The organism is Pseudomonas sp. TWR1-1-4 (assembly GCF_049897165.1).
GTDB classification, from domain to species: domain Bacteria; phylum Pseudomonadota; class Gammaproteobacteria; order Pseudomonadales; family Pseudomonadaceae; genus Aquipseudomonas; species Aquipseudomonas canadensis.
Window position 1 is genome coordinate 342,567 of the sequence record NZ_JAFCVS010000004.1, and the last position, 222,222, is coordinate 564,788.

Here is a 222,222-nt window from a genome sequence, read left to right on the forward strand (position 1 = left end):
TAGTCTCGGTCCACCATGAGCAAGGGGCAGCGTTTGCTGCATCCGCGGTTTCTCGCGCGACACACCATGAGGTACTTGGTGTCGCCTTGGGCACAAGCGGCCCTGGCGCAACCAACCTGATTACCGGTATTGCTGACTGCTGGCTTGATAGCCATCCCTGCCTTTTCCTGACGGGCCAGGTGAATACCTACGAACTCAAGGGCGACAGGAATATCCGCCAACAGGGTTTCCAAGAGCTTGATAGCGTGGCGCTGGTCAGCAGTATTACCAAATATGCCTACCAGATCAGGCACGTGGACGAGTTGCTCCCGTGCCTGCAAAAGGCGATCGACACTGCCAGAGAGGGACGCCCAGGCCCGGTTCTGCTGGACATCCCTATGGATATCCAGCGAAGCGACATTGATGACGCCGTCGTACACGCGCTTTTGGTACCACAGCCGGAGCGGGTCGAGGCTTCCTTACAGGAGTCCGACCTGGAAGCGATCAAAAACGCGCTGGCATCTGCCCAAAATCCTTTGATTCTGTTGGGTGGAGGGGCTGTCAACGCACGTAACTTCACACCGTGGCTCGATCAACTGGAAGCGTCGGGCATACCTTACGTCGCCAGTCTGAAGGGAGCAGAAAAGGTCCCGGCGAGCGCGAACTACCTGGGCATGCTCGGCGCCTACGGAACGCGTACCGCCAACTATGCCGTGCAGAATTGCGATTTCCTGCTGGTGCTGGGTAGCCGCCTGGATGTTCGACAAACCGGTGCCAAACCCGAAGATTTTGCCCGCAAAGCCCAGGTTTTCCAGATCGACCTGATGGAGGGGCAACTGAACAACCGCGTTAAGGCGCATTCTTCCTACGTGATGGAACTGAACACGTTTTTCGCACGGTTCCCTCTTTCCAAAGTGCAAGAAAATACGGCATGGGCTACCTGGGCTGCTGATTTACGAGCTGATTTCGATCAGAGCTTCGTCGATGAGTACACTGATTGGTCGGTGAGCCCTTTCGTCATCTGCTCAACCCTGAGTGCTTTGACCAGAGGGCGTGCTGTCGATTTTGTTGCCGACGTCGGCAACAATCAGATGTGGGCGGCGCATACGTTGCGATTGAGCCAGGGTCAATCCATGCACCATTCCGGCGGTCTCGGCACCATGGGGTTCGCGATCCCGGCGGCCATTGGCGCCTGCAACGCGGGCAACAAGCCTGTCATTGTCATTACAGGTGACGGCGGGGCTCAGCTCAATATCCAGGAACTGGATATCATCGCCCGCGACCAACTGCCCGTCTTGATCATTGTGCTTAACAACCACTCCCTGGGAATGGTCCGCGGGTTCCAGGAAATGTACTTCGAGGGACGCAACTCTTCGACCTACTGGAATGGCTACACCTCACAGTTCAAAGCCATTGGTGAGGCCTACGGCATCAACTCCGCGGTCGTGAGCACCCATGATGAATTTGCGACGCAGGTCAGAATGTTCATTGAATCACCCCGTCCCGCGCTGATCGAACTGATGATGCCTGACGCCCGAGAATGCCGTCCACGGCTAGAATTTGGTCGCTCGATTGATCAGCAGTTGCCTGAAAAAACGCGGACATCACGCTGATGCACATCGCAATATTCGGCGCGAACAGCCAAATTGCCCAAGACCTGACACGTTCACTCGCCGCAGCTCGAACATTCGAGTTGAGCCTGTTTGTGCGGGACAAAAACAAACTCGACATATCGGCATTGATATCCGCAGAACAGCGAAGTATCAAAATCTTTGAGTACGCCGAGTTCGATCAAAACACTCCGTTCGATGCAATCATCAACTTTGTAGGGGTCGGCGACCCCGCAATGGCATCGAGAATGGGATCTGCCATTTTCGACATCACCTATGAGTATGACAAGCTCGCACTCGAATACCTTAAAGCCAACACCGAGTGCCGCTATATATTCCTGAGCAGTGGTGCTGCCTATGGCGGTGATTTCGCAACCCCCGCACAGGCTCAGACCCTCGCCACGTTTGACATAAACAACTTGAAATCAACGGATTGGTACGCTGCCGCAAAGTTTTACGCAGAGGCGAGGCACCGAGCGCATCAGGGCCTTAGCATCGTGGATATCCGGGTATTCAACTACTTCAGTCACACACAAGATTTGAGCGCACGTTATTTTATAACCGACGCTGTACGCGCCATCAAGGACAACACCGTACTGACGACGTCTCCCGCGAACATGTTTCGTGACTACATAACGCCCCTGGACTTTTACACGCTTATATCAAAAGCATTGACATTCAACGGAGACCTCAACGTAGCTGTCGATTGCTATACCAATGCCCCAACCGACAAGTTTTCAATACTCGATCATCTTCGGAACAATTTCGGCCTACAATTCACCGTTGAAAAAACCACTCAACACATCAATGCAACCGGTGCTAAACAGCACTATTATTCCGAAAACAGAATGGCATCGACATTGGGCTACGCACCACACTTCAACTCCATTGAAGGATTGACTCATGAAATCGAAAGATGTCAATTCATTAAATGAATTATAGAAAAATATTCAATCACGACTTTCGCAACACTGCAATAAATCAGTTATGGCGATTACTCTCGGGACCTGCCCTGCTCATCCTGGTCCCCCTTTACCTGTCATCCGAAGCCCAAGGATACTGGTACACCTTCATCAGCATGGCCGCACTCGCGGTGTTCGCAGACATGGGGTTTTCTGCCGTGCTGCTATTGTTCGCCTCGCATGAATTTGCACACCTCAAGTTCAATAATCAGAAAGAACTTTGCGGCGCACCTGAGCACATCAGTCGACTGGCGACGTTATTATCTTTCGCCATGCGCTGGGCCAGCGGCATGGCGCTCGTTGTTTTCCCGGCCGTGCTCTTGATCGGGTATTTCATACTGAATGGCAAGACGTCCCAGATAAACTGGCAACTTCCGTGGCTGGTATACGGTGTGGCATCCGTCATTGTATTCATCAATAGCATTGCACTCTCCTTCATAGAAGGATGCGACAGCGTGGGTGACATTCAGAAAATTCGTTTCCATGTCAGCGTGATCAGTGTATGCGTGACCGTTATCCTGCTGATCAGCGGCGCAGATCTGTATGCTCTGGCCTTTTCATTATTAGCCGGCGCACTGGCAGGCACCTCAATAATCCTTCATCGCTACAAAGCCATGCTGGGACAGCTTTATAAACTGACAAAACTCAACAGCCACCCTTGGTTCAAGGAAATAATGCCGCTCCTTTGGCGTTTCGCATTGAGTTGGGTCAGCGGCTATTTTGTACTGTCTATATTCACCCCTCTCTCTTTCAGCTATCACGGGGCCGTACAAGCAGGCCAAGTTGGTTTCTCAATGGCCATTTGCATGGCAATGTTTAGTATCGCCAACATTTGGATAACCATTATCACCCCAAAAATAAATATGTATGCGGCCCATCGTAATACCACTGCGCTCGATCAAGCCTTCAGAAAAGGCGTAGCGCTGGCAATAGCCACTTATGCCGCGGGCATGGTAACGCTCTTCACCGGCCTCTGGCTGATGGAGGGCCACCCCTTGATAGAGAACCGCCTGCTGCCGACCCTCCCTCTGTTGATGGTCAGCATAGGATGGCTGATGCAGCTGATCATCAATGCAATGGCGATCTACATGAGGGCTTATAAAAAAGAGCCACTGGTCGTGGTATCGCTCCTCAATGGGCTGTATGTTGCGATCACAACTTTGCTGGCCGCGAAGTACCTTCCGTTCGAATACCTTTTTTCTGGTTTTACAAGTGCGTACGTCTTGGTCTTACCATGGGTTTATTGGATTTTTAGATCTTTCAAAAGGCGTTCATCATGAGTTTTCAGCCTAATCCTGTATTGTCCATTGCACTGCCTACCTACAATCGAGCGGACTTCCTTGACAGCTCGCTGGCGACGCACCTGCCGATACTAAGGCGCCATAACATTCAAATTTTCATTTCCGACAATGCCTCGACAGATGAAACCTTCAAGATTGTCGAAAAATGGAAAGCGGAATACCCGCTGCTGCACTACTCGCGCAACCACGAAAATCTGGGCGCGGATTTAAACTTTGAAAAAGCGCTGTCTTTATCGGACACCGCATACACATGGCTACTGGGCGACACTTCACAATTCTGTGCCGACGATCTCGACAAGGTATTGAATCTTTTAAAAACAAACATCCCTTATGACGCCGTATTGGTAAACCTCGTAAACAAGATTGAAACGCCGGAAGCCACCTATCAAGACGCCAATGCATTACTGGAAGATCTCGCAGGGCTCATGAGCTGCATGAGCTGCTTGATCTATAGCAAAGCGCTGATAAATGATGCAGACTTTTCCCGCTATCACAATTCTAACTTCATACAAACAGGCATCCTCTTCGAGTCTATTGCGAACCGCCCCTTTCAAATTCATTGGCTACCCCAGGCATCCGTCACATCCCTTGAAAGCCCACATCTCACGAAAACCAGTTGGGCCCACACAGACAAAATATTCAAGATCGGCCTGACCTGCTGGGTTAACTTTATATTTTCGTTACCCGTCAGCTATTCGCTGAAAGGAAAACTTAAAGCCTGCACCCGTTTTGGCGAAGTATCCGGCGCGTTCACGATCAAAGGCATGCTGTCTCTGAGGGCCAGAGGGTTGTTAAACTACGGCGTCTATAAAGCGTACCGAACGGATCTCAGGCTGTCCGTGGGCTACCCTAGTTGGATCGTCATGGTGATATCAGTCATTCCAAGATCGATGCTCAGTAAGGCAGTCAACCTGTACCTCAAACGCGCACGCACTCTACCGGTGGCAGACCACTAGTTTGCTTCCACCTGTTTACACACGCCAACACGAGTAGACCGCGGTGTCCTATTTTTTTAAAAAACTTAAGCAACATCACGTCTTCATCGTCCCCATGGTGATCGGGCAATTTCTGTTTGTATGGCGAGCCTTTATTCACCTCAGAGCGCTCCCTGCCCCCGGGAAACGTGCCTATCTTGGTCGTGCGCCCAAGGTCTTTGGCCTGGAACACATCACGCTGGGTAATAATTTCAGAGTAGGTGAAGGGCTCTGGCTGCACGCGGTCTCTCAATACCTCAAGTTCATGTATCAGCCGCAGGTCGACATTGGTGAGAACTTTTCCGCCAGCGACCATTTGCATATAGCGTGCTGCAACAGAATAACGATTGGCCGCAATGTCTTGATGGGCAGCAAGATTCACATCACCGACCACTCCCACGGCGACTACTCGGGGGAAAACCAATCCAGCCCCTACGAAACACCTTTTGAACGAAAACTGGCCAGCAGCGGCCCCGTGACCATTGGCGATAATGTATGGATCGGGGACAATGTCGTCGTACTGCCGAACACCTCTATCGGCGATGGGGCGATCATCGGCGCCAACAGCGTTGTCGCCAAAGATATCCCCAGTAACGTCATTGCCGTGGGCTGCCCTGCCAGGGTAGTGAAAGTCTGGAGCGATAAAGAGAGCAAATGGTTAAATGTTTAAACGTGACTCAGCATGGGCGGCTCCACACATCAAAGGCATGGCATGACGCGTAAGATTGCAGTAGGTATTGTTGTCTATCACGCAGGTGCTGAGTTATTGCGTAGGCTCGAATTAACGTCGTCGGATGGATTTGAAGTCTACGTATTCGACAACTCACCTGACGTTACCAACGTGCGAGAACTCGCGGAGCTTGACCCGCGTATCCACTATTTTACCTGTGGCAAAAATCTGGGATTGGGCATCGGCATTTCAACAGTGTGTGCCAATGCCTATCAACAGGGCCACTCAGCACTTCTGTTTTTTGATCAGGACACCGGATTCAGCAGCGAAACACTGTCTTACATAGAGAATAACTATGCCGACAACAGCGACGCATACAGCGAGTTCAGCGCAATCGCCTTCAAAGCCGGCGGAAATGCTCAGGTACAGGATGTGCCTTTACTGATTAACAGTGGCAGCCTTTATTTCCTGGACAAACTCAAAGCCCTTGACTGGATGGACTGCAGCTATTTCGTTGACAGTGTGGATTATAAGCTGTGTTTGGACTCGTTAAATAAGGGCTATCGCATTGGCGCCTGTGGTGCCACACCGGGGTTCGATCATGTCACGGAGCAGGCTGATAGTCGCTATCGCATCGCGGGTCGTACGTATTCAATGCGGGCGTATTCAGGTTCCAGAATAAAAGACACTGTTTCGTCGAATCTCAAACTTATTTTTTCTGCGCTCAAGAGCCGCCAGGTTGGCTTCGCGCTCAGAATAACAAGATTACTGACGCTCTATTGCGCCTCTCAGATCCTCGTCAGGGTAATCAATACATTAGGAATTTTTAAACGTGACTGATGAAAAAGGCATGACCGGCGAGCGCTCAGCCATTTTTACCGTGTGCAACCTGGCTTACTTATCAAAGGCGCTGGTGCTGGCCGAGTCATTGGTAAAATTCGACCAGCCGAAACTGAAGATCTATATTTTTGATCGTAAGGTCGAAATGGACCTCCCGACCGACCTGGCAGAGTTCTATTGGGTTGAAGAGATCGGATTGGCTGACGTCCGGCACTACGCCTTCAAATACGACATCGTCGAGTTCAGTACCAGCCTCAAGCCCTGGATCACCTTAAAGCTCCTTGAGCAGCACGATAAGGTGGTGTTCCTGGACCCGGATACCTGCGTGTTCAGCCGCCTCGATGGTTTATGGGGCGAGCTCGACACGCGCGACATCATTCTAACGCCCCACTACGTCACGCCTCATGTTGAAGGTGATATCGGGATGCTGCGCTTCGGCTCCTTCAACCTGGGCTTCTACGCAGTTTCCAATACCTCAGAAGGCATACGGTTTCTTCAGTGGTGGAATGAGCGCTGCCTGGAGCACTGCTATTTCGAAACGCAATTCGGACTTTCGACTGATCAGAAATGGGTCAGTATTGCTCCCTGCTTCTTCCCGACCCTGCACGTATCGTTCAATCTCGGCTACAACGTAGCTTTTTGGAATAGCCATGAGCGAACCCTCTCGCCTGACGGCCAGGGTGGCTATACGGTAAACGGGGAGTGCCCATTGGTTTTCTTCCACTTCAGTTCGTTTGATGAGAAGAACCCGGCACTGTTGAGCAAGCGTGCATTTGCGGGAAGAGAGAAACAACGTGAGGACCTTCAGGAAGTCAGTTTCTATTACAAGGAACGACTCTCCAACTTCTCATCCTTCCCTTCCAGCGCCGCCTATGCATTTGATTACATGAGCGATGGAAAATACATATCGCCTACGCTGAGAAGGGCCTACGCCAGCGTGCTGGATGAGTTACCTGCCGGCCATGACCCTTTTGATGCCAGCGGCCCCGTTTATACTTTTGCCAGGAAGAACTTCTTGTTCGAGGCGGGCGGACAATACAAACCGGCCGGGTTTGGTGATGCGCAAACTCACTCTGGAAAGCTCCAGATCATTAACTCAGTGCTAAAGGGGATTCTTTACGTTGTAGGCCCCAACCGGTTCATGAACATATCGAGACTGTTTGTCTACCTCTCGAGCTTCAGGCTGAACAAGAAGCTCTGGAAGCTCTAATACAAGACCCTATTGCGAGCTCTGATGAACCGGCAAACAGGTCCATCAGAGCGGCAATGCGCTGATCAGACTTCGCGGTGTCGCTGAATGTGCACCCAGTCAACGATCTCACCCTCTGGGGCGTAGCCGCTGACGGTGTCTTTCAACAGCTGCCTGACGAGCGAAAAATCCCCCTCCTCAACAGCCGCCAACAAGCCTTGCAACCGGCCCTTGAGCACTTCCCAGTCCAAGAGTTCCTCATTGGCTCGCATGATCATCGGATGACTCGTGGCAGCGACGTTGTCGCCAATCAACAACTCTTCATAGAGCTTTTCACCCGGACGCAGCCCACTGAAATTGATCAGGATATCTCCGTGCGGGTTTTTCTCGGAGCGGATACTCAGGCCTGATAAGTGAATCATCTTTTCGGCAAGCTCCACAATTTTCACAGGCTCGCCCATATCGAGCACGAAGACATCTCCCCCCTGCCCCATCGAACCCGCCTGGATAACCAACTGCGCCGCTTCAGGTATCGTCATGAAATAGCGGGTTATTTTCGGATGGGTCACCGTCAGCGGCCCACCCGCCTGGATCTGCTTATGGAACAACGGGATAACCGAACCTGACGAGCCCAGCACGTTACCAAATCGAACCATGGTGAAACGGGTTTTATTGACCCGCGAGATATTTGACGCATCACCAAACAATCTCGGCGCCAACTCCTTGCTCAAAGCTTGTAATACAAGCTCCGCCAGCCGCTTGGTGCTGCCCATCACGTTGGTTGGCCGCACAGCCTTGTCGGTCGAAATGAGCACGAAGTTCTCGACACCTGCCTGCAGTGCAGCCTGCGCGGTATTGAGGGTGCCGATCACATTATTAAGAATACCCTCGGCAATATTGTGCTCCACCATGGGTACGTGCTTGTAGGCTGCTGCATGGTAAACCGTATCGACTGACCAGGTATTCATAACCTCCAACAGCTTGCCGGGATGTCGCACCGAACCAAGGATCGGCAGCAGCGTTACATTCAACGACTCTGATTCAACACGCTGTTCAAGTTCGGACAGGATGCAATAAAGGTTGTACTCACTATGATCGAACAACAATAGGCTGGTGGGTTCCAGCGTGAGGATCTGACGACAAAGTTCCGATCCAATCGAACCGCCCGCACCGGAAACCAGCACTACACGGTGCTTGATGCATCGCTCCAGCAACTCAGGCTGCGCAGGTACGGGATCTCTACCGAGCAGGTCGGCGATGTCCACTTCCTGGATATCATCGACTTTGACTCGACCACTGGCCAGGTCCATGAATCCGGGAACACTGCGCACATGCAACGGGTATCCTTCCAGATAACCCAGTATTTCTCTACGGCGAGATCGTGTGGATGACGGTATTGCCAGCAGCAGCTCTTCAGCACCGGTCTCATCGATCATCTGCTGGATGCGCTTAGGCTTGTAGACCTTCAGCCCTGAGATGATGCGATCCGAGATGCCGCTGTCGTCATCGATAAAAGCCACCGGACGCATCACACGGCCCATGCGCAAGGCCGCTACCAATTGATTGCCCGCCGCCCCGGCCCCGTAGATAGCCACTTTGATAAGGCCATCATCACGACTGGTGAAAGGCACATGCTGCGCGGCGGTAAACCAGTCCCCCTGAAAGTATTGACGCATCGCCAAGCGCAAGCCGCCAATGATGACCATGCTCAGCCACCAATAGTTGAATACGATTGAACGGGGCACCACCGTCTGATGATTGCTGTACAAATACACCACCAGAGCCAGCAACAATGCGGAGAGGCTGACGGCCTTGATGATTGCAATCAGCGCATCATTGCCGAAATAACGCATCACTGCCCGGTACATGCCAAAGTGGATAAAAAGCGGGATGGCAATCACCGGCGCACTGAGAAACAGCCACAAATGGACTACAAAGGGGTTGTTGAGGTCATCAAACCCCAGGCGCACAACAAATGCCAACCACAACGCCGTCCATACCAGAACGATGTCGGTCGCCACTTGCAAGAAACGTTTATGCCTGCGCGGCAAGCCCACCAACCGGGTACGTAAACTATCCATAAACCCTTTTATACCTCAGTCCCTAGCACTGCCAGCAAAAAAATGACAGTCATGTGAGTGTGCAACAAACCCTTGAATCTCCATTGCCCATCAATTATCACGCTTTTTCAAGCTCACCCGCATGAAACTTAATCGCGAGCAACACCAATGGAATATAGGCCACCATCAAGCCCAGAACGCCGTCAAACCCTAGGCCGACAAAGAGCGCGATGGGCAACAACCACAACAGATTGATAGCCATCACCGTCAGCGTAACCGGCAAATGACGCCCCGCCAGGCGTGATGCATATTGATAGGCATGACTTCGATGCGCTTCATACACCTTGTCTCCGCGCAACAGGCGTCGCCCCAGGGTGAAGGTCGCATCAACGATGAATACACCCAGCAAAATCAACCAGACCCAAAGCATCTCAGGTGCCGCCCACGCAGCCTGAAGCGACAGGATGCCAATCACTACCCCCAGGAAGCCACTCCCAGCATCGCCCATGAAAATGCGGGCAGGAGGGAAGTTCCAGTATAAAAACCCAAGCACCGCGACCGCTAACAGCATCGGTGCAATCATGAGGTTTTCATGACCCGTCAGCCAGTACACCAGGCATGCGCCAGCACAAGCGCACACGGCCTCAATGCTAGCAATGCCGTCAATACCGTCCATGAAGTTGTACAAATTCAGCATCCAGACCAGATACAAGGCTGCCAGTACGTGACCCAACCAGCCAAGGTCCACCTCAACGCCGACGAGGCTGATCGTGGGAAGCCCTCCCATCCAGAGCAACGCCCAGAGGGCTGCGCCAAAGTGGGCCAATAGACGCCAGCGTGCTGCGATATGACCATGATCGTCGAGAAAACCAACGACCGCGATCAACGCCCCAGCCCCCAATAATGGCAATGCGGCACTCCAACTGACCCAACCAGCAAACGCCACCAGCACCAACGTCACCAGGTACGTCAGTACGATTGCGACACCACCCCCTCGTGGCGTCGGTACAGAGTGCGAACTGCGGCCATTGGGAATGTCCATCAAACTACGCGACAAGGCATAACGGCGTAGGACCCAAGTCAATAGAAGCGATGCTGAAAGCACCGCGGAAAACACCAACCAAATGGTCATGTAGGAAACAGTTCCTGAAACAGATGCGGGCAAAAGGGTTCAGCGTTCATCACCGGTCGGCACTGCCTGGTACTCGACATCGTTCAGGCAGCACAGCCAGGAACGGCATCGATGAATGAAGGCTTGCGGTCATTTTTCGTTGCGCCTCAGGGTAGCCTTCCGGAAAAGCGCCTCAAGACGGTCGAACAAGGTCTCCTTGGAAAAATGCTCAAGATAGTAACGTCTGCCCAACAAGCCCATACTCTCGAGCTCGGGCTTGGGCAACGCCCCCATGGTGCGCACAATATTCGCGAGTCCCAGGGCATCGCCAGAACCACACACCATGCCAGCTCCCGACCCGGCAACAACGTTGGCCGCCTCGCCGTCAATCATGGCAATCACGGGTTTTCCCGATGCCAGATAAGCCTGGACCTTACCCGGGATGGTTTTCTCGAAAACGTCATTAGTCCTCAACGACACCAACAAAGCGTCCGCAGCGGCGAACAGTGCCGGCATTTTTTCCAGCGGATGCCTTCCGAGCAGCAGGACGTTATCCATTCGGTTCTCCGCCACATGCTTGGTCAGCCATTGACTGGCCCGGCCATCCCCCACAATCACCCAGCGCACAGGCAGGTCCGCCTTGACCGCCTTGACTGCCGCCATGATCGCTGGAAAATCCTGCGCGTCACCAATGTTGCCGGCAAAGAGGATCGTAAACACCGTATCGTCGCGCTGCAGCAGCTCAGAAGGCGCTTGCACCTCCCCCGAAAAATCATCCTCGGCCCAGCTGGGGAAATACACCAACCGATCTGTGCCCATCGCACGCGTGCAGTATTGCTTGACGTTCTCGTCGAACGAACGTGACTGCAACAGCAAGTAATCGGTGCGGTTGTAAATCCAGGAGACCACCTTGCCAACCAGTCTAAGCAGCCGAGGGCTTTCGATAACCCCCACCGCCCTGAGACTTTCCGGCCACAGGTCCAGTACCCAGATGAACACCGGGGCCTTTTTCAAGCGACCCAGCACCAGGGCTGGGATTGCCCCCATGATTGGCGACACACCATATACAAAGATCGAATCGAACGACTGGCCGCGCAGTTTGTAACTGCCAACGATAGAGGCACTGCTGAAAAACGAGAGGTAATTCATGGCCAGCGTGAAGTTGCCCTTGCCTCGCGCCAGCATCGGCACTCGGATAACACGAGCCCCCCGATAACTGGAGAACTGCGTGGGATCACGCCGAAAATCAGCAAAGACCTGCCCTTCCGGATAATTAGGCAAGCCGGTGAGCACCGTCACCTCATGGCCTTTGGCGACAAAGCCTTCGACCATGTTGTTGATGCGCATGTTTTCGGGCCAAAAGTATTGGGTCACCACCAATATCTTGAGTGGCTTTTCCTGGGAGAGCCTGTCCAATCAATATTGCTTCCATACGGTGCGCATGACGTAGTCACGGTAGCTATGGATAATCCGCACGACCTTTTCAGCGACATTGGGCATGCTGTAATCGGCGACAAGCCGTAGCGTCCGCTCTTGCCCCGATGCCTGGCTTTCCAGAAGCTGCAAGCCTTGCATGGCACGCTTGACCTCCAGGCCGACCATCATGACAGCCGCCTCTTCCATCCCTTCCGGCCGCTCATGGGCTTCTCGCAGATTAAGCGCGGGGAAATTGAGAATCGATGACTCTTCGTTGATGGTGCCGCTGTCCGACAGCACCGCTTTGGCTGTCAGTTGCAACTTATTGTAATCCTTGAACCCCAACGGCTTGAGCAATTGCACATTCTTGTGGAACTTCACACCCATGGCATCGACGCGCTTTTGCGTACGAGGGTGAGTGGTTACGATCACCGGCAAGTCGTAATGGGCAGCGACGGTGTTCAACACTTCGACCAACTTGAGGAAGTTCTTGTCGGAATCGATATTCTCTTCGCGATGCGCACTCACGACGAAAAACTTGCCGGCCTCCAGGCCAAGCCGCTCCAGTACATCCGAGGCCTCAATGCCATCGCGGTAGTAATTGAGCACTTCAAACATAGGACTGCCCGTCTTGATCACCCTGTCCGGCGGCAGCCCTTCGCTCAACAGATAATCACGCGCAATGCTGCTGTAGGTCAGGTTGATGTCAGCGGTGTGATCAACGATGCGGCGATTGATTTCTTCAGGCACGCGCATGTCAAAACAGCGATTGCCGGCTTCCATGTGAAATGTCGGGATCTTGCGGCGCTTGGCCGGAATCACAGCCATGCAGCTGTTGGTGTCACCGAGGATCAGGAGGGCTTCGGGCTTCACGTCCTCCAGCACCTGATCCACCGCAATGATCACGTTGCCGATCGTTTGCGCACCACTTGCGCCGGCAGCGTTGAGAAAATGGTCAGGCTTGCGAATGCCAAGATCCTGGAAAAAAATCTCGTTCAATTCGTAATCGTAGTTCTGCCCGGTATGCACCAGGATGTGTTCACAGTGCTCGTCAAGCTTGGCCATCACCCGCGACAGGCGAATGATTTCAGGGCGCGTCCCCACAACCGTGACAACTTTCATTTTTTTCATTTCAACACTCTTCCAGAATCATTGGCATCGGAGCCGTCCGCCCAATGCATTGCCTGACGCGCCCATGCTCAGGCTTGAGTACCCACCGGCATTGCAAAGGTGTCCGGGCGCTCACGATCAAAGATCTCATTGGCCCAGAGCATGACGATCATCTCTTCCTCCCCGACATTGGTAATGTCGTGAGTCCAGCCAGGCACCGTTTCCACTATCCGCGGTTGCTCACCCTCAGTAAGCAGCTCATAAAACTCCCCAGATACTATATGGCGAAAGCGAAAGCAGGCCTTGCCTTTGATTACCAGGAATTTCTCGGTCTTGGAGTGGTGATAATGACCGCCCCGTGTCACGCCAGGGTGGGCGGTGAAATAGGAAAACTGCCCACTGTCCCGGGTCTTCAGCATTTCAACAAAAACGCCGCGTGGATCACCGTACTTCGGAACATCGTAGGTAAATTGCTCGACCGGCAGGTAACTGACGTAGGTGGAATAAAGTGCTCGCACCAGGCCTGTGCCAACGGCCTCGCTGATCAGCGTGTCGCGACTGTCGCGAAACGCATGCAGCTGATCCGCTAACTCCCCCACAGAAATGCTATACACCGGGGCCACCTGATCAACTGAATCGTGAGGCGAGCCCGTGTCCATTAGCTGGGTGAAATAGTCGACCACATCGTCGATGTAAACCAGGCTGACCATCGCGTGTCGATCATTGACTTGGATCGGCAGGCCTCGGGTGATGTTATGGCAGAAAGTCGCCACGGCCGAGTTGTAATCAGGCCGCGCCCATTTTCCGAACACGTTGGGCAGGCGCAGAACATGAACCCTGGAACCGTGGCTCGCCTGTAGATCATGCAATGCATGTTCAGCAGCCAGTTTGCTGATGCCGTAGGGATTATCGCGATCAGCCTGGGTCGAGGAGGTATAAAGCACGGGAGTGGGCTTGCCACTCATCTTGATTGCGTCGCACAGAGCCAGGGTCAAATCAGCGTTGCCAACCTTGAACTCCTCGGACGATTGCGGACGATTAACCCCCGCAAGGTGGAAGACAAAATCAACTTCGGCAACCAGCGCGGGCAATTGAGCGATGTTGTTATCACGGGTAAAGGCAACCACGTCGATATCACTGCGCTCACTTAAATGCGCTATCAGGTTCTTACCGACAAACCCGTTGGCGCCGGTGATCAGTACCTTCATCACTCACTCCTCCGGCGTAGCGAGTTCGCCACGCTGGATTGCCTTCATGAACTCGAGTTTGAGCAGCAGCCGTTGCATGCCGGCCACATCCAACCGCTCAGTGTTATGAGAGTTGTAGTCTTCTGTGCGAGAGATTTTTTCTTCGCCCTGCTCTACAAATTTTGAGTAGTTCAAGTCACGCAGGTCGGGCGGAATGCGGTAGTAATCGCCCCTGTCTTCAGCGCAAGCCATTTCTTCACGGCTCAGCAGCGCTTCAAACAGCTTTTCGCCATGACGAGTACCGATGACCTGGATAGGATGCTTAGGCTTACCGACCATTGCGGTCAAAGCCTTGGCCAGGGTTTCAACTGTCGCCGCTGGTGCCTTCTGAACAAAAAGATCACCATTGCAGCCGTGCTCGAAAGCATACAACACCAAGTCCACGGCGTCCGACAGCGTCATCATGAAGCGCGTCATGCTCGGATCAGTCAACGTCAATGCCTGACCTGCACGAATCTGTTCGATGAACAGAGGAATCACAGAACCTCGTGAAGCCATGACGTTACCGTAGCGAGTACCGCAGATAACCGTCTTGGCATCATCCACGTTACGGGATTTGGCAACCATGACTTTTTCCATCATTGCCTTGGAGATACCCATGGCATTGATCGGGTAGACAGCCTTGTCGGTGCTCAGGCAAACCACTCGCTTGACCGAATTCTGGATAGCGGCTTCCAGGACATTCTCAGTGCCAATAACGTTGGTCTTGACCGCCTCCATGGGATGAAACTCGCAGGAAGGCACCTGTTTCAGAGCAGCAGCGTGAAAAATGTAATCCACGCCGCGCGTGGCATTGAGAACGCTCTGGTAGTCGCGCACATCACCTATGTAAAACTTCAGCTTGGTGTCGGCATAACGCTTACGCATGTCGTCCTGCTTCTTCTCGTCGCGACTGAAGATGCGGATTTCTGCGATACCACTGTCGAGGAAACGCTTGAGGACGGCGTTGCCGAATGAACCGGTGCCACCGGTGATTAGAAGCGTTTTTCCGCTGAACATAGTAAGTCCTAAAGCAACGCGCACATCACGACAAGCTTCTAGTCGGCCACTCACCTCAATGCCTGCAGACCAACAAAGCCAACCTGCCGCCCCGGAATGCTCAACGGTGAAGAGGTTCAAGGAAAACGTCGAAGCTCGTTAGCAAACAGCCCGAAAAATAAGCTTGGTGTGGTGCAGTTAAAGATGAAGGGCATGGAAATTGGTGGCTATTTTAAGGCCTGCATCCTTAAAGTCAAAAGCGAACACGGATGCGTGAGGGCATGCCCAAACGGCAATGAGAGGATGGGCACCAGACTCGACACCCTAGGGAGATTAACGCTGACTGGTTATTGAAGTGACATGACGGAAGATTTCATACAGATAAACGCTTAAAGACTTCGTCAGAGCAGTAAAAAGCCCCACCTTAAAATAGGAGGACTAGCTCGCCCTTATGTCAGGCTTCGCTTGCCGAGAGGATAAAATGCCGCATGGTTCAAGCATAAGACTACGGCAACCCTAAAGCACATATCGATCAGGCCTTCTGACGTATTCTCTTACGGCCAAGCACCACACCTAGCGCAGGCCCAACAATCATTCCCACGAGTAACGCCAGTAAGGTGAAAACTGAAACAGGTAGCTCAACCGTGGACCAGCCTAAAAACGACAGTGTCGCACCTTGCTGATTCTCGAGCACAAAAAAAACAACAACGAGCGCGAAGAACAAAACAGATACAATCGATGCAAAGCGCGCAAGTCTAGACATAACATTCTCCTGAAAGTCGATCAGACGCCTTCTTCCTCGTCTTCGTTCACACGATCACGCAATTCCTTACCCGGCTTGAAGTGAGGTACGAACTTGCCGTCAAGACTGACGGACTGGCCGGTTTTCGGGTTACGGCCCACACGCGGCGCGCGATAGTGAAGGGAAAAGCTCCCAAACCCACGGATCTCAATGCGATCCCCGGTCGCCAGGCATTGGGACATTTGCTCAAGCATGGTCTTGATAGCCAGCTCGACATCCTTGGATGAGAGCAGCCCTTGATGGGTGACAATTCGTTCGATCAACTCCGACTTCGTCATATTTTTCCCTTCTTTTTCAAGCAGCTAGGAAAAGCGCTCCGAAGGTTTTAGCATGACTTGATGAATTTGAACAGCCCATGCATAAACTTATCTGCCGGTTGAATAAACCCCCGCATTGAAGGTGCTATTCGTTCAATTGCAGATCACCAGCATCGTCCGCGTCACTGCGCCGGCGGGGTTCCAGCCAAAGAGAGAGTCACCCTCTTCATCCTGGGCATCACTGGACCTGGTGATGACCTTGTAGCCTTGCATCTTGCACTCTCGAGTGGCGCGCTTCTCGCACTTCTGCCAGTTGTTGCCAAGCCCTGAGCAATCGATCTCGATGCCACTGACGCCGCGCTTGGCATGGGTCTTGGCGCTGGTAGCGGAGCAGCCTGCGAGCATTACCACGGCGAGTACTACGATAAGCCTGTTCATTCAAATCCTTACTGAAGCTACAACACGGGAACCGCTTTTTTCTTAAGACTATAGCTAGTTCTGACACTGAGCTGAACGCCTTGGTTCTAGGTTGTTGATTCAACGAATTTCAAGCACAAAAAAGGGCGACCGAAGTCGCCCTTTTTCTACAGCTTTACAGAACTTAGTTCTGCTTAGCCATTGCTTCGCGCAGCAGGGAGGCCATGGTGGTCTCGCCTTGTGCAGCTTCCGGAGCAGATTTCAGGCTCTGAATAGCTTCTTTCTCTTCAACTTCGTCTTTCGACTTGATGGAGAGTTGGATTACGCGGCTCTTGCGATCAACGCTGATGATCTTGGCTTCTACTTCCTGGCCTTCTTTCAGAACGTTACGCGCATCTTCAACGCGGTCACGGCTGATTTCGGAGGCTTTCAGAGTCGCTTCGATATCGTCGGCCAGAACGATGATGGCGCCTTTGGCGTCAACTTCTTTCACAGTGCCTTTAACGATTGCGCCTTTGTCGTTCTCTTGAACGTACTCGGAGAACGGATCGCTTTCCAGTTGCTTGATACCCAGGGAGATACGCTCGCGCTCTGGGTCAACCGACAGGATAACGGTGTCCAGCTCGTCGCCCTTCTTGAAACGACGAACAGCTTCTTCGCCCACTTCGTTCCAGGAGATGTCGGACAGGTGAACCAGGCCGTCGATGCCGCCGTCCAGACCAATGAAGATACCGAAATCAGTGATCGACTTGATGGTGCCGGAGATTTTATCGCCCTTGTTGAACTGGCCAGAGAAATCTTCCCATGGGTTAGATTTGCACTGCTTGATGCCCAGGGAGATACGACGACGCTCTTCGTCGATGTCCAGAACCATAACTTCCACTTCGTCGCCGACTTGTACGACTTTCGAAGGGTGGATGTTTTTGTTGGTCCAGTCCATTTCGGAAACGTGTACCAGGCCTTCCACGCCTTCTTCCAGCTCAGCGAAGCAGCCGTAGTCGGTCAGGTTGGTAACACGCGCGGTAACGCGAGTGCTTTCTGGGTAACGGGCTTTGATAGCAACCCATGGATCTTCACCCAGTTGCTTCAGGCCCAGGGAAACACGGTTGCGCTCGCGATCGTATTTCAGAACCTTGACATCGATCTCGTCGCCAACGTTGACGATTTCGGAAGGATGCTTGATACGCTTCCAAGCCATGTCGGTAATGTGCAGCAGGCCATCCACGCCACCCAGGTCGACGAATGCGCCGTAGTCGGTGAGGTTTTTGACGATACCTTTGACTTGTTGGCCTTCCTGCAGGGATTCCAGCAGAGCTTCACGCTCGGCGGAGTTCTCTGCTTCCAGGACGCTGCGACGGGAAACGACAACGTTGTTGCGCTTCTGGTCGAGCTTGATGACCTTGAATTCGAGTTCTTTGCCTTCCAGGTGCGTGGTGTCGCGCACAGGACGAACGTCGACCAAAGAACCTGGCAGGAACGCACGGATGCCGTTAACGTCGACAGTGAAGCCGCCTTTAACCTTACCGTTGATAACGCCCTTGACCACTTCTTCAGCTGCGAAGGCTGCTTCGAGAACAATCCAGCATTCAGCGCGCTTGGCTTTTTCACGGGACAGCTTGGTTTCACCGAAACCGTCTTCAACCGAGTCCAGAGCAACGTGAACTTCGTCACCGACATTGATTGTCAGATCACCAGCATCGTTGTAGAACTGTTCCAGCGGGATCAGAGCTTCAGACTTCAGACCAGCGTGAACGGTTACCCAGCGAGCTTGGTAATCGATATCAACGATAACACCGGTGATGATGGAGCCTGCCTGAAGGTTCAGGGTTTTTAGGCTTTCTTCAAAGAGTTCCGCAAAGCTTTCGCTCATTTTAATTCCTGTTGATAAGGGCGAAGAATACGCCCATCTCCACACCCCAGACGGTGTGGGTCAGTTTCAGTTAAAAGAAGCCACCGCAGGACTATGACTGGTCCCCTGCGGCCTTCTTGATCACCCGGCGATATCGCGAATGGCGATTTCACTCAAGATGCGTTCCAGCACCTGCTCGATGGACAACTCCGTGGAATCCAGCTGTATGGCATCAGCCGCCGGTTTGAGCGGGGCTACTGCGCGCTGGGTATCACGCTCATCGCGTGCACGGATCTCATCTAGCAGACTCGACAGACTAACACCATCGACCTTGCCCTTCAACTGCAAGTACCGGCGGCGAGCCCGTTCCTCGGCGCTGGCGGTCAGGAAAATCTTCAATGGCGCCTCGGGAAACACCACGGTTCCCATATCACGGCCATCGGCCACCAGGCCCGGCGGCTCCTGGAAAGCCCGCTGGCGCTGCAGCAGCGCATCACGCACGGCCGGCAGCGCGGCAACCTGGGAAGCCCAGGAGCCGACTTGTTCGTTGCGCAGGTCGTCCGTCACATCGTCCCCTTCGAGGATGATGCGCTGGGGATGACCTTCCGTCGCGCCGACGAACTGCACATCAAGGTGCGCCGCCAGCAGCTTGAGGGATTCTTCGTTGGTCAGGTCGACGCCATGGTTGCGTGCGGCGAAAGCCAGCAGGCGGTACAGCGCGCCAGAATCCAGCAGGCACCAGCCCAGGCGCTTGGCCAGGATGCCGGCGATCGTGCCTTTGCCCGAGCCGCTTGGCCCGTCGATGGTAATCACCGGTGCTTTGATATTCACAATTGAGCCTCTTGGGCAACACGGATGCCGACGTGGGCACACAGTGTAAGAAAATTCGGAAAAGACGTAGCAACATTGGCGCAGTCACGGATACGAATCGGCGCCGCCGCCCGTAGGGAAGCCACGCTGAATGCCATGGCAATCCGGTGATCGCCATGGGCATGCACTTCACCACCGCCCATCAGGCCACCCTCAATGATAATCCCATCAGGGGTCGGTTCACACTTAACGCCCAGCGCCAACAGACCGTCGGCCATGACCTGGATACGGTCGGACTCCTTCACACGCAGCTCTGAAGCGCCACGCAACACCGTTCGTCCCTCGGCACAGGCCGCGGCGACGAACAACACTGGAAACTCATCGATCGCCAACGGCACCAACGCTTCAGGAATCTCGATTCCCTTCAATGCTGCCGCTCTTACGCGCAGATCCGCGACAGGCTCTCCACCCACCTCACGGCGGTTTTCCAAGGTGATATCCGCGCCCATCAGCCGCAGGATATCGATCACGCCGGTACGCGTCGGATTGACACCCACATGCTCCAGCAGCAACTCAGAACCCTCGGCAATCGAAGCTGCCACCAGAAAGAACGCCGAAGAAGAAATATCCCCCGGCACTTCTATATGGGCAGCCGTCAGCGCATGACCGGACTCCAGCGATGCCGTCGCGCCCTCCACCGCCACCGGATAGCCAAAGCCGCGCAACATGCGCTCGGTATGGTCGCGGGTCGGCGCAGGCTCGGTCACCGCGGTTTTGCCTTCAGCGTACAACCCGGCCAGCAACAGGCAGGATTTGACCTGGGCACTGGCCATCGGCATCGCGTAAGCCAGGCCTTTCAACGACTGGCCACCACGAATGGTCAGCGGCGGACGCCCTTCTGGCCCGGTCTCGATCACTGCACCCATTTCCCGTAGGGGCTTGGCTACGCGATTCATCGGGCGCTTGGACAGGGACGCATCGCCAGTCAGCACACTGTCGAAACTCTGCGCTGCCAGCAAACCCGACAGCAGCCGCATGGACGTGCCGGAGTTACCCAGGTAAATCGGCCCCGGCGCCGGTCTCAGGCCATGCAGCCCTACGCCATGAATGGTCACGCGCCCATGGTGCGGGCCCTCAATCACCACGCCCATGTCGCGAAATGCCTGCAAGGTCGCCAGGGCATCTTCACCTTCAAGGAAACCTTCGACCTCAGTCACACCCTCAGCCAACGAACCCAGCATGATCGAGCGATGGGAGATTGACTTGTCGCCCGGCACCCGAATACGCCCGCTCAAGCGGCCACCCGGTTCGGCGAGGAAGGTCAACTCATCAGCGTTCACTGCGGTTTCCATGTAGGCCCGGCGCGCCAGGATCTTGCTGAAATGCTCACGCGCCACCCGCGCACGGGTGAACACGCCCAATAATTGATGGCCATCTCCGGCATCCACCGCGTCGCGCAAAGCGTCGAGGTCGCTGCGGAAGGTGTCCAGGGTTCGCAACACCGCTTCGCGATTGGCGAGGAAGATGTCGTGCCACATCACCGGGTCGCTGCCGGCAATCCGCGTGAAATCACGGAAGCCACCGGCGGCGTATCGGAAAATCTCGAGGTTTTCGTTGCGTTTGGCCAAGGAGTCCACCAGGCCGAATGCGAGCAAATGCGGCAGATGACTGGTCGCGGCCAGCACTTCGTCATGACGCTCGACCTGCATATGCTCGACATCCGCGCCCAACTCACGCCACAAACGATCCACTACCGCCAGTGCAGCCGGATCGGTTTGCTCCAGCGGCGTCAGGATGACTTTATGGCGACGGAACAGCTGCGCATTGGACGCCTCCACGCCGCTCTGCTCGGAGCCGGCAATCGGATGCCCGGGCACAAAACGCGCCGGCATACCACCAAAGGCCCGTTGCGCCGCGCGCACCACATTGCCTTTGGCACTGCCGACGTCCGTCAGGATCGCCTGGCCCAGGTCCATGCCCGCCAGTACGGCGAGCAATTTCTCCATGGCCAGGATCGGCACGGCCAACTGAATCACGTCTGCGCCTTGGCACGCGAGCGCCAGGTCCGCCTCACAGCGATCCACCACGCCCAACTCAACCGCCAACTTGCGCGATTGTGGGTCCAGGTCCACACCGACCACTTCGCCACACAGCCCGCTTTCACGCAGGCCTTTGGCAAAGGAGCCGCCGATCAATCCCAGACCGACCACCACCAGGCGACCGATCATAGGCACAGCAGGTTGCAATGCAGTGACATCAACCACGGGCCAGAACCTTGGCCAGCGCCTCCAGGAAGCGGGCGTTTTCTGCCGGCAGGCCGATGGTGATGCGCAGGTGGTTCGGCATGCCGTAGTTGGCGGTCGGACGCACGATCACGCCTTCGCGCAACAGGCCCTGGAACACCGGCGCAGATACTTGGCCGAGGTCGACGCAAATGAAGTTGCCCTTGGACGGAATCCAACCCAGGCCCAACTCACGGAAGCCTTCCTGCAGTTGCAACATGCCGCTTTCGTTGATGCGACGACCTTCTTCCAGGTACTCGGCATCCTTCACCGCCGCACAGGCCGCCGCCAGGGCGAGGCTGTTGACGTTGAACGGCTGGCGCACACGGTTCAGCACATCGGCAACTACAGCGGTGGACAGGCCATAGCCGACCCGCAGCGACGCCAGGCCATACGCCTTGGAGAACGTACGCGAGACCAGCAGGTTCGGGTACGCCGCCAGGTAATCCAGGCCGTTCGGCAAATCACTGCCTTCGGCGTATTCGATGTAGGCCTCGTCCAGCACAACCAGCACGTGTTCCGGCACGTCTTGCAGGAAGTCATTCAGCGCTTGCGCGTCGAACCAGGTGCCGGTCGGGTTGTTCGGGTTGGCGATAAACACCACGCGGGTCTGGGCGTCGATCGCCGCCAGCATGGCTGGCAGGTCGTGCCCCCAATCCTTCGCAGGAACAACGCGCGCATCAGCACCGACCGCCTGGGTCACGATCGGATAGACCGCAAACGCGTGCTCGCTGAACACCGCATTCAAGCCTGGGGCCAGGTACGCACGACCCACCAGCTCAAGAATGTCGTTGGAGCCATTGCCCAGGGTGACCTGGTTCAACTCGACCCGGCACTTTTGCGCCAACAGCGACTTGAGGGCAAAACCGTTGCCATCGGGGTAGCGGGTCAGCTCAGCCAGCTCTTCACGAATCGCCGCCAACACTTTAGGGCTCGGACCCAGCGGGTTTTCGTTGCTGGCCAGCTTGACGATGTTAGCTGGATCCAGGTTCAACTCACGCGCCAACTCGTCCACAGGCTTGCCCGGAACGTAAGGCGACAGTTGTTGCACGCCCGGCTGAGCCAGGGCGAGGAAGTTGCCACTCATGTTAAAGCCTCACAAAACCGCTTTCGGGTAAGAGCCCAGCACTTTGAGTGCCACGGCTTCCTGACTGATTTTCTCCAGCACACCTTTGACCAGCGGGTCGCGGTGGTGGCCGATGAAGTCGATAAAGAACACGTAAGTCCATTTACCGCTGCGCGAAGGACGAGTCTCGATGCGCGTCAGGTCAATCCCGTTGTCGTGGAACGGCACCAGCAGCTCATGCAGCGCGCCGGGCTTGTTGCTCATGGAGACGATGATGGACGTCTTGTCGTCGCCCGTTGGCGGCACTTCCTGGCTGCCGATCATCAGGAAACGCGTGGAGTTGTCCGGGCGATCCTCGATTTTCTCGGCCAGGCGCGTCAGGCCATACAGGCCCGCTGCCATATCACCGGCGATGGCCGCCGAGTTCCACTCACCCTTGACCCGCTTGGCCGCCTCGGCATTGCTGGAGACCGCCACGCGCTCGACATTCGGGTAATGCGCGTCCAGCCACTTGCGGCACTGGGCCAGGGACTGGGCGTGGGAGTAGATACGGCTGATGCTGTCGGTCTTGGTGTTCTCGCCCACCAACAGGTGATGGTGGATACGCAGCTCGACTTCGCCGCAGATCACCATGTCATGTTCGAGGAAGCTGTCCAGCGTGTGGTTGACCGCGCCTTCGGTGGAGTTTTCCACCGGCACCACGCCAAAGTTCACCGCACCGGCCGCCACTTCACGGAACACTTCGTCGATCGCCGCCATTGGCTTGCTGATCACCGCGTGGCCGAAGTGCTTCATGGCCGCCGCTTGGGTAAAAGTACCCTCAGGACCCAGGTAAGCCACTTTCAGCGGCTGCTCCAGGGCCAGGCACGAAGACATGATTTCACGGAACAACCGCGCCATCTCTTCGTTGCCCAGCGGGCCTTTATTGCGCTCCATGACACGCTTGAGCACCTGGGCTTCACGCTCCGGACGGTAGAACACCGGCACTTCGCCTTCAGCCAGGGACGCCATCTTCACCCGTGCCACTTCCTGGGCACACCGCGCGCGCTCGCTGATCAGTTCCAGGACTTTCTCGTCCAGGCTGTCAATGCGTACGCGCAGCGCCTTGAGTTCTTGCTCAGACATTAGCCGTGTTCCTTTTCGAACTCCGCCATGTAGGCAACCAGCGCGTTGATCGCGTGGATGTCGACGGCGTTGTAAATGGACGCGCGCATGCCACCGACCGAACGGTGACCCTTGAGGTTCAGCAGGCCACGCTCGTCGGCACCGGCCAGGAATGGCTTGTCCAGACGGTCGTCAGCCAGGCGGAACGGCACGTTCATCCACGAGCGGTCCGTCAGGTTGATCGGGTTGCTGTACAGGCCGCTGGCGTCGATGAAGTCGTACAGGGTGCGCTTCTTCTCTTCGTTCAGCTTGCCCATGGCGGCGACGCCGCCCTGCTCCTTCAGCCACTCGAAGACCAGGCCGGACAGGTACCAGGCGAACGCCGGCGGGGTGTTGTACATCGAGCCGTTATCGGCCGCGACCTTGTAGTTGAGCATGGTCGGGCACAGCGAACGGGCGCGACCGAGCAGATCTTCACGGATGATGTTGACCAGGATGCCGCTCGGACCGATGTTCTTCTGCGCGCCGGCGTAGATCATGCCGTATTTGGACACATCGATAGGACGCGAGAGGATGTCCGAGGACATGTCGCACACCAGCGGCACGTCACCCACTTCCGGCACCCAATCGAACTCCAGGCCGCCAATGGTTTCGTTGGCCACGTAGTGCACGTAGGCAGCATCCTTCGACAACTTCCACTCGTTCTGACCCGGAATGGCGAAATAGTCGTAAGGCTTGGCGGTACCCGCGACGTTCACGTGACCGTAACGGGAAGCCTCTTCAATGGCCTTCTGGCCCCAGATGCCCGTGTCGATATAGTCAGCCGTGCCGTCTTCCGGCAGCAGGTTCAGCGGGATCTGGGCGAACTGCTGGCTGGCGCCGCCCTGCAGGAACAGCACTTTGTAGTTGGATGGGATGTCCAGCAAGTCGCGCAGATCCTGCTCGGCCTTGGTGGCGATGGACACGAACTCATCGCTGCGATGGCTCATTTCCATCACGGAGAGGCCTTTTCCATGCCAGTCGAGGAGTTCACCCTGCGCACGCTGCAGGACTGCTTCAGGAAGCGCCGCGGGACCGGCACAGAAGTTATAGGCTCTCTTGCTCACATCCAATCTCACTCTGATCTGGTGGGGCTGCAATCATGTTCGGTAACGCTCTGTTTCCGGAGCGGACCGTTGTGGGAGCTGGCTTGCCTGCGATACAGGCGCCTCGGTACGTCAGTGATACCGTGGTGATGCCATCGCAGGCAAGCCAGCTCCCACATGTTTCAAAGGGGACAAACAACAAGGGGGCGAATCTTCATCCGCCCCCTGTGTGTCCGCTTATTCCTGCGGTTCTTCTTCGTCTGCGGCAGCATCGAGGGTTGGCTCGTCGACGTTGTCATCGCCGGCTGCGATCACCTCGCCGTCAAACTCCTCGCCTTCGACTTCCGACGGCTCCTGGACACGCTCCAGGCCGACCAGTTTCTCGTCCTTGGCCAGCTTGATCAGGGTCACGCCCTGGGTGTTACGGCCCAGGCTCGACACTTCGGCCACACGGGTACGTACCAGGGTGCCCTGGTCGGAGATCAGCATGATTTCCTCGCCATCGAGCACCTGGACCGCGCCGACCAGACGGCCGTTGCGGTCGTTGCTGACCATGGCGATCACGCCCTGGCCGCCACGCTTGTACTCCGGGAACTCGCTGATGGCTGTACGCTTGCCATAACCACGCTCGGAAGCGGTGAGGATCTGGCTGCCTTCTTCCGGGATCAGCATCGAAATCAGCTTCTGCCCTTCCGGCAGGCGCATGCCGCGCACACCGCGAGCGGTACGGCCCATGGCGCGAACGTCGGATTCCTTGAAGCGCGTGACCTTGCCGCCGTCGGAGAACAGCATGACTTCACGCTCGCCATCGGTGATGGCAGCGGAGATCAGCACGTCACCCTCGTCCAGCTCCAGGGCGATCAGGCCCACACTGCGCTGACGGCTGAAGGATTCCAGCGGGGTCTTCTTCACGGTGCCTTTGGCGGTAGCCATGAAGATGAAGTGACCTTCGGTGTATTCCTCGACCGGCAGCATGGTGGTGATGTACTCATCACTGTCCAGCGGCAGCAGGTTGACCAGCGGACGACCACGGGCAGCGCGGGACGCTTCCGGGATCTCGTAGGTTTTCAGCCAGTACACCTTGCCCTTGCTGGAGAACAGCAGCAGCGTGGTGTGGCTGTTGGCGACCAGCAGGTGAGCGATGTAGTCCTCATCCTTCACGCCGGTAGCCGATTTACCTTTACCGCCACGGCGCTGGGCCTGGTACGCAGCCAATGGCTGGGTCTTGGCATAGCCGCCGTGGGAGATGGTCACCACGCGCTCTTCTTCCGGGATCATGTCACCCAAGGTCAGGTCGAGGCGGGCATCAAGGATCTCGGTGCGACGCACGTCGCCGTATTCGGCGCGGATCACTTCCAGTTCTTCGCGGATCACTTCCATCAGGCGCACGGCGCTGCTGAGGATGCGGATCAACTCGCCGATCTGGTTGAGAATCTCTTGGTACTCGGCCAGCAGCTTTTCGTGCTCCAGGCCGGTCAGGCGGTGCAGGCGCAGCTCCAGGATGGCCTGGGCTTGCTCTGGCGACAGGAAGTACTTGCCTTCGCGCAGACCGTATTGCGGGTCCAGGGTCTCTGGACGGCACGAATCGGCGCCGGCACGTTCAACCATGGCCACCACGGCGCTGGATTCCCAAGGCGTGCTGATCAGCGCTTCCTTGGCTTCCGACGGGGTTGGCGAAGCCTTGATCAAGGCGATGACCGGGTCGATATTCGACAACGCCACAGCCTGACCTTCCAGGATGTGCCCACGCTCGCGGGCCTTGCGCAGTTCGAACACGGTACGGCGGGTGACCACTTCGCGGCGGTGACGGACGAAGGCTTCCAGCAGATCCTTGAGGTTCAGGATGCGCGGGCGGCCGTCGATCAGCGCAACCACGTTGATACCAAACACGCTTTGCAACTGGGTCTGGGCGTAGAGGTTGTTGAGGATCACCTCAGGCACTTCGCCACGACGCAGCTCGATCACCACGCGCATACCGTCTTTGTCGGACTCGTCGCGCAGCTCGGTAATGCCTTCGAGCTTCTTCTCTTTAACCAGCTCGGCGATCTTTTCGATCAGACGCGCTTTGTTCAACTGGTACGGGAGTTCGGTGATGACGATCTGCTGACGGCCACCGACCTTGTCGATGTCTTCGATTATCGAGCGGGCGCGCATGTAAATGCGGCCACGACCGGTGCGGTAGGCTTCGATGATGCCGGCGCGACCGTTGATGATCGCCGCGGTCGGGAAGTCCGGGCCCGGGATGTATTGCATCAGCTCATCAACGGTCAGCTCAGGGTTGTCGATGAGGGCCAGGCAACCGTCGATGACTTCACCGAGGTTGTGCGGCGGGATATTGGTCGCCATGCCCACGGCGATACCGCTGGAACCGTTGACCAGCAGGTTGGGGATCTTGGTCGGCATGACCGCCGGGATCATTTCGGTGCCGTCGTAGTTCGGCACCCAGTCCACGGTTTCTTTATGCAGGTCGGCCAGCAGCTCGTGCGCCAGCTTGGTCATGCGCACTTCGGTGTATCGCATGGCCGCGGCGTTGTCGCCGTCGACCGAACCGAAGTTACCCTGGCCGTCTACCAGCAGGTAGCGCAGGGAAAACGGCTGGGCCATCCGAACGATGGTGTCGTACACCGCAGTGTCGCCGTGGGGGTGATACTTACCGATCACGTCACCGACAACACGGGCAGATTTCTTGTACGGCTTGTTCCAGTCGTTACCCAGCTCGCTCATCGCGAACAGCACACGCCGGTGCACGGGCTTCAAGCCATCGCGCGCATCAGGCAGTGCCCGACCGACAATTACGCTCATCGCGTAGTCGAGGTAGGACTGTTTCAGCTCGTCTTCGATATTGACCGGGAGGATTTCTTTGGCCAGTTCGCCCATGAGAAGCCTGATTCCTTTTTCGGGTGAAACCTCGTCACATCCATATGGGACGAACGAAGCTCGCCGCTGCCGGCAGAGTGCCTGACAACGACTTACGACAAATCAACGAGTTATGACACGGATCTGCACGTTATAGGCCACCCCTCGGGGCAACCCTGGAAACCGCCGGATGTTATCACAATCGCCGCCACGCACCTATCCCCCTGATGCGCATGGAGCATAGTAAGTTGACGGGTGACAGGCTTGAGGGCGACGAGAGGGGCTCAGAGCTGGATCCATGCCCGTTTTCAGGGGCAAATTGGCTTAATGCAGGCGCTTACGGCACATCAACTTGGCCAGCTTGGCGGTGTCCGGCCGCTCGACCACGCCTTTTTCGGTCACGATCACGTCGATCAGGTCGGCCGGAGTCACGTCAAACACCGGATTGTAGGCGCTCACATCGGCTGCGAAACGCTGGCCGGCGACTTCCAGCAACTCGCCGGTATCGCGCTCTTCCAGGGCGACATCATCGCCAGTGGCCATCATCAGGTCCAAGGTCGAACTCGGCGCCACCACCATGAAGCGCACGCCGTGGTGCATTGCACACACGGCCAACTGGTAAGTGCCGATCTTGCTGATCACATCGCCATTGGCGGCAATGCAATCGGCGCCGACGATCACCCAGGTCACGCCTTTGGTCTTGAGGATGTGCGCGCCGGCCGAGTCGGCATTCACCGTCACCGGGATGCCCTCGCCCGCCAGCTCCCAGGCGGTCAGCCGCGAACCTTGCAGCCAGGGCCGGGTTTCATTGGCGTAGACCTGCTCGACCATGCCTTCCAGATAGGCCGCACGAATCACCCCGAGCGCCGTACCGACACCGCCGGTCGCCAGGGCGCCTGCGTTGCCGTGAGTGAGGATGGCCTGGGCATTGCCCTGGTGCTTGCGGATCAGCTCGACACCCAACTGCGCCATGGTGAGGTTGGCTTCGCGATCACTTTCATGGATGGCAATCGCTTCCGCCTCCAGCACCGCCAGCGGATCGGCGTGTTTTTTGACGCGGTCCAGGCGGTCGCGCATGCGTTTCAACGCCCAGAACAGATTCGACGCGGTGGGTCGGGTATCGGCCAGCAGTGCATAGTCTTCTTCCCATGCGGCCTGCCAGTCACCACCCTCGGCGATGCGCTCACGGGCGGCCAGCACCAAGCCATAGGCGGCACTGATGCCAATGGCCGGCGCACCGCGCACCACCATCGAACGAATGGCGGCCGCCACTTCATCGACCGTCACGCAGGCCACCCAGCTTTCCCGGGACGGCAAGGCACGCTGATCGAGCAGGTACAGCGCGCCATCACGCCAATCGATGGCCTTCACTTTCTCCGCTGCCAACAGTCGATCGCGCATCCCTTACTCCGCACTCATAAACAAAGCCGCCGATTATAGCGATCCGCCAGCCAGGACGCTCGGGTATACTTCGCCCTTCTTTTATAGCTGCCTGGGAAGAAGCCTGCGATGACTGCCACTGCCGCCCCGCTCGACTTATTGTTGCTGCCAACCTGGCTGGTACCGGTCGAACCCGCTGGCGTGGTGCTCAAGGAGCACGGTCTGGGCATCCGCGACGGGCGCATTGCGTTTATCGGCCCACGGGCCGCAGCGCTGAAGCTTTCAGCCAACGAAGTGCGCGAACTGCCCGGCATGCTGCTCAGCCCCGGCCTGATCAACGCCCACGGGCACGCGGCAATGAGCCTGTTCCGGGGCCTGGCCGACGACCTGCCGCTGATGACCTGGCTGGAAAAACATATCTGGCCCGCCGAGGCCAAGTGGGTCGACGAAGCCTTCGTACGCGACGGCACCGACCTGGCCATCGCCGAACAGCTCAAGGGCGGCATCACCTGCTTCTCCGACATGTATTTCTACCCCAAGGTCGCCAGTGACTGCGTGCACAACAGTGGCATGCGCGCGCAGATTGCGATCCCGATCCTGGACTTTCCGATCCCCGGCGCCAGCACGCCCGACGAGGCGATTCGCCAGGGCGTCGAGCTATTCGGCGACCTTAAGCACCACCCGCGCATCAAGATTACCTTCGGCCCCCACGCGCCCTACACCGTGTGCGATGACAACCTGGAGAAAATCCGGGTGATCGCCGAAGAGCTGGACGCCGCGATCCACATGCATGTTCACGAAACCGCCTTTGAAGTACAGCAAGCGGTCGAGCAGACTGGCGAACGGCCATTAGCGCGCCTGGGTCGCCTCGGGCTCTTGGGCCCGCGCTTCCAGGCCGTTCATATGACCCAAATCAGCGAGGATGACCTGGCTTTGCTGGTAGAAAGCAACACCAGCATCATTCACTGCCCGGAATCCAACCTGAAACTGGCCAGCGGCTTTTGCCCGGTGGAGCGGCTGTGGCAGGCTGGCGTGAACGTGGCCATCGGCACCGATGGCGCCGCCAGCAACAATGACCTCGATCTGCTGGGCGAAACCCGCACCGCAGCGATGCTGGCCAAGGCTGTCGCCGGTTCGGCCACCGCGCTGGATGCCCATCGCGCCCTGCGCATGGCCACCCTCAACGGTGCACGGGCCATGGGCCTGGAAAGCGAGATCGGCTCGCTGGAGGTCGGCAAGGCGGCGGATATCGTCGCCTTCGATCTGTCGGGGCTGGCGCAACAACCGATCTACGATCCGGTCTCGCAGCTTATATATGCCACCGGACGCGATTGTGTGAAACACCTTTGGGTCGCCGGCAAGCAGTTGCTCGACGACCGGCAATTGACCCGCATGGATGAACAACAGTTGACCGCCACGGCCATCGCCTGGGGCCAACGCATCAGCGGGCACAACGAATAACGAAGGTTTTGAACCCCTGGGTTCAGGACTGACCAAACGATTTATCAGGTTTAGAGGATTCACCATGAGCAACGTCGACCACGCCGAAATCGCCAAGTTTGAAGCCCTGGCCCACCGCTGGTGGGACCGCGAGAGCGAATTCAAGCCGCTGCACGATATCAACCCGCTGCGGGTCAACTGGATTGACGAGCGCGTCAACCTGGCCGGCAAGAAGGTGTTGGACGTGGGTTGCGGCGGCGGCATCCTCAGCGAAGCCATGGCCCAGCGCGGCGCGACCGTGATGGGCATCGACATGGGCGAAGCGCCCTTGGCCGTGGCCCAACTGCATCAACTGGAATCCGGCGTGAGCGTGGAATACCGCCAGATCACCGCCGAAGCCCTGGCCGAAGAAATGCCCGAGCAGTTCGACGTGGTCACCTGCCTGGAAATGCTCGAACACGTACCGGACCCGTCCTCGGTGATCCGCGCGTGCTTCCGCATGGTCAAGCCCGGCGGCCAAGTGTTCTTCTCCACCATCAACCGCAACCCCAAGGCCTACCTGTTCGCGATCATCGGCGCCGAATACATCATGAAGCTGCTGCCGCGCGGCACCCATGACTTCAAGAAATTCATCCGCCCGTCCGAGTTGGGCGTCTGGAGCCGCCAGGCCGGGCTGACCGTCAAGGACATCATCGGCCTGACCTACAACCCGCTGACCAAGCACTACAAGCTGGCCAACGACGTTGACGTCAACTACATGATCCAAACCCTGCGCGAGGAGTGAGCCTGTGAAGTTGCGAGCGGTTCTCTTCGACATGGACGGTACCCTGCTGGATACCGCTCCAGACTTTATCGCCATCTGCCAGGCCATGCGCGCCGACCGCGGCCTGGGGCCGATCAACCCCCAGCACATCCGCGATGAAATTTCCGGCGGTGCGAAGGCGATGGTGGCCGTGACCTTTTCCATGGACCCGCAATCCCCAGGCTTCGAGGAGCTGCGCCAAGAGTTTCTCGAGCGCTACCTCAAAGGGTGCGCGGTCCACAGCAAACTGTTCGACGGCATGGCCGAGCTGCTGGAGGACATCGAGAAGTCCAAGCTGGTCTGGGGCGTGGTCACCAACAAGCCACTGCGCTTTGCCGAACCGATCATGCAGCAACTGGGCCTGGCCGAGCGCTCGGCGCTGCTGATCTGCCCCGATCATGTGAAGAACAGCAAGCCGGACCCGGAGCCGATGATCCTGGCGTGCAAGATGCTCGACCTGGACCCGGCCAGCGTGCTGTTCGTGGGCGACGACCTGCGCGATATCGAGTCCGGCCGCGACGCCGGCACGCGCACTGCAGCGGTCACCTACGGCTACATCCACCCGGACGACAACCCGCGCCACTGGGGCGCCGATGTGGTGGTGGATCACCCGCTGGAACTGCGCAAGGTGCTGGATAACGCACTGTGCAGTTGCTGATGGTTCGCTCCCCTCTGTAGGAGCGAGCTTGCTCGCGAAGAACCCGAGATCGCCGCGTTGATCCAGATACCCCGCGTTATCGTTGACGTTTTTCGCGAGCGAGCTCGCTCCTACAAGGGGTGCTTGGATTTTCTGTGAATTCTGTCGAGGTTGTTTATGTTTGATTACTCCGCACGTCCAGAACTGCTCAAAGGCCGGGTGATCCTGGTGACCGGTGCCGGTCGCGGGATTGGCGCGGCGGCGGCGAAAACCTACGCCGCCCATGGCGCCACCGTGCTGTTGCTGGGCAAGACCGAAGCCAACCTGGCCCAGGTGTATGACGAAATCGAAGCAGCCGGCCAGCCGCAACCGGTGGTGATTCCGTTCAACCTGGAGACCGCCCTGCCCCATCAATACGATGAGCTGGCCGCGATGATCGAAAAGGAATTCGGCCACCTCGACGGCCTGCTGCACAACGCCTCGATCATCGGCCCACGCACGCCGATCGAGCAGTTGTCCGGTGAGAATTTCATGCGGGTGATGCACGTGAACGTCAACGCGATGTTCATGTTGACCAGCACGCTGTTGCCGCTGCTCAAATTGTCCCAGGATGCGTCGGTGGTGTTCACCTCCAGCAGTGTCGGGCGCAAGGGTCGGGCTTACTGGGGCGCTTATGGCGTGTCGAAGTTTGCGACCGAAGGCTTGATGCAAACCTTGGCCGATGAGCTTGAGGATGTGGCAGCGGTTCGCTCCAACAGCATCAATCCAGGTGGCACGCGCACCAGCATGCGCGCCCAGGCGTATCCCGGGGAAAACCCGATGGAGCGGCCTGCTCCGGAAGAGATCATGCCGGTGTACCTGTACCTGATGGGGCCGGACAGTACGGGCATCAATGGCCAGGCGTTCGACGCGCAATAGGCCCTGAACACCGCGAAGCCACTGTGGAAGCGGGCTTTTGTGGTGAGCGGGCTTGCCCCGCGCTGGGCTGCGAAGCGGCCCTAAAATCTGACACCGCGGTCTTTCTGTTAGATCGCGGTGACTCTATGGGGCCGCTTCGCAGCCCAACGCGGGGCAAGCCCGCTCACCACAGGTCTCGTCCCACATCAGGTGCGCAGGGTTAGTTTTTCACCACTTCTTCGAGGGTGAAACGGCCCAGCGGGTTTTGCAGGAAGTTGCTCACGTTCTTGCGTGAGATGTTGATGTACGGGCTGTAGTACAAGTCGATCCAGTTTACGTCCTGTTTCGCCAGCTTCTGCAGTTCCACATACATCTGCTCACGCTTGACCGGGTCCGCCTCGATGCGCGCTTGCGCCACCAGTGCCTTGACCTTGTCGTTCTTGTAACGGGTCATGTAGTTCTGGTTGGTGTCATGGCCCAGCACGAAGGTGGTCTTCTGGTCCGGGTCGAGGATGTCGTTGGTCCAGTACATCACCGAAATATCGTACTCACCGTCCACCAGCATCTGCCAGCTCTGGGTCGGGTCGACCTTTTGCAGGTTGGCGGTCACGCCGACCTTGGCCAATTGGTCCTTGATGATCACCGCAATCTGCTCGTCGGCTTCGTTGCCGGCGTTGACCACGTAGTTGAGCTTCAAGTCCTTGGCACCGGCCTGTTCCAGCAGCTTCTTCGCAGCGGTCGGGTCATACGGACGTTGCAGGTTGTTGGCGTAGTGGTACAACGAGCCCTTTGGAATGTAGGAATAAGCCACGGTGCCTTGACCGTAAGTGGCGGTCTTCACCAGCGATTGTTTGTCGATGGCCATGTCCAGCGCCTGACGCACTTCCGGCTTGGCCAGCAGACCGTGATCGTGGTTGATCAGCAGGTGATCTTCACGGGTGGAGGGGTCGGCGTGGATCACCACGTTCTTGTCTTTCTTCAGCTCTTCAACCCGCGAGAAGGGTACGAAGATCGCCGTGTCCAGCTCATTGTTCTGCACCATGCGCATGCGCGTGTTGTCGTCGGTCACGGAGACCCACTCCACGCCATCCAGGCTCACGTTCTTGGCCTGCCAGAAGTTCGGGTTCTTCTTCAGAATCACCCGATCACCCTTGCGCCACTCGTCCACGGTAAACGCGCCGGAAGTCACCGGATTTTCCGAGTAGGCGTCTTCGCCCATTTTGGTCATGGCTTTTTCCGACAGGATCGACACCGTCGGCGACGCCAATTGCGAGAGGAAGGCTACCGCCGGGGTCTTCAGCGTGACCACCAGGGTTTTCGGGTCCGACGCCTTGGCCGTGTTGATCAGGTTGAACGGATCAGCCCACAGCGAAGCCTTGTTGTCGCGGATGCGCAACAGGCTGAACGCGGCATCGTCAGCGGTGATCGCCGAGCCATCAGAGAACTTCGCATCACGCAGTTTGAAGGTGTAGGTCAGGCCATCCTTGGAAATGTCCCAGCTTTCGGCCAGGCCCGGCTCCATCTTGGTGCCCAGGTTGTCGACACGTACCAGGGTGTCGTAGACGTTGGCGAATACCCAAGTGTCGCGGTTTTGCGCGCTTTTGATCGGGTCGAACGTGGTGCTGTCTTCACGGCAGCCGATGGTCAGGACGCCGGCGGCGTGTGCCAACCCGGCAGTGAGGGACCATGCGGTCAATGTGGCGGCGGCGAGCAACTTCAAGTGGCGCGATTGCATGTCATAACTCCTTGTTCATGAATGGCAGGGAAGGGTCAAAGCAAAGGTTCTTCAAGCACGCAACTGTACCGATGCTCGTGCAGGAAATGCGTCGGCGGCAACACCACGGAACACAAGGCTCGGGCATGCCGGCAACGCGGGTGAAAGGCACAGCCTGTAGGCAAATTCAGCGGGCTCGGTGGTTCACCCGGCAAGGGTTCGGTAGGCAATGGCCGATGGGGATCGATCTCGGGAATCGCCTGGATCAACGCCGCCGTGTACGGGTGACGTGGCGCCGTAAAGACCGCTTCTACCGGGCCTTCCTCGACGATCTTGCCCAGGTACATCACCGCCACACGGTCACACAGGCGGCGCACGATGGCCAGGTCATGGGCGATGAACAGGATCGCCAGGTTCATGCGCTGTTGCAGTTCCAGCAACAGGTTGATGATCTGGCCCTGGATCGACACGTCCAGCGCCGCCACACACTCATCGGCGATGATCAGCCGAGGCTCCACCGCCAGCGCTCGGGCGATGCCAACGCGCTGGCACTGGCCGCCGCTGAGGGAGCCGGGTTTGCGGCTGGCCAGTTCGGGGCGCAGGCCGACCAGGTCGAGCAGTTCATTCACCCGCGCGGGGATCTGCTCCGGCGTGACCTTGCGCTGCACCCGCAACACTTCGGCAATGGTTTCGCCGATAGTGTGGCGCGGGTTCAGCGCGGCATACGGGTCCTGGAAGATCATTGCGGTTTCATGGCGCAGGCGGGTGATGTCGATGGTGCTGCCATGGGCCATGTCGATGCCATCAAACAACACCTGCCCGGCGCTGATTGGGTTGAGGTGCAAAATGGCGCGGCCCAAGGTGCTTTTACCGCTGCCGGACTCGCCCACCAGCCCCAGGGTTTCACCCGCCGCCAGGTTCAGCGACACACCGTTCACCGCCCTGACCCACTGTTTGTTCAAGCCGAACAAACCCGTGCCGGACGCGGCAAACTTCACCTCAAGGTCCTTGATCTGCAACAGACTCATGGGTGCACTCCCAACGGGTAATGACAGGCGACTCGCGCGCCTTCCGGCAGCACCTCGGTGCACAAGGCGCCTACCTGCGGGCAACGCGGGTTGAACCGGCAACCGGCAGGCAATGCGTCCAGCAACGGCGGTTGTCCGGGAATCGTGCGCAGCAAGGCGTGGCCACTGCTGTGGGCGGGCTGGCAGTCGATCAGGCCAGCGGTGTAGGGATGTTGCGGGTGGGCTAGCAGCTCATATTTGCTGCCGTGCTCACACAGGCGCCCGGCGTACATCACGGCGATGGCGTCGCAGGTTTGCGCGACCACGCCGAGGTCGTGGGTAATCATGATGATCGACAGACCGCGCTGGTCGCGCAATTCCAGCAACAGCCGCAGGATCTGCGCCTGCACCGTCACATCCAGGGCGGTGGTGGGTTCGTCGGCGATCAGCACTTTCGGGTTGCAGCCCAGGGCGACGGCGATCATCGCGCGCTGGCGCATGCCGCCGGAAAACTCGTGAGGGTAATTGTCGACTCGGGCCTGGGGATCAGGGATGCCCACTTGGCGCAGCACGTCGATGGCTTGCAGCCGCGCGTCTTTTTTCGAGGCGCCTTGGTGCAGGCGAATACCCTCGGCAATCTGTTCACCGATGCGCATCAATGGGTCGAGGTGGCTGCTGGGGTTCTGGAAGATCATGCCTAACTGACCGCCGCGCACGGCACGCATACCGGCGTCATCCAGTGACAAAAGATCCTGGCCAGCCAGCCTTACGGCACCGCCGTGAACCCGCAAATTGGGGGAAGGCAATAAACGCATCAGGCCTCGACAGGCCATGCTCTTGCCCGAGCCGCTTTCCCCGACCAGGCCGAGGATTTCGCCTTCGGCCAAATCGAAGGACACGCGATCGACCAGGGTCACATCACGCCCGGTGTTGTTGGCGATCACACTGAGGTCGCGCACTTGCAACAGGCTCATGAGCGATCCCCCAACACTTGCGCCACGCCATCAGCGAGCAGACTGAAACCCATGGCCAAGGTCACGATGGCCAACCCCGGAAAGGTGCAGATCCACCAAGCGGTGGTAATGAAGGCCTGCCCTTCGGCCACCATCGTGCCCCACTCGGCGGTCGGCGGTTGCACGCCCAGGCCCAGGTAACTCACGGCGGCGCCATTGAGCAACACCAACACCGCATCCGACATGGAAAACACGATGGAGCCGAACATCGCATTGGGCAGCAGGTGCCGGAACAGAATCCGCCCATGGCCAAAGCCCAGGCTCTTGGCGGCCAGCGCAAAGTCGCTTTCCTTGAGGACCAGGATCTGCGAGCGGATCAGTCGCGCGTAGGACACCCATCCCACCAGCGCCATGGCGATGTAGAAACTCTTCAGGCCCGGACCGAGAATGGCCATGATAGCCAGCATCAACACCAGGAACGGGAATGCCAGGATCACATCGATCACGCGCATGCAGACACTGTCGAAACGACCGCCAATGTAGCCCGAGACGGCACCGATAAACGTGCCGATCATGAATGGGAAGATCACCCCGACGATGGCCAGTTGCAGGTCAATGCGCGCCCCCCAGATCACCCTCGAAAGGATGTCCCTTCCGTAGTTATCCGTACCAAATGGATGAGCCATGCTGGGGCCGAGCAAACTGAAATCCGTGTTCTGCGCAATCGGGTCATAAGGCGCGATCCACGGCGCAAACAGCGCAAGCACCAGCCACGCCAGCAGAATCAACAAGCCCCACGCAGCCGTCAGCCGGCCATTGCGAAAGCCGAAGCGCAGGCGCAAACGCCAAGGAGCAATCAACGGACGGCTGCTCATTGCATCTTCACCCGGGGGTCAAGGGCCACCGTCACGACGTCAGCGATGAAGTTGACGATCACCGTCGCGCAGGCCAGCACCATGGCCACGCCCTGCACCACCATGTAATCGCGGGTAAAGATCCCGCGCACCAGCAGTTGGCCGATGCCGGGGATGGCGAACAGGCTTTCGATCACCACCGTGCCGCTGATCAGCCAGCCGATGTTCACCGCCAGCAGGTTGACCGCCGGCACCAGGGAGTTGGGCAACACATGGCGACGAAACACCGCCGCTTCTGACAGCCCACGGGCGCGAGCGGCGGTGACATGGTCAGCCTGCAACTCCATCAACATGCTCGCCCGCAGGTTGCGCACCAGCACCGCCGACAACGCCAGGGCTATCGTCAGGCATGGCAGCACCATGTGATGCGCCTTGTCCAGCCAGCTGCGGCCGTAACCGGACACGGGAAACAAGCCCCACTGCACGCTCAGCAACAGGATCAGCATCAAGCCCAGCCAGAACGCCGGCATGCCCAGGCCAACCGTGGTAAACACGCGGATCAGGTTGTCCGCCCAGCCGCCCTTGTTGCGGGCGGCCAGCGTCGCCAGCGGCACCGCGATCAGCAGCGCCAGCACCACGCTGCCCAGCACCAAGACCAACGTGGGTTCAATGCGCGTGACGATCAGCTTGAGGGCGTCGACCTTGTACAGCAGCGATTGGCCGAGGTCGCCCTTGAGCAGGTTCTTCAGGAAGTAGAAATATTGCAGCCATAACGGCTGGTCGAGGCCGTACTGGGCGCGGATCTTCAGCAAGGCGTCGGGCGTGCTGCGCGAGCCCAGCAGCGCGCGCGCCGGGTCGCCGGGAATCGAGCGCACCAGCACAAAGGTGATCAGGCTGATGCCAAACAGCACCGGCAGCAATTGCAGCGGCCGGGACAGCACAAAACGGTAGCGCGCCAGGTTCATCCGTCAGCCTCGATGACGAGCGAGAAAGTCCAGCAGCACCGGGAAATATGCCTGGGGTTCTTCATAGAACGGCATATGGCTGCTGTTGGGGAAGACGTGCAGTTCGGCGTGCCGGGCCGCGAGTTTCATGCGCATGGCGCAGGCGGGGGTGAGTTCGTCGTGCTGGCCGGTGGTGATCAGGATCGGCATCTTGAACTCGGCCATCTCGGGGATGCGGTTCCAGTCCTTGAGGTTGCCGATGTAGAGGAATTCGTTGGGGCCCTGCATGGTTTCGTAGGGGCCCATGTTCCAGTCGCCCAGGGACCGCTTGACCGGCTCGGGCCATTCGTCGAGGCGGCACACGTGGCGGTAGTTGAGCAAGGTGATCGCGGCCTGGTATTGCGGGTGGTCGAGGGTGCCCATGGCCTCGTGGCGCTGCATCATGGCCACGGTTTCGCTGCCGAGGGCGCCACGCAGGCGCTCCAGCTCCTGGGACAGGTGCGGAATGTCGCCCACGGTGTTTTCGAGGATCAGGCTTTTCAGGGCGTCGGGGTAATGGATGGCGTATTCGATGCCGAGCCAGCCGCCCCAGGAATGCCCGAGCAAATGCACGCGGCCCAGGCCCAGGGTCTGGCGCACGGTTTCGACTTCTTCGACATAACGGCGGATTTCCCACAGGGAAATATCGGTGGGTCTGGCTGATGCGCCCGTGCCAAGCTGGTCGAATGCAACCACTCGCAGGTTATGGTCCTTGAGCCAGCCATGGGCGTCGCGCAAGTAGTCACACGGCAGGCCCGGCCCGCCGTTGAGGCACAGCAGCACCTCATCGCCTTCGCCGAAGCTGTAGACCACGAGGTTATGGCCGTCGACTTGCACGTTGTACTGCTGGTCGGGGGCAATTTCACGCCACATGCATACATTCCTTGTGTAGTGTCGGCCTGGCAGGTAGCGGGCCGCTGATCAGGCCAACACTACCGAGGATGCCGCGCGTCCATAACCTAGCATTTCTTATAGGTTTGGCCTGGCAGTCCTTCGCCGGGGCGTGGCATTCTACTTGCAGCAAGTCGAGATTCAAATGAATTCGGGAGCAGAACGGATGCTGGCCAAGCTGACTGCCTTAAATCACCGTCTGATGCCGGGCAGGAGCCTGGACGAGCAGATGGATAACACCTTTGTCCTCGCCCAACAGTTGGGCTTCGATGCACTGGTGTATGACTACACCCCGGTGCCGATCGACCAGGATGGTGCATTGATCACTCCTTCGGTGCTGGAACTGCGCAACACCCCGCCGGACTGGCACACCTTGTGGTGCAGCGAAGGGTTCTACCAGATCGATCCGGTGCAACACCTGGCCCTGAGTACGGTGTCACCGTTCGTATGGTCCTACGACGTCAAGGCCGATACTCCCCTGCAAAAGATCATCGATCCCTGCCATGCGCCGGTTTCGTCCTACCTGCACGACCAGCAATTGACCTGCGGCGTCAGCGTGCCGATCCACCTGCCCCGCGGTGGCTTCGCCTCGCTGACCGGCCTGCGTACCGGCAAGGCCCGCAGTGTGTTGCAGGATGCGCAGCAGACCTTGTCGGACTTCAGCCTGATTTCCCACGCCTTGCAGGAAGCGGCCTACCCGCTGTTCAGCAAAGAGCTACGCACTTACCCGCATATTCACCTGACCAAACGTGAACGCGAGTGCCTCAAATGGGCCGCCGACGGCCTGACCGCCGCCGAAATCGCCACGCAATTGAGCCGCTCACTGGCCGTGGTCACCCTGCACCTGGCCTCGGCGATGCACAAGCTGGGGGCCAAGAACCGCGTCCAGGCGGTGGTGCGCGCCACCCATTACCGCCTGCTCGAAGACTGACCGGCGGGAAAACCTAGCTGTTTTGCTAGTTACTTAAATTTCTGCCACGCATTATCGTGTCCCTGATCCTTTTTTCAGAGCAGGGTACGAAATGGAATTCATCGAAAAAATCCGCGAAGGGTATGCGGCGTTTGGCGCCTACCAAACCTGGTACCGCGTCACCGGTGACTTGTCGAGCGGTCGCACGCCCCTGGTGGTTATCCACGGCGGCCCCGGATGCACCCATGATTATGTTGATGCGTTCAAGGACGTCGCCGCCAGCGGTCACGCCGTGATCCACTACGACCAGTTGGGCAACGGCCGCTCCACCCATCTGCCCGACAAAGACCCGTCCTTCTGGACCGTGGGCCTGTTCCTCGAAGAACTCAACAACCTGCTGGACCATCTGGAGATCAGCGATAACTACGCGATCCTCGGCCAATCCTGGGGCGGCATGCTCGGCAGTGAACACGCGATCCTGCAACCCAAGGGCCTGCGTGCCTTTATCCCCGCCAACTCGCCGACGTGCATGCGCACCTGGGTCAGCGAAGCCAACCGCCTGCGCAAATTGTTGCCGGAAGGTGTGCATGAAACCCTGCTCAAGCACGAAGCCGTCGGCAACTATCAGGACCCGGAATACCTCGCAGCGTCGCGGGTGTTCTATGACCATCACGTGTGCCGGGTCATCCCGTGGCCGGAAGAAGTGGCGCGCACCTTCGCCCAGGTCGATTCAGACCCAACCGTGTACCACGCCATGAGCGGCCCGACTGAATTCCATGTGATTGGTAGCTTGAAGGACTGGAAATCCACCGGGCGCCTGTCGGCGATCAACGTGCCGACGTTAGTGATCTCCGGCCGGCACGACGAGGCGACACCGCTGGTGGTCAAGCCGTTCCTGGATGAAATCGCTGATGTGCGCTGGGCACTGTTTGAAGACTCCAGCCACATGCCCCATGTGGAAGAACGCCAGGCGTGCATGGGGACTGTGGTGAAGTTTTTGGATGAGGTGTGTTCCGTGCATTACAAGGAACGCAAGGCCAGCTGACCCCCAATGTAGGAGCCGGCTTGCCGGCTCCTACATTGGGTAGCGTTAGACTTCGGAGGTCTCAGGCTTGGTTGTTTTCCTCGGGACATCCGCCACCAGCGGGATCTCCCTCCCTTCGGCATCAAACAACTTGCCGCCCTTGAAGTAATCCCCATCACGCAGCTCCGACACATCACGGAAGCACAGGCTGCGCTCGGTCCCCGCTACAAACACCGATTGCTGGTCCGAATTGCCGGCGGTGAAATGGTTGAATGCCAGGTTCAGCAAAATCGCCATGATTGCCGATGAACTGATGCCTGAATGGAAAATGGTCGCGAACCAGGTCGGGAAGTGATCATAGAAGCTCGGTGCCGCAATCGGGATCATGCCAAAACCGATGGAAGTGGCCACGATGATCAGGTTCATGTTGTTGCGGTAATCCACCTTCGACAGTGTGCGAATGCCACTGGCCGCCACCGTACCAAACAGCACAATCCCGGCCCCGCCCAGTACGGAAGTCGGCACTGCCGCGATCACCCTGCCCATGAAAGGCAACAAGCCGAGAATCACTAGGAACAACCCACCGGTAGCCACCACGAAGCGGCTCTTTACTCCGGTAACCGCCACCAGGCCGACGTTTTGGGCAAAGGCGCTTTGGGTGAATGAACCGAAGATCGGCGCAAACATGCTCGACAGCATGTCGGCGCGCAGGCCGTTGCCCAGGCGTTTGGAGTCGACCTTGGTATCGATGATCTCGCCTACGGCCAGGATGTCCGCCGAGGTCTCGACCAGGGTCACCATCACCACGATGCACATGGAGATGATCGCGGCAACGTGGAAGGTTGGCATGCCGAAATGGAATGGCGTGGGGAAACCCAACATTGGCCCCTGGGTCACGCCGGAGAAGTCGGCCATGCCGAGGAACACCGCAATCACCGTGCCGATGACCATCGCCAGCAAAATCGACAGTCGCGAGATGGTTGCGCTGCCGATCTTGCTCAGCAGCAACACCAGCACCAGGGTCAGCGCAGCCAGGCCGATGTTGGACATGCTGCCGAAATCCGCCGCGCGACTGTTGCCACCCATGGCCCAGCGCGCCGCAACGGGCATCAGCGTCAGGCCGATGGTCGTGATCACAATGCCCGTCACCAGCGGCGGGAAAAACTTGGTGATCCGTGAAAACACCGGGGTTATCAGCAACCCGATAAACGACGCGGCCATCACCGCCCCGAGAATCGCCGGTACCCCGCCGGCGCCATCACTGCCGACAATCGCCACCATGGTTGCCACACCGGCAAACGACACGCCCTGCACCAGCGGCAACTGACAGCCAAAAAACGGTAGACCCAAGGTCTGCAACAGCGTGGCCAAGCCACCGGCAAACAGCGACGCAGCGATCAGCAGGCCGATATCCGCCGGGGACAACCCGGCCGCCTGGCCGACAATCAAGGGGACCGCAACAATGCCGCCATACATCGTGAGCACATGCTGCAGGCCGTAAGCCATGTTGGCGGCGACGCCGAGATTCTCATCTTCTGGCCGCTGCGGTGACGCCTTCGGGATAGTCATGGTGAGGGGTTCTCTGTTTTTGTTGTGCGGTCACTGTATGCAATGTTTGGACTGGATGTCCATAGAGTTGTATACAATCAATCGAACAAGTTACCCTCCATCGGCGTTACAAAAACAATCCGGCCGTGATGAGCCAGAACGCCAAAGGACCCAGAACAATGAAAAAGGCACTACAGGGCGCAACCGTCGCACTCACCCTGCTCGGCGGCGGGGAGGCCGTCGCGCTGGAATGGATGAATAACAGCGTAGGATTTCGCTACGGCCAGCAGTTCACCAATCCGAATAACCCCGACGAATTCAGCAAGCGCATCTACAGCTTCACCCACGCCAGCGGCTACCAGTACGGCAGCAATTTCCTCAACCTCGATGTGTTCCTGTCCGACAGCCGCGACCCACGCAAGGGCACCGATCATGGTGGGAGTGAGGTGTACGCGGTATATCGCCATCAGCTGTATGCATCGCGGGTATTCGATGTGCCGCTGGGCACCGGCTTGGTCAAGGATTACGCGCTGACCCTGGGGTTTGACGCCAACCGTAACAACAACTTCGCCTCAGCCAAGAAACGCGCACTGGTCATCGGCCCGACGTTGAAGTTCAACACCGTCGGCGTACTTGACCTGAGCCTGATGTACTACAAGGAAAGAAACCACACCGGCATCCCCGGCGCGAAGGAGTCGAACCACACGTTTGACGACACCTACATGCTCAACCTGACGTGGATGCGGCCCTTCGAAATCGCCAACCATGCGGCGAAATTCCAGGGTTTCATCAATTACGTCGGGGAAAAAGGCGAGGACTACCATGGCCGCGATACTGCGCCGGAAGCCCTGATGCGCACCGCGCTGATGGTGGCGGTGCGACCGGGCAAAAGCGTCAAACCAAACCTTTACCTTGGGGTGGGTTACGAGTATTGGCATAACAAGTTCGGCGTAGATGGCGGCCGGGGTAGCCGCACATCGACGCCGACGGTGAATATGGAAATCACCTTCTGACTGAAGAAACCCAGCTCCCACAGTTTTGACCGCGTTGTCACTTCAGATTCGAGCCAGTTCGGAGCGATCGGTTTTCGGCCTCGCCAGCCAGTAACCCAACACCGCCAGTGGCGCGGTCGCCAGCATCACGATTACGGTAATCAGCAGCGGTTGCTCGATCATCGACGACACCAGCAGGCTGCTGAGGAAACACAGACCCAGTTGCAGGGTGTTTTGCAATGCCGCCGCCTTGCCGGAATTTTCCGCAAACGGCATCAGCGCATTCGCCACGACGATGGGGTAACTGGCACCGTTGACCAGCGCCATCAGGCAGAACGGAATCAGCAAGGTGGTGAGGGTCGGCACCGTCAGCGTGGCAACCAGATACAACGCCACCATGCTGATGCAATACGCCAGCAGCAACCAGGGCAACAAGGTCTTGCCCTGGAAGTGCTGCAACGCGCTGCGGCAACTGTAGCCACCGACCAAAAACGCCAATGTCGGCAATAGGTAACTCAGGCCAATGTCATTTGGGCTGTAGCCCATGTCGCCCAGGACGAAAGGCGAAGCCGTCAGCCAGGCGAAGAAACTGGCCGAGCAAGCGGCGAAGATCATGACGTTGCCGGTAAACACGCGAGACGTCAGTAACTGCCCATAACCGAGGCGCGAACGCTCGCTCTTTTCTGACGGAGGTTTCGCCACCGTGCGCAAAAACAACGTCGGTAGCAGCAACAGCAATGAGACGCCCAGCAATACACCGAAGATCGCCTGCCAACCAAAGTGATTCAGCACCATCGCGCCCAACAGCGGCGCCAACGCAGGCGACAACGACATCAGCGGCATGATGCTGGCGAACACACGATGAGCCTTATCTGCCGGGTAGCGATCGATCACCAGCGCCTGCCAACTGACGGCGGCGGAACACACGCCGATCGCCTGGATGAAGCGCAGCGCCAGCAATTGCGGCGCGGTCTCGACCCAGAACATCCCCGCACAACCCAGTACAAACAGGCTCAGGCCGGCGAGCAGGACGGGCTTACGCCCCAGGCGGTCGGACAATGGCCCCCACAACAACTGCCCCACGGCAAATCCGGCGAGGAAAATACTCAAGCTGGCGCCTACCGCGCCTGCGCCAACCTGCAACTGCTCGCCCATAGCGCCGAACGCCGGCAGATACATGTCCATGGCGAGGTAACCGAGCATGCTCAGCCCCGCCAAATACCAAGTGAAACCAAAAGAATTTTTCATTTAAGCCTTGTTGATCTTGCCATCAAACTATTTGCTGACTGGCGCCCATTATGAGGCTGACAGTTTCTCTGTGAAGCGATAATAATTGGACACTCTTATCAATAAATTTGAAGGCAGCCGCCATGTGGTCTGAATATTCCCTGGATGTGGTCGATGCCGTGGCGCGCCATGGTAGCTTCAGCGCCGCCGCTCAGGAACTGCATCGCGTGCCGTCGGCCGTCAGTTATACCGTGCGCCAGCTGGAAGAATGGTTGGCGGTGCCATTGTTCGTGCGACGCCACCGGGATGTGGAGCTGACGCCCGCCGGCCGCCTGTTCATCGACGAAGCCCGTGGCGTGATGAAAAAAATGCTCGGCACCCGACGCCTGTGTCAGCAGGTCGCCAATGGCTGGAGCGGCCAGTTGAAAGTAGCCGTGGATTCCATCGTCAAACCCCAGCGCTGCCGGCAGTTGGTGCTGGATTTCTATCGACAGTTTCCCGAAGTCGAGCTGCTGCTGGAGTACGAGGTGTACAACGGCGTGTGGGATGCCCTGGCAGATGAACGTACCGACATTGTGATCGGCGCCACCAGCGCAGTACCAGTGGCCAGTCACTTCACCTTCCGCGATATGGGTTTGCTGAACTGGCTGTGCGTGGTCAGCGCGCGACACCCGCTAGCCAGTCTCGAAGGGTTGTTGAGCGACGATCAACTGCGCCCCTTTGCCTCGCTGTGCATGACCGACACCTCGCGCAACCTGCCCAAGCGCGACACTTGGACATTGGATAACCAGCGACGCCTGGTGGTCCCGAATTGGGCTTCTGCCCTCGACTGCCTGCGCGACGGTCTGTGCGTCGGCATGGCGCCAGCGCATCAGGTGTTGCCGTGGATCGAGCGCGGTGAGCTGGTGGCGTTGCGACTGAGCCGGCCGTTTCCGGCCAGTCCGTCGTGTGTGGCCTGGGCGCAGAGCAAGCTTTCACCGGCCATGGCGTGGTTGTTGGAGTATTTAGGGGATACCGAGACGATGAACCAGGAGTGGCTGAACGGCCCAGATCTGTGAAAATCACGTAGATCGAGTGTGGGAGCGGGCTTGCTCGCGAAGGCAGCGTGTCAGCCACTACATTTGTTACTGACCCACCCCATTCGCGAGCAAGCCCCTCCCACTGTTTGAGTGTATTTCAATCCAATAGACGGGTAATGGCTCGCACGATCATCTCGACCTCCTTGGTATCCAGGGTCAGCGGCGGCAGCAGGCGAATGATCTTGCCCCGCGTCACGTTGATCAACAGCCCGTGTTCCTGGGCGGCACGCTGCGCCAGGTCCCGATACGGATTGGCCAGCTCGATACCGATCATCAACCCCTGGCCACGAACCGCCAGGACCTGCGGATGCTCACTCAACTCCACGCGTAACCGCGCCAGCAAGCGCTCGCCCTGTTGCGCGGCGTTCTGCAGCAAACCTTGTTCTTCGATGATGTCCAGCACAGTGCACCCCACACGACACGCCAGCGGGTTGCCACCGAAGGTGCTGCCGTGACTGCCCGGCGTGAACAGTTGGGCTACGGCAGACCGTGCCACACAGGCGCCGATCGGCACGCCATTGCCCAGGCCTTTGGCCAGGGTCATCACGTCCGGGACGATGCCCTCATGCTGGAAGGCGAACCAGGTGCCGGTGCGGCCGATACCGGTCTGGATCTCGTCCAGCATCATCAGCCAGCCATGGCGTGTGCAGTGATCGCGCAAGGCTAACAGATAGCCCGGCGGCGCCAGCAATATGCCACTTTCTCCCTGGATGGGCTCCAGCAGCACTGCTGCGATACGCGGGCCAAATGCCTTGGTGATCGCTTCCAACGCCGCCAGATCACCAAAGCGCACCTTGAGAAAATCCCCCGGCAGCCGCTGGAAGCCCAAGCGCACCGAGGGCCCATCGCTCGCGGCCATGGTGCCGAGGGTACGGCCATGAAAGGCGTTCTCCATCACCACCACCAACGGCTCTTCGATGCCCTTCTTCCAGCCATGCAGGCGCGCCAGCTTGAGCGCCGTTTCGTTGGCTTCGGCGCCGGAATTGTTGAAGAAGGCGCGATCCAGGCCCGACAACTGAGTGAGGCGCTGGGCCAACCGCTGTTGCCAGTCGATGCTGTAGAGGTTGGAGGTGTGCAACAGCAAGCCCGCCTGTTCGCTGATCGCCGTCACCAGCCTGGGGTGCGAGTGTCCGACATTGGTTACCGCCACACCGGCGACCGCGTCCAGGTATTCACGCCCCTGTTGGTCCCACAAGCGCGTGCCCAGGCCGCGTATGAAGCTCAGGGCCATGGGTTGGTAAGTGGTCATCAGACAGGCGGCGGTCATGGTGCGGTCTCCAGTGCATCGTAGTGATGGCTGCAGTATCGTTAGCCACCTTAGCTGGATAAACTGCGCATTCCTGCAATGACTTTAAATCAAGGCTTGATAATGGATCTGTTCCAGGCAATGTCGGTGTACGTGAAGGTGGTCGAGACCGGCAGCATGACCGCCGCGGCTCATGCCTGCGGGATGTCCACCACCATGGTCGGCAATCACCTGCGTGCCTTGGAGCAGCGACTCGGCGTCAGCCTGCTCAAACGCACCACGCGCAAACAGAGCCTCACGGAGTTTGGCGGGCAGTATTACCAGCGTTGCCTGGAAGTGCTGGGGCTGGTGGCCGATTCAGAGCAACTCGCCGAGCAAGCTCACAGCGATGTGCCCAAAGGAAATCTGCGCATTACTGCGCCTCCCGTGTTCGGCACCGAACGCCTTACACCCGCTTTGAGTGAATTTTCCCGACGCTACCCGCTGATCAACCTGTACGTGGTACTGAGCAATGAGCGGATGGACCTGGTCGACAGTGGCTTTGATGTGGCGATCCGTCTCGGCGAGCTGGAAACCTCCAGTCTGATCGCGAGGCCAATGCAGGACTACACCCTCACCCTCTGCGCCTCACCTGAATACCTGGCGCGACGGGGCACGCCGCAAACGCCCGATGACCTGCAACAGCACGACTGCCTGGCGTTCGCCTACCCAGCGAGTGACAACTGGCGCGACGCCGACAAACTGTGGCGCATGACCGGTGAGGGCGGCGAGGTGGAGGTACCGGTCTCCGGCTCATTGACCATCAACAGCTCGCAAGGCTTGCGCCAGGCGGCCGTCAACGGCATGGGCATCATCATGCTGGCCGATGCCCTGGTACAACCGGATCTGGAGAGCGGCAAACTGGTGGCCTTGCTCACCACCTATCGACTGCCCAGCCGCCCCATGCACCTGCTCTACGGCCAAGACCGTTATCGGCTGCCCAAACTGCGCGCCTTCGTGGATTTCGCCATGGAGAAGTGGGCGCGCTAGAAGCCCACGCCCAACTCACGCAGGCGCGCAGCGGTGCGTTCGGCCGACACATGGTGAATCCCCTGCCAGCCAAGGGCGATGGCCGCTTCGATATTGCCGGCCACATCATCGATAAACACCACTTCCGTCGGCTGGATATCCGGCAGGTGCGCACGAACCTGGTTTAGGCTGGCGTTGTAGATCGCAGCGTCGGGCTTGATCAGTTTCAGCTCGCCGGACACCACAATGTCGCGAAAATATTGGAGGAAGGGGTAGTTGGCCCGCGCGTAGGGGAAGGTCTCAGCGGACCAGTTGGTGAGCCCGAACAGCGGCATATCGGCCTGGTGCAGTGCCTCGAGAATCGCCACGCCTTCCGGTAGCGAACCACGCAGCATTTCGTGCCAGCGGTCGTAATAGGCCTGGATCAAGTGTTCATGGTCTGGGTGCTGCTTGATAAGGCTGAGGGTGCCGTCGGCCAGGGAGCGACCGGCGTCTTGCTCGGTGTTCCAGGCCTGGGTACAGATGTTGTCGAGAAACCGTTGCCGTTCGTGATCGTCGACAATCAGCTTGCGGTACAGGTGCTGCGGGCTCCAATCGAACAGGACACCGCCGAAATCAAAAACCACTGCACGAATCGTCATTAGATCCTCCGTTAGTACGCGTTGATAGCGCACGGAGTCTGGCATATCGGAGGGATCAGGCGCTGATCAAAAATGTGTAGGAGGGTTATGAGATCAGCCTTTTTTGCAGGCCATAAAAAACGGCCCCGAAGGGCCGTTTTCTCAAACCGGATCGCTTAGGCCTGGATCAGGCCGTTGATCTTCACGGTCGGGTTCACGTCAGCGTCATAGTCCACGCCGTCGATTTCAAAACCGAACAAACGCAGGAACTCCGCCTTGTAGCCGGCAAAATCACTGATCTCGTTGACGTTGTCGTCGGTGACCTGGTTCCACAGAGCTGCCACGGCGTCCTGGACCTTCGGCTCCAGCTCGGCCAGGTCGGCACGCAGGCGGCCGTCGGCGTCGAGTTTCGGCTGGCTGCCGTACAGGCTGTCCTTGAACAGACCGTAGACCTGCTCGATGCAACCTTCGTGGGTGCCCTGTTCTTTCATCACTTTGAACAGCAGCGACAGGTACAGCGGCATGATCGGGATGGCCGAGCTGGCCTGGGTGACCACAGCCTTGAGCACCGACACACGGGCGTCGCCCTTGAGTGCCGCGAGGTTGTCGCGCAGGGTCAGGACTTTCTTGTCTAGGTCCTTCTTGGCTTCGCCGATGGAGCCGTTCCAGTAGATATCCTGGGTCAGCTTCTCGCCAAGGTAGGTGAACGCCGTGGTCTTGGCGCCTTCGGCCAGCACGTCGGCGTCACGCAGGGCGTCGATCCACAGCTGCCAGTCTTCGCCGCCCATCACTTTGACGGTGCCGTCGATTTCTTCCTGGGTCGCAGGCTCCAGCGTGGTGTCGACCACAACGCCCTTGTCGGTATTGATACCGCGCAGGGTCACGGCCTTGCCGATCGGCTTGAGGGTGGAGTTGTGCACCACGCCTTGTGGGTCGGTACGGCGTGGCGCGGCCAGGCTGTAGACGACCAGGTCGATCTTGCCCAGATCTTTCTTGATGGTTTCGATGGTCAGGCGCTTGATCTCGTCGGAGAACGCGTCGCCGTTGATGCTCTTGGCGTACAGGCCTTTCTCGACGGCAAACTTCTCGAACGCGGCGCTGTTGTACCAGCCGGCGGAGCTCAGCTTGCCTTCTTCGCCTTCTTTCTCAAAAAACACGCCCAGGGTGTCGGCGCCGCAGCCAAAGGCAGCACTGATGCGCGCGGCCAGGCCGTAGCCGGTGGAAGCGCCGAGGACCAGCACCTTTTTCGGGCCGCCTTCGATGACGCCGTGTTGAGTCACGTAGTCGATCTGCTCTTTGACGTTCGCTTCACAGCCAACAGGGTGAGCGGTCACACAGATGAAGCCACGAACCCGCGGTTTGATGATCATAAAATTTCTGCCTCTTCCAAGGTGCCGAAGGCCAATGGTGGCCATTCAACTTCAATCGTACCGGTCTATGACGTCCAAAAAACCGAAGCGTCACGATAGTCGCAAATCTTCTGTTTACAAAATCCAATCCACTCAGCGCTACAAGGGTTAAAAACTGTGTAAAGCCTTCACAATTTCGCAATATTTAAAACGCCTATACAGCGCCGAACGCCTTATCATGACGCAGTTGTTTCAATATGTTTCAAACCCCTACCACTCGCAGCCAGGGATCCGGACCTGTCGAATGGCGTCCTGCTGGAGCTGAGTTACATGAATAAGCCTGCTTTGCGTAAAAAAGCGGTATCGGTCGCCTGGGTATTCGGCGTGCTGCTGATTATGGATATCTTCCCCGAAACCACCTTGGTATTTCTTGGACTGGTCGTGATATGCGGCATTTACGACTTTCTGCGTAATGGTCTGTATGACGCGCCCACCGCCAAGAAGTACTTTATTGGCAGTGGCCGCAATACCTGGCTGCTGGCACCGTTCAACACCCTGTTCGACCTGTTGAGTTCGCGTAACCGACACGTTTACAGGATGAACGACCTGCCGCCTGCCTGGCGTGCAGACCTGCAACAGGTGCTCGATGACGCCATGGCCCACAAGGACGAAATCATCGGTTACCTGGACGCACGCATGGCCGAGAAGAAGCGCGGCATGCTGTTTTTCCAGTGGTATGGCCAACCCATCGAGACCACACTCGACATCCCGCAGCTGCGCAAAAAACTACCGTTCGTGAAGACCATCGGTGTGTCGGTATTCAATGAAAACCGCTCCACCTCCTTTCACTTCGGCCCCCTGCGCATGATGTTCCGCGTGCTCTACAACATGGCTCCGGCGCCCCATCATGAGGGCGTCTACATCCAAGTGGGCAAGCACAAGCATTACTGGCATGACGACCCGTTGTTTATTTTCGATGACACGCTGATGCACGCGTCTTTCAACAAAAATGATGCCAAGCGTTACTGCCTGTTTATCGATATCGTGCGGCCGACCCCGGTGCCCTTGGTTCTCAACGCCGTGATCACTGGGTTTGCCGGCATGGCCTTTACCCTGCGTCGGGTTTTCTACAAAAACTGGAAGCTGATTCAGTGAGTTCTGCGGCATGATGGTGCTGGACGGTGTTTGCGCTCGGCCCTGCGCCTGAGGTAAATATCCGTCTCGTGCGACCGAATTCGGCGCCCATCATTCTCAAGCCATCGCAGCCCCTCGCGGGTGCGGTGGCTGCGCTTTCAAGGAATCAGAATGCCCCAACGTCAAGTCATCAATGCCTCCGTCAGCCCCAAGGGCAGCCTCGAAACCCTGTCCCAGCGTGAAGTCCAGCAACTGAGCGAAGCCGGTACCGGCAGCATCTACACCCTGTTCCGCCAGTGCGCCCTGGCGATCCTCAACACCGGCGCGCACATCGACAACGCCAAGACCATCCTCGACGCCTACAAAGACTTTGAAGTGCGCATCCACCAGCAAGACCGTGGCGTACGCCTTGAACTGTTGAATGCCCCGGCCGACGCCTTCGTCGATGGCGAAATGATCGCCAGCACCCGTGAAATGCTGTTCAGCGCCCTGCGCGACATCGTTTATACCGAGAACGAACTGGACAGCCAGCGCATCGACCTGAGCAACTCCCAGGGCATCACCGACTACGTGTTCCACCTGCTGCGCAACGCCCGTACGCTGCGCCCGGGTGTCGAGCCGAAGATCGTGGTGTGTTGGGGCGGGCACTCGATCAATACCGAAGAATACAAATACACCAAGAAAGTCGGCCATGAACTGGGGCTGCGCAGCCTCGACGTGTGCACGGGCTGCGGCCCTGGCGTCATGAAAGGTCCTATGAAGGGCGCGACCATTTCCCACGCCAAGCAACGCATTACCGGCGGGCGCTACTTGGGCCTGACCGAACCGGGCATCATCGCTGCCGAAGCGCCGAACCCGATCGTCAATGAGCTGGTGATCCTGCCGGACATCGAAAAACGCCTGGAAGCCTTCGTGCGTGTAGGCCATGGCATCATCATCTTCCCAGGCGGCGCCGGCACGGCCGAAGAGTTCCTGTACCTGCTGGGCATCCTGATGCACCCGGACAACCGCGACCTGCCGTTCCCGGTCATCCTCACCGGGCCGAAACACGCAGCGCCGTACCTGCAGCAGTTGCACGCATTCGTCGGCGCCACCCTAGGCGAAGCGGCGCAGGCGCACTACCAGATCATCATCGACGACCCCGCCGAAGTGGCGCGCCAGATGACCGCCGGCCTCAAGGCGGTGAAGCAGTTCCGTCGCGAGCGCAACGACGCCTTCCACTTCAACTGGCTGCTGAAGATCGACGAAGGCTTCCAGCGCCCGTTCGATCCGACTCACGAGAACATGGCAAGCCTGCAACTGAGCCACGCACTGCCGCCCCACGAACTCGCCGCCAACTTGCGCCGAGCGTTCTCCGGGATCGTGGCGGGTAACGTGAAGGACAAAGGCATCCGCCTGATCGAGCAGAACGGCCCGTACGAAATCCACGGTGATCCGGCCATCATGAAGCCGCTGGACGAGCTGCTACAGGCGTTTGTCGCCCAGCACCGCATGAAGTTGCCGGGCGGCGCGGCGTATGTGCCGTGCTATCGCGTGGTGCAATAAGTCAGCGCTGCACCGCCACGCATTTGATTTCCACCAGCAGGCCGGGGTGTGCCAGTTCGGACACCCCAATGGTGGTCCAGGCGCAATGCCCGCGTGGGAACAAGCGGTTTTTCACGTCACGGAAAACCGCCATGTGTTGGCTCATGTTGACGTGGTAGGTGGTCATGTCCACCACGTCGTCGAAGGTGCAGCCACCCTCCTCCAGGACCTGCCTCAGGTTCTCCCAGGCCGCGATGAATTGCGCCTCGGGGTCCTCGATCACCGCCAATGCAGCCGTACGCCCGACCTGACCGGCGCAGTACAACGTCTTGCCCACCTTGACCGCGGGCACGTAGCCGGCGCGCTCGACGATTGAGTGCATGGCGCGAGGGATGATGAGTTGGCGGTCGGTCATGGCTTGTATCTCTTTAAGCCCGGCAGGCGGGCACAGTTGGGACTAGTGTTTTACCTGTTCCGACTAACCCACACCAGATGAGCACCCTATGGACCGACGGATATTGTCCTCTGTCATTCCTTACCCTAAAGTAAGGAATATCACGATGGAGATCTTCAACATGGCTATCGCTACACTCACCTCAAAAGGTCAAATCACCATTCCTGTCCAGGTCAGGACTGCCCTCGGCCTGGAAACAGGGGATCGGGTTGAATTCGTAGAAATGGAAGATGGGCAGTTTTCCATCATTGCCGCGAGCAAAACGGTGCATGACCTCAAAGGGTTGATCCGCACGCCCGCCAGGGCCGTCTCTATCGAAGAGATGAACCAAGCCATCGCAGCGCAGGGGGCAAAAGCCGGATGATCGGGCTGGATACCAATGTGCTGGTGCGCTACGTCACCCAGGATGATCCCGTTCAATCTGCCAAGGCGTCCGAACTGATCGAATCGCTGACCACTGCCTCGCCGGGCTTTGTCAGCCTGGTCTCCATCCTGGAATTGGTGTGGGTGCTGCAAAGCTGCTACCAGTCGGCCAAAAGTGATGTGGTGATGGTACTGGAGACCCTGCTGCGCACCCGCGAATTGACCGTAGAACATGCCGAGATCATCTGGCAGGCGCTGCGCAAGTTTGTGGCGAACAAGGCTGACTTTGCAGACTGCCTGATCGAGCGCTGCGCCCATGCCGCCGGTTGCGAGTACACGGCAACCTTCGACCTCAATGCGATCAAGACCACAGGCATGAAGCGACTGGTCTGAACCGCAGCATTGCGGCAGCGGGCGGGCTTTGATACAAACCGTTTTTTACCTTGATCGAGAGAAAGACCGACGTGCGCACGTTTCTACTCGCAGCCCTGGCTATGGCTCCCACTCTCGCCCTGGCCGATGCCATCACCTGGCCCGATCTGCCAAAAACCTGCTTCGTCAGCGGCCGCTCCGCCACCAGTGCGGATGTCGACAGCGGTTGCGCCGCCTTCCTGATCAATGTTAAAGGCCAGGCCGCGGGCACGCCGATCAAGCTGGATATTCCGCAATACGCGCTGCACATCGACGAAGCCACCGGCAAGGAAACCCCGGTTATCCTCATCCAGGCGGAGGAGAACGGCGAGGTCAAGGCCGTGGGCTACCGGGAACTGGGCACCGATCAACTCGGTGCCGCATTGTTGCGAGAGGTTCGGCTGCTGGGTACCCACAAGCCGATCTAACGCTACTTGCCAATGAAACCTGGGCTCAGCGAACCCAGCCACCACCCTGCCAGTGATACCCGTCATTACGCTGCACCCAATGCGGATGCACGTAGCGATAGCCTTCGCGTACCGGCTCCCAGTGACCATGTACAGCCACATATCGCCCGCCGTCCCAGCGCCAATAACCACGCGACCATATATAGCCGTAGCGTACGGGTGGCTCGACTTCGATCACTTGCACCGGCGGCGGTTGCGGCGCGATGACTTCCACATACTCATGTTGCACCGGCCTGCGCTCATGCACGATGCGCTCTTGAACACACCCGGATGCCGCGACGACCATGGCCGCCAATGCCCCATAACGTAGCCACATAGAAAAACCCTCGGACGCTGACGCCCAGTACCTGCACCGCTAGAAAATGCCCCCTTGTTGCAGCCTCGCTCCTGCTTGGCTCTGGAGTATTTTTAACAGGTGGCGTCTGTCAGGTTGCTGAACCTGAGGGCGTTGCGTTCATGAGGTAGACGAAAGGCTCGTCGGGTACTTGAATGCTCAAACCGGACCGAAACGCGCCAGCACTGCCTCGACAAATCGCCGCAACTTGGCGGTGCGCTGCCGATTTGCGGTGTAGACCAGATGCATTGGCCGGCTCGGTGCCTCAAAGTCCGGCAGCACCTGCACCAACTCACCGCGGGCCATTGCCGTACGCAAAAAATCCTGGGGGCCGAGAACCATGCCAAAACCGTCCAGCGCCGCCGACATCAATGCCCGGCTTTCGTTGATCTGCAGACGACTGGTCACCTGTACGCTATACAGCGTCGAGCCTTGATGAAACATCCACTCGCGGTCCGCCGGGCGTGACCAGAAGGCATAGCCCAGGCATTCGTGACGTTCCAGGTCTGCCGGCACCTGCGGCGTACCCCGCGCAGCCAGGTACGCAGGCGAAGCACAGACCACCAGGCGATAAGGCGCCAGTGGCCGGGCTGTCAGGCCGGTGGTCGCCAATGGACCGATCCGGAAGGCTGCTTCATAGCCCTCTTCCACCAGGTCGACGAAGCGATCCGTCAGGTGCAGGTCGATTTCCACGTCCGGGTTATCGCGCAGGAATGCAGTAATCAGTGGCATCAGGCTGTAGGAACCGAAGGTCACAGGCGCGGTGATCTTCAGCTTGCCACGCGGCGTGTCATTCATGATTTGCGCCAGCGAGTCCGCAGCTTCGGCCTCCGTAAGGATATGTTTGCAACGTTCGTAGTACGCGCTCCCCAACTCCGTGAGGCTCTGCCTGCGCGTGGTGCGATTGAGTAACCGCGCACCGAGGCGCTGCTCCAGCGCGGCAACGTGTTTGGCCACCATTTGCGCCGACATGTGCAAACGCTCGGCGGCGCGAGCGTAGGAGCCCAACTCGGCGGCGATCACAAAGGCATTCATGCTCGATAGACGGTCCATCATTCCCTACTCCCAGTAACAACACTCACGCCATAGTGCTTATTTATCGCCATTTGGTTGCCAATCATCATAGCGGCTTCCCCCTTTATCAGGAGCAAGACCATGAAGATTGGCGTGATTGGAGCCGGTTTTATCGGGCGCGCCGTGGCACAGCGGGCACTGGCGGCCGGGCATGAAGTGATGTTGAGCAACTCTCGCGGCCCGCAGACCATGAGCAGCGTGGTAAGTGGCATACGCGGCGTCAAAGTGGGCAGCGCAGAAGATGCCGCACAGTTTGGTGACGTGGTGCTGGTGGCGATTCCGTTTGAACACTACCGAAAAGTCCCGGCGCAGTGGCTGGCAGGCAAGACCTTGCTCGACGCCAACAACTACTACCCGGAGCGCGACGGTCATTTCCCCGCGCTGGATCGATTTGAAACCACCACCAGCCGACTGCTCGCCGAACACTTCACCCACTCAAAGGTGATCAAAGTGTTCAACGCGATTTTCGCCGCGGACATTACCGATCATGCTCGCCCCCACGGCGCACCTGACCGTCGCGCATTGCCGGTGGCCGGCGACGACGCTGTCGCCAAAGCGCAGGTGATCACCCTGCTCGACGAGCTGGGCTTTGACGCCGTCGATGCCGGCAGCCTGGATGAAAGCTGGCGGTTCGAGCGGGCCAAGCCCGCGTATTGCGTGCCGCTGGACCAGCCCGGGCTGAAGGCGGCCCTGGCCGCGGCCGAGCGTACGGTCGAACTGCCGCCGGTCGACCGCGAACACACCCGCGCTTAAACACCGCCCCACAAAAAAGCCCGCTGACCGTTACCGGTTCAGCGGGCTTTGTGCATCAGCCTGGCTTACAGCGCCAGATCAGACGCCGGCTTGCTCGGCTCAGCCGAGGGCTTGGCAGCCTCGGTGGCCTGGGGTGCAGCCATTTGCGGAATCACAGGCGGCGTAGGCAGTTGCAGGACTTCGGCGGTGTAGGCCCATTCCTTGGCAACCGCTTCCGGGCTGTCGTTCAGCTTGGTGCCGTAGCTCGGTACGATCTGGTGCAGCTTGGCCTGCCACTCAGGGGTCGCGACCTTGTCCTTGAACACTTTCTGCAGCACGGTCAGCATGATCGGGGCAGCGGTGGACGCGCCTGGCGATGCACCCAACAGGCCCGCGATGGTGTTGTCGGCGGAGCTTACCACTTCAGTGCCGAGTTTCAGGACACCGCCCTGCTCCTCGTCACGCTTGATGATCTGCACGCGCTGACCGGCTTGCCACAGGCGCCAGTCGGATTGCTTGGCGTTCGGGAAGTACTCTTGCAGCGCCTTGAAGCGGTCGTCGTCCGACAGCATCAGTTGGCCGGCAAGGTACTCGACCAGTGGGTATTCACGAATACCGACTTTGGTCATTGGCCAGATGTTGTGGGTGGTGGTGCTGGTCAGCAGGTCCAGGTACGAGCCTTCTTTCAGGAACTTGGTCGAGAAGGTCGCGAATGGGCCAAACAGGATCACGCGCTTACCATCCAGCACGCGGGTGTCCAGGTGCGGAACCGACATCGGTGGCGCGCCAACCGAAGCCTTGCCGTAGGCCTTGGCCAGGTGTTGCTCGGCAACGGTTGGGTTATCGGTCACCAGGAACGAACCACCTACCGGGAAGCCAGCGTATTCCTTGGCTTCAGGAATGCCCGACTTCTGCAGCAGGTGCAGTGCACCGCCGCCGGCGCCGATGAACACGAACTTGGCGTCGGTTTCGGTCTTGGTGCCGTCTTTCAGGTTTTTGTAGCTCACACGCCACGAACCGTCGGCGTTCTTGGTGATGTCCTGCACTTCGCTCGACAGTTTCAGGTCGAACTTAGGCGTGGTCTGCAGGTGAGCGACGAACTGGCGGGTGATCTCGCCGAAGTTCATGTCGGTCCCCAGCGGGCTCCAGGTGGCCGCGATTTTCTGGTTCGGGTCACGCCCTTCCATCATCAGCGGAACCCACTTGGCGATCTGCGCCGGGTCTTCGGAGTACTGCATGCCAGCGAACAGCGGGCTGGCCTTCAGGGCTTCGTAGCGTTTTTTCAGGAACTTGATGTTGTCATCGCCCCACACGAAGCTCATGTGCGGTGTGGTGTTGATGAACGAACGCGGGTCCTTCAGCACACCCTGGCGGACCTGCCAGGACCAGAATTGACGGGAAATCTGGAACGCTTCGTTGATCTCGACCGCTTTCGGGATCTCAACGTTGCCGTTCTTGTCTTCCGGGGTGTAGTTCAGCTCGGCCAGGGCCGAGTGACCAGTACCGGCGTTGTTCCAGCCGTTGGAGCTTTCTTCGGCCACGCCATCGAGGCGCTCGACCATCTCCATCGACCAGCCCGGCTCCAGCTCATTGAGCCAGACACCCAGGGTCGCACTCATGATGCCGCCGCCAATCAGCAGCACATCGACTTTCTTTGCCTCTTCCGCGTGAACGGAGCTGATCCCCAGCGACAAAGCCAGCCCCAGCAGGGCAGTGTTTACTTTTTTAAACATCAGTAGCACCTATGATAAAACGCCATCCGCCCTACCGTCCCTGATCATGGGCAACCCTCCATCACGCTGCGCCAGGCAACGCACCGCGGGGTTTGCACATTCACTCGGGGACCGCAGGGTGGGCACACAAGGCCGACGTATCGACCTCACTTTTATGTCCCTTCTGCGCTGACTTCTTATCATTATTGGCTTCAGCTACCTGGGCGACAGCCAATCGCTGGGACGTATACGGATGTACGCACCAGAGAGAGACTAGCCCAAGACGGCGCGCAGAATATCACGGCAAACAGCGTTTATGCGCCGTTTGGCCAATTGACAGCTCTAAATCGCGGCTTTTAACACGTCGATGTCAAGCCTGGCAGGCGCGACGTGGGGTCACAGGCCAGGAACTCTCACGCAAAAGGCTGTTCTAGACACCTTTGTCGCTGCTTGCGTAGCATCGGCGGCTCTCCTTCGTGCAATCCATCCCAATAGAGTTACCCATGACTATCCAGCAAACACCCGGGCACGTGCTGCCTGCGCGCAGCGCCGCCAAAATGGAAGCGGCCATGGCCGTGGGCGCCTTCGCAATCGGTACTGGCGAATTTGCCATCATGGGGCTGATGCCCGACATCGCGCAGAACCTGAACCTCAGTGAGCCTCAGGTCGGCCACGCCATCAGCGCCTACGCCCTGGGCGTGATGGTGGGCGCGCCACTGCTGGCCATTCTTGGCGCCAAGCTGCTACGCAAACACATGTTGTTGCTGCTGATGGGCCTGTACGCCTTGGGCAACCTGGCCACCGCCTTCACCCCGACCTTCGGCTCACTGGTGGCCTTCCGCTTCATCAGCGGCCTGCCCCACGGCGCCTACTTCGGCATCGCCGCCGTGGTCGCCTCCAGCATGGTGCCCAACGACAAACGCGCCGGCGCCGTAGCCCGCGTGATGATGGGCCTGACCCTGGCCATGCTGCTCGGCAACCCCATCGCCACCTTCCTCGGCCAACACTTGGGCTGGCGCTCGGCGTTTGCACTGGTCAGCGTGATTGCCCTGTGCACCATTGCCCTAGTCTGGCAGTTCGTGCCGGATCGCCGCGACGAACCGCGCAGCGACCCACGCAAGGAATTGCGTGCGTTCACCAAACCGCAGGTGTGGATGGCGCTGTCCATCGGCGCCATTGGCTTTGCCGGGATGTTCTGCGTGTTCAGCTATTTGGCGCCGACCATGCTGGAAGTGACCAAAGTGTCGCCGCAGTGGATTCCGTTTGGTCTGGCGGCGTTCGGTGTCGGCGGGATTATCGGCAACATTGCGGGCGGCAAGCTGTTTGACCGCCTGCAATTTCGGGCGGTTGGCTGGATTATGGTGTGGTCGATGGCCGTGCTGATCTTCTTCACCTTCGCTGCCAGCTCACTGTGGAGCGTGCTGCTGGGCATTGGCCTGGTCGGCACCATGATTGCCATGGCTGCGCCGCTGCAAATCCGCCTGATGGATATTGCCCATGAAGCGCCGAGTTTAGCGGCGGCTTCCAACCATGCGGCGTTTAACCTGGCAAATGCGCTGGGCCCGTGGTTGGGTGGGATGGCGATTACGGCGGGGTATGGGTGGACGAGCACCGGCTACATTGGCGCCGCTACCGCGTTGGTCGGCCTGGGCATCTACCTGATCGCCCGGCGCATGAAGGGCGGCCACTGACATTTCCCGCCCCAACCTCAGTTCCAATGTGGGAGGGGCTTGCCGCCGATAGCAATGGGTCAGTCACCACCCCAGTGACTGCCCCACCACCCCATCAATCATCATGCAACAGCCCTGACCCATACTCCCCATAACTACTTCCCAGCCCACTGCCGCCGAAATTCATCTTGGCGGCTTTGCTGGGGCTATGGTCCCCAAACGCCTGGCATCCGCCTGAAAAACAAGGGTCACTGCTCACGCCGGCCGACCCTGTCGAACACGCGCCCAACAGCAACGTACCAGCAACCATCACGACTTTAACGAGGTTCGAAATCATGGTTTCAGTTCCCTGTGGAATGGAGGCGCGGAGGTCCTCTCTTGAAGAGGATCGTAGACCTCAAAAGCGCCGGGAATGATGAAACTTTGCGGCGTGACAGGATGGGTTCAGGTTGCCCCTTGGGGTAAGACGGCGGGGTTGGGTGTCAGGCGGTGGCCTTGCAGGCGGCAGGTGCGACGTGTTCCTGGGCTCGGTCGATGAGTAGAGCACTTAGATCGATGAGTTGTTGGATGCCCAGGACAATGGCGCGGTGCGGGTCTTCGAGGTCGAAGGCCAGATTGGCGGCCATTTGGTTCGCGGATGCGAGGTTTTCGGCGGCGTTGGCCAGGAGGGTTTCGGTGTCGATGTTGGGGCTGACCAGGAACAAGTTGCCGGTTGGGTGTTCGGCGGGCGCACTGTTTTGATCGACATAAGGATTGTGTGATTTGTTAGGCATGGGCGAAGCTCCAAATATTTCTGGGAGTTAAAAACGCCTTAGCAATACGGACTTCCACCTCCGACCGCCGGGTTTACAGCGGCTTGCGGAGGTTAGCGATGGGTGGTCTGAGGGGCAAGCCGAAAGAAGAGTAGGAAGTTTTTCCCGAATGCCCTCAGACCAAATCGATAAACCACGATGCTCTGAATTGAGGTTAATAGCTCTGGATACAACTCGCGACGACCTGCTGATTCAAGCCAACGATCCACAGTGTAAGATGCCCACAACCATCCACCACCGAGATCGCCATGACTGGAATCTCCCTAAACCTGCCGGAAGACCTGCCCAACTCTCTTGCCGACTTGGCCAAAAGCAACGGCCAGACTGCGACCTACCTGGCGATGGACGTTCTTCGCGACTACATCGAGCATGAAAAAACCCTGACCGCTCAGATCGAGTTGGCAGTGAAAGAAGCCGACCAAGGCAAATTTGCCACCGACGACCAAGTGGCAGCCATGCGTGCTAGACGCTGGAGTCGGAATGCGGGTTGAGTGGCTTGAAAAAGCGCTCAAACATCTGGAAGACGAAGCGAACTATATCGCTCTCGAAAATCCAACGGCCGCTGACGACTTCTCCGATGCCATTTTCGCCAGCGTCGACAAACTGGCTCAATTTCTCTCTATGGGTCGTGAGGCCGGGTCAAAAACACCCAAGAATGGGCAGTACCCAATTGGTCATATCTGATTCCGTATCGGGTACGCGGTGATCGCCTGCAAATCCTCGGCGTATTCCATACACGGCAGCGTCCACGTTCAAAGTGGTGAATGCATGAAACAGAGCTCTCAGACAGCCAAGATGCTTCCCTGATAAACTGCGCCCCATTCGCCCCGCTGACTCAGATCCCCCAATGCCCCTACAAACCGCCCCACTCTCCCGCCGCTTCTCCGTCGCACCGATGATGGACTGGACCGACCGCCACTGCCGGTTCTTCCTGCGCCTGCTCTCCAAACACGCCCTGCTCTACACCGAGATGGTCACCACCGGCGCAATCCTGCACGGCGACCATGACCGTTTCCTGCGTCACAACGAAGCCGAGCACCCGCTGGCCCTTCAGTTAGGCGGTAGTGTTCCGGCTGATTTGGCGGCTTGCGCCCGCATGGCCGAAACCGCCGGTTACGACGAAGTAAACCTGAACGTCGGCTGCCCAAGCGACCGCGTACAAAACAACATGATCGGCGCAATCCTGATGGCGCACCCAGCCCTGGTTGCCGATTGTGTGAAGGCCATGCGTGACGCGGTATCGATTCCGGTAACGGTAAAGCACCGTATCGGCATCAATGGCCGGGACAGCTACGCCGAGTTGTGTGATTTCGTCGGGACGGTGAAGGACGCAGGCTGCACCAGTTTCACCGTGCACGCGCGGATTGCGATTCTGGAGGGGTTGTCGCCGAAGGAGAACCGCGACATTCCGCCGTTGCGTTACGACGTCGCGGCGCAGTTGAAGCGAGATTTCCCTGAGCTGGAGTTCATTCTCAACGGCGGGATCAAGACGCTGGAGCAGTGCCATGAGCATTTGCAGACGTTTGATGGGGTGATGTTGGGGCGGGAGGCTTATCACAATCCGTATTTGCTGGCGGAGGTGGATCAGCAGTTGTTTGGCAGTGAGGCGCCGGTGATCAGTCGGGCGGAGGCGTTGGTGCAGTTGCGGCCATATATTGCTGAGCATTTGGCGAGCGGTGGCTCAATGCACCATATCACTCGGCATATTCTTGGGCTGGGCACTGGTTTTCCAGGGGCGCGCAAGTTCCGGCAGTTGTTGTCGGTAGATATTCATAAAGCGAGTGATCCGCTGGCCTTACTGGATCAGGCGGGGGCTTTGCTGGACGGGCGGTGACGAAGTGGCTTGGGTTTCGCGAAACGCCCCCGACACCGGGCGCTACTGGAATTAGCCCCCGCTACCCTTACAACCCCAGTAGTCAGTGCACCAGTCCACGTACTTGCCAGCTACGCTTACATGCGTTGTAGAACATAACTGTTCTCAAAGCCATGAACGCTGCCCAATATATTGAAGCCCTGAAAGAAACCTGCGGCCCTGAGCAGGTCGACTGCAGGGCCCACTTCAGGCGAGTGCTTGAAGTCGCGGTAATCGTCCAACACGATGAAGCCGCCCGGCACCACGCTCGGCGAATACAGCAGGAAGTCCAGCAACACGTTGCGCGCGGCGTGGCCACCGTCGATATGCAACAGCGCAACCTTGGGCGAAAGGTTGTAGAAACGCTCGGCACTCAGCTCCGAAAAGCCGCGGATCACCTCTGCATTGGGCAGCATCAATTCCTTGTAGTGGCTGAACTCTTCGAATTGGTTGGGCAGCTCAAACGGGTCGATCCCGATAATACGACGCTCGCAGTTGCACACTTCGTTCATCAGCATCAACGACTTGCCCTTCCACACGCCAATTTCCACCACATCGCCTGGCAGCTCGGCAATCAGAAGAGACAGGTAGCCTAATAGGCGTACATGTTCATGGAACGACAACTCAGTACGCACCATTGCATGCTCAGGCGCCAAATTGGCCTGGGCCTGTTCAAAATGCTGGCCAATCAACTCCCAGACCTGCGCGATGCTGTTAGTCAATTCCGGGTTGCCGGTGAAGTCATTGAGCTCTTGGATAGTTAGCATGTTTTCCCTGATTACTGCGAGAGGCTAGGTGAGAGGCTGTATTGGAACATACCCTGGCGCCCGGCCCTGGACGGAGGATGCATCATCATGCAGACATGAGTATCAGGTCAGAATAGAGATGTCCTTGAATCGCGACAAGAAATGTCCAATCCCAGCAAGGATATTTTCAAATCCGCTCACAAGGGTGCCGCTATCGTCGCCGGGTGGGCGCAGGGCAATTGAGTTGAACCTGCCACCGATTTCGCCCTCCTATTTAATAGCAAGGCCCGCCATTCAAACGACTGTTTTCAGGTTGTTGCCCTCGCAAACGATCGAACGCATTTGCGCCCTTGAGCGCCTGCCAGCGCTCGGGTAATGTCATCAGACCCACAGGACAGAGCACGCCCATGACTTCCAAGCTGGAACAACTCAAGCAATTCACCACTGTCGTTGCCGATACCGGCGATTTTTCCACCCTCGCCAAGCTCAAGCCACAAGACGCCACCACCAACCCTTCCCTGCTGCTCAAGGCTGCGTCGATTCCGGGCTATGCCAAGCTGCTGGATGAGGCCGTGCAAGACTGCAACGGTGACGTGGGCCTGGCCAGCGACCGTTTTGCGGTGGCGGTGGGTCAAGAGATTCTCAAAGTGGTGCCAGGCCGTATCTCCACCGAGGTAGATGCCCGCCTTTCGTTCGACGAAGCCGCTATTCTCAAGCGCGCACACCGCCTGATCGAGCTGTACGACAAAGCCGGCGTTGGCCGTGATCGCGTGCTGATCAAGATCGCTTCCACCTGGGAAGGTATCCGCGCTGCCGAGAAGCTGGAAAAAGAAGGTATCCAGACCAACCTGACCTTGCTGTTCTCCTTCGCCCAGGCTGTGGCCTGTGCAGAAGCTGGCGTGTTCCTGATCTCGCCGTTCGTGGGCCGTATCTACGATTGGTACAAGAAGGCCAACGGCAACGACTACACCGGTGCTGAAGATCCGGGCGTGCAGTCGGTGACGCGCATCTACAACTACTACAAGGCCAATGGCTACAAGACCGTGGTGATGGGGGCGAGCTTCCGTAACCTGAGCCAGATCGAAGAGCTAGCGGGCTGTGATCGCCTGACCATCAGCCCGGACCTGCTGGAGAAGCTGGCAGCGGATGAAGGCAAGCTGGAGCGCAAGCTGTCGCCAGGCCATGCCGGTGAAGCCCGCGTGCACCTGACTGAAGCGCAGTTCCGCTGGGAGTCCAACGAGGACGCGATGGCGACTGAGAAGCTGGCGGAAGGGATTCGTCAGTTTGCTCGCGACCAAGAGAAGCTGGAGGCGTTGCTGACAGCCAAGCTGTAAAAGGCAGCGACTGCAAAAAGGGCGGAACCTGTGAGGGTTCCGCCCTTTTTTATGTTACCTGGACTGACGCCGTCGCTGGCAAGCCAGCTTCTACATAGGGGAGTGGTTCGTCAGTGGCGTTCGAGGGCGTTGACGAGGTCGTGGAAGGCTTCGCGGTTGGACTCGTTGAGGCCCATCAGGATCTTGTGCGCTTCCAGCACCTTGACCCGAACGACTTCTTCGGACTGGTCTTGCGAAGGCAGGTCGGTCAGGCATTCCGGGCACGGAATCGGGCGGTCAACGATGTTGAACACCTGGTCGAAGCCCATGGACTGCAACAGACGGGTGATGTCTTCGTGGGTGGTGACCACCGTCGGCAACAGGCCAACCTTCTGCCGAGACAGAATGGACAACTTGGCCAACAGGCCCAAGGTGGTGCTATCGATGCTGCGGGTTTCGGTCAGATCGATCACGATCGCCGAGAAGTTCAGCGCTGTGAAGATCCGCTCAATCGTCGCATCCAGCGCCGAACACAAGGTCAGGCGCACTTCACCGACAAATTTCAGGACGAAGGTCCCGTCTTGCTCGGCGAATTGGATTCTTCCGGTACTCATCAAAGATTCCTGCTCAACACCAATAGGGCGATATCATCCGGCATCTCCCCTAGCGTGGCCAATCCAAAAACCTGCCGCAGGCCATCCAGGCTGCCGCCCGCCGACTTGACCTTTTGGGGCAAGGCGGCTTCTTTTTCTTTGAGTGTAGGCTCTGGAAGCAGGTCCAGGATGCCGTCTGACATCAGCGTGAGGCTGAACGTCGGCGGCAGCTCCAGGATATGGTCTTCGTAGGTGGCTTCATTGAACAAGCCTACCGGCAGACCACGGCCTTCCAGGTAACGCACACTGTCTGGAGTGTATAAAACCGGCATCGGCAGGTGACCGCCGATGCTGTAGGTCAAAAGACCGGTTTCTTCATCAATCACGCCGCCGACCATCGTCACGTGCTTGCCCAGCTTGCAGCTGATCAGGCCCCGGTTGATGTGGCCCAACACCTCGGAGGGGGTAAACTCCGGCAAGGTGCCATTGCGCTTGGATTCGAACAGCAGCCGTGTAGTCATGAACTTCAACAACACGGTAACAAAAGCAGAGGAAGCACCGTGGCCGGAGACGTCGGCCAGGTAGAACGCCACACGTCGCTCATCCACGCGGAAATAGTCGACAAAATCACCCGACAAGTACAGCGACGGGATGATCTGGTGGGCAAACTGGAAGTCGTCGATGGTCCAGGGGCTGACCGGCAACATGTTCATCTGCACCTGGCGACCGGCGTTCTGGTCTTCCTGGAGCAGGTTAAGGCTGGCTTCGAGTTCGCGGTTGGCGGTTTCGAGCTTTTCACGGTAGCGCTGGTTTTCCACCAGCAGGCGTGCACGATCCAGGGCACGGCGCACCGAGTGCTCCAGCACCGCCAGGTCTTCCAGGGGTTTGATCAGATAGTCGGCGGCACCTAGGCGCAGCGCTTCGACGGCATCGTTCATCACCCCGGCGCCCGACACGACAATCACCGGCGTCTGCGGGGCGAGTTCAGTCACCTGGCGAATCAGCTCCAGGCCGCCCATCTGGGGCATGCGCAGGTCGCAGATCACAAGGTCGGGCTGGTCGCGCTCGAATACCTGGAGACCCTGTTGGCCATTGCTGGCCTGCAGGACGCTGAAGCCACTGTCTTCCAAATAGGCCGCGAGGCTCGCGCGCACTACTTCGTCGTCATCGATTATCAGCAGCGTGGCACTGGTTTTTTGCATGTGGGCAAACGGCGCCAGAATTAGGTTGGCGTAGGTGGCGCGACAATGGCCGGGCTCACTTACTGGATTCGCTTTCTAGCCTCTCTGTCCTACAAAGCATAGGGATTTTTCCCATGCACAACGGTAAAGCAGAGGTGCCCTTCTAAGGCGCAGACGGTACTCCCATCCGTCAGGGGTTTCAAGCTCATGCCGATGGTCGCCGGGCGTCTTTACACCGCAAATCACCGGGAGTTATAAGAACAGGCACGACCACAACACAAAGTAAGGATGGAGCCCATGAGCGAACACGAGCGCGACTACGCCGAAAAACGCGATTTCATCCGCATGCGTGTGGATGCCGATGTGTCGCTGATCCATGCAGGGCAAGAGATTGCCGGGGTTTGCGTGGACCTTTCCAGCTCCGGCATGCAAGTGCAGGCGCCGCGCCAGTTCAACGTTGGCGACCGGTTGACGGTGCGCATCGATTCGGAGCACGCGGCGCTCAAGGGTCTGGAGGCGGATACCGAGGTGGTATGGACCAAAACCAGCGGTGACGACCAGCACCTGGGCCTCAAGATCCTGAAAATGCGCTGAAAACCGCGCACAAAAAAGGCGACCGCAAGGGTCGCCTTTTTCATTTCAAAACGTCACAGCTTAAAAGTCGTCGACGACCTTGCCGTCCTTGACCTTGAACTCGCGGTTCTGCAGGTAAGCGTTACGAATGAAGGTGTACTTGTCACCGGTGATCAGCTTCTCGCTGTCGAGCAGGCTGGCACGGGTGTCAACGATATTCAGGCCGAAGGTGCTGTTGCGCCAGCCGATGTCGTTCATGTAGCGGTACGGTTGGGTGTAGCTGTCCACGTACTTGGACGGCGCATCACGCAAAGTGCTCGGGCCCAGCAAAGGCAGCATTACGTACGGACCGCTGCCTACGCCCCAGTAGCCGAGGGTCTGGCCGAAGTCTTCATCGCTGCGCTGCAGCCCCATTTTGGTGCCGACATCGATAAAGCCCAGCACGCCGAACGTGGTGTTGACCAGCAAACGGGCCGTGTCTACACCAGCCTTTTCGGGCTTGAGCTGCAGCACATTGTTGGCCAGGTTGCCCACATCACCGATGTTACGGAAGAAGTTGTGAACGCCATCCTGAACGAATTGCGGGGTCACGAACTGATAACCCTGGGCCAGTGGCTTGAGGGCATAGGTATCAACGGTGTCGTTGAAGGTGAAGATCGGGCGGTTGACGCTTTCCCATGGATCGTCTTCCGATGCAGCCTGTGCGACGAAAGGCGCCAGCAGGACAGTGGCACACACCGACAGCTGAGCGAAGTAGTGGCTCCAGCGCATAGCTTTTGCTCCTTGAATGGTCTGTCATGGGCGCTATGCCCTGAATAAGGCTGTCAGTATATGACGGAAGTCGCCAATTAGGCAGTAACTAGCAAACGTCCGACCAAAAATGGACAAAATTCCTACAACTAACAATCCTGTCATCGACTTGTCATCCTGACCCGATAGCGTTGGCGCTATTTCAGGGATGTCGACATGCCTCACGCCGAGATAGCCATCGCCAGCGCTCCTGCGTTGACTGCCGTTCTGTTTGGCCTGAGTGGTTGCCTGGTGGACTTCGGTTCCCGTGCCCGCACCGACTCACCCTCACCGGACTCCCAAGCCACACCGGGCGCGCTGAAAATCCTGCGCAGCCTCCAAGACCAAGGCGTCCCTTGCGCCTGGCTGGATGAACTCCCCCCCGCCGTCACCACCCCGCTGGCCGCCACCCTGCCTGCGTGGGTCAAGGCGACATCACCCTCCTCGATTCGCTGGCCCGCGCCCCACGCCTGCTGGCAAGCCTTGATGGAACTCAACATCGAACGCCTGGAAGGCTGCGTCTTGGTCAGTGGGGAACCGCGCCTGCTGCAATCCGGGCTCAATGCCGGTTTATGGACCATCGGGCTGGCCTCCTGCGGCTCGCTGTGCGGCATGGCGCCCGAACAATGGCAGGCACTGAGCGAACAGGAGCGCGAGCTCAAGCGCGGCAAGGCCACCCTCGCGCTGTACGGGCTGGGCGTGCACTCGGTGATCGATCACCTGGGCGAACTCGGCACCTGCCTGGCCGACATCAGCCTACGCCAGCTCAAAGGCGAGAAGCCCTGACACGGATCATGCACAGTCGACGCCAGTGGATTAATCTACAGGTCAGCCCGTAGACCTTTCTCGGCGTGCCGCGGTCTATGCCAGTGCCTATCGATAAAAGGAAACACGTCATGCCTGATCGCAAAAAACTGGAAGAACAGGTCGAAATCCTGCGCGGGCAGTTGGAACAGGAACCGCCGCTGTCGGAAGAAAAACGTGAAGCGTTGGAAGCCTTGATTGCCAAGTTTGAATTACAACTCGAACTTGAGCCGGCCACTCAAACACCCAGTATTTCCGACGATGTCAATCAAGCGGCCATCGAGTTCGATGCTGAGCACCCGGTTATTTCCGGGACATTGCGCAATATCATGAACACGCTGGGCAGCATGGGGATCTAATACAGCCCCCGCCCAGCACAGAAGCAAAATGTGGGAGCTGGCTTGCCTGCGATAGCGATCATTAAGTCATCCATCAGGTGACTGATACACCGCCATCGCAGGCAAGCCAGCTCCCACATTTGATTTGCGTGATAGCTACTGGCGAGCCAGTCGCACATTCTGGAACGCCACATCCTCAGTGCTGCGATACGGGTTGATATCCAACCCACCCCGCCGCACATACCGCGCATACACCGTCAACGTCTCCGGCTTCAGCAAGCGCTGCAAGTCCAGGAAGATGCGTTCCACGCACTGTTCATGGAAGTCCGAGTGCTGGCGAAAGCTCACGATGTACTCCAGCAGGCTGGCGTGGTCCAACGCGTGACCACGGTATTGCACCACCACACTGCCCCAGTCCGGCTGGCTGGTCACCGGGCAGTTGGATTTGAGCAGGTGGCTGTGCACGCTCTCCTCGACAACGCGCGAGTTATCGCAACGCAGCAGCTCCGGGCGCGGGTGCTCGTAGTTGCTGACACTGATATCCAGCTCATCGATGCACACACCGGGCAGCGCCATTACGCCTTCAGCTTCGATTTCAGCCAACGTGCGGATACGCACGCTCACAGGCGCACCGGCAGCGGCGCTGAGGTCGGTGCGCAAGGTCGCTTCCAGGCTTGCCGTATCGGCAAACGCGGTCTGGTTCAGCGAATTGAGGTACAGCTTGAACGACTTGGACTCGATGATGTTCGGCGAGTCAGCCGGGATGCTGAATTCGCCGATGGCCACCACCGGCTTGCCCGACGGCAGCAGCCAGGACAATTCGAAGCAGTTCCAGAAATCCACGCCCTTGTAAGGCAGGGTCTCGGCGCTCAGGCCCAGCTCGGCCCATTTAGCGGCACGTGGGATCGGGAACAGCAACGACGGTGTGTAGGTGGAGATGTATTCACTGGACTTGCCCAGCGGCGAATGTTCGGCTGCGGGATGCATGGCGGAAACCTGGCTAAATAAACCGCGCCAGTCTACCAGCCTTTGCCCCCGTGCCTAAACGCCAGCGGATCAATCGACGTTGAGCTTGCCGACCATGCCCGCCTGGTAATGCCCCGGAAGGTTGCAGGCAAACTCCAGGCCCGTGGCCTTAGTGAACGTCCAGGTCAGCTCGGCGGTTTTGCCCGGCTCAACCAATACGCTATTGGGATCATCGTGTTTCATCGCACCGTGGCCCATGGCAGCGTGGTCCATCTTGCCCATACCGGTGGCAGTGAGCATGCCGCTGGCCTGCATCTGCAGCATTTCCTTCTGGTGTTCGGCATGCATCGCCGCGTCGCCCAAGTTGAACTCATGGAGCAATTGGCCCTTGTTCACCAGCACAAAGCGCACCGTCTCACCGGCCTTAACGTCCAGGGACTTGGGCGAAAAGGAAATATCCTGCAACGTCACTTCCACGGTACGCGTGGCTTTGCTCGCCGGCGCCGCCTCGCCGAAGGCATAGGTGTGGGCAGCATCGGCCATCGCATCAAAACTCAACGCCAACAGGCAACCCGCCAACAACAGGGGTGTACGCAACGCCATCGGTCTTCTCCAGAAATATAGGAACAGCTTGGGCAGCACTCTAAGATTGCGCCGCTGCCAGCTAGCTGACTGCTAGATTACAACTTTGTCAGGTTGCTCCCCCGCCCTGGCACTCAAGGTATAAAGCCGTCGTCCACCGTTGCCAAGAGCCGCCCATGAAACTGCTGATCGTCGAAGACCAACCCAAAACCGGCCACTACCTGCGCCAGGGCCTGGCCGAGGCGGGCTTTACCACCGAACTGGTGGCCGACGGCACCAGCGGCCAGCACCTCGCTTTGACCGGCGACTACGACCTATTGATCCTCGACGTGATGCTGCCGGGCCGCGACGGTTGGCAGATCCTCCAGGCCGTGCGCAGTGCCGGCATGGACATTCCGGTGCTGTTCCTCACCGCCCGCGACGCCGTGGAAGACCGCGTGCATGGCCTGGAGCTGGGCGCCGACGATTATCTGGTCAAGCCCTTCGCGTTTTCCGAATTATTAGCCCGCGTGCGCACCCTACTGCGCCGTGGCAGCAGCACACCGCAGGAAACCGCGTTGCAACTGGCCGATCTGCGCCTAGACCTGATCCGTCGCCGTGTCGAGCGGGACGGCCAGCGCATCGACCTGACCGCCAAGGAGTTCTCCCTGCTGGAACTGCTGCTGCGCCGCCAAGGCGAAGTGCTGCCCAAATCGCTGATCGCCTCTCAGGTGTGGGACATGAACTTCGACAGCGACACCAACATCATCGAAGTGGCGATCCGCCGCCTGCGTCTGAAAGTCGACGACAACTTCCCCAACAAGCTGATCCACACCGTACGCGGCATGGGTTATGTGCTGGAGGAGCGCGTCAATTGATCAAACGCCTGTCCCTGGCCAGCCGCCTGGCGCTGCTGTTTGCCGCCTGCACCGCGGTGGTGTCGCTGATCGCCGGTGTGCTGTTCAATCGCGCGAGCGAGGCGCACTTCATTGAGCTGGACCAGCAACAACTCGACAGCAAGCTGGTGGCGCTGCGCAGCACCTTACAGGGCGTCGACTCGCCGGAGGCCTTCGCCCGGCGTGAAGCGCAATTGCGCACCGAACTCAGCCGCCAGCCCGACCTTACCCTGCGCATCACCGCCGCCGGCCAACGCTGGCTGGACGATGCGCCAAGCGTGACCTTGCCCGACGCGCCCGGCCTGCACAGCCTGCAAAACGCCGACACCGACTACCGGGTCTACAACGCGCCGTTGAGGGCAGGCCAACCCGACTCACCGCAACTGAGCTTGATGCTCGACATTACTCACCATCAGCACTTTTTGCAGCGCATGCAGCACCTGATCTGGCTCACCGTGGGCCTGTCAGCCCTGGCGACCGCCCTGCTCGGCGCCTGGGCCGCCCGCAGCGGGTTGCGGCCACTGCGGCGCATGGGCGAAGTGGCCGCGAGCGTGTCGGCCCACTCCTTGACCCAACGTTTGCCTCAACAGGAAATGCCCACGGAACTGGCCGACCTGGCCCAGGCCTTCAACGCCATGCTCGGACGACTGGACGACGCCTTCCAGCGCCTTTCGGCGTTTTCCGCCGACATCGCCCACGAACTACGCACGCCCCTGTCAAACCTGCTGACCCAGACCCAGGTCATCCTTACCCAGCCGCGGCCGTTGGAGGATTACCGCGAGGCATTGCACAGCAACCTGGAAGAGCTGCAATGGATGGCACAACTGGTCAATGACATGTTGTACCTGGCCAAGGCGGATCACGGCCTGCTGATGCCCAAGCGCGAAACCTTGGTGCTGGCGGATGAAGTGGACGCGCTACTGGAGTTTTTTGCACTGCTGGCGGAAGACGGGCAGGTCAGCCTGGTTCGCGAGGGCGCGGCCATTACGGTGGGTGATCGCGGGATGTTGCGCCGGGCCTTGTCAAACTTGCTGGATAACGCGTTGCGGTTTACTCCGCTGGGTGGCGAAGTGCGTGTGCGGATAGAGGATGGGGTGAGGCTTTCAGTGGAGAACACCGGCGATGGTATTGCAGCGGAGTTGCTGCCGAGGTTGTTCGACCGATTCTACCGGGCGGACCCGGCACGCCATGAAGGCAGCAGTGAGCATGCGGGATTGGGGCTGGCGATTACCCAGTCGATTGTGCGGGCGCATGGGGGGAGGATTTACGGTGAATCTGAGGCGGGGTGGACGAGATTTGTCATTGAGTTGCCTACCGGAGATTGATGCAAGCCGGGCCGGCCTCTTCGCGAGCAAGCCCGCTCCCACATTTTGATTTGTGAATACATTCAAATGTGGGAGCGGGCTTGCTCGCGAAAGCGGTGTTGAAGTTTACGAATATCTCAGGGCATGTGCCGGCTCAATCTTCGCCGCCCGATACGCCGGATACAGCGTCGCCAGAAAGCTCAACACAAACCCGGCCGTGCAGATCAGCAGCACATCCCCACCCTGCAGCTCCGAAGGCAGGTTGCTGACGAAGTACACGTCCGAACTGAAGATATGCTGCCCGGTGACCCGCTCGACCCAGCCCACCAGCTCACTCACGTTCAGCGCGGCAATCACGCCCAATACGCCGCCGATCAAGGTGCCGACGATACCGATCACCGTGCCCTGCACCATGAAGATCGCCATGATCTGCCGGGGCGTCGCGCCGATGGTGCGCAAAATAGCGATGTCCGCGCCCTTGTCGTTCACCACCATGATCAAGGTCGCGATGATGTTGAACGCGGCCACGGCGACGATCATCAGCAACAACAGGCCGATCATGGTCTTTTCCATCTTCATCGCGCTGAACAGGCTGCCCTGGGTGTGGGTCCAGTCGTCAGGCTTGTAGGCAGTGCCCAGGCTGGCGGCGATGTCCGACGAGACCTTGGGGGCCGCGTACAGGTCTTTCACCGCCAGGCGCACGCTTTGCACCTGGTTCGGCTGCCAATGCTGGATCTCTGCGGCGTCGGCCATGTGGATCATCGCCATGGAGCCATCCAGCTCGGCGCCGACCTTGAAGATGCCCACCACGTTCAAGCGTTGCATGCGCGGGGTGATACCGCCCGGTGCAGTGCTGATTTCCGGCACGATCAGGGTCACTTTATCGCCCACATTCAGACGAAAGCGGCGCGCGGTGATGTCGCCGATGACCACGCCAAACTCGCCAGGCTTCAAGTCTTCCAGACTGCCGCGCACGATGTGCTGGGCCACGATCGACACCTTGCCTTCCTGCGCCGGGTCGATGCCGCTGATCTCAATCGGCTGCATCGCGCCTTTGTAGGAGAACATGCCGTCCATCTGCGTGAAAGGTACGGCGGCAGTCACTTCCGGATTCTTCATCGCGGCAGCAGCCACCGGCTGCCAATCGTCAATCGGGTTCACGCCGACGATAGTGGCGTGAGGCACCATGCCAAGGATGCGTGAGCTCATTTCGCGCTGGAAGCCGTTCATCACCGACAACACCACGATCATCGCCAACACGCCCAAGGCGAGGCCGATCATCGAGGTCATCGAGATAAACGAGACAAAACGGTTGCGGCGCTTGGCGCGGGTATAGCGCGTGCCGATGAAAATCGATAACGGTCTGAACATTCGCGGGCACCGTTGAAAAAATGAAAAAGCCCAGCGCTTGAAACACCGGGCTTGAAACGGGTCAGATGGCGACCAGATGACCTTCCTGCAGGTGCAGCACACGGTCCATCTGGCGGGCCATGCTCATGTCATGGGTCACGACGAGGAACGCAGTGCGCATCTGGGTGCTCAGTTCCAGCATCAAGTCCTTGATGCCCTGGGCGGTGTGGGAGTCGAGGTTGCCGGTCGGCTCATCGAGCATCACCAGCCCTGGGTTGTTCACCAAAGCGCGGGCGATGGCCACACGCTGGCGCTCGCCGCCGGACAATTCAGCTGGTTTATGCTCCAGGCGATGGCCGAGGCCGACGCGCTCCAGCAGTGCTTTAGCGCGCTGGCGGGCTTCCGGGATCGCGGTCTTGCCGATCAGCAGCGGCATGCACACGTTTTCCAGGGCGGTGAACTCCGGCAACAGGTGGTGGAACTGGTACACAAAACCCAGCGAACGGTTACGCAGTTGACCGCGAGCCTTTTCACCGAGGGCCGACAGCTCTTCACCGGCCAGCCACACGCTGCCCTGGGACGGCGTATCAAGGCCGCCCAGCAGGTTCAGCAAGGTACTTTTGCCGGAACCGGAGCTGCCGACGATCGCCACGCGCTCGCCTGGGTGCAGCTCAAGTTGCAGGTTGGACAGCACCACCACCGACTCCGGGCCTTCCTCGTAGGATTTGCCCAGGTCGCGGCAGCTCAGGATTGCTTTTTCACTCATGCCCGATTCACTCATAACGTAAGGCCTGTGCTGGCTGGGTACGTGCCGCGCGCCAGGCTGGATACAGGGTGGCAAGGAAACTCAGGACCAACGCAGCGCCGCCTACCATCAACACGTCCTGGGCCTGAACCTGGGACGGCAAGTAGTCGATGAAGTAGACGTCAGCGTTGAGAAACTTGTGGCCGATCAGGGTTTCGAGGCCGGCGATGGCGGCACTGACGTTCAGCGCGGCAAGAATGCCCACCGCCGTACCGATCAAGGTGCCGAACACACCGATCACGGTGCCTTGCACCATGAAGATCGCCATGATCTGCCCCGGCGTGGCGCCGAGAGTGCGCAGGATGGCGATATCGCCCTTCTTGTCATTCACCACCATCACCAGCGTGGAGATGATGTTGAAGGCCGCCACAGCGACGATCAGCAGCAACAGCAGGCCGATCATGGCTTTTTCCATGCGGATGGCCTGGTACAGGTTGCCGTGGGTACGGGTCCAGTCGCGGGCATAGTACTGGCTTTCACCCAGGTGCTGGGCGATTTCCCAGGCGCCGCGCGGCGCATCGAACAGGTCGGCGAACTTGAGGCGCAGGCCCTGCACCTGGTCCGGCTGCCAGCGATGCAGGCGCGCCAGGTCGGTGAGGTTGGTCAGGCCGAGGTAGCCGTCGATTTCGCCGGCGCCGACGTGGAAGGTGCCGACCACGGTAAAGCGCTTCATGCGCGGGAACATGCCCGCCGGGGTCACGGTGACTTCCGGCGCGACGAAGGTCAGCTTGTCGCCGATGCCCACGCCGAGCTTGGCAGCGGCCTTGTCGCCGATGACGATGCCAAAGCTGCCGGGCGTCAGGTCGTCAAGTTTGCCCTGTAGCATGAACTTGTCGATGATCGAGACGTTACGTTCCTGGGCCGGGTCGATGGCATTGAGCAGGATCTTCTGCACCTTGCCGTCATTGGTCAGCAACCCCTGCATCTGAGTGAATGGCGCGACGGCCAGCACCTTGGGATTCTGCTTGACCTTGTCGGCCAGGCTTTGCCAGTCACTGATGGGCGCATCGCCCTCGATGGTCGCGTGGGGCACCATGCCCAGCACGCGGGTGCGCATCTCATGATCGAAGCCGTTCATCACCGACAACACCACGATCATCACGACCACGCCCAAGGCGAGCCCGATCATCGAGGTCAGGGAAATGAACGACACAAAATGATTGCGACGCTTTGCACGGGTATAACGCGTGCCAATAAATACGAAGAGAGGTCTGAACATGTCGGGGCTTGTTCGGAGGAAAAGAAGACGTCCCGGTGGCGGGGTCTGGTAAGCAGCTTTACACTCTGACCATTACCGCTAGCTGGGGTTCGCCATGTCGACATTAGATGAAGAAGAACGCCGCGAATACTACCGTATCGACGACATGATCGCACTTCAAATCAAAAGCCTGTCTGCCCCCGAGGCAGCGAGCAAGGAAGTGTTGCTGGATGATTCTCCGCTGTTCAATTTACTCAGTGAATTGCACCTGAGTGAATTCGAAGCCCAGCACCTGCTGCGCCAGCTCAGCGAGAAGGATCGCACCCTCGCCGCCTTCCTGCGCGTGCAGAACAAACGCCTGGACCTGCTCAGCCAGATCATGGCGCGCGGCCTTCTGGATGAGGTCGGCGCACCGCAACCGGTGATCATTTCCGAAGGTGGCATCGACTTCCAACACCCCACGCCCCTGCCGGCCGGCGCCCACCTGGCGGTCAAGCTGGTGCTGATGCCCCAGGCGCTCGGCCTGCTGCTGCGCGCGCGCGTCACCCATTGCGACCCCAAAGGCGCAGGCTTTGATGTCGGCACGGAATTCGAAGCCATGACCGACGCCCAACGCCAACTGCTGGCGCGCTACATCCTGCAGAAACAGGCCCAGGAACGGCGCCTGGCACGGGAACAAAACGACGACATCTGAATTCGTATTCACTACGCCAGCTATCCTGGCGCGAAGGAGCAACTGTGACCCTGATCTACGGCCACCGCGGTGCGAAAGGCGAAGCACCGGAAAACACCCTGACCAGCTTCCAGGAGTGCCTCAAGCACGGTGTACGCCGCTGCGAACTGGATTTGCACCTGTCCATGGACGGCGAGCTGATGGTCATCCACGACCCGACCCTCAAGCGCACCGCCGACCGGCGCGGCAAAGTCGTCGAGTATTCCGCGGCCGACCTGGTGAAGATGGACGCACGCAAAGGCGGTCCGGGCTGGGTCAAGCCGTGCCCGATTCCGCGTCTGGAAGAACTGTTCGAAAAGTGCGACTTCGATCACTGGCAACTGGAAGTCAAAAGCGCCTCGCGCACCCGCGCCGCCACCACCGTGCTGGCGATTCGTGAAATGGCCGTGCGTTTCGGGCTGATGGACAAGGTCACCGTGACCTCAAGTTCGCGGGAAGTACTGAAGGCCGCCGTTGAACTCACTCCCGACCTGTCACGCGGACTGGTGGCGGAATACGCCTGGCTCGATCCGCTGAAGGTCGCGCAAAACTACGGGTGTGAGATTCTGGCGTTGAACTGGACGCTGTGCACCCCTGAGCGACTGGAAAAAGCCCAGCGCCAGGGCTTGCACGTGTCCGTGTGGACCGTCAACGAACCTGCGCTGATGCGCAGGCTCGCCGACTTCGGCGTAGATAGCCTGATTACAGACTTTCCCGGTTTGGCCACTGCCACCCTCGGGAATTACTGAAATCGGTCTCCCCGGCCGGCTCAGGCCACCGGCCGGAGCCGCTCAAAAAAGCCGGTTGAGGCCGTCGTAGGCCGCTACCCGATAGGCTTCTGCCATGGTCGGGTAGTTGAACGTGGTGTTGACGAAATACTTCAGGGTATTGAGTTCACCCGGTTGGTTCATGATCGCCTGGCCGATGTGCACGATCTCCGAGGCCTGATAGCCGAAGCAATGCACGCCGAGGACTTCCAGGGTTTCACGGTGGAACAGGATCTTCAGCATGCCTTGCGGCTCACCGGCGATCTGCGCACGCGCCATGCTCTTGAAGAATGCCTTGCCCACTTCGTAAGGCACCTTGGCCTTGGTCAGTTCGTGTTCGTTCTTGCCGATCGAGCTGATCTCGGGAATCGTGTAGATCCCGGTCGGCACGTCGTTCACGTAGCGCCAGCTGCCATTGTCGACGATGCTGCCAGCGGCCGAACGGCCCTGGTCATGAGCCGCACTGGCCAGGCTCGGCCAGCCGATCACGTCACCGGCACCGTAGATGTTGGTCACGCAGGTGCGGTAGTTCTCGTCCACCTCGATCTGGCCACGGCTGTTGACCTTGACCCCGATGTTTTCCATGCCCAGCTTGTCGGTGTTGCCGGTACGGCCGTTGCACCACAGCAACGCATCGGCCTTGATCTTCTTGCCGGACTTGAGGTGCAGGATCACCCCATTGTCCAGGCCTTCGACGCGCTCGTACTCTTCGTTGTGGCGCACGGTGATGTTGTTGTTGCTGAAGTGGTAGCTCAACGCCTGGGAGATTTCCGAGTCGAGGAAGCTCAGCAACTGGTCGCGGTTGTCCACCAGTTCCACCAGTACACCCAGGCCACTGAAGATCGAGGCGTATTCACAGCCGATCACACCAGCGCCGTAGATGATCAGTTTGCGCGGGGTGTGGCCCAGGCTCAGGATGGTGTCGCTATCGTAGATACGCGGGTGGTGGAAATCGATATCCGCGGGGCGATACGGGCGTGAACCGGTAGCGATGATGATGTGCTTGGCCACCAGCTTCTCGACCACGCCATTGGGGCAGACCACTTCGATGGTTTGCTCGTCGGCGAAGCTGCCGGTGCCGAAGAACAGGTCGACGCGGTTACGGGCGTAGTAGCCGGTACGCGAGGCGACTTGCTTGGAGATGACTTTCTCGGCGCTCTTGAGCACGTCCGGGAACGAGAACCAGCGCGGCTCACCAATGGCCCGGAACATCGGGTTGGTGTTGAACTGCATGATCTGGCGCACCGAGTGACGCAAGGCCTTGGACGGGATGGTGCCCAGGTGGGTGCAGTTACCGCCGACCTGGCGACGGCTATCGACCATCGCCACCTTGCGCCCTGCTTTCGCGGCGTTCATCGCCGCACCTTCTCCAGCCGGGCCGGAACCCAGTACCACCACGTCGTAGTTGTAGACAGCCATGCGTACTCCTCAGAACAGGCCAGGCGTACGGTTGGACGCCGGGCTAAATCATGCCGCGGCCAGCGGTCATGAAGGACAATTCGGCTCAAGTGTGTGAACCGGGGCACAGTCTATATAAGGCTCAACGCCGCGAACATTAACCCTTGGTCGCGTCGTAGGCCAGTCTTGCCTTTACTACACCATCAGGAAATTGCAATTACACTGCCAGCAAGCCCCTTTGCAGGACTGGCCATTATGCGACATGTCGCTTTCTGTTTATTGCTGATGCTGTCGATCACGGTGCACGCCAATGAGGCGGATCGTCTGAAACAAGCCGATTTCCCGGCGCAGTCACAGCAACTGATCCTGAAAAACCAGGCGGTGCTCACCTACCTCTGGGCGGATGTCTACGCGGCTGCGCTGTATGCCCCGTCCGACCTGAGCGCCAAGCAGGCTTGGGCGCAACAAAAAGCGCTGCGCCTGACGCTGTACTACTTCCGTGACATCGACCGCAATGATGTGATCAAAGCCGCCACTGCCACGCTGCAGCGCCAGCAGGCCAGCGCCCGACTGAAGCCCGAGATAGACAAACTGCACGCCAGTTTTCGCGATATCCGCAGCGGCGATCGGTATGCCCTGGATTTTCATCCGGGACGTGGTTTGAATTTGGAGATCAACGGGCAGGTGGTGTTCAGCAGTCGCGACGATGAGCTTGCCAGGACCTATCTGAGCCTCTGGCTGGCGCCCAATGGGCTGTCCGAACGCTTGCGTACCCAGTTGCTCAATTGAAGATTTGCGCTGGCTGAACGACCGCCTTCGCGAGCAAGCCCTCACAACCATAAAAAAGCCCCGAACCAGTCGGGGCTTTTTCATTTACAGCTGATACTTAGCGCGGAAACGCAGGCGGGTTGACCCCGGCCATGTCTTCCATCACGCGAACCACCTGGCAGCTGTAGCCGAACTCGTTGTCGTACCAGACGTACAGGACAACGCGGTTGTCCTGGGTAATGGTCGCTTCGGCGTCCACCACACCAGCGTGGCGCGAGCCAACGAAGTCGGTGGAAACCACTTCCTGAGAATTGACGAAGTCGATTTGCTTGTGCAGATCGGAGTGCAGCGCCATGTAGCGCAGGTACTCGTTCATCTCTTCACGGGTGGCGGCTTTCTCAAGGTTCAGGTTGAGGATGGCCATCGACACGTTTGGCGTCGGAACACGGATCGCGTTACCGGTCAGCTTGCCGGCCAGCTCAGGCAGGGCCTTGGCAGCAGCGGTGGCAGCACCGGTCTCGGTGATCACCATGTTCAACGCAGCGCTACGGCCACGGCGATCGCCCTTGTGGAAGTTGTCGATCAGGTTCTGGTCGTTGGTGTACGAGTGAACGGTTTCGACGTGGCCGTTGACGATGCCGAACTTGTCGTTCACAGCCTTCAGCACCGGCACGATGGCGTTGGTGGTGCAGGAAGCGGCGGACACGATCTTGTCGTCAGCGGTGATTTCGCCGTGGTTGATGCCGTGAACGATGTTCTTCAACTTGCCTTTGCCAGGCGCGGTCAGGACAACGCGGTCAACACCCGGGCAGGCCAGGTGCTGGCCCAGGCCCTCGGCGTCACGCCATACGCCGGTATTGTCCACCAGCAGGGCGTCCTTGATGCCGTACTGGGTGTAATCCACCTCGGACGGGTTCTTCGCGTAGATTACCTGGATCAGGTTACCGTTGGCGGTGATGGTGTTGTTTTCTTCGTCGATGACGATGGTGCCGTTGAACGGACCGTGTACCGAATCGCGGCGCAGCAGGCTGGCGCGCTTGGTGAGGTCGTTCTCGGCGCCTTTGCGCACGACGATGGCACGCAGGCGCAGGCCGTCGCCGCCACCGGTTTTTTCGATCAGGATGCGTGCCAGCAGGCGGCCGATACGACCGAAGCCGTACAGCACCACGTCGGTGCCTTTGCGGGCAGCGGCGTTTTGCTGGCCAACCACATCGGCCATTTCTTCACGCACGAACTGCTCGGCGGTACGGCCGGCGCCTTCCTTGCGGAATTTGTAGGCCAGCTTGCCCAGGTCTACCGAAGCCGCGCCGAGCTTGAGCTCGCTCATGGCTTTAAGCAGTGGGAATGTTTCGTGGACGGAGAGTTCGCTGTCGTCGGCGGAACGGTGACGCGCAAAGCGGTGGGCTTTGAGAATCGCGATGACAGACTGGTTGATCAGGCTGCGGCCATAGATCGAGCTCACCACATTGTTATTGCGGTACAGCTGACCGATAAGCGGAATCATCGCTTCAGCGAGTGCTTCACGGTCGATCCATTCACCAAGACACTGGTCGGGCTTCTGAGTCACGGGAACCTTCCACATGTAGGGGCAGAAAAAAGGGGCTACATTATGCCGCCCGACCGTCCCCGGAGCAATGCGCCCCGGACAACAAAAACCACTTGCGGAAAATTGACACCCCGCTACAGCCCAGTAAATACGCGGGTTCCAGAAGGCCATCAATGACGCGCGCGGGACGACTTGTCCGTAACCCTCCGAAAAACGCGTACATTTTGGCACTACATAATGAGTCAAAACCCGCCATTGTTTGTCTTAGCCACTACATTTCCTACAAACCGTAATAGGCTCAGTCAGCAACTGACAGACGGCGCCCCGCACCGTTACAATTACCGACTTTGTCGCAACGCTTGGAGCTCAACCTTCCGTGCCCGTCCTGCGTCTACCGCTACTCCCTGCTGCGGCAGGCAAACAGCACTGGGGCAACCTGCCCGGTGCCGCCCTGAGCCTGGCCATCGCCGAGGCTGCCAGCGCAGCCAAGCGCTTTACCCTGCTGCTCACCGCCGACAGCCAAAGCGCCGAACGGTTGGAGCAGGAGCTGAGCTTCTTCGCCCCCGATTTGCCGGTGCTGCATTTCCCAGACTGGGAAACCCTGCCCTACGACCTGTTCTCGCCGCACCAGGACATCATCTCCCAGCGCATCGCCAGCCTGTACCGCTTGCCGGAACTGGCCCACGGCGTGCTGGTGGTGCCGATCACCACGGCCTTGCATCGCCTGGCGCCGACCAAGTTCCTGTTGGGCAGCAGCCTAGTGCTGGATATCGGCCAGAAGCTCGATGTGGAGCAGATGCGCACGCGTCTGGAAGCCAGTGGCTACCGCTGCGTCGACACGGTGTACGAACACGGTGAGTTCGCGGTGCGCGGTGCGCTGATCGACCTGTTCCCAATGGGCAGCAAATTGCCGTATCGCATCGACCTGTTCGATGACGAAATCGAGACCCTGCGTACCTTCGATCCGGAAAACCAACGCTCCATCGACAAAGTCGACTCGGTCAAGCTGCTGCCTGCGCGGGAATTCCCGCTGCAAAAAGACGCGGTGACCCGCTTCAAGGCGCGCTTCCGTGAACGCTTCGACGTGGACTTCCGCCGCTGCCCGATCTTTCAGGATCTGAGCAGCGGGATTACACCGGCCGGTATCGAGTACTACCTGCCGCTGTTCTTCGACGAAACCTCCACCCTCTTCGATTACCTGCCCCAGGACACCCAGGTGTTCTCACTGCCAGGCATCGAACAGGCGGCGGAAAATTTCTGGAACGACGTGCGCAACCGCTATGAAGAGCGTCGCGTCGACCCGTCCCGTCCTTTATTGCCGCCCGCCGAACTGTTCCTGCCGGTGGAAGACTGCTTTGCGCGCCTGAAAAGCTGGCCGCGCGTGGTCGCCAGCCAGCAGGATGTCGACACCGGTGTCGGCCGCGAACGCTTCCCGGCGGGGACGCTGCCAGACTTGGCAATCCAGGCCAAAGCCACTCAACCGCTGGAAGCGCTGTCCAACTTCCTCGGCGACTTTCCCGGCCGCGTGCTGTTTACCGCCGAATCCGCTGGCCGCCGCGAAGTACTGCTGGAACTGCTCGAACGCCTGAAACTGCGCCCGAAAACCGTCGACAGCTGGCCAGACTTTGTCAAAAGCAAAGAGCGCCTGGCGATCACCATCGCACCGCTCGACGAAGGCCTGTTGCTGGATGATCCGGCCCTGGCACTGATCGCCGAAAGCCCGTTGTTCGGTCAGCGCGTGATGCAGCGTCGTCGTCGCGAAAAACGCGCCGACGCCAACAACGATGCCGTGATCAAAAACCTCACCGAACTGCGTGAAGGCGCGCCGGTGGTGCACATCGACCACGGCGTCGGCCGCTACCTGGGCTTGCAGACCCTGGAGATCGACAACCAGGCCGCCGAATTCCTCACCATGGAATACGCCGAGGGCGCCAAGCTCTATGTGCCAGTGGCCAGCCTGCACCTGATCGCGCGCTACACCGGCAGCGACGACGCCCTGGCGCCGTTGCACCGCCTGGGTTCCGAGACCTGGCAGAAAGCCAAGCGCAAAGCCGCCGAGCAGGTGCGCGACGTCGCCGCCGAACTGCTCGACATCTATGCACGTCGCGCCGCACGCGAAGGCTACGCGTTCGCCGACCCGAAAGCCGACTACGCCACCTTCAGCGCCGGCTTCGCCTTCGAAGAAACCCCGGACCAGCAAACCACCATTGAAGCGGTGCGCGCCGACATGCTCGCGCCCAAGCCGATGGACCGCCTGGTCTGCGGCGATGTGGGCTTCGGCAAGACCGAAGTGGCCATGCGCGCCGCCTTTATTGCGGTGCACGGCGGCAAGCAAGTCGCGATCCTGGTGCCGACCACCCTGCTCGCCCAGCAGCACTACAACAGCTTCCGCGACCGCTTTGCCGATTGGCCGGTGACTGTAGAAGTGATGAGCCGCTTCAAGTCCGCCAAGGAAGTGAATGCCGCCATCGCCGATTTGGCCGAAGGCAAGATCGACATCGTTATCGGCACCCACAAGCTGCTGTCGGACGATGTGAAGATCAAGAACCTGGGCTTGGTGATCATCGACGAAGAACACCGCTTTGGTGTGCGTCAGAAGGAACAGCTCAAGGCCCTGCGCAGTGAAGTCGATATCCTCACCCTCACCGCCACACCGATTCCGCGCACGCTGAACATGGCGGTGTCGGGCATGCGTGACCTGTCGATCATCGCCACGCCGCCGGCACGTCGTTTGTCGGTGCGCACGTTTGTGATGGAGCAGAACAAAAGCACGGTCAAGGAAGCACTGCTGCGCGAATTGCTGCGCGGCGGGCAGGTGTACTACCTGCACAACGACGTGAAGACCATCGAGAAATGCGCCGCCGACCTCGCCGAGCTGGTGCCGGAGGCACGTATCGCCATCGGCCACGGGCAAATGCGCGAGCGCGAACTCGAACAGGTCATGAGCGACTTCTACCACAAGCGCTTCAACGTGCTGATCGCCTCGACCATCATCGAGACCGGTATCGACGTGCCGAGCGCCAACACCATCATCATCGAGCGCGCCGACAAGTTCGGCCTGGCTCAGTTGCACCAACTGCGCGGTCGCGTCGGGCGCAGTCACCACCAGGCGTACGCGTATCTGCTGACGCCGCCGCGCCAGCAGATCACCTCCGACGCAGAAAAGCGCCTGGAAGCCATCGCCAACACCCAGGACCTGGGCGCGGGCTTTGTGCTCGCCACCAATGACCTGGAAATCCGTGGTGCCGGCGAGCTGCTGGGCGACGGCCAGAGCGGGCAGATCCAGGCGGTCGGGTTCACGCTGTATATGGAGATGCTTGAGCGCGCGGTGAAAGCCATCCGCAAAGGCGAGCAGCCGAATCTGGATCAACCGTTGGGCGGCGGGCCGGAAATCAACCTGCGCTTGCCCGCGTTGATTCCTGAAGACTACCTGCCGGATGTGCATGCGCGGCTGATCCTGTACAAGCGCATCGCCTCAGCTACCGACGAAGAAGGCCTCAAGGACCTGCAGGTGGAGATGATCGACCGCTTCGGCCTGTTGCCGGAACCCACCAAGAACCTGGTGCGCCTGACCCTGCTGAAATTGCAGGCCGAGCAGCTCGGCATCAAGAAGGTCGACGCCGGGCCGCAAGGCGGGCGCATCGAATTCGAAGCGCAAACGCCGGTGGACCCGCTGGTATTGATCAAGCTGATCCAGGGCCAGCCCAACCGCTACAAGTTCGAAGGGGCTACGCTGTTCAAGTTCATGGTGCCGATGGAAGGTGCCGAAGAACGCTTTAATACCTTGGAGGCGTTGTTCGAGCGCCTCATCCCGAAATCTGCTTGAAGGACGCCCCAATGCGCCTGTTCCGCATGTTGAGCCTGTTCTTGGTGGTCGTGGCACCTGCGGCGTTCGCCGACAGCCCGTACCAGGTGGAAATGATCCTGGTGCGCCAGAACGCCGAACCGGTGATCAACAGCCGCGCCGCCCCGGAAAACTGGGATTTCGGGGCAGTGCGCCTGGGCGACAGACTGAGCCCGCCGCGCCTGTCCAACATTGTCGACAAGCTGCGTGCCGACTCCACCTACACGGTGCTGCTGCATAAGGCGTGGGAACAGAACCTGGGCGAGCAGCCGGTCAAGGTCGCGATCACCGACGGCCAGGAACAATTCGGCCAGTTTCCGATCGAGGGCGTGTTGAGCCTGCAACTGGGCCGTTTTACCGACATTGATGCGAACTTCTGGATCAACCAGTTCGACGCCAACGGCAGCGTGATCGCCAGCGAGCAACTGAGCCAGACCGACGTGCGCACCAAGAACAACCAGCTCAACTACCTGGACGGTGGCCACCTCGCGCTGCTGATCAAAATCACATCGCTGACCGCCAAGCCACCCAGCACGCCACCGCCCGACATTCAGGACTGATCCAGCGCCATGTCCCTCACGTCGTCGCTGACCAAACCCCTGGCCCCTTCCTGGGCCAATCGCTTTAAAGAGCAGAGCCTTGAGCGCGGGCGACGTTATGCGCTGGAAAACCGGGTGCGCATCGTCGAATGCGGCGACAGCACTATCGTCGCCAGTTGCGAAGGCTCCGGCGGCAACGTGTATCGGCAGACCATCTCGTTGCGTGAATCGGCCAAGGGCACCTTGATCCTGGTGGACAGCCGCTGTACCTGCCCGGTGCACACCAACTGCAAACACATCGCCGCGGTATTGCTCAAGGTCCAGGAAACCCTGGCCTACCCCGCCGCCGCACAGGATGCCGAGCTGCTGGAAAAACTCCAGGCCGTGCTGGAAAACCGGGCGGTGCTGCCGCAAGTGGTGATGGAAGACGTGATGCCGGTGCCGCGCCTGTGGATGGCCAGTGTCGAATTCAGCGCCTTTGAACCGCGCAACGGCAAGATGCAGCGCTACATCCAGCACCGCGCGGCGCTGTCGTTCAACTACTTGGGCAACTACGTCAGCGGGCAGAAAAACGCCGATATCATTGTGCGCCAGGACACCCAAAGCCTACGCATCAAGCGCCATCCGGAGCTTGAGCAGCCGTACCGAGAACAACTACGCCTGCTGGGCTTCAAGATCGCCACGCGCCAGAGCAAGGCACTGCCGGAAAGCGCCGGCGAGCTGTTTGAGATGGTCAATGACAGTGCCTGGCTGACCTTCACCCTCAATGCCACGCCAACACTGCGAGCCGAGGGTTGGGAGCTGCTGATCGATGATGATTTCGGCTTCGACCTCAGCGCCGTCGATGACTGGTACGCCACGGTTGACGAAGGTCCGGAGCGTGATTGGTTCGATCTGGAGTTGGGGATCATCGTCAACGGCGAGCGACTGAGCCTGTTGCCGATCCTACTGAACCTGATGCGTTCCCACACCGAGATCCTCAACCCGGAGAAGCTGGCGCGGCGCCGTGATGATGAGCTGATTCTGGTGAACATCCCAGGCCTGCCAAATGGTCACGGCCCGATACAAGTGGCGCTGCCCTACGGCCGATTGAAACCGGTGCTGGCGACCCTCGGTGAGTTTTACCTACAGGAAGCCGGCACCACCACGTTACGCTTGGCCAAGGCCGATGCAATCCGGCTTAACCCGCTGGAAGACCTGCCGCTGCAGTGGGAAGGTGGCGAGAAGATCCGCAACTTTGCCCAGCGCCTGCGGGATATCAAGGACTTCACTTGTGTAGCGCCTGAAGGGCTGAACGCGACCTTGCGCCCTTACCAGTTGGAAGGCTTGAGCTGGATGCAGTCGCTGCGTCAGCTGGATGTCGGCGGCATACTTGCAGATGATATGGGCCTAGGCAAAACCCTACAGACCCTGGCGCATATTCTGACTGAGAAAATCGCCGGTCGCCTGGATCGGCCGTGCATGGTGGTGATGCCCACCAGCCTGATTCCCAACTGGCTGGATGAGGCGGCGCATTTCACACCGCAACTCAAGGTGCTGGCGCTGTATGGCGCAGGGCGTAAGAAACATTTCGCCAACCTGCCGGACTATGACCTGCTGCTGACCACCTATGCGCTGCTGCCCAAGGACATCGAACAACTCGCCGCCCTGCCCTTGCATGTACTGATCCTCGACGAAGCCCAATACATCAAGAACCCGTCCAGCAAGGCGGCCCAGGCGGCACGCGAGCTGAACGCACGCCAACGCCTGTGCCTGAGTGGCACGCCGCTGGAAAACCACCTGGGCGAGTTGTGGTCGTTGTTTCACTTCCTGCTGCCTGGCTGGCTCGGTGATGTAAAAAGCTTCAACCGCGATTACCGCGTGCCCATCGAAAAGCGTGCCAGTGATGTGCGGTTGCAACACCTCAACGGTCGGATAAAACCTTTCCTGCTGCGCCGCACCAAGGAACAGGTGGCGACGGAGTTGCCACCCAAGACCGAGATTATCCACTGGGTCGACCTCAATGAAGCCCAGCGCGACGTGTACGAAACCATGCGCCTGGCCATGGACAAGAAAGTCCGCGACGAGATCACCCGCAAAGGCGTAGCGCGCAGCCAGATCATCATCCTTGAGGCGCTGCTGAAGTTACGCCAAGTGTGTTGCGATTTGCGGCTGGTCAACGACGCGACCCTGCCCGCCCGTGGCAGCAGCTCAGGCAAACTCGATAGCTTGATGGAAATGCTTGAGGAGCTGTTTGAGGAGGGTCGGCGGATCCTGCTGTTTTCCCAGTTCACCTCGATGTTGAGCCTGATCGAAATCGAGCTGAAAAAACGCGGCGTGGCCTACGCACTGCTCACCGGCCAGACCCGGGATCGGCGCACGCCGGTGAAGGACTTCCAGAGCGGCAAGCTGCAGATTTTTCTGATCAGCTTGAAGGCCGGCGGTGTTGGCCTGAACCTGACCGAGGCCGATACGGTGATCCACTATGATCCTTGGTGGAACCCGGCCACGGAGAACCAGGCCACCGACCGCGCCTATCGCATTGGCCAGGAGAAGCCGGTGTTCGTCTACAAGATGATCGCCCGGGGCACGGTGGAAGAGAAAATCCAGCACCTGCAGAAGGAAAAATCCGACTTGGCAGCGGGCGTGCTGGATGGGCGTACCACCGGAGACTGGCAGTTGGGCAATGAGGATATTGAGGCGTTGTTTGCGCCGTTGCCGAATAAGCAAGAAAAGCGCTGACTTCCAGACCGCTATCGCGAGCAAGCCCGCTCCCACATTTGACTGCATTCCAAAGCTGGAACTCGGTCGAATGTGGGAGCGGGCTAGCTCGCGAAGGCCGCGCCGCGGTGTTCAGCCAATCAGTTGAGCATCCCGCAACGCCGTCAGCGCCGCCAGCCAACGCGGATCCTGCTTGTATTCCGTCGAAGCAATTGCCTGCCCACACATCCGCGCAATGCGTGGCGATGGCGTGACCTTCATCCGCTGAGCGGCAGTCAACGCCAACTCAGCCGCCGCACGATCGTTGCACACCAGCCCCATGTCGCAACCCGCCGTCAGCGCCGCTTCAATCCGGCTGGCCGCATCACCGACCACATGGGCACCCGCCATCGACAGATCATCGCTGAAAATCACCCCATCGAACTGCAACTCACCGCGCAGGATGTCCTGCAGCCAGCGGCGCGAGAACCCAGCTGGCTGGGCGTCGACTTGCGGGTAGATCACGTGCGCGGGCATCACGGCCGCGAGTTGCTTGCTCAGGCGTGCGAAAGGCACCAGGTCATTGGCGCGAATCTGTTCCAGGCTGCGTTCATCATTGGGAATGGCGACGTGGGAATCGGCCTCAGCCCAACCGTGACCGGGAAAGTGCTTGCCGGTGGCGGCCATGCCGGCGCTGTTCATGCCGCGGATGAATGCACCAGCCAGCACGGCGGCGCGCTCGGGGTCGCCTTCGAAGGATCGGGTGCCGACCACCGCGCTGCGCTGGTAGTCCAGGTCCAGCACCGGGGCGAAGCTCAGGTCCAGGCCAACGGCCAACACTTCAGTCGCCATGATCCAGCCACACTGCTCGGCCAGGTATTCGGCGTTGGGGTTATCCGCCAAGGCACGCATGGCCGGCAAGCGCACGAAACCCTGGCGCAGGCGCTGTACGCGGCCGCCCTCCTGGTCGACGGCCAGCAGCAGGTCCGGGCGCACAGCGCGAATCGCTGCACTCAATTCCCGCACTTGGCGCGGATGCTCAATGTTGCGCGCGAAAATGATCAGGCCGCCCACTTCAGGCTGGCGCAGCAGATGGCGGTCCTCGGCCGTCAGCCAGGTGCCGGCCACGTCGACCATCAAAGAACCTTGCAGGGCAGCAGTCATAAACCTTCCTTAAATAACGCACACAACCCGTTGCCCTCACCAGGCACAGTGAGCACAACGGGTTGCGAGTAAATAGCTGAATTCGGCATGGGCCGCTAGCTTAGCGGATGCAAGCGGTCGCGCCCACCCGGTGCGGTCAAACCTTGGCGGGTATTGGCGCGGACTTGCTGCGTGGGCGCAATTGAGCAGCGGCCATGGCGGCGTCGGTCACACCGGTTTCGGCACGCATGCCGGCAGCCAGGAACGGCACCATCAGGCGCATGACCTGTTCGATTGAGGTATTCACACCGAAATCGGTCTCGGCGATGGCCCGCAACGCCTTGATCCCGGACATGCTGAACGCGGCAGCACCGAGCATGAAGTGCACGCGCCAGAACAGCTCGATCGGCGGAATACGCGGGGCAGCCTCGTTAACCAGCAACATATAGCGACGAAAAACCTTGCCGTACATGTCTTCCAGGTAACGGCGCAGGTGACCCTGGCTCTGGCTGAACGCCAAGCCTAACAAGCGCATGAATATCGACAAATCGTTGCCGCTGCGGGGCTGAACGACCAGGGCCTGCTCGACGAGGATTTCCAACAACTCTTCCAGGGTGGGCTTATGGTCAGCCTTGGCTTGGCGACGCTCCAGCTCACGGTCAAGACTGGCGCAGAACGGCCCCAGGAAGCGCGAGAACACGGCTTGGATCAGGGCCTTTTTCGAGCCGAAATGGTAGTTCACAGCAGCGAGGTTGACGCCAGCCTTGCTGGTGATCAGCCGCAATGAGGTTTCAGCAAATCCTTTTTCCGCGAACAATTGCTCGGCAGCATCGAGAATGCGTTCAACGGTTTCCGACTGGGCCATGGCTACTCCGCCTGACAAACACTTGTTTGAAACATACGTTTCAGGGTGTGTCTTGTCAAGCCTGCGGGTTCGCTTTCCGGCCGGGCAGTCATACATTTCATCGCTATTTAATCACATCCATACCGGTCTGTAGGCAGCGCTATCTCTGGCTTGTGGGAAGCCTGCCCGATGACCGTCCAGCGGAGGGGCAGAAAAGGATGATTGCCAAGCGCAGTTCACTGTATATAATCCCAGTCACTGTATAAAAAGACAGAGCGATCAACATGCTAAAACTGACGCCACGCCAAGCTGAGATTCTGGCTTTTATCAAGCGCTGCCTCGATGACAACGGCTACCCGCCGACACGAGCGGAAATTGCGCTGGAACTGGGGTTCAAGTCCCCCAACGCCGCTGAAGAACACCTCAAGGCCCTCGCTCGCAAAGGCGCGATCGAGATGACCCCAGGTGCCTCGCGCGGTATTCGCATCCCTGGCTTCGAAGCCAAGGTCGACGAATCGACCTTGCCGATCATCGGCCGCGTCGCCGCCGGTGCGCCGATCCTGGCGCAGCAGCACGTCGAGGAATCCTGCAACATCAACCCGACCTTCTTCCATCCTCGCGCCGACTACCTGTTGCGCGTCCATGGCATGAGCATGAAGGACGTGGGCATCTTCGATGGCGACCTGCTGGCCGTCCACACCACCCGCGAAGCCCGTAATGGCCAAATCGTCGTCGCCCGTATCGGCGATGAAGTCACCGTCAAACGCTTCAAGCGCGAAGGCAGCAAGGTCTGGCTCCTGGCCGAGAACCCTGAGTTCGCCCCGATTGAAGTGAACCTGAAAGATCAGGACCTGGTGATCGAAGGCTTGAGCGTCGGCGTCATTCGCCGCTAGAGGAGGCATCATGCAACTCGTCCACACCCCACAACACACTCAACTGTCGCTGTTCGAGGCCTTCATGGCCCAACCCCTTGCGCCTATCCTCAAGGAAACGGTCGAGGCGCCCTGGGGCGCCGAACCTGAGGCGTTCAGTGAATTGTCGTTGCGCGGTGCAGCGGGGAGTTGCCTGAGCCTTCTGGCGCCGATCCTGCGTGATCTGAGCGAGGAACAGGATGCCCGCTGGCTGACGCTGATCGCCCCACCCGCCAGCCTGACCCAGGCCTGGCTGCGGGATGCCGGCCTCAACCGCGAGCGCATTCTGCTGCTGCAGCCACGCGGCGCGCAAAGTGCCCAACAGTTGACCTGCGAAGCACTTCGCCTGGGCCGCAGCCATACCGTGGTGAGCTGGTTGAATCCACTGAGTGTCAGCGCCAAGCAGCAGCTGATCAGCGCCGCTCGTACGGGTGATGCGCAGAGTTTGAATATTCGATTGGGCTGAGTGCCTGATCGGCCGAAGTCCTGTGACATACGGGCTTCTGTGACATGCGGGCTTCTGTGGTCGGGCTTCTGTGGTGAGCGGGCTTGCCCCGCGCTGGGCTGCGAAGCGGCCCCAAAACCAAGCACCGTGGAATACCTGATGTACTGCGTCAATCTATTTAGGGCTGCTGCGCAGCCCAGCGCGGGGCAAGCCCGCTCACCACAGCAAGCCCACTCACCACAATAATCTCACTGACCACAATAAGCCCACTCGCCACAAGCAAGCTAGCTCACTCCAGAAGCCTGCCTAACACCACAGAACCCCTAACCACAGGGCTCAGTGAAGAACCCGCGGCCCTTCGTCTTTCTCCGGCTCGCCTTCAGCCAGGCGACCGGCCATCTGCACGCCCACGCTCAACATGGCTTTAGCCACTTCCACGTGTTGGCCTTGCAGGAACTGCTTGGCGTCTTCGGAAAAATCCAAGATAACCAGAGAACCCTCGTCCTCAGCCCGGCGCAGCTCGATTCGGCCGTCAGGCAACTCAACAATTTCCAGAAAGGACGTTGGCATAAAAGTCTGTTCTCCACGAAAGGCCGGGATTATATCAGTCATCCACCCAGCCCCGCAGAGGATCTGAACAGGTTTGTTGACAGCTTGATGAATGGTCGCCGGCTTAGATGGCTACAACGCGTTGCGCCTCACACTCCGAGATACCTGCATCGCCGGCAAGCCGACTCCTACGAGGGGATCAGCATTCGTTCAGGCCTTCGCGAAAGCGCAGCGCCATCTTTTTCAGTTCCTGACGCCAGCCCTCCAGCTCTTCACGGCTCAACGGCTTGGGTTCTTCCTCTTCCACCGCAACCGCCACGATCAGCGGCTGCGTCACATCACCCTTGGGCACATGCGGAATACGCGGTGGCTGGAACATATCCGCATGCGCTTTGAGCAAACGCGCCACCCAACTGTCCGGGCTTTGAGCCATTTCAACCAGTTCTGCCAGCTCAGGAATGGCCATCGCATCCAGCACTTCACGATTCATGATCATTTCTGCACGGGGTGAACCCGCTTGGGGCAGGCGGTAAAACCCAGCGATTTCATGACACAAACCCAGCAAGGCGCCGTACAGGTGAAACAACGCAGCTTCACGCCCCGCCTGGACCAGCGCGATGGCATTCATCTCTTTCCCTTCCTCGGCGCGGCCAAGGGCTTCCAGGGATAGACCCGCGAAGTAAATTTTCTGATTGGTACGGGTATAGAGTTCGTTGGCCATGACGGCAATCTCCACAACGAAAGAGGCGCAATGCTGGCTGTGTAGGAGCGAGCTTGCTCGCGAAAAACCTAAGGACGCCATTATGTACCTGGCTTCCCGCGTTATCGTTAACGATTTTCGCGAGCAAGGGCTAGGCGCCCCCCTCGCTTCTACAGCAACAAAAGGCCGCCTGTGAAGGCGGCCTTTGTCATTGGCAGATTAGCCGATCAAGCGCCCTGGCGCTTATCCTCGACCTTCCACTTGCCGCCGTCGTAGAACGCTTTCCAGCCGGTAGGCTTGCCGTCCACTTCGGTCTGCACGTACTGCTCCTTGGTCTTGCGGCTGTAGCGGATCACGGCCGGACGACCATCCGGGTCCTTCTTCGGCGCTTCACACAAGAAGTGGTACTTAGGATCGATCTCATCCTTGTGCGGCACGATCTCCAGCACCAACGGCGCGCGGGTCTCGCGGTTCTTCGGGAACTGGCTGGCCGCCAGGAACAACCCCGAAGCGCCGTCACGCAGGATGTAGGTGTCGTTGACTTTCTCGCACTTGAGCTCCGGCATCTTCACCGGGTCCATCTTCGGCGGCGCCGCGTCACCGCTTTTCAGCAGTTTGCGGGTGTTCTTGCAGGTCGGGTTGGTGCAACCGAAGAACTTGCCGAAGCGGCCGGTCTTGAGCTGCATCTCGCTGCCGCACTTGTCGCATTCCAGGCTCGGACCTTCGTAGCCCTTGATGCGATAGGTACCTTCTTCAATCTCGTAGCCGTTGCAATCCGGGTTGTTACCGCAAATGTGCAGCTTGTGTTTCTCGTCCAGCAGGTAGGCGTCCATCGCCGTGCTGCAGATCGGGCAACGGTGCTTGCCACGCAGTACCAGCGACTCGGACTCACCCTCGTCGTCGGCGGCGATTTCATCACCCGGCACCAGGTTGACAGTGGCCTTGCAGCGCTCTTTCGGCGGCAGGCTGTAGCCCGAGCAACCGAGGAACACGCCAGTGGACGCCGTACGAATCTGCATCGGCCGACCGCAGGTCTGGCACGGAATGTCGGTCATCACCGGCTGGTTGGCGCGCATGCCATTTTCAGGGCTTTCGGCTACTTCGAGTTTTTTCTTGAAGTCGCCGTAGAACTCGTCCAACACGTTTTTCCAGTCGCGTTCGCCCTGGGCCACGTCATCGAGATTCTCTTCCATGCCGGCAGTGAAGCCGTAGTCCATCAGGTTGGAGAAGCTCTCGGACAGGCGCTCGGTCACGATGTCGCCCATCTTTTCCGAGTAGAAACGACGGTTGTGCAGCGCAACGTAGCCACGGTCTTGAATGGTGGAGATGATCGCTGCATAGGTCGACGGACGACCGATACCGCGTTTTTCCATCTCTTTTACCAGGCTGGCTTCCGAATAACGCGCCGGCGGCTTGGTGAAGTGCTGGGACGGGTCGAGCTGGATCAGCTTGAGGGTGTCGCCCTGGGCCATGTCCGGCAGCACGTCGTCATCGCCAGGCTTGGCGATTTGCGGCATCACACGGGTGTAACCGTCGAACTTGAGGATACGGCCCTTGGCACGCAGCTCAAAATCGGAGGCCGCCACGGTGACAGTGGTGGACAGGTATTGCGCTGGCAGCATCTGGCAAGCCAGGAACTGGCGCCAGATCAGCTCGTAAAGGCGCTCAGCGTCGCGCTCCATGCCGCTCAGCTTGGCAGGCGTGGTGTTGGCGTCGGAAGGACGGATCGCTTCGTGAGCCTCTTGTGCGCCTTCCTTGCTGCTGTAGACGTTCGGCTTCTCCGGCAGGTACTTCTTGCCGAACTCTTCTTCAATATAGGTACGCGCCATCGCGACCGCGTCTACCGACAGGTTGGTGGAGTCGGTACGCATGTAAGTGATGTAGCCGGCTTCGTACAAGCGCTGGGCCATCATCATGGTTTTCTTCACACCGAAGCCCAGGCGGTTACTCGCGGCCTGTTGCAGGGTGGATGTGATGAACGGTGCCGATGGCTTGCTGCTGGTCGGTTTGTCTTCACGCTTGACGATGCTGTAGCTGGAAGACTTGAGCTTTTCCAGCGCGGCCATGGCCTGGGCTTCGTTCAGCGGCTTGAAGGCCTCGCCGTTCTCGCGGGCCACTTCAAAGCGCACGTTGGCGCCCTTGGCAGTGCCGAGGTCGGCGTGGACTTCCCAGTACTCTTCGGGGATGAACGCACGAATCTCGCGCTCACGCTCCACCACCAGCTTCACCGCAACCGATTGCACACGACCGGCCGACAGACCACGGGCGATCTTGGCCCACAGCAGCGGCGAAACCATATAACCCACGACGCGGTCGAGGAAGCGACGGGCCTGCTGGGCGTTGACGCGGTCGATGTCCAGTTCGCCCGGCTTGGAGAAGGCTTCCTGGATGGCTTTCTTGGTGATTTCGTTGAACACCACACGCTTGTAGCGGCTGTCATCACCGCCGATGGCTTCCCGCAGGTGCCAGGCAATGGCTTCCCCTTCGCGGTCCAAGTCCGTCGCGAGATAGATGGTGTCAGCATCCTTGGCGAGCCGGCGCAGCTCTTCGATGACCTTTTCCTTGCCTGGAAGGATTTCGTACTTGGCCTTCCAGCCATGATCCGGGTCCACACCCATGCGCGAGACCAGCTGCTTGCGCGCTTTCTCTTTAGGGGTGAGCACCGGACCTTCGCCCGCAGCCGCCTTGCCGCGCTTGGCGGCAGGCTCCTTGCTGGCGCTAGCCGAACCGCTGGTGGGCAGGTCTCGGATATGGCCGATACTCGACTTCACCACGTACTCGTTGCCCAAGTACTTGTTGATGGTCTTGGCCTTAGCCGGGGATTCCACAATGACCAGCGATTTGCCCATGGATCGGAAAATTCCTGAATTCGAGAAGTGAAAGGCAGTTGGCGCCTGTCGCGGCAACGCTATATATAGTGGCAACAAGGTGAGGTCAAGCGCAGCATTCTGCGCGACCTGCCGTTATTGCCCTGAAAAAAGACTGGGTTCGGCCTGGACCAAAGCAAAGCGCGGGACCTGCTCGCCGTCAACCTCGACGGTCTCCACAAACATGCTCAAGGGGCGTACCCAAAAGCCGTAATCGCCATACAGTGCTTGGTAGAACACTACTTCTTCTTCGGTCTCGGAGTGGCGTGCCACACTGAAAACACGGTACTGCGGACCTTTATAATGCTGGTAGAGCCCTGGTTCGACTTTCATGCTCTGGCACTCTTACAAAATTTGTTAAAAAAAAAATACAAAACCACCCAAAAACAAAAACCGGGGCACTGGGCCCCGGCTTCCGTCAACCCAACGCTTAGACGCGTTCGAAGACGGTGGAAATGCCTTGGCCGAGACCAATGCACATGGTTGCAACCCCTAGGTTGCCGCCATTTTGCTTCATCACGTTAAGCAAAGTGCCGGAGATACGCGCACCGGAGCAACCGAATGGGTGGCCCAGGGCAATCGCGCCGCCGTGCAGGTTAACCTTCTCATTCATCTTGTCGAGTACTTTCAAATCTTTCAACACGGGCAGGGCCTGTGCGGCGAAAGCTTCGTTGAGCTCGAAGAAGTCGATGTCGTTGATGGTCAGGCCTGCGCGCTTCAAGGCTTTTTGTGTGGCCGGTACAGGACCATAGCCCATGATTGCCGGGTCCACACCTGCCACAGCCATCGAACGGATCACGGCCAGCGGTTGGATGCCCAGGTCCTGGGCACGTTGCGCCGACATCACGATCATGCACGAAGCACCGTCGGTGATTTGCGACGAAGTACCGGCTGTCACGGTGCCGCCCTTTGGATTGAACGCTGGCTTCAGCGCGGCCAGGCTTTCCAGGGTGGTATCCGGACGAATGGTTTCGTCGTAGTCGAACAGTTTCAGGAAACCGTTCTCGTCATAACCGTTCATCGGGATGATTTCATCCTTGAACTTGCCTTCCACAGTCGCCTTGTGGGCGAGTTGGTGGGAACGCAGGCCGAACGCGTCCTGGGCTTCGCGGGTAATGCCGTGCATTTTGCCGAGCATTTCCGCAGTCAGGCCCATCATGCCCGAGGCTTTTGCCGCGTACAGCGACATGTGCGGGTTAGGATCAACGCCGTGCATCATGCTGACGTGGCCCATGTGCTCCACGCCACCGACCACAAACACATCACCGTTGCCGGTCATGATGGCCTGGGCGGCGGTGTGCAGCGCGCTCATCGACGAACCGCACAGGCGGCTGACGGTCTGGCCGGCCGCGGTGTGCGGGATCTGGGTCATCAGCGACGCCATGCGCGCGATGTTCCAGCCCTGCTCCAGGGTCTGGTTGACGCAGCCCCAGATCACGTCCTCGACTTCGTTTGGGTCGACCTTGACGTTGCGTTCCAGCAGTTTGCTGATCAGGTGTGCCGACATGTCTTCGGCACGGGTGTTGCGGTGCATGCCGCCCTTGGAGCGGCCCATCGGCGTACGACCGAAGTCGACGATCACGACGTCTCTTGGATTCAAGCTCATAAATATTCTCGCTCTAGTCGTCTGGGCACTTAACCGAAGAAGCGCTGGCCGTTCTTGGCCATTTCACGCAGCTTCGCGGTCGGGTGGTACAGCGGGCCCAAATCAGCGTATTGATCAGCCAGGGCAACGAACTCGGCCACACCGATCGAATCGATGTAACGCAGCGCACCACCACGGAATGGAGGGAAACCAATACCGTACACCAGGCCCATATCGGCTTCGGCGGCGGTTTCGACGATGCCGTCTTCCAGGCAACGTACGGTTTCCAGGCACAGGGCGATCATCATCCAGTTGATGATGTCTTCGTCGGACACCTCACGCTGTTCGTAGATGACCGGAGCCAGCACTTCGTGCACCGACGGGTCGGCCACTTTCTTCTGCTTGCCCTTCTTGTCCGCCTCGTAGGCGTAGAAGCCCTTGCCGTTCTTCTGGCCCAGGCGCTTGGCCTCGTACAGCGCGTCGATCGCCGAACGGCGGTCGTCTTTCATGCGGTCCGGGAAGCCTTCAGCCATCACATCGCGACCGTGGTGGCCGGTGTCGATGCCGACCACGTCCATCAGGTACGCGGGGCCCATTGGCCAGCCGAATTTCTCCATGACTTTGTCGATGCGCACGAAGTCCACGCCGGCGCTGACCAACTTGGCGAAACCGCCGAAGTACGGGAACAGCACGCGGTTGACCAGGAAGCCCGGGCAGTCGTTGACCACGATCGGGTTCTTGCCCATTTTCTTGGCGTAGGCAACGGTGGTGGCAACGGCCAGCTCGCTGGACTTCTCGCCACGGATGACTTCCACCAGCGGCATCATGTGCACCGGGTTGAAGAAGTGCATGCCGACGAAGTTCTCCGGACGCTTCAAGGCCTTGGCCAGCAGCGAGATGGAAATGGTCGAGGTGTTGGACGCCAGGATGGTGTCGTCTTTAACCTGTGCTTCCACTTCGGCCAGCACGGCTTGCTTGACCTTCGGGTTCTCGACAACGGCTTCGACCACCAGGTCGACATGGCCGAAATCGCCGTAGGACAGCGTAGGACGAATGCCGTTAAGCACTTCAGCCATTTTCGCAGCGGTCATGCGACCTTTGTCCACACGACCGACCAGCAGCTTGGCGGCTTCTGCCAGGCCTTGCTCGATACCGTGCTCGTTGATGTCTTTCATCAGGATCGGCGTGCCTTTGGACGCCGACTGATAGGCGATACCGCCGCCCATGATACCGGCGCCGAGTACGGCAGCCTGTTTCACGTCCTTGGCGATTTCGTCGTAGGCCTTGGCCTTTTTCTTCAGTTCCTGATCGTTCAGGAACAGGCCGATCAGGCTCTGGGCTGCGGAGGTTTTCGCCAGTTTGACGAAGCCAGCCGCTTCCACTTCCAGAGCTTTGTCGCGACCGAAGTTCGCGGCTTTCTGGATGGTCTTGATCGCTTCAACCGGTGCCGGGTAGTTCGGGCCGGCCTGGCCAGCCACGAAACCTTTGGCGGTTTCGAACGACATCATTTGTTCGATGGCGTTGAGCTTGAGTTTTTCCAGCTTCGGCTGACGCTTGGCCTTGTAGTCAAATTCGCCGCTGATGGCGCCCTTGATCAGGTTCAATGCGGCTTCGGCCAGTTTTTCCGGGGCAACCACAGCGTCGACAGCACCGACTTTCAGCGCGTCTTCAGCACGGTTTTCCTTACCGGCGGCAATCCACTCGATGGCGTTGTCGGCACCGATCAGGCGCGGCAGGCGCACGGTGCCGCCAAAACCTGGGTAGATGCCCAGTTTGACTTCAGGCAGGCCGATCTTGGCCGTGGCCGACATGACGCGGAAGTCTGCCGCCAGGCACATTTCCAGGCCACCGCCCAACGCGATGCCGTTAATCGCGGCGACGGTCGGTACGTTGAGGTCTTCAAAATCGCTGAAAATCTTGTTGGCTTCGAGGTTGCCAGCCACCAGCTCGGCATCGGGCAGCTTGAAGTTGTCGATGAATTCGGTGATGTCAGCGCCGACGATGAACACGTCCTTGCCGCTGGAAACGATCACGCCCTTGACCGAAGCATCTGCTTTGATGGTGTCTACGGCCTGACGCAATTCATTCAGGGTTAGACGGTTGAACTTGTTGACGGACTCACCCTTGAGGTCGAATTTCAGTTCGACGATGCCACTTTCAAGAGCCTTAACCGTGATGGCTTTACCTTCGTAAATCATCAACTGATCTCCACGATATGGAAGCTGAACAGTACACATTGGACGCTGGCCTCTGGCTGGACACTGACAGTTGCGTCAATGCTCATGCCAATCCGCCAGGCACACCCGCCAATGCGATAGTCGGGATTCTGTATGAGCGGTCTGACAGACAAACGCTCAATTCATACGCCCGTTTGATTTGGGTACGCCACCTTCATCCAATTCCGGGCAATTGTCAATCGCTCGAAAGGCTAGGAAAAACGCGACTTTCCAGTCATTTCAGAACCCCGACCATAAGCCCGCGACTCGTCAATATTCAAATATTCACGAAATCAATAATGGAAAAAATGAGGGAAAAGGCTGTACAGAACGGGATATGCCGCTAGGCTAGCGACAACCTTACCGCGCCTGGATGAACTTCCGACGCAGGGAACACAGAATTACCGGCCTGCCTGGCCAACTCCAGCCCGATGATGATGTCGGGCTTTTTATTGCCTGCCGTTTTCCATGATTTGCACGCCCTTTGTAGGAGCCGGGCTTCCTACAGGGGGTTGTCGCAGGCCGCCAGGGTCGGTGTCAGGCCAAGGCCTTGAGCAGCGTATCGATAGCCTTCAACACGCTCGCCTCGCCCTTCTCGCCCCAATACAGGGCGATCATCTGCTTGTCGGCTTCGACCTTGTAGACGTTGTCCGGCAAGGTCGCAAAATGCGGCAACAACTTTTCATCGACACACACTTCACGCCACTGATTCACCCAGACTCCGGGCTCCAGCTGCCAGTAACTCCAAATGGCCGGTGTGCTGCCACGCCGTGGCCGGCAGTATTGCGCGCACGGGCTCGGTGGCTCCTGCTTGAGCCAATGCGGCCATTCCTGGGGGGACAACTGCATGGCCAGGCCGATGCGGCGCGCCTCCATGCGCAGGGCCATGCGCCCGCTCTGATGGCGCGACGGGCGCAACCATGCCAGGGGGCTCAGAACCACCACAAGGATTGACACCACTATCCAGACCGTCATATGTGTACTCCCGAATTTCTAGATGAGCGGATTTGACCTGACGCAACCCCATCCGCTTGAAAGCAGCCATACTGAACATATTGCAGTCCCTTGGAGGAACGCCTCATGCCCTACCAACATATTCTGGTCGCTGTCGATCTGACCGAAGAGTGCGATCCGGTGATCAAGCGCGCGCAGGAATCTGCATTGGCCAATGGCGCCAGACTGTCGCTGGTGCATATCGTCGAGCCAATGGCCATGGCCTTTGGTGGCGACGTGCCCATGGACCTTTCCCAGTTGCAGCAACAACAATTTGACCAGGCCAAGGAGCGTCTGGACCGTTTGATTCTCAAATACCCGCACCTGAAAAAGGAAGACTGCCACCTGACGTACGGCCAACCTCGCCAGGAAATCCACCACCTGGCCAAGGAAAAGGCTTGCGACTTGATCGTGGTGGGTAGCCATGGTCGTCACGGCTTGGCGTTGTTGCTGGGTTCTACAGCCAATGATGTGCTGCACGGTGCGCCGTGCGATGTGCTGGCCGTGAAGCTGGTCAAAAACGCATAACCCCTTGTAGGAGCTGGCTTGCCAGCGATAGCGGACTGTCAGCCGCCAGATGTATGGCCTGACAGAATGCAATCGCCGGCAAGCCGGCTCCTACAGGTTCCTATAAAAAACCCGGTGTTCATCAGATGAACACCGGGTTTTTTAATGCACTGGAATCACTCAGGCATCCAGCTCAGCCCAACGCTCAACCAGCACTTCCAGCTCCTGGTTCAGTTTCTCCAGGGAGGCAATCACCTTGGCGGTTTCCGCCGCCGGACGCAGGTAGAAACCCGCGTCAGCCATGTCCGCTTCTACCGTCTTAATCTGCTGTTCCTTGGCCTCGATATCACCCGGCAAGGCTTCCAGTTCACGCTGCAGCTTATAGCTGAGCTTCTTCTTGCCCACTGGCGCCGCCTCTGCAACCGGCGCAGCAGCCGCCACCGGAGCCACCACGGCCGAGTTCAAGTCGGCCTTGCCGGATTTGCTCTCGGTCACGCCCAGCAGGCGCGGCGAGCCGCCCTGGCGCAGCCAGTCCTGATAACCACCGACGTATTCACGCACCTTGCCTTCACCTTCGAAGACCAGGGTGCTGGTGACTACGTTGTCGAGGAATGCCCGGTCGTGACTCACCATCAGCACGGTACCGTTGAAGGTCAGCAGCACTTCTTCCAGCAGTTCGAGCGTTTCTACGTCGAGGTCGTTGGTCGGTTCATCGAGCACCAGCAGGTTGGCCGGCTTGCTGAACAGCTTGGCCAGCAGCAGGCGCGCACGCTCGCCACCGGACAAGGCTTTCACCGGCGTACGTGCACGCTGCGGGCTGAACAGGAAATCGCCCAGGTAGCTGAGCACGTGGCGGCTCTGGCCATCGATGTCGATAAAGTCGCGGCCTTCGGCGACGTTGTCGATCACGGTCTTTTCCAGGTCCAACTGGTGGCGCAGCTGGTCGAAGTAAGCCACGTCGATGCGCGTGCCCTCTTCCACGGTGCCGCTGGTCGGCTGCAGGCCGCTGAGCATCAGCTTGAGCAAGGTGGTCTTGCCGGTGCCGTTGGCGCCCAGCAGGCCGATACGGTCGCCGCGCTGCAGGACCATGGAGAAGTCCTTGATCAGGAACGGGCCGTCCGGGTGATGGAAGCTGACGTTCTCCAGCACCATTACTTGCTTGCCCGACTTGTCGGCGGTGTCCAGCTGGATATTCGCCTTGCCGGTGCGCTCGCGGCGTTCGCTGCGCTCGACACGCAGGGCTTTCAGTGCGCGTACGCGGCCTTCGTTACGGGTGCGGCGGGCCTTGATGCCCTGGCGGATCCAGACTTCTTCCTGGGCCAGCTTCTTGTCGAACAGCGCGTTGGCGGTTTCTTCGGCGGCCAGCGCAGCTTCCTTGTGCACCAGGAAGCTGGCGTAGTCGCCGTTCCAGTCGATCAAGCCGCCACGATCCAGTTCAAGGATGCGGGTCGCCAGGTTTTGCAGGAAGGAACGGTCGTGCGTGATGAACAGCACGGCGCCCTGGAATTCCTTGAGGGCCTCTTCCAGCCAGGCAATCGCGCCGATGTCCAAGTGGTTGGTGGGTTCGTCGAGCAGTAGCAGATCCGGCTCGGACACCAGGGCCTGGGCCAGCAGCACGCGACGACGCCAGCCACCGGACAACTCGGCGAGGGTCTTGTCGGCCGGCAGTTGCAGGCGGCTCAAGGTGCTGTCGACCAGTTGCTGCAAGCGCCAGCCATCGCGGGCTTCGAGGTCTTGCTGAACGTGCATCAGTTTGTTCAGGTCGTCTTCGGTGACGCAGTTCTGCGCCAGGTGATGATATTCGGCGAGCAGTGCGCCGACGCCGTCGAGGCCTTCGGCAACCACGTCGAACACAGTCCGTCCGTCGGCCACGGGCAATTCTTGCGGCAATTCGCCGATCTTGAGGCCCGGCGCGCGCCATACAGAGCCGTCATCAGGCTTCTGATCGCCTTTGACCAGCTTCATCATGCTGGATTTGCCGGTGCCGTTGCGGCCGATGATGCACACCCGCTCACCACGGGCGATCTGCCAGGACACCTTGTCCAACAACGGCATAGCGCCGAAAGCAAGGGACACATCGCTGAATTTGAGCAGGGTCATACGCTTCTCCAAAAACTGGGCGCGCATTCTACCTGAGTTAGGGGTGGGATGCGGCTGGCATTTTCGCTGCCGACACGTTCTGTAGGACATTTGCTACGAACTTGAACGAACCGCCCGGCAAAGCTTTCGTCTGCGTCGGGCAAAAGGCTAAGCTAGGGGCAATCAGTGTCGGCGGTGCCGATGCTAGTCGTGATTTCTCTGCACGGACGTCTCATGCGCAGTCGCCTTTTCAACTTTTTATCCTGTCTGCTTCTTTCCGCCACCGCCGTTCAATCCGCCCAGGCCGTGGACCTCACCACCCAACGTCAATATTACGATGAAGCCAAACGCGCCCTGGCCAAAGGCGACACCGGCCCGTACATGCAATACAGCCAAGCCCTGGCCGATTACCCGCTGACACCGTACCTGGCCTATGACGAACTGACGGCACGCCTGAAAACCGCGAGCAACCAGGAAATCGAGCAGTTCCTCGCCAAAAACGGCGACCTGCCTCAGGCCAACTGGATGAAACTGCGCTGGTTGCGCTGGCTGGCCGAGCGTGGTGACTGGCAGACCTTTGAAAAGTACTACGACGCCAAGCTTAATTTCGTTGAGCTGGACTGCCTGCATGGCCAGTACCAGCTCACCCACAACTTGAAGGCGGAAGGCTATAAGACCGCCGAAAAACTCTGGATGACTGGCAAGTCCCAACCGGCGGCCTGCGATGTCACCTTCGGCCAGTGGGCGGCAGACGGCCAACTCACCGAACAGAAGATCTGGGACCGCGCCAAGCTCGCCGCCGAAGCGCGCAACTACGCCCTGGCCAACAGCCTGGTGAAAACCCTGCCCACCCTCGGCGCCCAAGGTCGCTTGATGGTGGACGTGGCGCAGAAGCCCGACATGCTCAGCGACCCGTCACGCTTCCTGCCGGCCACTGAGGCCATGTCTGACGCCGTGGGCCTCGGCTTGCGTCGCCTGGCACGCCAGGATCCGGACAAGGCCATGGCCCTGCTCGACGGCTACGCCAGCAGCATGCACTTCTCGCGTGACGAAAAAGTGTCGATCGCCCGCGAAATCGGCCTCACCCTGGCCAAGCGCTATGACCCGCGCGCCCTAGAGGTGATGACCAAGTACGACCCTGAACTGCGTGACAACACCGTCTCCGAATGGCGCCTGCGCTTGCTGCTGCGCCTGGCGCGCTGGGAAGATGCGTACCAGTTGACCCGCAAACTCCCACAGGACTTGGCGACCACCAACCGCTGGCGCTACTGGCAGGCCCGCAGCTTGGAACTGGCAGAACCTAAGAACCCGCAAGCGCTGGTCCTGTACAAAAACCTGGCGCAAGAGCGTGACTTCTACGGTTTCCTTGCGGCAGATCGTTCCAAAGCCCCGTACCAGCTGAAGAACAAGCCGCTGCTGATGAGCCAGGCACTGGTCAACAAGGTGCGCAACACCCCTGGCGTGCGCCGTGCGCTGGAATTCTATGCCCGTGGCCAGGTAGTGGATGGCCGTCGCGAGTGGTACCACGTCAGCCGTCACTTCAACCGTGACGAGATGGTCGCCCAGGCCCGATTGGCCTACGACATGAAGTGGTACTTCCCGGCGATCCGCACCATCAGCCAGGCGCAATACTGGGACGACCTGGACATCCGCTTCCCAATGGCGCACCGCGACACCTTGGTGCGTGAAGCCAAGGTGCGCGGCCTGCATTCCAGCTGGGTGTTCGCCATCACTCGCCAGGAAAGCGCCTTCATGGACGACGCCCGCTCCGGCGTCGGTGCCAGCGGCCTGATGCAACTGATGCCCGGCACCGCCAAGGAAACCGCGCGCAAGTTCAGCATCCCCCTGGCCTCCCCGGCCCAGGTGCTGGACCCGGACAAGAACATCCAGCTCGGCGCCGCCTACCTGAGCCAGGTGCACAGCCAGTTCAACGGCAACCGCGTACTCGCCTCCGCCGCCTACAACGCCGGCCCCGGCCGTGTACGCCAGTGGCTGCGCGGCGCAGACCACCTGAGTTTCGATGTGTGGGTTGAAAGCATCCCGTTCGACGAAACCCGCCAGTATGTGCAGAACGTGCTGTCTTATTCGGTGATCTACGGGCAGAAACTCAATTCACCCCAGCCGCTGGTGGATTGGCATGAGCGGTATTTTGATGATCAGTAAGGCCTAGCCCGAAGGTCCCCCTGCTCCAGGGGATTGAAAACCCTATAGCAAGCGGGCCTGCGGTGGTCAGCTAGCTTTCTGTGGTGAGCGGGCTTGTCCCGCGCTGGGCTGCGTAGCAGCCCCAAAACCGGATATCACAATTTTTCGGCTACACCTACACCGTGACGACTGAATTGGGAGTGCTTCGCACTCCAGCGCGGGGCAAGCCCGCTCACCACAGAAGCCCCCTCAGCAACCCTCAACAATGCTTGGTAACTTGCCTAGACCTCGCTGTTCGCGACCTCCACCCCATCACTGAACTGCAACGCCGCCAATCGCGCATACAACGCATTGCTCGCAATCAACTGTTGATGCGTCCCGATCGCCACCAACTTACCCTGGTCCATCACCGCAATGCGATCAGCGTTCTTCACTGTGGCCAGCCGATGGGCGATCACCAGGGTGGTGCGCCCTTGCATCAACTGCGGCAGCGCTTGCTGGATCAGGTGTTCACTCTGGGCATCGAGGGCGCTGGTAGCTTCGTCGAGCAGCAGGATCGGCGCGTCCACCAGCAGCGCGCGGGCGATGGCCAGGCGTTGGCGTTGGCCGCCGGAGAGGCCCATGCCGCCGTCGCCCAAGTGAGTCTGGTAGCCGTCGGGCATTTGCAGGATGAAGTCATGGGCGTGGGCAATGCGGGCGGCGGCTTCGACCTGTTCCCGAGTGGCGGTCGGGTTGCCGTAGCGGATGTTGTCTTCGACGCTGCCGAAGAACAGCGCCGGACTCTGGGACACTAGTGCGAAGTGGCGGCGCAGGTCCATAGGGTCGAGTTCGGTCAGCGGATGGCCTTCGAGCAGGATGCAGCCTTGCTGGGGATCGTAGAAGCGCAGCAACAGGTCGAAAATCGTCGATTTGCCCGCGCCGGATGGGCCCACCAACGCCAGGGTTTCACCGGGATTGATGGTCAGGTTCAGGCCGTCGACAGCATAGCTATCGGGCCGTGAAGGGTAGGAAAACCGCAGGTTTTGCAGTTCCATGCGGCCGCTGACCCGCTCAGGCAGTTGCACGGTCCCGGCGGCGGGCGCCTGGATTTCGTTGCTCGACTGCAACAACTCGCCGATCCGCTCGGCGGCCCCGGCGGCGCGTTGCAACTCACCGAGCACTTCGCTCAGGGTGCCGACCGCACTGCCGACAATCAGGCTGTAGAACACGAACGCCGCCAGCTCGCCGCCGGATATGCGCCCGCTGATCACATCCATGCCGCCCACCCACAGCATCACACCCACGGCGCCGAGCACCAGCATGATCACCAGGGTAATCAACCAGGCGCGCTGGGTGATGCGTTTGCGCGCGGTGGTGAAGGCGTCTTCCACGGTCACGGCGAAACGCTGCTCGTCCTGCACCTGATGGTTGTAGGCCTGCACGGTCTTGATCTGGCCGAGGGTCTCGGACACATAGCTGCCCACATCGGCGATACGGTCCTGGCTTTGCCGCGACAAGCTGCGCACCCGACGGCCGAAGATGAGGATCGGCGCCAACACCAGCGGCAATGCCACCACCACGATGCTGGTGAGCTTGGGGTTGGTCACAAACAGCAACACGATGCCCCCGATGACCATCAGCGCGTTGCGCAGGAACAGCGACAACGACGAGCCGATCACCGATTGCAGCAAGGTGGTATCAGTGGTCAAACGTGACTGGATTTCCGAGCTGCGATTATTTTCATAGAAGCCCGGATGCAGGTAGATCAGATGGTTGAACACTTGCCGACGGATGTCCGCCACCACCCGCTCGCCGATCCACGACACCAGGTAGAACCGTGCAAACGTGCCCACTGCCAGGCCCAATACGAGGATCATGAACAGGCCGATGGACTGGTTGAGCAAGTGTGGGGATTGAGTCATGAACCCCTGGTCCACCAGCAGGCGAATGCCCTGCCCCATGGACAAGGTGATACCGGCCGTGACGATCAGCGCCAACAGGGCGCCGAGCGCGTGCCAGCGGTAGGGCGCGATGAAACGGCTGGCCAGGCGGATCGCGCGGCGTTGACGGACTGAGAACATGGAGGGCATCACCAGTGAGGAACCTGTCCTCAACATTGGGGGAACTTGGGCAAATAACAATGAGTCAGGTTAATTATGCCCGCCGATACCTATCCCTAGAGGCTATCGGTCTAACCCCTGGCTGGAAATCCGAGGCGGTTTCTGGTGGACTGGGTATTCGAACCGGTGATCTTGCAGGGAGTTGTAACAGCGTGGTCACTCGGGCGGCTTAGAGTCAAGAAGCAAACTAGGTAAACAACCTGATGAGGAGACAGGCCATGACCTTGCAGAACAGCAGCGATGCCAAGATTGAAGTGATCCGCCAACCGCAGCAGTTGCCTTGCTCGTACATCGACGCCAAAGGCCGCGAAGTGCAGATTACCGAAGAGATGATCCAGCAAGCCTGCCGCGAACTGGACGAAAAACTGGTCAAGCCTGCCCAGCAAGGCTGAAGCGCCGACGCTCTTGCAAACCCGGCCCAGGTGGCCGGGTTTTTTACTGCGGTCTAAACGCTCACAGCGCCCAATGCGCCGACGATGTTCGATAGCACCGCCGATTCACCGTTGATGCGCACCTTCAAGCCATCAATCTCACGGCGCTCCGGGTAGTTCTTGCGCAGCAGGTCAAACGCCCTGCGCTGTTCTTCCACCGTTCCTACCAGGCTCCGCCGGAAGTCCGCATCATCCCGGCGCGGGTCGTACACGCTGCGGCACAGGGTCGCCAGCGCCCAGGCCGGGTCGGTGGACGCGTTCAACTGCACCTCGGCCAACCACGGCGGCGGCAGCAAATCACTCAACTGAATACTCGGTTCCTGCCCCAGGTGCACGCAGAACGCCTGATAGATCTGCGCCGTGCCGCGCTGTTTGCCATCCAGGCTGTAACCAGCGATATGCGGCGTGGCCAGCACGCACAGGTCGGCAAGGTCCACGTCCACTTCAGGTTCGCCCTCCCACACATCCAGCACCGCTTGCAGGTCTTCGCGCGCCAGCAACACCTCGCGCAGGGCGGCGTTGTCCACCACCGGGCCACGGCTGGCGTTGATCAGCCAAGTGCCGGGCTTGAGCTGGTTGAGCCGCTCGCGGTCGAACAGGTGCCAGGTGGAGCCATTGCCGGACTTGGTCAACGGCGTGTGCAGGCTGATCACATCGCATTGCTCGATGATCTGCTCCAGGCTGACGTAATCGCCGTCTTCGGCAATCTGCCGTGGCGGGTCACACACCAGCACGTTCCAGCCCAGGCCCTTGAGTACCTTGACCAGCCGCCCGCCCACTTCGCCGGCTCCAACCACGCCATAGGTGCGCTGAGTGAGGTCGGCACCTTCGATTTCAGCCAGGGTCATCAGGCTGCCCAGCACATAATCCACCACGCCACGGGCATTGCAGCCGGGGGCGCTGGACCACTGGACGCCGGCCTGCTTGAAGTAGTCGAGGTCCAGGTGATCGGTGCCGATGGTGCAAGTGCCGACGAAACGTACGTTCGTCCCCTCCAGCAGCGCACGGTTAACGTTGGTCACCGAGCGCACCAGCAACACGTCAGCCTGCTCGACTGTGGCGCGGTCGATGGAACGGCCGGGCACCCGGCGGATCTCGCCAAATCCCTGGAAGAATGCATCGAGCAGCGGAATATTTTCGTCGGCAACAATCAACATGGCAGGCTCCTTTCGCGGACCCGCAGTGTACAGGGATCACGACCCGCGCTTACAAATCCCTAACACAGGATTTTTCCTGACCAGTGCGTCAAAGCGTAGAATCCGCGGTCCTTGCGCATCCCTTGATTGGACACCTGTACGTGAACACTGCCTCTGCCACCCTCAGCCGCCCCGCCCGCATCAGCCGGGAAGTCGGCGGCCTGCTGACGCTCGCCCTGCCGATCATGGTCGGCCAACTGGCCACTACTGCGATGAGTTTTGTCGATGCGGTGATGGCTGGCCGCGTCAGTCCCCAAGACTTGGCGGCGGTGGGCCTGGGCAACTCGATCTGGATTCCGGTCTACCTGCTGATGAGCGGTACGCTGCTGGCCACCACGCCGAAAGTTGCCCAACGCTTCGGTGCGGGCCAGTACAGCGAGATCGGACCACTGGTGCGTCAGTCACTGTGGCTGGCCTTGGTGGTCGGCATCATCGGCTCACTGCTACTGCTCTGCGCCGAGCCGATCCTGCATGCAATGAAGGTTGAGCCGGACCTGATCGCGCCCACCATGGGTTACTTGCATGGCATCGCCGCCGGTATGCCGGCCATTGCGTTCTATTACGTGCTGCGCTGCTTCAGTGACGGCCTGGGCCGTACGCTGCCAAGCATGGTCATGGGCCTGTGCGGCCTGGCGCTGAATATCCCGCTGAACTACATCTTCATCTACGGTCACCTCGGCCTGCCGGCCATGGGCGGCGTAGGTTGCGGTTGGGCCACGGCCATTTCGATGTGGGTGATGATGCTTGGCCTGGCCGGCTGGACCCGCTGGGGGCCGGCCTACCAGAGCAGCGAACTGTTCAAGCGTTTCGACTGGCCACAATGGGCGGTGATCAAGCGCGTGCTGGGCATTGGCCTGCCGATTGGCGTGGCGATCTTTGCCGAGTCGAGCATTTTTGCGGTGATTGCCCTACTGCTGGGCAGCTTGGGAGCCACGGTGGTGTCCGGTCATCAGATCGCGCTGAACGTCAGCTCCCTGGTGTTCATGATCCCCTACTCCCTGAGCATGGCCGTAACGGTACGCGTGGGCCAGGCGCTGGGACGTGGGGAACCGCGTGAAGCACGCTTCGCCGCAGGGGTGGGCATGGGCACGGCGCTGGCCTACGCCTGCCTGTCCTGCAGCCTGATGCTGCTGTTTCGCGAGCAGATTGCGGCGATCTATACGCCGGACCCGGTGGTCATTCACTTGGCTTCGACGCTGATCGTGTTCTCGGCACTGTTCCAGTTTTCCGACTCGATCCAGGTCACGGCGGCTGGCGCACTGCGTGGTTACCAGGACACCCGAGTGACGATGGTACTGACCTTGTTCGCCTATTGGGGCGTTGGCCTGCCGGTGGGTTACGCCCTGGGGCTGACGAATTGGCTCGGCGAGCCGAGCGGCCCAAGCGGCTTGTGGCAAGGGCTGATCGTGGGACTGAGCTGTGCGGCGGGGATGTTGCTGGTACGCCTGGCGCGCAGTGCACGCCGGCGCATTCGCGCCGACAAGGCACACCTGTAGGAGCGAGCTTGCTCGCGAAAAACCCGAGAGCGCCGCGTTAACCCAGGTGCGCTGCATTATCCTTGAGGATTTTCGCGAGCAAGCTCGCTCCTACAGTACATCGAGTGATCAGTCGGCTTTTTTGCGGATCCAGTACAGGTACGTGCCGGCCTGCTCCTGCTGACCCACCAGTTCGTGGTCAAGGAACACGCAGAACTTGGGAATATCGCGGCGCGTGGACGGGTCGGTCGCGATCACCTTGAGCAAGCCGCCTGGCGGCAGGTCACGGATGTGCTGGTGCAGCATCATCACGGGCTCTGGGCAATTCAGGCCTGTTGCATCTAGGGTGCCGTCGACGGCGGTGTCGAAAATATCACTCATGATCTACTCCTGGAACTGGCCGCCAGTCTACCGGGCCTTGGTTTTCTTCACATCCACCAACCGACGCAGGTGGCAGGTCACTTCCTCTCGGTCGTGGTACAGCTGCTTGCAGCCGATCTCCACGCGGATGCCGCGCGCTTTGAAACCGTCCTCGATGCGTTCCAGCAGGCGCTTCACTTCGGCGTAGCGCTGTTTCATCGGCAGCTTCAGGTTCACCACCGCCTCGCGGCAATGCCCCTCGCCGATCCAGGTTTCCAGCAGCGCGGCGTTACGCGCCGGTTTTTCGACGATGTCGCAGACCATCCAGTCCACCGGCTGCTTGGGCACGAAGGTGAAACCGTCGGCCATCAAGTGCTGCACCAAGCCAGTATCCATCAGGCTTTCGGCCATCGGGCCGTTATCGATGGCGGTCACCAGCATGCCACGGTTGACCAGTTGCCAGGTCCAGCCGCCGGGCGCTGCGCCAAGGTCGACGCCCGTCATGTCGCCGTGCAGGCGCTCGTCCCACTGGTCGCGGGGGATGAAGTGGTGCCAGGCCTCTTCCAGCTTGAGGGTCGAACGGCTGGGCGCTTCGCGGGGAAATTTCAAACGCGGAATACCCATCGGCCACATTGCCGAGTTGTTCGACTCGGCCAGGCCCATGAACACTTCGCGGCCACTCTTGAAGGTCAGCAGCAGGCGCGGCTTGCTCGGGTCGTCCACCAGTTTGCCGGCGTTCAGCAGGGCTTTGCGCAGGTGCACTTCGAATTTCTTGCAGAAGTTGGACAGTTCCTTGCCGTCGTTGGTGTCGACCATCTCCAGCCACAGGCTGCCGCACACCGGGAATTCGCGCAGGTGGGCGAGGATCACGCTGATGCGGTCCGTTTCCGGCAAGTCGATGAACACCCCGCGCGCCCACTGCCGAGGAAAGATCAGCTCGGCAAAGCGCTGGCCGTGCATCAGGCGCTGGGCGCCGTCTTCTTCGGTGCAGACAAATTCGGCGCAGGCGCTGCCGGTCTTGGCCTTGGCGTAGCCGGAAACGTTCAGGCGCGCGGCGAGGTCCGCGATCTCGGAACAGACTTCGCCTTCAAAACCCGGGCGGCAGTGCATAAAAAGGGTGTTCATCAACTCTCCAAGTGAATCAACTGACGTTGCGCTGTCGCAATGCCTGTCATGAAAACCCGCGCATGATAACGGAGTTCGGAACCTTGGACTTAACGATAGAGTCCAGTTATTAGCCTGCTAATGAAAACAGGGCTAAGTTGATAGCTCTGTTCGTCCCGTCAGGTCCGTAGCCGTGCGGACCATAAGGAGTCGTGTCATGTCATCGCTTGATAGCCTGAGAACCCTTAAGACCCTTGAAATAGACAGTAAAACCTACCACTACTTCAGCCTGCCCGAAGCCGCCAAGAGCCTGGGTGACCTGGACAAGCTACCGATGTCACTGAAGGTGCTGCTGGAAAACCTGCTGCGCTGGGAAGACAACAAGACCGTCACCGGCGCCGACCTCAAGGCCATTGCCGCCTGGCTCAAGGAACGCCAGTCCGACCGTGAGATCCAGTACCGCCCCGCCCGCGTGTTGATGCAAGACTTTACCGGCGTCCCCGCCGTGGTCGACCTGGCCGCCATGCGCGCCGCCGTGGCCAAGGCCGGGGGCGATCCGCAGCGCATCAACCCGCTATCGCCCGTGGACCTGGTAATTGACCACTCGGTGATGGTCGACAAGTTCGGCAACGCCGACGCCTTTGAGCAGAACGTCGACATCGAAATGCAGCGCAACGGCGAACGCTACGCCTTCCTGCGCTGGGGCCAGAGCGCCTTTGACAACTTCAGTGTGGTGCCACCGGGCACCGGCATCTGCCATCAGGTCAACCTCGAATACCTCGGCCGCACCGTGTGGACCAAGGACGAAGACGGTCGCACTTACGCCTTCCCCGACACCTTGGTCGGCACTGACTCCCACACCACCATGATCAACGGCCTGGGCGTACTCGGCTGGGGCGTGGGCGGGATCGAAGCGGAAGCGGCGATGCTCGGCCAACCGGTGTCGATGCTGATCCCGGAAGTGATCGGCTTCAAGCTCACCGGCAAATTGAAGGAAGGCATCACCGCCACTGACTTGGTGCTGACCGTGACCCAGATGCTGCGCAAGAAAGGCGTGGTGGGTAAATTCGTCGAGTTCTACGGCGACGGCTTGGCCGACCTGCCGTTGGCCGACCGCGCCACCATCGCCAACATGGCCCCGGAATACGGCGCCACCTGCGGCTTTTTCCCGGTGGATGAGGTGACACTGGACTACCTGCGCCTCTCCGGCCGTCCCACAGAAACCGTGAAGCTGGTCGAGGCTTACACCAAAGCCCAGGGCTTGTGGCGCAACGCGGGCCAGGAGCCGGTGTTCACCGACAGCCTGGCCCTGGACATGGGTAGCGTGGAAGCCAGCCTGGCCGGGCCGAAACGCCCGCAGGACCGTGTGGCGCTACCGAATGTCGGCCAAGCCTTCAGCGACTTCCTCGACCTGCAATTCAAACCCACCAACAAAGAAGAGGGCCGCCTGGAAAGCGAAGGCGGTGGCGGGGTTGCCGTGGGCAATGCCGACCTGGTGGGCGAAACCGACTATGAATACGACGGCCAGACCTATCGCCTGAAAAACGGCGCGGTGGTGATCGCCGCGATCACGTCCTGCACCAACACCTCCAACCCCAGCGTGATGATGGCGGCCGGGCTGGTGGCGAAAAAGGCCGTGGAAAAAGGCCTGACACGCAAGCCGTGGGTTAAAACCTCTCTGGCGCCAGGCTCCAAAGTGGTTACCGACTACTACAAAGCGGCGGGCCTCACCCAGTATCTGGACAAGCTCGGCTTTGATTTGGTGGGTTACGGCTGCACCACCTGCATCGGCAACTCCGGCCCGCTGCCCGAGCCGATCGAAAAAGCCATCCAGAGGGCCGACCTTGCAGTGGCGTCTGTGCTGTCGGGTAACCGCAACTTCGAAGGCCGCGTGCACCCGCTGGTGAAAACCAACTGGCTGGCTTCGCCGCCGCTGGTGGTGGCGTATGCCTTGGCGGGTACCGTGCGCATCGATATCAGCAGTGAACCGCTGGGTAACGATCAGGATGGCAAGCCGGTGTACCTCAAGGACATCTGGCCGAGCAGCAAGGAAATCGCGGATGCCGTGGCCCAGGTCAGCACCGGTATGTTCCACAAGGAATACGCCGAGGTATTCGCCGGTGACGAGCAGTGGCAAGCCATTGAAGTGCCACAGGCCGCCACCTACGTGTGGCAGAAAGACTCGACCTACATTCAGCACCCGCCATTCTTCGACGACATTGCAGGCCCACTGCCGGTCATCAAGGACGTCAAAGGCGCCAACGTGCTGGCGCTGCTGGGCGACTCGGTGACCACCGACCACATCTCCCCGGCCGGCAATATCAAGACCGACAGCCCCGCCGGTCGCTACCTGCGTGAACAAGGCGTGGAACCGCGCGACTTCAACTCCTACGGCTCACGCCGGGGCAACCATGAAGTGATGATGCGTGGCACCTTTGCCAATATCCGTATCCGCAATGAAATGCTCGGCGGCGAAGAAGGCGGCAATACGCTGTACATCCCCACTGGCGAGAAAATGCCGATCTACGATGCGTCGATGAAATACCAGGCGTCGGGCACACCGCTGGTGGTGGTGGCCGGCCAGGAATATGGCACCGGCTCCAGCCGCGACTGGGCAGCCAAGGGCACCAACCTGCTGGGCGTCAAGGCGGTGATCGCCGAGAGTTTCGAGCGGATCCACCGCTCCAACCTGGTGGGCATGGGCGTGCTGCCGCTGCAGTTCAAGCTGGATCAGAACCGCAAGTCGCTCAAGCTCACCGGCAAGGAGAAGATCGACATTCTCGGTCTGACCGACGTGGAGATCGTGCCACGCATGAACCTGACGCTGGTGATCACGCGGGAGGATGGCAGTAGCGAGAAGGTGGAGGTGTTGTGCCGGATCGATACGCTCAATGAGGTGGAATACTTCAAGTCGGGCGGGATTCTGCATTACGTACTGCGTCAACTGATCGCCTCATAACCCTGTAGAAGCCCGGCTTGCCGGCGATAGCGCTTTCAAGGACGCCATCGCCGGCAAGCCGGGCTCCTACAAGGGCGGTGATCGCACTCCAGGCATTAAAAAAGGCGCTGCATCTTTCGATGCGGCGCCTTTTTTATACGGCGTGGATCAGCCGAACAACCACTTCCACAGCAGCACCAGCACCACCACCGCCAGCATCGGCCGCGCAATCCGGTAAGCCTTCGGATGCTTGCGCTTCCACTGCTTGACCACGCCGCTGAACTTGTCACTGAAGGTCTTGCTCCAGGCATACGCCTGGTTGATCCCGCCCACGCGCTCGTCATCCAGGTTCTGCGGCGCAGTGGCGCGCCCCAATTGCTTACTGACCCAACGGTTGACGCGGGTCATCACACGGTTGCTCAGTGGCCGCTCGATGTCGCAGAACAGGATCACACGGGTCTGCTCGGTTTCGTTCTTGACCCAGTGCACGTAGGTTTCGTCGAACATCACGTCTTCACCGTCACGCCAGGCGTAGACCTGGCCGTCGACAAAGATGCGGCAGTCGTCGGAGTTCGGCGTCGACAGGCCCAGGTGATAACGCAGGGAACCGGCAAACGGGTCGCGGTGCGGGTTGAGGTGGCTGCCGCCCGGCAACAGCGCGAACATCGCGCCCTTGACGTTGGGAATGCTGCTCACCAGCGCTACGGTTTTCGGGCACAGCGCCTCGGCCGACGGCAGGGGTTTGTCGTACCACTTGAGGTAGAAACGCTTCCAGCCCTTCTTGAAGAACGAGCCGAAGCCGGCGTCGTTGTTCTTTTCGGCCGCGCGGATGTATCCCTCGTCGAACAGGTGCATGGCCTCTTCGCGGATCACTTCCCAGTTGTCCTTGAGCACATCCAGTTCCGGGAACTTGCTGCGATCCAGGTACGGCTTGGACGGCACGGCCGAGAACAGGTACATCAAGGCGTTATACGGGGCGAACAGCGCCGAATGGTTGACGAACTGGCGCAATAGCGGCAAACGCGCCTTGCCGCGCAGGTGCACATACAACGTGCTGCCGATAAACAACGCCAGCACCGACAGCTTGGCGGCCAAAGAAAAGGTCATGCAGCAACTCCTGGAAATAAGCGCCTGGCCAACAGCAGACGTAGCAGCCGGCCATGATAAACAGTTGGGCCATTATGCAGAAGGCCCGGGTTATCGGCGCTGACTCAAATCAAGCCTGGTTTTCTTGCTCGGTAAACAAATCGCTGAACAGCATGCTCGACAGGTAGCGCTCACCGGAGTCCGGCAGGATCACCACGATGGTCTTGCCCTGCATCTCCGGTTTCTCGGCCAAGCGTACCGCCACGGCCATCGCGGCGCCGCAGGAGATACCGCACAGAATCCCCTCTTCCTGCATCAGGCGCAGGGCCATGGCCTTGGATTCGTCGTCGGTCACCAGCTCCACACGGTCAACCATCGACAGGTCAAGGTTCTTCGGCACAAACCCGGCGCCGATGCCCTGGATCTTGTGCGGACTGGGCTTGATCTCTTCACCGGCCAGCGCCTGCGTGATCACTGGCGACACAATCGGCTCGACCGCCACCGACAGGATCGGTTTGCCCGCGATGTTCTTGATATAGCGCGACACACCGGTGATGGTGCCGCCAGTGCCCACCCCCGCCACCAGCACGTCCACGGCGCCATCGGTGTCATTCCAGATTTCCGGACCGGTGGTTTTCTCGTGGATCGCCGGGTTGGCCGGGTTTTCGAACTGAGCCGGCATGAAATAGGTGGCGGGGTCGCTGGCAACGATTTCGCCGGCTTTCTCGATCGCACCCTTCATGCCCTTGGCCGGCTCGGTCAGCACCAGCTCGGCGCCGAGTGCCTTGAGCACCTTGCGGCGCTCGATGCTCATGGAGGCCGGCATGGTCAGCAGCAATTTGTACCCACGGGCGGCGGCGACGAATGCCAGGCCGATGCCGGTGTTGCCGGAGGTGGGTTCGACAATGGTCATGCCCGGCTTGAGTTTGCCGGTGCTTTCAGCGTCCCAGATCATGTTTGCGCCAATGCGGCACTTCACCGAGTAGCCTGGGTTACGCCCTTCGATCTTGGCCAGGATGGTCACGCCACGCGGTGCGATCCGGTTGATCTGAACCAGGGGCGTGTTACCGATGGAGTGCGCGTTGTCTGCAAAGATGCGGCTCATGACGGGTCCTATTGGGCGGTGTTCAGGAAGGCCACAAGGGTATGCCTCGTGCCGCGAAGCGTCCAGTCGGAGGAACGTTGCACGCTTAACAACAGTCCATCCCCTATACGGACAGAGGACCCTCCCCATGAAACGTCGCTACAGCTGGCCACTATGGACCGTTGCCGGATTGCTGGTGGTGCTGGTTGCCCTGAGCATCGCCCTGCCCTACATGGTGCGCAACTATTTGAATGAGAAGCTCGCTGATATGGGCGACTACCGCGGCCAGGTTACCGATGTGGACCTGGCCCTGTGGCGCGGCGCCTACAGGATCAACGGCCTGGAGATCATCAAGGTCGATGGCAAAGTGCCTGTACCGTTCGTCAAGGCGCCGTTGATCGACCTGGCGGTGAGCTGGCACTCGCTGTGGTACGACCATGCGGTAGTCGCCAAGGTGCGCTTTATCAACCCCGAAGTGAACTTCGTCGACGGCGGCGCCAACAAGCAGGCGTCCCAGACCGGTAAGGGCACCGACTGGCGCGAGCAATTGAGCAAGCTGGCCCCCATCACCCTCGACGAGGTGCGTATCGAGGACGGCAAGATCGCCTTCCACAACTTCAACTCCAAGCCACCGGTCAACATCAATGCCACCGAGGTCAACGCCAGCTTCTATAACCTGACCAACGTGGTCGACGTCAAAGGCAAGCGCGACGCCCGCTTCGAGGGCAAGGCGCTCCTTCAGGGCCAGGCGCCGCTGGAAGCCACCGCCACCTTCGACCCGCTGAGCAATTTCGAGAACTTCGAATTCCGTTTTCGCGCCAAGGACCTGCAGCTCAAGCGCATGAATGACTTCGCTTCGGCCTACGGCAAATTCGATTTCAAGGCTGGCACCGGCGACGTGGTGATCGAAGCCCAGGCGGAAAAAGGCCAGTTGACCGGGTATATCAAGCCGCTGATGCGCGATGTAGAAGTGTTCGACTGGCAACAGGACGTGGAGAACAAGGACAAGAACATCTTCCGCTCGATCTGGGAGGCCGTGGTCGGCGCCAGTGAAACCGTGCTGAAAAACCAGGCGAAAAACCAGTTCGCCACCCGTGTTGAACTCAGTGGCAGCGTGCACCAGCAAAATGTCAGCGCGTTTTCTGCGTTTTTGGCGATTTTGCGCAACGGCTTCATCCAGGCGTTCAATGCGCGCTATGAACAACCCAAGCCGTCGGCGGATTGATCGTGACTGGTCATTCAGAGACTGAATAAGCCGCCTGCGTTCACAGTCGCCGGGGCTGCGCGGTATAGTCCGGGCATTGATGAATGCGAGGAAACACCGATGAAGTTCGAAGGCACCCAGGCCTATGTGGCTACCGATGACCTGAAACTGGCCGTCAACGCCGCCATCACCCTGGAGCGGCCGCTGCTGGTCAAGGGCGAGCCCGGCACCGGCAAGACCATGCTCGCCGAGCAATTGGCCGAGTCCTTCGGTGCCAAGCTGATCACCTGGCATATCAAGTCGACCACCAAGGCCCACCAGGGCCTGTACGAGTACGACGCGGTCAGCCGTCTGCGCGACTCGCAGCTGGGCGTGGACAAGGTGCATGACGTGCGCAATTACCTGAAAAAGGGCAAGCTCTGGGAAGCCTTCGAGTCTGAGGAGCGGGTGATCCTGTTGATCGATGAAATCGACAAGGCCGACATCGAGTTCCCCAACGACCTGCTGCAAGAACTCGACAAGATGGAGTTCTACGTCTACGAAATCGACGAGACCATCAAGGCCAAGAAACGCCCGATCATCATCATTACCTCCAACAACGAAAAAGAGCTGCCGGACGCGTTCTTGCGTCGCTGCTTCTTCCACTACATCGCCTTCCCTGACCGCACCACCCTGCAAAAGATCGTCGATGTGCACTACCCCGACATCAAGAAAGACCTGGTCAGCGAAGCGCTGGACGTGTTCTTCGATGTGCGCAAAGTACCGGGACTGAAGAAAAAACCCTCCACCTCCGAACTGGTGGACTGGCTCAAGCTGTTGATGGCTGACAATATCGGCGAAGCCGTGCTGCGCGAGCGCGACCCGACCAAGGCTATTCCGCCGCTGGCCGGTGCGTTGGTGAAGAACGAGCAAGACGTGCAGTTGCTGGAGCGTCTGGCGTTCATGAGCCGTCGCGGTAATCGCTGATGCTGCTCAACCTGTTCAACGAGATGCGTGCCGCCAAGGTGCCGGTGTCGGTACGCGAGCTGCTCGACCTGATCAACGCGCTGAAAATGCGCGTGACCTTCGCCGATATGGACGAGTTCTATTACTTGGCGCGGGCGATCCTGGTCAAGGACGAGCGGCATTTCGACAAGTTCGACCGGGCCTTCGGCGCTTACTTCAATGGCCTGGAAAAACTCGACGACCACCTGCAGGCGTTGATCCCCGAAGACTGGCTGCGCAAGGAATTCGAACGTTCGCTGACCGATGAGGAACGCGCGCAGATCCAGTCGCTTGGTGGCCTCGACAAACTCATCGAGGAATTCAAGAAACGCCTGGAAGAACAGAAGGAACGTCACGCCGGCGGCAACAAGTGGATCGGCACAGGCGGCACCAGCCCGTTTGGCTCCGGCGGCTATAACCCGGAAGGCATTCGCGTCGGCGATGCCGGCAAGCGCCAGGGCAAGGCCGTTAAGGTGTGGGACCAACGCGAGTACAAGAACCTCGACGATCAGGTTGAACTGGGCACGCGCAACATCAAGATCGCCCTGCGCCGCCTGCGCAAATTTGCGCGCCAGGGTGCAGCCGAAGAGCTGGATATTGACGGCACCATCGACCACACCGCACGTGACGCCGGGTTGCTGAATATCCAGATGCGCCCGGAGCGGCGTAACACCATCAAGCTGCTATTGCTGTTCGATATCGGCGGCTCGATGGATGCCCACGTGAAGATCTGCGAAGAGCTGTTCTCGGCGTGCAAGACCGAGTTCAAGCATTTGGAGTACTTCTACTTCCATAACTTCGTGTACGAATCGGTGTGGAAAAACAACCAGCGCCGCACGTCGGAACGCACCTCGACCCAAGACTTGCTGCACAAATACGGTGCCGATTACAAAGTGATCTTTATCGGCGATGCGTCGATGGCGCCGTATGAAATCACCCAGGCCGGCGGCAGCGTCGAGCATTGGAATGAGGAGCCGGGCTATGTGTGGATGCAGCGCTTCATGGCCAAGTACAAGAAGTTGATCTGGATTAACCCGTATCCGAAGGACACCTGGGGGTATACCGCGTCGACGGGAATTGTGCGGGAGTTGGTGGAGGATCAGATGTATCCGCTGACCTTGCGCGGGCTTGAGGAAGGGATGCGCTTCCTCTCCAAGTAACCCCGCACGACCTGTAGGAGCCCGGCTTGCCGGCGATGGCACCCTTGAGCCTTATGCAAGACGGGCGGACGCCATCGCCGGCAAGCCGGGCCCCTACAGGGGTTAGCGAAAACGCTGCAAAAAGTCGACATGCTGCCGGTGCGCCGTCTCCTGCACCACCGGCGCCAACCTCACCTTCTCCCCCGGCAAGCACTGCGCCAGCCGCGCCAGCGCCAATGGCGTCAGCGCGCCCAGGCGCGGGTAACCGCCAATCGTCTGCCGGTCATTGAGCAACACAATAGGCTGCCCATCCGGCGGCACCTGGATCGCCCCCAGCGGAATCCCCTCGGAGATCAACGACGGCCCCTGATATTGCAACGGCGTGCCCAGCAGGCGCATGCCCATGCGGTCGGCGCGGCTGTCCAGGGTCCATTCGGTGTTGAACGCATCGAACAGGCTTTGCCCGCTGAACTGGCCGATCTGGGCGCCGACGATCACGTCCAACGGTTTACCGGATTGCAAATCCGGTGCGCTCAGCACCTTCATTGCGCCACCTGTACCGGAATAGACCAAGCACGCGCCTTCGGCCAGTGACTTACCGAAACCGTCCACGCCGCCCAGTTCTTCACGTACAACGGTGGCGCAACTGCCCAGCACATCCGGCGCATCAAACCCACCCGGCGCCGCCAGATAGGCCCGCGCGCCATTGAATGGCTGGGTGAAACGCAAACGCTGGCCCTTTTGCAGGATAAAACTGCGGCCAGGGCTGATGGCGCGTTCGTCGATGTAAGCACCCAAATCCGCACCGGCAAGGGCCAGCAGGCAGTAATCCTCGGCCTGCACGGTAAAGCCGCCGAGGGTGATTTCCACCGCCGGCGCGTCCAGCGCATTGCCCAGCAGCCAGTTGGCCCAGGACATCGACACCCAATCCAGCGCACCGCCCTGGGTCACACCCAGGTGGCGCACGCCAAAACGGCCGGCGTCCTGCAACAGGCACAGCGGTGTGCTGGCCTCGATGATCAAGCGGCTCATGCCTGCGCCTCCAACGGCGTGTCATCGCCACCCAGTTTGATGAATTCGGCGTGATCAACCGCTTCAAAACGCACCGTGTCGCCCGGTTGCATCAGGCTGTAGCCGTCTCGCTCACGATCGAAGAGTTTGGCCGGCGTGCGGCCTATCAGGTTCCAGCCGCCCGGCGAGACCACCGGATAGGCGGCGGTTTGCCGTTCGGCGATGCCGACACTGCCCGCCGCCACGCGTTTGCGCGGGGTGCTGAGGCGTGGCGCAGCGAGGATTTCATCCACCAGGCCCATAAAGGCAAAACCGGGGGCGAAGCCGAGGGCGAACACTTGGTATTCGTGGGCGCTGTGGCGGCGGATCACATCGTCGATGGCCAGGCCGCTACGCTGGCTGAGCAGGGTCAGCTCAGGACCGACGCTCAGGTCATACCACACCGGCAGCACATGGCACTGGCCGCTGCCCTGGGTCTGCGGTTGCAGGTCGGTCAGAGCCAGGTCGATCAATTCCCGTGCCTGGGCTGGGTTCAATGCGCCGAGGTCGTAATGCACCATCAAGGTGGTGTAGGACGGCACCAGGTCCACCAAGGCCGCGCCGAAACCGCTGCGCAAGCGCTGAGTGGCGGCGAGCATCCACGGCATGTTGGCTTCGGCGATTGCATCAAACAGACGCACCATCAGGCAGTCGATGGCTACCACTTCAATCCGAGGCTTCATGCTGGCTTCAATGCCTCGCGGATACGCTGCACGGCGGCGATCGAGCTGGCGTTGTCACCGTGTACGCACAGCGTATTGGCCTGCAGGACCAACGAGCTGCCGTCGCTGGCGGTCAGGGCTTCACCTCGGGAGATGGTCAGGGCTTGCTGCAGGATGGTGTCGGAATCGTGGTGCACGGCACCGGGCAACTGGCGCGAAACCAGGTGGCCCTTGTTGTCATAGGCGCGGTCGGCAAAGGCTTCAAACCACAGGGTGACGCCATACTCGTCGCCTAACGCCTGCGCTGCGCTGTTGTCGCGGGTGGCGAGCAACATCAGCGGCAGTTCGCCGTAGGCCGCCACGGCCTGGATCACCGCGCGCAATTGCGCCGGATTGGCCATCATGTCGTTGTACATCGCGCCGTGGGGCTTCACATAGCTGACCCGCCCACCTTGCGCCCGGCAGATGCCGTCGAGGGCGCCGATCTGATAGTGCAACAGGTCATGGATTTCCTGGGGCGTGTAGATCATGGAACGACGGCCAAAACCCTGCAGGTCCTGATACGCCGGGTGCGCACCGACTTGCACGCCATGCTTGAGTGCCAGGCTGACGGTCTTGCGCATGATGCTCGGGTCACCGGCATGGAAGCCGCAGGCCACATTGGCGCAATCGATGAACGGCATGACCTCGGCGTCCAGACCCAGGGTCCAGTTGCCGAAGCTTTCGCCAATGTCGCAATTCAGAAGAAGGCGGCTCACGCTGGTCGCTCCTGTAGGCTTTATTTTTTTGTAGTGTGGGATTTTTTACACAGAACTCGCAACTTGTCCTGCCCCCCCTACGACGCTTATCGTGGAATAGCTCGATTTTTGGCGCTGGCCCGGTGCGGCGTCCAACTAATAAAAACCGATCCATGCATAAGAAAAAGTTGATCCCATGAATTTGAAGTTCCTCGAAACCTTCGTCTGGGTGGCCAAGCTCAAGAGTTTCCGCCTGACCGCCGAGAAGTTGTTCACCACCCAGGCGTCGATCTCCAGCCGCATCGCGGTGCTGGAAAGTGAACTGGGGGTGAAATTGTTTCTGCGCGACTCACGCGGCGTGAGCCTGACCCCGGAAGGCTTGAAGGTGCTCGATTACGCCGAGCAAATGATGGTGACCATGCAGGGTTTGAAGCAATCCCTGGAGACTACCAGCAGCAAAGTCGGGCGCATCCGCATCGGCGCGATGGACACGGTGATCCACACCTGGCTGAGCCCGTTGGTGGCGGAACTGATGGACCACTTCCCGCTGGTAGAAATCGAATTGGTCGCCGATACCGCGCTAAACCTCAGCGATCAGCTGCAAAAAGGCTTCCTCGACCTGATCCTGCAAACCGACCTGCTGCGCCTCGAAACCGTGCGCAGCCTGGAGCTGTGCAGCCACCCCATGGCCTGGATCGTCGCCAGCCAGTCGATCTACAACCGTGACTACGCCTCCCTGGCCGAACTGGCCCAGGAGCGCATCATCACCTACTCGAAAAACTCCCATCCGCACCAGGACGTGATCAGCCTGATGCAAGCCAACGGCGTGGCCGCGCCACGGATGAACTGTGTGAACTCGGTGTCGGCGATTACTCGCTTGTTGCGCGATGGCTTCGGCATTGGCGCGCTGCCGCCGGTGCTGGTCAGCGAAGAACTGGCGCGCGGCGAATTGGTGATGTTGCCGATGGCGCAGAAACTGCCGAACTTGCAGGTGGTGGTGTCGTGGCGCGTGGGGGTGGAACTGGTGGAGGAGATTGTCGGGTTGTGCCAGAAGGTGGTGGCACGGTATGCCGAAGAGGTCGGTGAAGAGCGGATGGTGCTGGCGAAACCCGATTAAATCTGTGGGAGCGGCGGTGCGACGATTCGACTTGCTCGCGAATGCGGTGGGTCAGTGAATACATCTTTGACTGATACACCGTCTTCGCGAGCAAGCCCGCTCCCACACAAGCCCGCTCCCACATTTGGAACTGTGTATGGCTTACAAACCTTTCAGGTCACGCTCTTCGATCGGCCGGCTCTGGCGCAGGCGCTTGCCGCCCAACACCACCCAGTCGATCAAACGGAACAGGCACTCCAGGCCGAACGACAACAGCATCGCCCCGCCCAGCCCCCAGCCCATGGCCTCAGGCGTCAGCAGGATCTGATAGCTGTAGCCGTTCCAGGTTTCCTGGCGGATATCCGGGTCCGCCGCCACCGCCACTTGCAGGGCGCGGATGTACCACGGGCCTTGCATGGCCTGAAATTGTTTGTCCAAGGCTAACTGCCGATCAAGCATGGCGCCCAGGCTGTTGGCGTCGCTCTGGAACACCGGGTCGTCACTGGCGCGGTAATGCGCCACCAATGCCTTCAAGTCGCCGTTGAAGAACTGCCGCGCGGTGGTTTCAAACCCGCTGAGGCCGGTCTGGGCCTCGATCAAATGGGCTTCGACGCGCTTGGCGTAGTCGCTGATGAACCCCGGCACTTGCACGCCGACCAACAGGCCAATGGCAAACAGCACCAACCGCAGATAACTGAGCAACATGGTCGATATCCTTACTCGGTGATGCCCTGGCTGACGCATTCACCACGTCGCCACAGGCTCCATTGGCCCGGTTCGTAGCGGGTCCAGTTTTCGTTGTCGGTCAAAGGCTCGGTGGCGATCACAGTCACCACGTCGTTGGGCGTGGTTTCGGCCTGAAAATCGACGATCACATCGACATCTTTCAAGCGTGCGGGGCCAAACGGAGCGCGACGGGTAATCTGCGCGAGCTTGGTCGAGCAATAGCAAAACAGCCAGTCGCCGTCGCTGAGCAGGCAGTTGAACACGCCTTTGCTGCGGTATTCGGAGCAGGCGGCGATCAGGTCCGGCAGGACTTTTTCGATGTCCACCGGTTCCGGGAAGGCTTCGCGCACGCGGTTGAGCAGATCGCAGAAGGCCGCTTCGCTGTCGGTATCGCCCACCGGGCGGTAGAAGGTGGCGCGTGGGTTGAAATCGGCCAACTGGCCATTGTGCGCAAAGCACCAGTTGCGGCCCCACAGTTCGCGCACGAACGGGTGGGTGTTGGCCAAACTGACCTTGCCGACGTTGGCCTGGCGGATATGCCCAATCACTACCTCGCTCTTGATCGGGTAACGCTGCACCAGCAGCGCGACTTCCGATTCGCTGCTGGCGGCTGGGTCCTGGAACAGGCGCAGGCCACGGCCTTCATAGAACGCGATGCCCCAACCGTCACGGTGGGGACCGGTGCGCCCACCGCGCTGCATCAGCCCGGTGAAACTGAACACGATATCGGTGGGGACGTTGGCACTCATGCCCAATAATTCACACATGCCAGGGCTCTCGCAGCAGGGCGGACAACGTTAAAGGCGCGGTTCGACGCGCATACCGCTCACGGGTGCAGGACGGCGAAAAGGCACGTCGTCTTCATCTTGATCCGGCTCGGCAGCCAGCGCAGCATCCGCGGCGGCCTTGCGCTCACGGCGGGCCTTGGCGGCGCGCTCGATGGGCCAACGGATCAGCACAAACACCAGGTACACGCCAAAGGCGATCATGGTGTACATGAACAGATCGGAAATGGCCCGCCAGGCGTTATTGCCGACCTTGAGCACCAGGTCCAGGGCGGTGATGGCCACGGCCGGCGCGAACTGGGTCTTGACCGGGTCGACGATGGTCGGACTGAACAGCAGCACCGCCATCAGCAATTGCAGCGGCTCGCGCAGCCAGCGCCAGATCCAGCGGGTCATGCGCCACCACACCAACAGGCAGCCCAAAGCGGCGAAGGCGTAAAGGCCCCAAGCGGTCAGATAGTCGTTCTCGGTCATGGTGTCCATGGCAAGGTTGGCAAACAGGCGGCTATGATAACGGCTTTTGCGTGTCGCGGCTGCAAAGCCTGCCACCGTCCGCCCGATAGAGAATAATCCCATGCCTACATCGACCGCTCCGATTGCCCGCAAGGCCCAAGGTCCAGATCCGTACGCCTGGCTGCAAGAGCGCGACAGCACTGAGGTGCTCGATTACCTCAAGGCCGAAAACGCCTGGCAGGAAACCCAGCTCGCCGATCAGGCAGCATTGCGCGAAACCCTGTTCGAGGAGATCAAGGGCCGCATTCTCGAAACCGACCTGTCGCTGCCGTCACCGTGGGGCCCGTATCTGTATTACACCCGCACCACCGCCGGTGACGAATACGCCCGCCACTACCGCTGCCGCCGCCCGGCCGACGACAGCAATCAGGTGGACGACAGCAGCGAAGAGTTGTTGCTGGACCCGAACGTGCTGGCCAATGGCGGTTTCTTCTCCCTCGGCGCGTTCAGCATCAGCCCCGACCACCAACGCCTGGCCTACAGCCTCGATACCAGCGGTGAAGAGATCTACACCCTGTACGTGAAGGAATTGGCCACCGGCAAAGTCAGCGAACTGGCGTTTGAAGACTGCGACGGCAGCATGACCTGGGCCAACGATAGCCTGACCCTGTTCTTTGGCGAACTGGACGACACCCACCGCCCGCACAAGCTGTATCGCTATCGCTTGGACGGCACGGCGGCGCAGGAAGTGTTCCATGAACCCGACGGACGTTTCTTCCTGCATTGCTACCGTTCCAGCTCCGAGCGCCAGTTGCTGCTGTCCCTCGGCAGCAAGACCACCAGCGAAGTCTGGGCCCTGGACGCCGATCAGCCACACCTGGACTTCACCTGCCTGGCGCCACGTGTAGAAAACCATGAATACGATGTCGACCACGGCCAGTTGAATGGGGCGTGGACCTGGTTTATCCGCAGCAACCGCGATGGCATCAATTACGCCCTGTTCGTGGCAACCGACATTGGCGACGTGCCGACCCAAGCTGAATGGCAGAACCTGATCCCCCACAGCGATGAGGTGATGCTCGACGGCGTGAGCCTGAACACCCATGCCATGACCTTGAGCCTGCGCATCGGTGGCCTGCCGGTAATCGAAGTGCACCCGCAGGGCTTGCCGGCCTATCGCGTGGAATTGCCTGACGCCGCCTACAGCCTCTACGTACAGAACAGCCTGGAATTTGTCAGCGACAAGATCCGCCTGCGTTACGAAGCCCTGAACCGCCCGGCCCAGGTCCGTCAGTTGGAACTGGCCAGTGGCACGCAACAGGTGCTCAAGGAAACCCCGGTACTGGGTGTGTTCAATGCCGACGATTACGTGAGCCAGCGCCTGTGGGCCACCTCGGCGGATGGCACCCAGGTGCCGATCAGCCTGGTAGTCAAGCGCGACCAGTTGGGTAAACCAACGCCCCTCTACCTGTACGGCTACGGCGCCTATGGTTCGAGCCTGGACCCGTGGTTCTCCCACGCACGCCTGAGCCTGCTGGACCGAGGCGTGGCGTTTGCCATCGCCCATGTGCGCGGCGGCGGTGAGTTGGGTGAGGCGTGGTATCGCAACGGCAAGCAGGAACACAAGCAGAACACCTTCAGCGACTTTATCGCCTGCGCCGAACACCTGATCGCCGAGGGCCTGACCACCTCCAAACAACTGGCCATCAGCGGCGGCAGTGCCGGCGGCCTGTTGATCGGCGCAGTGCTCAACCAGCGTCCGGAGCTGTTCCAGGCGGCGATTGCCGAAGTGCCGTTTGTCGATGTGCTCAACACCATGCTCGACCCTGAACTGCCGCTGACCATCACCGAGTACGACGAGTGGGGCAACCCGCAAGCACCGGACGTCTACGAGCGCATCAAGGCCTATGCGCCGTATGAAAACGTTCGCGCCCAGGCCTACCCGCACCTGCTGGTGATCGCCGGCTACAACGACAGCCGCGTGCAATATTGGGAAGCCGCCAAGTGGGTGGCCAAGCTGCGCGACACCAAGACCGACGACAACCTGCTGTTGCTCAAGACCGAGCTGGGCGCCGGCCACGGTGGCATGAGCGGTCGTTATCAGGGATTACGTGACGTAGCACTCGAATATGGCTTTGTGTTCAGGGCGCTGGGGCTGGTTTAAGAAACTCATTTAAGGAACTTAGTAGGGCGGTTCTGTCTGAACACAGGACCGCCTACTGATTGATGGACCAAGATTGCAGCCATGGCACTACCCACATTAATGAATACCGAAATCCGCGACATGCTCATGGATTGCGGCCTGTTCAACCCGCTGTTGCCGGAAGACTTTCACGTCGCCGCCGGCTATTTCAATATCAGCAGCATTGCCCGCGATGAGGTGATTTTCCTCGAAGGCGATGCTGGCACGTTCATGTGCATCATCCACAGCGGCCAGGTGGCGGTGCAAAAAACCAACCACGAAGGCCAGCGCCTGACCATCGCCACCCTGCGCAGCGGTCGAGCCTTTGGCGAAATGGCGGTCCTCGACGGCGAGCGACGCTCGGCCAGTTGCATGGCGGCCAGTGACTGCGTGCTGCTGAATCTGGGCAAGGACTCCCTGGAAAAAATGCTCAACGAAGCGCCCAGGGTCGCCGCCAAGATCATCCGCGCGATTGCCATCGCCCTGTCCAAGCGCTTGCGCATGGCCGATGGGCAATTACTCTCGCAACAGTTTTAACCGCCAGGCGTCTTCGGCTTGCTGTCATTTTGCAGCAGGCCCGGCACCGTCTGGTCCTTGGGCGGCGTTGGCAGCACGATCGGCACCAAGGGCGGCGAACCGTTGGTCTTGGGCACGACCGGTGGGGTGACTTGCGGGTACAACGTCGGCGTCGGGGTGCCCGGCGCGCCTGGCGTTGGGGCGGGCGCGACCGGTACGGTTTGCAACTCCTGAGCCTGCGCCGCACCAGAGGCGAGCGCGCTCAACACAATGACCGTTAGAATGCTGCACTTCATCGATGGCTCCATGGCCTGACCGGAATGTCGTAAGGCTACTCCCAACCGCGCAAGAATGCCCTTCCCAATGAGATTTCCATGAAACGTTTCGTTCTGCTGGACACCACCCCGATCCCCGACAACGGCGGTGCCTTGTGCCTGTTCGAATACGGTGAAGATTTCGTCATCAAGATCCAGGGCGGTGACGGCGGCCAGTTGATGAACACGCGCATGCACGGTTCCGAAGATGCCTTGGCGGAGATCCCTTGCCGCAAAGTCGCCGGGCGTGCAGATTCACGGGTGTTGATCGGTGGCTTGGGCATGGGGTTTACCCTGGCGTCAGCCCTCAAGCACCTGGGCAAGACTGCCGAAGTGGTCGTGGCAGAACTGGTGCCTGGCGTTGTGGAGTGGAACCGTGGACCGCTGGGCGAAAAATCCGGCCGCCCGCTGCTGGACCCGCGCACGGTGATCCGCCTGGAAGACGTGGCCAAGGTGCTGCAGGCCGAGCCCCAGGGCTTTGACGCGATCATGCTGGACGTGGACAACGGCCCCGAAGGCCTCACGCAAAAGGCCAACAGCTGGCTCTACTCCGCCGGCGGCCTGGCCGCCTGCGCCAAGGCCCTGCGCCCCAAAGGCGTGCTGGCCGTGTGGTCGGCCAGCGCGGACAAGCTGTTCAGCGACAAACTGCGCAAGGCCGGTTTCAAGGCCGAGGAAGTGCAGGTGTTTGCCCATGGCAACAAGGGCACCCGACACACCATCTGGATTGCGCAGAAGGTGTGATCGGTTAGCGCAGGGAATTGCGGTAATCGATCACATACGGGACTTTTTTGTCGAAGGTCTTTTCCAGCTCATTTCGGTCGAGTTTGGTCATGCCGCCCAGTTGATGGGCGGTGAAACCGCTATCGCCGACCTGTGAGCCCGGCGCCAGGCTGACCATGCGCTTGGCCACGGCCTCAATGGCGTCCTTGTAGCCACCCTTCTTGTTCAGGTTGTACTTGCCTAGATCAATTTGAGTGCGCAGCCAGTTGCCCCAGTAGAACTCCAGGAACTCCGGCGCGATCTCCCCGGCCTCAGGCTTGCCATATGCAGCCTTGCGGGTGAAATACACCAGGCTGCGGAAAGTGTCGTCCTGCAGGTTCTTGAAGCCCAGGTGCGCCGGCAGTTGCTCGGGCGGCAGGGTCTGGCCTTGATTGTCCTTGAGCCAGACCTTGCGCGCAGCCTCCATGCGCTGCCAGAAGTTGGCCATGGTCGGGCTGTTGCTGAAGTCATCGGTGACCTTGACCCACATGTTCAGGCGAGGCCCTCCGCCGGGCACTTCCCACAAGGTGGTGAAACTGTGATGACCGTCGGTCAGGTACAACTGGCCGCCGGGGCCGACCACCACGGTTTTCATGTCGTCGGGATGGGTGCCCACCGGGTCCTTGCAGGTGAAGCTCGCCGGCTTGTGCAGGTCCGCGCTCTTGGGCACTTTGTCGGCCTCGCCCTGGCCGTTGGTTTCGCAGTATTCATCGAAGACCTTGGCGGGTTTGTCAGCGAACAGGCCGAGGCTGTAGTAAATCTGGTCAAAACCCACCACCGCCTGGGTCGGGTGCAATTGATCGAGGGCCACCTCGATCACCTGGCCGGGTTGTGGTGTAGAGAATGCCTGGGCTTGGGCCGTGAGCCCACACAACAACAGTGCAATAGTCCATGAGTGCAGACGCATGAGTTTCAGATCCCTATCGATAAAGTGAAGCGGTTATTTGCAACGCGAGCGGCTAGAATCAACCCTATCCGTGAACCCCAAAATAGCCAGGAGCCATGATGAGCTCGACCAACCCGCCCTCCCACACCGCCAAGCTGGACCGCATCCTTGCCGATGCCCAGCGCGACCGGGAAATGGGCTACCGCGATAAAGCCTTGAAAATGTACCCCCACGTATGCGGCCGCTGCGCCCGTGAGTTCGCCGGCAAACGCCTGAGTGAGCTGACCGTACACCATCGAAACCACAATCATGATGACAATCCCCAGGACGGTTCGAACTGGGAATTGTTGTGCCTGTATTGCCACGACAACGAACACTCGCGGTATACCGACCAGCAGTACTTCGGCGAAGGTTCTACCAGCAGCCCGACGATTGCCAAGGCCACGCATAACCCGTTTGCGGCGTTGGCTGGCCTTATGAAGAAAGACGACTGAAGATCTTCTTTGCCTGTTCTGGCCTCATCGCTGGCAAGCCAGCTCCTACAGAGGGAATGCATTCCCTGTAGGAGCCGGCTTGCCGGCGATTGCGATCGCCCAAGCAACTCTGCCCCCCAAGGCCGTATAATCGCCGTTTTCCTCCAAGGCACCCTTCCCCGTGGGCAATAAACGCTACAGCTGCATCGGTCTGTACAACCCCAAATCCCCCGAAAACGTCGGCTCGGTCATGCGTGCCGCCGGCTGCTACGGCGTGGCCTCGGTGTTCTACACCGGCGTGCGTTACGAGCGCGCGCGGGACTTCATCACCGACACCAAGAAAGTCCACCACGACATTCCGCTGATCGGTATCGATGACCTGAAAAAAATCCTGCCCCTGGGCTGCATCCCCGTTGCCGTGGAGCTGGTGGAAGGCGCTCGCCCCCTGCCGGAATACACCCACCCCGACCGCGCGCTGTACATCTTCGGCCCGGAAGACGGCTCCCTCGACAAAGAGATCCGCGACTGGTGCGAAGACGTGGTCTACATACCGACCACCGGCTGCATGAACCTTGCCGCCACCGTCAACGTCGTGCTCTACGACCGCCTGGCCAAGGGCAACAACACCCGCTCGGGTCCCAAGTACTGAGATTTAGGGAACATCCGGCGTCTGCGAGCAGTCAGCTATTTATCACTAGCCCTCGTTGGAGACAGATCATGAGCGACAGCAAAACCTTGCGACCTATCATCGAACATACGCCTTTCGAGACCCAGCCCACACAGAACGTGCATGGCTGGGAGCGCATTGGCTCGGTGGCCGGAGGCGTGATGATGGTCGGCAAAGGCCTGCGCCGTGGCGGGATTTTCGGTTTGATCCAGGTGGCCATCGGCGGTGTGGCGCTGGCCCGTGGTTTTACCGGGCACAGCTCGCTCAAGGACAAGCTGGAGCAGGGCCGCCAGGACATGAACGCGGTGCGCACAAAGATCGAACGCGCCGGGGCCGAGCTGAAGAATCTGAAGACCAAGGCTGAAGTGGCGGCCGAGAAGGCCACCAAAACCACCGGCTGACACCACCCCGACCTGTAGGAGCCCGGCTTGCCGACGATGGCGTCCCTTTAGGGCCCTATCGGGCAAGCCGGGCTCCTACAAGGAATTGCGGAGGTTCAGCAAGGGTTCAACGCAGCAGCTTGTTGTCCAGCACCACCGACGACTCGCCGATGATGCGCTCAGCCAGCTTCACAAACTCCGCGGTGGTGATGCTGTTGGCACGCATCACCGCCTGCGCGAGGTCATCCAATGACCGTTTGTTGTGAGTCTTCACGCGGATCTCGCGGTCCAGTTCCTGCAACACCACCACCGCCCGTGACACCGTCGCACCGCTGACGTGTTCGCCACGCAGGCTGGTCACGTCCTTGCCCTCCTTGGCCAACCGCGCCTGTATTGCCTGATACCGCTCGTCGGTGATACCACCGGCCCGACGTACCAGTTCGATGCCGTAGTACTCGGCCAGGCCTTCACTGATCCAGTCACTGGTGTCGTGATCATTGAAGCGCCCGATCGCCTGCACCACTTCACGTATCAACGGACTGCCGCCGTTTTCGCTGACCAGCGGCGTGCGGCTGTTGAGGTAGACCGAATCCCGCGCCGAGAACGCGCCACGGCGCATCGGGTCGCTGGCGCCCACCACCAGCAGCTTGGCCGGATGGCGCGGGAAGGCCGCTTCCACTTGGGGCCAGACGAAGGTCAGCAATGTCAGCACATCCATGCGGCGCATGGCCTGGCCCTTGGGCGAAGCCACGGTGACTTCCGTCTCGCCCAGGCGCACACGGCGGCTGCCGAGGTTGCCAGCGAGCATCCAGCCGGTGGGCCGGTCGAACAGGCGGGAGACGTTATCGATGCGGAATTTGTGCTTGCCGATGCGCGGCCAAGCGGTTTCAACGCTTTTCCAGGCGGCTGGCAGTTCGAACACCAGGCGTGAGACCAACTCGACGCCGTCTTGCTGGTCCAGTTTCGCCGTCGGCACCAGGTCTTCGCCGCGAAACAACGCCCAGCTCGGCGTCATCCGCGCTTCATAGATACCGGCCTTGCGTGCATGGGTGAGGCGTACGCGGTAGGTCAGGCTGGCTTTGTTGGCGCTGGGTTGCCACAGACCGCGATGCTCGGTGACGCTCCACTGGCCGTCGGCCTTGAAGTCGCTGTAGTCACCATCGGCACCAAGGTCGAAATTCAGGCTGCGCACCGCCGAGCCCTGGGACAGACTCACCCGCACCTCAGCCTGATCACTCTGGGGCAACAGTTTGACGTGATAATCCAGGTCGACTTTCTTCGCGCACCACGCCGATGTGCTCAGCGTCAGCAACACCAACGATGCCGCCAGCTTGATTGCCCCCCTCATACCCACTCCTTGTCAGCCCGCGCGGAAAATCAGGTAATCCTCCCAGTCGTCTTCGGGCACGCTGCCTTCGCTGAGCATGCGCCCGGACTGGGAAATGCGTTCGTGGTGCACGGCATCGCGGTCGCCGCAGACCAAGTGGTGCCACAGCGGCAGGTCCTTGCGTTCGCTGACCAGGCGATAGCCGCAGGTGGGCGGCAACCATTTGAACTGGTCGGCCTGGCCCGGCGTGAGCTGGATACAATCCGGCACTGACGCGCGACGGTTCGGGTAGTCGGTGCACTGGCAGGTTTTCAGGTCGAGCAGTTTGCAGGCGATCCGCGTGTAATAGACGCTGTTGTCGTCTTCGTCCTCTAGCTTTTGCAGGCAGCAGAGGCCACAGCCGTCGCATAACGACTCCCACTCCTCCTGGTCGAGGTGCTCAAGGGTTTTGCGTATCCAGAAAGGTTCGACTTTGGCGGCCATGGCTCTACATCAGTATCGGTAGGTGAAAAGGCCGCCAGTCTAGTGCCCAAGGCCCCTGGGGCCAAGCGCTTACGACTGGCGGTGTTACAACACTTGTCAGTCTAGTGGCCGCGCAGTAGCTTTGAGCGCCGAATTGACGATCAGGAACTGCTCCATGACACGTGTTGCCGACTATCCGATCCACACCCAGTTCACCGACCGCTGGTCGCCCCGCGCCTTCACCGGCGAGAGCATCTCCAAGGAGACCCTGCTGAGTTTCTTCGAAGCCGCGCGCTGGGCGCCGTCCGCCTACAACTCGCAGCCTTGGCGCTTTCTCTACGCGCGCCGCGACACGCCGGACTGGGAGCGTTTCCTGGGCTTGCTGAATGAATTCAACCGTGGCTGGGCGCAACACGCGTCGGCCCTGGTGATCATCGCTTCGAAAACCGACTTCACCGCCCCCGGCGCCAACGAAGAAACCCCCGCCCTGTGGCACACTTTTGACACCGGCTCGGCCTGGGGCCACCTGGCGCTGCAAGCCAGCCTCAGCGGCTGGCACACCCACGGCATGGCCGGTTTCGATCAGGACCTGACCCGCAAAGAGCTGAAAATCCCGGAAGGTTATGCACTGCATGCCGCCGTCGCGATTGGCAAATTGGGGGACAAGTCGAGCTTGCCGGAGTACCTGCAAGGTCGCGAAACGCCGAGCCCACGCCGGCCGTTGAGCGAGTTGGTATCGGAAGGTGACTTCAGCCTGTAATGCCAAGAGGAGCCGGCATGCCGGCTCCTCTGCTATCAGTAACCGCGCTCGAAATCCACGGTTCCACGCAATGCTTGCTTGGCCTGATACGCCCGCACATTTTGCACGAACAACTCCACCATCAATGCTGGTGACGTCGGTGCCGAACTGTGCCCGGTCAGCAACAGGCCCCACGCGGTCCAGAACGGATGACGTTGCGGCAGCGGTTCCTGGCGGCACACGTCAATCACCGCACCGGCCAGGTGCCCTTCTTTCAGGGCCTCGACCAAGTCCGCATCCACCACCGCCACTCCGCGCCCGACGTTGATAAACAACCCGGTCGGCTTGAATTGCTTGAACAGCGCCGCGTCGTACAGGTCATGGGTGCTCGGCGTGTTGGGCAGCAGGTTGATCACGTAGTCGACCTCGCCCACCAGACGGCCCAGGGCATCAAGCCCGGCCACTTCGACAAACGGCGCCTGCTCTCGAACGGTGCTGGCGATGCCGTACAGCTTCACGCCGAACGGCACCAGGAACTCGGCAACGCTCTGGCCTATATCGCCGGTGCCGACGATCAGCACCTTGCGCCCCGCCAGGCTCTGGCCCATGCGATTGTCCCATTTGCGCTCGACCTGGCTGACCAGACGTGCCAATACCTCACGTTCGTGGCCGAGCATATAGGTGAGGACAAATTCGGCCATGACCTGGCCATAAATGCCCACCGCACGGGTCAGGCGATAGTCTCGGGGCAAGCCTTCAGCCAGCAACGGGGTAATGCCGGCCCAGGTCGATTGCAGCCATTGCGGGTGATGGCCTTGGCGCAGCAGCGTCGCCAGCAGGTCCGGCTGGCCCAGCCAGACCGGGCAATCGGCGGCCAGGCGCGACAGTTCTGCCGAGTCGCCGCTGGTCAGCACTTCAAGGTCCGGTGCCGCTTCGCCCAGCAATTGGGCGTAGAGCGGGTGATCCTGTTCAGCAATCAGAACACGCATGCATAAAACCTTTCAAAAACAGTACGGACGGCTGCCCGCATCCTTACGGCCACCGCCCACTTATACGATTCCATTGAAGCAAGTGCCCAGGATAGAGCACCGGTCGATCACATCGGGTCGTTGCGGCGCAGCAGTTCTTCGGGCAAGTGCTCGATGTACTCGTCCTCGGGCGGCGGCATTTGCAGGTGGTAACCCTGTTTGTCGAGGTTTTCCAGCACCTGCACGATGTCTTCCTGTTGCAGTTTGCGTTCAGGCGTCAGCACCAGGTTGAACGCGAGCAGCGGCTGGCCGAACACCGCGAGCAAACCTTCGGGCACACGTTTCAGCTCATCACTTTTGAGTACGTAAAGGTACATGCCGGCGCGTTTGGTGCTGCGGTAAATGGAGCAAATACGTTTCAAGGCTGTTCTCCGGCGGTAGCCAGGCTGTCGAGCAGCGCCTGGCCCATCAACTCGCGGCGCCAGCCACGCAGCGAGTCTGGCAATTTATAAGGCCCATCGGGGTAGCCACTTTTGACCAGGGCTTCGAGGGTTTTCTTGCGCAGCATCAGTTCCGGCGCCATCTCCAGGCGTTCGGCTTGCGCCTGGCAAAGGGCGCGCAGTTGCTTGATCAGCGCGGCGGCATCCACCGGCAACGGTTCGGCAACGGCAGGCGGCCATTGGTCCATCGGCACGCTGCCGGCACGCTTGATCAGGTCCAGCAGGAACTGGCCGTCCTGACGCACGGTGCGCGGGTGCATGTCTTCGATCTTGCCCAGGGCGGCGAGGTTATCCGGCTGGGATTTGGCCAGGGGCCATAACGAGTGTTCGCGAATGATGCGGTTGCGCGGCAGGTCACGGGCGCGGGCCTGCTGCTCGCGCCAGGCGCACAGTTCACGCAGTACGGCGAGTTGGGCGCGGGACAGCTTCCAGGCCAGCTTGGCGTCGCGGTACACCTCGTAGGGGTCGACTTCGCGGCGCAGGTTGGCGACCAACTCCGCGCCGTCCTCCAGCACCCAGGCGTACTTGTCGTCCGACAGCTGCGGACGCAGGCGGGTGTAAACCTCGGCCAGGTGCACCGCGTCTTCGGCGGCGTAGCTGACTTGCGTCTCGGACAAGGGCCGCTGCAGCCAGTCCGAACGGGTCTCGCCCTTGGGCAGCTCGATATCCAGCACGGCTTGCACCAGGCGCGAATAGCCCATGGAGAAACCGAGGTTCAGGTAAGCGGCGGCCAACTGGGTGTCGAACAGCGGGACTGGCAGGCTGCCGGTCAAGCGCAGCAACACTTCCAGGTCTTCGCTGCAGGCGTGCACCACCTTGATCACCGCCGGGTTTTCCAGCAAGGCGGCCAAGGGTTGCCAGTTGTCGATGGTCAGGGGATCGATCAGGTAAGCGCGCACGCCATCACCAATCTGGATCAGCCCGGCAATGGGATAAAAGGTGTCGACCCGCATGAATTCGGTGTCGAGGGCGACGAATGGCAACTGCTGCCATTCGGCGCAATGCTGGCCGAGGCTATCGTTGTCGCAGATCCAGTGAATATCGATGGCCACACGGCTCTCCCTTGAAGAATGGCGCGCAGTATATATCGCGAAAGGGGCTAGCGAGCATCCGCAGTGCACAGGCAACCATGAAAACTCAGACAGGAGTTGAAGAATAGTCCGACAGGCGGGACTTATCCTCTCTTACGCAGCACGTAGACCCGCCACAGGCTTGAGCCGGGCATGAATTCTTGATGATGCAGGACCTTGAAGCCCGCCTGGCGGAACTCATCATCGACGCAGGTACGGGAGTTGACCGAGACAATCACCGTATCGCGTGTGACCCGGTGGAACTCGCGCAGTAGGGCCAAGCGCCCTTCACTGCTGGGCACATGGCGAAACAATTCCAGGCAGAAAATGCAATCCACCGCATTCGCCGACAAGCTGATGGAGAACGCCGAGCCTTGGAAGGTCTTGACGCGCTTGAGCAAGGACGCCGGGTGATGGGTGCGGGCATGGTCGAGCATGTCCTGGGAGTTGTCCGACGCCAGGATCACCCGGTTGACGTGTTCGGCCAGCACAGGCCAGAAACGCCCCGAGCCACAGGCCAGGTCCAACACCAACCCAGGTTCACCGGCGACTTTCAGCGCCTGGCGCACCATCCGCTCGTCGCGCCACGACGCCAGTCGCTGCCGCAGCCCTGGCGGCCGTGTATCGCCGCAGACCCTGGCGTGCTCACGGTCACAGCGCTCGGCGTATTCAATCTCGATGGAGGATGGTGGTTGTGGCGACATCGCGGGCTCATGTGGGTGGAACGGCAGTGAACGACCTTGATTCGCAGCTTAACCAGTGCAATGTCAAAAAAAGGTCGAAACGTTCACCACCGAAGCCTGTTCACGCCTGATGCAGATACCAGCGCCAATCCTGCTCGCCCACTTCGCCCATGAACTGGCGATATTCGGCGCGCTTGACCGCCAGGTACACGTCGAGGAATTCACTGCCGAACGCGTCCCGCGCCCAGCTCGAACCTTCCAGGGCACGTAGCGTGGTCAACCAGTCGGTAGGCAGCAACTCCTTGGCCTGGGCGTAGCCATTGCCTTCTACCGGGGCGCCGGGGTCACGCTGCTCACGGATGCCGCGATGGATGCCGGCCAGAATCGCGGCGGCGGCCAGGTAGGGGTTGGCGTCGGCACCGCAGATTCGATGCTCGATATGTCGAGAACTCGCTGGCCCGCCCGGCACGCGCAGGCTGACGGTGCGGTTGTCCACGCCCCAAGTGGCGGCCAGAGGCGCGTAGCTGTTGGTCTGAAAGCGGCGGTAGGAATTGGCATTGGGGCAGAACATCAGCAAGGAATCGAGCAAGGTGCTGAGCATGCCGCCCACCGCCTGGCGCAACAGCGGCGTGCCGTCGGTGGCTTCGCTGGCGAACAGGTTATTGCCCTCGGCATCCGCCAGGCTCACGTGCATGTGCATGCCGGTGCCGGCCAGGTCGTCGAACGGCTTGGCCATGAAGCAAGCCGTCATCCCGTGTTTATGCGCCACACCTTTGACCAAGCGTTTGTAACGCACCGCTTCGTCCATCGCTTGCAGGGCGTCGGCGCGATGCTCCAAGGTGATTTCCACCTGGCCTGGGGCGTATTCGGAGATTGCCGTGCGCGCCGGGATGCCTTGCAGTTTGCAGGCGCTGTAAAGGTCAGCGAGGAAGGGTTCGATCTGCTCCAGCTCGCGCAGGCCGTAGACCTGAGTCGAGCGCGGGCGCCCGCCGTCCACATCCCGCGCCGGTTGCGGGCGGCCGTTGCTGTCGGGTTTCTGGTCGAGCAGGTAGAACTCCAGTTCCGCCGCCATCACTGGGTAATAACCGTCGGCCTTGAGTCCATCGATCACCTTGGCCAGCAAATGCCGGGGATCGGCGACGGTCGCGGGCAGGCCTTCGGTGGGGTGCATGCTGACTTGCACGGCTGCCGTCGGAATCAGGCGCCACGGCATGCGCTGCAAACTGCCGCTGATCGGATAGGCGCGGCAATCAATATCACCCACCTCCCACACCAGCCCGGAGTTTTCCACGTCGTCGCCATTGATGGTCAGGCCAAGAATGGTACTGGGCAACGGCCGGCCGCTTTCATACACCGCCAGCAACTCATCGCGGTGCAGCAACTTGCCGCGTGGCACGCCGTTGTTGTCGAGGATAAACAGCTCGAACATCTCGATGTCCGGGTTTTGTTCGAGGAAGGACTGGGCTTCGTGCAGGCAGGCAAAGACACTCATGGGCATTCTCATACGTGTGGGTCAGGCAGGCGCGCAGGTGCACGCCATCCAGGGGATGGATCAACGTAGGAATGCGCTATCTGGTGGGCGTGCGTGTCGGCAGTGAAACAGTGCCCAGAACGCGAGATCGGACGGCAGTATCGCGGGGTGGGTGTCGGAGGAGCCGTCCATGCGGGGATCACAGTGCTAGAGGTAACCGCCAGCGTCACACGCCTGCACAGGTGATTAAATTCAGGGTTGACGGAGTTTGGTTGCGACTTGGCTAAACATTCGCCGCGCCTTGCTACCTGGCCCGGTGCTGGAAATAATGAGCGCCCACGCCCATGCCCCAAGGACTCGACCGCATGAAAGCTCCTTTCGCCCTCTGTGTACTGGCAAGTCTGGCCACCAGCGCCCTGGCCGACACCGCGCCTTCGCGCCTCGACCAAGTGCTCCAGCGCGGCACGCTGACCGTTTGCACCACCGGCGACTACAAGCCCTACACCTCGCTGCGCGCCGACGGCAGCTATGAAGGCATCGACATCGCCATGGCCGAGTCCCTGGCCAAGAGCCTCAACGCAAAGATCCAATGGGTGCCCACCACCTGGAAAACCCTGATGCCGGACTTCCTGGCCCAGCGCTGTGACATTGCCGTGGGCGGGATTTCGGTGTCGCTGGAGCGCCAGAAAAAAGCCTTCTTCAGCCAATCCCTGGGCGTCGACGGCAAAATCCCGTTGGTGCGCTGTGCCGATGTGCAGCGCTACCAGACCGTCGAACAGATCAACCAGCCCCAGGTACGCGTCATCGAACCGGCCGGCGGCACCAACGAAGTATTCACCCGTGCCCACTTGGGCCAGGCGCAGATCCGCCTGCACGACAACGTGACCATCTTCGATGAACTGCTGGCAGGCAAGGCCGATGTGATGATCACCGACGCCAGCGAAGCGCGTTACCAGCAGAAGCTCAAGCCGGGGCTGTGTGCGGTGAACCCCGAGCGGCAGATGCAGTACAGCGAAAAAGCCTTCCTGTTACCCCGTGATGATGTGGCCTGGAAAAGCTACGTCGATCAATGGCTGCACCTGAGCCAGGCCACGGGAGCCTATGACGCTATCGTCAGCCAGTGGCTGGCCGCGCCTTGATCAACGACACGAAGGCGCGACACGCGGCACTGCGATAGGCGCCCTTGCGGCTCAGCAGTGCCGCGGTGCGTTGCGGCAATGCAGGGCTGATTGCCACTGCGTTCAAACCTGGCTGGGCCTCGGCGATTGCACTGGGCAGGATGGTCGCCAGTGCCGTGGTGCGCACGATTTCAATGATTGCACTGATGGAGTTGGCCTCCATAGCAATCAAAGGGCTTATGCCCTGGGCACGGCAGTAATCGTCGATGTAGCGGCGGGTCGCAAAGCCGGTGTTCAACAACACTAGGGGTTGCGCCAGCCACTGCCGACTGTCCACCCCCGGATGATTGGCGCCGACCACCACACTCAGCGTTTCAACAAACAGCCCTTCGCACTCGATATCCGGCAGATGCTCGCCGGTAAAACCTATGCCGATGTCCAGCGCGTCTTCCGCCAAGGCGGCTTCCATGCGGTCCTGGGTCAGCTCCTCGATGCTCACCGTAATCCCCGGATACCGCTGGTTGAACTGCGCCAGCAACGGCCCGATCAGGTAGGCGGTAAAAGTCGGTGTCATGGCCAGGCGCAGGTTGCCCCGGCTCAAGTCCTGCACGTCATGCATGGCGCGGGTGCCAGCCTGCAAGTCCTGCAAGGCCAGCCGTGCAAAGCGCACATAGGCCTCGCCGGCGTCGGTCAGGCTGACGCTGCGCCCGGAGCGGTCCAGCAGCGGTGCACCCAAGGTGTCCTCCAACTGCTTGATCTGCTGCGACAAGGTCGGCTGCGACACATGCAGCGCCTCGGCGGCGCGGGTGAAATTGCGGTGTTCAGCCACCGCCAGCAGGTAACGGATATGGCGCAGCAGCATCGAAGCCCCCAACTATAGGCATGACCAATGGAAACCATAATAAGCCGGTCTTGGACGCTATAGCTGAAAACTTCCATCCTTGCCCCATCAGCGACGCAAGGAGAACCTCCCATGCAACATCTCATCGACGGCTTCCGCAAATTCCAGGCCGAAGCCTTTGCCCAACGCAGCGACCTGTTCAAACACCTGGCGACCACGCAAACCCCGGGCACACTGTTTGTGTCCTGTTCCGACAGCCGTGTAGTCCCCGAGCTACTGACCCAGCAAGAACCGGGAGACCTGTTCGTAATCCGCAACGCCGGCAACATCGTGCCGTCCTACGGCCCGGAGCCGGGCGGTGTATCGGCCACCGTCGAATATGCGGTGGCGGTGCTGGGGGTCAGTGACATTGTGATCTGCGGCCATTCCGACTGCGGGGCGATGACTGCCATCTCCACCTGCAAATGCCTGGACCACCTGCCCGCCGTGGCCAATTGGTTGCGCCATGCAGAGTCGGCCAAGGTGATTAACGCCGCACGCCAGCACACATCCGATGCCGCCCGCTTGAGCGACTTGGTGCGCGAAAACGTGATCGCCCAGTTGGCCAATCTCAAGACCCACCCCTGCGTCGCCCTGGCCCTGGAACAAGGCCGACTGACGTTGCACGGCTGGGTGTACGACATCGAAACCGGCGCCATCGACGCCCTGGACAGCCGCAGCGGGCGTTTCGTGTCGCTGCTCAATCAGATCCACGCTGCCTGACCCCATTTCAACCAAGAGGACAACACCATGTTGCAATCCAACTTCTCACAAACCCCACGCCTGGCCCTGGCCGACACCGTTATCGACCTCAAGGCACGCAAGAACCTGTCCTGGCAAGACCTCACCGACGGCACCGGGCTCAGCTTGGCGTTCGTCACCGCCGCCCTGCTCGGCCAGCATCCGCTGCCCAAGGACGCTGCGGACGTGGTCTGCGACAAGCTCGGCCTGGACCAGGACGCCAGCCGCCTGCTGCAAAGCGTGCCCCTGCGCGGCAGCTTCCCCGGCGGCGTGCCGACCGACCCGACGATGTACCGCTTCTACGAAATGCTTCAAGTCTATGGCACCACCCTCAAGGCGCTGGTCCATGAGCAGTTCGGCGACGGCATCATCAGTGCAATCAACTTCAAGCTGGACATCAAGAAGGTCGAGGACCCGGACGGCGGCTCCCGCGCGGTGATCACCCTGGACGGCAAGTACCTGCCGACCAAACCCTTCTGAGTCGCCCGTGACCGTCTACGCTCTTGTCACATCAACAAGAACGAGGGACGGGTAATGAAGGTAGTGTTCCAACTCACCTGGCTGCTGCTGTTGTGTTTCAGCCAGGTGCACGCTGAAACGACTCAGGATGAAGACGCCAAGGCGGCCAAGGCGCTGCTGGAAAAAGCCTTGGTCTACTACCAGAGCAACGGCGACAAGGCGTTTGCCGCCTTCAGTCGACAGGGCGAATTCGTCGACCACGATCGCTATGTGTTTGTGGTCGACACGAAGGGCGTGCTGCTGGCCAGCGGTGGTCCATCCTCCGCCTTGATCGGCCGTGACGTGTCCGAAGTCCTCGGGCCGGATTTGCGCCAGTCCTTCAAAGATGCGCTCAAGGTGCCGGAAAGCCAGGGCATCCAGCAGGCCGACTATCGCTGGCAGAACTGGAACGATGGCAAGGTCGAACACAAGCACGTGTTTTATCAGCGTGTTGGCGAACGCATCCTCGCGGTGGGTTATTACCTGCCACGGGCCACGCCGGAACAGGCCCGGGCCCTGCGCAACAAGGCGGCAACCGCCTTGCTCAAGGATGAAACCGGCACACTCAAGGCCATCAACTCATTGCAGGGTGGTTTCCTGCAGGATGACCTTTATGTGTTCGTGGTGGACCTCGATACCCAGCGCTATGTAGCCCACGGCACCAACCTGCGCCTGGTCAACACCGATTTCAGCAAGATCAAGGACCCGGACGGCAAGCCGGTGGGTGAGCCGATCCTCAAGTTGATGGCCGAGCAGGACCAGGGCGAATACAAATACCGCTGGAAAAACCCGGTGACCGACAAGATCGAGAACAAGCATGCGTATGTGCGCAAGGCTGGGCATTTCATGGTGGCGGTGGGTTATTACAGCCCCTGATCAAAATTGAAATGCATTCCCCCTGTAGGAGCTGGCTTGCCGGCGATGGCGTTGTATCAGTAACCCATATCTTGACTGACCCACCGTCATCGCTGGCAAGCCAGCGCCTACAGGGTTAGCGTGCTTTGTCTTCACGGCCACGCAGCACCCGATTGGGCATCGCAATCGCCGCCGCCAGCCCCAGCAGTGACACCGCCGCACTGACCATCAACAAATGCCGGAACGTCACCGCCAACTCCCCGCGCAGGGCATCCTGCGCCGGGCCGGGGGCGGCGTTGAGGCCGTCGAGCAGCACGTTGCCGGAACTGCCTTCGGCCACCAGCGCGCCGCTGGCCAGGTGGGCGAAGCTGGAGTCCTGCAACAGCGCCAGCAACAGTGCCGACATGCACGCCACCCCCACCGCCCCGCCCAGGGAACGGAACAGGTTGGTGGTGCTGGTGGCGACGCCGATATCGCGCTGCTCCACCGAGTTTTGCGTGCCCACCAGGGACGTCGGGAATTGCATGCCGGCCGCAATGCCGCACAGCAGCATGAACAAGGCCGTCAGCCCCACCGCCTGCGGCGCGCTCAGGGCCATGCCGAGAATGGCGAAGGGGCTCAATAGCGCGCCGCTGAGGATCATCGGCTTATAGCGCCCGGTCACCGAGGTCATGCGCCCGGCAAAATAAGCCCCCATCGGCAAGCCCATGGCCAATGGCAGCAAGTGCAGCGCCGCGCTGTCCGCGCCGGAACCGGTCACCGTCTGATAACGCAGCGGCATCAGCACCGTCAGGGAAATCGCCTGGAAGCTGGTGAAAAAGATCGTGCACCAGCACAACACCGCACTGCGGTTGGCAAACAAATGCATCGGCAACAACGGCTCCCGCGCCCGGCGCTCGTGCCAGACAAACACCGTCAACGCCACCAACGCACAGGCAAGCAGCCCCAGCACCTGATCATCGCGCCAATGATGACCCTGGCCAATTTCGGTGATGCCCAGCAACAAGGCTGTCAGGCCGATGATCATCAGCACAGTGCCGAGGTAATCGATGATCGGCTTGCGCTGCGGCACCGGCAAACCCACTAGCGTGCGATGAGCCACATACCAGGCGCCGGCGCCCAGGGGCAGGTTGATCAGGAACACCCAGCGCCACGACAGGTACTCGGTCATGTAGCCGCCCAGTACCGGCCCGGCCACGCTGGCCACCGCGTACATGCTGCTGAAATAGCCCTGGTAGCGGCCACGTTCACGGGGCGGGATGATGTCGCCGATGATCGCCTGGCTCACCGAAATCATGCCGCCAGCGCCGATACCCTGGAGGATCCGCGCCAGCACCAGTTGCTCCATGCTTTGCGCCATGCCGCAGAACAGCGAGGCCAGGGTGAACAGGCCCATGCCGATCAGCATCATCGGCCGCCGCCCATACAGGTCGCCTAGCTTGCCGTAGATCGGCACCGCCACGGTCATCGCCACCATGTAGCCGGAGATGACCCAGGCCAGCAGGTTGACGTCATGGAACTGGGCGGAGATCGCGGGCATGGACACGGCGACAATGGTCTGGTCCAACGCCCCCAGGAAAATCGCCATCATCAGTGAGGCGAGAATGCTGCGCACAGCGGGCAGTGGCGGAACAGGCTGATTGAGGTGCGTCACGGCAGGACCTTCGAGCAGGGCCCGCGGGAAAAGGCGGCCCACGGGAATGCTCAATACGATAGCAGGCTATTCGATAGCTTCGTATGGAAGTCCGACGTAATTTTCTGCGATGGACTTGCGCCCCGCCTCGGAGTGGATGAAGTACTCAAGCTCACTCTCGGCGATGCGTTGGCTGAAACCGTCGGCCTCGGGAAACTGATGCAACATCGAGGTCATCCACCAGGAAAACCGCTCGGCCTTCCACACCCGCCGCAGGCAGATGGCGGAATAGCGCTCCAGCAGATCCACCCGCCCTTCGCCGTAAACCTTGAGCAAGATCCGGTACAGGGTGCTCACATCACTGGCCGCCAGGTTCAAGCCCTTGGCGCCGGTGGGCGGCACGATATGCGCCGCATCGCCGAGCAGGAACAGGCGCCCGTACTGCATGGGCTCCACCACAAAACTGCGCAGCGGTGCGATGCTTTTTTCAATCGACGGGCCGGTCACCAACTGATCGGCGAGGTGGCTGGGCAGGCGGGTTTTCAGTTCGTCCCAGAAGCGTGCATCGGACCATTCGTCAATCGGTTCCTCCACCGGCACCTGCAGGTAGTAACGGCTGCGCGTCGGCGAACGCATGCTGCACAGCGCAAAGCCGCGCGCGTGCTTGGCGTACACCAATTCAGCGTGTACCGGCGGCGTATCGGCGAGGATGCCCAGCCAACCAAAGGGGTAGACCCGCTCGAAGACCTTGAGCGATTCAGCCGGGATCGATTGGCGTGCAATACCGTGATAACCGTCGCAACCGGCGATGTAATCGCACTCCAGGCGAAAGGATTCGCCCTGATGTTCAAAGGTCAGCCAGGGTCGATCACTTTTGAGATCGTGAGGCTGCACATTGCGCGCTTCATACAGGGTGGTGGCACCGGCGGCGGCACGGGCGGCCATCAGGTCGCGGGTGACTTCGGTCTGGCCGTAGATCATCACCGATTGACCGCCTGTCAGGCCCTTGAGGTCGATATGGGTGAGTTGACCGTTCAGCGCCAACTCGAAACCATCATGCACCAGGCCTTCGCTGTCCATTCGCTGACTGACACCCGCCTGCCTCAGCAGGTCGACCATGCCTTGTTCCAGCACCCCGGCACGGATGCGGCCCTGCACGTAATCGGCGCTCTGACGCTCTAGGATAAGGGTCTCGATCCCTGCCTGATGCAGCAGTTGACCAAGCAGCAGTCCAGAAGGACCGGCGCCGATAATAGCGACTTGGGTTTTCAGCGTTTTCATTATTTTTATGGTCCGCAATTTCCACTCGAACGGATCGGGTGAAAGAGTTGTCATTGATCTTGTTGCTGACATTTTTCACTTGAGTGAGCGGCATAAGAAGGTGAAAACTGAGCCAAAGCCTGCGCTTTTTGCCAATCGGGGCGATTACCGCACCACTCTTTCGAGTATCGGGTTGAAACCATGACCAAAACCGCAATTCCGGTCTTCAAGCTTTACGGGGAACACCAGCAATGGCCCACCCCCGATTTGTTGCACTGCGAAACCATTTCCCGGCGCAGTCGGGAATACCAGTGGGAAATCCAACCCCACCGGCACGCGGATCTGTGCCAGTTGCTGTACGTGCACAAAGGTCAGGCACAGTTGGAGATCGAAGGCCAGCGCACCACGCTGAACGAAGCGACCCTGCAAGTACTGCCACCCTTGTGCGTGCATGGGTTCCGCTTTCCCGAGGACGTCGAAGGTTACGTGGTGACGCTATCGGCGCCGTTGGTCAGCCACCTGCAAACCCAACTGGGTACAACGGTGGACGGTTTGCAGACACTCGGCAGTTACCCGGCGGGCAAAGACAGTGATTACCTGAACAGCCAGTTCGCGCGCTTGCAGGAAGAATACGCCGATGAACAACCGGCACGGGACATGATGCTTCACGCGTTGGTCAGCGTCTTGCTGGTATGGATCAGCCGCCAGGCCATCCAGTGCCGTCACCCACGCGCGCCACGGGGGCGTGAATACTTTCGGCGCTTTACCCAGTTGGTCGAGCAGCATTACCGCGAACACCCGAAGATCGAGGATCTTGCCCACAAGCTGGGTATCTCGGTCTCACACCTGAACGGGACGTGTCGGGAGTTGGGTGGGCAACCTGCGCTACAGATCATGCATGACCGCCAATTGCTGGAAGCCAAGCGCCTGCTGACTTACACCAGCATGACCATCAATGAGATGTCGGAGGTGTTGGGTTTTTCCGACCCTACCAATTTCTCTCGACTGTTTCGCCGACGGGTCGGGTTCTCACCCAAGGCGTTTCGCGAGCAGTTGAAGGCCGAACAACCGGCTACCTGAGCGCGCTGAAACTACCGGTGTGGGGAACACATTGATCCTGATGGCAGCTGATCGCAAAGGTCGGCTGCATACGGGTTTGCTCCACGCGGTAGGCGGCGGTCCCGTAGAGTGCGCTGGCAATGGCGCACAGGCTGAAAATCATCAGGTACTTTCTGGTTTTAATGCTCATGGCACAGACCTCTGCGGATCTACAGGGTGCTGTCTAAAGCATAGGTCAACCCGGCCAAGTTGCCATTATCGGACGACATTCAACAGGTTGATCCCGGCCTAGAGACCGACATCCCACGACGGCTCTTCCGGGAACCGCAGCACCAGGAAATCCAACAGACTGCGCAACGCCGACGGCATGTGCTTGCGCGAGGCGTACACCGCGTAGATGTTCATCTGCCGCGGCTCGGCGTCGGGCAGCAGGCGCACCAGTTCGCCGCGTCGGATGTAATCACCGGCCTGGTAAGTGGGCAACATCGACACCCCTGCACCGGCCAACGTTACGCGTAACAACGTGCTGGCCTCGTTGGAGGTGATATTGCCGTTGATCGGCACCGAGACAGGCTCCCCACGCTCCTCGAAATGCCACAGGCTTTTGCCGAAATAGGAATGGGTGAGGCAATTGTGCCCGGCCAGATCCTCGACTTTCCGAGGGGACGGATGCTCCAAAAGATAAGCCGGCGAAGCACACACCACCGAGCGGCACACCGTCAGGCGTCTGGCAATGAGATTGGGGTCCAGGTCGCTGCTGGTGCGGATAGCCAGGTCGATGCGCTCATCCACCAGGTTCACCGTGCGATCAAGCATCTGCAGGTCGACCGTCACCAGCGGGTAGCGCTTGACGTACTCGGCAATGGCCTGGGCCAGTTGCGCTTGGCCGAACGAGGTGCTGACGCTCAGGCGCAGCAAACCACGAGGCGCGTCATCGGGCTCGCTGACGGCGGCTTGCATGTCGCCACACAATTCCAGCAATTGCCGACAGCGTGGCAGGGTTTCACTGCCCGCCGCCGTCAGGCTGAGCTTGCGCGTGGTGCGGTGCAGCAAACGCGCCCCCACCCAGTCTTCCAGCTCCGCCAGGTAACGCGACACCACCGGGCGCGACAGGTCCAGATGATCGGCGGCAGCGGACTGGCTGCCCAGGTCCACCACCGTGACAAACACGCGCATTGCTTGAAGACGATCCATGATCTGTCCACTTTCAGAAACAAACTATGTCCCAGCATCGCATTTTTAGTCTGGTTTTGTGCAACTAAGCTCTGTGCATCCTTTACCGATGCTGGAGCTGCCCGATGTTCTCAACCTTCAAGCGCTTGACCCTGGCCGCGGCCGCCCTGGCCTTCGCGGCCCATGCGGCCGCGGCCGACCTCAAGCTGGATGTCTACAACCCAGGCGAAGCCGCGATCTTCCCGGTCAGCTCGGTGCTGGTCAGCGGCGCCAAGGACGCGATCCTGGTCGACGCCCAATTCGGCAAAGGCCAGGCCGAACAATTGGTGCAGAAGATCCGTGCCAGCGGCAAACACCTGACCACCATCTACATCAGCCATGGCGACCCGGACTATTACTTCGGCCTCGACACCCTCACCACCGCCTTCCCCGACGCCAAGGTGCTGGCGCCACAACCGGTGGTCGACCACATCAAGGCCACCGTCGCCGGCAAGCTTGAGTTCTGGGGCCCGAAAATGGGTGCCGACAAGCCGGCCAAAACTATCGTGCCGCAGGTCCTCGAAGGCCACAGCTTGAGCCTGGAAGGCCAGCAACTGGAGGTGATCGGCCTGGACGGCCCACAGCCGGATCGCAGCTTTGTGTGGATCCCGTCGATCAAGGCCGTGGTCGGTGGCGTAGTCGTCTCCGAAAACATCCACCTGTGGATGGCCGATACCCAGAGCGCGCAGTCCCACAAGGATTGGCTCGCCACCCTGCAACGCATTGAACAACTGAAGCCGCGCACCGTGGTGCCTGGCCACTACCTGGGCACGCCATCCCTGAAATCCGTGTCCTTTACCGCCGACTACATCAAGGCCTTCGACGCCGAGACCGCCAAGGCCAAGGATTCCACCGCCCTGATCGCGGCCATGAAAAAGCGTTACCCCACCCTCGCCGACGAAAGCTCGCTGGAACTGAGCGCCAAAGTCGCCAAGGGCGAAATGAAGTGGTGAACCGTTTCAAACCCTAACGTACTGGAGAACGTCATGAGCAAGATTGCAATCATTGGTGCCACTGGCCGTGCCGGTAGCCAACTGCTGGAAGAAGCGCTGCGTCGTGGTCACACCGTCACCGCCATCGCACGCAATACCGACAAGCTGGCCGTGCGCCCTGGCGTCACCGTCAAACAAGTCGACGCCCTGGATGCCAACGCCCTGCAACAGGCGGTGAGTGGTAGCGACGTGGTGATCAGCGCGGCGCACTTCGCCACCCTGCCCGCCAGCGCCGTGATCGGGCCGGTGAAGAAAGCCGGGGCGAAACGCCTGCTGGTGGTGGGCGGTGCCGGTTCACTGCTGCTGCCGGGTGGCGGTCGGGTGATCGACAGCGAAGGGTTCCCGGCTGAGTACAAAGCCGAAGCCAGCGCAGGGGCTGCGTTTCTCGACACGCTGCGTCAGGAAAAAGAGCTGGATTGGACCTTCCTGTCGCCATCGGCCGAATTCGTCGAAACCGAGCGCACCGGCACATTCCGTGTGGGCCTGGATGATCTGCTGGTGAGCAGTGAAGGCCGCAGCTGGATCAGCTTTGCCGACTACGCCATCGCCTTGATCGACGAAGTGGAAACACCCAAGCACTCGCGCCAACGTTTCACCGTCGGCTACTGACACCGCGCGGTTAAAAACTGTGGGAGCGGCGGTTCGACGCTCCCACATTTGGATCCTCAGTGTCTTGGGGACTGTGCCTGACTCACCAACCAATCCATCAAGGCTTCCAGACCCGCCGAAGGCTCGACCCCCGGTGGATACACCAAGTAATACCCCATCCCCGTCAGCACCCTTAACTCAAACGGCATCACCAACCGCCCCGCCTTCAACTCCTCGCCAATCAACGCACTGTCGCCAATCGCCACGCCGGAACCCTGGGACGCTACCGTCATCGCCAGATCCAGCGTTTCAAAATGATGCCCCTGGCTCAAATTGCCCAGTCGCGTCTGCGCCGCCTTGAGCCACAATGCCCAATCCCGCTCATCCCGCGTGGGGTGCAGCAAGACCTGTTGTTGCAAATCTTGCGGTGTGTGCAAGCCCGCAAGCAGTGCCGGTGCGCAGACCGGCGTGAGCTGTTCGTCGAACAGATGCCGCGCCGCGCTCGATTGCTCGGCGATGGGTGCATAGATCACCGCCGCATCGAATTGCTCGCGGCGAAAGTCCACGGTGTAGGCCACGGTGGTGGTGAGTTCAACCGGCACGTCCGGGCGTTCCTTCTGCCACTGCATCAGGCGCGGCAGCAGCCAGCGCATCACACAAGTGGACGCCTTGAGTTGCAAGGTCTGGCGGCGACTGCCGATCTGCTCCACCGCTTCGCCAAGCAGGCCAAACACCTGCTGTGCGCGCAGTGACCATTCGCGGCCTGCGTCGGTCAAGCTCAAACCCCGCGCCTGGCGTTGGAACAGCGCATAGCCCAAATGACTTTCCAGCCCGGCAATCTGCCGGCTCACCGCGCCCTGGGTGATGTGCAACTGCTCGGCAGCGCGGGTGAAGTTGCAGCACTGGGCCGTGACCCAGAACGTGTGCAGCGCGGGCAGTGGCGGGAGGCGTTTCATAGGGGGGCAAGCCATGACGTGAGGACATGGCTAGTATGACTTTTTATCGATTGTTGCCGCTACGGGCCAGCCGGTCCAATAACGCCTTACCTCAACAATAAGAGCGATCTGTATGGCGACCTGCGGCGAAGTATTGGTCAACCTCCTGGAAGGCTACGGCGTGGACCAGGTGTTTGGCATTCCCGGCGTACACACCGTGGAGCTGTACCGCGGCCTGGCCCGTTCCAGCATCCGTCACGTCACCCCGCGCCACGAACAGGGCGCCGGCTTCATGGCCGACGGTTATGCGCGCACCAGCGGCAAACCCGGCGTGTGCTTCATCATCACCGGCCCCGGCATGACCAATATCACCACCGCCATGGGCCAGGCTTATGCCGACTCGATCCCGATGCTGGTGATTTCCAGCGTGCAGTCGCGCAGCCAATTGGGCGGCGGACGCGGCAAGCTGCATGAGCTGCCGAACCAGGGCGCGATGATGGCCGGCGTGGCGGCGTTCTCCCACACCCTGATGTCGGCGGCGGAGCTGCCCGGCGTGTTGGCACGGGCGTTTGCGTTGTTCCAGGCCGGGCGGCCGCGACCGGTGCACATCGAAATCCCCTTGGATGTGCTGGTGGAAAATGCCGACGCACTGCGGGGCAGTGAACCGGTCAGCGTGGCCCGTGCCGGTGCCGCGCCTTCGGCGGTCAAGCAGATGAGCCAACTGCTCGCGGCGGCCAGGAAACCCTTGATCCTGGCCGGTGGCGGCGCCATCGACGCGGCCCCGGAACTGACCCGACTGGCCGAAGTGCTCGGCGCGCCGGTAGCCCTGACCATCAACGCCAAAGGCATGCTGCCCGGCCACCACCCGCTGCTGATCGGCTCGACCCAGACCCTGGTCGCCACCCGCGCACTGGTGGCCGAAGCGGACGTGGTGCTAGCCATCGGCACCGAACTGGCGGAAACCGACTACGACGTGACCTTCGCCGGTGGTTTCGAGATTCCCGGCGCGCTGCTGCGCATCGATATCGACCCCGACCAGACCGTGCGTAACTATCCACCGCAAGTGGCGCTGGTGGCCGATGCCCAAATCGCCGCAGAGGCCTTGCTGGCCGAGCTGAGCAGCAAACCCTTGCCACCGCGTAACAGCGCGTGGGGCGCTGAGCGCGTAGCGCGCCTGTGGGCGGAACTGACCCCGAGCTGGGACGCCGCCACCCGCGCGCAAACCCTGTTCCTCAATACCGTCCTCGAAGAATTGCCCAACGCCGTACTGGTGGGCGACTCCACCCAACCGGTGTACAGCGGCAACCTGACCCTGAACCTCGACCACCCGCGCCGCTGGTTCAACTCGTCCACCGGCTACGGCACCCTGGGCTACGCCCTGCCCGCCGCCATCGGCGCCTGGCTGGGGCGTGGCGATGGGCAGCCGGTGGTGTGCCTGATCGGCGACGGCGGCCTGCAATTCTCCCTGCCGGAACTGGCCAGCGCCGTGGAAGCGCGCACGCCGGTGATCGTGCTGCTGTGGAATAACCACGGCTATGAAGAGATCAAGAAATACATGGTCAACCGCGCCATCGAGCCGGTCGGCGTGGACATCTACACGCCGGACTTTATCGGCGTGGCCAAGGCACTCGGTTGCGCCGCCGACAGCATCCAAGGGGTTGAGTCGCTGCGCGTGGCACTACGCGCTGCGGCTGATCGCCAAGGGCCGACACTGATTGAAGTCGACCAAGGGCTATGGATGAAGGAGGTGGCGGTATGAGCGCGGTCTTGAACGGTGTGTATATCAATGGGGCATGGCATGCCGGACAGGCCTCGCTTGAGGTAATCAACCCCGCGACTGAGGCCGTCCTGGCCCACGTCAGCGTCGGTGATGCAAGCACGGTCACCCAGGCGGTCGACGCCGCCAGCGCCGCTTTCATCGACTGGTCGAAAAGCACCGGCCGCGACCGCGCCGCGCTGTTGCGCAAGATCGCCCAAGGCGTCAGCGAGCAGCGCGAACAGCTGATGCATCTGCAATCGAGCAACAACGGCAAACCGCTGTTTGAAGCCGCGATTGATGTGGACGATGTGATCGCCACCTTCGACTATTACGCCAGCGTGGCCGAAGCGATGGATGCCAGCCAGGATAGCCCGGTGGCATTGCCCAGCGCGGACTTCAGCGCACGCCTGCGCCGTGAGCCGTGCGGTGTGGTCGGGCTGATCGTGCCGTGGAATTTCCCGATGGTCACCACCGCGTGGAAACTCGCCCCGGCGCTGGCGGCCGGTTGCTGCGTGGTGCTCAAGCCATCGGAAGTGACGCCATTGGCGGAGTTGCATCTGGCGCGGATTATCGCCGAGGCGGGCTTGCCGGTTGGGGTGTTCAACCTGGTGTGCGGCACGGGCCTGGAAGTGGGCGCGCCGCTGGCGGCGGATCGCCGCGTGGCGAAGATTTCCTTCACCGGCAGCAACGCCGTCGGCGTACAGGTGATGCAGCGCGCGGCCGAAACCATCAAGGGCGTGAGCCTGGAACTGGGCGGCAAATCTTCCCTGCTGGTATTGGCCGATGCCGACCTGGACCTGGCAGTGGAGCTGGCCTGTGGCGGTGGATTTTTCAACGCTGGGCAGATGTGTTCCGCCACCAGTCGCGTGCTGGTAGCTGACAGCCTGGCGGATGAATTCCTGCAACGTGTGCAGGCACGGGCTGAAGGCATTCGCGTGGCTGACCCATTTGCCGATGACGTGGAAATGGGCGCGTTGATCAACCGCGTGCAATATCAGCGCGTGCTCGGGCATATCCAGCGCGGTGTTGAAGATGGCGCACGCTTGCTGTGCGGCGGCGATCGCCCGGCAGATTTGCCGCAGGGCTTTTTCATCCGCCCGACCGTGTTCACCGACGTACCGCTGGACAGCGCGTTGTGGAACGAAGAGATCTTCGGCCCGGTGCTCTGTGTACGACGCTTCACCTCCGAAGCCGAGGCCATCGCCCTGGCCAATGACAGCGATTTCGGCCTGGTGGCGAGTGTGGTCAGCGCCAGCCATGAAACCGCCGAGCGGGTGGCGAACGCCTTGCAAGCCGGACTGGTGTGGGTCAACGCGCCGCAGGTGATCTTCCCGCAGGCCGCGTGGGGTGGTTACAAGCAGAGCAGCATCGGTCGTGAGTTGGGGCCGTGGGGGTTGGCGGCGTTTCAGGAGATCAAGCATGTGATCAGCTCTAACTGACGGCGCAGGTCACATGTGGGAGGGGGCTTGCCCCCTCCCACATGTGACCTGCGCAATTTTTAGATAGCCCCTGCGACTTTCTGATTTGCCCCCCTCCTCCCGCCCATGGCCTGATTCGCCCCTGTTCACTCAAGGCCGTCCCATGGAAACCGTCCAAACAAAACCCACCACCGCCGTCTGGCTGATGATCAGTGTCGTGCTGGTCGCCCTCAACCTGCGCCCCTCAATGGCCGCTGTCGGCCCCCTGTTGTCCTCGATTCGTGGCGACGTGCCGTTGAGTTTCAGCAGCGCGGCCCTGCTGACCATGTTGCCGGTGATGGCCATGGGCTTGGCGATGTTCTTTGGAATGGGCGTGGCCAAACGTTTTGGCGAGCACCGCAGCATCGTGGTGTCACTGGTGGTGATTGGCGTGGCGACGCTGTCGCGGTTGTTCCTCGATTCGGCGCTGGAGTTGATTGTCAGCGCCATCGCCGCCGGCGTGGGGATTGCGATGATCCAGGCGCTGATGCCGGCGCTGATCAAATCGCGGTTCAGTGACAACGTTTCGCTGTTCATGGGCCTGTACGTCACCGCGATCATGGGCGGCGCGGCGCTGGCCGCATCGTTTGCACCGTTCGTGCAGGTGCAGACCGGCAGTTGGCGCATCGGCCTGGCGATCTGGGCGGTGCTGGCGCTGTTGGCCTTGGTGTTCTGGTACGCGCAGCGCTCGGTGTTGCCGCCACTGCCCCAAGCCGGTGCGGGCCCTCAAGAATCATTTTTCGGCAACGGTCGCGCCTGGTTGCTCGCGGTATTCTTCGGCCTCGGCACCGCCTCCTACACCTGCGTACTCGCCTGGCTGGCGCCGTACTACGTGGAGCAGGGTTGGAGTGAACAGAACGCCGGTTTACTGCTGGGTTTCCTGACGGCCATGGAAGTCGTGTCCGGCCTGATCACCCCCGCCATCGCCAACCGTCGCCAGGATAAACGCGGCGTCGTTGCGGTGTTGCTGGTGCTGATCATCTTCGGTTTCTGCGGCCTGATCCTGAGTCCGCAACACCTGAGCCTGCTGTGGCCTTGCCTGCTCGGCCTGGGCATCGGCGGCCTGTTCCCGATGAGCCTGATCCTGTCCCTCGACCACCTGGACAACCCGCGCCGCGCCGGTGGCCTCACCGCGTTTGTGCAAGGCATAGGCTACCTGATTGCCGGGCTTTCGCCGCTGATCGCCGGGATGATCCGTGACAGACTGGGCAGCTTCGAATGGGCCTGGTGGTCGCTGACGGCGGTGATCGTGCTGATGCTGTTGATCGTGACGCGCTTCAACCCAAAGCATTACGCACGACATATACGCTGAGGTCGTGTTGCAAACAGTATTTGTCTCACACCAAACATAGAAACGCCCTACAGAGCATTCTATTGGCACGCTCGTTCCGTTAAGCTTTTGTGCTGTCTTGTACTGAATTCGGTACAAAGGGTTTACGGACGAAACCGATGCTAAACAGTAACTTGCTCAGAAAGCTCGATATGCAGGACTTGATGGTGTTTATCGCCGTCTATGACCAGAGCAGCGTTACCGAGGTGTCTGAAACGCTGTTTGTCAGCCAGTCCACCGTGAGCTACAGCCTGAAGAAGTTGCGCACCAGCTTCGAAGACGAGCTGTTTATCAACACGCGGGCCGGCATGCGGCCGACGTACAAGGCCACCACCATGTACAGCCATGTGCAGAAAATCCTCGAAAGCATCAACCTTTGCCACGCCGGTGGCCAAGCGTTCGATCCGACGCAGAAGGCCGTGACCTTCAACGTGTGTGCGCCGGAATATTTCGAACAGTTGATCCTGCCGCGCCTGTTGAAAAACTTCGACCGCGCCGACCTGCCGGTGATCGTCAATGTGCAGAAACTGGAAACCGAGATCCCTGCCGACGACCTGCGCGAAGGTCGTCTCGACCTAGTGATTTGCTTCGGCCCCAACTTCCACCGCGCCCACAGAGACTTCCGCACCCAGATGCTGCTGGAGGACGACCTTGTGTGCGTGTTCGACAAACGCTCGGCACCCCGGGAACCGGCCTTCAGCCTGCACTCCTTCGTCGAACGCCGCCACGTGTTCCCTACGCCGTGGACCTCCGACACCAACATGATCGACGGCTGGCTCGCACGCCAGGCCCACAAGCGCCAGGTCATCGCCCGCGCCAACAGCTACAGCGCAGCCTTGAAGATGATCACCGGCACCGATTTCATCGTCACCCTGCCGCGCCGCGTGCAAAAGTTGCTGGCACCGGCCACGGCATTCGGCCATTGCGAAGCGCCGAACGGCTTGCCGGGGTTCACGCTGGAGATGCAATGGAACGAAACCAGTGAACAGGACAGTGCCAATACCTGGTTTCGTGAACAGGTGGTGAAGGTGTGTGCCGATCAGGGGTTGTTGTAGGGCTTAACCAATCGCGACTTTGCTGTAGGAATCGCGATCCATATCCACCAACAGAACACTCAGCTGAACCTGTACGCCCGCCGGCCAGTCGCCAAGGTCCTGCAAGGCAGCCAACAGGCTTTCCGACAACTGCTTCTTGACCTGCGGCGACCGCCCGCTGAGCAGCGACAGCTTCACCGCGATAAAACCGCGGGGGTCGAGGGAGGTGCCCACCTGGAACGTCTCGACCTTGACCGCACGGCTTTTGATATCGAATTCGGAACCGAACTGGCCAGACACCATCAACACGTTGTTGAGCCGTAGGAGGGTTTTCTCAACGGCCAGGTTCGTCAGGTTGGCGGTGTATTCCAGATGCAGGTGTGGCATGTAGGGCTCCGAATCTTTGGTAGGAAGAATCCTAGATATACCACGGAGTCAGGCCTTGGTCGCCAACCCTCGATCACTCATGAACGCTTCCAGTCGCGAGCGTACCCAGCGCTCGGCCGGGTCGGTGTCGACATGGCTGAGCCAGACCATAGACAAGTCCAGGGTCGGCGTCTCGAACGGGAACGGCTCGCAGAACAGGTGGCCCGACACGGCCATGGCCTCGGCGGTGTAGTCCGGCAGGCTGGCGATCAGGTCGGTGCCGGCGAGCAACGCCGGCAGTGCGCTGTATTGCGGCACCGACAACACCACGTGGCGCTTGCGGCCGATTTCTGCCAGCCACTCATCGGCGAACCCTGCCACGTTGGCGGTGTGGGACACCAGCACGTGAGGGCGTGAGCAGTATTCGTCGAGGGTCAGCGGTGTTTCCGAGGCATCGGCACGTAGGATGCGCGGGCGGATATGGCGCAGCAGCTTGCGCTTGGCATTTGCCGGCAGGCCACGGGTCTGGGTGATGCCAACGGTTATATCGCCAGAGGCGAGCAGATCCGGGATGCGCCAGTAGTCCACATGTTGCACCACGAACACCACTTGCGGCGCTTCCTGGCGTAGGGCGCGCAGCAAAGGCGGCAACAGGCCGAATTCGACGTCATCGGACAGGCCGATACGAAAAGTCATGGTGCTGATGGACGGGTCGAAATCGTGGGTCAGGCTCAAGGCCGAGGATAGCGAGTCCAGCGCCGGCGACAGGTGCTGGATGATTTCCTCGGCCCGCGCCGTGGGCTCCATGCGGTGGCCGACGCGAATGAACAGCGGGTCGTTGAACAAGGTACGCAAGCGGTTGAGGGCCGAGCTGATGGTCGGCTGGCCGAGAAACAGCTTCTCCGCCACCCGCGTCACGTTGCGCTCCAGCATCAGCGCTTCGAACACCACCATCAGGTTGATGTCGGCCTTGCGTAATTCATTGCGATTCATCGGCGCCTGCCCCTTTCCCCAAGACAAGCCGCAGTGTAGAAAGCCGCGTTGCCGGCGTCTACGTGTAGGACGCTTCGCTGGCCTGTGCGCCACGCTCAGGCTCGTGCCCCATACGCAACCGCAGCGCCGCAATAGCCGCCACCACCAATACCAGCGCAATCACCTTCAGGCCGTTCATCGCATTGCCGGTGCTTTGCTCGATCACGCCCATTACCGACGGCCCGACAAACCCGCCAAGCAGCCCGCACGCGTTGACGAAACCCAGCCCGCCCGCCAGCGCAACGCCCTTGAGACGGGAAGCCGGGTACAGAAAAATGATCGACTGCACCACGAAGAACATCACCGCCGACAGGCAAAAACCGAGCAGGCTGAACACCGGCCCCGATATCGACGCGATGCCCAGGCCCAGCGCCATGGTCAGCAGACCTGTGACCAGCAACCGCCGGCAGCGTCCGGGCGTCGTGGCGAAACGCGGAATCAGCAAGGCACCGAGTGCCGCCGCGATCCACGGTAACGAAGTCAGCAGGCCGACGTTCATGGTACTCAGTTCGCCATACTTGCTGATGATGCTCGGCAGGAAAAAGATCACGGTGTAGATGGTGATCTGATGGCAAAAGTACACAAAGATCGCCAGCAGGATTTGCGGGGTCAGCCAGTTTTTCAACGAGTGGCCCCCCTCGCCTGCGCCCTCTTCGGTTTCCAGCGCAATGCGCTGTTCGATCCCGCGCGCTTCCTCGGCCGACAACCACGGCGCCTTGCTCGGACGGTCCGGCAATTTGCGCCAGACCACCCAGGCAAACGCCACGGCTGGCAGGCCTTCGAGCAGGAACATCCACTGCCAGCCGTGCCAGCCGAGCATGCCGTCCATGCGCATCAAGGCCGCGCCCACCGGGCCACCGATGATGTTGGCGAAGCACACGCCAAGCAGGAAATACCCGGTGGCGCGCGCCCGTTGTTCACGGTTGAACCAGTAGGTGAGGTAGAGCATGACGCCGGGAAACAGTCCGGCTTCGGCAATGCCCAGCAACAGGCGCAGCACGTAGAACGAGGTCTCGCCCTGCACAAAGGCCATGGCCGCCGAGATCAGGCCCCAGGTCACCATGATCCGCGCGATCCAGAACCGCGCGCCGACCTTGTGCATGATCAGGTTGCTGGGGATTTCCGACAGCGCATACGTCAGGAAAAACAGCCCCGCGCCCAACCCGTACGCCGCAGCGGAAATACCCAGGTCGACGTCCAGATGATGCTTGGCCAGGGCGATGTTGGTGCGGTCCAGGAAGCTCAGGATGTAGGCGATGATCAGCAAGGGCATCAGCTTGACGAACATCAGTTTGTTCAACGCCTGCGGGGTGCGGGCGGAAGTGGCGGTAATCATCGGCAATTCCTCTTGGCGCCCCGCCAGCTGGGCTGGGGAGCGCATCGGTGTTGTTCTAGGAGTCGAGTTGCACGGCCATGGCCTGGGGGCGATGGGAAAACAATTGCAGCAGTGCGCCGCCCAGGGCGCAGCCGGCCATCACGAAGAAACAGACGGTGTAGCCGTGCAGCGTGGTCCAACCGCCGCCCATGGCGATCAGGCTGCCCATCAGCACCGGCGCCAGGCCGCCGCCGATAAACATCGCGGTGGTGATGATGCCGTTGGCGGTCGACGTCGCCGACGGCTCGGCCGAGTCGCAGGCCACGGCGTAATAGATCGGCCACACCGCGTTAGCCACCAGGCCGAACAGCAGTTGCACCACGACGATCAACGTCAGCGTATTGGCAAAGTAGAACGCGCCGACACTCGCCGCCATCCACACGCCGCAAATGATCAGCGTGGTGCGCCGGCCGATGATGTCCGACAGCGACGGCCACACCAATTGCCCGAGAATGCCGGTGAGGGTGAACACCACGCTCATCCCCGCCGACTCGGCCAGGGACAATCCGGCGATGTTGTAGAGGTAGGCCGGCAGCACGATGTTGACGCCCATGTATACGACTTGGGTGAGCATGGTGTTGCCCGCTGTGAGGGCGATATTGCGGTTGCGCAAGGTAGCAAGGAATGTACGCCAGGCCTCGCCTTTGACTTGGCTGGCCGGCGCGTTGTCCGGCGGGGTCATGCCTTTGGCGGCAATGTCGACGTACAGTGCAGTGATGCGCTCGGCGGTGGAATAACGCGCCCAGAAGATCATCAGCGGCAGCGCCACCACGAACGCGAAGAAGAACACATACCGCCAGTTCTCTTCACCAAACACGGTGATGACAAAACTCGCGACGATACCGCTAAGCATCGCGCCAATCGGGTAACCCGTGTGGTGCGCGCCCAGGGCAAACCCGCGGCGCTCAACCGGCCACCATTCGGCGGTGTTGCTCACGCCCACCGGCTCGCCCCAGCCGGCGCCGAGGTTGACGCCGACGCGCAGGGCAATGAAGGTGGCGAGGTTGCCGCTCAACGCCTTGAAACCGGACAGAAACGAGATCGCGGTGTAGCCCAGCACCAACGGCACCTGGAAGCGCGCACGTTTCCAGCCGCCACCGTAACGGTCGCTCCACATCGAACCGGGGATATCCAGCAGCGCCAGGGCCAGCATGACCACCGTGGCCACGGTGCCCCATTGGTCGGCGGACAAATCGAAATGCTTGGAAATGGTCGGCCCCAGGCGCAGCACGATCTCACGGTCGTAGGCATTGAGGATCCAGATCATCCAGCAGACCAGCAGCGACACCCAGGAATGCCGGTGAATGCTGCGCAGCGACGCTTTTTTTATAGTTGCCATGGGCCTCTCCAGGCGCGCAAGGGCGCGCACTGACACAAGGTTGCGAAGGAATATGCCTTGTCACACACACGCGCTAGCTGGCGAACCGTCGCTCGGCTATTCCTTGCACGCCCAACCCAGTAATGGCGAACAGCGCTCCGCGCTGCTGGCCGTCTGCCGGAAAACGCGGCAGCGGCGGCTTGGCCATGGAGGTCACAAACAGGGTGTCCAGGTTCGGCCCGCCAAAGGTCAGGCTGGTGACCTTTTTCACCGGCATCTGGATGATGCGGTCGACGTGCCCGTCGGGGGTGTAGCGCACCAGTTTTCCGGCGTAGACCAGCGCCTGCCACAGGCAGCCTTCGGCATCCACGGTGCAACCATCGGCGGCGCCCCCGCCGGAGGTGTCGACCTTGGCGAAGGTGCGACGATTGCTGACACTGCCGGTGGCCAGGTCGTAGTCGTAGGCCCAGATCTCGCCGGACCAGGTGTCGCAGAAGTAGAAGGTTTCACCCGATGGGCTCCAGCACGGGCCGTTGGACACGATGATGCCTTCGTCCAGGGTGTGCAGGCTCAGGTCGGCATCAAGCCGGTAGAGTTTGGCACTGGCGTTGTCTTCCTGGGTGTCCATGGAGCCGAAGATAAAGCGGCCTTGGCGGTCGACCTTGCCGTCGTTGAGGCGGTTGTCGGGCAGGTGCGGTTCCGGGTCGATGACCAGGTTGAGCTCACCGCTGTTGAGGTCGAGGGTGTGAACGCCGTTCTGCAGCGCGACGATCGCCGACTCACCGTCGCGGCGCAGGGCCATGGAGCCGATCTTCTGGCCCACGTCCCAGGCCAGCAGCTCGCGACCGTCGTCGGTGCATCGCAAGATGCGGCCGTCGGCGCTGTCGATCCAATACAAGCGTTGTTGCTCGACGTCCCACACCGGGCCTTCGCCCAGGGTGGTCTTGACGTCGACAAGCACTTCGATACGCATGGTGTGATCCCCTTATTGTTGTTGTGCGGGATGCAGGCCGCGCCTTGACGCGGCGGTATGTTGGGTTAGAAATTGACCTGGTCGCGCCCCTTGAGGCCGAGGATTTCCCGCGCTTCATCCGGCGTAGCGACCCGATGGCCAAGCGCTTCGATCACGGTACGAATACGCCGGACCTGATCGGCATTCGACGCCGCCAGTTTGCCCGGGCCATCCCACAGCGAATCTTCCAGGCCGACACGGGCGTTGCTGCCCATGGACAAGCCCATGGTCGCCAGCGGAATCTGCCCACGCCCGGCGCCAAGGATCGACCACACATAGTCGTCGCCAAACAGGCGGTCGGCGGTGCGGCGCATGTGTGCCAGGTCTTCCGGGTGGCCGCCGATACCGCCACGCAGGCCGAACACCGACTGGATGAACAACGGTGGCTTGAGCAGGCCACGTTCGAGGAAATGCGCGGCGGTGTACAGGTGGCCGATGTCGTAACACTCGATCTCGAAACGGGTGCGGTTTTCGGCACAGGAATTGAGGATGTGAGTGATGTCGCGGAAGGTGTTGCGGAAGATCCGGTCGTCACTTTCTTCCAGGTACGGCCGCTCCCAGTCGTGCTTGAAGTCGGTAAAGCGGTTGAGCATTTCGTACAGGCCGAAGTTCATCGAGCCCATGTTCAGCGACGCCAGTTCCGGCTTGAACTGCATCACCGGCTGCAGGCGTTCTTCCACGCCCATGGTCGGCGCGCCGCCGGTGGTGATGTTGATCACCACGTCGCTGGCGGCCTTGATCTGCGGCAGGAATTCGGCGAACAACGCCGGGTCCTGGCTGGGGCGACCGTCGTTGGGGTCACGGGCATGCAGGTGGACAATCGCGGCGCCAGCCTCGGCGGCACCGATGGCGGCATCGGCAATTTCCTGCGCGGTGATCGGCAAATGCGGTGACATCGACGGCGTATGAATCGCACCAGTGACGGCGCAGGTGATGATGACAGGACGATTTTTGGACATGACGAATCTCCGACTTTTATTCTTATGAAAAAAATCCTGGGTGCAGCGCGATGTGTTCTTCCGTGGCTTACAGGTACTCGACGTTACCGTCGACGCTGATCGCCTGGCCGGTCACGTTGCGTGCGGCGGGCGAACAGAGGAACAGCGCCATGGCGGCCACGTCTTCGGCGGTGACCATGCGCTTGAGGGAAATCTTGTTGAGGTATTCCTGGCGCATCTCGGCTTCGGGCACGCCGACCTGCTCCGCACGCGCGCGGATCACGCCGTCCATGCGCGGGCCTTCGACGATGCCGGGCAGCAACGCGTTGACGCGGATGTCGCTCTCGCCCAGCTCCGAGGCCAGGGATTTCATCAAGCCGACGATCGCCCATTTGGTCGCCGCGTACGGCGTGCGCCAGGCGTAGCCCAAGCGCCCCGCCACCGAGGCAATATGCAGCAGATGGCCGTGGGACGATTCCTTGAGCATCGGCACCGCGTGGTGGGCAAACCGGTACTGCGCGGTGAGATTGATGTTGATGGTGGCTTGCCACTCGGCGTCGCTGATCGCATCGATGCCACCGGTAGGCCCGGCAATCCCGGCATTGTTGACCAATACATCGAGGCCGCTGAAACGCTCGCGCTGCACCTTGAACACCGCCTCGATCTGCGCGGCATCACTGACATCCGCGCGGGTGGCGACGGTGCCTGGGTATTTGTCGCGGAACGCGGCCAGGGCCGGCTCGCTCACATCACACACATGCACTTGGGCACCGGCTTCCAGATACGCCGCCGCCAGCACTTCACCAATGCCGGCAGCCCCGCCGGAAATCAACACGCGTAACCCAGGATAAGGCTGCAGCCGTTGTAGGACACTCATGCACGTTTACCTCCTGAAACAGACGACCGCGCACGGTCGTTCTTGACGAGCAGACGCGCCAGGGAGTCGGCGGCCTGCATGATGTCATCGGTCACCGCTGCGCGTGCGCCGGCGCCGTCGCGGGCAGCCAGCGCTTCGACGATGCGCGTGTGCGCTTCCATCGAGCGTTGCAGGTGAGCTTTATCCGGGGCGACCAGCGCAAAGCACGGGCCCATGTGCAGCCAGAAGTTTTCCACGGCGGCCATGGTCAACTCGGCCTGTGCCACGGCGTAAATGCGCCGGTGAAACGCGAAGTTGGTCCAGAGGTAGCGGGACACGTCGACTTCGTCGGCTGCGTGTTGCATCTGCTGGCAGAGATCGGTGATTTCATCGAGGTCGGTTTTCTGCAGGAGCAGCACCGCCTTTTCGGCGAGCAAGCCTTCAAGGGCGACCCGCGCATCACGGATTTCACGCAGGCGGTCGACCGTCATCAGGCGCACACGCAGACGGGAGGTTTCGGTGACTTCAAAGGCGTTTTCAGCGCTGAGACGTTGCAGGGCTTCACGCACCGGCATCGGGCTGGAACCGAGGGCTTCGGCGAGGCCGCGGATGGTGAGTTTCTGGCCAGGTTGGAAACGGCCACTCATCAGGGCTTCGCGGATCTGGCGGTAGACCTGGTCTTGCAAGGTATCGCGGGACACCTGGCGCAGGGTGGGCAGGAGGAGCGGACCATCTGTCATGAGGCAAAACCTGTGTTGTCGTTCTTATGGCCTCAATATGTGATCACAAATCAAATATGTCAAATAGTTTCCCGTTTATGAAAGCGCGCTGACAAATGTGGGAGCGGGCTTGCTCGCGAAAGCGGTTGATCAGTCAAAGCATTGTTGACTGACATTCCGTCTTCGCGAGCAAGCCCGCTCCCACATTTTGACCGCGTTTAGCCTGATATTACGGTTTTAGCGGACGTTCCTGATCCCGCTCGGAAAGCTCCGTCCCATCATCGGGATGCTTCCAGGTCTGGGGTTTTTCTTCCTCACGCTGCCGGGGTTGCTCAAGCTCCCGCTCGTCCCGCCGTTTCTGTGGGTCAGTCATCGCCACCTCCCATCCGTAAGAATTGGTCACACCTTCAGCATAGAACAGCGAACGCATTTTTGACCGAGCTACCGATTGATAGCCAATGCACATCAATGCATCCAAATTTGTCACTTATCATTTCTAAATGTGTCAGCCACTATTCTGGGTCTTAGGCGAAACAAGCACTTTAAAAAGAACGCTGGAGACACAAAACCATGACTAGCCCTACCCGACCCGACTCTGCCCGCTCGAAAGTGGGCGCGGTTTTCCGCGTGACTTCGGGCAATTTCCTCGAACAGTTCGACTTCTTCCTGTTCGGTTTTTATGCCACCTACATCGCTGCCGCGTTCTTCCCTGCCGCTAATGAGTTTGCGTCATTAATGATGACCTTCGCCGTGTTCGGCGCGGGCTTCCTGATGCGTCCATTGGGCGCGATCATCCTGGGTGCCTATATCGATGACGTCGGTCGCCGCAAAGGGCTGATCGTGACCCTGTCGATCATGGCCAGCGGCACGCTGCTGATTGTGCTGGTGCCCGGTTATCACACCATTGGCCTCTGGGCACCTTTGCTGGTGCTGCTGGGCCGCCTGTTGCAGGGCTTCTCGGCCGGCGCGGAATTGGGCGGTGTGTCGGTGTACCTGTCCGAAATGGCCACCCCCGGCCGCAAAGGCTTCTACACCAGCTGGCAATCGGGCAGCCAACAGATCTCCATCGTGGTCGCTGCCGCGCTGGGTTATGGCCTGAACGTGTGGATGGAACCGGCCGTGGTAGCCGATTGGGGCTGGCGCATTCCGTTCGCCATCGGCTGCGTGATCATCCCGTTCATCTTTATCCTGCGGCGCAACCTGCAGGAAACCGAAGAGTTCGCCAACCGCAAGCATCGCCCGACCATGCGCGAAGTGATGGCGACCCTGGTGAAGAACTGGACCGTGGTCATCGGCGGCATGCTGATGGTGGCCATGACCACTACCGCGTTCTACCTGATCACCGTGTACGCGCCGACCTTCGGCAAGACTGTGCTGCAATTGAGCACCTCCGACGCCCTGCTGGTGACCCTGCTGGTGGCGGTGTCGAACTTTGTCTGGTTGCCGATCGGCGGCACGCTGAGCGACCGGTTTGGCCGCAAGCCGGTGCTGATCGCCATGACCGTACTGACGGTTCTGACCGCTTATCCAGCGCTGTCCTACGTGGTGAATGCCCCAAGCTTCGCCCACATGCTGGAAACCCTGCTGTGGTTCTCCTTCCTCTACGGCATGTACAACGGCGCCATGATCCCGGCCCTGACCGAAATCATGCCGGTGGAAGTGCGTGTGGCGGGTTTCTCCCTGGCCTACAGCCTGGCGACCGCGATTTTCGGTGGGTTTACCCCGGCGATTTCCACCTGGTTCATCCACATCACCGAAGACAAAGCCTCGCCAGCCTACTGGATGATGTTCGCCGCAGCCTGCGCGCTGTGCTCGACCCTCGCGCTGTACCGTCGCGCCAACACCCGTGGCCAGGTCATGCAGGAGGCGGCATGATGAAGCCGTTGCTCAAGACCCTGACGGCCCTGGCCCTCGGCGCCCTGGCGCTGTCGGCCCAGGCCGAACAGCTCAAGGTGATGACATCGGGTGGCTTCACCGCCGCGTATAAACTGCTTGGCCCGCAGTACGCCAAGCAAAGCGGTGACAGCCTCGACACCATTCTGGGTCCGTCCATGGGCAAGGCGCCGGAAGCGATTCCCAACCGTCTCGCCCGTGGCGAACACGCCGACGTGGTGATCATGGTCGGCTACGCCCTGGATGACCTGATCAAACAAGGCAAGGTCGACCCGGCCTCCCGCGTGGAACTGGCGGACTCGCGCATCGGCCTGGTGGTGAAGGCCGGAGCGGTCAAACCTGCAATCGGTACTGATGCCGAACTGAAAGCCGTGCTGAGCAAGGCCAAATCCGTGGCTTACTCGGACAGCGCCAGCGGTGTGTATGTCGAGAAGGAGTTGTTCAAGAAGCTCGGCATGCCGAGCAAGGGCACCATGATCGAACGCCTGCCGGTAGCAGAACAGGTCGCCAAGGGTGACTACGAAGTGGGCCTGCAGCAGGTCGCGGAATTGCTGCCAGTGCCGGGTGTGACCTACGTCGGCAAGATCCCGGAAGACGTGCAATCGGTGACGCGGTTCGCCGCCGGTATCCCGGTGAATGCCGAACACCCTGAACAGGCCAAGGCCTTGTTGCAGTACCTGGCATCGCCCCAGGCGCAACCGGTGGTGCAAGCCACCGGCCTGGACTCGGTGTCACGCTGACCGAAACGGCATCTCCCGCACCAATCGCTCCAACTCCAGCGCCGCTGGCGGCAAGGTCCGCCCGCGGCGTTTTATCAAGCCCACATTGCGCATCACCTGCGGTTCCACCAGCGGCACACTCACCAAGATCGGGTGCTCGCCCGCCGGCATGGCAATCGAGGGCACCATCGCCACCCCCAATCCCGCCTCCACCAGCCCGATCATTGTCGTTACGTGGTGCGTCTCGCAGATACTCGGCTTTTTCACCCGCACGCCACGCAACGCCTGGTCGAGCAGGAAGCGGTTACCAGAGGTCTTGTCCACGGTGATGTAGTCGTGTTCGTAGGCCTCCGACCAGCTCACGCTGTCACGCTGGGCCAAGGGGTGATCGCGGCGACAGGCCAGCACATAGCGCTCCTGCAGCAGCAGTTCGAACTCCACTTCATCGGCCAGACTGCCGCTGAAACTCACGCCGAAATCCGCCTCGCCACTTCCCACCGCATTGCACACTTCACCGGCACTGGCATCCAGCACCCGCAGGCGAATTTTGGGATACAACTTGTGGAATTCGGAGATCACATGGGGCATGAAATAGTACGCGGTGGACGGCACGCAGGCGATGGTGACATTACCCATGCGGGTGGACGCGACATTACTGATGCCCATGAGCGCCACATCGAGGTCATCGAGCATGCGCTCGACCTGAGGCAGGAAAGCGCGGCCGACCATGGTCAGGCTGACGCGCCGCGTGGTGCGTTCGAACAGCTTCACATCCAGGGCGGTCTCGAGCTTTTCGATACGCCGGCTGAGGGCCGGCTGCGAGATACGGATAGCCTCGGCGGCACCGCGAAAACTGCCCTTGTCTACCACGGCGCGGAAGGCTTGGAGGTCGTTGAGGTCGAAGTTGATGATCACGGGAAGGCCAATGTGGTCGAGGTGGCAGGCATTATCGTATGGGAGCCGATGGCGCGCCATGCATGCCGGGACCGGGTTGTTGTAATAACCCTGCTACAAATATGAAGTCATACATATCAGTGGGTTATTGGGTTTATGCGGCCACGCAGTTTTCTAAATGGGTCAATACTTGCGACCTGACCTAAACAACCGGAGATGTAGCACGCATGGAAACCTATCACTTCTGGACAGACGACGAATCGCCGGATATCGGCATCGATCAGTTGCTTCTTGCATCACGCCAATGGTCAAGTAGGATTGAATCCTACTCTCCTTCGGCGGACTTCCACATGCGCTCAACCCAGCAAATGAGCATTACCTTGCCAATCGAAATGGCAGCCTTGGTCAAAGCCAAAGTCGCAGCCGGTGAATATGCATCCGAAAGTGAAGTGATCCGCGACGGCCTGAGGGTCTTGCTGGCCCGTGATCGCGCTATGGAAGACTGGCTGCGGGACGAGGTGATCCCAGCTGCGGCAGCCCTCAAGGCCGAGCCCGAGCGTGCGCTGTCCGTCGAACAGGTTCGAGAACACATGGCAGCCAAGCGTCAACGACAAGGCACCGGGAAAGCGTGAGTTACACGGTAGCCTTTTCGCCTGAAGCATTGGCGCAACTCGACGCCCTTGAAGACTACATCAGCGATGCCGGTTCCCCCGTTGTAGCGGCACGCTTTATCGACAACCTCATCCGCTACTGCGAAAACCTTTGCCTGTTTCCCTCGCGCGGAGTTCGACGTGACGACCTGCTGACCCACTTACGCATCACGCACTATCGACGCACCACCGCCATTGCGTTCACGGCGGACCCCGCGACCGAAACAGTGTCGATCCTCGGAGTGTTTTACGGTGGGCAGGACTACGCGGCATTGTTGCAGGGCGATGGGGAGTCGTCCCTGACCAATAAAGAGTGATCAATGAACAAGACAGTTGGAAGAGTGAACAGTGCCCCGCGCTGGGCGCTGAAGCCAGGGCTCTGGGTCATCGGACTGCTGTGCGTCGCCACCCTGGGGTTCTTTGCCTGGCAAAGCTTCTACCCTGTCAGCGCAGCCAGCGGCTGGAGTGTGCAGGTGCTGCACCGCGATGTGCCCAAGGCCGCCTCGCTGATGCCTCTGGTGGATGGTTCATTGATGGTCAGTCAGGAACTCGATGACGCCAAGGGCAGCATCGTGCGCATCCTCAAGGATGGAACGCGTGATGTGATGGTGAACAAGCTCTCCAAACCCGACGGCCTGTTCGCCACACGCGGTGGTTGGGTGTTCAGCCAGGAGTCCGCTAATTTGCCCGTGAGCTTTCTCAAGGATGGCGTCGTCAGCGAGCTGTTCAGAGGTGAGAACGTGCAGGGCCTGTGGGATGACGGTGACTACCTCTATGCCATCGAGGACCGCAAGCCTGTCGGGCGACTGTTGCGTTATCGCTGGAGCGACCAGACCCTGACCGTATTGCGTGACCAGATTCAGGAAGGCGAGTCCGTCGTCCGTTGCACCGACGGGCGCATGCTCTACACCGAGAAGAAAAAGGGTGTGGTACGTGAGCTGACAGAAGACGGCAGCGATCCCGACGTGCTGGCCGGCCTGAACAAACCGACGTTTTTGATGTGCGATGAGCGCGGGTTGTGGGTCAATGAGGACTCCACGCACCGAGCGAGGTTGTTGCTGATAGACAAGCAGGGGCACCAACAGACGATCTTGTCGTTCCTGAAGGCGCCGCAGTCGATTGTGCCAACCAGTCGAGGGACCTATCTGCTGGCCGAGGGTGGCAGGGACCGGGTGTTGGAACTGGTACCCGACACGCGTAAATCCTTACCGTAAACACCGCACCACCGCTTCATCCATACCTTGAGGCGGTGCGCAGGTCAAAGCAGCTCCCAAACCTGCGGGCCATTAAAAAACGCCTGCGCATTGCTATCCAGCGTCTCCAGGTGATACCCACCCTCCTGCACGATCACACACGGCAAGCCCAATCCACGAATGCACTCACCCAACCGTGCAAACCCTTCCCGCGTAACGGCGACTTTGCTCTGCGGGTCCAACTCGTAGATATCGAAACCCAGTGACAGCACCAGCACATCTGCCGAGAAGTTCTTCACCGCCGCCAACGCCAGTTCCACCTTTTCGAAAAACACCGCCTCGCTGGCACCGTGGGGCATTGGCAGGTTGAGGTTGAAGCCTTCACCTGCTGCACTACCGCGCTCTTCGGCGAAGCCGGCTACGCCGGGGTAGAAGTTGGTGGGGTCACCGTGAATCGAGACGTAAAGCACGTCGTCGCGGTCGTAGAAAATCTCCTGGATACCTTGGCCGTGGTGCATGTCGGTGTCGAGCACGGCAACGCGCTGGAAACCTTGACGCAATGCCTGCGCTGCTACAGCAGCATTGTTGATGTAACAGAATCCTCCTGCCGCATCGTAGCGAGCATGATGGCCCGGTGGGCGACAAAGGGCGTAGGCGGCCGGAGCGCCATCAAGAATGTCCTTGGCGGCAGCAACGGCGCTCTGGGCCGACCAGTAGGCCGAGCGCCAGGTCAGCTCGCCGATCGGGCAACTGCCATCCGCCAGGTAGCGCGCAGCCTGGGCAAGGATGCCGCGCAGGGCGTTGGGTTCGCGCACGAAGATGTTGGACATGACTTCGTCACCCCAGTCTTCGGGGATTTCCTTCCAGCGTTGGTGGGCCTCCTGCTGGAAAGCCAGGTAAGGCGCACTATGTACGGCCAGCAATGGACCGAGGCCGTAGTCCTGCGGCTGCTGGATGTCGAAACCCAAGGTTTGCGCGGCCAACAGCAGGTTGCGGGCACGCTCGGGAACCTCCTGCGGCGTGCGCATCTGACCACGGGAGTAGTAGCTGCGCGGATGATGCAAAAGTTGCTCGGGATGAAAAAATGTACGCATGAGATGCTCCTGGGTGAACACGGAACCTGTGGGAGTTGCCTTGCCTGCGCCCACATTTGAATCCGGTCAGGCTTGAAATATGAGTGATCAGGTCGCTTGGCCGGCGCGCTTCAACACGGCGTTGAGCAATACGTCGGTGCCCTGGCGCACGTCCTCGGGCAACACGTCTTCGGCTTCGTTGTGACTAAGGCCGCCGACGCAAGGGATGAAGATCATCGCAGTCGGGCAATAGCGCGCCAGGTGGATGGCGTCGTGACCGGCGCCGCTGACGATGCGTTGCTGGCTGTAACCCAGGGCATCCACAGCGGCTTGCACGCAGGCGACGCAGTCGGCGTCGAACGGTGTGGCCGGGCTGATCCAGTGTGGACTGACGGTCACGGACAGCCCGCGTTGCTCGGCGATAGCCTGCAGTTGTTGGCGCACTTGCTGTTCCATGGCGTCGATATCGACGTCGCGGTGATGCCGCAGGTCGACGGTGAAATTCAATAGGCCAGGAATAGTGTTGCGCGACGATTTGGCGATGCTCAGTTCACCCACGGTGGTCAGGCCTTCGGGGGCAAAATCCGCCGCCAGTTTCTCCAGGGCCTGGATCATTTGCGCGGCGCCATACAAGGCGTCTTTACGCAGCAGCATCGGCGTAGTGCCGGCGTGGGCAGCCATGCCTTCGACGCGCACATCCAGCCAGCGAATCGCCTGCCCGCCGGTGACCACACCGATGCTTTTGGCGTTGTCCTCAAGAATAGGGCCCTGCTCGATATGCGCTTCGAAATACGCATCTACCGCACCGCCCAACGGGCGTGAGCCGTCGTAGCCAGTAGCACGCAAAGCCTCGGCCACACTGATGCCATCGACATCGGCAGTGGCCAGGGCCTTATCCAGTGCCAGGGTGCCGGTGAATACCGCCGAGCCGAGCATGGCTGGCGTAAAACGGGCGCCCTCCTCATTGGTCCATACCGCAATTTCCAGCGGCTTGCGTGTCTGGATCCCGTGATCGTCAAGGCTACGGATCACCTCCAGCCCCGCCAGTACACCGTAGACACCGTCAAAACGCCCACCTTCGGGCTGAGTGTCGAGGTGGCTACCCATCATCACTGGCGACGCATCCTTGTCCGTACCGGCACGACGGGCAAACAGATTGCCGATGGCATCCACGCTCAGGGTCAGCCCGGCGGCCGTACACCAGTGGCTGAACAGTTCGCGACCGGCTTGGTCTTCGGCGCTCAAAGCCAGGCGGCAACTGCCACCGCGTGCCGTGGCACCAATCTCGGCCATGGCCATCAGGCTGGCCCACAGGCGCTCGCCATTGATCTTCAACATTACAGACACTCCATCAAACACTATGGGCCATTTCACGACGGTGGGCGGTGGCATGCCGACGCGACAACGCCAGTACACACACCAGCGAGACCGCCGCGATCAAGCTGTAGAACACTGCCATCGGCCACCATTGGCCTTGGTATTCGTGGGCCAGCCAGGTGCCGATCAACGGCGTAAGACCACCCGCAAGCGCGCCACACACCTGGTAGGCCAGGGAGATCGCGGTATAGCGCACGCGGGTTTCAAACAGGCCACTGACGAAGCCGGCGATCACCGCATAAAACGACGCCATGCACACCACCGCCAGGGCAATACCGAGGATGATCAACGGCGCCTGGCCGCTGCTGACCAATACGAACATCGGATAAGGCGAGGCCATGGCCAGCACCGTCATTGCGCACAGGAAACGCGTGGCGCCGACCTTCTCCGCTACCCAGGCGGCTAGCGGCTGGACGCAGAACTGGATGATGGCGACAAAGAAAAGGCACTCCAGAATCAGCGAGCGCGGTAGGCCCAGTTGCTGAGTGCTGTAGGCAATCATGAAGGTGTTGGTGAAATACACGCCGGCAATGCCCAGGGTGTTGGCCCCGATGCACAGCAGCAGTGGGCGCCAGGCGGTTCGTAGCACCTCTATGACAGGCGCCTGGTCTTTCTTGATCGCCCGCGCTTTTTCCGCCAAGGCTTTGTCTTCAAGAAATTCCGGCGACTCATTCACACCCAGGCGAATCGCCAGGCCGACCACCAACAGCAACGCACTGGCCAGGAACGGCACGCGCCAGCCCCAACTCAATAACTCTTCTTCCGGCAGACGGGTGACCGCACTGAACGCGAGCAGCGACAGGATCAGCCCAGCCGGGCTGCCCAATTGCGCGAAGGAAGCAAAGAAGTTGCGCCGACCTTTCGGCGCATGCTCGCCCGCCATCAACACCGCACCGCCCCACTCGCCGCCAACGGCAATACCCTGCACCACGCGCAGAAGGATCAGCAGCACCGGCGCAGCGGCACCGATCTGCGCATAGGTTGGTAGCAGACCGATACACACGGTCACCACGCCCATCATCACCAGGGTGATCACCAGGGATTTCTTGCGGCCGATCCGGTCGCCGATGTGCCCGAACACAATGCCGCCCAACGGCCGTGCGAAGAAACCCACGGCAAAGGTGCCGAACGCCGCCATGGTGCTGAAGAGTTTGTCTTCGGAGGGGAAAAACAGCTGGCCAAACACCAGCGCTGCGGCAGTGGCGTAGATGTAAAAGTCGTACCACTCGATCATGGTGCCGATAAAAGCGGCGGCCGCAGCACGGCGAGGCTGGGGCGAAGCGGAAGGCTTCATGGGGCTGGCTCCTTTGGTTATTTTTTTGGCAGGAGAAGGGTCGAACGCATGCGCTCTGATGGCGCTTGTTGAGGGTGATTTATCGTCTCGGGGCTATGATTAGTCAATTTTCTATTTATTATTCCAATTATAAATTCTGCTTATTATCGAGCTGTGCCATGCCCGAAGCCCGCCGCGACATTCATCCCTTGCTCAACGACCGCCTGGACTGGAACCTGCTGCGCACCTTCCGTGTGATTGGCCAAGAGCTGAGCATCAGCCGCGCCGCCGCCCGCCTGCACTTGACCCAGCCAGCAATCAGCCAAGCGCTCAAGCGACTGGAAGAACAACTCGACTGCCAACTCATCGTCCGTCGTGGTCCGCGCTTTGTGTTGACGGAGGCCGGTGAGCAGATCTTCGCCATCGCCGGCGAGATGTACGGCCAGGTGTCGCAAATGAGCAATGCCCTGCAAAAACCGGGCGATGAGGTGATCGGTAAAGTGCGATTGCTGATGATCAGCCGGATCAACTCGGACACCTTCGATGAATTTCTGGCGGAGTTTCATCGTGAACATCCTCGGGTCGACCTGGAAGTCGAGGTGATGCGCAGCTCGGACATCGTCGCCGCGCTCCTGGAAAAAACCGCGACCCTGGGTCTGAGCCTCAACCGTCGGCCGCAGCCACGCCTGGAACAACACCTGTTCCTGCGCCAGCGTTATGCGTTTTTTTGTGGGCGACACCATCCATTGTTCGGGCGCATCGGTTTGGCAGAGGGGGACCTGCAATCTGAGAACTTCGTCAGTTTTACCAGCGACCAGATTGGCGGGATGCTCTCGCCGTTGACGATTTTCCGGGATCAGCAAGGGTTCAGCGGTCGGATCGTGGCGTCGTCTTCAAGCCTGGAAGAAGTGCGGCGATTGGTGATTGCCGGCTTCGGCCTGGGCTGCCTGCCGATCCATGTGGTGGCGGAGGATGTGAAGAACGGGCTGCTATGGCGGCTACCGCCGGACGAGGGCATTACGGACGTGGATATCCATCTGCTGTGGAACCGGGAACAGAAGATGAGCCGGGCGGAAACGGTATTTATCGAAAGCCTTTCTGAAAAACTCGCGCGATGAGCGAACCTGGCCCCCGTGCTCGATGAGAACACGGGGGCTTTCCCTACCTAATCGAATCGACTCCGCGTCAACGCGCTTTATTGGCCTGAGAAAGCACCGACGCCGCAAGCGCCTTCGTATCTTCGTTGTATTTATCGCTGCCCAGCACTTTGCCAGCCGTCTCCTCCATCTCTGCGCTGGTCTGCTTGTCGGTGCTTTTCTGGGCTAGCGCTGAAGCGGCAAGACTTCTGGCAGTGGCTGATGAGGTTGGACTGTTGAGCGTATCCGCTGCCAATGTCGCGATCTTGCCCGAGGTTTTCTTGGTGTTTTTGCTCATGCTGCAACTCCTTTGCAGTGGGAAGCGCCTGATCGAGTGCGCTACCACAAAGTAATCAGTTGCCGGAGCCACTGCAATGCGCTGCCTGTAGGCAACGTTGGGGACGTCTGTATGAAAGGTGTATGGCTTACGTAGTGCGTGCTAGAGCGTCGCATCGATAGCACTGATGATTACTATCGAAACGAGCGCCTGCTCGATTTTCAGCACTGATTCCTATAATCGCGTCCTAACTCCCTCCCCCTCGCCTGGCTTCAGGCGACGTTCATCCTGGAACCCAACACTATGCCAAGTGCCAGCCAGGCCCCCCGCGGCCTTCCCGAACATAATCAACAGAGCGTCAAACAGCAGTGGTTGGCGATCCTCTCGGTCGCGGTGGGCGCCTTTGCCCTGGTGACCAGCGAGTTCCTACCGGTGGGCGTACTCAACGATGTCGCTGCGGACCTAGGCATCACTGCTGGCCACGCAGGCCTGATGGTCACCCTGCCCGGCATCATGGCCGCGCTGGCGGCCCCTTTGCTGTCAGTGATCATTGGCGCTATGGATCGCCGTTACCTGCTGATCGGCCTGACGTTGATCATGATCGTGGCCAACATGGTCGTGGCCTTCGCCAGTGATTTCAGCCTGCTGCTATTCGGTCGCGTATTGCTGGGTATCAGCATCGGCGGTTTCTGGGCGACAGCCATCGCCCTCAGCGGCCGCCTGGCCCCCAGGGGCGTGGACGTCGCGAAGGCCACTTCGATCATCATGATGGGCGTGACACTGGCCACCGTACTCGGCGTGCCCGTCGGCACTTGGCTCAGCGGCCTGATGGGCTGGCGCATGACCTTCCTGGTCACCGCGCTGGTGGGCCTGCCGGTGCTGTTGGCGCAAGTTCTCCTGCTGCCAACGCTCAAACCGGAAAAAGCCATTCTCGTCAGCGACCTGCCGGCGTTGTTCATCAACCCACGGGCCCGGGTCGGCTTGATCGCGGTATTGCTGATCGGCCTGGCGCACTTTGCTGCGTACACCTACGTCGCCCCCTTCTTCAAGAACAGCTCCGGCTTCGATGGCCCGACTATTGGCTCACTGCTGCTGATGTTTGGCATTGCAGGTGTGGCAGGTAACATCTTCGCTGGCTTCGCCGCCAACCGCAGTGTGCGTTACACCCTGCTGCTGGTCGCACTGATGATCGGCACCAGCACCGCCCTGTTCCCCTACTTCGCCACCGGCCTGACCGGCGCCGCCATGCTGATCGCACTCTGGGGCTTCGCCTTCGGCGCCTTCCCGGCTTGCGCCAGTATCTGGATGTTTGTCGTAGCGCCCAAGGATGTGGAACGTGGCATGCCGCTGTTTGTCGCGCTGTTCCAGGTGATCATTGCGCTGGGGTCGTTCTTTGGCGGGCGGATCGTCGACCAGATGGGCAGCTCGGTGCTGTTGAGCCTGGCGACGGCGTTGGTGGGCGTGGGTTTTGTGACGGTGCTGGTGTTGGGCCGTAATGTCAGCAATAGCTTGGCGGCGCAGACTGCCTGACCAAACCAGTACTGACTAAAAAGCCTGCTGAAAGTTGAGCTCAGCAGGCTTTTTCGTTTACTTGGGATGAGTATCTGTGGTCGCACCTGACTGACTTGCATCCTTAGTCAGGATAAATGAGCTAAACGCCAGAAAATCCCCTAGATGCTGAGTGATGATCGCAACTGTGATCGGCAATTGAAGGGTTTGATACTCATGAACGGCGATGTTGCGAAAACCAACCATGTTCTTCAGGTTGGTCAACAAGGACGGGCTCACCCACCCACCTTGGGATAACAATTGGAACACGTCACGTGCGCCCTGAGGGACGCCCAGCCGCTCACGACGGATCAAATGCTGCCCCATATCCAGTGCAGCTTCGCAGGCACGCTGAATGTTGAGAATCGCCGCATCCTGTCGGGTTAAGTCAGTCGCGAAACTGTCAGGGTCCTTGTCGTACTCCTCGCGAGCGCGAGCCACACAGCGCTCAATACTCGAGGCTTTGTGGATGAGCACATCATCGACCATGCACTTTTCCTTCCTGCTGAATATCAGCCAACAGCGCCGCCCTTGCAGTGTCCAGCGCGGTTTTTTCGCTGAGGATATAGCTCTCGAAAATACCTGCCTGACTGTCCTTGTTCCAGAGCCGACGCCCGGTTGTTATTACCTGATATTGCATAACCGTGGAGGCCGCGCGCAGGTCCAGCAGATCGACGGGCACCGCCACGATGTCAGCAAGCTCCCCCGCTGTCTGCCACAGCAGTAGCGGGTCCACTGTGCCGGCAGCAAGCACTGCCAGGTCGAGATCGCTGTCGGCATTCGCCCCACCCGTCGCTTGACTGCCAAACACATAGACAGCCATCAGATCAGGGACACTCGCCAATAACTGCGCCAACACTGCTTCAACGTTCATGTTGCGACTCATGGTGCCATCCGATGAATGACCGTAGCAGAATTCATCTTCAAATTTCTGCCCCAAAACAAAAAACCCCCGACAACCTTTAGGTTATCGGGGGTTTTTCATTATTCAATAATGGCGGAGAGATAGGGATTCGAACCCTAGGTACCGGTGAAGGTACAACGGATTTCGAATCCGTCCCATTCGGCCACTCTGGCATCTCTCCAACGGCGCGCATCATAACAGTGTGACTCAGGAAAGCAAAGCTCGAAACGAGATTTTTTTCCGTGCTATCAGATGCTTGCGTCGATTAAAGCGGTACGCCCAGACGGTTGGCGACTTCTTCGTAGGCTTCGATGACATCACCGAGACCTTGGCGGAAGCGGTCTTTGTCCATCTTCTTCTTGGTGTCTTTGTCCCACAGGCGGCAGCCGTCCGGGCTGAATTCGTCGCCCAGGACGATGGAGCCGTCGTGGAACACGCCGAATTCCAGTTTGAAGTCCACCAGCAGCAGGCCTGCGTCGTCGAACAGTTTGCTCAGGACTTCGTTGACCTTGAGGGACAACTCTTTCATGCGCGCCAGTTGCTCAGCGGTGCCCCAGCCGAACGCCACGACGTGGGATTCGTTGATGAACGGGTCGCCCTTGGCGTCGTCCTTCAGGAACAGCTCGAAGGTGTAAGGGTTGAGCTTGAGCCCCTCTTCCACGCCCAGACGCTTGACCAGACTGCCGGCGGCGTAGTTACGCACGACGCACTCAACCGGGATCATGTCGAGCTTCTTGACCAGGCACTCGTTGTCGCCCAGCAGTTTGTCGAATTGGGTCGGAATGCCGGCCTCTTCGAGTTTCTGCATGATGAAGGCGTTGAACTTGTTGTTCACCATGCCTTTGCGGTCAAGTTGTTCAATGCGCTTGCCATCGAACGCCGACGTGTCGTTGCGAAACAGCAGGATCAGGCGGTTGGCGTCGTCGGTCTTGTACACCGACTTGGCTTTGCCGCGGTAGAGTTCTTCACGTTTTTCCATGATGGGCTCCGCTTGCTAAATGGTGGGCTAGGCGATGTGTCGCCAGTCGAGCCCTGAATCTTGATCGGCCAGTTGCAGCCAGTCCGGGTCGCACCCAAGGGTGTCGACAAAACATTGCCGGGCCAGCTGCGGCAGGTTGTTCTTGCTGCTCAGGTGGGCCAGGACCAGGTGTTGCAAGTCTTGCCAGCCCAACTCATACACCAGGTACGCCGCCTGGTGGTTGTTCAAATGTCCCAGTTCGCCGCCCACCCGCTGCTTGAGGAAGTAGGGGTAGTGACCGCGAGCCAGCAGGTCTCGGCAGTGGTTGGACTCGATCATCAAGGCATCGAGGTTCCGGTAACCGTCCAGCACCTTGGCGCAGTAGGAACCCAGGTCGGTGAGTACGCCGAAGCGCCGCTCACCATCACTGAAGACATATTGCGTCGGTTCCTGGGCGTCGTGCGCCACGGCAATCACCTCGATGCTCAAGGCACCGATTTGCAGCTGCTCGCCACCGGCCAGGAAACCTGCGGGTTCAATGGGTTTGCGCATCCCGCGCAAGGTACCGCGACTGAGGTACACCGGAAGATTGTAGCGCCGAGACAGCAAACCCACGCCATGCACGTGGTCGGCATGTTCGTGGGTCACCAGAATCGCGCTCAGCTGCGCGGGGTGTACCCCCAGGCGCAGCAGGCGCCGCTCGGTTTCTTTTAACGAGAAACCACAATCCACCAGCACATACGTGTCGTCATGTGCGACCAGCGTGCCGTTCCCTTGGCTACCGCTGCCGAGAACGGCAAAACGCATCGAATCAGCCCAAGTTGTCCTGAATCACGCCCAATACTTTGCGCGCTGTTTCAGCGGGCGCAACGGTATTGATGTTCTTCTCGACGGTGACTTGCACGCTTTCGCCAACCTTGCTCAAACGAACCTGGTAACGCTCGGCACGGGTCTCGATTTCTTCCTTGGTCGGCTGGCTGCCAAACAGTTTGCTGAAGAAACCTGGCTCTTCATCTTTACGCTCGGCCTTTTCAGCCACGTTGATGTAGTACAGGCCCAGGCTGCGGTTAATGTCCTCTACCCGCCAAGGGCCCTGCTCCAATGCACGGCCAACACTGGCCCAGGCACGGTCGAGGTCTTCACCCAGGTTCAGCACCACGTTGCCGCTGCCGTCTTCGGTGAGGCTGACGCGGCTCGGGGTGTCGTAATCACGTGCGGCGAGCAGGGAAACCGAACCGCCCTTCTCGGAGATACGGCTCATGCTGGCCAGCATCTCGTCGACCAGTGCCGAGTCGACGCCTGTATTGACCGAGCGGTTGGTGAAATCAACATTGGCCGTGCTACCGGCCGGACGCTCGGCGCTGACCACATAGACTTCACTGGTATTACGCTGCACGCCTGGCTCGATGCGCACACGCACACGGGCTTCGCTGTCGGCGGCTACACCACCGGCCTGCAGGCGCTTGGCCATGGTGGCGGACAGCTCGCTGCCCTGCTGCCATGCGGTGGTGAATTCACCGGTCTGCGGGCGCTGCTCGTCGATGCGGAAACCATTGTCCTGGAAGAACTGTACGGCCACTGGCCAGACTTCGGCAGGTGGGCGCTGAGCCACGATCCAGCGGGAATCACCGCTCTTCTGCAGGCTGTAGTCGCTGGCATCCGCCACGGCCGAGATCGGCTGCGGACGCGGCACCACGTACTCACCCTTGGTGGTGTCGTCGGCAACGTTGCGCGGGATCGGCAGCAACGGGTCAAGACGCTTGGCGACGTTGACGCCTGGCGGCAATTCCATCGGTTTGGTGGGTTGTGCTTCCAGGTAATCGCTGCCGCGGTCACGGAAGTAGCCTTCCGGGCCCCAGATCCAACCGCAGCCACTGGTGCTGGAGATAATCAAGGCAAGTGCGGAAAGTCCGGCCAATCGCTTCATGCGTAGTGCTTCCTCAATTAAACCAGGACGCCGGACTGGCGCAGGGCCTGTCGCAGCGGTTCGTGACAGGCTTCGCTGAGACGGGTGAGCGGCAGACGGATACCGTCCGGCATCATGCCCATTTCAGTCAGCGCCCACTTCACGGGAATAGGGTTGGATTCGATAAACAGTGTCTTGTTGAGCGGCATCAACTTCTCGTGGATCGCGCGGGCGGTCACGGCGTCGCCTGCAATGGCGGCGGCGCACATTTCGCTCATGGCGCGCGGGGCCACATTGGCGGTCACGGAGATGTTGCCCTTGCCGCCCAGCAGGATCAGCTCTACGGCGGTGGCATCGTCACCGGAATACACCAGGAAATCGCTGCTCACGCCGGCCAGGATATCCTTGGCACGTTGCAGGTCGCCGGTGGCTTCCTTGATACCGATGATGTTCGGCACGGTGGACAGGCGGATCACGGTCTCGGCCTTCATGTCGCACGCGGTGCGGCCTGGCACGTTGTAAAGGATCTGCGGGATATCGACCGCTTCGGCGATGGCGCGGAAGTGCTGATACAGGCCTTCCTGGGTCGGCTTGTTGTAGTACGGTGTCACCAGCAGGCACGCATCGGCGCCGGCCTTCTTGGCGTTCTTGGTCAGCTCGATCGCTTCACGCGTCGAGTTGGCGCCCGTACCGGCGATCACGGCAATACGACCCGCGACGCGCTTGACCACGAATTCGATGACCTGGATGTGTTCTTCCACATCGAGGGTGGCCGATTCACCGGTGGTGCCGACCGCCACGATGGCGTTGGTGCCTTCTTGCAGGTGGAAGTCCACCAGTTTGCCCAGGCTGTCCCAGTCGAGATGACCTTGTGCATCCATGGGTGTGACCAGTGCCACCATACTGCCCGCAATCATGCAACCGCTCCTGCCGGAAAAAGAGAGCCGTAATGGTACTGGCGCCAAGATGCTTGCACAAGCGAAGTACCGCCTGAGGATGCGTTATGGCGCAACTAAACGACGGGCAATGCCATCATTGGGCCAAAGCCTGCCCAGGAGCACGGTAAAATCGAGCCGATTACGCAATGAAAAGGCCACCTCCTATCCCTTGGCGACGGTTTTCGCTACCCTTCATCCTTTGATCGATACAGCCCGCACAGTATCGACCGCTCATCGTTTTAGGAAGGCTGCATGTCCACCCCCACAGTTCGCGAACAATTCCTTGTTATCAGTGCCCTCGGCGCCAACCCCATGGAGCTGACCAACGTCCTGTGCCGCGCCAGCCATGAAAACCGCTGCGCCGTCGTGACTTCCCGCCTGACCCGCCACGGCGAGTGCAGCGCGCTGGTCCTGCAGATCTCCGGCACCTGGGACGCCTTGGCGCGCCTGGAAACCGGCCTGCCGGGCCTGGCCAAGAAGCATGACTTCACGGTCAATGTGGTGCGCAGTGCCGCCCTGGAGAATCGTCCCCAGGCCCTGCCTTATGTGGCGTATGTCAGTTCGGCCTATCGTTCGGACATCGTCAACGAACTGTGCCAGTTCTTCATCGACCACAACGTCGAGCTGGAGAACCTGACCTGCGACACCTACCAGGCCCCACAAACCGGCGGCACCATGTTGAATGCCACGTTCACCGTGACCTTGCCGGCCGGCGTGCAGATCAGTTGGCTGCGCGACCAGTTCCTGGATTTCGCCGATGCCCTGAACCTCGACGCACTGATCGAGCCATGGCGCCCACAGAACCCAATGTAAGGAAGTTTTCATGGCGGTAGTCATCGACAAACCCGTAGCCGATTTCGAAGCACAGGCCACCAGCGGCCAGACCTTCAGCCTTGCAGCCCTCAAGGGCAAGCAAGTGGTGATCTACTTCTATCCGAAGGACAGCACCCCGGGCTGCACCACTGAAGGCCAGGGTTTCCGTGACCAGTACGCGGCATTCAAAGCGGCCAACACCGAAGTGTTTGGGGTGTCGCGGGACAGCGTGAAGTCCCACGAGAACTTCAAGGGCAAGCAGGAATTCCCCTTCGAGCTGATCAGCGACAAGGATGAAGCGGTCTGCCAGCTGTTTGATGTGATCAAGTTGAAGAAGCTGTATGGCAAGGAATACCTGGGTGTGGATCGCAGCACCTTCCTGATCGACAGCGAAGGTGTGCTGCGCCAGGAATGGCGTGGTGTGAAAGTGCCAGGCCACGTGGATGCCGTTTTGGCGGCGGCGCAGGCGCTGAACAAGGCTTGATCGCTGCGGCGTCCTTTGGATTGTCATCGCCGGCAAGCCGGCTCCTACATTTGTAACAAAATCATATGTAGGAGCTGGCTTGCCGGCGATAGCGTCTTCGATCCCCCCGCAACATTCAAAGCAACGGCGCCACCACCGGCTCTTGCCGTGGCCACGCATCCAGCACCGCCTTGAACAGCGTCGCCAGCGGGATTGCAAAGAACACGCCCCAGAACCCCCACAGCCCACCGAACAACAGCACCGCACAAATGATCGCTACCGGGTGCAGGTTGACGGCCTCCGAGAACAGCAGCGGCACCAGCACGTTGCCATCCAGGGTCTGGATGATTCCGTACACCGCCATCAGGTAGATGAACTGGTCGCTCCAGCCCCACTGGAACAACGCGATCAAGGCTACCGGCACCGTCACCACCACGGCGCCGACATACGGCACCACCACCGAAATCCCCACCAGCAACGCCAGCAAGGCCGCATAGTTCAGGTCCAGGGCAATAAAGGCGATATAAGTCACGCCGCCGCAGATAATGATCTCGATGACCTTGCCGCGAATGTAGTTGGCAATCTGCCGGTTCATTTCCTCGGCCACCCTGGTAATCAACGCACGTTCGCGCGGTAGGTAGCCACGCACCCAGCGGCCGATCATGGCGCGGTCCTTGAGGAAGAAGAACACCAGGATCGGCACCAGTACCAGGTAGATCATGATGTTGACCAGCAACGGCAGGCTGGACAGGGAAAAGGTCAGTGCCCATTGCCCGAATTTTCCGATCTCGCCGCGTGCCGCTTCGATGGCCTGCAACACCTGTTCGTCCGAGACCAGATGCGGATAGCGCTCCGGCAACAGCAGCAACAGTGACTGCCATTTGGCGAGCATGCCCGGCAGTTCGTTGAACAACGTGATCAACTGATGCCACAGCAGCGGCAGTACTACCACGACAAACAGCACCAGCAGCCCCATGAACAAGGCGAACACCAGGCCCACGGCGGCTCCGCCTGGCAAGCGCAAGCGCTCCAGTGTGGTGACCAAGCCTTGCATCAGATACGCCAACACCATCCCCGCCAATACCGGCGCCAGCATGCCGCCCAAGGTGAGCACGGCCGTAAAGGCCAGAAACAGCAGGACCGCCAACACCACGGCCTCCTCATCGGAGAAGTAGCGCTGGATCCAGTCTCGTAACACTTTGAACATCAATCAACCTCGGCGGGTGGGGGCAAACGGTTCAGGCCTTGCGCAACCAGTAACGGTACACACCGGCGGCGTCGTCTTCATGCAACAGCGTGTGGCCGGCCAGCTTGGCAAAGGTGCGAAAATCACGCTGGGAGCCCGCGTCCGTGGCGATCACCTTAAGCACTGCTCCACTGGCCAATCGATTGAGCTCCAGCTTGGCCTTGAGCAAAGGCAACGGGCAATTGAGACCGCTGGCATCGAGTTCGGCATCAAAGGCTACAGCGTCGGTCATGATTTACTCCAGGCAAGCGTCGGGGATGCTTAGAATATCTGGTCCGAAGCTCAGTGTCCGGCTACAGTAAGCTCTTTGTCGAAAGGCTTTGTGCATGACTTTTTTGCGCCCTACCCTGCTGACGCTGGCTTGCCTGCTGGCCTCCCCAGGCTTCGCTGACGACCTGCCGTCACTCGGCGACGCCAGTTCTGCCATTGTCTCGCCACAACAGGAATACCAGTTGGGCCGCGCCTGGCTGGCTTACCTTCGGGGCCAAGTCTCGCAACTCAACGATCCGCAGCTCAAGGATTACGTCGAAACCAGCGTGTACAAATTGGTAGAGACCAGCCAGGTCAATGACCGGCGCCTGGAGTTCATCCTGATCAACAGCCCGCAATTGAACGCCTTCGCCGCGCCTGGCGGCATCGTCGGCGTCAACGGCGGCCTGTTCCTCAACGCCCAGACCGAAGGGGAATACGCCTCGGTATTGGCTCACGAATTGGCGCATTTATCCCAACGCCACTTCGCCCGTGGCGTGGAAGCGCAGCAGCGCATGCAGATCCCGATGATGGCCGCGCTGCTGGGCGGCATCATTGCCGCAGCAGCCGGCGCGGGTGACGCGGGTATTGCCGCCATTGCCGGCACCCAGGCCGCTGCTATCCAGGAACAACGCCGGTTCTCCCGTCAGAACGAACAAGAGGCCGACCGTATCGGCATCCTCAACCTGGAAAAAGCCGGTTACGACCCGCGCTCCATGCCGACCATGTTCGAGCGCTTGATGCGCCAATACCGCTTCGACGCCAAGCCACCGGAATTCCTGCTCACGCACCCAGTGACCGAATCGCGGATCGCCGACACCCGCAACCGCGCCGAGCAGGCCAAAGCCGGCGGCAAGGAAGACAGCCTGCGCTATCAACTGATTCGCGCACGGGTGCAGCTGCAATACGAAGACACCTCAGGACTCGCCGCCAAGCGCTTCCAGGCGCAGTTGGACGAAAACCCGAAAAACGATGTGGCGCGTTATGGCCTGGCTATCGCCCAGATCAAGGGTTCTCAGTTCAAGCAAGCGCGTGAAAACCTGACAACGTTACTGGCCAAGGCGCCGAACGACATCACCTACAACCTGGCGCTGATCCAACTTGAGATAGACAACAACCATCTGCCTGATGCCCAGCAACGTACTGATCGAATGCTGACTCAGTATCCGGGCAACTACCCACTGAATCAGCTACGCGTGGATCTTCTTCTCAAACAGAACCGTACCGCGGATGCGGAAAAGGCATTGGATAGCTTGCTCAAATCTCGTCCGGATGATCCGGACGTCTGGTATCAGGTTGCAGAGACACGCGGCTTGTCCGGCAATATTATCGGCCTGCACCAGGCCCGCGCCGAATACTTCGCGCTGGTGGGTGACTTCCAGCAGGCCATCCAGCAGTTGGACTTTGCCAAACGTCGCGCTGGCAACAACTTCCCACTGTCGTCGCGCCTCGACGCCCGTCAACGCGAGCTGATCGAGCAAGAACGCCTGGTCAAAGGGATGATGAGCTAAACCTCTCGCCCACAAAAAAGCCCCGCCCTCGTTTAACGAAGGCGGGGCTTTTTGTTTCTACCGACTTATTCGGCGAGCTTGAAGGTAATGAAGCTTGCACGCCCTTGACGCAGCACGCGCATCGACACCGAACGATTCTTCGGCAACGCCTTGGCGATATCGGTGAATTGCTTGGTGCTGTCGATGGCCTGGTTGTTCAGGTGGGTGATGACGTCACCCGGCTGCAGACCGATCAGGGAGGCAGGACCGTCCTGCACTTCCTTGATCACCACACCGCTCTTGAGGTCGAAGGATTTCTTCTGCTCATCGGTCAGCTCGGCCACGGCAATGCCCAAGCGGTTGCTGCTGCGCTCAGCACCTGGCTTCGCGTTGCCCAGTGCATCCAGGGTTGCACCCTCTTCAGGGATGGCACCCACCGTCAGTTCAACGGTCTGACGCTTGCCTTCGCGGATCACTTCCAGCTTGGCCTTGCTGCCAGCCTTAAGTGCACCCACCAGATGCGGCAGGTCGGCCGACATGACGATCGGCTGGCCATTCATGCTCAGAATTACGTCGCCCACTTGCAGGCCACCTTTGGCAGCCGGGCCGTCGTCCTGGATCTGCGCGACCAGGGCACCGGCCGGCTTGTCGAGACCGAAGGATTCAGCCAGGTCTTTGTTCACTTCCTGGATCACCACGCCCAACCAGCCACGGCTGACCTTGCCGCCGCTTTTCAACTGGTTGGAAACATCCATCGCGACGTCGATCGGGATAGCGAACGACACCCCCATGAAGCCACCGGAGCGGGTGTAGATCTGCGAGTTGATGCCTACCACTTCGCCCGCCAGGTTGAACAGCGGACCACCGGAGTTGCCCGGATTGATCGGCACGTCAGTCTGGATGAACGGCACGTAGTTCTCGTTCGGCAAGCTGCGGCCGATGGCGCTGACGATACCTTGGGTCACGGTGTGGTCAAAACCAAACGGCGAGCCGATGGCGACGACCCACTGCCCAGCCTTCAGGTCCTGGGATTTACCCAGTTTCAGCACCGGCAAGTCCTTGCCTTCGATCTTCAACAGGGCCACATCGGAGCGTGGATCGGTGCCCACCAGTTTGGCTTTCAGTTCACTGCGATCCGCCAGGCGCACGAGAATCTCGTCGGCATCGGCAATCACGTGGTTGTTGGTGAGAATGTAGCCATCAGGCGAGATAATGAAGCCCGAACCCAGGGACTGAGCCTCACGCTGGCCACCACCGCCACCACGGGGCGCGCGCGGTTGCGGCATGCCACGCTCGAAAAACTCGCGCAACATGGGCGGCAGGCCTTCCAGGTCCGGCATCTGCTGGTTGGAGACTTTGCGATCCGGCAGTTTTTGCGTGGTACTGATGTTCACCACGGCCGGCGAGGCCTGCTCAACCAATTGGGTGAAGTCAGGCAGCTCGGCCGCTTGCGCGGACACGGCCTGACCCAGCACCAATACCGTGGCGACTATGGATAGGTAAGACTTCAAACGTGGTATCGACATACAGCTCCCGTTACGACGAGCAGGGTTGAGCGACAGGGTTCAAGAAACGCCGGAAACTGCGACCGACGTCTATGTTCCGCGAACAAAACAAGGCCAGAGCCGACAAGCCCTGACCTATAAAAAACATGAGAGATTTTTGCAAGTGAAAATGCTGATCCAGACATTTCATGCTCTCGACAGCCAACCTGGCATGCAAATACATTGAAACGTCAGGATGAACATAGGATTAACGGCTCACGGCTGGGCGACTGGCTTTTTTTCACCGCGTACCGACAACGCGATACGCTCTGCGGTGCCGATGGGGATTTCGCCCACCACCGTCACCATCATTTCGCCATCTACCGTATTGAGGCGACGGGACACAGCCACCGTTGGGCCGAGTTGAGTGCGGGTTTCCGTGATACTCGCATCACTGATCGGCTCCAGGAACACGGAGAAACGCGCTAGCCCGTCCTCATACATCAGGCTGTCGACTGTTGCCTTGGTCTGGGTATCTTTGCGGGCGCTGGTATTGGTCAACTGAAAGCCCGGCGGTAGCCACTCCAAATGCCATGTCTCAGTAGACTGCACCTCGGGTGCTTTTTCATTGGCGACGGATATGGGTGTGCATTCGTTGCTGGGCTGCAATTCGCGGTCATCCGGCAATGCCGACGTGTTCAGTCGCGTGAACTGGAAGCGCTCCAGCAACTGCCCTTGATCATTTAGCAAGAGGGACTTGAGCGGCAGCGCAGTCTCACGATCCAGGTGCAGTTCAAAACCGTAGCGGTACTGATCACGCGGCGTGATCGACACGATCACCGCATGCCGACCGGCCACGCGGGATTTTCCGATGACGGCCAGTTCGTAGAATTGATTGAGTTTTTGCGGATCCAGCGCACGGGATGGCGCATCACGCGAGTTGCCGAGACCTGCGACAAGGGTGCCGCTGACACATTGTGTCCGACCATCCAGCCGCACAACTTCCTGAGCAGAACCATCAAGCTGCAAAAGCCGCTCACGGACCTGACCATTCTGGACACGATGCCAGATGTCATGAGTTGAAAAACTACCGTTACGCTCGTAGACGAACGTACCTTGAAAGCTTTGCTGCTGCTCTGCACGCCCAAGTCGAGTCAGCCAGTCTTGGGCTTCATCGGCGTGGGCGGGGAGTGCAAACCAACCACTGAGCAAAAGCGTAAGGAGCGGTATGGCTCGCATAGAGCTCCTTACGGATTAGCGGTTTTCCAGGCTTGCTGCGCGAGCATATGGCAGAGCGCTTTCAGTGCCCTTCAGAGCCGATTCCTGTGCGTGCTGGCGCAGGTAGCCTGGAAGACGCTGGTCTTGCCAGCCGGATTGCCCTTGCAGTACACCGTTAGCCATCGGGCCGGTGGTGTCAGAGCTTTCCTTGTAGCCGGCGAGTACAGCTGGGCCTTTGACTTGAGGTCCGGCCATCACTGGCTGCTGAGTCTGCTGGGCCAGTTCGGCACCGGCGATTTCGTCCTGATTGTACAGGCGAACACCGGCCAACACGGCAACAGTCACCGAGGCAGCTACTGCCAGGCGACCCAGGCTACGCCATGGACCACGAGCAGCTTTTGCCGGAACGGCTTCATCAGCCAGCGCGGCAGAAACGGCCGCAGCAATATCCAGACGAGGGATTAGAAGATCCTTGTGCATCACCGCCCGAGCGACTTGGTAACGAGACCAGGTATCACGGGTTTCGGCATCATCAAATGCGTTGAGCACTCGACGAAGTTCCAGTTCATCCGCTTCGTTATCCATCACTGCGGACAGCGATTCCTGCAGGGCATCACGACTCATGGCGGTTCCTCTCTTGGCTGTCGCCGCTGTCTTTAGTTCTCTTGCAACAACGGTTGCAAGGCTTTATCGATGGCTTCCCGGGCCCGGAAAATCCGTGACCTTACAGTCCCCACCGGACACTGCATGACGCTCGCAATGTCTTCGTAACTCAGACCATCGAATTCACGTAAAGTTAACGCCGTACGCAAATCTTCTGGCAGTTGCTGAATAGTGCGATGAACGGTGCCTTCGATCTCGTCGCGCAGCAATGCACGCTCCGGCGACTCGAGATCCTTGAGGCCGTGATCACCATCGTAAAATTCCGCATCTTCTGAACTTACATCGCTATCCGGTGGGCGGCGTCCGCGAGACACCAGATAGTTTTTCGCCGTGTTGATGGCGATTCGATATAGCCACGTGTAAAACGCACTATCACCGCGAAAGTTACCAAGTGCACGGTAAGCCTTGATAAAGGCTTCCTGTGCAACGTCCTGCGCTTCATGGGTGTCGTGCACAAACCGCACGATCAACCCGAGAATTTTGTGCTGGTATTTCAGCACTAGCAGATCAAAAGCTCGCTTGTCGCCGCGTTGAACGCGCTCGACCAGCTGCTGATCCTCTTCCTGGGTTAGCATGAACACTCCTCGTTGTACTTGAAGGAGGCTTGCATAACTAAACGATCAGGCTTGCAAACATAGACTCGGTCTTTTCGCAAAAGTTCTCCCCCTTCAAGCAAGTTTCCGGCACGCACTGATTTGGCACACACGAAAAACGCAGTACGGGCATGGCCGACTGCGCGAATAATCTTGTCGCCGGTTTTCTGACGCGTCCAATGCTCCCGACGGGCCAATAAACTCAACGTTTTCCCAGCTTTCGGGCAACCTGCTATTGAGTCGGGGCTTATGCAAAAAGTTCCCACCTCAATAACCTGGCGATTTTACCCTAGCCGCGCACCGTAATCTCACATTGCCACGAATGCCCGGCTATTGTGCCGCTCCACCCCTCTATATACTAGTAGCCCGTGTGACCCTTTGATTCGCCGATCCAGGCGTCCTGTTTGCGCCACCTCTTCGGATCGCTTTTTGCGGAATCCTTCCAATGAGCCAACAGTTTCAACACGATGTCCTGGTGATCGGCAGCGGCGCGGCCGGTTTGAGCCTTGCGCTGACCCTCCCCAGCCACCTGCGCATTGCGGTACTGAGCAAAGGCGACCTGGCCAACGGCTCGACATTCTGGGCCCAGGGGGGTGTCGCCGCGGTGCTGGATGACACCGACACGGTGCAATCCCACGTCGAAGACACCCTCAACGCCGGCGGTGGCCTGTGCAATGAGGAAGCAGTGCGCTTCACCGTCGAGCACAGCCGTGAAGCCATCCAATGGCTGATCGATCAAGGCGTCCCCTTTACCCGCGACGAACACGCGGGCAGCGACGACGGCGGTTTTGAGTTCCACCTGACCCGAGAAGGCGGCCACAGCCACCGCCGCATCATTCATGCGGCAGACGCCACTGGCGCCGCTATTTTCAAGACACTGCTCGACCAGGCTCGCCAGCGCCCCAATATAGAATTGCTGGAACAACGCGTCGCGGTCGACCTGATCACCGAAAAACGCCTGGGCCTGGACGGCGAACGCTGCCTCGGCGCCTACGTACTCAACCGCACCAGCGGCGAAGTCGACACGTACGGTGCGCGCTTCACCATTCTTGCCTCCGGCGGCGCGGCCAAGGTCTACCTCTATACCAGCAACCCCGACGGCGCCTGTGGCGACGGGATTGCCATGGCCTGGCGCTCGGGCTGCCGGGTGGCCAATCTGGAATTCAACCAGTTCCACCCCACTTGCCTGTATCACCCGCAAGCCAAGAGCTTCCTGATTACCGAAGCCCTGCGTGGCGAAGGCGCCCACCTGAAACTGCCCAACGGCGAACGCTTCATGCAGCGCTTCGACCCACGCGCCGAATTGGCCCCACGCGATATCGTCGCCCGCGCCATCGACCATGAAATGAAACGCCTGGGCATCGACTGCGTCTACCTGGACATCAGCCACAAGCCCGAAGCCTTCATCAAGACCCACTTCCCCACCGTCTATGAGCGTTGCCTGGCGTTCAACATCGACATCACCCAAGGCCCGATCCCCGTAGTTCCGGCCGCGCACTACACCTGTGGTGGCGTGATGGTCGACCAGCACGGTCGCACCGACGTCCCAGGCCTGTATGCAATTGGCGAAACCAGCTTCACCGGCCTGCACGGCGCCAACCGCATGGCCAGCAACTCGCTGCTCGAATGTTTCGTCTATGCGCGCTCGGCGGCGGCGGACATCCTTGAACAACTGCCGCGCATTCCGGTGCCGGCCGCCCTGCCCCGCTGGGACGCCAGCCAGGTCACCGACTCGGACGAAGATGTGATCATCGCCCACAACTGGGACGAGCTGCGCCGTTTCATGTGGGACTACGTGGGGATCGTGCGCACCAACAAGCGCCTGCAACGCGCGCAGCATCGCGTGCGCTTGCTGCTGGATGAAATCGACGAGTTCTATAGCAACTACAAGGTCAGCCGCGACCTTATCGAACTGCGCAACCTGGCCCAGGTGGCCGAACTGATGATCCGCTCGGCGATGGAACGCAAGGAAAGCCGCGGCCTGCATTACACCCTCGACTACCCACAGATGCTGCCCGAAGCCCGCGACACTGTCCTGGTGCCAGCCACCTACGGCGGCTGAACTTCAGACGAACCCGCAGGCGCCGATGCACATCGGCGACCTGCGAATCCCTGGGCACACACACAGAACGTATCCGCCATTCGCCTGGCACCCGGTAACGCAAAACGACGATCAATGGCAAAGCGAGGCTGTCGGGACGTAATTGCACGCTGTGCCAGCCCTGCTCCGCATTGAGCAACTGCCAGCCGTCGGCGTCGCGACGCAGGCCACGAATCGACGAACGGTGAGTCAGCAGGACAGAGCGCGGCAAAACCCAGGCCGCGTGCGCCAGACACACCAGCAAGCCAAGGCTTGAATAGGACAGATCAAGAAACAAAAGCGTACCCAGTGCAAACAGCTGGGCAAGGAGATACGCCGCCAGCAACAGCCGTGAGGCCTGCCAGCGGCATTCAAAGGTATTACTTGGGCTGGACACGGTCCAGGATCATCCGAACCATGCGCTGCAGCTCTGGGTCTTCGGATTCGGCGCGCTCCATGAACCAGCCGAACATGTCCTGGTCTTCACAAGTCAGGAGCCTGACGTAGAGGTCGCGATCCACCTGATTGAGCGTTGCATAGACCTCTTTGGTGAAAGGCACCAGCAACACATCCAACTCCAGCATGCCACGACGGCTGTGCCAGTAGAGACGATTGATTTCTACATCTTCGACCATGGAGCGCTCCTCAAATAGGCGGCAAGTATACAGGCCCGACGGCACCGGAACAGTCGGCTTTGGTCGCCCCATACGGAAACTATCCATTTGCCGGGCGCCCCTCTATGATGCACCCATGACTTTTTGACCTGCGATGACCCATGGCTGACTCTGCTTTCTTCTGCCCCCTGTCCCACGAAGGCGTTCTCGCCGTCCGCGGCTCTGATGCCGCCAAATTCCTTCAGGGCCAACTGACCTGCAACCTCAATTACCTGAGCGATACCCAGGCCAGCCTCGGCGCGCGCTGCACGCAAAAAGGGCGCATGCAGTCGAGCTTCCGCATCCTGCTGCAAGGTGACGGCGTGTTGCTGGCCATGGCCACCGCGCTGCTGGAACCGCAGCTGGCCGACCTGAAGAAGTACGCCGTATTCTCCAAGTCCAAGCTCACCGACGAAAGCGCCGCCTGGGTGCGCTTTGGCCTGGTGAATGCGGACCCGGCCCTGGCCAGCCTTGGCCTTGAACTACCCGCCGATACCGACAGCGTCGCCCGCAACGATACGTTGATCGCCATCCGTATCTCCCCAGATCGCGCTGAACTCTGGGTGCCTGCCGAGCAAGGCGACGCCATACGCAGTCAATTGGCTGCAACCCTTGAACAAGCTGATCTGAATGAATGGCTGCTGGGGCAAATTCGCGCAGGCATCGGCCAGGTCATGCCGCAAACCCGCGAGCTGTTTATCCCGCAGATGCTCAACCTGCAGGCCGTTGGCGGCGTAAGCTTCAAGAAAGGCTGCTACACCGGCCAGGAAATCGTTGCGCGCATGCAGTACCTGGGCAAACTCAAGCGTCGCCTGTACCGTTTGAGCCTCGATGCGCCTGAAATGCCCGAGCCAGGCACGCCGCTCTTTTCCCCCAGCCACAACAGCGCAATCGGCGAGGTGGTGCTTGCTGCAAAAGCCGGCCAGACCATTGAACTTCTGGCCGTGTTGCAAGCCGAAGCTGCCGATAGTGGCGATGTGCACGTAGGCACATTGGAAGGTCCCGGCTTGCAACTGCTCGACCTGCCTTACACGCTCGACCGTGATCGAGAGATCCAACGCTAGTCGCCGTACCTTTTTGCAACACCCTAGAGAGCATGAATGAACAAGCTGGCGGAAAAAGTCCAACAGGCTTTAGTGACGGCCATCGACAACGATGACCTGGTTCTGCCGACATTGCCGGAAGTGGCCCTGAATATTCGTCAGGCTGCTGAAGACCCGGAGATCAGCATCAGCCACTTGAGCAAAGTCATCGGTCGCGACACCGCGCTGTCGGCGCGCCTGATCAAAGTGGTCAACAGCCCGTTGTTGCGCGCTACCCAGGAAGTCACCGACCTGCACACCGCTATCACCCGACTGGGCACCAACTACAGCAGCAACCTGGCGATCGGCCTAGTGATGGAGCAAATCTTCCACGCCCGCTCCGACGTGGTCGAACAGAAGATGCGTGATGTATGGCGCCGCAGCCTGGAAGTGGCGGGCGTCAGCTATGCCTTGTGCCGTAGCCACAGCCAGCTCAAGCCAGACCAGGCGGCGCTCGGCGGCCTGGTACACCAGATCGGCGTGCTGCCGATCCTGACGTACGCCGAAGACCACTACGAGTTGCTTTCGGACCCGGTCAGCCTCAATCACGTCATCGAGAGCATCCACCCGTTACTCGGTGACAAACTGCTGAGCGGCTGGGACTTTCCGGAAATGCTCGCCAAACTGCCCGGCCAATACCTCAACCTGGAGCGCGATTCAGCCAGCCTCGACTACGTCGACCTGGTGCAGGTGGCCGTGTTGTATTGCCATCGCGGCACCGATCACCCCTTGGCCAGCGTACCGGTCTCGACCTTGCCTGCGATCAAGAAACTGCGGTTCGACCCGTACAGCGAAGCCTTGCGCGCCGAGTTGGACGAAGCCCGCTCGATGTTCTATTGATCAGCCCGCGATAAAACTCACCCGCACTTTCAACCCGGCCAGTTCGCCATCATGCAAGCTGATCTGTGCCAGGTGCGCCCGACAAATCTCACCGACAATCGCCAACCCCAGGCCTGAGCCCATACCCTGCTGACTGCGACGGTAGAAACGCTCGAACACGCGATCACGCTCATCCAGCGGGATACCTGGGCCATCGTCCTCCACTTCCAGCACCGCCGGCGCCGTCACCCGCAGAATCACGTTGCCGCCCGGCGGTGTGTGAGCCAGGGCGTTGTCCACCAGGTTGCTCAGCAACTCATTCAACAGGGTCGGCTCACCGCGCAACCACACCGGTTCGTCGGCCTCCAACGCCAACGCCACGCCGCGTGCGTGGGCCAACGGCGCCATGGCCATGCCCAGTTCCCGGGCCAACTGGCTGAGGTCAAGTAACTGTGCGCCGCCCTCGGCAATGGCGCGGGCACCGTTTTCGATACGTGCCAGAGACAGCAATTGATTGGCCAGATGGGTCAGGCGGTCAGTGCCCTGAGCTGCGGTTTCCAGAGTGGTGCGCCACGTGGCGGGGTCTTCGGCGCGCAACCCCAGTTCCAGTCGCGCCTTGAGCGCGGCCAGTGGCGTGCGTAATTCATGGGCTGCATCGGCGATGAACTGCGCCTGTCGTTCGAACTGTCCGCGCAGGCGTTCGGTAAAGTGGTTGAGCGAGCGCACCAGCGGCCCGAACTCATGCTGCACTTCCACCAATGGCAATGGACGCAAGTCGTCAGGCTGACGCTCTTCGACCGCCGTGCGCAGGCGCTCCAGCGGGCGCAATGCCGCACTCACGGCAAACCACACCAGCAACAACGCACCGATGGCAAGCATGCCTAAACGCAGCAAAGTGTCGGCCATCAAGCTGCGCGCCATGCTCACACGCGCTTCATCGGTTTCGGCCACGCGGATTTCCGCCATACCGTTCATGTTCGGTTCGGAAACGGCCTTGAGCAAACTCACCACGCGCACTTCCTGGCCTTGATACACGGCGTCATAGAAGCGTGCCAGTGCGGGATAGTCATCGGTACGCGGCGTGCCTGGCGGTGGGCCGGGCAGGTTTTCATAGCCAGATATGAGCTTCTGGTCGATGTCGTTTACCTGGTAATAAATGCGTCCGGCGCTGTCGTAGGCGAACGTATCCAGCGCCACATACGGCACGTTCGCACTCAAGGTGCCATCCACCTGGGTCAAGCCGGCGGCGATGGTGCGCGCCGAGGCCAGCAACGTGCGATCGTAGGCGGTGTCAGCGGCTTCGCGACCATTCCAGTACGCGCTCATGCCACTGGCGAGCATCAACAGCACCAGCAACAACGCCAGGTTCCACAGCAGGCGCCAACGCAGGCTGCTGGGCTTATGCATCGCGGGCTTCCAGCAAGTAGCCGAGGCCGCGAAAGGTCACGATAGCGATGGGCTGGCCGTCGAGCTTCTTGCGCAGGCGATGCACGTAGATTTCGATGGCATCGGGGCTGGCTTCTTCGTCCAGGCCGAACACCTGGGAAGCCAGTTGTTCCTTGCTCATCACCCGGCCTGGCCGAGCAATCAGCGCCTCAAGCACCGCTTGTTCACGGGAGGTGAGCGTCATCAGCTCGCCGCCCACGGTGAAACGTCGCGTGTCGAGGTCATAGACCAACTCGCCGCAGGCCTGTTGACGCTCGCCACCCAGCACACTGCGCCGCAACAAAGCCTTGACCCGCGCTTCCAACTCGGTGAGCTCGAAAGGCTTGGCGAGGTAGTCGTCGGCCCCCAGGTTAAGACCGTGCACACGGTCTTTCACATCACTGCGCGCCGTCAACATCAGCACTGGCAGATTTTTCCCACGGGCGCGTAGGCGTGCAAGCACCTCGAAACCGTCCATGCGCGGCAGCCCCACATCGAGGATCGCCGCCGCGTATTCCTCGCTGCTCAGGGCCAGGTCCGCCGCCACGCCATCGTGCAGCACGTCGACGGTCAGACCCGTGCTCTTGAGCGCTTGCGCGACACTTTCGGCGAGTTGCAGATGGTCTTCAACCAGCAAGACACGCATGGATTTCTACCTCATTCAGGGGTGGTCGGCGCCACGCTTTGCTGGGCAGTTTACAGGCGCCGCCTGCCCTGTGAAGCCCGAAAACATTGAAAGCCAACTGAAAGGTTAGTGAAAGCTTCGCCCTTTAGCATCCAGCTACGGTGGTCTATGCCCGCCGAGCGGCTTCAGCGCCGCGCCCGAAAAACGCCTCGAAGCGTTTTCGCCAAAATAAGAACAATAACGGAGTACACAACGATGCTGTCGACACAGCCCCAGGCCCCCTCGCCTGTTCGTTTTTCTCGCCTGACCCAGACCGCCCTCGCCAGTGCTGCTACCCTTGCCGGCTTTTCGCCGCTTAGCCAGGCTGCCTTCTTCGAAGACAGTAGCGCGACCCTGGAAACCCGCAACATGTACTTCAACCGCGACTTTCGCGATGGCACCAGCGCCCAGCAATCCAAGCGCGACGAGTGGGCCCAGGGCTTCATGCTCAACCTGCAGTCGGGCTACACCGACGGCACCGTCGGCTTTGGCGTGGATGCGCTGGGCATGCTTGGGGTCAAGCTCGACTCCAGCCCTGACCGCACCGGCACCGGCCTGCTGCCCACGCATGACGATGGCCGCGCCGCCGACGAGTACTCCAAGCTGGGCCTGACCGGCAAAGTGAAGATCTCGGCCACCGAGCTGAAGATCGGCTCGCTGATCCCTGAACTGCCGATCCTCAAGCCCAATGACGGCCGCATCCTGCCGCAGACTTTCAATGGCGGCCTGATCACGTCCAAGGAATTCAAGAACCTGGTGTTCACCGGCGGCCGCCTGGACAAAGCCAAGGACCGCGACGACACCAACTACGAAGACATCGCCCTCAACAACAAGAACAGCCGCTTCGTCAGCGGCGCCACCGGCAAGCACTTCAACTTTGGCGGCGCCGACTACAAATTCGCCGACAAGATCACCGGCAGCTACCACTTCGCCCAACTCGACGACGTGTACCGCCAGCACTTCCTCGGCCTGGTGGCTGCGCGCCCGATGGGCCCCGGCACCTTCGGCACCGACCTGCGCCTGGCCATCAGCGATGACACCGGCAGCGCGCGCGGCGGCACGATCGACAATAAATCCCTCAACGGCCTGTTCAGCTATGCCCTCAATGGCCACAAGCTCAGCGCCGGCTACCAGCACATGTCCGGCGACAGCGCCTTCCCGTATGTGGATGGCAGCGATCCGTACCTGGTCAACTTCGTGCAGATCAACGACTTTGCCGGCGCCGAAGAGCGTTCCTGGCAGGCGCGCTACGACTTCGACTTCGCCAAGCTGGGGATTCCCGGCCTGAGCTTCATGAGCCGTTACCTGTCAGGTGACAACATCAAGCTCAAGAACGGCGAGACCGGCAAGGAGTGGGAACGCAACAGCGAGATCAAGTACGTAGTGCAGACCGGCACGTTCAAGGATGTAGCCGTGCGCCTGCGTAATGCCACGTACCGTTCCAACTACTCAGCCCGTGATGCGGATGAAATGCGCTTGCTGGTCAGCTATAGCGTCGCACTTTGGTAGTACCCCCTCATAACAACAAAGATGGAGATAACCATGACCCCTTCACTGCGTAAATTGGCCCTCGCCGCCGGCTGCATGCTGTTCGCCGGCCAACTGCTGGCTGCCGACGAGCCCAAGCGTCCGGAATGCATCGCCCCGGCCTCGCCTGGCGGTGGTTTTGACCTGACCTGCAAACTGGCGCAAAGCGCGCTGGTCAACGAGAAGCTGCTGAGCAAGCCGATGCGCGTGACCTACATGCCAGGCGGCGTCGGCGCAGTGGCCTACAACGCCGTGGTCGCCCAGCGTCCAGCCGATGCCGGCACCCTGGTAGCCTGGTCCAGCGGTTCGCTGTTGAACCTGGCCCAGGGCAAGTTTGGTCGCTTCGATGAAAGCGCCGTGCGTTGGTTGGCAGCGGTCGGCACCAGCTACGGGGCCATCGCAGTGAAAGCCGACTCGCCCTACAAGACCTTGGACGATTTGGTCAAAGCGCTGAAAAAAGATCCGGGCAGCGTAGTGATCGGTTCCGGCGGCACCGTCGGCAGTCAGGACTGGATGCAAACCGCGCTGATCGCCAAGGCCGCCGGGATCAACCCGCGCGAACTGCGTTACGTGGCGCTGGAAGGCGGCGGCGAAATCGCCACTGCTCTGCTGGGTGGCCATATCCAGGTGGGCAGTACCGACATCTCCGACTCCATGCCGCACATCCTGAGCGGTGACATGCGCCTGCTGGCCGTGTTCTCCGAGCAACGCCTGGACGAGCCGGAAATGAAGAATATTCCGACCGCCAAAGAGCAAGGCTACGACATCGTCTGGCCGGTGGTGCGTGGTTTCTACCTCGGGCCAAAAGTCAGCGATGCCGACTACGCCTGGTGGAAAGAAGCGTTCGACAAACTGCTGGCCTCGGAAGAGTTCGCCAAGCTGCGCGACCAGCGCGAGCTGTTCCCGTTCGCCATGACCGGCCCGGAGCTGGACACCTACGTGAAGAAACAGGTGGCTGACTACAAAGTGCTGGCCAAAGAGTTCGGCCTGATCCAGTAATCGCCCCCTCTTTTGCCCGGTCACGCCCGTTGCACACGCGGCGTGGCCCAGGAGTTCAACATGCTCTTACAACGCATTTTCGCCTCCGTGCTATTGCTGGCCTGTGCCGTCCTGGCACTGATGGCCTGGCCGTACCAGGCATCGTTTTCCTACGAGCCGGTAGGACCTCGCGCCTACCCGCTGCTGATGCTCGGGCTGATGAGCCTGGCGCTGATCTACATGCTGTTCCGCCCACAGCCGACCAAACACACCGAAGAAGAACCCGCGCTGGACCGCGAAACCCTGATCAAGATCGGCATCTGCGTCGGCCTGTTGATCGTATTCGCCGGCACCTTCGAACCCCTGGGTTTCATCCTCAGCAGCATGCTGATCGGCATTCCGATGGCGCGCCTGTATGGCGGCCGCTGGTTGCCGAGTGTGGTGATCGTCAGCCTGATGGCGATTGGTCTTTACCTGCTGTTCGATAAAGCCATGGATGTGCCGCTGCCCCTCGGCCTGCTCGACGTTCTGGAGAACTGATATGGATACTTTCGGCTACTTGGGCCAGGGCTTCGGCGTTGCACTGTCCCCTTACAACCTGGTGACCGCACTGTGCGGCACCCTGATCGGCACCGTGGTCGGCCTGTTGCCGGGCCTTGGCCCGATCAACGGCGTGGCGCTGTTGATCCCCATCGCGTTCGCCCTGGGCCTGCCGCCGGAATCGGCGCTGATCCTGCTGGCAGCCGTGTACCTGGGCTGCGAATACGGCGGGCGGATCAGCTCGATTCTGCTGAACATCCCGGGCGAAGCCTCCACCGTGATGACCACCCTCGACGGCTACCCGATGGCCCGCAAAGGCCTGGCCGGTGTAGCGCTGTCGTTGTCGGCGTGGAGTTCGTTCATCGGCGCGTTTATCGCTACCTGCGGCATGGTGCTGTTTGCGCCGTTGCTGGCCAAATGGGCGATTGCCTTCGGGCCGGCGGAATATTTCGTACTGATGGTGTTTGCGATTGTCTGTCTCGGCGGCATGGCCGGTGACAAACCCTTGAAGACCTTTGTTGCAGCGCTGATAGGCCTGTTCCTGTCGGCTGTCGGCATCGACGCGAACAGCGGCGTGTACCGCTTTACCGGCGACAACATCCACCTCACCGACGGCATCCAGTTTGTGGTGTTGGTGCTGGGCCTGTTCTCTATCAGTGAGATCCTGTTGCTGCTGGAAAAAACCCACCGTGGCCAGGAAGCCGTGAAAGCCACGGGCCGCATGATGTTCAACCTCAAGGAAGCGGGCGCGGTCTTTGTCGTCAACATCCGCTGCGGTTTGCTGGGTTTCATCATGGGCGTGTTGCCAGGTGCCGGTGCGACATTGGCCTCGGCCGTTGCCTACATGACCGAAAAACGCCTGGCCGGTGCCAGCGGCAAGTTCGGCCAGGGCGACATGCGCGGCCTCGCTGCTCCAGAAACCGCCATCGGCGCGTCCGCCTGCGGCGCCCTGGTGCCCATGCTGACCCTCGGCGTACCCGGTTCGGGCACCACGGCGGTGATGATCGGCGCGCTGTCGCTGTACAACATCACCCCGGGTCCGCTGCTGTTCCAACAGCAACCCGACATCGTCTGGGGCCTGATCGCCTCGTTGTTCATCGCCAACATCATGCTGGTGATCCTCAACATCCCGATGATCCGCATCTTCACGCGCATCCTCGCCGTGCCGAACTGGGCGCTGGTGCCGGTGATCGCGATCATCACTGCAATTGGGGTGTACGCGGTGCACGCCACCACCTTCGACCTGTTCCTGATGGTCGGTATCGGCATCTTCGGCTACATCCTGCGCAAGCTCGACTTCCCGCTGTCGCCGGTACTGCTCGGCTTTATCCTCGGCGGTTTGATGGAGCAGAACCTGCGCCGTGCGCTGTCGATCTCCAACGGTGACCTGCAGATTCTCTGGTCGAGCCCGATCACCTTTGGCGTGTGGGTACTGACGGCGCTGATGCTGGCCTTCCCGCTGATCCGCATCTACCGCAAACGTGCCCTGCAGCGTCGTGCCGTGGCCGATGTCTGAGGTCACCTTTAAACATTGGTGGGGAACACCGCTGGTCGGCCTGGCCGGCGGTTACCTGGCCAGCCTCGTCGGCTGGCCTTTGCCGTACATGGTCGGCTCGTTGCTGGCGATTATCCTGGTGCGCTGCCTCACGCCGTGGCAGTTGGCGGAGATTCCCGGCGGGCGCAAATGCGGCCAATGGGTAGTGGGGATCGGGATTGGCCTGCACTTCACCCCGGTGGTGATTGAGCAGGTGATGAGCCACTTCGGGCTGATCTTCGTCGGCGCGCTGGTCACTAGCCTATCGAGCGTCGTCGGGGTGTGGCTGATGCGCCGCAGTGGTGAAGACCGCGCCACCGCGTTTTTCTCCAGCATGCCGGGCGGCTCCGGTGAGATGGTCAACCTCGGCGCACGCAATGGCGCGGTGCTCAGCCGTGTCGCGGCGGGGCAGAGTCTACGAGTGCTGGTAGTGGTGCTGTGTGTGCCGGCGATCTTCAAATATCTGCTGGAAGGCGGCACGCCGCAGTTTCATCCGGCGCCGGTGAGTTGGCCTTGGCTGTTGGCGCTATTTCCGATAGGCGCGCTGGTGGCCTGGGGTTGGCAGCGGTTGCGTCAGCCAAACCCGTGGTTGTTCGGGCCGCTGCTGGTGAGTGCGACGGCCAGCGTCGTTTGGGATTTGCATATCGGCCTGCCAGACGGCGGCAGCCAGATTGGCCAATGGTTGATCGGCAGCGGCCTGGGTTGCCACTTCAATCGTCAATTCTTTCGTCGCGCGCCCTCGTTCATGGGCCGCACCCTGATTGGTACGGCCTTGACCATGGCGCTGGCAACCTTGGCGGCGGTAGGGCTGAGTGTGTTGACCCATCTGGACCTGCGCTCGCTGACCCTGGGCATGATGCCCGGCGGGATTGCCGAGATGAGTCTTACAGCCGAGACCCTGCAACTGTCGGTGCCGTTGGTGACGGCCATGCAAGTGATGCGATTGTTGTTTGTACTGTTTCTGGCGGAGCCGTTGTTCAGGCGCTGGAACCGGCAATCTTGACCCGGGTGGCAGTGGTTCACTTCGGATCGCTGCCATTTGTCTGAACTGTCAACTCTCACAGCTAGGCAAGCTCATCGCCTTGATCCTCAATCGTGCTACTGAACCCTTGAGGATTACAACATGACGCCCCTCCCCCCTACCGTCGCGGACGACGAGAATGATGAACCCGCTGCGATCATCAACACGACTCCCGTACAGGGATCACCTAATCGCCTTGTACTTAACAGAGATGGAAGCCGGCTTTATGTCGCCAGCGCCACCCCCCCACAAGGCATCACGGTCATCGACACCACAAACATGAGCGTCCTTACAACGATTGTCGGGGTGGGTTCGCCCATCTGGCTCGCCATGCACCCGTCAGCCCATCGACTCTATGCCAGCGATAACAGCAAGGCGAGCGATACCCCCATTACGGTGATCGACACCTCAAGCAACACCGTTATCAATCAAATCGGCGGATTCACCACCGTCAATGGCATGGCGTTGAACTCCACCGGTGCGCGCCTGTACATCGCCGACCACGGCGCTTGCGAAGTCGTTGCGATCAACACCACCAACTACGAGCGAATCATCGCCACCGCCGTGCCTTATGCCAAAGACATTTGTGTAGCCCCCGGAAACGCCCGCTCACATGTGGCGTCAACAGCCGATAAATGGACCATTATCTACCTAGGCACCAACAAGGTCGTGTTCCAAACCAATACGGTTGCTGGAGAACCCACCAGCATTGCTCATGCTCGCTTCGCCGCTCGCGTCTACATCACCTACCGAGACCGTGGCGAGGTGTATATCGGGGATACTACCACCGCACAGGCAAGCTCGATTCTCCGCGGCCTGCTCGGCCCTTTTCAGATAGCTTTTCACACCATGCTGGAGCGAGCCTATCTCACCGAAACCGATGGCAACCGAGTCAGCATTATCGATACTCGTACCCAAACCGTGACTGGCATAATCCCTGGTTTCGACAAGCCACGTGGAATCGCTGTGGCCCCCAACGGCCGAATTGCATATGTCGCAAATATCGGCAATTCAACAGTGGCAGAAGTCCGGCTGTAAGGCAGGGCTAGGGTATCAAACCGGCGGCAACCGCCACTCGATCGGCGTCTCGCCATTCTGCTCAAGAAACTTGTTGGTCCGGCTGAAATGCCCACACCCCAAGAACCCGCGATACGCCGACAATGGCGACGGGTGCACCGACGTCAACACCAGGTGCTTGGTCGCGTCGATCAGCTTCTGCTTACCCTGGGCATGGGCGCCCCACAGCAGGAACACCAGATGCGGCTGGTGCTCGCTGACCACCTCGATAATGCGGTCGGTAAAGAACTGCCAGCCCTTGCCCGCATGGGCGTTGGCATTGGCGCGCTCGACGGTCATGGTGGTGTTGAGCATCAGCACGCCCTGGTCGGCCCAGCTTTGCAGGTAGCCGTGATTAGGGATGTCGATGTTAAGGTCGCGCTTGAGCTCTTTATAGATATTGACCAGCGACGGCGGCGCTGGCACGCCCGGTTGCACCGAAAAGCACAGGCCGTGGGCCTGGCCGGGGCCGTGGTAGGGGTCCTGGCCGAGGATCACGACCTTGACCTTGTCCAACGGTGTGGAATTGAGCGCGTTGAAAATCAGCGGGCCGGGCGGGTAGATCTCTTTGCCGGCGGCATGTTCCTGGCGCAGGAACTCGCGCAACTGGGCCATGTACGGCTGCTCGAACTGATCCCGCAGGGCGTGTTTCCAGCTGGGTTCGAGTTTGATACGGTCGTCTTCGGTCATGGTTGAATAGTCTTGTAAAAAAGAATGAGGCGAACCCTAGGAAAGCCGACCCCGCTTGTCAATTGATCTGACACACCAACGGCGCTTTCCTACGAAGCGATCATACTCATCCTTCACCTTCTCGATTGAGGTCACGATGAACCTGCACTTCGAAGAGCTGACCGGCAGCGACGGTGCCCGCATCGGCATCGCCAGCCTCGACGCTGAAAAATCCCTCAATGCCCTTTCCCTGCCGATGATCCTCGCCCTGGGCGAACGCCTTGAAGCCTGGGCCAAGGATCCGAACATCCACTGCGTACTGCTGCGCGGCAACGGCCCCAAGGCGTTTTGCGCCGGTGGTGAAGTACGCAGCCTGGCGCAGGCCTGTCGGGAACAGCCTGGCGTGGTGCCAGCCCTGGCGGCGCAATTTTTTGCGGCGGAATACCGTCTTGATTACCGCCTGCACACTTACCCCAAACCGGTGATCTGCTGGGGGCACGGCTACGTGCTGGGGGGCGGCATGGGCCTGTTGCAAAGCGCCGCAGTGCGCATCGTCACGCCAAGCAGCCGGTTGGCCATGCCGGAGATCAGCATCGGGCTGTACCCGGACGTCGGCGCCAGTTGGTTCCTGTCGCGCCTGCCGGGCAAGCTGGGGTTGTTCCTCGGCCTTACCGGCGCCCATATCAACGGCCGCGACGCTTTGGACCTCGGCCTGGCCGACCGCTTCCTGCGCGATGATCAGCAAGACGAGTTGCTCGATGGTTTGCTGCAACTGAACTGGCAGGAACAGACAGAAATGCAGCTCAACAGCCTTCTCAAGGCGCTGTCCCAGGAAGCCGTCGACCAGCAACCCGAGGCGCAGTGGCTGCCGCGCCGGGCACAAATCGACGAATGGCTGGACGTGGGCGATGTGCGGTGTGCCTGGCGTAATTTGAGCCCACTGCGTGAGCATGCCGATCCCCTGTTCAGCCGTGCCGGCAAGACGTTGAGCGAAGGCTGCCCGCTGACCGCCCACTTGGTGTGGGAACAGATTCAGCGTGCCCGGCACCTGTCCCTGGCGCAGGTGTTCCAGATGGAATACACAATGAGCCTCAACTGCTGCCGCCATCCGGAATTCAGTGAAGGGGTGCGCGCGCGGTTGATCGACAAGGACCAGACGCCGCATTGGCATTGGCCGGATATCAATACGATCCCGGAGGCGGTGGTGCAGGCGCATTTCAACAAGGCGTGGGAAGGCCGCCATCCGTTGGCGGACCTGTCGGATTACTAACGCCCACAAAAAAGCGGCGCTTCATGCGCCGCTTGCATTACTGGCCTGTCAACGGTGACCGCCGCGGCCACCTCCATGGTCGGAACCGCGTCCATGCCCCCCATTTCCCCAACGATCACCGCCCCAGCCCTGGTTCGGATACGGCCGGTAACCGGCACGCGGCCCGTAGTAGCGCGGGGCCGGCTGGTAATAACTCGGGGCCGAGTAGTAGCGCGGTTGTGGCGCGTAGTAGCGCGGTGCGGGGTAGTAATCACGGCGGTACTGATACGCCGTGCCGCCACCGTAGTAATACACCGGTGCCGGTGAGGTGTAGACCTCGGAACGGTAGTAGCTCTGGCCGCCATCGTAATAGGGCACGCAAGCGGAAAGGGTCAGACCGAGTAAAGCGCTGAGCAGCAGTCGTCGATACATGGCGGCCTCCTGGACCGCGGAAGAGCACCTCCAGCGACGCTGGAGAGCGGCACTCGGCTTTCACCGAATGACGAAATATCTGACATCAAAAACTGAATCTGGTGCGTTTCCGTAACGACTTGATACATCTGTTCAAGCTTTATCGATTCAGTAAATTTATCTGGCTCGCAACTTTCTCAATTGCGATGATGTCACTATGACATCGCACCATGCCAGGGAGGCTTTAGCGTGCGCCCTTCGCTACTATCGCCGGATTCGAGCCATGAAAATCTCAACTAAGCTGCTGCTTTCATTTTTACTGTGTGCGTTGATCACCTTTGGAGTCGGCCTGTTGGGGATCAAAGGGGTCGTGCGCCTCTCTTCGGCACTGGAGCTGACGTTCTCCAACAACCTTGTCTCCGTGAGTAATACGGCCGCCACCCTCAATGGCCTGGTCGCCCATAATCGCGGGTTGTATCGGTTAATGGATGCGGCCAACGGCAACGTGGCCCAACAAGACCGCGAGCGCGTGCGCCAGGATATCGCCCAGGAACTCAAGCGCAGCCAGAGCGCCTACGCGACCTATCGCGCGACGCCGCTGGAAGATGACGAACGGGCAGCCGGAGACAAGCTCGACCAGATTTGGCCCACCTATGTCAGCAGCTCCGAACGCATCATGGCATTGCTTGACGGCGGCCAGGTCGATCAGGCCCGCACTCAGTTGAATACCACAAACAATGAACTGTTCCGCCAGGCGCGCGAACTGATCCGCGTGATGATCGAGTCCAATAACCGCCAGATCAAGCAAGGCGCCATCGCCGCCGATGAGCTGCGTGCCAGCGCGTTGACCTGGATGATCAGCGGCATTGTTCTGGCGTTCATGATTGCGATCATTGTGGGTGTATTGATCACCCGCTTGATCACTCGGCCCATCGCGCAGGCAGTAGAAAGTGCACAACGCATTGCTAAAGGCGACCTGACCCAGGCCATTACCACCGAACGCACCGACGAAGCCGGGCAACTGCTGATGGCGCTGTCGGACATGCAGGGCGGTTTGAAAGGCACCCTGGTGGAAATCGCCAACGCCTCCGACCAGCTCGCTTCGGCCGCCGAAGAGCTGAGCGCTGTCACCGATGAAAGCAGCCGTGGTCTGACCCGTCAGAATGATGAAATTCAACAAGCCGCCACCGCCGTCAACCAGATGACCGCTGCCGTGGACGAAGTGGCAAGCAACGCCGTGTCGACTTCGGAAGCTTCGCGCCAAGCGACTACCGAGGCCGAAGACGGCCGTCAACAAGTGGAACAGGCCGTGTCTGGGATGCGCTCGATGGTAGGCGAGATCAACGATTCCACTCAGTCGGTTGCAGATCTTGCCGGGCAAGTACGGGAAATCGGCAAGGTGATCGATGTGATCCGTGGGATCGCCGACCAGACGAACCTGCTGGCCCTGAATGCGGCCATTGAGGCGGCTCGTGCGGGTGAGCAAGGTCGTGGCTTCGCAGTGGTCGCCGATGAAGTGCGGGCGCTGGCCCACCGTACTCAAACCTCGACCGTCGATATTGAAAAGATGATTGGCGACGTCCAGACCGGCGCCGATGACGCGGTCGCGGCAATGAACAAGAGCCTGACCTGGGCCAACGACACCCAAACCCTGGCGCAAAACGCTGGCGAAGCGCTGCAACGGATCACCGCCAGCGTGGCGAAGATCAATGAGCGCAACCTGGTCATCGCGTCCGCCTCAGAAGAGCAGGCCCAGGTGGCCCGCGAAGTGGACCGCAACCTGCTGAACATCCAGGACCTGTCCACCCAAACGGCCGCCGGTGCTCACCAGACCAATGCGTCTAGCCAGGACCTGTCGCGTTTGGCCACTTCGTTCAACGTACTGGTCAGCAAGTTCCAGCTCTAAGTAGCTTGGGCCGGGTCGGCCCTGTATCGTGCACGGCATACCTTGCCCGATCCAGCCCGAACCCGCCCATGACCACGCCAACACTCTGCCCCGCCTGTGGCGCGCGCAACGACTGCACGCTGGCCGACCCGCGCACAGCCGACCAAGCCTGCTGGTGCTTCAGCGTCACCATCGATCCAGCGGTGCTTGAGGCCCTGCCCTCGGAGCTGCGCAACCAGGCTTGTCTGTGCCCACGCTGCGCCCAGGTGGATCAGCAATTGCGCGGGGCTGAGCCAACGTAATGCGGGTTGATCGTCTCCTCAGTAACCTGCCGCGCTTCAACCGCAAGCAAGTGCGCCTGTTGCTGGCAGAGCGGCGTGTGTCGGTGGATGGCGTTGCGGTCAGCGATCCTCATCATGAGGTCCGGGAATTCAGCCGTGTGTGCGTTGACGATGAAGTGCTGCAGGCCGGCAAACCGGCGCGCTACTTCATGCTGCACAAGCCCCAGGGTTGCGTAAGCGCCACCGCAGACCCGCAGCACCCAACCGTGCTGGATTTACTGGATGAGCCGGACAAAGGTGAGCTGCACATTGCCGGTCGTCTGGATTTCAACACCACCGGTCTGATGCTGATCACCAATGACGGCCAGTGGTCGCGGCGACTGACGCAGCCACAGACCAAGCTGCCCAAGGTCTACCTTGTGGAGACCGAGCAGGCTATCGGCCCTGAGTATGCGATGACCTTTGCCCAGGGCCTGTACTTCGCATTCGAAGACCTCACCACCCAACCCGCCGAGTTGGAATTACTGGGGCCGACCACCGCACGGCTGAGCATCGTCGAAGGCCGCTACCACCAAGTGAAACGCATGTTCGGGCACTTTGATAACAAGGTGATCGGCCTGCATCGCGAGCGGATGGGCCCTTTGGTGCTGGATGTGGCCCTCGCGCCGGGCCAGTATCGGACGCTGACTGACGACGAAATCCGACAGGTCTGACGACCGTTCAGCCGGTGATGGCAAAAAACCGCCTCAGCGCCTTGCAGGGTCGCACCGCTGCTGCTTGAATCAGGATCACCCGTTTAAATATGACTGGCGAGTCACCTATAACCTCCAAGAAACACCTTGCCCCGCCCGCGCTTGATCTACGGGCCTCTCAGGCAAACAGCCCGCCATAACAACAGCCGTCGGCCAGCCGTCACCGGATCGACATGGGCCCTCCTTTTCCAGGCGTATGCCTACCTGTCACAAAGCTCGTGCAGAGTGATCTGCGCGCCCTACCCGCTTGCCAGGAGTCTTACGACATGAGGCCAGAAATCGCTGTGTTGGATATACAGGGTCAGTATCGGGTTTACACGGAGTTCTATCGCGCGGACGCTGCTGCAAAGACCATCATCCTGGTCAACGGCTCCATGGCCACCACGGCATCCTTCGCCCAAACCGTGAAAAGCCTGTACCCGCAATTCAATGTGGTTTTGTACGACCAGCCCTACGCTGGCCGCTCCAAAATCCACAACCGCCACGAGCAAATGCTGACGAAGGAAGTCGAAGGCCAGCTCCTGCTGGAACTCATCGATCACTTCGCCGCCGAACACGTGCTGTCCTTTTCCTGGGGCGGCGCCGCCACCCTGGTTGCCCTCGCCCATCGCCCTCGTCGCGTGGAAAAGGCCGTGATCAGCTCGTTCTCGCCGGTGATCAACGCCCCGATGCGCGACTACTTGGAACGCGGCGTCGACTACCTCGGCAACCTCGACCGCGACCGCGTCGGCCACCTCGTCAACAGCACCATCGGCAAACACCTGCCGTCACTGTTCAAGCGCTTCAACTACAAGCACGTGAGCAGCCTGGCCGAGCATGAGTATGGGCAGATGCATTTTCACATCAGCCACGTGCTGAACAGCGATCGCTTGTGCTACCTCAAGGCGGCCAAGCAGATCGACATTCCGGTGTTGTTTCTCAACGGTGAATGGGACGAATACACCAGCGCCCAGGATGCCAAGCTGTTTGGCCAGCATGTGGCCAACAGCAGCTTCAGTACGATTCAGGCGACGGGGCATTTCCTGGACATGGAGCACAAGGCGGCGTGCCGGGACAGCCGGGATGCGGTGGTGGGCTTCTTGAAACCGGAGCGGCAGGTCAGCCGGTTGCGCTATCACCAAGGCCAGGCGCAGCATGCCTTTGCCATTTGAATGCTTGGGTAGGAGCTGGCTTGCCTGCGATGGCTCTCGGGTGTATCAGGTAAACCGAGGCGATGCCATCGCAGGCAAGCCAGCTCCTACAAAGGCACATAACCCACACATTTTTGAAGAAAAACTTCAAATCCCCGCGAACTTCTGGTACAAAGTCAGCCGCTCTGAGCGGGTATAGTTTAATGGTAGAACAGTAGCTTCCCAAGCTTCCGACGAGGGTTCGATTCCCTCTACCCGCTCCACTCAAATTCTCGTTTCGCGTCAAGTTGCGTTTGACGGGGGATGCATAAAAAACCGGTCCTTGATGACCGGTTTTTTTATGGCCGCGATTTGACGCATCGATCATCGGTCGGGAATACCTGTACAAATCTATATTCTTGTACAAGTATCCTTCGAACGTGCTGACGCACAATCACGGAGCCGAGCAATGACACGTCTACTGGTTTCATTGTTATTGATGTTGAGTTTGAGCAGTTGCGCCAACGTAGGCGTCGAGCGCTACGTTGATCAGCAGCCGCATCTGGACCTGGAGCGTTTCTTCAGCAAGCCCGTCAAGGCCTGGGGCATTTTCCAGAAGCGTTCCGGTGAGGTCACCAAGCGCTTTGAAGTGGATATCGCCAGCCGGCGCGAGGGCAACGCCTTGATTCTCGACGAGCGTTTTCTGTACAGCGACGGCACGCGTCAACAACGTGTATGGACGCTGACACCGGATGGCCCGGGGCGCTGGAAGGGCCGGGCGGGTGATGTGGTCGGCGAGGCAATCGGCGAAGTGGCGGGTAACGCGCTGCGTTGGCGCTACAGGCTCAACCTGCCGGTGGACGGTTCGGTCTACGAGGTGAGCTTTGATGACTGGATGTATCTGATGGACGAGGACACCTTGATCAACCGCTCCAGCATGACCAAGTTCGGCGTCGAATGGGGCCAAGTCACGCTGTTCTTTCGTCGCCAATGAATGACCCGCAGTGAGGGTGAAACATGAACCTGCAAATGCTGACTGAGTTGGCCATGAACGGTGAAGTTCGCGAGCTGGAGTTACTGTCGCTGGAAGGTGGCTTCTATATCGCGCGCATCAGGCTGGATAACGCGGAGATGACACTGCAGGGCGATGACGCCCAGCCGCTGCGCATCGGCTCCACCACGCATTTGCGCAGCCTGTTGCAACGGGTTCCGCCCTTTCCCTGCGTGCTGGTGCAGCACTGTGTGCACGATGAAATGTGCGGTGTGCGGGAAGGACCGATCGGCGCATTGCGCATTCCGTTTACGCTGGCCTCGTCCCTGTAGCATCTGGAATTTGTTGGCTCCCCTCCCCCTTGGTATGGGCGGCCTGGGAAGGCAAGCCTATGCGGTGCGCCAAGTGACCTAGGCGGCTTGATCCACGCGGTCCTGCGCCGCTTCCACCAGCATCAGCCCCAACTCGATCATTTGCTGGATCGCAAGGGCCAGGTAGCGCTGTTGGGAAGGCAGGGTTTCGGCGAACTCATTGGTCATGGCTCCCGCACCGGCGATGGTTTCGTAGGCGTTGGCGAGCAGTGCTTCGGTGTTGGCTTCGGGACGGACGCTGAACAGTTTTACGGATGGATTCCATGAGTCATTACGCATCTGTTGATCCTCGATAAGGACCACCACCCCAAGGGTTAGGGTGGCAGCTGTACGCAGGTTAGTAGACCGGAAATTTCCTCGAAAACCGGCGCGCCCGAAGACGCCCTGCGCACAGCTACCAATAGATTCAGGCACTGAAATGCCTGACTGCAAGGACAGCCATACGCCGAGGAAATTTTTTATCGGGCTACTAAACCCGACCGCTGATGGGCAGCGGCAGACGAACCTTAAAGAGGTCGCCCAAGGCGCACAACTCGGACGATTCTGATGGTTGTGTAGGCAATGCCGCAAGGTTCGAATACAGCCTCTCTCCCCGAACTGCCACTGCAAATTTTGGCAACAGGAAAACCTTCAAGAACGTTTGAAACCGAAGCGCTCCCCACGCACCCTCCCCAGCCTTTGCCAGCTGCCATTCCTATTGCCAACAAGTATCCACTTGGATACAGTTGGGCCACGCGAGGTCCTGTGAGCTATTTGATCCAGCAAACCCAAGCCTTCATTAACTGGCGTTCAGAAGTACGCGACCTACGAGCAAAGATCGCAATAGGTCGACGTATCGAAAGAGCCAGCATGGGTAACCTGGGCGATATCAAGACACTAGGTAACGGCATCTCAGAAATGCGGATAGACGTTGGTTCGGGTTATCGAATTTATTTCACTTTGCGAGGTAAGGTGATCGTCATCTTGCTGGTAGGCGGTGACAAGTCTTCCCAGGACACTGATATCCGTAGAGCAAAAAAATTGGCAAAAGAGGTTTGATCATGAAACAAACGCTGACGACATTTGATATGGCCGAACTGCTCGACAGCGACGAGGCCATCAGTGAATACCTCTCTCAGGTTCTGGCCGACGGCGACAATCAAGAATTTCTTCGCGCCATCGGCTACGTGGCTAAAGCCCGAGGAATGACAAAGATCGCTGCCGAAGCGGGCATGGGTCGTGAGAGCCTTTATAAGGCATTCGCCCCTGGCGCAAAACCTCGCTTCGAAACTGTACTCAAAGTACTCCACTCCCTCGGTATCGATCTATTTGCGCGGGCTGGACATCCGGTCGACCGCTCGATTATTTGAGCTCGAAGCCCCGCCGCACCACCCACGCCAACGGCAACGTCACCAGCAACACCCCCGCCAATACCATCACCGCCACCGACACACCCAGCACATCCCCAACCCCGCCGAACACCACCGGCGCCAGCGCACCACCACCGATGGTGCCGGTGTAGAACATCGCAAACGCCTGCTCCCGCTTCCCCGCGCCCGCCAGATCCGGCACGGCGCCGTACAGCACCGAAGACGTACCGTTGAGCACCAGGCCCAATAACGGCAGCATCGCCATCAACCCGGCCAGCGGCACATACACCGCGGCAACGATCAGCAACGCAGTGCTGGTTTCCGTCAGCCACACGGTTTTCATCATGCCGATGCGCGCCCCTAGATAGCCGCAGAGCAATTTGCCGAATGCGCCACCGATAAACAGCAGCGTCAGGGCCAGGCCAATACCGGCAGTGCCCGCGCCTTTCGCTTGCAGCAGAAAGGGCAGGAAGGTGAGAAAGCCCATGCGTACGGCGCTGTCGAGGGTGCCTGTGAGAATCAAGGCGCGCAGGCCGGTGACGGAGCCACTTCCGCTGAAAGGCTTTGCGCTTTTTGTAGAGGTGGATTCGGATGCTTTTGCAGGAACCAACCACCACAGCAACCCCGCCGCTGCCAAGCCGAGCAACCCCAGCAACGTCGCGCTGGCACGCCAGCTGATGACGGTGAGCAGCAACCCAATCAAGCCCGGAATCAGCGTTTTGCCAATATCGCCGGAAAAGTTGTACTGGGACAGTGCCTGCTTGATTCCGCCACCGTCCTCGTAGGCGTCGCTGATCATCGAGGAGGCCAGCGGGTGTTGGGTGCTGGCGCCCAATCCACCTAACAGAAGTGCCAGCAGCAACATCACCAATCCAGTGGCTTGGCCCACCATTAGATAAGCAGCACCGGCAAGTGCTGTGCCGCCCACCAGCATCGATACCCGGCCCCAGCGTTTCGCGGCGCGGCTGGCCATGAGTTGGAACACTGCCATCATCCCGGAATAGGCACCGCGTAACAGTCCGATCTGGGCGTAGGACAGCGCGAACTGCGCTTGCCAGATCGGCAATAGCACGTAGATGACATCGGTAAGGCCATCATGCACGGCATGGGCGCTGCAGCCGGCGATCAAGGTACGGCGGCGGTTTGAGGTGTCGTTCATGGCGTCGCGATCAGTTGAGGTTTAACGGGCTTCCAGCCAGTGAGCGCGATCAACAAGGTCAACACCTGGAAGGCGATAATCAGCATCACACACCCGGCCCAGCCCCAACGCTCCCAGATCAACGCCGGGATAATCGCACCGCAACTGCCGCCCAGGTAGTAACAGGTGAGGTACACGCCCACGGCGCCTGCTTTGTTGTCACCTGCGGTCGCGGTGGTGAATGCGTTGGCCGCCGCCTGGGCCAGGAACACGCCAGTCGAGCTGAGCGCAAGGCCTGCAACAATGCACCACAAAGAGGGCAACAGCGTCAGCGCGGAGCCGGTAATACCCAGCACCGCAGCCACGCTCAGCAGTTCAGCATGTGGCCGGGCCTTGCTGAGACGGCCGGCGATGGGAATCACGATCAGCGCCAGCAGGAACACCATGTACAGCGTGCCCAGCGCCGCAGGCCCCAGGCTGAACGGCGGTAATCCGAGATACAAACCTGCGTAGGTAAACGCCGCCACCTGGGAAAACAGCACACAAAAACCTACCGCGTAGGCGGCCAATAAAGGCTTGCGAAAAACCGCCGAAAACGCAGTTTCAACCCTCACGGATCGCGCACGGCTGACCGGTAAAAGGAACTGGATAAACCCACCCACCATCAGGCTTAGCACTGCCATCAATTCAAAGGCTTCGCGCCAGCCCACGTACTCCGTCATCACACCCGTGACGAAGCGCCCGGCAAACCCACCCAACACCGTCCCGGCGACATAAAGGCTGGTGACCTCCGTGACCGTGCCGCCACGCCAGCGGTCGCCGATGTACGCCACGCTGGTAGCAAACACCACCGGAATCAGCATGCCCTCCACAAAGCGCCACACCAGCACCTCGGCAAAGCTGTCGGCATAGGCTGTCATCAACGCAGGCACCGCCAGCAACAACGCCGCAGCGCTGATCACCGTGCGTTGCTCAAAGCGCCCGGTCAGCCGGCTGACGAAAGGCGCAGTGATCGCCACCGCCAGGGTCGTCACGGTGATACTCCACCCCGCCGCCTTGGCGCTGATGTGAAACTGCGCGGCGAACGTCTGGAGAATGCTCTGGGTGGCATACAGGTTGAGAAACGCCGCGCAGCCACACAGGAACAGGGCAAGACGGGCACAATGCAGGCGCGGTTTCATGAAACCTCTCGTTTTATTTTGTGAGGTCTTTATAGAATGGCCGGCAGGTCTAAAACCAATACCGATTTCAGACCGATCGATACCCAAGGACCAGGATGCTCGACCTACGCAAGCTGCGTTACTTTCTGACGGTCGCCGAAGAATTGCACTTCGGCCGCGCGGCCATTCGCCTGCACCTGGCGCAGCCGCCGCTGACCCGCCAGATCTCGGCGCTGGAGACCGAGTTGGGCTTCAAGCTGTTCGATCGCACCAGCCGTACGGTCACCCTCACCGCGCAAGGCCGCTCGTTCCTGCCCTATGCCCGTGGTGTGCTGGAGCAGGTTGAGTTGGCGCAAGTGATCGCCGGCAAACTGGCGGCGGGCACTGCGGGGCAACTGACGCTGGGGTATGTGAGTTCGATCGCGCTTTCGGACCTGTTCAGCCAGGCGATCCAGGCATTTTCCCTGCGCTTCCCCGATGTCCAGTTGACCCTCGTGGAATGCGCCTCCGGCAGCCTCGGCGCGCAGGTGGCGGATGGGCGGCTGGATATCGGCTTGAGTCGCCTGTTGCCGCAAGGCGAAGCGGTGCAAGCGCTGTCCCTGGGCGAAGAAAGGCTGGTGGCCGCCGTGTCCAGTGAGAGCCCGTTGGCCCGCCAGGCAAGCGTCAACCTGGCGCAGCTCAGCGCGTACCCGTTGATTCTGTTTCCGGCGGATTATGGATCGGGGCTCAACCAGTCCATCGAGCAGCTTTATCGGCATCATGGCCAGCCTTTGTGCCCGGGCCCGACCGGGCGGCAGATCACGTCGATCATTGCGCTGGTGGCCGCCGGGCAAGGTGTGGCGTTGGTGCCGGCATGTACGCAGAGTTTGATGAATAAAGGTGTGACGTACAGGCCGCTGGCGGAAGTGGATGCGTGTGCGCAACTGTTAGTTCTTACCCGAAAACAAGAACACAACTTATTGATCCAAGCCTTTATGAACGTAATAAATAGAGTGATATAGCCTAGATAGCGTATCAAGGGTTTTGAAAGAGCCCTCGTACGTTCCTTTCGGAAAATTCGTTCAATATGAATGGATGCGGTCGCGTTGATTACACAGCTTTGGTGGTTATAGTAAGTACCCTTTTGAGGGTTCAATGATGCTTTACCCGATTGCAATTTCAAGCGGCGACGAGGATCACGCCTGGGGCGTGGAGGTGCCGGATATTCCCGGCTGCTACTCCGCCGGTGACGACCTGGACGACGCCATGGCCATGGCTCGCGAAGCCATCGAAGGGCACTTCGAGATACTGGCGGAAGACGGTGCACCGATTCCCAGTGCGCAGAAGGTCACCCTGCATGCAGCCAACCCTCAGTACGCAGGCTGCACCTGGGCGGTGGTGGACATTGATGTCACCAAGTATCTGGGCAAGGCGCAGAAGCTCAACATCACGCTGCCGGGCTACCTGCTGAACCGCATTGATGAATATGTACTGCATCATCCGGAAGAAAAAAGCCGCTCGGGGTTTCTGGCGTCGGCGGCGCTTAAAGTGCTGCAACAGGAAGGGTAACGATGCTACTACTCAAGCCCAGCCACTCCAGACACCCCACCTACAAGGTGATCGGCCTGGTACTGATCCTGCCGCTGATGATCTCGTTGATGAGGCTGGGTGGAATGGGTGTGCTATTAGCCCTTGCGACTTCAGCCTATGGCGTCTGGTTCGCGGTTCGGTACGCCAGTACGGGGCTAAAGGTGACGGCTGTGCTGGTCACATTGCTCAATATCCTCTCAACGGTGTTGCTATCGACCCCCTCGGTGTTGATGGCCCTCGGTTACATCGCGTGGTTGTTCGCTTATCCGGCGTTCTCGGAGTGGCTCTACTGGCGGCGCTGAATTTGATCGCAAGAAACGTAGTTTGCCGATCAGCGCTCCACTCTAGACTCCCACTGCACCCACCTTCAGGAGCCCGCTCATGACCTACGAATACAAACTCATGCCCTCCCCGGTCGGCCAACTTACCCTGGTGGCACGCGACGGCAAACTCAGCGCCATTCTGTGGGAAACCGAGCGCGCCAACCGTGTACGCCTGGGTGAATTGTACGAAGCGCCTGAAAGCCCGGTGCTGGTGGAAACCCAACGCCAGTTGCAGGAGTATTTCGCCGGCACCCGCAACCATTTCGAGCTGGAACTGGATTTCGCCGGCACTGACTTCCAGAAACAAGTCTGGCAGGCGCTGCTAACGATTCCCTTCGGCGAAACCCGCAGCTACAGCCAGATCGCCCAGCAGATCGGCAACCCGAAAGCGGTACGTGCGGTGGGTGCCGCCAATGGGCGTAACCCCATCTCGATCATTGCGCCGTGCCATCGGGTGATTGGTGCGTCGGGTGGGCTGACCGGCTTTGCAGGAGGGTTGGAGGCCAAACAGTATTTGCTGGCGCTGGAAGGTACAGGCCAGGCTGAATTGGCGTTCTGAAGGCCCTCAGCAAATGTAAAAAGAAATTTCAAAGAATCCCTGCGGTCCATTATTTCATCACCCCCTTCCAAGGAAAACGGTCATGAAATTCTCCGCAGTCTCCCAATCCCTGTCCCGTTGGGCCGGCAGCCCGCGCACGTTCTACGCGGCAGTGGCGTTGATCCTGGCGTGGAGCCTGAGCGGGCCGTATTTCCACTACAACGACACGTGGCAACTGATCATCAACACCTCGACCACCATCATCACCTTCCTGATGGTGTTCCTGATCCAGAACACGCAGAACCGCGACAACGACATCCTGCATATCAAGATCGATGAACTGCTGCGTGTGTCCAAGGATGCACAAAATGCCGTGCTCAGCCTGGACGGCCTGGACCGCAAAGAGCTGGAGAAACTGCGCCAGGAATACCGCAGCATCGGCAACGCGGGCACGGTGAGCCTGAATAGCAGTTGCGGTCATGCTGCCGACGATGCGGCACCGACCAAGACCGATTTGAACCAGGCATAAAAAACGGCGGTTGGATCTGATCCAACCGCCGTTGTTTTATTTCAAGTGACGCACTTAACCGTCGCCTTGATGACCTTTGCCGTAGGTCGACGCCAAGGCGCGAGCCTTCTGCAAACGCTCTTCCAGCTTGGGCAGCGTCTCATCGACCAGCGCTTTTATTTCCGGCACGTCCGACGCCGCGCCTTCCTGTTTGAACAGCGCGATGGCGTCTTCGTTTTCCTTCACCTGCTGTGCGGTGTAGGCCGCATCAAACGAGTCGCCGTCCTTGAGTTCGGGCATCAGGGTTTCGGCTTTGTCGACAATTTTTTCCCGCGGCGCTACCGGCAGATCAAGCTTCTTGGCGATGGCCGCCAGGTGCTGGTTGGCCAGGGTGCGCTCGTTGATCACCTCGATGGTGTAGTCCTTGATCTCTTGGGAAGAGGTCTTGGCGTGGGCCATGCGACTGGTTTCGATATCGGCCATACCCTTGGCCGAAGCCTGCTCGATGAATTCAGCAGGCGACTGGGCGAAAGCATTGCTGGCGCCGAGGCCCAGCAGCATCGCGAAACTGGCGGTGCGTAACCGGATAGCCATGCGGCTCATGATGGGTTCCTCCAGGCTGAAAATAAAGGCGGGGGAACACACCCCGCCCTCAATTCGAATTTTCAGGGCGGCAAAGGTTTAGAAAAAACTCGCCAGTGCGACGAACGGTCGTCATCAAATCAAGTGGGTTTGCTGCCAAACAGGCCCGGCAAAGCGTGCGCCAGGGCGTTGATGGCGAAGCCAATAAACACCGCCCACTTCCCGCGCGCCAACAATCGCGATCAGCGCCGTGGAGCACTACACCAGATGCCCACAAAGGAAACCGGCCCCGGCACGACGACCACGGGCGGCGCCGATGCCAAATACGGCCAGCCCCCCAGGCCCCGGGGTAATACCGTAGATGAAACCTGAAGCGAGGACGGCCAGCAGCAAGGATGGGGTCATGGGCGCGACTCAAACTGAGGGTTAAGCGGTGGAGGGATTCTGCACGTTCCCACCTACGGGTAAAACTGCATTCCGGCATAGGGCTTGGCCCGACAGGCTTGCAGCCGCGAGGCCAGGTCGCCGACATGGGCTTCGAGCTTGTGGCCATCGGGGTCGAGAAAATAGAACGAGGCACCTTCACTGCGGTTGTCGCGCCACTCCTCTACCCGCGCTGCTCGCAGGCGTTCTACCAACGCGGTGAAATCAGCCGCTGCCACTGTAAACGCGTAATGGGTGTAATCGGCCGCCGGCTTCGAATCGCGCAGCGCATCGAGCGACAAACACAACCAGAGCCCCGGCAGTGAGAGATAGGCGCCGGCGTTCCAAGTGGCATCAAGGTGAAGTTGCAGCAGCTCATGGTAGAAACGGATGCTGCGCGGCAAGTCGGTGACGGCCAGGGTCAGGTGGTTGAAGCCTGAGAGCATGTTGGGGTTTTCCTGTCAGCAGTGGCTTTCGGACAATACACCCTGCACCCGCCCAATCAACCATTGCAACCCCGAATCCCCGCCCCGCCGTACATGCCACGCCAGTTCGAACGCAAACGACGGAATATGAAAGGGCGGCGGCACCGCCAGCAACTGCTCTTGATCAACATCCAGCACGCCTCGGGAAGACACGGTCAGGATCAAGTCCGTGCCCCGGATCAACTGCGGCGCCACGCCCCAGTGCGGCAGGCTGATCGCCACATGCCGACGCTCCCGAATCGCCGTCAGAGCCCGCTCGATTTCCGGCGTGCCACTGCCGCGCATTTCCAGCAATACATGGGGGCGTGACAGGTAGGTGGGCAGATCCAGTGTGCCGCTTGCCGGCAGGCTTTCGCGGTCCACCAGACAGGTGTAGTGCTCTTCGAACAAGGGTGTAGTCCGCAGTTCGGCGGGCATGTCGGGGAACACCCCCGCCGCCAGGTCGAGGTCGCCATTGAGCACCCCGTCCACCATACCTTCACGGCTGGCCTGGATGATTTGCAGGTCGATACCCGGCGCTTCGCGGCGCAGCGCACGCACAAGGTCGGGTAGGAACATCGCCGCGCTGTAGTCAGACATCGCCACCCGAAACCTGCGCTTGGCCGACGCCGGGTCAAAGCGATTCGGCGCCAGCAAGGCCTGCACCTGGGCCAGGGCTTCAGCCAGTGGCGCGGCCAACTCCAGCGCGCGGGCGGTCGGCACCAGGCTGCCACCTTGGCGCATCAGCAGCGGATCACCGAGCAGGTCACGCAGACGCGCCAGCGCATGACTGACCGCCGGTTGGCTCAGGTGTAGACGCTCAGCCGCACGGGTGACGTGTTGCTCGCTGAGCAAGGCGTCGAGGATCACCAGCAGGTTGAGGTCGATGCGGCGCAGATCATTCATCAGCTGCATGCTCAGCATAAGAACTTGGAATTTAAATTTGCGTGACGAATAGCCTAGAGTCCAGCAAAACCTCTGGGAGATTCGCCATGACAACGTTGCATTGGGTGGGTTTATTGGCGCTGGCGGTCATCGCCGGTGCAGTGGTGCCGTTTCAAAGTGCGATCAACGCCAACCTCGGACGCGGCCTTGGCCACCCGTTGTGGGCCACGTTGGCGTCGTTGCTGGTAAGCATCATCGTGTTGCTGCCGGTGATTCTGGCGCTGCGCCTGCCGCTACCGAGCCTGGCGTTTATCAGCAAGGCGCCGCTATGGATGTGGGCCGGTGGCGCGTTTGGCGTGTGCTTTATTTCCCTGGCGTTGATGCTGTTGCCCAAGCTCGGCGCCTCGGGGTTTATCGCGCTGGCCATGGCTGGGCAGATTCTGGCGTCGCTGGTGCTGGATCACTTCGGCCTGTTCGGCCTGGTGGAGCGCCAACTGACAACGCCCCGCGTGCTGGGGGCGTTGTTGTTGATCGGCGGCGTCGGGTTGATTCAGTTCAGCGCCACACCCGCACGCGCCTTGGCCACCGCTGGCTGATCAGCCCTTGTCGAGGGTGCGCAGTTTTTGCGGCAACCCCCACAGCAGCAACGCCGCCGCCAGCAACGCACACACGCCGATCACGTAAAGCGCCGGCGTGGTGCTGCCGGTGAGGTCCTTGATCCGCCCCACCATCACCGGGCTGACAATGCCACCAAACTGGCCGAGGGTATTGATCACCGCAATCCCGCCCGCCGCGCCGGCTCCAGCACCAGCCAGTAGCTTGGGTGGCAGCGTCCAGAAGGTCGGGATCGAAGCGATGATGCCCGCGCCCAACATGCCCAGGGCAATGATCAGGAAGGTCGTGTGATCGGCAAAAATGCCGGCACTGAAGAAGCCCACCGCACCCAGCACCACCAGGCCACAGACGAACTTGCGACGCTCACCCGTGGCATCCGACAGCCGCCCGATCACCACCATGCTGATGGCGCCGCACACATAAGGAATCGCCGTGAGCAGGCCGATCATCACCGGGCTCTGGGTGCCCGCGCTGCGGATCAACTGCGGCGCCCAGAAGTTGAGGCCGTAGGACGCCACCTGGATCAGAAAGTAGATGAAACCGAGCATCAGGAACCCTGGAATACGGATCGCCGACAACAGAGAACCACCGTGCTGGTTCGGCTCATGCTTGGCGATGCGGCTCGACAGCAGGGTCTTCTCCGCCGCCGTCAGCCAGTGGGCGTCTTCGATGCGATCCTTGAGCAAGGTCAGCACCAGGAAACCCAGGCCGATGCACGGCAAGCCGCCGAGCAGGAACAACCAGTGCCAGCCGCGCATCTGCAAGACACCGTCGAGGTGTTCCAACACCAGGCCGGAGAACGGTGCGCCCACCAGGCCCGCAAAGGCCGAGGCCAGGAACAGCATCGAAGTGATGCGTCCACGAAAATGCTGCGGGAACCATAAGGTCAGGTAGTACAGCACGCCTGGCGCAAAACCCGCCTCCATCGCGCCGATGATGAAGCGCAGGCCGTAGAACTGCCACTCGGCCGTGACAAACACCATGGCCGCCGTCGCCATCCCCCACGACATCATGATCCGCGCAATCCAGCGTCGCGCGCCGACCTTGTACAGCATCATGTTGCTCGGCACTTCGAAGATCACATAACCCACCACAAACAGCCCGGCCCCCAAGCCGTAGGCGGTGTCGCTCAGGCTCAGGTCAGCCTGCAACTGGAACTTGGCGAAGCTGATGTTGATACGGTCAAAAAACGCGAACAGATAGCACACCATGATCAGCGGCATCAGGCGCCAGGCGACCTTGCTGACCAGGGCTTTTTCGGCATCGATTTCAGCGGCCGGGCGCGCGCCGGCCTCCAACGTATTAGTGCTCATGGTTTCTCTCCAGCGGGCTGCTCACAGGCGCCCGATTGTTTTTGTTGTCTGGTGCGGCGTTACAGCGTTGCGATATACGCCGGGGGTGGATGCAGGTCGCAATTGCGTCCGGCCTTGGCTACCTGGCCGGGCAACTCGTGTCCAAGCAAAGCGGGAAGACGGCGGGACATATTCAGCAGATGCGGCAGGTCGATGCCGGTGTGAATCCCGACTTCATCACACAGGTTCACCAGGTCTTCGGTGCAGATATTGCCCGACGCCCCCGGCGCAAACGGGCAGCCCCCCAAGCCACCCAGCGCCGCGTCAAAACGACGGGCGCCGGCCTCATAGGCGGCCAGCACGTTGCACAAGCCCAGGCCGCGCGTGTTGTGGAAATGCAGGGTCAGATTGCTGGCGGGCACACGCTCCAGCACGCGTTTGACCAGGCGTGTCACTTGACGCGGATTGGCCATGCCGGTGGTGTCCGCCAAGCTGATGCCCTGGATTCCAAGTGCTTGATAATCCTCGACAATCTGCAGAACGCGGTCTTCATCGATCCTGCCCTCGAACGGGCAACCGAAGGTGGTGGCAATGCTGCCGTTGAGCCTCACCGGGTAGTCGC

220 protein-coding genes, 2 tRNA genes and 4 pseudogenes (2 of these 226 running past the window's edge) are annotated in these 222,222 nt (G+C 60.0%); 102 read left to right on the top strand and 124 right to left on the bottom strand.

Features of this window, described 5'->3' with window-relative positions; genetic code table 11:
- The 7 genes in view from ACP7C6_RS13690 to ACP7C6_RS13720 are tightly spaced (at most 43 nt apart) and all read left to right on the top strand, a layout consistent with a single transcriptional unit that may run on beyond the window.
- A protein-coding gene (locus ACP7C6_RS13690) for a thiamine pyrophosphate-binding protein (RefSeq protein ID WP_308908552.1) crosses the window boundary here: on the top strand, positions 1 to 1,592 show its 3' portion. Its footprint begins 124 nt before the window's first position; 1,592 of the gene's 1,716 nt are visible here — the last part of the coding sequence; the start codon falls outside the window, past its left edge; it ends in the stop codon at positions 1,590 to 1,592.
- Complete coding sequence (locus ACP7C6_RS13695) at positions 1,592 to 2,524, top strand: NAD-dependent epimerase/dehydratase family protein (protein WP_028619487.1); 933 nt, start codon at positions 1,592 to 1,594, stop codon at positions 2,522 to 2,524. Before ACP7C6_RS13690 ends, ACP7C6_RS13695 begins: the two co-directional genes overlap by 1 nt.
- Positions 2,521 to 3,831 (top strand): hypothetical protein, encoded by a 1,311-nt coding sequence (locus ACP7C6_RS13700; RefSeq protein WP_426108891.1) that lies wholly within the window; start codon positions 2,521 to 2,523, stop codon positions 3,829 to 3,831. Before ACP7C6_RS13695 ends, ACP7C6_RS13700 begins: the two co-directional genes overlap by 4 nt.
- A complete protein-coding gene (locus ACP7C6_RS13705; RefSeq protein ID WP_426108892.1) occupies positions 3,828 to 4,808 on the top strand; it encodes a glycosyltransferase family 2 protein in 981 nt (326 codons plus the stop codon). The genes ACP7C6_RS13700 and ACP7C6_RS13705 overlap by 4 nt, the downstream gene beginning before the upstream one ends.
- Positions 4,809 to 4,851: 43 nt before the next feature.
- The gene (locus tag ACP7C6_RS13710) at positions 4,852 to 5,496 is read left to right on the top strand and encodes a DapH/DapD/GlmU-related protein (protein WP_028619484.1); all 645 of its coding nucleotides are present in this window, start codon (positions 4,852 to 4,854) and stop codon (positions 5,494 to 5,496) included.
- Between the two features lie 42 nt (positions 5,497 to 5,538).
- Positions 5,539 to 6,336, top strand: a complete 798-nt coding sequence (locus ACP7C6_RS13715; protein ID WP_122686644.1) for a glycosyltransferase — start codon at positions 5,539 to 5,541, stop codon at positions 6,334 to 6,336.
- Positions 6,329 to 7,546, top strand: coding sequence for a hypothetical protein (locus tag ACP7C6_RS13720; RefSeq protein WP_028619482.1), 1,218 nt, complete (start codon positions 6,329 to 6,331; stop codon positions 7,544 to 7,546). Before ACP7C6_RS13715 ends, ACP7C6_RS13720 begins: the two co-directional genes overlap by 8 nt.
- Positions 7,547 to 7,611: 65 nt before the next feature.
- Here the strand turns inward: ACP7C6_RS13720 and ACP7C6_RS13725 are convergent, their stop codons facing one another.
- The 17 genes from ACP7C6_RS13725 to mtnA form a co-directional block, all read right to left on the bottom strand.
- Entirely contained in the window at positions 7,612 to 9,606 is a 1,995-nt protein-coding gene (locus ACP7C6_RS13725) for a polysaccharide biosynthesis protein (RefSeq protein WP_028619481.1), read from the bottom strand.
- Between the two features lie 97 nt (positions 9,607 to 9,703).
- Complete coding sequence (locus ACP7C6_RS13730; RefSeq protein WP_028619480.1) at positions 9,704 to 10,717, bottom strand: MraY family glycosyltransferase; 1,014 nt, start codon at positions 10,715 to 10,717, stop codon at positions 9,704 to 9,706.
- A gap of 129 nt (positions 10,718 to 10,846) precedes the next feature.
- Positions 10,847 to 12,112, bottom strand: coding sequence for a glycosyltransferase family 4 protein (locus tag ACP7C6_RS13735; RefSeq protein ID WP_426108893.1), 1,266 nt, complete (start codon positions 12,110 to 12,112; stop codon positions 10,847 to 10,849).
- Positions 12,113 to 13,243, bottom strand: a complete 1,131-nt coding sequence (gene wecB, locus ACP7C6_RS13740) for a non-hydrolyzing UDP-N-acetylglucosamine 2-epimerase (protein WP_426108894.1) — start codon at positions 13,241 to 13,243, stop codon at positions 12,113 to 12,115.
- Positions 13,244 to 13,311: 68 nt separating this feature from the next.
- The gene (gene wbjC / locus ACP7C6_RS13745; protein WP_028619477.1) at positions 13,312 to 14,430 is read right to left on the bottom strand and encodes a UDP-2-acetamido-2,6-beta-L-arabino-hexul-4-ose reductase; all 1,119 of its coding nucleotides are present in this window, start codon (positions 14,428 to 14,430) and stop codon (positions 13,312 to 13,314) included.
- A 3-nt stretch (positions 14,431 to 14,433) separates the two neighbouring features.
- Complete coding sequence (locus ACP7C6_RS13750) at positions 14,434 to 15,468, bottom strand: polysaccharide biosynthesis protein (RefSeq protein ID WP_028619476.1); 1,035 nt, start codon at positions 15,466 to 15,468, stop codon at positions 14,434 to 14,436.
- Positions 15,469 to 15,979: 511 nt separating this feature from the next.
- Positions 15,980 to 16,210, bottom strand: coding sequence for a lipopolysaccharide assembly protein LapA domain-containing protein (locus ACP7C6_RS13755; RefSeq protein WP_028619475.1), 231 nt, complete (start codon positions 16,208 to 16,210; stop codon positions 15,980 to 15,982).
- A gap of 20 nt (positions 16,211 to 16,230) precedes the next feature.
- Positions 16,231 to 16,527 (bottom strand): integration host factor subunit beta, encoded by a 297-nt coding sequence (gene ihfB / locus ACP7C6_RS13760; protein WP_003218804.1) that lies wholly within the window; start codon positions 16,525 to 16,527, stop codon positions 16,231 to 16,233.
- A gap of 132 nt (positions 16,528 to 16,659) precedes the next feature.
- A complete protein-coding gene (locus tag ACP7C6_RS13765) occupies positions 16,660 to 16,944 on the bottom strand; it encodes a hypothetical protein (RefSeq protein WP_028619474.1) in 285 nt (94 codons plus the stop codon).
- Positions 16,945 to 17,107: 163 nt separating this feature from the next.
- Positions 17,108 to 18,793, bottom strand: coding sequence for a 30S ribosomal protein S1 (gene rpsA, locus ACP7C6_RS13770; protein WP_016975322.1), 1,686 nt, complete (start codon positions 18,791 to 18,793; stop codon positions 17,108 to 17,110).
- A 120-nt stretch (positions 18,794 to 18,913) separates the two neighbouring features.
- Positions 18,914 to 19,603, bottom strand: a complete 690-nt coding sequence (gene cmk / locus ACP7C6_RS13775) for a (d)CMP kinase (protein WP_003172653.1) — start codon at positions 19,601 to 19,603, stop codon at positions 18,914 to 18,916.
- Complete coding sequence (locus ACP7C6_RS13780) at positions 19,600 to 21,810, bottom strand: bifunctional prephenate dehydrogenase/3-phosphoshikimate 1-carboxyvinyltransferase (protein ID WP_426108967.1); 2,211 nt, start codon at positions 21,808 to 21,810, stop codon at positions 19,600 to 19,602. The genes cmk and ACP7C6_RS13780 overlap by 4 nt, the downstream gene beginning before the upstream one ends.
- A gap of 28 nt (positions 21,811 to 21,838) precedes the next feature.
- A complete protein-coding gene (hisC, locus tag ACP7C6_RS13785; protein ID WP_426108895.1) occupies positions 21,839 to 22,951 on the bottom strand; it encodes a histidinol-phosphate transaminase in 1,113 nt (370 codons plus the stop codon).
- Positions 22,952 to 22,960: 9 nt separating this feature from the next.
- Positions 22,961 to 24,055: a prephenate dehydratase gene (gene pheA / locus ACP7C6_RS13790; RefSeq protein WP_003172650.1), complete on the bottom strand. Its 1,095-nt coding sequence runs from the start codon at positions 24,053 to 24,055 to the stop codon at positions 22,961 to 22,963.
- Positions 24,055 to 25,140, bottom strand: coding sequence for a 3-phosphoserine/phosphohydroxythreonine transaminase (serC, locus tag ACP7C6_RS13795; protein ID WP_028619470.1), 1,086 nt, complete (start codon positions 25,138 to 25,140; stop codon positions 24,055 to 24,057). Before serC ends, pheA begins: the two co-directional genes overlap by 1 nt.
- Before the next feature lie 216 nt (positions 25,141 to 25,356).
- Positions 25,357 to 27,996 carry a DNA gyrase subunit A gene (gene gyrA, locus ACP7C6_RS13800; protein ID WP_426108896.1) on the bottom strand — a complete coding sequence of 880 codons (2,640 nt, stop codon included), beginning with the start codon at positions 27,994 to 27,996 and terminating at the stop codon, positions 25,357 to 25,359.
- A gap of 303 nt (positions 27,997 to 28,299) precedes the next feature.
- Positions 28,300 to 29,376, bottom strand: coding sequence for an S-methyl-5-thioribose-1-phosphate isomerase (gene mtnA / locus ACP7C6_RS13805; protein ID WP_028619468.1), 1,077 nt, complete (start codon positions 29,374 to 29,376; stop codon positions 28,300 to 28,302).
- 108 nt (positions 29,377 to 29,484) lie between these two features.
- Here mtnA and ACP7C6_RS13810 point away from each other — a divergent pair, with 108 nt between their 5' ends.
- From ACP7C6_RS13810 to ACP7C6_RS13825, 4 genes are all read left to right on the top strand, one after another.
- Complete coding sequence (locus ACP7C6_RS13810) at positions 29,485 to 30,816, top strand: TRZ/ATZ family hydrolase (protein ID WP_028619467.1); 1,332 nt, start codon at positions 29,485 to 29,487, stop codon at positions 30,814 to 30,816.
- 64 nt (positions 30,817 to 30,880) lie between these two features.
- Positions 30,881 to 31,579 (top strand): bifunctional 2-polyprenyl-6-hydroxyphenol methylase/3-demethylubiquinol 3-O-methyltransferase UbiG, encoded by a 699-nt coding sequence (gene ubiG, locus ACP7C6_RS13815; protein ID WP_426108897.1) that lies wholly within the window; start codon positions 30,881 to 30,883, stop codon positions 31,577 to 31,579.
- A gap of 4 nt (positions 31,580 to 31,583) precedes the next feature.
- Positions 31,584 to 32,255 carry an N-acetylmuramic acid 6-phosphate phosphatase MupP gene (mupP, locus tag ACP7C6_RS13820; protein WP_426108898.1) on the top strand — a complete coding sequence of 224 codons (672 nt, stop codon included), beginning with the start codon at positions 31,584 to 31,586 and terminating at the stop codon, positions 32,253 to 32,255.
- A 156-nt stretch (positions 32,256 to 32,411) separates the two neighbouring features.
- Entirely contained in the window at positions 32,412 to 33,152 is a 741-nt protein-coding gene (locus ACP7C6_RS13825) for a YciK family oxidoreductase (RefSeq protein WP_017734481.1), read from the top strand.
- A 199-nt stretch (positions 33,153 to 33,351) separates the two neighbouring features.
- Here ACP7C6_RS13825 and ACP7C6_RS13830 read toward each other — a convergent pair whose 3' ends face one another.
- From ACP7C6_RS13830 to ACP7C6_RS13855, 6 genes are read right to left on the bottom strand one after another with little or no spacing between them, the layout of a single operon-like run.
- Positions 33,352 to 34,866, bottom strand: a complete 1,515-nt coding sequence (locus ACP7C6_RS13830) for an ABC transporter substrate-binding protein (protein ID WP_028619464.1) — start codon at positions 34,864 to 34,866, stop codon at positions 33,352 to 33,354.
- 35 nt (positions 34,867 to 34,901) lie between these two features.
- Positions 34,902 to 35,873, bottom strand: coding sequence for an ABC transporter ATP-binding protein (locus ACP7C6_RS13835; protein WP_028619463.1), 972 nt, complete (start codon positions 35,871 to 35,873; stop codon positions 34,902 to 34,904).
- A complete protein-coding gene (locus ACP7C6_RS13840; protein WP_426108899.1) occupies positions 35,870 to 36,826 on the bottom strand; it encodes an ABC transporter ATP-binding protein in 957 nt (318 codons plus the stop codon). Before ACP7C6_RS13840 ends, ACP7C6_RS13835 begins: the two co-directional genes overlap by 4 nt.
- The gene (locus ACP7C6_RS13845; RefSeq protein WP_028619461.1) at positions 36,823 to 37,680 is read right to left on the bottom strand and encodes an ABC transporter permease; all 858 of its coding nucleotides are present in this window, start codon (positions 37,678 to 37,680) and stop codon (positions 36,823 to 36,825) included. Before ACP7C6_RS13845 ends, ACP7C6_RS13840 begins: the two co-directional genes overlap by 4 nt.
- Positions 37,677 to 38,624: an ABC transporter permease gene (locus ACP7C6_RS13850; RefSeq protein WP_068936120.1), complete on the bottom strand. Its 948-nt coding sequence runs from the start codon at positions 38,622 to 38,624 to the stop codon at positions 37,677 to 37,679. The genes ACP7C6_RS13845 and ACP7C6_RS13850 overlap by 4 nt, the downstream gene beginning before the upstream one ends.
- A gap of 3 nt (positions 38,625 to 38,627) precedes the next feature.
- A complete protein-coding gene (locus tag ACP7C6_RS13855; RefSeq protein ID WP_028619459.1) occupies positions 38,628 to 39,515 on the bottom strand; it encodes a proline iminopeptidase-family hydrolase in 888 nt (295 codons plus the stop codon).
- 184 nt (positions 39,516 to 39,699) lie between these two features.
- On the opposite strand from ACP7C6_RS13855, the gene ACP7C6_RS13860 reads away from it, so the two are divergent.
- Positions 39,700 to 40,464: a LuxR family transcriptional regulator gene (locus ACP7C6_RS13860; protein WP_028619458.1), complete on the top strand. Its 765-nt coding sequence runs from the start codon at positions 39,700 to 39,702 to the stop codon at positions 40,462 to 40,464.
- 91 nt (positions 40,465 to 40,555) lie between these two features.
- Positions 40,556 to 41,488 carry a proline iminopeptidase-family hydrolase gene (locus ACP7C6_RS13865; RefSeq protein WP_028619457.1) on the top strand — a complete coding sequence of 311 codons (933 nt, stop codon included), beginning with the start codon at positions 40,556 to 40,558 and terminating at the stop codon, positions 41,486 to 41,488.
- 45 nt (positions 41,489 to 41,533) lie between these two features.
- Here the strand turns inward: ACP7C6_RS13865 and ACP7C6_RS13870 are convergent, their stop codons facing one another.
- A complete protein-coding gene (locus ACP7C6_RS13870) occupies positions 41,534 to 43,036 on the bottom strand; it encodes a nucleobase:cation symporter-2 family protein (RefSeq protein WP_426108900.1) in 1,503 nt (500 codons plus the stop codon).
- A gap of 158 nt (positions 43,037 to 43,194) precedes the next feature.
- On the opposite strand from ACP7C6_RS13870, the gene ACP7C6_RS13875 reads away from it, so the two are divergent.
- Complete coding sequence (locus ACP7C6_RS13875) at positions 43,195 to 44,028, top strand: nucleoside-binding protein (RefSeq protein WP_122686628.1); 834 nt, start codon at positions 43,195 to 43,197, stop codon at positions 44,026 to 44,028.
- Positions 44,029 to 44,169: 141 nt separating this feature from the next.
- Here the strand turns inward: ACP7C6_RS13875 and punC are convergent.
- A pseudogene (gene punC, locus ACP7C6_RS13880) lies at positions 44,170 to 45,255 on the bottom strand (purine nucleoside transporter PunC); the annotation flags it as partial.
- A gap of 122 nt (positions 45,256 to 45,377) precedes the next feature.
- Between punC and punR the strand changes: the two are divergent.
- The gene (gene punR, locus ACP7C6_RS13885) at positions 45,378 to 46,292 is read left to right on the top strand and encodes a DNA-binding transcriptional activator PunR (RefSeq protein WP_068936114.1); all 915 of its coding nucleotides are present in this window, start codon (positions 45,378 to 45,380) and stop codon (positions 46,290 to 46,292) included.
- Positions 46,293 to 46,410: 118 nt separating this feature from the next.
- Here the strand turns inward: punR and ACP7C6_RS13890 are convergent, their stop codons facing one another.
- Positions 46,411 to 47,580 (bottom strand): aspartate aminotransferase family protein, encoded by a 1,170-nt coding sequence (locus tag ACP7C6_RS13890; RefSeq protein ID WP_311895216.1) that lies wholly within the window; start codon positions 47,578 to 47,580, stop codon positions 46,411 to 46,413.
- A gap of 102 nt (positions 47,581 to 47,682) precedes the next feature.
- Here ACP7C6_RS13890 and ACP7C6_RS13895 point away from each other — a divergent pair, with 102 nt between their 5' ends.
- Positions 47,683 to 48,588: a LysR family transcriptional regulator gene (locus tag ACP7C6_RS13895; RefSeq protein ID WP_068936109.1), complete on the top strand. Its 906-nt coding sequence runs from the start codon at positions 47,683 to 47,685 to the stop codon at positions 48,586 to 48,588.
- On the opposite strand, the gene ACP7C6_RS13900 is transcribed toward ACP7C6_RS13895, so the two are convergent.
- A complete protein-coding gene (locus ACP7C6_RS13900; RefSeq protein ID WP_068936107.1) occupies positions 48,585 to 49,208 on the bottom strand; it encodes an HAD family hydrolase in 624 nt (207 codons plus the stop codon). The two genes, ACP7C6_RS13895 and ACP7C6_RS13900, sit on opposite strands and share 4 nt — an antisense overlap.
- Positions 49,209 to 49,363: 155 nt before the next feature.
- On the bottom strand, positions 49,364 to 50,557 hold the full coding sequence (gene fabV / locus ACP7C6_RS13905; RefSeq protein ID WP_016975302.1) for an enoyl-ACP reductase FabV: 1,194 nt from the start codon (positions 50,555 to 50,557) through the stop codon (positions 49,364 to 49,366).
- Between the two features lie 309 nt (positions 50,558 to 50,866).
- On the opposite strand from fabV, the gene ACP7C6_RS13910 reads away from it, so the two are divergent.
- Positions 50,867 to 51,691, top strand: a complete 825-nt coding sequence (locus ACP7C6_RS13910; protein WP_068936103.1) for an aspartyl/asparaginyl beta-hydroxylase domain-containing protein — start codon at positions 50,867 to 50,869, stop codon at positions 51,689 to 51,691.
- Positions 51,692 to 51,841: 150 nt separating this feature from the next.
- Positions 51,842 to 53,215: a nucleotide 5'-monophosphate nucleosidase PpnN gene (ppnN, locus tag ACP7C6_RS13915; RefSeq protein ID WP_025856956.1), complete on the top strand. Its 1,374-nt coding sequence runs from the start codon at positions 51,842 to 51,844 to the stop codon at positions 53,213 to 53,215.
- 1 nt (position 53,216) lies between these two features.
- Here the strand turns inward: ppnN and ACP7C6_RS13920 are convergent, their stop codons facing one another.
- The gene (locus ACP7C6_RS13920; RefSeq protein WP_236320029.1) at positions 53,217 to 53,609 is read right to left on the bottom strand and encodes a RidA family protein; all 393 of its coding nucleotides are present in this window, start codon (positions 53,607 to 53,609) and stop codon (positions 53,217 to 53,219) included.
- Between the two features lie 145 nt (positions 53,610 to 53,754).
- On the opposite strand from ACP7C6_RS13920, the gene ACP7C6_RS13925 reads away from it, so the two are divergent.
- The 3 genes from ACP7C6_RS13925 (at position 53,755) to ACP7C6_RS13935 (ending at position 54,850) form a co-directional block, all read left to right on the top strand.
- Positions 53,755 to 54,012, top strand: a complete 258-nt coding sequence (locus ACP7C6_RS13925; protein WP_068936101.1) for an AbrB/MazE/SpoVT family DNA-binding domain-containing protein — start codon at positions 53,755 to 53,757, stop codon at positions 54,010 to 54,012.
- Positions 54,009 to 54,404 (top strand): PIN domain-containing protein, encoded by a 396-nt coding sequence (locus tag ACP7C6_RS13930; RefSeq protein ID WP_028619447.1) that lies wholly within the window; start codon positions 54,009 to 54,011, stop codon positions 54,402 to 54,404. The genes ACP7C6_RS13925 and ACP7C6_RS13930 overlap by 4 nt, the downstream gene beginning before the upstream one ends.
- A gap of 101 nt (positions 54,405 to 54,505) precedes the next feature.
- Positions 54,506 to 54,850, top strand: a complete 345-nt coding sequence (locus ACP7C6_RS13935; protein ID WP_236320026.1) for a hypothetical protein — start codon at positions 54,506 to 54,508, stop codon at positions 54,848 to 54,850.
- A 25-nt stretch (positions 54,851 to 54,875) separates the two neighbouring features.
- Here the strand turns inward: ACP7C6_RS13935 and ACP7C6_RS13940 are convergent, their stop codons facing one another.
- Together ACP7C6_RS13940 and ACP7C6_RS13945 are read right to left on the bottom strand one after the other, a co-directional pair.
- On the bottom strand, positions 54,876 to 55,205 hold the full coding sequence (locus ACP7C6_RS13940) for a YXWGXW repeat-containing protein (protein ID WP_122686614.1): 330 nt from the start codon (positions 55,203 to 55,205) through the stop codon (positions 54,876 to 54,878).
- A gap of 177 nt (positions 55,206 to 55,382) precedes the next feature.
- Positions 55,383 to 56,279, bottom strand: coding sequence for a LysR family transcriptional regulator (locus tag ACP7C6_RS13945; RefSeq protein ID WP_122686613.1), 897 nt, complete (start codon positions 56,277 to 56,279; stop codon positions 55,383 to 55,385).
- A 99-nt stretch (positions 56,280 to 56,378) separates the two neighbouring features.
- On the opposite strand from ACP7C6_RS13945, the gene ACP7C6_RS13950 reads away from it, so the two are divergent.
- Complete coding sequence (locus ACP7C6_RS13950; protein ID WP_028619443.1) at positions 56,379 to 57,050, top strand: NADPH-dependent F420 reductase; 672 nt, start codon at positions 56,379 to 56,381, stop codon at positions 57,048 to 57,050.
- A 65-nt stretch (positions 57,051 to 57,115) separates the two neighbouring features.
- Here ACP7C6_RS13950 and mqo read toward each other — a convergent pair whose 3' ends face one another.
- Positions 57,116 to 58,762 carry a malate dehydrogenase (quinone) gene (gene mqo, locus ACP7C6_RS13955; RefSeq protein ID WP_068936096.1) on the bottom strand — a complete coding sequence of 549 codons (1,647 nt, stop codon included), beginning with the start codon at positions 58,760 to 58,762 and terminating at the stop codon, positions 57,116 to 57,118.
- Between the two features lie 482 nt (positions 58,763 to 59,244).
- On the opposite strand from mqo, the gene ACP7C6_RS13960 reads away from it, so the two are divergent.
- Positions 59,245 to 60,432: an MFS transporter gene (locus ACP7C6_RS13960; protein ID WP_028619441.1), complete on the top strand. Its 1,188-nt coding sequence runs from the start codon at positions 59,245 to 59,247 to the stop codon at positions 60,430 to 60,432.
- Positions 60,433 to 60,526: 94 nt separating this feature from the next.
- On the opposite strand, the gene ACP7C6_RS13965 is transcribed toward ACP7C6_RS13960, so the two are convergent.
- Both ACP7C6_RS13965 and ACP7C6_RS13970 read right to left on the bottom strand, forming a co-directional pair.
- Positions 60,527 to 60,748: a hypothetical protein gene (locus tag ACP7C6_RS13965; protein ID WP_058424535.1), complete on the bottom strand. Its 222-nt coding sequence runs from the start codon at positions 60,746 to 60,748 to the stop codon at positions 60,527 to 60,529.
- Positions 60,749 to 60,893: 145 nt separating this feature from the next.
- Positions 60,894 to 61,184, bottom strand: a complete 291-nt coding sequence (locus ACP7C6_RS13970; protein WP_028619440.1) for a DUF6124 family protein — start codon at positions 61,182 to 61,184, stop codon at positions 60,894 to 60,896.
- Positions 61,185 to 61,471: 287 nt separating this feature from the next.
- On the opposite strand from ACP7C6_RS13970, the gene ACP7C6_RS13975 reads away from it, so the two are divergent.
- From ACP7C6_RS13975 to dusA, 3 genes and pseudogenes are all read left to right on the top strand, one after another.
- Positions 61,472 to 61,714 (top strand): CopG family ribbon-helix-helix protein, encoded by a 243-nt coding sequence (locus ACP7C6_RS13975; RefSeq protein ID WP_028619439.1) that lies wholly within the window; start codon positions 61,472 to 61,474, stop codon positions 61,712 to 61,714.
- Positions 61,704 to 61,987 (top strand): annotated as a pseudogene (locus tag ACP7C6_RS13980) (type II toxin-antitoxin system RelE/ParE family toxin). Before ACP7C6_RS13975 ends, ACP7C6_RS13980 begins: the two are co-directional and overlap by 11 nt.
- An 83-nt stretch (positions 61,988 to 62,070) precedes the next feature.
- Complete coding sequence (gene dusA, locus ACP7C6_RS13985) at positions 62,071 to 63,057, top strand: tRNA dihydrouridine(20/20a) synthase DusA (protein WP_426108902.1); 987 nt, start codon at positions 62,071 to 62,073, stop codon at positions 63,055 to 63,057.
- Between the two features lie 116 nt (positions 63,058 to 63,173).
- Here the strand turns inward: dusA and ACP7C6_RS13990 are convergent, their stop codons facing one another.
- On the bottom strand, positions 63,174 to 63,842 hold the full coding sequence (locus ACP7C6_RS13990; RefSeq protein WP_426108903.1) for a class I SAM-dependent methyltransferase: 669 nt from the start codon (positions 63,840 to 63,842) through the stop codon (positions 63,174 to 63,176).
- 386 nt (positions 63,843 to 64,228) lie between these two features.
- Between ACP7C6_RS13990 and tal the strand changes: the two genes are divergently transcribed.
- Positions 64,229 to 65,155: a transaldolase gene (gene tal / locus ACP7C6_RS13995; protein WP_016975287.1), complete on the top strand. Its 927-nt coding sequence runs from the start codon at positions 64,229 to 64,231 to the stop codon at positions 65,153 to 65,155.
- A gap of 110 nt (positions 65,156 to 65,265) precedes the next feature.
- On the opposite strand, the gene rssC is transcribed toward tal, so the two are convergent.
- Complete coding sequence (gene rssC / locus ACP7C6_RS14000) at positions 65,266 to 65,748, bottom strand: anti-sigma factor antagonist RssC (RefSeq protein ID WP_003172602.1); 483 nt, start codon at positions 65,746 to 65,748, stop codon at positions 65,266 to 65,268.
- Entirely contained in the window at positions 65,748 to 66,929 is a 1,182-nt protein-coding gene (gene rssB, locus ACP7C6_RS14005) for a two-component system response regulator RssB (protein WP_016975286.1), read from the bottom strand. The genes rssC and rssB overlap by 1 nt, the downstream gene beginning before the upstream one ends.
- A 276-nt stretch (positions 66,930 to 67,205) precedes the next feature.
- Between rssB and ACP7C6_RS14010 the strand changes: the two genes are divergently transcribed.
- The gene (locus tag ACP7C6_RS14010; RefSeq protein ID WP_028619436.1) at positions 67,206 to 67,502 is read left to right on the top strand and encodes a PilZ domain-containing protein; all 297 of its coding nucleotides are present in this window, start codon (positions 67,206 to 67,208) and stop codon (positions 67,500 to 67,502) included.
- Between the two features lie 60 nt (positions 67,503 to 67,562).
- Here ACP7C6_RS14010 and ACP7C6_RS14015 read toward each other — a convergent pair whose 3' ends face one another.
- On the bottom strand, positions 67,563 to 68,252 hold the full coding sequence (locus ACP7C6_RS14015; protein ID WP_028619435.1) for an MlaA family lipoprotein: 690 nt from the start codon (positions 68,250 to 68,252) through the stop codon (positions 67,563 to 67,565).
- Between the two features lie 195 nt (positions 68,253 to 68,447).
- Between ACP7C6_RS14015 and ACP7C6_RS14020 the strand changes: the two genes are divergently transcribed.
- Both ACP7C6_RS14020 and ACP7C6_RS14025 read left to right on the top strand, forming a co-directional pair.
- Entirely contained in the window at positions 68,448 to 69,056 is a 609-nt protein-coding gene (locus ACP7C6_RS14020; protein WP_028619434.1) for a hypothetical protein, read from the top strand.
- 110 nt (positions 69,057 to 69,166) lie between these two features.
- Entirely contained in the window at positions 69,167 to 69,433 is a 267-nt protein-coding gene (locus ACP7C6_RS14025) for a DUF4404 family protein (protein ID WP_034102566.1), read from the top strand.
- A gap of 135 nt (positions 69,434 to 69,568) precedes the next feature.
- Here the strand turns inward: ACP7C6_RS14025 and queF are convergent, their stop codons facing one another.
- Both queF and ACP7C6_RS14035 read right to left on the bottom strand, forming a co-directional pair.
- A complete protein-coding gene (gene queF, locus ACP7C6_RS14030; protein ID WP_177060023.1) occupies positions 69,569 to 70,399 on the bottom strand; it encodes an NADPH-dependent 7-cyano-7-deazaguanine reductase QueF in 831 nt (276 codons plus the stop codon).
- Between the two features lie 69 nt (positions 70,400 to 70,468).
- Positions 70,469 to 70,981: a cupredoxin domain-containing protein gene (locus ACP7C6_RS14035; RefSeq protein ID WP_028619431.1), complete on the bottom strand. Its 513-nt coding sequence runs from the start codon at positions 70,979 to 70,981 to the stop codon at positions 70,469 to 70,471.
- 155 nt (positions 70,982 to 71,136) lie between these two features.
- Here ACP7C6_RS14035 and ACP7C6_RS14040 point away from each other — a divergent pair, with 155 nt between their 5' ends.
- Both ACP7C6_RS14040 and ACP7C6_RS14045 read left to right on the top strand, forming a co-directional pair.
- Positions 71,137 to 71,817: a heavy metal response regulator transcription factor gene (locus tag ACP7C6_RS14040; protein ID WP_028619430.1), complete on the top strand. Its 681-nt coding sequence runs from the start codon at positions 71,137 to 71,139 to the stop codon at positions 71,815 to 71,817.
- Positions 71,814 to 73,160 (top strand): heavy metal sensor histidine kinase, encoded by a 1,347-nt coding sequence (locus ACP7C6_RS14045; RefSeq protein ID WP_426108904.1) that lies wholly within the window; start codon positions 71,814 to 71,816, stop codon positions 73,158 to 73,160. Before ACP7C6_RS14040 ends, ACP7C6_RS14045 begins: the two co-directional genes overlap by 4 nt.
- A 105-nt stretch (positions 73,161 to 73,265) precedes the next feature.
- Here ACP7C6_RS14045 and ACP7C6_RS14050 read toward each other — a convergent pair whose 3' ends face one another.
- From ACP7C6_RS14050 to ACP7C6_RS14060, 3 genes are all read right to left on the bottom strand, one after another.
- Positions 73,266 to 74,510, bottom strand: a complete 1,245-nt coding sequence (locus ACP7C6_RS14050; RefSeq protein ID WP_016975278.1) for a lipoprotein-releasing ABC transporter permease subunit — start codon at positions 74,508 to 74,510, stop codon at positions 73,266 to 73,268.
- A 61-nt stretch (positions 74,511 to 74,571) separates the two neighbouring features.
- Positions 74,572 to 75,255 carry a lipoprotein-releasing ABC transporter ATP-binding protein LolD gene (gene lolD, locus ACP7C6_RS14055; RefSeq protein ID WP_020372622.1) on the bottom strand — a complete coding sequence of 228 codons (684 nt, stop codon included), beginning with the start codon at positions 75,253 to 75,255 and terminating at the stop codon, positions 74,572 to 74,574.
- 7 nt (positions 75,256 to 75,262) lie between these two features.
- Positions 75,263 to 76,513 carry a lipoprotein-releasing ABC transporter permease subunit gene (locus ACP7C6_RS14060; RefSeq protein ID WP_426108906.1) on the bottom strand — a complete coding sequence of 417 codons (1,251 nt, stop codon included), beginning with the start codon at positions 76,511 to 76,513 and terminating at the stop codon, positions 75,263 to 75,265.
- 94 nt (positions 76,514 to 76,607) lie between these two features.
- Between ACP7C6_RS14060 and ACP7C6_RS14065 the strand changes: the two genes are divergently transcribed.
- Together ACP7C6_RS14065 and ACP7C6_RS14070 are read left to right on the top strand one after the other, a co-directional pair.
- Positions 76,608 to 77,186 (top strand): PilZ domain-containing protein, encoded by a 579-nt coding sequence (locus ACP7C6_RS14065; RefSeq protein ID WP_016975275.1) that lies wholly within the window; start codon positions 76,608 to 76,610, stop codon positions 77,184 to 77,186.
- 44 nt (positions 77,187 to 77,230) lie between these two features.
- Complete coding sequence (locus ACP7C6_RS14070) at positions 77,231 to 77,953, top strand: glycerophosphodiester phosphodiesterase (protein WP_016975274.1); 723 nt, start codon at positions 77,231 to 77,233, stop codon at positions 77,951 to 77,953.
- Between the two features lie 42 nt (positions 77,954 to 77,995).
- On the opposite strand, the gene sthA is transcribed toward ACP7C6_RS14070, so the two are convergent.
- Positions 77,996 to 79,390, bottom strand: a complete 1,395-nt coding sequence (gene sthA / locus ACP7C6_RS14075; RefSeq protein WP_010212052.1) for a Si-specific NAD(P)(+) transhydrogenase — start codon at positions 79,388 to 79,390, stop codon at positions 77,996 to 77,998.
- A gap of 234 nt (positions 79,391 to 79,624) precedes the next feature.
- Here sthA and ACP7C6_RS14080 point away from each other — a divergent pair, with 234 nt between their 5' ends.
- Positions 79,625 to 80,158, top strand: a complete 534-nt coding sequence (locus tag ACP7C6_RS14080; RefSeq protein ID WP_426108908.1) for a chalcone isomerase family protein — start codon at positions 79,625 to 79,627, stop codon at positions 80,156 to 80,158.
- Between the two features lie 97 nt (positions 80,159 to 80,255).
- Here the strand turns inward: ACP7C6_RS14080 and ACP7C6_RS14085 are convergent, their stop codons facing one another.
- Positions 80,256 to 81,719, bottom strand: coding sequence for a glyceraldehyde-3-phosphate dehydrogenase (locus ACP7C6_RS14085; RefSeq protein ID WP_028619425.1), 1,464 nt, complete (start codon positions 81,717 to 81,719; stop codon positions 80,256 to 80,258).
- 340 nt (positions 81,720 to 82,059) lie between these two features.
- On the opposite strand from ACP7C6_RS14085, the gene mfd reads away from it, so the two are divergent.
- From mfd to ACP7C6_RS14100, 3 genes are read left to right on the top strand one after another with little or no spacing between them, the layout of a single operon-like run.
- A complete protein-coding gene (mfd, locus tag ACP7C6_RS14090) occupies positions 82,060 to 85,509 on the top strand; it encodes a transcription-repair coupling factor (protein WP_426108909.1) in 3,450 nt (1,149 codons plus the stop codon).
- 11 nt (positions 85,510 to 85,520) lie between these two features.
- Positions 85,521 to 86,087 carry a CsiV family protein gene (locus ACP7C6_RS14095; RefSeq protein WP_426108910.1) on the top strand — a complete coding sequence of 189 codons (567 nt, stop codon included), beginning with the start codon at positions 85,521 to 85,523 and terminating at the stop codon, positions 86,085 to 86,087.
- A gap of 9 nt (positions 86,088 to 86,096) precedes the next feature.
- Positions 86,097 to 88,787 carry a DEAD/DEAH box helicase gene (locus tag ACP7C6_RS14100; protein ID WP_068936137.1) on the top strand — a complete coding sequence of 897 codons (2,691 nt, stop codon included), beginning with the start codon at positions 86,097 to 86,099 and terminating at the stop codon, positions 88,785 to 88,787.
- 111 nt (positions 88,788 to 88,898) lie between these two features.
- Here ACP7C6_RS14100 and nagZ read toward each other — a convergent pair whose 3' ends face one another.
- On the bottom strand, positions 88,899 to 89,909 hold the full coding sequence (gene nagZ / locus ACP7C6_RS14105; protein WP_426108911.1) for a beta-N-acetylhexosaminidase: 1,011 nt from the start codon (positions 89,907 to 89,909) through the stop codon (positions 88,899 to 88,901).
- Positions 89,910 to 90,045: 136 nt separating this feature from the next.
- Positions 90,046 to 90,753, bottom strand: coding sequence for a transcriptional regulator PsrA (gene psrA / locus ACP7C6_RS14110; RefSeq protein ID WP_016975266.1), 708 nt, complete (start codon positions 90,751 to 90,753; stop codon positions 90,046 to 90,048).
- 263 nt (positions 90,754 to 91,016) lie between these two features.
- Between psrA and lexA the strand changes: the two genes are divergently transcribed.
- Entirely contained in the window at positions 91,017 to 91,625 is a 609-nt protein-coding gene (gene lexA, locus ACP7C6_RS14115; RefSeq protein ID WP_028619420.1) for a transcriptional repressor LexA, read from the top strand.
- A 10-nt stretch (positions 91,626 to 91,635) separates the two neighbouring features.
- Positions 91,636 to 92,109, top strand: coding sequence for an SOS-induced cell division inhibitor SulA (sulA, locus tag ACP7C6_RS14120; protein WP_028619419.1), 474 nt, complete (start codon positions 91,636 to 91,638; stop codon positions 92,107 to 92,109).
- Between the two features lie 315 nt (positions 92,110 to 92,424).
- Here the strand turns inward: sulA and ACP7C6_RS14125 are convergent, their stop codons facing one another.
- The 7 genes from ACP7C6_RS14125 to ACP7C6_RS14155 form a co-directional block, all read right to left on the bottom strand.
- Entirely contained in the window at positions 92,425 to 92,658 is a 234-nt protein-coding gene (locus tag ACP7C6_RS14125; protein ID WP_016975264.1) for a hypothetical protein, read from the bottom strand.
- A 178-nt stretch (positions 92,659 to 92,836) separates the two neighbouring features.
- Entirely contained in the window at positions 92,837 to 93,358 is a 522-nt protein-coding gene (locus ACP7C6_RS14130) for a DUF6586 family protein (protein ID WP_016975263.1), read from the bottom strand.
- 206 nt (positions 93,359 to 93,564) lie between these two features.
- On the bottom strand, positions 93,565 to 96,186 hold the full coding sequence (gene topA / locus ACP7C6_RS14135; RefSeq protein WP_236320156.1) for a type I DNA topoisomerase: 2,622 nt from the start codon (positions 96,184 to 96,186) through the stop codon (positions 93,565 to 93,567).
- 114 nt (positions 96,187 to 96,300) lie between these two features.
- Positions 96,301 to 96,537, bottom strand: coding sequence for a DUF1653 domain-containing protein (locus ACP7C6_RS14140; RefSeq protein ID WP_028619417.1), 237 nt, complete (start codon positions 96,535 to 96,537; stop codon positions 96,301 to 96,303).
- Positions 96,538 to 96,634: 97 nt separating this feature from the next.
- A complete protein-coding gene (fadA, locus tag ACP7C6_RS14145; RefSeq protein ID WP_016975260.1) occupies positions 96,635 to 97,810 on the bottom strand; it encodes an acetyl-CoA C-acyltransferase FadA in 1,176 nt (391 codons plus the stop codon).
- 29 nt (positions 97,811 to 97,839) lie between these two features.
- A complete protein-coding gene (gene fadB, locus ACP7C6_RS14150) occupies positions 97,840 to 99,987 on the bottom strand; it encodes a fatty acid oxidation complex subunit alpha FadB (protein WP_426108912.1) in 2,148 nt (715 codons plus the stop codon).
- 555 nt (positions 99,988 to 100,542) lie between these two features.
- Positions 100,543 to 100,980 (bottom strand): hypothetical protein, encoded by a 438-nt coding sequence (locus ACP7C6_RS14155; RefSeq protein WP_028619415.1) that lies wholly within the window; start codon positions 100,978 to 100,980, stop codon positions 100,543 to 100,545.
- A gap of 105 nt (positions 100,981 to 101,085) precedes the next feature.
- On the opposite strand from ACP7C6_RS14155, the gene ACP7C6_RS14160 reads away from it, so the two are divergent.
- A complete protein-coding gene (locus ACP7C6_RS14160) occupies positions 101,086 to 101,526 on the top strand; it encodes a universal stress protein (protein ID WP_305384169.1) in 441 nt (146 codons plus the stop codon).
- A gap of 159 nt (positions 101,527 to 101,685) precedes the next feature.
- On the opposite strand, the gene ACP7C6_RS14165 is transcribed toward ACP7C6_RS14160, so the two are convergent.
- Complete coding sequence (locus ACP7C6_RS14165) at positions 101,686 to 103,605, bottom strand: ATP-binding cassette domain-containing protein (RefSeq protein WP_028619413.1); 1,920 nt, start codon at positions 103,603 to 103,605, stop codon at positions 101,686 to 101,688.
- A gap of 213 nt (positions 103,606 to 103,818) precedes the next feature.
- On the opposite strand from ACP7C6_RS14165, the gene ACP7C6_RS14170 reads away from it, so the two are divergent.
- Positions 103,819 to 105,747 carry a transglycosylase SLT domain-containing protein gene (locus tag ACP7C6_RS14170; RefSeq protein WP_028619412.1) on the top strand — a complete coding sequence of 643 codons (1,929 nt, stop codon included), beginning with the start codon at positions 103,819 to 103,821 and terminating at the stop codon, positions 105,745 to 105,747.
- A 260-nt stretch (positions 105,748 to 106,007) separates the two neighbouring features.
- On the opposite strand, the gene ACP7C6_RS14175 is transcribed toward ACP7C6_RS14170, so the two are convergent.
- Positions 106,008 to 107,795 (bottom strand): ABC transporter transmembrane domain-containing protein, encoded by a 1,788-nt coding sequence (locus ACP7C6_RS14175; RefSeq protein ID WP_161634134.1) that lies wholly within the window; start codon positions 107,793 to 107,795, stop codon positions 106,008 to 106,010.
- A gap of 248 nt (positions 107,796 to 108,043) precedes the next feature.
- On the opposite strand from ACP7C6_RS14175, the gene ACP7C6_RS14180 reads away from it, so the two are divergent.
- Positions 108,044 to 108,217 carry a PA1571 family protein gene (locus tag ACP7C6_RS14180; RefSeq protein WP_028619410.1) on the top strand — a complete coding sequence of 58 codons (174 nt, stop codon included), beginning with the start codon at positions 108,044 to 108,046 and terminating at the stop codon, positions 108,215 to 108,217.
- Between the two features lie 53 nt (positions 108,218 to 108,270).
- On the opposite strand, the gene pdxB is transcribed toward ACP7C6_RS14180, so the two are convergent.
- The gene (pdxB, locus tag ACP7C6_RS14185) at positions 108,271 to 109,413 is read right to left on the bottom strand and encodes a 4-phosphoerythronate dehydrogenase PdxB (RefSeq protein WP_236321208.1); all 1,143 of its coding nucleotides are present in this window, start codon (positions 109,411 to 109,413) and stop codon (positions 108,271 to 108,273) included.
- 140 nt (positions 109,414 to 109,553) lie between these two features.
- On the opposite strand from pdxB, the gene ACP7C6_RS14190 reads away from it, so the two are divergent.
- Positions 109,554 to 110,948: an MATE family efflux transporter gene (locus ACP7C6_RS14190; protein ID WP_068934879.1), complete on the top strand. Its 1,395-nt coding sequence runs from the start codon at positions 109,554 to 109,556 to the stop codon at positions 110,946 to 110,948.
- A gap of 108 nt (positions 110,949 to 111,056) precedes the next feature.
- Here the strand turns inward: ACP7C6_RS14190 and tusA are convergent, their stop codons facing one another.
- Both tusA and rlmM read right to left on the bottom strand, forming a co-directional pair.
- Positions 111,057 to 111,308 carry a sulfurtransferase TusA gene (gene tusA, locus ACP7C6_RS14195; protein WP_236321204.1) on the bottom strand — a complete coding sequence of 84 codons (252 nt, stop codon included), beginning with the start codon at positions 111,306 to 111,308 and terminating at the stop codon, positions 111,057 to 111,059.
- A 27-nt stretch (positions 111,309 to 111,335) separates the two neighbouring features.
- On the bottom strand, positions 111,336 to 112,412 hold the full coding sequence (rlmM, locus tag ACP7C6_RS14200; RefSeq protein ID WP_016975248.1) for a 23S rRNA (cytidine(2498)-2'-O)-methyltransferase RlmM: 1,077 nt from the start codon (positions 112,410 to 112,412) through the stop codon (positions 111,336 to 111,338).
- A 196-nt stretch (positions 112,413 to 112,608) separates the two neighbouring features.
- On the opposite strand from rlmM, the gene acnA reads away from it, so the two are divergent.
- Complete coding sequence (gene acnA, locus ACP7C6_RS14205) at positions 112,609 to 115,350, top strand: aconitate hydratase AcnA (RefSeq protein ID WP_068934881.1); 2,742 nt, start codon at positions 112,609 to 112,611, stop codon at positions 115,348 to 115,350.
- Between the two features lie 147 nt (positions 115,351 to 115,497).
- Here acnA and ACP7C6_RS14210 read toward each other — a convergent pair whose 3' ends face one another.
- Complete coding sequence (locus tag ACP7C6_RS14210) at positions 115,498 to 116,436, bottom strand: aspartyl/asparaginyl beta-hydroxylase domain-containing protein (RefSeq protein ID WP_426108913.1); 939 nt, start codon at positions 116,434 to 116,436, stop codon at positions 115,498 to 115,500.
- 109 nt (positions 116,437 to 116,545) lie between these two features.
- Positions 116,546 to 117,520, bottom strand: a complete 975-nt coding sequence (gene cysK, locus ACP7C6_RS14215) for a cysteine synthase A (RefSeq protein ID WP_010212098.1) — start codon at positions 117,518 to 117,520, stop codon at positions 116,546 to 116,548.
- Positions 117,521 to 117,647: 127 nt separating this feature from the next.
- On the opposite strand from cysK, the gene ACP7C6_RS14220 reads away from it, so the two are divergent.
- The 3 genes from ACP7C6_RS14220 (at position 117,648) to ACP7C6_RS14230 (ending at position 120,847) form a co-directional block, all read left to right on the top strand.
- A complete protein-coding gene (locus ACP7C6_RS14220) occupies positions 117,648 to 118,724 on the top strand; it encodes a DUF748 domain-containing protein (RefSeq protein WP_028619404.1) in 1,077 nt (358 codons plus the stop codon).
- 99 nt (positions 118,725 to 118,823) lie between these two features.
- The gene (locus tag ACP7C6_RS14225) at positions 118,824 to 119,669 is read left to right on the top strand and encodes an AAA family ATPase (protein WP_003210690.1); all 846 of its coding nucleotides are present in this window, start codon (positions 118,824 to 118,826) and stop codon (positions 119,667 to 119,669) included.
- Complete coding sequence (locus ACP7C6_RS14230) at positions 119,669 to 120,847, top strand: vWA domain-containing protein (protein WP_016975243.1); 1,179 nt, start codon at positions 119,669 to 119,671, stop codon at positions 120,845 to 120,847. The genes ACP7C6_RS14225 and ACP7C6_RS14230 overlap by 1 nt, the downstream gene beginning before the upstream one ends.
- A 102-nt stretch (positions 120,848 to 120,949) precedes the next feature.
- Here the strand turns inward: ACP7C6_RS14230 and ACP7C6_RS14235 are convergent, their stop codons facing one another.
- The 3 genes from ACP7C6_RS14235 to ACP7C6_RS14245 are packed head-to-tail and all read right to left on the bottom strand — an operon-like array spanning position 120,950 to position 123,296.
- Positions 120,950 to 121,858: a biotin-dependent carboxyltransferase family protein gene (locus ACP7C6_RS14235; RefSeq protein WP_122686483.1), complete on the bottom strand. Its 909-nt coding sequence runs from the start codon at positions 121,856 to 121,858 to the stop codon at positions 120,950 to 120,952.
- A complete protein-coding gene (locus ACP7C6_RS14240) occupies positions 121,855 to 122,559 on the bottom strand; it encodes a 5-oxoprolinase subunit B family protein (RefSeq protein WP_122686481.1) in 705 nt (234 codons plus the stop codon). The genes ACP7C6_RS14235 and ACP7C6_RS14240 overlap by 4 nt, the downstream gene beginning before the upstream one ends.
- Positions 122,556 to 123,296: a 5-oxoprolinase subunit PxpA gene (locus ACP7C6_RS14245; protein WP_028619401.1), complete on the bottom strand. Its 741-nt coding sequence runs from the start codon at positions 123,294 to 123,296 to the stop codon at positions 122,556 to 122,558. The genes ACP7C6_RS14240 and ACP7C6_RS14245 overlap by 4 nt, the downstream gene beginning before the upstream one ends.
- A gap of 175 nt (positions 123,297 to 123,471) precedes the next feature.
- Here ACP7C6_RS14245 and ACP7C6_RS14250 point away from each other — a divergent pair, with 175 nt between their 5' ends.
- Positions 123,472 to 124,392, top strand: a complete 921-nt coding sequence (locus ACP7C6_RS14250) for a LysR family transcriptional regulator (RefSeq protein ID WP_426108914.1) — start codon at positions 123,472 to 123,474, stop codon at positions 124,390 to 124,392.
- Positions 124,393 to 124,533: 141 nt separating this feature from the next.
- On the opposite strand, the gene ACP7C6_RS14255 is transcribed toward ACP7C6_RS14250, so the two are convergent.
- Genes ACP7C6_RS14255 through ACP7C6_RS14265 form a run of 3 tightly spaced genes read right to left on the bottom strand, consistent with a single transcriptional unit; the run spans position 124,534 to position 126,431 of the window.
- A complete protein-coding gene (locus ACP7C6_RS14255; protein WP_028619399.1) occupies positions 124,534 to 125,076 on the bottom strand; it encodes a DUF2937 family protein in 543 nt (180 codons plus the stop codon).
- Positions 125,077 to 125,087: 11 nt separating this feature from the next.
- Positions 125,088 to 125,864 carry a class II glutamine amidotransferase gene (locus tag ACP7C6_RS14260; RefSeq protein ID WP_016975237.1) on the bottom strand — a complete coding sequence of 259 codons (777 nt, stop codon included), beginning with the start codon at positions 125,862 to 125,864 and terminating at the stop codon, positions 125,088 to 125,090.
- Between the two features lie 30 nt (positions 125,865 to 125,894).
- Positions 125,895 to 126,431: a hypothetical protein gene (locus ACP7C6_RS14265; protein ID WP_028619398.1), complete on the bottom strand. Its 537-nt coding sequence runs from the start codon at positions 126,429 to 126,431 to the stop codon at positions 125,895 to 125,897.
- Positions 126,432 to 126,456: 25 nt separating this feature from the next.
- On the opposite strand from ACP7C6_RS14265, the gene ACP7C6_RS14270 reads away from it, so the two are divergent.
- Together ACP7C6_RS14270 and ACP7C6_RS14275 are read left to right on the top strand one after the other, a co-directional pair.
- Positions 126,457 to 128,499 carry a S9 family peptidase gene (locus ACP7C6_RS14270; RefSeq protein ID WP_068934893.1) on the top strand — a complete coding sequence of 681 codons (2,043 nt, stop codon included), beginning with the start codon at positions 126,457 to 126,459 and terminating at the stop codon, positions 128,497 to 128,499.
- 81 nt (positions 128,500 to 128,580) lie between these two features.
- The gene (locus tag ACP7C6_RS14275) at positions 128,581 to 129,054 is read left to right on the top strand and encodes a cyclic nucleotide-binding domain-containing protein (protein ID WP_068934895.1); all 474 of its coding nucleotides are present in this window, start codon (positions 128,581 to 128,583) and stop codon (positions 129,052 to 129,054) included.
- On the opposite strand, the gene ACP7C6_RS14280 is transcribed toward ACP7C6_RS14275, so the two are convergent.
- Entirely contained in the window at positions 129,051 to 129,329 is a 279-nt protein-coding gene (locus tag ACP7C6_RS14280; protein ID WP_068934897.1) for a hypothetical protein, read from the bottom strand. The genes ACP7C6_RS14275 and ACP7C6_RS14280 overlap by 4 nt on opposite strands.
- Before the next feature lie 78 nt (positions 129,330 to 129,407).
- Here ACP7C6_RS14280 and ACP7C6_RS14285 point away from each other — a divergent pair, with 78 nt between their 5' ends.
- Positions 129,408 to 130,088 (top strand): spermidine synthase, encoded by a 681-nt coding sequence (locus tag ACP7C6_RS14285; RefSeq protein ID WP_028619395.1) that lies wholly within the window; start codon positions 129,408 to 129,410, stop codon positions 130,086 to 130,088.
- A gap of 4 nt (positions 130,089 to 130,092) precedes the next feature.
- Here ACP7C6_RS14285 and ACP7C6_RS14290 read toward each other — a convergent pair whose 3' ends face one another.
- Positions 130,093 to 131,013: a ParB/Srx family N-terminal domain-containing protein gene (locus ACP7C6_RS14290; protein ID WP_122686475.1), complete on the bottom strand. Its 921-nt coding sequence runs from the start codon at positions 131,011 to 131,013 to the stop codon at positions 130,093 to 130,095.
- A 98-nt stretch (positions 131,014 to 131,111) separates the two neighbouring features.
- Between ACP7C6_RS14290 and ACP7C6_RS14295 the strand changes: the two genes are divergently transcribed.
- From ACP7C6_RS14295 to ACP7C6_RS14305, 3 genes are all read left to right on the top strand, one after another.
- Positions 131,112 to 131,486: a YajD family HNH nuclease gene (locus ACP7C6_RS14295; protein WP_003210675.1), complete on the top strand. Its 375-nt coding sequence runs from the start codon at positions 131,112 to 131,114 to the stop codon at positions 131,484 to 131,486.
- A 160-nt stretch (positions 131,487 to 131,646) separates the two neighbouring features.
- A complete protein-coding gene (locus ACP7C6_RS14300; RefSeq protein ID WP_003189607.1) occupies positions 131,647 to 132,114 on the top strand; it encodes an RNA methyltransferase in 468 nt (155 codons plus the stop codon).
- A gap of 68 nt (positions 132,115 to 132,182) precedes the next feature.
- On the top strand, positions 132,183 to 132,533 hold the full coding sequence (locus ACP7C6_RS14305; RefSeq protein WP_028619393.1) for a YgaP family membrane protein: 351 nt from the start codon (positions 132,183 to 132,185) through the stop codon (positions 132,531 to 132,533).
- Positions 132,534 to 132,639: 106 nt separating this feature from the next.
- Here the strand turns inward: ACP7C6_RS14305 and ACP7C6_RS14310 are convergent, their stop codons facing one another.
- Positions 132,640 to 133,860 (bottom strand): hypothetical protein, encoded by a 1,221-nt coding sequence (locus ACP7C6_RS14310; RefSeq protein ID WP_068934901.1) that lies wholly within the window; start codon positions 133,858 to 133,860, stop codon positions 132,640 to 132,642.
- Positions 133,861 to 133,872: 12 nt separating this feature from the next.
- A complete protein-coding gene (locus ACP7C6_RS14315) occupies positions 133,873 to 134,322 on the bottom strand; it encodes a YcgN family cysteine cluster protein (protein ID WP_003172524.1) in 450 nt (149 codons plus the stop codon).
- A gap of 154 nt (positions 134,323 to 134,476) precedes the next feature.
- On the opposite strand from ACP7C6_RS14315, the gene ACP7C6_RS14320 reads away from it, so the two are divergent.
- Positions 134,477 to 135,061 (top strand): nitroreductase family protein, encoded by a 585-nt coding sequence (locus tag ACP7C6_RS14320; RefSeq protein ID WP_068934903.1) that lies wholly within the window; start codon positions 134,477 to 134,479, stop codon positions 135,059 to 135,061.
- Positions 135,062 to 135,096: 35 nt separating this feature from the next.
- Here ACP7C6_RS14320 and ACP7C6_RS14325 read toward each other — a convergent pair whose 3' ends face one another.
- The 5 genes from ACP7C6_RS14325 to ACP7C6_RS14345 form a co-directional block, all read right to left on the bottom strand.
- Positions 135,097 to 136,029, bottom strand: coding sequence for a D-2-hydroxyacid dehydrogenase (locus tag ACP7C6_RS14325; protein ID WP_122686471.1), 933 nt, complete (start codon positions 136,027 to 136,029; stop codon positions 135,097 to 135,099).
- A 107-nt stretch (positions 136,030 to 136,136) separates the two neighbouring features.
- On the bottom strand, positions 136,137 to 136,430 hold the full coding sequence (locus ACP7C6_RS14330; protein ID WP_028619389.1) for a YcgL domain-containing protein: 294 nt from the start codon (positions 136,428 to 136,430) through the stop codon (positions 136,137 to 136,139).
- Complete coding sequence (gene rnd / locus ACP7C6_RS14335) at positions 136,427 to 137,560, bottom strand: ribonuclease D (protein WP_426108915.1); 1,134 nt, start codon at positions 137,558 to 137,560, stop codon at positions 136,427 to 136,429. Before rnd ends, ACP7C6_RS14330 begins: the two co-directional genes overlap by 4 nt.
- A 122-nt stretch (positions 137,561 to 137,682) precedes the next feature.
- Positions 137,683 to 138,282: a class I SAM-dependent methyltransferase gene (locus tag ACP7C6_RS14340; RefSeq protein ID WP_426108916.1), complete on the bottom strand. Its 600-nt coding sequence runs from the start codon at positions 138,280 to 138,282 to the stop codon at positions 137,683 to 137,685.
- A gap of 100 nt (positions 138,283 to 138,382) precedes the next feature.
- The gene (locus tag ACP7C6_RS14345; RefSeq protein ID WP_016975223.1) at positions 138,383 to 139,753 is read right to left on the bottom strand and encodes a glutamine synthetase family protein; all 1,371 of its coding nucleotides are present in this window, start codon (positions 139,751 to 139,753) and stop codon (positions 138,383 to 138,385) included.
- Between the two features lie 344 nt (positions 139,754 to 140,097).
- Between ACP7C6_RS14345 and ACP7C6_RS14350 the strand changes: the two genes are divergently transcribed.
- On the top strand, positions 140,098 to 140,871 hold the full coding sequence (locus ACP7C6_RS14350) for a transporter substrate-binding domain-containing protein (RefSeq protein ID WP_426108917.1): 774 nt from the start codon (positions 140,098 to 140,100) through the stop codon (positions 140,869 to 140,871).
- On the opposite strand, the gene cynR is transcribed toward ACP7C6_RS14350, so the two are convergent.
- A complete protein-coding gene (gene cynR, locus ACP7C6_RS14355; RefSeq protein ID WP_028619384.1) occupies positions 140,846 to 141,712 on the bottom strand; it encodes a transcriptional regulator CynR in 867 nt (288 codons plus the stop codon). The two genes, ACP7C6_RS14350 and cynR, sit on opposite strands and share 26 nt — an antisense overlap.
- Before the next feature lie 111 nt (positions 141,713 to 141,823).
- Here cynR and ACP7C6_RS14360 point away from each other — a divergent pair, with 111 nt between their 5' ends.
- Genes ACP7C6_RS14360 through ACP7C6_RS14370 form a run of 3 tightly spaced genes read left to right on the top strand, consistent with a single transcriptional unit; the run spans position 141,824 to position 143,845 of the window.
- Positions 141,824 to 142,453 carry a carbonic anhydrase gene (locus ACP7C6_RS14360; RefSeq protein ID WP_028619383.1) on the top strand — a complete coding sequence of 210 codons (630 nt, stop codon included), beginning with the start codon at positions 141,824 to 141,826 and terminating at the stop codon, positions 142,451 to 142,453.
- 27 nt (positions 142,454 to 142,480) lie between these two features.
- Positions 142,481 to 142,951 carry a cyanase gene (cynS, locus tag ACP7C6_RS14365; RefSeq protein WP_028619382.1) on the top strand — a complete coding sequence of 157 codons (471 nt, stop codon included), beginning with the start codon at positions 142,481 to 142,483 and terminating at the stop codon, positions 142,949 to 142,951.
- 54 nt (positions 142,952 to 143,005) lie between these two features.
- Positions 143,006 to 143,845 carry a cache domain-containing protein gene (locus ACP7C6_RS14370; RefSeq protein WP_236318534.1) on the top strand — a complete coding sequence of 280 codons (840 nt, stop codon included), beginning with the start codon at positions 143,006 to 143,008 and terminating at the stop codon, positions 143,843 to 143,845.
- Positions 143,846 to 143,960: 115 nt separating this feature from the next.
- Here ACP7C6_RS14370 and ACP7C6_RS14375 read toward each other — a convergent pair whose 3' ends face one another.
- Together ACP7C6_RS14375 and pobA are read right to left on the bottom strand one after the other, a co-directional pair.
- Positions 143,961 to 145,478 (bottom strand): MDR family MFS transporter, encoded by a 1,518-nt coding sequence (locus ACP7C6_RS14375; protein WP_050587938.1) that lies wholly within the window; start codon positions 145,476 to 145,478, stop codon positions 143,961 to 143,963.
- A 66-nt stretch (positions 145,479 to 145,544) separates the two neighbouring features.
- Entirely contained in the window at positions 145,545 to 146,729 is a 1,185-nt protein-coding gene (pobA, locus tag ACP7C6_RS14380) for a 4-hydroxybenzoate 3-monooxygenase (protein WP_426108968.1), read from the bottom strand.
- A 189-nt stretch (positions 146,730 to 146,918) separates the two neighbouring features.
- On the opposite strand from pobA, the gene ACP7C6_RS14385 reads away from it, so the two are divergent.
- The gene (locus tag ACP7C6_RS14385) at positions 146,919 to 147,797 is read left to right on the top strand and encodes a helix-turn-helix domain-containing protein (RefSeq protein ID WP_426108918.1); all 879 of its coding nucleotides are present in this window, start codon (positions 146,919 to 146,921) and stop codon (positions 147,795 to 147,797) included.
- Here ACP7C6_RS14385 and ACP7C6_RS14390 read toward each other — a convergent pair.
- The gene (locus ACP7C6_RS14390; protein WP_012722801.1) at positions 147,790 to 147,966 is read right to left on the bottom strand and encodes a hypothetical protein; all 177 of its coding nucleotides are present in this window, start codon (positions 147,964 to 147,966) and stop codon (positions 147,790 to 147,792) included. The two genes, ACP7C6_RS14385 and ACP7C6_RS14390, sit on opposite strands and share 8 nt — an antisense overlap.
- Positions 147,967 to 148,064: 98 nt before the next feature.
- The gene (locus ACP7C6_RS14395) at positions 148,065 to 148,970 is read right to left on the bottom strand and encodes a LysR family transcriptional regulator (protein ID WP_028619377.1); all 906 of its coding nucleotides are present in this window, start codon (positions 148,968 to 148,970) and stop codon (positions 148,065 to 148,067) included.
- 104 nt (positions 148,971 to 149,074) lie between these two features.
- Between ACP7C6_RS14395 and ACP7C6_RS14400 the strand changes: the two genes are divergently transcribed.
- Positions 149,075 to 149,941, top strand: coding sequence for an MBL fold metallo-hydrolase (locus ACP7C6_RS14400; protein WP_028619376.1), 867 nt, complete (start codon positions 149,075 to 149,077; stop codon positions 149,939 to 149,941).
- 33 nt (positions 149,942 to 149,974) lie between these two features.
- Positions 149,975 to 150,589 carry an NAD(P)-dependent oxidoreductase gene (locus ACP7C6_RS14405; protein ID WP_311895032.1) on the top strand — a complete coding sequence of 205 codons (615 nt, stop codon included), beginning with the start codon at positions 149,975 to 149,977 and terminating at the stop codon, positions 150,587 to 150,589.
- A gap of 56 nt (positions 150,590 to 150,645) precedes the next feature.
- On the opposite strand, the gene ACP7C6_RS14410 is transcribed toward ACP7C6_RS14405, so the two are convergent.
- Positions 150,646 to 151,524 carry a LysR substrate-binding domain-containing protein gene (locus tag ACP7C6_RS14410; RefSeq protein WP_426108919.1) on the bottom strand — a complete coding sequence of 293 codons (879 nt, stop codon included), beginning with the start codon at positions 151,522 to 151,524 and terminating at the stop codon, positions 150,646 to 150,648.
- Between the two features lie 112 nt (positions 151,525 to 151,636).
- On the opposite strand from ACP7C6_RS14410, the gene ACP7C6_RS14415 reads away from it, so the two are divergent.
- The 4 genes from ACP7C6_RS14415 to ACP7C6_RS14430 all read left to right on the top strand — a co-directional run bounded on the left by ACP7C6_RS14415 (position 151,637) and on the right by ACP7C6_RS14430 (position 157,104).
- Positions 151,637 to 153,262 (top strand): 5-guanidino-2-oxopentanoate decarboxylase, encoded by a 1,626-nt coding sequence (locus ACP7C6_RS14415; protein WP_028619373.1) that lies wholly within the window; start codon positions 151,637 to 151,639, stop codon positions 153,260 to 153,262.
- Positions 153,259 to 154,701 carry an aldehyde dehydrogenase family protein gene (locus ACP7C6_RS14420; protein WP_028619372.1) on the top strand — a complete coding sequence of 481 codons (1,443 nt, stop codon included), beginning with the start codon at positions 153,259 to 153,261 and terminating at the stop codon, positions 154,699 to 154,701. Before ACP7C6_RS14415 ends, ACP7C6_RS14420 begins: the two co-directional genes overlap by 4 nt.
- Positions 154,702 to 154,843: 142 nt before the next feature.
- Positions 154,844 to 156,031 carry a cyanate transporter gene (locus ACP7C6_RS14425; protein ID WP_426108920.1) on the top strand — a complete coding sequence of 396 codons (1,188 nt, stop codon included), beginning with the start codon at positions 154,844 to 154,846 and terminating at the stop codon, positions 156,029 to 156,031.
- 137 nt (positions 156,032 to 156,168) lie between these two features.
- Positions 156,169 to 157,104 carry a LysR family transcriptional regulator gene (locus ACP7C6_RS14430; protein ID WP_068934920.1) on the top strand — a complete coding sequence of 312 codons (936 nt, stop codon included), beginning with the start codon at positions 156,169 to 156,171 and terminating at the stop codon, positions 157,102 to 157,104.
- A 3-nt stretch (positions 157,105 to 157,107) separates the two neighbouring features.
- Here the strand turns inward: ACP7C6_RS14430 and ACP7C6_RS14435 are convergent, their stop codons facing one another.
- The 9 genes from ACP7C6_RS14435 to ACP7C6_RS14475 form a co-directional block, all read right to left on the bottom strand.
- Positions 157,108 to 157,470: a 5-carboxymethyl-2-hydroxymuconate Delta-isomerase gene (locus tag ACP7C6_RS14435; RefSeq protein ID WP_028619369.1), complete on the bottom strand. Its 363-nt coding sequence runs from the start codon at positions 157,468 to 157,470 to the stop codon at positions 157,108 to 157,110.
- A 48-nt stretch (positions 157,471 to 157,518) separates the two neighbouring features.
- Entirely contained in the window at positions 157,519 to 158,442 is a 924-nt protein-coding gene (locus tag ACP7C6_RS14440) for a LysR substrate-binding domain-containing protein (protein WP_028619368.1), read from the bottom strand.
- A 58-nt stretch (positions 158,443 to 158,500) separates the two neighbouring features.
- The gene (locus ACP7C6_RS14445) at positions 158,501 to 159,817 is read right to left on the bottom strand and encodes an MFS transporter (RefSeq protein ID WP_426108921.1); all 1,317 of its coding nucleotides are present in this window, start codon (positions 159,815 to 159,817) and stop codon (positions 158,501 to 158,503) included.
- 55 nt (positions 159,818 to 159,872) lie between these two features.
- On the bottom strand, positions 159,873 to 161,195 hold the full coding sequence (locus ACP7C6_RS14450) for an MFS transporter (RefSeq protein WP_028619366.1): 1,323 nt from the start codon (positions 161,193 to 161,195) through the stop codon (positions 159,873 to 159,875).
- 73 nt (positions 161,196 to 161,268) lie between these two features.
- Positions 161,269 to 162,147: an SMP-30/gluconolactonase/LRE family protein gene (locus tag ACP7C6_RS14455; protein ID WP_028619365.1), complete on the bottom strand. Its 879-nt coding sequence runs from the start codon at positions 162,145 to 162,147 to the stop codon at positions 161,269 to 161,271.
- 65 nt (positions 162,148 to 162,212) lie between these two features.
- A complete protein-coding gene (locus tag ACP7C6_RS14460) occupies positions 162,213 to 163,145 on the bottom strand; it encodes a 3-keto-5-aminohexanoate cleavage protein (protein WP_016975200.1) in 933 nt (310 codons plus the stop codon).
- A 67-nt stretch (positions 163,146 to 163,212) separates the two neighbouring features.
- Positions 163,213 to 164,001, bottom strand: a complete 789-nt coding sequence (locus ACP7C6_RS14465) for an SDR family oxidoreductase (protein ID WP_068934923.1) — start codon at positions 163,999 to 164,001, stop codon at positions 163,213 to 163,215.
- A complete protein-coding gene (locus ACP7C6_RS14470; RefSeq protein WP_028619363.1) occupies positions 163,998 to 164,720 on the bottom strand; it encodes a GntR family transcriptional regulator in 723 nt (240 codons plus the stop codon). Before ACP7C6_RS14470 ends, ACP7C6_RS14465 begins: the two co-directional genes overlap by 4 nt.
- Positions 164,721 to 164,928: 208 nt before the next feature.
- On the bottom strand, positions 164,929 to 165,177 hold the full coding sequence (locus tag ACP7C6_RS14475) for a hypothetical protein (protein ID WP_152537938.1): 249 nt from the start codon (positions 165,175 to 165,177) through the stop codon (positions 164,929 to 164,931).
- 92 nt (positions 165,178 to 165,269) lie between these two features.
- Between ACP7C6_RS14475 and ACP7C6_RS14480 the strand changes: the two genes are divergently transcribed.
- Together ACP7C6_RS14480 and ACP7C6_RS14485 are read left to right on the top strand one after the other, a co-directional pair.
- Positions 165,270 to 166,574, top strand: a complete 1,305-nt coding sequence (locus ACP7C6_RS14480; RefSeq protein WP_068934928.1) for an MFS transporter — start codon at positions 165,270 to 165,272, stop codon at positions 166,572 to 166,574.
- Positions 166,574 to 167,332 carry a substrate-binding domain-containing protein gene (locus ACP7C6_RS14485; RefSeq protein ID WP_028619361.1) on the top strand — a complete coding sequence of 253 codons (759 nt, stop codon included), beginning with the start codon at positions 166,574 to 166,576 and terminating at the stop codon, positions 167,330 to 167,332. The genes ACP7C6_RS14480 and ACP7C6_RS14485 overlap by 1 nt, the downstream gene beginning before the upstream one ends.
- Here ACP7C6_RS14485 and ACP7C6_RS14490 read toward each other — a convergent pair.
- On the bottom strand, positions 167,324 to 168,226 hold the full coding sequence (locus tag ACP7C6_RS14490; RefSeq protein ID WP_028619360.1) for a LysR family transcriptional regulator: 903 nt from the start codon (positions 168,224 to 168,226) through the stop codon (positions 167,324 to 167,326). The two genes, ACP7C6_RS14485 and ACP7C6_RS14490, sit on opposite strands and share 9 nt — an antisense overlap.
- 206 nt (positions 168,227 to 168,432) lie before the next feature.
- Here ACP7C6_RS14490 and ACP7C6_RS14495 point away from each other — a divergent pair, with 206 nt between their 5' ends.
- Genes ACP7C6_RS14495 through ACP7C6_RS14505 form a run of 3 tightly spaced genes read left to right on the top strand, consistent with a single transcriptional unit; the run spans position 168,433 to position 170,069 of the window.
- On the top strand, positions 168,433 to 168,837 hold the full coding sequence (locus tag ACP7C6_RS14495) for a ribbon-helix-helix domain-containing protein (protein WP_122724901.1): 405 nt from the start codon (positions 168,433 to 168,435) through the stop codon (positions 168,835 to 168,837).
- A complete protein-coding gene (locus tag ACP7C6_RS14500) occupies positions 168,834 to 169,172 on the top strand; it encodes a type II toxin-antitoxin system RelE/ParE family toxin (protein WP_426108922.1) in 339 nt (112 codons plus the stop codon). The genes ACP7C6_RS14495 and ACP7C6_RS14500 overlap by 4 nt, the downstream gene beginning before the upstream one ends.
- Positions 169,173 to 169,175: 3 nt before the next feature.
- A complete protein-coding gene (locus tag ACP7C6_RS14505; protein WP_426108923.1) occupies positions 169,176 to 170,069 on the top strand; it encodes a hypothetical protein in 894 nt (297 codons plus the stop codon).
- A 44-nt stretch (positions 170,070 to 170,113) separates the two neighbouring features.
- Here the strand turns inward: ACP7C6_RS14505 and ACP7C6_RS14510 are convergent, their stop codons facing one another.
- The 3 genes from ACP7C6_RS14510 to ACP7C6_RS14520 form a co-directional block, all read right to left on the bottom strand.
- Complete coding sequence (locus tag ACP7C6_RS14510; RefSeq protein ID WP_426108924.1) at positions 170,114 to 171,142, bottom strand: histone deacetylase family protein; 1,029 nt, start codon at positions 171,140 to 171,142, stop codon at positions 170,114 to 170,116.
- A gap of 87 nt (positions 171,143 to 171,229) precedes the next feature.
- Positions 171,230 to 172,459: a Zn-dependent hydrolase gene (locus tag ACP7C6_RS14515; protein WP_068934937.1), complete on the bottom strand. Its 1,230-nt coding sequence runs from the start codon at positions 172,457 to 172,459 to the stop codon at positions 171,230 to 171,232.
- A gap of 13 nt (positions 172,460 to 172,472) precedes the next feature.
- Entirely contained in the window at positions 172,473 to 173,792 is a 1,320-nt protein-coding gene (locus ACP7C6_RS14520) for an MFS transporter (RefSeq protein ID WP_028619354.1), read from the bottom strand.
- A gap of 158 nt (positions 173,793 to 173,950) precedes the next feature.
- Here ACP7C6_RS14520 and ACP7C6_RS14525 point away from each other — a divergent pair, with 158 nt between their 5' ends.
- Positions 173,951 to 174,889 (top strand): LysR family transcriptional regulator, encoded by a 939-nt coding sequence (locus tag ACP7C6_RS14525; protein WP_028619353.1) that lies wholly within the window; start codon positions 173,951 to 173,953, stop codon positions 174,887 to 174,889.
- A gap of 67 nt (positions 174,890 to 174,956) precedes the next feature.
- Here the strand turns inward: ACP7C6_RS14525 and ACP7C6_RS14530 are convergent, their stop codons facing one another.
- A complete protein-coding gene (locus tag ACP7C6_RS14530) occupies positions 174,957 to 175,205 on the bottom strand; it encodes a hypothetical protein (RefSeq protein WP_028619352.1) in 249 nt (82 codons plus the stop codon).
- Positions 175,206 to 175,487: 282 nt separating this feature from the next.
- Between ACP7C6_RS14530 and ACP7C6_RS14535 the strand changes: the two genes are divergently transcribed.
- Positions 175,488 to 176,714 carry an MFS transporter gene (locus ACP7C6_RS14535; protein WP_123476385.1) on the top strand — a complete coding sequence of 409 codons (1,227 nt, stop codon included), beginning with the start codon at positions 175,488 to 175,490 and terminating at the stop codon, positions 176,712 to 176,714.
- Between the two features lie 57 nt (positions 176,715 to 176,771).
- Here ACP7C6_RS14535 and hepT read toward each other — a convergent pair whose 3' ends face one another.
- From hepT to dapA, 7 genes are all read right to left on the bottom strand, one after another.
- Entirely contained in the window at positions 176,772 to 177,221 is a 450-nt protein-coding gene (gene hepT / locus ACP7C6_RS14540) for a type VII toxin-antitoxin system HepT family RNase toxin (protein WP_426108925.1), read from the bottom strand.
- On the bottom strand, positions 177,211 to 177,606 hold the full coding sequence (gene mntA / locus ACP7C6_RS14545) for a type VII toxin-antitoxin system MntA family adenylyltransferase antitoxin (RefSeq protein WP_426108926.1): 396 nt from the start codon (positions 177,604 to 177,606) through the stop codon (positions 177,211 to 177,213). The genes hepT and mntA overlap by 11 nt, the downstream gene beginning before the upstream one ends.
- Before the next feature lie 121 nt (positions 177,607 to 177,727).
- Positions 177,728 to 177,817, bottom strand: a tRNA-Ser gene (locus ACP7C6_RS14550).
- 84 nt (positions 177,818 to 177,901) lie between these two features.
- Entirely contained in the window at positions 177,902 to 178,615 is a 714-nt protein-coding gene (gene purC / locus ACP7C6_RS14555) for a phosphoribosylaminoimidazolesuccinocarboxamide synthase (protein WP_028619348.1), read from the bottom strand.
- A 27-nt stretch (positions 178,616 to 178,642) separates the two neighbouring features.
- Entirely contained in the window at positions 178,643 to 179,401 is a 759-nt protein-coding gene (locus ACP7C6_RS14560; protein ID WP_016975176.1) for an MBL fold metallo-hydrolase, read from the bottom strand.
- A gap of 4 nt (positions 179,402 to 179,405) precedes the next feature.
- Complete coding sequence (gene bamC / locus ACP7C6_RS14565) at positions 179,406 to 180,521, bottom strand: outer membrane protein assembly factor BamC (RefSeq protein WP_028619346.1); 1,116 nt, start codon at positions 180,519 to 180,521, stop codon at positions 179,406 to 179,408.
- 17 nt (positions 180,522 to 180,538) lie between these two features.
- Positions 180,539 to 181,417 (bottom strand): 4-hydroxy-tetrahydrodipicolinate synthase, encoded by an 879-nt coding sequence (gene dapA, locus ACP7C6_RS14570; RefSeq protein ID WP_016975174.1) that lies wholly within the window; start codon positions 181,415 to 181,417, stop codon positions 180,539 to 180,541.
- 273 nt (positions 181,418 to 181,690) lie between these two features.
- Between dapA and ACP7C6_RS14575 the strand changes: the two genes are divergently transcribed.
- Positions 181,691 to 182,251, top strand: coding sequence for a glycine cleavage system protein R (locus tag ACP7C6_RS14575; RefSeq protein ID WP_003172487.1), 561 nt, complete (start codon positions 181,691 to 181,693; stop codon positions 182,249 to 182,251).
- Between the two features lie 10 nt (positions 182,252 to 182,261).
- On the top strand, positions 182,262 to 182,735 hold the full coding sequence (locus ACP7C6_RS14580) for a peroxiredoxin (protein ID WP_025855402.1): 474 nt from the start codon (positions 182,262 to 182,264) through the stop codon (positions 182,733 to 182,735).
- 115 nt (positions 182,736 to 182,850) lie between these two features.
- Here ACP7C6_RS14580 and ACP7C6_RS14585 read toward each other — a convergent pair whose 3' ends face one another.
- Both ACP7C6_RS14585 and ACP7C6_RS14590 read right to left on the bottom strand, forming a co-directional pair.
- Positions 182,851 to 183,921, bottom strand: coding sequence for an AI-2E family transporter (locus ACP7C6_RS14585; RefSeq protein ID WP_028619345.1), 1,071 nt, complete (start codon positions 183,919 to 183,921; stop codon positions 182,851 to 182,853).
- 31 nt (positions 183,922 to 183,952) lie between these two features.
- The gene (locus tag ACP7C6_RS14590; RefSeq protein WP_028619344.1) at positions 183,953 to 184,192 is read right to left on the bottom strand and encodes a sulfurtransferase TusA family protein; all 240 of its coding nucleotides are present in this window, start codon (positions 184,190 to 184,192) and stop codon (positions 183,953 to 183,955) included.
- A gap of 94 nt (positions 184,193 to 184,286) precedes the next feature.
- On the opposite strand from ACP7C6_RS14590, the gene ACP7C6_RS14595 reads away from it, so the two are divergent.
- The gene (locus ACP7C6_RS14595; protein ID WP_426108927.1) at positions 184,287 to 185,720 is read left to right on the top strand and encodes a M48 family metalloprotease; all 1,434 of its coding nucleotides are present in this window, start codon (positions 184,287 to 184,289) and stop codon (positions 185,718 to 185,720) included.
- A gap of 65 nt (positions 185,721 to 185,785) precedes the next feature.
- Here the strand turns inward: ACP7C6_RS14595 and ACP7C6_RS14600 are convergent, their stop codons facing one another.
- The 4 genes from ACP7C6_RS14600 to rpoE all read right to left on the bottom strand — a co-directional run bounded on the left by ACP7C6_RS14600 (position 185,786) and on the right by rpoE (position 189,639).
- Positions 185,786 to 187,225 (bottom strand): DegQ family serine endoprotease, encoded by a 1,440-nt coding sequence (locus ACP7C6_RS14600; RefSeq protein WP_028619342.1) that lies wholly within the window; start codon positions 187,223 to 187,225, stop codon positions 185,786 to 185,788.
- 234 nt (positions 187,226 to 187,459) lie between these two features.
- Positions 187,460 to 188,422, bottom strand: a complete 963-nt coding sequence (locus ACP7C6_RS14605) for a MucB/RseB C-terminal domain-containing protein (RefSeq protein ID WP_122686433.1) — start codon at positions 188,420 to 188,422, stop codon at positions 187,460 to 187,462.
- A gap of 15 nt (positions 188,423 to 188,437) precedes the next feature.
- A complete protein-coding gene (locus ACP7C6_RS14610) occupies positions 188,438 to 189,025 on the bottom strand; it encodes a sigma-E factor negative regulatory protein (RefSeq protein ID WP_003172479.1) in 588 nt (195 codons plus the stop codon).
- Positions 189,026 to 189,057: 32 nt separating this feature from the next.
- Positions 189,058 to 189,639 carry an RNA polymerase sigma factor RpoE gene (rpoE, locus tag ACP7C6_RS14615; protein WP_003172477.1) on the bottom strand — a complete coding sequence of 194 codons (582 nt, stop codon included), beginning with the start codon at positions 189,637 to 189,639 and terminating at the stop codon, positions 189,058 to 189,060.
- A gap of 463 nt (positions 189,640 to 190,102) precedes the next feature.
- Between rpoE and nadB the strand changes: the two genes are divergently transcribed.
- Complete coding sequence (gene nadB / locus ACP7C6_RS14620; RefSeq protein ID WP_426108928.1) at positions 190,103 to 191,719, top strand: L-aspartate oxidase; 1,617 nt, start codon at positions 190,103 to 190,105, stop codon at positions 191,717 to 191,719.
- Here nadB and ACP7C6_RS14625 read toward each other — a convergent pair.
- Positions 191,691 to 192,134 (bottom strand): annotated as a pseudogene (locus ACP7C6_RS14625) (protein YgfX); the annotation flags it as partial. The gene nadB and the pseudogene ACP7C6_RS14625 sit on opposite strands and share 29 nt — an antisense overlap.
- Positions 192,118 to 192,372, bottom strand: a complete 255-nt coding sequence (locus ACP7C6_RS14630; RefSeq protein WP_014717362.1) for a succinate dehydrogenase assembly factor 2 — start codon at positions 192,370 to 192,372, stop codon at positions 192,118 to 192,120. The gene ACP7C6_RS14630 and the pseudogene ACP7C6_RS14625, both read right to left, overlap by 17 nt.
- Positions 192,373 to 192,512: 140 nt before the next feature.
- Here ACP7C6_RS14630 and ACP7C6_RS14635 point away from each other — a divergent pair, with 140 nt between their 5' ends.
- Both ACP7C6_RS14635 and ACP7C6_RS14640 read left to right on the top strand, forming a co-directional pair.
- Positions 192,513 to 193,454 (top strand): folate-binding protein YgfZ, encoded by a 942-nt coding sequence (locus ACP7C6_RS14635; protein WP_323989543.1) that lies wholly within the window; start codon positions 192,513 to 192,515, stop codon positions 193,452 to 193,454.
- A gap of 36 nt (positions 193,455 to 193,490) precedes the next feature.
- Positions 193,491 to 194,312: an HDOD domain-containing protein gene (locus tag ACP7C6_RS14640; RefSeq protein ID WP_068937622.1), complete on the top strand. Its 822-nt coding sequence runs from the start codon at positions 193,491 to 193,493 to the stop codon at positions 194,310 to 194,312.
- On the opposite strand, the gene ACP7C6_RS14645 is transcribed toward ACP7C6_RS14640, so the two are convergent.
- A complete protein-coding gene (locus ACP7C6_RS14645; protein ID WP_028619336.1) occupies positions 194,313 to 195,698 on the bottom strand; it encodes a sensor histidine kinase in 1,386 nt (461 codons plus the stop codon).
- Entirely contained in the window at positions 195,691 to 196,362 is a 672-nt protein-coding gene (locus ACP7C6_RS14650; RefSeq protein ID WP_122686423.1) for a response regulator, read from the bottom strand. Before ACP7C6_RS14650 ends, ACP7C6_RS14645 begins: the two co-directional genes overlap by 8 nt.
- Before the next feature lie 234 nt (positions 196,363 to 196,596).
- On the opposite strand from ACP7C6_RS14650, the gene ACP7C6_RS14655 reads away from it, so the two are divergent.
- The 6 genes from ACP7C6_RS14655 (at position 196,597) to ACP7C6_RS14680 (ending at position 203,018) form a co-directional block, all read left to right on the top strand.
- Positions 196,597 to 197,889, top strand: a complete 1,293-nt coding sequence (locus ACP7C6_RS14655) for an OprD family porin (RefSeq protein ID WP_068937620.1) — start codon at positions 196,597 to 196,599, stop codon at positions 197,887 to 197,889.
- 33 nt (positions 197,890 to 197,922) lie between these two features.
- A complete protein-coding gene (locus ACP7C6_RS14660; protein ID WP_016975161.1) occupies positions 197,923 to 198,906 on the top strand; it encodes a Bug family tripartite tricarboxylate transporter substrate binding protein in 984 nt (327 codons plus the stop codon).
- A gap of 60 nt (positions 198,907 to 198,966) precedes the next feature.
- Positions 198,967 to 199,425, top strand: a complete 459-nt coding sequence (locus ACP7C6_RS14665) for a tripartite tricarboxylate transporter TctB family protein (protein WP_236318869.1) — start codon at positions 198,967 to 198,969, stop codon at positions 199,423 to 199,425.
- Between the two features lies 1 nt (position 199,426).
- Positions 199,427 to 200,941: a tripartite tricarboxylate transporter permease gene (locus ACP7C6_RS14670; RefSeq protein WP_012722750.1), complete on the top strand. Its 1,515-nt coding sequence runs from the start codon at positions 199,427 to 199,429 to the stop codon at positions 200,939 to 200,941.
- Positions 200,934 to 201,962, top strand: a complete 1,029-nt coding sequence (locus ACP7C6_RS14675; RefSeq protein WP_028619333.1) for an AbrB family transcriptional regulator — start codon at positions 200,934 to 200,936, stop codon at positions 201,960 to 201,962. Before ACP7C6_RS14670 ends, ACP7C6_RS14675 begins: the two co-directional genes overlap by 8 nt.
- A gap of 120 nt (positions 201,963 to 202,082) precedes the next feature.
- Positions 202,083 to 203,018, top strand: coding sequence for a YncE family protein (locus tag ACP7C6_RS14680; protein ID WP_236318871.1), 936 nt, complete (start codon positions 202,083 to 202,085; stop codon positions 203,016 to 203,018).
- Between the two features lie 15 nt (positions 203,019 to 203,033).
- On the opposite strand, the gene ung is transcribed toward ACP7C6_RS14680, so the two are convergent.
- Complete coding sequence (ung, locus tag ACP7C6_RS14685; protein WP_010212240.1) at positions 203,034 to 203,726, bottom strand: uracil-DNA glycosylase; 693 nt, start codon at positions 203,724 to 203,726, stop codon at positions 203,034 to 203,036.
- Positions 203,727 to 203,862: 136 nt separating this feature from the next.
- On the opposite strand from ung, the gene ACP7C6_RS14690 reads away from it, so the two are divergent.
- Positions 203,863 to 204,975 carry an enoyl-CoA hydratase/isomerase family protein gene (locus ACP7C6_RS14690; RefSeq protein WP_028619331.1) on the top strand — a complete coding sequence of 371 codons (1,113 nt, stop codon included), beginning with the start codon at positions 203,863 to 203,865 and terminating at the stop codon, positions 204,973 to 204,975.
- 48 nt (positions 204,976 to 205,023) lie between these two features.
- On the opposite strand, the gene ACP7C6_RS14695 is transcribed toward ACP7C6_RS14690, so the two are convergent.
- Positions 205,024 to 205,386, bottom strand: a complete 363-nt coding sequence (locus ACP7C6_RS14695) for a hypothetical protein (RefSeq protein ID WP_426108929.1) — start codon at positions 205,384 to 205,386, stop codon at positions 205,024 to 205,026.
- A gap of 262 nt (positions 205,387 to 205,648) precedes the next feature.
- Here ACP7C6_RS14695 and ACP7C6_RS14700 point away from each other — a divergent pair, with 262 nt between their 5' ends.
- The 7 genes from ACP7C6_RS14700 (at position 205,649) to ACP7C6_RS14730 (ending at position 210,715) form a co-directional block, all read left to right on the top strand.
- The gene (locus tag ACP7C6_RS14700; RefSeq protein WP_028619329.1) at positions 205,649 to 207,271 is read left to right on the top strand and encodes a methyl-accepting chemotaxis protein; all 1,623 of its coding nucleotides are present in this window, start codon (positions 205,649 to 205,651) and stop codon (positions 207,269 to 207,271) included.
- A gap of 68 nt (positions 207,272 to 207,339) precedes the next feature.
- Positions 207,340 to 207,552 (top strand): cysteine-rich CWC family protein, encoded by a 213-nt coding sequence (locus ACP7C6_RS14705; RefSeq protein ID WP_028619328.1) that lies wholly within the window; start codon positions 207,340 to 207,342, stop codon positions 207,550 to 207,552.
- Complete coding sequence (locus tag ACP7C6_RS14710; protein ID WP_305384082.1) at positions 207,552 to 208,244, top strand: 16S rRNA pseudouridine(516) synthase; 693 nt, start codon at positions 207,552 to 207,554, stop codon at positions 208,242 to 208,244. The genes ACP7C6_RS14705 and ACP7C6_RS14710 overlap by 1 nt, the downstream gene beginning before the upstream one ends.
- A gap of 305 nt (positions 208,245 to 208,549) precedes the next feature.
- Complete coding sequence (locus ACP7C6_RS14715; protein ID WP_068937617.1) at positions 208,550 to 209,434, top strand: alpha/beta fold hydrolase; 885 nt, start codon at positions 208,550 to 208,552, stop codon at positions 209,432 to 209,434.
- 168 nt (positions 209,435 to 209,602) lie between these two features.
- Positions 209,603 to 209,676 (top strand) — tRNA-Gly (locus tag ACP7C6_RS14720).
- Positions 209,677 to 209,861: 185 nt separating this feature from the next.
- Entirely contained in the window at positions 209,862 to 210,386 is a 525-nt protein-coding gene (locus ACP7C6_RS14725; protein ID WP_123476410.1) for a DUF3833 domain-containing protein, read from the top strand.
- Between the two features lie 23 nt (positions 210,387 to 210,409).
- Positions 210,410 to 210,715: a DUF6482 family protein gene (locus tag ACP7C6_RS14730; protein ID WP_122814831.1), complete on the top strand. Its 306-nt coding sequence runs from the start codon at positions 210,410 to 210,412 to the stop codon at positions 210,713 to 210,715.
- A gap of 78 nt (positions 210,716 to 210,793) precedes the next feature.
- Here ACP7C6_RS14730 and ACP7C6_RS14735 read toward each other — a convergent pair whose 3' ends face one another.
- Positions 210,794 to 211,033, bottom strand: coding sequence for a DUF6124 family protein (locus ACP7C6_RS14735; protein ID WP_426108930.1), 240 nt, complete (start codon positions 211,031 to 211,033; stop codon positions 210,794 to 210,796).
- Positions 211,034 to 211,498: 465 nt separating this feature from the next.
- Here ACP7C6_RS14735 and ACP7C6_RS14740 point away from each other — a divergent pair, with 465 nt between their 5' ends.
- Positions 211,499 to 211,792, top strand: a complete 294-nt coding sequence (locus tag ACP7C6_RS14740; protein WP_068937614.1) for a type II toxin-antitoxin system RelE/ParE family toxin — start codon at positions 211,499 to 211,501, stop codon at positions 211,790 to 211,792.
- 2 nt (positions 211,793 to 211,794) lie between these two features.
- Positions 211,795 to 212,103: an addiction module antidote protein gene (locus ACP7C6_RS14745; protein ID WP_016975142.1), complete on the top strand. Its 309-nt coding sequence runs from the start codon at positions 211,795 to 211,797 to the stop codon at positions 212,101 to 212,103.
- Here the strand turns inward: ACP7C6_RS14745 and ACP7C6_RS14750 are convergent.
- Positions 212,096 to 213,262, bottom strand: coding sequence for an MFS transporter (locus ACP7C6_RS14750; RefSeq protein WP_426108931.1), 1,167 nt, complete (start codon positions 213,260 to 213,262; stop codon positions 212,096 to 212,098). The two genes, ACP7C6_RS14745 and ACP7C6_RS14750, sit on opposite strands and share 8 nt — an antisense overlap.
- On the bottom strand, positions 213,259 to 214,422 hold the full coding sequence (locus ACP7C6_RS14755; RefSeq protein ID WP_426108932.1) for an MFS transporter: 1,164 nt from the start codon (positions 214,420 to 214,422) through the stop codon (positions 213,259 to 213,261). The genes ACP7C6_RS14750 and ACP7C6_RS14755 overlap by 4 nt, the downstream gene beginning before the upstream one ends.
- Before the next feature lie 95 nt (positions 214,423 to 214,517).
- Between ACP7C6_RS14755 and ACP7C6_RS14760 the strand changes: the two genes are divergently transcribed.
- The 5 genes from ACP7C6_RS14760 to ACP7C6_RS14780 all read left to right on the top strand — a co-directional run bounded on the left by ACP7C6_RS14760 (position 214,518) and on the right by ACP7C6_RS14780 (position 217,360).
- Complete coding sequence (locus tag ACP7C6_RS14760; RefSeq protein WP_028619319.1) at positions 214,518 to 215,402, top strand: LysR family transcriptional regulator; 885 nt, start codon at positions 214,518 to 214,520, stop codon at positions 215,400 to 215,402.
- Between the two features lie 136 nt (positions 215,403 to 215,538).
- A complete protein-coding gene (locus ACP7C6_RS14765) occupies positions 215,539 to 215,949 on the top strand; it encodes a type II toxin-antitoxin system HicB family antitoxin (RefSeq protein WP_028619318.1) in 411 nt (136 codons plus the stop codon).
- A 2-nt stretch (positions 215,950 to 215,951) separates the two neighbouring features.
- Complete coding sequence (locus ACP7C6_RS14770; RefSeq protein ID WP_028619317.1) at positions 215,952 to 216,272, top strand: hypothetical protein; 321 nt, start codon at positions 215,952 to 215,954, stop codon at positions 216,270 to 216,272.
- Between the two features lie 79 nt (positions 216,273 to 216,351).
- Positions 216,352 to 216,852 (top strand): methylated-DNA--[protein]-cysteine S-methyltransferase, encoded by a 501-nt coding sequence (locus tag ACP7C6_RS14775; protein WP_028619316.1) that lies wholly within the window; start codon positions 216,352 to 216,354, stop codon positions 216,850 to 216,852.
- Positions 216,853 to 216,934: 82 nt separating this feature from the next.
- Positions 216,935 to 217,360 (top strand): low affinity iron permease family protein, encoded by a 426-nt coding sequence (locus ACP7C6_RS14780; protein WP_028619315.1) that lies wholly within the window; start codon positions 216,935 to 216,937, stop codon positions 217,358 to 217,360.
- A gap of 54 nt (positions 217,361 to 217,414) precedes the next feature.
- Here the strand turns inward: ACP7C6_RS14780 and ACP7C6_RS14785 are convergent, their stop codons facing one another.
- From ACP7C6_RS14785 to ACP7C6_RS14800, 4 genes and pseudogenes are all read right to left on the bottom strand, one after another.
- On the bottom strand, positions 217,415 to 217,942 hold the full coding sequence (locus tag ACP7C6_RS14785; RefSeq protein ID WP_016975135.1) for a DUF4142 domain-containing protein: 528 nt from the start codon (positions 217,940 to 217,942) through the stop codon (positions 217,415 to 217,417).
- A 240-nt stretch (positions 217,943 to 218,182) separates the two neighbouring features.
- Positions 218,183 to 218,326: pseudogene (locus ACP7C6_RS14790) on the bottom strand (LysE family translocator); the annotation flags it as partial.
- 53 nt (positions 218,327 to 218,379) lie between these two features.
- On the bottom strand, positions 218,380 to 218,790 hold the full coding sequence (gene fos, locus ACP7C6_RS14795) for a fosfomycin resistance glutathione transferase (RefSeq protein ID WP_068937608.1): 411 nt from the start codon (positions 218,788 to 218,790) through the stop codon (positions 218,380 to 218,382).
- Between the two features lie 15 nt (positions 218,791 to 218,805).
- Positions 218,806 to 219,723: a LysR family transcriptional regulator gene (locus ACP7C6_RS14800; RefSeq protein ID WP_376713287.1), complete on the bottom strand. Its 918-nt coding sequence runs from the start codon at positions 219,721 to 219,723 to the stop codon at positions 218,806 to 218,808.
- A gap of 77 nt (positions 219,724 to 219,800) precedes the next feature.
- Here ACP7C6_RS14800 and ACP7C6_RS14805 point away from each other — a divergent pair, with 77 nt between their 5' ends.
- Positions 219,801 to 220,289: a DMT family transporter gene (locus ACP7C6_RS14805; RefSeq protein WP_353631716.1), complete on the top strand. Its 489-nt coding sequence runs from the start codon at positions 219,801 to 219,803 to the stop codon at positions 220,287 to 220,289.
- Here ACP7C6_RS14805 and ACP7C6_RS14810 read toward each other — a convergent pair whose 3' ends face one another.
- Entirely contained in the window at positions 220,290 to 221,621 is a 1,332-nt protein-coding gene (locus tag ACP7C6_RS14810; protein WP_426108933.1) for an MFS transporter, read from the bottom strand.
- A 59-nt stretch (positions 221,622 to 221,680) separates the two neighbouring features.
- A protein-coding gene (locus ACP7C6_RS14815) for a hydroxymethylglutaryl-CoA lyase (RefSeq protein ID WP_028619310.1) crosses the window boundary here: on the bottom strand, positions 221,681 to 222,222 show its 3' portion. Its footprint extends 400 nt past the window's final position; 542 of the gene's 942 nt are visible here — the last part of the coding sequence; its start codon lies beyond the right edge, outside the window; the stop codon is at positions 221,681 to 221,683.

What these genes read in the sequence shown, in the direction of transcription:
- ACP7C6_RS13695 (WP_028619487.1), top strand. Translation starts at nt 1,592, where the DNA reads ATGCACATCGCAATATTCGGCGCGAACAGCCAAATTGCCCAAGACCTG.
- ACP7C6_RS13700 (WP_426108891.1), top strand. Translation starts at nt 2,521, where the DNA reads ATGAATTATAGAAAAATATTCAATCACGACTTTCGCAACACTGCAATA.
- ACP7C6_RS13705 (WP_426108892.1), top strand. Translation starts at nt 3,828, where the DNA reads ATGAGTTTTCAGCCTAATCCTGTATTGTCCATTGCACTGCCTACCTAC.
- ACP7C6_RS13715 (WP_122686644.1), top strand. Translation starts at nt 5,539, where the DNA reads ATGACGCGTAAGATTGCAGTAGGTATTGTTGTCTATCACGCAGGTGCT.
- ACP7C6_RS13725 (WP_028619481.1), bottom strand. Translation starts at nt 9,606, where the DNA reads ATGGATAGTTTACGTACCCGGTTGGTGGGCTTGCCGCGCAGGCATAAA.
- ACP7C6_RS13730 (WP_028619480.1), bottom strand. Translation starts at nt 10,717, where the DNA reads ATGACCATTTGGTTGGTGTTTTCCGCGGTGCTTTCAGCATCGCTTCTA.
- wecB (WP_426108894.1), bottom strand. Translation starts at nt 13,243, where the DNA reads ATGAAAAAAATGAAAGTTGTCACGGTTGTGGGGACGCGCCCTGAAATC.
- wbjC (WP_028619477.1), bottom strand. Translation starts at nt 14,430, where the DNA reads ATGAAGGTACTGATCACCGGCGCCAACGGGTTTGTCGGTAAGAACCTG.
- ACP7C6_RS13750 (WP_028619476.1), bottom strand. Translation starts at nt 15,468, where the DNA reads ATGTTCAGCGGAAAAACGCTTCTAATCACCGGTGGCACCGGTTCATTC.
- ACP7C6_RS13755 (WP_028619475.1), bottom strand. Translation starts at nt 16,210, where the DNA reads ATGTCTAGACTTGCGCGCTTTGCATCGATTGTATCTGTTTTGTTCTTC.
- ihfB (WP_003218804.1), bottom strand. Translation starts at nt 16,527, where the DNA reads ATGACGAAGTCGGAGTTGATCGAACGAATTGTCACCCATCAAGGGCTG.
- ACP7C6_RS13765 (WP_028619474.1), bottom strand. Translation starts at nt 16,944, where the DNA reads ATGAACAGGCTTATCGTAGTACTCGCCGTGGTAATGCTCGCAGGCTGC.
- rpsA (WP_016975322.1), bottom strand. Translation starts at nt 18,793, where the DNA reads ATGAGCGAAAGCTTTGCGGAACTCTTTGAAGAAAGCCTAAAAACCCTG.
- ACP7C6_RS13780 (WP_426108967.1), bottom strand. Translation starts at nt 21,810, where the DNA reads ATGATCGGTCGCCTGGTGGTGGTCGGTCTGGGATTGATCGGCGGCTCC.
- hisC (WP_426108895.1), bottom strand. Translation starts at nt 22,951, where the DNA reads ATGAGTGGCAACTTCCTCGCCCTGGCTCAGCCGGGCGTGCAACAACTG.
- pheA (WP_003172650.1), bottom strand. Translation starts at nt 24,055, where the DNA reads ATGTCTGAGCAAGAACTCAAGGCGCTGCGCGTACGCATTGACAGCCTG.
- gyrA (WP_426108896.1), bottom strand. Translation starts at nt 27,996, where the DNA reads ATGGGCGAACTGGCCAAAGAAATCCTCCCGGTCAATATCGAAGACGAG.
- mtnA (WP_028619468.1), bottom strand. Translation starts at nt 29,376, where the DNA reads ATGCGCGATCGACTGTTGGCAGCGGAGAAAGTGAAGGCCATCGATTGG.
- ACP7C6_RS13810 (WP_028619467.1), top strand. Translation starts at nt 29,485, where the DNA reads ATGACTGCCACTGCCGCCCCGCTCGACTTATTGTTGCTGCCAACCTGG.
- ubiG (WP_426108897.1), top strand. Translation starts at nt 30,881, where the DNA reads ATGAGCAACGTCGACCACGCCGAAATCGCCAAGTTTGAAGCCCTGGCC.
- ACP7C6_RS13825 (WP_017734481.1), top strand. Translation starts at nt 32,412, where the DNA reads ATGTTTGATTACTCCGCACGTCCAGAACTGCTCAAAGGCCGGGTGATC.
- ACP7C6_RS13830 (WP_028619464.1), bottom strand. Translation starts at nt 34,866, where the DNA reads ATGCAATCGCGCCACTTGAAGTTGCTCGCCGCCGCCACATTGACCGCA.
- ACP7C6_RS13835 (WP_028619463.1), bottom strand. Translation starts at nt 35,873, where the DNA reads ATGAGTCTGTTGCAGATCAAGGACCTTGAGGTGAAGTTTGCCGCGTCC.
- ACP7C6_RS13840 (WP_426108899.1), bottom strand. Translation starts at nt 36,826, where the DNA reads ATGAGCCTGTTGCAAGTGCGCGACCTCAGTGTGATCGCCAACAACACC.
- ACP7C6_RS13845 (WP_028619461.1), bottom strand. Translation starts at nt 37,680, where the DNA reads ATGAGCAGCCGTCCGTTGATTGCTCCTTGGCGTTTGCGCCTGCGCTTC.
- ACP7C6_RS13850 (WP_068936120.1), bottom strand. Translation starts at nt 38,624, where the DNA reads ATGAACCTGGCGCGCTACCGTTTTGTGCTGTCCCGGCCGCTGCAATTG.
- ACP7C6_RS13855 (WP_028619459.1), bottom strand. Translation starts at nt 39,515, where the DNA reads ATGTGGCGTGAAATTGCCCCCGACCAGCAGTACAACGTGCAAGTCGAC.
- ACP7C6_RS13860 (WP_028619458.1), top strand. Translation starts at nt 39,700, where the DNA reads ATGCTGGCCAAGCTGACTGCCTTAAATCACCGTCTGATGCCGGGCAGG.
- ACP7C6_RS13865 (WP_028619457.1), top strand. Translation starts at nt 40,556, where the DNA reads ATGGAATTCATCGAAAAAATCCGCGAAGGGTATGCGGCGTTTGGCGCC.
- ACP7C6_RS13870 (WP_426108900.1), bottom strand. Translation starts at nt 43,036, where the DNA reads ATGACTATCCCGAAGGCGTCACCGCAGCGGCCAGAAGATGAGAATCTC.
- ACP7C6_RS13875 (WP_122686628.1), top strand. Translation starts at nt 43,195, where the DNA reads ATGAAAAAGGCACTACAGGGCGCAACCGTCGCACTCACCCTGCTCGGC.
- punR (WP_068936114.1), top strand. Translation starts at nt 45,378, where the DNA reads ATGTGGTCTGAATATTCCCTGGATGTGGTCGATGCCGTGGCGCGCCAT.
- ACP7C6_RS13890 (WP_311895216.1), bottom strand. Translation starts at nt 47,580, where the DNA reads ATGACCGCCGCCTGTCTGATGACCACTTACCAACCCATGGCCCTGAGC.
- ACP7C6_RS13895 (WP_068936109.1), top strand. Translation starts at nt 47,683, where the DNA reads ATGGATCTGTTCCAGGCAATGTCGGTGTACGTGAAGGTGGTCGAGACC.
- ACP7C6_RS13900 (WP_068936107.1), bottom strand. Translation starts at nt 49,208, where the DNA reads ATGACGATTCGTGCAGTGGTTTTTGATTTCGGCGGTGTCCTGTTCGAT.
- fabV (WP_016975302.1), bottom strand. Translation starts at nt 50,557, where the DNA reads ATGATCATCAAACCGCGGGTTCGTGGCTTCATCTGTGTGACCGCTCAC.
- ACP7C6_RS13910 (WP_068936103.1), top strand. Translation starts at nt 50,867, where the DNA reads ATGAATAAGCCTGCTTTGCGTAAAAAAGCGGTATCGGTCGCCTGGGTA.
- ppnN (WP_025856956.1), top strand. Translation starts at nt 51,842, where the DNA reads ATGCCCCAACGTCAAGTCATCAATGCCTCCGTCAGCCCCAAGGGCAGC.
- ACP7C6_RS13920 (WP_236320029.1), bottom strand. Translation starts at nt 53,609, where the DNA reads ATGACCGACCGCCAACTCATCATCCCTCGCGCCATGCACTCAATCGTC.
- ACP7C6_RS13925 (WP_068936101.1), top strand. Translation starts at nt 53,755, where the DNA reads ATGGAGATCTTCAACATGGCTATCGCTACACTCACCTCAAAAGGTCAA.
- ACP7C6_RS13930 (WP_028619447.1), top strand. Translation starts at nt 54,009, where the DNA reads ATGATCGGGCTGGATACCAATGTGCTGGTGCGCTACGTCACCCAGGAT.
- ACP7C6_RS13935 (WP_236320026.1), top strand. Translation starts at nt 54,506, where the DNA reads ATGGCTCCCACTCTCGCCCTGGCCGATGCCATCACCTGGCCCGATCTG.
- ACP7C6_RS13940 (WP_122686614.1), bottom strand. Translation starts at nt 55,205, where the DNA reads ATGTGGCTACGTTATGGGGCATTGGCGGCCATGGTCGTCGCGGCATCC.
- ACP7C6_RS13945 (WP_122686613.1), bottom strand. Translation starts at nt 56,279, where the DNA reads ATGATGGACCGTCTATCGAGCATGAATGCCTTTGTGATCGCCGCCGAG.
- ACP7C6_RS13950 (WP_028619443.1), top strand. Translation starts at nt 56,379, where the DNA reads ATGAAGATTGGCGTGATTGGAGCCGGTTTTATCGGGCGCGCCGTGGCA.
- mqo (WP_068936096.1), bottom strand. Translation starts at nt 58,762, where the DNA reads ATGTTTAAAAAAGTAAACACTGCCCTGCTGGGGCTGGCTTTGTCGCTG.
- ACP7C6_RS13960 (WP_028619441.1), top strand. Translation starts at nt 59,245, where the DNA reads ATGACTATCCAGCAAACACCCGGGCACGTGCTGCCTGCGCGCAGCGCC.
- ACP7C6_RS13965 (WP_058424535.1), bottom strand. Translation starts at nt 60,748, where the DNA reads ATGATTTCGAACCTCGTTAAAGTCGTGATGGTTGCTGGTACGTTGCTG.
- ACP7C6_RS13970 (WP_028619440.1), bottom strand. Translation starts at nt 61,184, where the DNA reads ATGCCTAACAAATCACACAATCCTTATGTCGATCAAAACAGTGCGCCC.
- ACP7C6_RS13975 (WP_028619439.1), top strand. Translation starts at nt 61,472, where the DNA reads ATGACTGGAATCTCCCTAAACCTGCCGGAAGACCTGCCCAACTCTCTT.
- dusA (WP_426108902.1), top strand. Translation starts at nt 62,071, where the DNA reads ATGCCCCTACAAACCGCCCCACTCTCCCGCCGCTTCTCCGTCGCACCG.
- ACP7C6_RS13990 (WP_426108903.1), bottom strand. Translation starts at nt 63,842, where the DNA reads ATGCTAACTATCCAAGAGCTCAATGACTTCACCGGCAACCCGGAATTG.
- tal (WP_016975287.1), top strand. Translation starts at nt 64,229, where the DNA reads ATGACTTCCAAGCTGGAACAACTCAAGCAATTCACCACTGTCGTTGCC.
- rssC (WP_003172602.1), bottom strand. Translation starts at nt 65,748, where the DNA reads ATGAGTACCGGAAGAATCCAATTCGCCGAGCAAGACGGGACCTTCGTC.
- rssB (WP_016975286.1), bottom strand. Translation starts at nt 66,929, where the DNA reads ATGCAAAAAACCAGTGCCACGCTGCTGATAATCGATGACGACGAAGTA.
- ACP7C6_RS14010 (WP_028619436.1), top strand. Translation starts at nt 67,206, where the DNA reads ATGAGCGAACACGAGCGCGACTACGCCGAAAAACGCGATTTCATCCGC.
- ACP7C6_RS14015 (WP_028619435.1), bottom strand. Translation starts at nt 68,252, where the DNA reads ATGCGCTGGAGCCACTACTTCGCTCAGCTGTCGGTGTGTGCCACTGTC.
- ACP7C6_RS14020 (WP_028619434.1), top strand. Translation starts at nt 68,448, where the DNA reads ATGCCTCACGCCGAGATAGCCATCGCCAGCGCTCCTGCGTTGACTGCC.
- ACP7C6_RS14025 (WP_034102566.1), top strand. Translation starts at nt 69,167, where the DNA reads ATGCCTGATCGCAAAAAACTGGAAGAACAGGTCGAAATCCTGCGCGGG.
- queF (WP_177060023.1), bottom strand. Translation starts at nt 70,399, where the DNA reads ATGCATCCCGCAGCCGAACATTCGCCGCTGGGCAAGTCCAGTGAATAC.
- ACP7C6_RS14035 (WP_028619431.1), bottom strand. Translation starts at nt 70,981, where the DNA reads ATGGCGTTGCGTACACCCCTGTTGTTGGCGGGTTGCCTGTTGGCGTTG.
- ACP7C6_RS14040 (WP_028619430.1), top strand. Translation starts at nt 71,137, where the DNA reads ATGAAACTGCTGATCGTCGAAGACCAACCCAAAACCGGCCACTACCTG.
- ACP7C6_RS14050 (WP_016975278.1), bottom strand. Translation starts at nt 74,510, where the DNA reads ATGTTCAGACCGTTATCGATTTTCATCGGCACGCGCTATACCCGCGCC.
- lolD (WP_020372622.1), bottom strand. Translation starts at nt 75,255, where the DNA reads ATGAGTGAAAAAGCAATCCTGAGCTGCCGCGACCTGGGCAAATCCTAC.
- ACP7C6_RS14060 (WP_426108906.1), bottom strand. Translation starts at nt 76,513, where the DNA reads ATGTTCAGACCTCTCTTCGTATTTATTGGCACGCGTTATACCCGTGCA.
- ACP7C6_RS14065 (WP_016975275.1), top strand. Translation starts at nt 76,608, where the DNA reads ATGTCGACATTAGATGAAGAAGAACGCCGCGAATACTACCGTATCGAC.
- sthA (WP_010212052.1), bottom strand. Translation starts at nt 79,390, where the DNA reads ATGGCTGTCTACAACTACGACGTGGTGGTACTGGGTTCCGGCCCGGCT.
- ACP7C6_RS14080 (WP_426108908.1), top strand. Translation starts at nt 79,625, where the DNA reads ATGCGACATGTCGCTTTCTGTTTATTGCTGATGCTGTCGATCACGGTG.
- ACP7C6_RS14085 (WP_028619425.1), bottom strand. Translation starts at nt 81,719, where the DNA reads ATGTGGAAGGTTCCCGTGACTCAGAAGCCCGACCAGTGTCTTGGTGAA.
- ACP7C6_RS14095 (WP_426108910.1), top strand. Translation starts at nt 85,521, where the DNA reads ATGCGCCTGTTCCGCATGTTGAGCCTGTTCTTGGTGGTCGTGGCACCT.
- ACP7C6_RS14100 (WP_068936137.1), top strand. Translation starts at nt 86,097, where the DNA reads ATGTCCCTCACGTCGTCGCTGACCAAACCCCTGGCCCCTTCCTGGGCC.
- nagZ (WP_426108911.1), bottom strand. Translation starts at nt 89,909, where the DNA reads ATGACTGCTGCCCTGCAAGGTTCTTTGATGGTCGACGTGGCCGGCACC.
- psrA (WP_016975266.1), bottom strand. Translation starts at nt 90,753, where the DNA reads ATGGCCCAGTCGGAAACCGTTGAACGCATTCTCGATGCTGCCGAGCAA.
- lexA (WP_028619420.1), top strand. Translation starts at nt 91,017, where the DNA reads ATGCTAAAACTGACGCCACGCCAAGCTGAGATTCTGGCTTTTATCAAG.
- sulA (WP_028619419.1), top strand. Translation starts at nt 91,636, where the DNA reads ATGCAACTCGTCCACACCCCACAACACACTCAACTGTCGCTGTTCGAG.
- ACP7C6_RS14125 (WP_016975264.1), bottom strand. Translation starts at nt 92,658, where the DNA reads ATGCCAACGTCCTTTCTGGAAATTGTTGAGTTGCCTGACGGCCGAATC.
- ACP7C6_RS14130 (WP_016975263.1), bottom strand. Translation starts at nt 93,358, where the DNA reads ATGGCCAACGAACTCTATACCCGTACCAATCAGAAAATTTACTTCGCG.
- topA (WP_236320156.1), bottom strand. Translation starts at nt 96,186, where the DNA reads ATGGGCAAATCGCTGGTCATTGTGGAATCCCCGGCTAAGGCCAAGACC.
- ACP7C6_RS14140 (WP_028619417.1), bottom strand. Translation starts at nt 96,537, where the DNA reads ATGAAAGTCGAACCAGGGCTCTACCAGCATTATAAAGGTCCGCAGTAC.
- fadA (WP_016975260.1), bottom strand. Translation starts at nt 97,810, where the DNA reads ATGAGCTTGAATCCAAGAGACGTCGTGATCGTCGACTTCGGTCGTACG.
- fadB (WP_426108912.1), bottom strand. Translation starts at nt 99,987, where the DNA reads ATGATTTACGAAGGTAAAGCCATCACGGTTAAGGCTCTTGAAAGTGGC.
- ACP7C6_RS14155 (WP_028619415.1), bottom strand. Translation starts at nt 100,980, where the DNA reads ATGACGGTCTGGATAGTGGTGTCAATCCTTGTGGTGGTTCTGAGCCCC.
- ACP7C6_RS14160 (WP_305384169.1), top strand. Translation starts at nt 101,086, where the DNA reads ATGCCCTACCAACATATTCTGGTCGCTGTCGATCTGACCGAAGAGTGC.
- ACP7C6_RS14165 (WP_028619413.1), bottom strand. Translation starts at nt 103,605, where the DNA reads ATGACCCTGCTCAAATTCAGCGATGTGTCCCTTGCTTTCGGCGCTATG.
- ACP7C6_RS14170 (WP_028619412.1), top strand. Translation starts at nt 103,819, where the DNA reads ATGCGCAGTCGCCTTTTCAACTTTTTATCCTGTCTGCTTCTTTCCGCC.
- ACP7C6_RS14175 (WP_161634134.1), bottom strand. Translation starts at nt 107,795, where the DNA reads ATGCCCTCCATGTTCTCAGTCCGTCAACGCCGCGCGATCCGCCTGGCC.
- ACP7C6_RS14180 (WP_028619410.1), top strand. Translation starts at nt 108,044, where the DNA reads ATGACCTTGCAGAACAGCAGCGATGCCAAGATTGAAGTGATCCGCCAA.
- pdxB (WP_236321208.1), bottom strand. Translation starts at nt 109,413, where the DNA reads ATGTTGATTGTTGCCGACGAAAATATTCCGCTGCTCGATGCATTCTTC.
- tusA (WP_236321204.1), bottom strand. Translation starts at nt 111,308, where the DNA reads ATGAGTGATATTTTCGACACCGCCGTCGACGGCACCCTAGATGCAACA.
- rlmM (WP_016975248.1), bottom strand. Translation starts at nt 112,412, where the DNA reads ATGAACACCCTTTTTATGCACTGCCGCCCGGGTTTTGAAGGCGAAGTC.
- acnA (WP_068934881.1), top strand. Translation starts at nt 112,609, where the DNA reads ATGTCATCGCTTGATAGCCTGAGAACCCTTAAGACCCTTGAAATAGAC.
- ACP7C6_RS14210 (WP_426108913.1), bottom strand. Translation starts at nt 116,436, where the DNA reads ATGACCTTTTCTTTGGCCGCCAAGCTGTCGGTGCTGGCGTTGTTTATC.
- cysK (WP_010212098.1), bottom strand. Translation starts at nt 117,520, where the DNA reads ATGAGCCGCATCTTTGCAGACAACGCGCACTCCATCGGTAACACGCCC.
- ACP7C6_RS14220 (WP_028619404.1), top strand. Translation starts at nt 117,648, where the DNA reads ATGAAACGTCGCTACAGCTGGCCACTATGGACCGTTGCCGGATTGCTG.
- ACP7C6_RS14225 (WP_003210690.1), top strand. Translation starts at nt 118,824, where the DNA reads ATGAAGTTCGAAGGCACCCAGGCCTATGTGGCTACCGATGACCTGAAA.
- ACP7C6_RS14230 (WP_016975243.1), top strand. Translation starts at nt 119,669, where the DNA reads ATGCTGCTCAACCTGTTCAACGAGATGCGTGCCGCCAAGGTGCCGGTG.
- ACP7C6_RS14235 (WP_122686483.1), bottom strand. Translation starts at nt 121,858, where the DNA reads ATGAGCCGCTTGATCATCGAGGCCAGCACACCGCTGTGCCTGTTGCAG.
- ACP7C6_RS14240 (WP_122686481.1), bottom strand. Translation starts at nt 122,559, where the DNA reads ATGAAGCCTCGGATTGAAGTGGTAGCCATCGACTGCCTGATGGTGCGT.
- ACP7C6_RS14250 (WP_426108914.1), top strand. Translation starts at nt 123,472, where the DNA reads ATGAATTTGAAGTTCCTCGAAACCTTCGTCTGGGTGGCCAAGCTCAAG.
- ACP7C6_RS14255 (WP_028619399.1), bottom strand. Translation starts at nt 125,076, where the DNA reads ATGTTGCTCAGTTATCTGCGGTTGGTGCTGTTTGCCATTGGCCTGTTG.
- ACP7C6_RS14260 (WP_016975237.1), bottom strand. Translation starts at nt 125,864, where the DNA reads ATGTGTGAATTATTGGGCATGAGTGCCAACGTCCCCACCGATATCGTG.
- ACP7C6_RS14270 (WP_068934893.1), top strand. Translation starts at nt 126,457, where the DNA reads ATGCCTACATCGACCGCTCCGATTGCCCGCAAGGCCCAAGGTCCAGAT.
- ACP7C6_RS14275 (WP_068934895.1), top strand. Translation starts at nt 128,581, where the DNA reads ATGGCACTACCCACATTAATGAATACCGAAATCCGCGACATGCTCATG.
- ACP7C6_RS14280 (WP_068934897.1), bottom strand. Translation starts at nt 129,329, where the DNA reads ATGAAGTGCAGCATTCTAACGGTCATTGTGTTGAGCGCGCTCGCCTCT.
- ACP7C6_RS14285 (WP_028619395.1), top strand. Translation starts at nt 129,408, where the DNA reads ATGAAACGTTTCGTTCTGCTGGACACCACCCCGATCCCCGACAACGGC.
- ACP7C6_RS14290 (WP_122686475.1), bottom strand. Translation starts at nt 131,013, where the DNA reads ATGCGTCTGCACTCATGGACTATTGCACTGTTGTTGTGTGGGCTCACG.
- ACP7C6_RS14295 (WP_003210675.1), top strand. Translation starts at nt 131,112, where the DNA reads ATGAGCTCGACCAACCCGCCCTCCCACACCGCCAAGCTGGACCGCATC.
- ACP7C6_RS14305 (WP_028619393.1), top strand. Translation starts at nt 132,183, where the DNA reads ATGAGCGACAGCAAAACCTTGCGACCTATCATCGAACATACGCCTTTC.
- ACP7C6_RS14310 (WP_068934901.1), bottom strand. Translation starts at nt 133,860, where the DNA reads ATGAGGGGGGCAATCAAGCTGGCGGCATCGTTGGTGTTGCTGACGCTG.
- ACP7C6_RS14315 (WP_003172524.1), bottom strand. Translation starts at nt 134,322, where the DNA reads ATGGCCGCCAAAGTCGAACCTTTCTGGATACGCAAAACCCTTGAGCAC.
- ACP7C6_RS14320 (WP_068934903.1), top strand. Translation starts at nt 134,477, where the DNA reads ATGACACGTGTTGCCGACTATCCGATCCACACCCAGTTCACCGACCGC.
- ACP7C6_RS14325 (WP_122686471.1), bottom strand. Translation starts at nt 136,029, where the DNA reads ATGCGTGTTCTGATTGCTGAACAGGATCACCCGCTCTACGCCCAATTG.
- ACP7C6_RS14340 (WP_426108916.1), bottom strand. Translation starts at nt 138,282, where the DNA reads ATGTCGCCACAACCACCATCCTCCATCGAGATTGAATACGCCGAGCGC.
- ACP7C6_RS14345 (WP_016975223.1), bottom strand. Translation starts at nt 139,753, where the DNA reads ATGAGTGTCTTTGCCTGCCTGCACGAAGCCCAGTCCTTCCTCGAACAA.
- ACP7C6_RS14350 (WP_426108917.1), top strand. Translation starts at nt 140,098, where the DNA reads ATGAAAGCTCCTTTCGCCCTCTGTGTACTGGCAAGTCTGGCCACCAGC.
- cynR (WP_028619384.1), bottom strand. Translation starts at nt 141,712, where the DNA reads ATGCTGCTGCGCCATATCCGTTACCTGCTGGCGGTGGCTGAACACCGC.
- ACP7C6_RS14360 (WP_028619383.1), top strand. Translation starts at nt 141,824, where the DNA reads ATGCAACATCTCATCGACGGCTTCCGCAAATTCCAGGCCGAAGCCTTT.
- cynS (WP_028619382.1), top strand. Translation starts at nt 142,481, where the DNA reads ATGTTGCAATCCAACTTCTCACAAACCCCACGCCTGGCCCTGGCCGAC.
- ACP7C6_RS14370 (WP_236318534.1), top strand. Translation starts at nt 143,006, where the DNA reads ATGAAGGTAGTGTTCCAACTCACCTGGCTGCTGCTGTTGTGTTTCAGC.
- ACP7C6_RS14385 (WP_426108918.1), top strand. Translation starts at nt 146,919, where the DNA reads ATGACCAAAACCGCAATTCCGGTCTTCAAGCTTTACGGGGAACACCAG.
- ACP7C6_RS14390 (WP_012722801.1), bottom strand. Translation starts at nt 147,966, where the DNA reads ATGAGCATTAAAACCAGAAAGTACCTGATGATTTTCAGCCTGTGCGCC.
- ACP7C6_RS14395 (WP_028619377.1), bottom strand. Translation starts at nt 148,970, where the DNA reads ATGGATCGTCTTCAAGCAATGCGCGTGTTTGTCACGGTGGTGGACCTG.
- ACP7C6_RS14400 (WP_028619376.1), top strand. Translation starts at nt 149,075, where the DNA reads ATGTTCTCAACCTTCAAGCGCTTGACCCTGGCCGCGGCCGCCCTGGCC.
- ACP7C6_RS14405 (WP_311895032.1), top strand. Translation starts at nt 149,975, where the DNA reads ATGAGCAAGATTGCAATCATTGGTGCCACTGGCCGTGCCGGTAGCCAA.
- ACP7C6_RS14410 (WP_426108919.1), bottom strand. Translation starts at nt 151,524, where the DNA reads ATGAAACGCCTCCCGCCACTGCCCGCGCTGCACACGTTCTGGGTCACG.
- ACP7C6_RS14415 (WP_028619373.1), top strand. Translation starts at nt 151,637, where the DNA reads ATGGCGACCTGCGGCGAAGTATTGGTCAACCTCCTGGAAGGCTACGGC.
- ACP7C6_RS14420 (WP_028619372.1), top strand. Translation starts at nt 153,259, where the DNA reads ATGAGCGCGGTCTTGAACGGTGTGTATATCAATGGGGCATGGCATGCC.
- ACP7C6_RS14425 (WP_426108920.1), top strand. Translation starts at nt 154,844, where the DNA reads ATGGAAACCGTCCAAACAAAACCCACCACCGCCGTCTGGCTGATGATC.
- ACP7C6_RS14430 (WP_068934920.1), top strand. Translation starts at nt 156,169, where the DNA reads ATGCTAAACAGTAACTTGCTCAGAAAGCTCGATATGCAGGACTTGATG.
- ACP7C6_RS14435 (WP_028619369.1), bottom strand. Translation starts at nt 157,470, where the DNA reads ATGCCACACCTGCATCTGGAATACACCGCCAACCTGACGAACCTGGCC.
- ACP7C6_RS14440 (WP_028619368.1), bottom strand. Translation starts at nt 158,442, where the DNA reads ATGAATCGCAATGAATTACGCAAGGCCGACATCAACCTGATGGTGGTG.
- ACP7C6_RS14445 (WP_426108921.1), bottom strand. Translation starts at nt 159,817, where the DNA reads ATGATTACCGCCACTTCCGCCCGCACCCCGCAGGCGTTGAACAAACTG.
- ACP7C6_RS14450 (WP_028619366.1), bottom strand. Translation starts at nt 161,195, where the DNA reads ATGGCAACTATAAAAAAAGCGTCGCTGCGCAGCATTCACCGGCATTCC.
- ACP7C6_RS14455 (WP_028619365.1), bottom strand. Translation starts at nt 162,147, where the DNA reads ATGCGTATCGAAGTGCTTGTCGACGTCAAGACCACCCTGGGCGAAGGC.
- ACP7C6_RS14460 (WP_016975200.1), bottom strand. Translation starts at nt 163,145, where the DNA reads ATGTCCAAAAATCGTCCTGTCATCATCACCTGCGCCGTCACTGGTGCG.
- ACP7C6_RS14465 (WP_068934923.1), bottom strand. Translation starts at nt 164,001, where the DNA reads ATGAGTGTCCTACAACGGCTGCAGCCTTATCCTGGGTTACGCGTGTTG.
- ACP7C6_RS14470 (WP_028619363.1), bottom strand. Translation starts at nt 164,720, where the DNA reads ATGACAGATGGTCCGCTCCTCCTGCCCACCCTGCGCCAGGTGTCCCGC.
- ACP7C6_RS14480 (WP_068934928.1), top strand. Translation starts at nt 165,270, where the DNA reads ATGACTAGCCCTACCCGACCCGACTCTGCCCGCTCGAAAGTGGGCGCG.
- ACP7C6_RS14485 (WP_028619361.1), top strand. Translation starts at nt 166,574, where the DNA reads ATGAAGCCGTTGCTCAAGACCCTGACGGCCCTGGCCCTCGGCGCCCTG.
- ACP7C6_RS14495 (WP_122724901.1), top strand. Translation starts at nt 168,433, where the DNA reads ATGGAAACCTATCACTTCTGGACAGACGACGAATCGCCGGATATCGGC.
- ACP7C6_RS14505 (WP_426108923.1), top strand. Translation starts at nt 169,176, where the DNA reads ATGAACAAGACAGTTGGAAGAGTGAACAGTGCCCCGCGCTGGGCGCTG.
- ACP7C6_RS14510 (WP_426108924.1), bottom strand. Translation starts at nt 171,142, where the DNA reads ATGCGTACATTTTTTCATCCCGAGCAACTTTTGCATCATCCGCGCAGC.
- ACP7C6_RS14515 (WP_068934937.1), bottom strand. Translation starts at nt 172,459, where the DNA reads ATGTTGAAGATCAATGGCGAGCGCCTGTGGGCCAGCCTGATGGCCATG.
- ACP7C6_RS14520 (WP_028619354.1), bottom strand. Translation starts at nt 173,792, where the DNA reads ATGAAGCCTTCCGCTTCGCCCCAGCCTCGCCGTGCTGCGGCCGCCGCT.
- ACP7C6_RS14525 (WP_028619353.1), top strand. Translation starts at nt 173,951, where the DNA reads ATGCCCGAAGCCCGCCGCGACATTCATCCCTTGCTCAACGACCGCCTG.
- ACP7C6_RS14530 (WP_028619352.1), bottom strand. Translation starts at nt 175,205, where the DNA reads ATGAGCAAAAACACCAAGAAAACCTCGGGCAAGATCGCGACATTGGCA.
- ACP7C6_RS14535 (WP_123476385.1), top strand. Translation starts at nt 175,488, where the DNA reads ATGCCAAGTGCCAGCCAGGCCCCCCGCGGCCTTCCCGAACATAATCAA.
- hepT (WP_426108925.1), bottom strand. Translation starts at nt 177,221, where the DNA reads ATGGTCGATGATGTGCTCATCCACAAAGCCTCGAGTATTGAGCGCTGT.
- mntA (WP_426108926.1), bottom strand. Translation starts at nt 177,606, where the DNA reads ATGAACGTTGAAGCAGTGTTGGCGCAGTTATTGGCGAGTGTCCCTGAT.
- purC (WP_028619348.1), bottom strand. Translation starts at nt 178,615, where the DNA reads ATGGAAAAACGTGAAGAACTCTACCGCGGCAAAGCCAAGTCGGTGTAC.
- ACP7C6_RS14560 (WP_016975176.1), bottom strand. Translation starts at nt 179,401, where the DNA reads ATGCGTTTTGCCGTTCTCGGCAGCGGTAGCCAAGGGAACGGCACGCTG.
- bamC (WP_028619346.1), bottom strand. Translation starts at nt 180,521, where the DNA reads ATGAAGCGATTGGCCGGACTTTCCGCACTTGCCTTGATTATCTCCAGC.
- dapA (WP_016975174.1), bottom strand. Translation starts at nt 181,417, where the DNA reads ATGATTGCGGGCAGTATGGTGGCACTGGTCACACCCATGGATGCACAA.
- ACP7C6_RS14575 (WP_003172487.1), top strand. Translation starts at nt 181,691, where the DNA reads ATGTCCACCCCCACAGTTCGCGAACAATTCCTTGTTATCAGTGCCCTC.
- ACP7C6_RS14580 (WP_025855402.1), top strand. Translation starts at nt 182,262, where the DNA reads ATGGCGGTAGTCATCGACAAACCCGTAGCCGATTTCGAAGCACAGGCC.
- ACP7C6_RS14585 (WP_028619345.1), bottom strand. Translation starts at nt 183,921, where the DNA reads ATGTTCAAAGTGTTACGAGACTGGATCCAGCGCTACTTCTCCGATGAG.
- ACP7C6_RS14590 (WP_028619344.1), bottom strand. Translation starts at nt 184,192, where the DNA reads ATGACCGACGCTGTAGCCTTTGATGCCGAACTCGATGCCAGCGGTCTC.
- ACP7C6_RS14595 (WP_426108927.1), top strand. Translation starts at nt 184,287, where the DNA reads ATGACTTTTTTGCGCCCTACCCTGCTGACGCTGGCTTGCCTGCTGGCC.
- ACP7C6_RS14600 (WP_028619342.1), bottom strand. Translation starts at nt 187,225, where the DNA reads ATGTCGATACCACGTTTGAAGTCTTACCTATCCATAGTCGCCACGGTA.
- ACP7C6_RS14605 (WP_122686433.1), bottom strand. Translation starts at nt 188,422, where the DNA reads ATGCGAGCCATACCGCTCCTTACGCTTTTGCTCAGTGGTTGGTTTGCA.
- ACP7C6_RS14610 (WP_003172479.1), bottom strand. Translation starts at nt 189,025, where the DNA reads ATGAGTCGTGATGCCCTGCAGGAATCGCTGTCCGCAGTGATGGATAAC.
- rpoE (WP_003172477.1), bottom strand. Translation starts at nt 189,639, where the DNA reads ATGCTAACCCAGGAAGAGGATCAGCAGCTGGTCGAGCGCGTTCAACGC.
- nadB (WP_426108928.1), top strand. Translation starts at nt 190,103, where the DNA reads ATGAGCCAACAGTTTCAACACGATGTCCTGGTGATCGGCAGCGGCGCG.
- ACP7C6_RS14630 (WP_014717362.1), bottom strand. Translation starts at nt 192,372, where the DNA reads ATGGTCGAAGATGTAGAAATCAATCGTCTCTACTGGCACAGCCGTCGT.
- ACP7C6_RS14635 (WP_323989543.1), top strand. Translation starts at nt 192,513, where the DNA reads ATGGCTGACTCTGCTTTCTTCTGCCCCCTGTCCCACGAAGGCGTTCTC.
- ACP7C6_RS14640 (WP_068937622.1), top strand. Translation starts at nt 193,491, where the DNA reads ATGAACAAGCTGGCGGAAAAAGTCCAACAGGCTTTAGTGACGGCCATC.
- ACP7C6_RS14645 (WP_028619336.1), bottom strand. Translation starts at nt 195,698, where the DNA reads ATGCATAAGCCCAGCAGCCTGCGTTGGCGCCTGCTGTGGAACCTGGCG.
- ACP7C6_RS14650 (WP_122686423.1), bottom strand. Translation starts at nt 196,362, where the DNA reads ATGCGTGTCTTGCTGGTTGAAGACCATCTGCAACTCGCCGAAAGTGTC.
- ACP7C6_RS14655 (WP_068937620.1), top strand. Translation starts at nt 196,597, where the DNA reads ATGCTGTCGACACAGCCCCAGGCCCCCTCGCCTGTTCGTTTTTCTCGC.
- ACP7C6_RS14660 (WP_016975161.1), top strand. Translation starts at nt 197,923, where the DNA reads ATGACCCCTTCACTGCGTAAATTGGCCCTCGCCGCCGGCTGCATGCTG.
- ACP7C6_RS14665 (WP_236318869.1), top strand. Translation starts at nt 198,967, where the DNA reads ATGCTCTTACAACGCATTTTCGCCTCCGTGCTATTGCTGGCCTGTGCC.
- ACP7C6_RS14670 (WP_012722750.1), top strand. Translation starts at nt 199,427, where the DNA reads ATGGATACTTTCGGCTACTTGGGCCAGGGCTTCGGCGTTGCACTGTCC.
- ACP7C6_RS14675 (WP_028619333.1), top strand. Translation starts at nt 200,934, where the DNA reads ATGTCTGAGGTCACCTTTAAACATTGGTGGGGAACACCGCTGGTCGGC.
- ACP7C6_RS14680 (WP_236318871.1), top strand. Translation starts at nt 202,083, where the DNA reads ATGACGCCCCTCCCCCCTACCGTCGCGGACGACGAGAATGATGAACCC.
- ung (WP_010212240.1), bottom strand. Translation starts at nt 203,726, where the DNA reads ATGACCGAAGACGACCGTATCAAACTCGAACCCAGCTGGAAACACGCC.
- ACP7C6_RS14690 (WP_028619331.1), top strand. Translation starts at nt 203,863, where the DNA reads ATGAACCTGCACTTCGAAGAGCTGACCGGCAGCGACGGTGCCCGCATC.
- ACP7C6_RS14695 (WP_426108929.1), bottom strand. Translation starts at nt 205,386, where the DNA reads ATGTATCGACGACTGCTGCTCAGCGCTTTACTCGGTCTGACCCTTTCC.
- ACP7C6_RS14700 (WP_028619329.1), top strand. Translation starts at nt 205,649, where the DNA reads ATGAAAATCTCAACTAAGCTGCTGCTTTCATTTTTACTGTGTGCGTTG.
- ACP7C6_RS14705 (WP_028619328.1), top strand. Translation starts at nt 207,340, where the DNA reads ATGACCACGCCAACACTCTGCCCCGCCTGTGGCGCGCGCAACGACTGC.
- ACP7C6_RS14710 (WP_305384082.1), top strand. Translation starts at nt 207,552, where the DNA reads ATGCGGGTTGATCGTCTCCTCAGTAACCTGCCGCGCTTCAACCGCAAG.
- ACP7C6_RS14715 (WP_068937617.1), top strand. Translation starts at nt 208,550, where the DNA reads ATGAGGCCAGAAATCGCTGTGTTGGATATACAGGGTCAGTATCGGGTT.
- ACP7C6_RS14725 (WP_123476410.1), top strand. Translation starts at nt 209,862, where the DNA reads ATGACACGTCTACTGGTTTCATTGTTATTGATGTTGAGTTTGAGCAGT.
- ACP7C6_RS14730 (WP_122814831.1), top strand. Translation starts at nt 210,410, where the DNA reads ATGAACCTGCAAATGCTGACTGAGTTGGCCATGAACGGTGAAGTTCGC.
- ACP7C6_RS14735 (WP_426108930.1), bottom strand. Translation starts at nt 211,033, where the DNA reads ATGCGTAATGACTCATGGAATCCATCCGTAAAACTGTTCAGCGTCCGT.
- ACP7C6_RS14745 (WP_016975142.1), top strand. Translation starts at nt 211,795, where the DNA reads ATGAAACAAACGCTGACGACATTTGATATGGCCGAACTGCTCGACAGC.
- ACP7C6_RS14750 (WP_426108931.1), bottom strand. Translation starts at nt 213,262, where the DNA reads ATGAACGACACCTCAAACCGCCGCCGTACCTTGATCGCCGGCTGCAGC.
- ACP7C6_RS14755 (WP_426108932.1), bottom strand. Translation starts at nt 214,422, where the DNA reads ATGAAACCGCGCCTGCATTGTGCCCGTCTTGCCCTGTTCCTGTGTGGC.
- ACP7C6_RS14760 (WP_028619319.1), top strand. Translation starts at nt 214,518, where the DNA reads ATGCTCGACCTACGCAAGCTGCGTTACTTTCTGACGGTCGCCGAAGAA.
- ACP7C6_RS14765 (WP_028619318.1), top strand. Translation starts at nt 215,539, where the DNA reads ATGCTTTACCCGATTGCAATTTCAAGCGGCGACGAGGATCACGCCTGG.
- ACP7C6_RS14770 (WP_028619317.1), top strand. Translation starts at nt 215,952, where the DNA reads ATGCTACTACTCAAGCCCAGCCACTCCAGACACCCCACCTACAAGGTG.
- ACP7C6_RS14775 (WP_028619316.1), top strand. Translation starts at nt 216,352, where the DNA reads ATGACCTACGAATACAAACTCATGCCCTCCCCGGTCGGCCAACTTACC.
- ACP7C6_RS14780 (WP_028619315.1), top strand. Translation starts at nt 216,935, where the DNA reads ATGAAATTCTCCGCAGTCTCCCAATCCCTGTCCCGTTGGGCCGGCAGC.
- ACP7C6_RS14785 (WP_016975135.1), bottom strand. Translation starts at nt 217,942, where the DNA reads ATGAGCCGCATGGCTATCCGGTTACGCACCGCCAGTTTCGCGATGCTG.
- fos (WP_068937608.1), bottom strand. Translation starts at nt 218,790, where the DNA reads ATGCTCTCAGGCTTCAACCACCTGACCCTGGCCGTCACCGACTTGCCG.
- ACP7C6_RS14800 (WP_376713287.1), bottom strand. Translation starts at nt 219,723, where the DNA reads ATGCAGCTGATGAATGATCTGCGCCGCATCGACCTCAACCTGCTGGTG.
- ACP7C6_RS14805 (WP_353631716.1), top strand. Translation starts at nt 219,801, where the DNA reads ATGACAACGTTGCATTGGGTGGGTTTATTGGCGCTGGCGGTCATCGCC.
- ACP7C6_RS14810 (WP_426108933.1), bottom strand. Translation starts at nt 221,621, where the DNA reads ATGAGCACTAATACGTTGGAGGCCGGCGCGCGCCCGGCCGCTGAAATC.